This is a genomic window from Phytohabitans sp. LZ39, assembly GCF_059359075.1.
Window position 1 is genome coordinate 112,372 of record NZ_JCADBM010000010.1, and the last position, 198,268, is coordinate 310,639.

Below are 198,268 nucleotides of genomic sequence, written 5' to 3' on the forward strand. Positions count from 1 at the left end.
CGACGAGCTCGTCGACGTCGGCCACGCCTTTGTCGAAGCGCTGTGCCAGCTCGTGGAGTGCCTTCACGCGGCCACGTCCCGGTACAGGTGGTCGTAGGCGCGCCGCATCCCGTCCACTGTGAACAGGCGCAGCGCCCGCGCCCGCCCGGCCGCGCCGAGCCGTCGCCGCCGTTCCGGGTCGTGCAGCAGCTCGACGCAGGCGGCGCCGAGCGCGACCGGGTCACCGGGCGGCACGACCACGCCCGCGTCGCCCACCGCCTCGGCCACCGCGCCCACGTCGGTGCTGACCGTCGGCCGCGCGCAGAGCATCGCCTCCACGAGCGCGTCGGGGGTGTGCTCGGCGATGCTGGAGGAGGCGACGACGTGGCCGGCGGCGTACGCCTCGCGGCTGGACGGGGCCGGACCGGCGAACGTGACGCTGTCGCCGAGCCGGAGCCGTTCCACGAGGCGGCGGCACGTGTCCAGGTACCCGATGTCGGTCGTGGGTCCGGCGAGGGTGAGTCCGGCGTGCGGCACCGCCTCGCGGACCCGGTGAAACGCGCGGATCAGCGTGTGCAGGTCCTTGTGCGGCGCGATCTGCCCGACCCAGACGACGGCCGGCGCGGGTGGTTCGGTCTCCAGCGGCGCGTACCGCACCGGCTCCACGCCGCCCGGCACCACGACGACCTTGGCCGGGTCGGCGCCGTCGCGCAGCTCCCAGCGCTGGTGGAAGCGGCTGGCCGAGGCGACGAGCGCGGCCTCCGCGTACCCGAGGCGGCGCAGCGCCCGGTGGTAGCGGAGCAGCACCGCCTTCACCGCGGGCGTCCCGTCGGCCGCGTCGAGAGCGGGCGGGCGGTCCTCGGTGAGCAGCAGCGGGGTGCCCGCGCGCCAGCGGGTGGCGAGCGCGACCAGCAGCGCCGGGCCGGCGGCGACGGCGTGGCAGAGGTCGGCGGCGGGCGGGCGCACGGCGAGCGGCCGCAGCGCGCGGTCGAGGTGGTCGGCCGCCCGGCGGGCGTCGCGGACCGAGAGGCGGGGGAGGGCCGGCTCGCAGCGGGCCGCCTGCCAGGCGTCGAGCAGGACGTCGGGGAGGGGTACGCCGCGCAGTGGGGCACCGCCGGCGGCGGCCAGGTCGGCGAGCAGGCGCAGGCTCTCGGCGAACATCGCCGCGCCCTGCTCGCCGTCGGTCAACAGCCCCCGGCAGAGCAGCACGGCGGCCGTGGTGGCCGCCCTTCGCCGCCCGTGCCGCGCCAGGCGCCCGGCGGGGGCGGGCCGGCGGTCGCCGAGGGGGTGGAGGAGCGCGTTGGGCGGGAGGGTGTACGCCGCCTCCCGCCGCTCGTGGGAGCCGAGCGCGACGACGTGGAACGTGTGCCGGTCGAGCCCGTGCACAAGCCGGTGGCACCAGTCGCCGGGGCCACCCTTGACGTACGGGTAGGAGTCGTCCGTTATGAGCGTTACCCGCATGCAGGGGGCAACGATCCAGGTCGAAACCAACGGCTGAGCTGTCAGCTACGCGACAGGTCAGACCACAGAACCGAACATCTGTGTCCAGTACGGGGAGCCGTCGCTCGCGTACGCCAGGCCGACGCCGATCGCCTTCGCGGAGCAGTTGAGGATGTTGGCGCGGTGGCCGTCGCTGTTCATCCAGCCGTCCATGACGGCGGCCGGGGTGCGGTAGCCCATGGCCACGTTCTCGCCGATCGCGTTCGTGTAGCCGGCCCGCTCCGAGCGCTGCCACGGCGAGCTGCCGTCACTGCCGGTGTGCGACATCTTGTTGTGCTCGGCCTGGTCCTGGCTGTGCAGGCGGGCCGCGGCGGCGAGCTTGGTGTTGACCTTGACCGCGCCGCAGCCGGCGGCCGCCCGCTCCTGGTTGGTGATCTCGACGACCTTGTTCTCGTCGGCGGACTGGGCCGGGCTGCTGCCGCCGCTCGTCGCCGGGCGCGTGGTCGTCTTGGTCGGCGAACGCTTCGGCGTCGGGCTCGTCGTGGTGCGCGGCTTGGCCTTGGTGGTGGGCGTCGGCTTGGGGCTCGCGTCCGGGCTCTGGCTCGGGGTGGCGGTCGCCGCCACGGCGACGCCGAAACCGCCCGTACCGCCGGCTTCGTCCGCGCGCTCGGAAGCCGTCCGGTCGCCCCCCGAATCGCCGCCACCGGTCAGGTTGGGCCGGAGCACCGCCGCGCCCGCGCCGAAGGCCAGCAGCAGGGCGCCGACCAGCACCGCGAGGGCGAGAGGGCCGGGCAGGCGGCGCGTGGGCCGGTGCCGGCCGGTGTGCCTCGTGGGCGCATCGGCGTCCATTGGATCCCTTCCAGAGTCAGGACTGGGCCGAGCCGGACGGTACGGGTGCGCTCCCACCTGGGCAATCGCCCTAAGGAAGATCTAAGACGCCGCCAAGGAAGCGTTTGATCATGGATCCGGGGGTGATCTGGGCCCGGTTAACTTGACGAAGCGGGAGGATCGGCGGAGTATAGGGGCGTCGCCAGTCGCGCCCAATCATGCCCACGCGTGCCCGTGGGCTGATAGTCGCGAAGATAGCTGGGCGCGCGTTGGCCGGCCACTCCGGCAGCGCATTACAAGGAGACGATATGGCGAAGGCCCTCTACGGCCACGTTGGTGCGGCGCCCGATCGGCGCCTCCTCGACGAGGTCACCCGACTGCGTGCCAGGGTTCAGGCACTGGAGTTCGAGGTCACCAGGCTGCGAGCAGAAAACGACCGGCTCGCGGCGGCCGCCGCCGAGGCAGGAGACCTGCTGAGGCTGCCCGAACCGGCTCTGACCTGACCTCCCGGGCGCCGGGCATCCGGCGCCCACCGCCTACAACTCAATCGCATCGCACACACCGCGCGCCGACACAACAAGTGGCGGCGCGCAGCTTTTTGTCGTTGTGCATACGTGCGGCGTGCCGAGTGCGTCGTACCAGGTCGGGTTACCCTGCCATGGAAGAGTCCCTGCGAGCGGATAGAAAGACGTGCATTTAAAGAGCCTGACGGTGAAGGGCTTCAAATCCTTCGCCTCCGCCACGACGTTGCGACTGGAGCCGGGCATCACCTGCGTGGTGGGCCCCAACGGCTCCGGTAAGTCCAACGTCGTCGACGCGATCGCCTGGGTGCTCGGTGAGCAGGGGGCGAAGGCGCTCCGCGGCGGCAAGATGGAAGACGTGATCTTCGCCGGCACAGCCGGCCGCGCGCCGCTGGGCCGCGCCGAGGTCACGCTCACCATCGACAACACCGACGGCGCGTTGCCGATCGACTACACCGAGGTGTCGATCACGCGGCGGATGTTCCGGTCGGGCGAGAGTGAGTACGAGATCAACGGCAGCTCCTGCCGCCTGCTCGACATCCAGGAGCTGCTCTCCGACTCCGGCATCGGCCGGGAGATGCACGTCATCGTGGGGCAGGGCCAGCTCGACGCCGTGCTGCACGCCAAGCCCGAAGACCGGCGCGCGTTCATCGAGGAGGCGGCCGGCGTCCTCAAGCACCGCAAGCGCAAGGAAAAGGCGCTGCGCAAGCTCGACGCGATGCAGGCCAACCTCAACCGGCTCACCGACCTGACCGCGGAGCTGCGCCGCCAGCTCAAGCCGCTGGGCAAGCAGGCCGAGGTGGCCCGCCGTGCCGCCGGCATCCAGGCCGACCTGCGCGACGCCCGACTCCGCCTGCTCGCTGACGATCTGTCCACATTGCGCTCCACTCTGGACAAGGAGATCGCCGACGAGACCGCGCTGCGCGAGCGGCGCGAGCTCGTCGAGCACCAGTACGGCGAGGTGGGGCGGCGGCTGGCCCAGCTCGAGGCGGCGCTGGCCGAAGACGCCCCGCTGCTCGCCGCCGCGCAGGACACCTGGTACAAGCTGTCCGCCTTGCAGGAGCGCTTCCGCTCGACCGAGCAGTTGGCCAGCGAGCGGCTGCGCCACCTGTCCGCCACGCCCGACGACGAGCGTCCCGGCCGCGACCCGGAGCAGCTCGCCGCCGAGGCGGAGCGGGTGCGGGCCCAGGAAGACGAGCTGCGCGCCGCGCTCAAGGCCGACCAGGCACACCTCGCCGAGGCCGTCGAGCGCCGCCAGGAGCTGGAGCGGCAGCTCGCCGACGCCGAGCGGGCCCTGCGCGCCGCCGCGAAGGCGATCGCCGACCGCCGCGAAGGGCTGGCAAAGCTGAGCGGGCAGGTCAACGCCGCCCGCGCGCGTACGACGAGCGCCGCCGAGGAGATCGCCCGGCTCGCCGCGGCCCACTCGGACGCCCAGGGGCGCGCCGAGAAGGCACAGGCCGAAGTGGACGCCGTGGCCGCGCTCTCCAGCGAGGCCGACCGCGACAACGCCGACCTCGACGCCCAGCACGCCGAGGCGGTGGCCGCGCACGACGAGGCGGCCGCCCGCGTACGGGCGCTGAGCGACGCCGAGCGGACCGCGGAAAGGGAAGCCGCGACCTGGAAAGCGCGCGAAGACGCCCTGGCGATGAGCCTGCGCCGCAAGGACGGTGCGGGCGCGCTGCTGGCCCGCGCCGACCAGGTGCCCGGCCTGCTGGGCAGCCTCGCCGGCATGCTGACGGTCCGGCCCGGCCACGAGGCCGCGCTCGCCGCGGCGCTGGGCGGCCTGGCCGACGCGGTCGCGGTGGCCGGCGTCGACGAGGCGACCGAAGCCATGCGGCTGCTCAAGATCCAAGACGCCGGGCGGGCCAGCCTGCTGGTCGGCAGCCCCGGCGGCCCCGGCATGATCGGGTCGCTCGACGCGCTCCGTCCGGCCCTCCCTGACGGCGCCGTGTGGGCCCCCGACGTGGTCGGCTGCCCCGACCAGATTCGCCCGGCCGTACACCGGGCGCTGCGCGACGTCGTGCTCGTGCCCGACCTCGCCGCCGCGACCCGCCTCGTGGCCGCCAACCCGGAGCTGCGCGCGGTCACGCCCGACGGCGACGTCGTCGGCGCCTACGCGGCCGCCGGTGGCTCCGGCAAGGCACCCAGCTACCTCGAGGTGCAGGCGGCGGTCGACGAGGCCAAGGCGCGCCGGGCCGAGGCCGAAGACGTCATGGCCGACGCCCGGGAAGAGCTCACCGCCGCCCGCGCCGAGGTGGCCGCCCACAAGGAGGTCGTCGCGGTCGCGGCGGCCGCCCGCAAGGAGGCGGAGAGCCACCGCAACGCCGCCGCCCGCCGCCTCGCCGAGCTGGGCGCCGCCGCCCGTTCCGCCAAGGCCGAGACCGAGCGGCTCGCCGCCTCCCGGGCCAAGGCCGAGGAGGCCCGCGAGCGCGACCTGGCCGCGCTCGACGACCTCGAGGAGCGGCTGCGGCTGGCCGAAGACACCGCGGTCGACGAGGAGCCGGACACCGACGAGCGCGACCAGCTCGCCGGCGCCGTGCCACAGGCCCGGCAAAACGAGATGGAGGTCCGCCTCGCGGTCCGCACCGCCGAGGAGCGGGTCGCCTCCATCGCCGGCCGGGCCGACTCGCTGGCCCGCCAGGCCGCCGCCGAGCGGGCCGCCCGCGAACGGGCCGCCGCCCGCCGGGCCGCACGGGCCCGCGGCGCCAACATCGCCCGCGCCGTCGAGGTCGGCGCCCGTGAGGCGCTCGCCCGCGTCGCCGTGTCGCTGGCCGACGCCGAACGCACCCGCGACGAGATCGCCCAGTCGCGGTCCGCGCGCGAGGCCGAGCTGTCCGAGGTACGGGGTTCGGCCAAGCGCCTCGGCGCCGACCTGGAGCGGCTCACCAGCGAGGTACACCGCGACGAGGTGGCCCGCGCCGAGCAGCGGATGCGCATCGAGCAGCTGGAGATCAAGGCGGCCGAGGATTTCGGGCTCGACGTCGAGACGCTCGTCGCCGAGTACGGCCCGCAGCAGCCGGTGCCGCCGACGCAGGTCGAGGTCAACGCCGCACTCGCCGAGGACAAGACACCGCCGGAGCCGGTCGCCTACCACCGCCCCACGCAGGAAAAGCGGGCCGCGAAGGCCGAGCGCGAGCTGACGCTGCTCGGCAAGGTCAACCCGCTGGCGCTGGAGGAGTTCGCGGCGCTGGAAGAGCGCTTCAAGTTCCTCTCCGACCAGCTCGAAGACCTCAAGGCCACCCGCCGCGACCTGCTCACCGTGGTCAAGGACGTGGACGACCGCATCCTGGAGGTCTTCACCAGCGCGTACGAGGACACGGCCCGCGAGTTCGAGCAGGTCTTCACGGTGCTCTTCCCGGGTGGCGAGGGCCGCCTGGTGCTCACCGACCCGGAAGACATGCTCACCACCGGCGTCGAGGTCGAGGCCCGCCCTCCCGGCAAGAAGATCAAGCGCCTCTCGCTGCTCTCCGGCGGCGAGCGCTCGCTCACCGCGGTGGCGATGCTCGTCGCGATCTTCCGGGCGCGGCCCAGCCCGTTCTACATCATGGACGAGGTCGAGGCGGCCCTCGACGACGTCAACCTCGGCCGCCTGATCACGCTGATGGCGCAGCTCCGCGAAAAGAGCCAGCTCATCATCATCACCCACCAGAAGCGCACGATGGAGGTCGCCGACGCGCTGTACGGCGTGACCATGCGCAGCGGTGTCACCGAGGTGATCAGCCAGCGCCTCTCCAACGACGAGGAAGGCTGAGCGTGGTCCGCGCCCGGCCCACCGCCCTGCTCGTAGACCTGGACGGCGTGCTGCGCCGCTGGGACCCGGAAGTGCCCGCGCGGATCGAGGCCGCGCACGGCCTGCCGCCGGGTTCCCTGGAGAAGACCGCCATGGACTGGTCCCGCCTCCGCCCCGCGATCACCGGCGAGGTCACCCACGCGGGCTGGATGGCCGGCGTGGCCGAGGCGTTGGGCGCGCCCGAGGCCGTCGCCGAGTGGCAGCGATACCGCGGCGAGGTCGACCCGGACGTGCTGGCCTTCGTACGCGAGGCGCGGGCCGGTGGTGTGCCGGTCGCGATCGCCACCAACGCCACCGACACCCTCGACGCCGACCTGGCGACCCTCGGCCTCACCGGCGAGGTCGACGCCGTGGTCAACTCATCGGCGGTCGGCGCGCACAAGCCCACCCGCGAGTTCTTCGCCGCGGCCGCGAAAGCCCTGCGCACGCTGCCCGACCGGATGCTGCTGATCGACGACTCAGACCGCTTCGTGCGCGGCGCGCGCGTGGTCGGGCTCTCCGCGTACCGCTGGAACGGCCCGGCCGACCTGCCCTACCTGCGCGCCGCCCTCGGCCTGAGCTGAGGCATATTTGCCCCGGTCCGCGCCAGCTGCGGACCGTATGCTCCCGCGGGCACCGCTCCCGGCCGGCTCCTCGCTTGGCGCTCGTCGAAACCCCGGCCGTCCACTGCCAGGCCCGCGTGCCAAGCCCGCCGGACGCCTTCTCCCACCCGCCGAAAGCCCAATCCAGCGCCGGCCTCGCCCATCGAGACTGGTGGCGGGTTTCCCTGTCGGGTGAAAGCTTTGTCCACAATGTCCCTTGTCGGATGGATCGACGGAGGCGACAGCAGGCATTGTCGCTGTCAGTAACGTTGGTAGCGCTGCGTCATCCTGAGCCCATTTGTTCCGGCAAGCGAGAGCGGCGGGTAGTCGGGCTTGAACCGCGGCGCCGGCGGCCCGCGGGAGCATACGGTCCGCAGGTGACGCGGACGCGGGCAAATCTGGTGTGTGGAGATCTCACTGTGGGTGCGGGCGGTTGGTCGGGTTTGTCCTTACTGACGCCGCCAAGAGAAGGTGAAGAGTCCTCGGTTATTTTTGATATTGGGTGAGCCCGACCGGGTTCACCCACGTCATAGGGGGCGGCAAATGCGGATGGAGACCCACAAGGTCTTGCCCGAAGCGGTGCTCGACGAGGCGTGGCGGCTGTACGCCGAGTCGTTCGACGAGCTCCGCACGCTCGCGGTGCAGCGCCACGTCATGCCCCGGGTCGACTTCGACGAGCAGATGCGCGACCCGCGGGTGCGCAAGTACGTCATCCGGGGGAGTGGGGCGATCGCCGCGATCGGGACGCTCACCAACGATTTCGACGCCGCGCCGCTCATCTCCCCGGACTACTTCCGGCACCGGTGGCCGGCCCTCTACGCGCGGCGGCAGGTCTGGTACGTCGGGTTCTACGCCGTGCACCCACAGCACCGTGGCTCGGGCCTCTTCGCGTCGCTGATCGAAGAGATGGTGAAGGTCATCGTGCCCGGTGTGGCCGTGGTGGACTTCTGCGCCTACAACGAGGAAGTGGCCCAGTTGCCGCGCTTCGTGCGCGGGGTGCTGGAAGACCTGGGCGAGGTGCGCACCCAGCGCCTGGACACGCAGACCTACTGGTCCTACGAGTTTCCCGCGGCTTCCTGAGCGGCCGCGTCGGGCACGGTGGCGTCGTCGTCGCCGTCGGGGGTGGCCTCCAGTGCCAGCCAGCGTTCGGTGAACTCTTCGGCGCTGACCGGCGCGCCCCACATGTGCCCCTGCCCGACCGTCACGCCAAGCGTGGAGAGCACCTCCTGCTGCGCCTGGTTTTCGACGCCTTCGGCGACGACCGTGAGCTTGAGCGCGGTGCTCATCGCCACCACCGCGCGCACGATCTCCTCGTCTTCGGCGTCGGTGCCGAGACCGTCCACGAAGGACCGGTCGATCTTCACGCCGGTCACCGGGTGGCGGCGCAGGTATCCGAGCGCGGAGAAGCCGGTCCCGAAGTCGTCGACGACCATCTTCACGCCGAGCCGGCGCAGGTCGAAGAGGACCTGGTCGGTGACGCTGGACGCGTCGATCATCACGGACTCGGTGATCTCCAGTACGACGCAGGTGTGCGGCACCTTCCACCGCTCCAGCACCTCGGAGACCTTGCCGGGCAGGGTCGGGTCGCGCAGCTGGCGCGGGGAGACGTTGACCGACACCCAGAAGTCGTCGTCGACGAGGTCGTCCGCCCGCCACGCGGCGACCTGCCGCAGCGTGCCGTCGAGCACCCACCGGCCGATGGCCGCGATGAGGCCGCTGTCCTCCGCGATCGAGATGAACACGGCCGGCGATATCGGGCCGCGCACCGGATGGGTCCACCGCAACAGCGCCTCGGCGCCCACCAGGCGTCCCGTTGCCAGCTCGACGATCGGCTGGTACGCCAGCCGCAGCTGCTCGGTGGCGAGCGCGTGCCGCAGGGCCAGCTCGATCTCGACCCGTTCGCGCACCCGCTCGTGCATCGAGGCGTCGAACTCGGTCCACCGCCCGCGGCCGTCGGACTTGGCCCGGTACATGGCGGTGTCGGCGTCGCGGAGCAGCGCCTCGGCGGTCACCGCGGCCACCGCCGGCACCGGCGCCATCCCGGCCGCCGAGCCGACCACGCCGATCGACGGCGTGATCACCACTTCGGCGCTGCTGACCTGTACCGGTGCGCTGAGCCGCTCCATGATCCGCTCGACCAGCGCCACCGTCTCCTGGCGGTTGCCCATCCGCGCCACGACGAACTCGTCGCCGCCCACCCGCGCCACCATGTCGGGCTGCGGCACGGTGTCGCGGAGCCGGCTGGCCACCTCGACGAGCAGCTGGTCGCCGGCCTCGTGGCCCCACGAGTCGTTGACCAGCTTGAAGCCGTCGAGGTCGAGGAAGAGCACCCAGACGGCGGGCTCGCCGACCGCGAGTGTTGCGCCGGCGGCCGTCGTGGCGGGTGGGGTGGTGCCCAGCAGCCGGCTGATCTCCTGGGCGAGCATGAGGCGGTTGGGCAGGCCGGTCAGCGGGTCGTGCGTGGCCTGGTGTTCGGACTTGAGCTTGGCGGCGGCGTAGTCCCGCACGGCCGTGGCGGCGCGGGCGACGAGCAGCGTGACCATCGCGGTGCCGCCGGCGGCCAGCGCGATGTGCTCGGCGGTGCCGTGCTCGATCAACGGCATCAAGGCGAACGGCACGAGCATCGCCGGCACGATCACCAGCAGGCGGCGCACCGACCAGGTCTGCACCGGCATCGCCGCCGCGCGGGTCAGGTCGGCGATCGACGGGTGCAGCGCGGCCGACCCGATCAGCGTGAACGTGACGACGAACGGCAGGTCCAACAGGGACGATCCGGTGAGGTCGCCGGACGCGCCGACGATCGCGTACGCCAGGTCGCCGGCGAGCAACATGAACAGTCCACAGAGGAGCAGCACGTACGCGGGCCGGAGATCCTTCGTGGTGAACGCGAGGTTGACCAGCAACAGCAGGAAGACGACGTCGAAGAGCGGATACAGTCCAGCTAGGACGGACACGAGCTGCGGGCGACCGTCGATTGTGGCCGCCGGCGCGGCCAGCAGCAGGGCCGACGCCAGGCCGGCACCCACGCACACGATGAGGCCGTCGATCACCGCGTGCCGCTGGACGCTCCCGCGCGCCAGCAGCAGCCCGCCGAGCGACAGAAACATCAGCAGGTATCCCGGCACGGTGAACGCGTCGCCGGCCAGCGCCTCCCAGCCCTCGCGCTCGGCCGCCCAGGGCCGGATCAGCGCCCCGGCGAGGAAGGCGATGCCGGCCGCGCCCAGCAGCTGCCACGGATAGCGGGGTGCCGCCCGGTGCCACCGGGGTCCGGCGAAGAGGGCCACGATCGTGCCGAGCGCGATGCCGGCGAAAGACGCCGCCGAGATCACATCGGAGCTCGTGACGACGTAGAGTACGCTCGCTGCTACGCCAGCGGCGAGGAAGAGGGCGGACGCGACCCCGGAGGCTCTGCTATCCCTCGCCGGGGCAGGCTCCTCTATCGGTATCGCCCCCTGCCAGCGTGCTGCCTGGGCTGATCAACAACAGCGCACACAGTATCAAGCGGGGCGGCCGGCTGTCGGGAAACTTTCTCGGAAGAACTGTCAGTCTCCCGTCATACCGTCGATCCGTTCACGGATGAGGTCCGCGTGGCCATTGTGGCGGGCGTACTCCTCGATCATGTGGATGTAGACCCACCGGACGCTGATCTCGACGCCCGTCCGCTCATGCTGAAACGTCTCGTCCAGCGAGTGTCCGGCCGCCGCCGCGCGGGCCAGCTCGACCTCGGCCCGGAAGGCCGCGAAGTCGGCCTCGGGGTCGGCGGTGTCCACGTCGTCGAACTCGCCGTCCCGGTTGGTCTCGTCGTAATACAGGCCGGGCAGGTCGCCCGCTCCGCCGACCCGGCGCCGAAACCAGCTCCGCTCCACGTCGGTCATGTGCCGCACGAGCCCCAGCAGGCTCAAGGACGACGGCTCGACGCTGCGCCGCCGGAGCTGGTCGACGCTCAGACCCTGGCACTTGAAGAGCAGGGTGTCGCGGTGGAAGTCGAGCCAGCCTTCGAGCATGTCGCGTTCGCCCGCGACGAAGGGCTCTTTGCGGCGCTCGATCTCAGGCGCGGTCCAGGTCATGACCAGAAACCTATCGGAGTCGGCTGTCTCGCCGTCCACTGCCGGGTCCGCGGTGCAAGCCCACGATCGCCACAAGTGAAATCCTCGATTTAGACAGAGATTGAGCTACCGCGACGCCCGTCGTGGTCCGGACCGTTGCTCCCGCGGCCTCACCCGTCCGCCGTTGGTCGCGCTCACCCCCTACGCGCAACCCGCGGGGGATTGAGGTCGCGCCAGGCGGTGGATGGTGGAGGTAGGGCCCGCGAAGACCCCCTTCGGGGCTTGTCCCGCGGACCTGGCAGTGGACGGCCGGGGATTTCGGCTCGCCCTGGCGAGCCGCCGGGCGGGAGCGGTGCCCGCGGGAGCATACGGTCCGCAGGTGACGCGGACGTGGGCAAAAGATGCCTCGAAGCAGCGCCACGACGGCGGCGACCCTGACCCCGAAAGGTCTTTGGACGACTTATGGTCAACCGGCCGACCACAAGTCGTCCAGACCTACTCCCACCCGGTGTATAAGTATCGACGCGGGTCAGCGGCGGGTGATCGAGAAGATGTAGCGGTTGTCCTCGGGGGCCCGGTCGCGGTAGAAGGTGCCCTTCGGTCCGGCGGAAACCACGTCGACGAGCCACCGCGAGACCGTGCCGTCGGCGCTGTCCTTGGCGGCCGGCGACTTGACGCCCAGCCGGAAGGTGCGGGACTTACCGGGCGCGATGTAGCCCTTGCCGCAGATGGAGCCGGCCGGGTATCCGGCCCGCGTCGACTTCAGCCGCGTGCACCCGGCCCAGTCGCCGCCGTCCGCCGCGAAGCTTCGCGGCAGCTCGACGGTGAACCGCAGGCCCCACACCGGGTTGGGGCCGTTGTTCTTGATTGTCACGACGAGCTGCCCGTGCCGTACCCCGTCGATCGGCTTTCGCAGGACGAGACCTGGCGTGCTGATCGTGAGGTCGGTGATGTCCCGCTCCGGGTCGAAGGACGACGGCGGGGTCGGCGTGGCCGGCCGTCGCGGAGGCGGCGCCTTGGTGGGCGGCGTCGACGTCGGCGGTGCGGTCGTCGTGGGCGGCGGTGCGGTCGTGGGGTCCGGAGCTGGGGTGGTGACGACGGGGGCGGCCCCGCCGCCGCCTCCGTCCGGTGCCTTCCCCGCCCCGCTGTCCGCCTCGCATCCGGTCATCGCCACCGTGGCCAGCAGCACGGCGCCGAGCAGTGTCCCGCGCATCGTCGTTCTCCCCGTTTCAGGCCGGCTGTTCCGGCTTCGGGGTGAACACGTCCGGGCGGCGGCCGCCGTTGCGACGGGTATCCGACAGGCAGTGTCACCTGTCGATCGCACGCTCCAGGTGGCGTACGCAGCGCAGCTCGCCGATCGTCTCGCCGACGGGCCGGTCCAGGTATGCCTCGTCGAGGTCGGCGAGGCGGGTCTGCGGCCCGACGTGGCGGATCAGCTCCAGCGACTCGCCGTACGGCTCCAGCATCACCCGCCCGCCGGCCACGCTGTGTCCTGGCTGGCGGATGCGGTCGAGGTCGGAGCGGTCGAGGAAGGGTGCCTCGGCGTCCGCGGCCACGAACATCCGCCGGTACAGCGCCACGTAGTCCTGCTGGCTGGTGCCGCCGACCGCGACGACGCCGGGCAGCAGGCACCGCACGAGGTAGGCCAGGATGCGGTCCGCGTACAGCACGCCGGCGCGCAGTGCCGCGGCCACGGCGGCCGGCTCCATGGGTACCGGCAGCGGCGCGCCGTTGGTCTCCACGGTCCACTGTGCTCCCGGGCCGGTGCCGGTGAGCACCACCTGGTGCAGCCGGCTGCCCTTGCGCAGCCACAGGAAGTCGGGGGAGGCGTTGTTGACGGTCAGGTTGGACGGGTCCGCGACGAGCCGCCGCTTGGCGCGCAGGAACGCGTCCCGTACCTCCGGGTCGAAGAGCAGCGCGAAGACCGGGCTGGCTGGGTCTTCGACGTGCAGGGCGACGCACTCCGAGACGACCGCCTCGTCGATCTGCACCCGCCGCACGTCGTGGTCGACGTCGAGGCCGGCCCAGATCTCGTCGTTGGCCATCCGGTACGCGGTGGGCGCGTCCGGCGCCTTGAGACCGGTGAGCGGTCCGAGCACCGGATCGGACGCGACGTCGTGGCGGGTGCCCTCCAGCGGCTCGAACGCCATCTCCAGCGGGCCGGGTAGGCCGCAGAAGGAGGAGTTCTTGAGCTGGGTCTTGGATAACGGGTAGACGCCGAACAGGCCGCCGCGGCTGCGCAGGAACGTCGGCCCGAGCACCGGCGCGCGGCGGGCCAGACAGCTCACGATCGAGCACTGGTTGACCAGCGCGACCCGCGCGCCCGCTTCCCGGCTCGCGACGTAGAAGAGGTAGTTGTGCAGGAACGTCTCCGCGTCCAGCAGCAGGTTGGAGTGGTCGGCCTGCTGGATCACCGGTACGCGCAGGAGGTGGTCGCAGGTCGCGTCCACGTCCGGGTCACCGTGCGCGCGCAGGTACGTCTCCACCGCGCGGGCCAGGCGCAACCGGTGCGCGTTCGGCTGTGACTGTGGGGCGGGCACCAGCGCGCGCAGGTAGGCGCGCAGGGGCATGTCGAGCGCGCGCGATAGCTGCACGCCCAGCTCGGACCCGCCCGCCACCAGGCGATGGACTCGGTCGGCCGCGGGGTACGCGGCGGGCCGGTCGAGCAGGGTCCCCGTGTGGGTGGACAATCCAGGCCTCCATCAGGTGCAGGATCTTCACCTTCCTGACGGAGACAGAGTGGGTCTGGGTTGGATGAACCTCGATCAAACTCCGGTCCAGTTTCTGCGTGGTTCCTGTGAAGAGAATGTGAAGCCGTTCGGACATTGACCATGTGTCTGTCAGTGACGGATCGTTGACTCATTTACATCTATGTATTGGGGAACGGATGCGTTACTACAGAAGGCTTCTCACGTTTGTGGTCGGCATGCTCGCCGCGCTCGTGCTGGCCGCACCCGCCGTTGCCGACCCGACCCCACCGCCCACCACCCCGCCGGCTCAGCTCTGCGAGATCTCGGTCACGGTCCCGGCCCAGTGGACCACCGGGTACATCGTGAATATCACCGTTCGAAACATCTCAAATCGGCCGGTAACCGTGTATGCGAACGTCATCCTCCAGCCGCCCGGCTTCATCGTGCAGAGCTGGAACGTCACCGTCACGGTCACCGGTTCGACCGCGGTGATCAGGCCGTGGAACCCGGTGCTGCTGCCCGGGCAGACCGTCACCTTCGGCTACATCGGGACGGGTCCGCTGGCGCTGCCTACCGTGTACTGCCAGTAGCGGTGAGATCGACGGCGGCGACCTGGCGCAGGTCGCCGTCCGTCGTCGTTCCCTCGATCACGACCCGGGCCGACCGGCCCTCGTGCACCAGCGTGCTCACCGCGTTGCCGAAGTAGGGGCCGGCCAGCCTCCGCCACCGCACCGTGGGCGCGGCGATCCGGGCGGCGCGGGCCACCGCGCGGGCCACCGCGGCCGGCCCCTTCCACCAGCCGAGCCGCAGCACCGGCCGCATGTACGACTGGAGCTGGTTGTGCACCGGCGAGCAGGTGAGCTGGTGCACGGGCGCGGCGACCGGGCGCTCGCGAAACACGGCGCGGGCAACGTACGAGTGGTGCACGTCGCCGGAGAGCACGCTGATCGACGCGGCGCCGGCCGAGCCGACCTCCGCGAAGAGCGCGGCGAGCGCGTCGAAGGAGCGCTGGAACGCGGCCCAGTGCTCCAGGTCGAGCGCCCGGCGCTGCCGCTCGGCGAAGGCGGACACCCGTGGGCGGGGCGAGCCGGCCAGCCGCTCGTTCCACGCCTCAAGGTGGTGGATGCCGGGCGGGAGCAGCCACGGCAGCGACGAGCCCACGACCAGGTGGTCGAAGTCGCCGCGGGCGAGCTCGGCGAACCAGGCCCACTCGCCCGGCGGCAGCATCGCCCGGTGCTCGTGGTCGAGCACCCGGCTGCACCTGTTGTCGAGCACGACGAGGCGGGTGCGGCCCAGGTCGAGCGCGTAGCTCCACTGATAGCCGACGGCGCCGTCGGCCTCCTTGTCGACCGCCGTGCCGAAGTCGCGCAGCACCTCGGTGGCGTCGCCGTCGGCCGCCATCACCTTCTGGTACACCGGGTCGGCGGCGATCTGGTCCGGGTCGAGGTTGCCCAGGTGCTGGTAGACCCAGTACGAGGCGAGGCCGCTGGAGATCCGCTCCGGCCACCACGGCTTGTCGCGCACCTCGCGGCGCCAGGAGGCGGAGGAGTTCCAGTCGTCGATGATCTCGTGGTCGTCGAAGATCATGACGCTCGGCACGGTGGCGAAGAGCCAGCGGATCTCCGGGTCGCGCCACGACTCCAGGTAGAGCTGCGTGTACTCCTCGTACGAGACCACCTGATTTTCCGGATGGTGGTGATCGTGCCCGCGCCGGCGGTGCAGGAAGCGCTTGACGGCCGGTGACGGGATGTCCGCGTACACCTGGTCGCCGAGCAGCACCAGCAGGTCGGGGGCCGGCTCCGCGCCGGACATCAGCCGCCGCGCGTAGGCGTCCAGCGCGTCCGGCGGCAGCTTGCGCGGCGTCGCGTGCTGGGTGGTCTCCCGGCACGAGCCGAAGACCAGCCGCACCGGCTCGTCGGCGGTGTCACCCTCGCGGGTGCGGATCACACACGGCGGGTACTGGTTCCGCGGCTCGGGCCACACGCGGGCGTCGTCGACGAACACCTCGTACGGCGTCGCGGTGCCCGGCGTGAGCCCTTCGACCACCACTAGCGCGTAGTGGTGGCCGTACACGCTGAATGTCGACGCCTCCCCGGCGCCCGACCCGGCGGAAACCCGCACGATGGCCGGTGCGCTGGTCTCCACCCAGACGGTGGCGCGGGTGCCGATCACCCGGCGCAGCACCGGGCCGATGACGAGCTCAGCGGACAAGGGTGACCTCCGGTCGGGGGGACGGGGACATCCTCTCTACCCCAGGACTCTGTGCGCCAGCCGTGAGGGCTAACAGTGTGCGGCGCCCAGCCATCTGTCAGGATTTCCGCATGGAGTACGTCGTCATCGCGCTCGTCCTGCTGGGCGTGCTCGTGCTCGGTGGCCTGGGGCTCGTCATTCCCCGCCTGCGCCGCCGTCCCGAGCTGCCGCCGCCACCGGCCCCACCTTCGCCGGTGGAGACCGCGCCGGCCCCGGTGGAGGTCGAGCCCGAAGCGGTGCCGACCACCCCTGAGCTGGAGGTTCCCGAGCCGACGGCGGGCCGGCTGGTCCGGCTGCGGGCCCGGCTCTCCCGCTCGCAGAGCGCTCTCGGCAAGGGCCTGCTCGGCCTGCTCTCCCGCGACCGGCTCGACGACGACGTCTGGGACGAGGTCGAGGAGAGCCTGATCACGGCCGACGTCGGCGTCGAGGCGACCCGCGAGATCGTCGACCGGCTGCGCGAGCGCACCCGCGTGCTCGGCACCCGCAGCCCCGACGAGCTGCGCACGCTGCTGACCGAGGAGCTCGTCGCGGCGCTCGACCCCGGGCTCGACCGCGCGCTCAAGAGCGACGGCAAGCCCACCATCGTGCTGGTCGTCGGCGTCAACGGCTCCGGCAAGACCACCACCTGCGGAAAGATCGCGCGGGTGCTGGTGGCCGACGGCCGCACGGTGCTGCTGGGCGCGGCCGACACCTTCCGCGCCGCCGCCGCCGACCAGCTGGCCACCTGGGCCGGCCGGGTCGGCGCCGAGGTGGTACGCGGTCCCGAGGGTGCCGACCCGGCGAGCGTGGCGTTCGACGCGGTGCGCCGGGGCATCGAGACCGGCGTCGACACGGTGCTCGTCGACACCGCCGGCCGCCTGCAAAACAAGGTCGGCCTGATGGACGAGCTCGGCAAGGTCAAGCGGGTGGTGGAAAAGCAGCAGCCGGTCGACGAGACCCTGCTCGTGCTCGACGCCACCACCGGGCAGAACGGTCTGGAGCAGGCCCGCGTCTTCACCGAGGTGGTGGATGTCACGGGCGTGGTGCTGACCAAGCTGGACGGCACCGCCAAGGGCGGCATCGTCATCGCCGTGCAGCGCAAGCTGGGCATACCCGTGAAGCTTGTCGGTCTGGGCGAGGGGCCCGACGACCTGGCACCGTTCGAGCCGCGGCAGTTCGTAGACGCGCTCCTTGGCACGGACGCGTAACCTCGGGTGACCTACCGCGATCAGGCGCCGCGCCTCGGGAGACCGTACGTGACTTCGCATGAGATCCCGCTCCGCGGCGGGAACGTCAGCACCGTGGTGCGTGTGGGGGACACCGTCCGGCGCAACGCCGGCCCGTGGACCCCGTCCGTGCACGCGTTGTTGCGCCATCTGGAGTACGTCGGCTTCACCGGCTCACCCCGCGCCCTCGGCATGGACGAGCGAAACCGCGAGGTCCTCTCCTACCTGGAGGGGGAGTGCGGGGAGTACCCGCTGGCCCCGCACTGGGTGACCGACGAGGCCCTGGTCACGGTGGCGACGATGCTGCGGATGTTCCACGACGCGCAGTACGGGTTCACGCCGCCGCCCGGTGCGGTGTGGCGCTCGTTCGGCCCGCCGCCGCCGGACACCGAGGTCATCTGCCACCACGACGCGGCGCCACACAACGTCATCTGGCGGCCGGACGGCACGCTCGCACTGATCGACTTCGACCTCGCCTCGCCCGGCGCGCGCATCTACGACGTGGCGTACGCGGCGTGGACCTGGGTGCCGCTCTTCTCCGACCGCGACTCGTACACCTTGGGCTGGAAGCGGCCCAACCGGCCGCGGCGGCTCCGGCTATTCGCCGACGCGTACGGGTTGATCCCGCGCGACCGGCACCGCCTCGTGCGCACGATCCGTAAGCGGATCGTCGACCACGTGGAGGGCATCCGGCGGATGGCCGCGGCGGGCGACCCGGCGTTCGTCCGTATTGTGCACAAAGGTCACCTTAGGCGCCCTATGCGGGATTTGCGGCTATTGGACTACGAGCGCCATACGCTCGAGTACGCGCTGCGCTGAGGTAATGAGCGTTTCTTCACACGCCTGAAACAAAGCGTGACCTGGCGGAAATCACGCAGGCACCGTGCGCGAAACCTCGGCACTAGAAGCTTCCGCGCAACCGGCGTACGGGCAACGCTGCCCCGGATCTGCCGGAGGGAGGCAACCTAACCGAGAGGAGGCAGCGTGGAGATCAATACCGGGAATACCGCCTGGTTGCTCCTGTCGTCTGCGCTCGTGCTGCTCATGACGCCGGGTCTGGCTCTGTTCTACGGAGGCCTCAACCGGTCCAAGGGCGTGCTCAACATGATGATGATGAGCTTCAGCGCCATCGGGCTCATCTCCGTACTGTGGGTCATTTACGGCTTCACTCTGGCGTTCGGCACCAACGACAGCGCCAGTGTCAACAACATCATCGGTAGCTTCACCCAGTACCTCGGCACCGAGACCGACTTCATCGGCGAGGAGTGGCTCTTCCTCGGCGCGGGCACCGGCATTCCGACGTACGTGTTCATGGCGTTCCAGATGATGTTCGCCATCATCACGGTCGCGCTGATCAGCGGCGCCGCCTCCGACCGGCTCAAGTTCGCCGGCTGGCTGCTCTTCGCGTTCGGCTGGTTCACGCTCGTCTACGTCCCGGTCGCGCACTGGGTCTGGGGCGGCGGCTTCATCGGTGCCAAGATCAAGGCGCTCGACTTCGCCGGTGGTACGGCGGTGCACATCAACGCCGGTGCGGCGGCGCTCGGCCTGGTGCTCATCCTCGGCAAGCGCATCGGCTGGCCGAAGGAAAGCTTCAAGCCGCACAACGTGCCGTTCGTGATGCTCGGCGCGGGCCTGCTGTGGTTCGGCTGGTTCGGCTTCAACGCCGGCTCCGAGCTCACCGTCGACGGCACCACGGCGGTCGCGTTCGTCAACACACAGGTCGCGACCGCGGCCGGTGTGCTGGGCTGGATCATCGTGGAGTGGCTCCGTGACGGCAAGCCGACCCTGGTGGGCGCCTCGTCCGGTGCTGTCGCCGGTCTGGTCGCGATCACCCCGGCGTGTGGCTTCATCGCACCCATCCCGGCCGTGATCCTCGGTCTGATCGCCGGTGCGGTCTGCGCCGTGGCGGTCAGCCTGAAGTACCGCCTCGGCTTCGACGACTCGCTCGACGTTGTCGGCGTGCACTTCGTCGCCGGCTGGATCGGCTCGCTGTCGATCGGCTTCTTCGCCACCCTCCAGGTCAACTCGGCGATCGAGGGTCTGGGCGCCAGCGAGGGCCTGTTCTACGGCGGCGGCGCCACCCAGCTGGGCCGGCAGTTCCTGGCCAGCGGCATCGTGTCGGTCTACTCGTTCGCCATCGCCGCGGTGCTCGCTCTGATCATCAAGTCGACGATCGGCCTGCGCACCTCGACGGAGTCCGAGGTCGACGGCATCGACGTCGCCGAGCACGCGGAGAGCGGCTACGACCTGTCGCCGACCACGGGCGGCGCGTTCGCCCAGGCGGGCATCGCTCCGTCGGCCAACAGCGCGGCGCCCGCCAAGGCGCCGGTGAGCGAGAAGGTCTCCGGTTAACCTCGGACCGATGGAGGGATTGAGCATGAAGCTGGTGACCGCGGTCATCAAGCCGTACCAGCTGGACGCCGTGAAGGAGGCGCTGCACGCCCTCGGCGTGGCCGGCCTGACCGTCAGCGAGGTCCAGGGTTACGGGCGCCAGAAGGGCCACACCGAGGTGTACCGGGGCGCTGAGTACACGGTGGAGTTCCTTCCGAAGATCCGGATCGAGGTGCTGACCGACGAGATCGACGTCGAAAAGGTCGTCGACGCCGTCGTCACCGCCGCGCGTACCGGAAAGATCGGTGACGGAAAGGTGTGGGTCACGGCGGTGGAAGACGTCGTCCGGGTCCGCACCGGCGAGCGCGGGCTGGACGCGCTCTGATAGAGGTAAACGACAAGGTCGGTGCCGCCGCACGCGTCGAGCGTGCGGCGGCGCTTGACATGTGGCTCCGGTCGCTCGTGCCCACCTGGCCGCCCGGGGTCGCGCTGGTCGCCTTCGGCGGGCTGGGCCGGCTCCAGTGCGCCCCGCGCAGCGACCTCGACCTGATCCTGCTGCACACCGGCGTACCCGGCATCGACGAGCTGGCCGCCTCCCTCTGGTACCCGATCTGGGACTCGCGGATCGGGCTCGACCACTCGGTGCGCACCATCCCCGAGGCGCTGTCGGTCGCCCACGACGATGTCAAGGTCGCCCTCAGCCTGCTCGACGCCCGCCACGTGAGCGGCGACCGCGAGCTCACCCGCCAGCTCGTCGAGGCGGCCGCCGAGCAGTGGCGGCGTACGGCCGTGCGCCAGCTGGTGCGGCTGCGCGAGATCACGCTGGCCCGGTGGAAGGCGCACGGCGAGCTGGCGTTCCTGCTCGAAGGCGATCTGAAGGAGGCCGCCGGCGGGCTGCGCGACGTGGGCATCCTGCGGGCCATCGCGCAGGGCGGGCTGGCCGACACGATGCGCCCGGCGGTACGCGCCGCGCACCTGCGCCTGCTCGACACCCGTGACGCGTTGCACGCCAGCGTGGGTCGGCGGGTCGACCGCCTGGTGGCCCAGGAGCGTGCCTCGGTGGCCCGCATGCTCGGCCTCGACGACGGCGACGCGCTGCTGCGCCGGGTGGCCAGCGACGCCCGCACGATCACACACGCGCTCGACGACGGCTGGCGCATGGCCGACCGCCTCCGCTCGGGGCGCCGCCGCGGGGCCGACGGCAAGCCGCAGCGGCGGCCGGTCGCCCGCGACGTCGTCGAGCAGGACGGCGAGCTGGTGCTCGCCCGCGCCGCGATCGGCGCCCGGCCCGACCCGAGCCTGTCGCTGCGAGTCGCGGCCGCCGCGGCGGTCACCCAGCTGCCGATCGCGCGGGCCACCTGCGAGTGGCTGGCCGCGTACTGCCCGCCGCTGCCCGCACCCTGGCCGTCCGAAGCCCGGGACGCGCTGGTCACGCTGCTCGGTGCCGGCCTCGGGCTGGTGCCCACCTGGGAGACCTGCGACAGGTACGGCCTGGTCGACGCGTGGCTGCCCGAGTGGACCCGCATGCGCAGCCTGCCGCAGCACAATCCGGTCCACCGCTTCACGCTCGACCGCCACCTGGTGCAGGCCGCGTACGAGGCGACCGCGTTCACCCGCGAGGTGGGCCGGCCCGACCTGCTGCTGCTCGGCGCGTTCCTGCACGACGTGGGCAAGGGCCTGCCCGGCGACCACAGCGTCGTCGGCGCGCCGATCGCCGCCGCCGTCGCCCAGCGCATCGGCCTGCCGCCGCAAGACGTGGCGGTGATCGAAAAGCTCGTCCACCTGCACCTGCTGCTGCCCGACGTGGCCACCCGCCGCGACCTCGCCGACCCGGTGACCATCCGCGGTGTGGCCGACGCGGTCGGCGACACCACCACGCTGAGCCTGCTGCACGGCCTCGCCCGCGCCGACGCACAGGCCACCGGCCCAGCCGCCTGGTCCGACTGGAAGGGCCGGCTGATCGCCGACCTGGTGCGCCGCGTGCACATCGCCCTCGACACCGGCGCGCTGCCCGCACCTCCGAGGCCGGACCCGGCGCTGGTGACCGGCCCGCTCCCGGTGGTACACCTGGACGGCGGCAGCGTCGCGGTGGCCGCCGCCGACCGGCGCGGCCTGCTCGCCGCGGTGGCCGGTTGCCTTGCCCTGCACCGCTTGGAGGTTCTCACCGCGGACGCGTCCACCGTGGACGGTCGGTCGCTGGTCGAGTTCCGGGTACGCCCGCGGTACGGCACCCCGCCCGACTCGCTGGCGCTCGCCAGCGACCTGCGCCGCGCCGTCTCCGGCGACGTCTCGGTAACCCAGCGCCTGCGCGGCCGCGCCCTCGCCGCCCGACCCGGCGCCGCACACGCCGCCCCCCGCGTGGTGTGGCACCGCGAAGCCGCCACCGACGCCGCCATCCTCGAGCTGCGCGCGGCCGACGCGCCGGGCTTGCTGTACCGGGTGACGTCGGCGCTCGACGAGGCCGGCGCGCAGGTGCGGGCCGCCCGTATCTCCACATTGGGCACTGACGTGGTCGACGCGTTCTACCTCGTCGGCGCCTGGGCCGACGACACCGAACGGGAAAAGGTCGAGGCCGCCGTCCTCACCGCCGCCGGTACGTAGAGCGCTCGCGCATCGACCGTTGGGTTGATGACATCAAATCTCGTGGCATGGTCTGATCCCGGGACTTCGGCGAAGATCTACACGGGGGACGGGCATGGGCGCGTTTTTTCGAGCTTGTATCACCGGGATCGCACTCGCTTGCGCCGCCGTGCTGGGCGCCGCCGGCCCCGCCCGTGCCGCCGACGCGACGACCCTCTATGTGCAGCAGACGTCAGCCGCTTGCACCGACGGCGGACCGGGCACGAGCGCACAGCCGTTCTGCACGGTCGGTGCCGCGGCCGCGGTCGTCAGCGCCGGGCAGACGGTCATGATCGGCGCGGGCAGCTATCCGGAGCGGGTCACACTCGCCAAGTCCGGCACGCCGGACCAGCCGATCACCTTCCGGATCGCCTCGGCGCTGCCCCTTCCGACGCTCGTCGGCCCGACCGCCGGGTTCGTCATCGACGGCCAGCACGACATCAAGATTTTGAACGTGCGCGTCAACGGGACCGAGGCCGTGCCCGCCTTGGACATCCGCGCGTCGTCGGGTATCACGGTCCAGGCCACCAGCATCCAGATGACGTGGACGGCCACCGCACCCGCCATCCGGCTTGCCGCGGTCACCCAGTCCTGGATGGCCCCGTACGTCCACCGGGCGCCAGCCGGCGGCATCATCCTCGACGCGGAAACGACGGGCGTCGAGGTCAGATCCGGCTCGATCTACGCCTCGGGCGAGGCCTACGGCACGAGTGACAGCGCCGGCGTCCGCGTGACCGGGCCTGGCAACACGGTCGCGAAGAACATGATTCACGGCTTCAGAGAAGCGGAGATCGTGCTGGAGCCCGGCGCAGCCGGCACGCCCGTCGTCAACAACGCGATCGGTGGCGGCGCCGGCTTCGGCATCCTCAACCGGGGCGCTTCCGGCACCGCGATCACCAACAACCATGTCGAGAACCACTGCCGGGACGGCATCCGCGTCGAGGGTGCGTCTTCCGGTGTCTCGGTGCAGAACAACCGGCTCAGCCTCAACGGCAACCTCGGCCAGGACCACTGCGACGGGCTGCCGGTGGATGGCGTCGAGATCGGCGTCTACGACGGCGCGGTCGGCGACACCGTGGTCGACTACAACGACGCGCATCATCTCAATCCGAACTCGCCCGCTGTCTACGCGTGGGACGGGGTTCGCATGAGCCTGGCCGCGTTTCGGGCCGCGTCCGGCCAGGCCGCACACGACCGTGAGACTGCCGCCGACCACGACGCCATCGACTCGGCGAACTCGGCCGCCCCGGGATACCCGCAAACCGACCGCGAAGGCGCCGCCCGCATCGACGATCCCGGCGTGCCGAACACCGGCGCCGGACCCGTGACCTACGCCGACCGGGGCACGCGGGAGGTCGTCCGCCGCGCTTCGGCCCGGAGCAGCGTCGCCGTCGACCTGGCGGCGAGCTCGGTCACCGTAGACGCCTCGGCGTCCGAGGCCGGCACCCATCCGATCGTCTCGTACACCTTCGACTTCGGAGACGGCACGACGACCACCCAGGCCGCGCCGACCATCTCGCACCGCTACGCGCAGCCCGGTGAGTACCAGATCAGGACCACGGTGAACACGGCCGACGGGCTCGGCACGAGCGTGCCCACCCAGCGGGTCACCATCCTGCCCGCGTCGCCGACCGCCGGCCTGCTTTCCTTGTACAACCTCAACTACGTCGCCGTGGCAACCAACGGCCTGCTCGGGCCCGGCCAGCCCGGGCTGACCGCGGCGGGCGGGTTCGACATCGGCGACGCCGGTGGCGGTGAGGTGGCCCTTGTCTCCCGGGCGACCGGCATGTACCTGTCTGCTGACAGCATGGGCACCGGGCCGCTTACCATGTTCGCCACGAACGTCGGCCCGACGGAACGCTTCACGCTCGTCCGCAACACCGACGGCAGCATCAGCCTCCGGTCGGTGCACACCCTCCGGTACGTCAGCATCATGTCGCAGACGTCGCCGTACCTCGGGGCCACCCGGACCGCGATCGGCACGTGGGAGAAGTTCCACCCGGTCAAGGTGAGCGACGCCGCACGCACCCTGAAGGCCTCGGCGAACGGCAAGTTCGTCTCCGCCGAGAGCGCGGGCACCAAGCCGCTGATCGCCAGCCGGCCGGCCGCCAACACGTGGGAGCGGTTCGACATCGTCGACCTCGGCAACGGGCAGGTCGCACTCTTCGCCCGCGCGAACAACCGGTTCGTGGCCGCGGAGAACGCCGGCGCCCAGCCGCTCCAGGCCAAGCGGCTCGCGGTCAGCGCGTGGGAACGCTTCACGCTGGTCCGCAACGGCGACGGCACGGTGAGCTTCCGCTCGGCCACCAACAACCTCTACGTGTCCGCGGAAAGCGCCGGCACCTTGCCGCTGATCGCCAGCCGACCCGCGGTCGGCACGTGGGAGAAGTTCAACCTGGGCTGAGCCGTACGTCAGGGGGCGTACGCCGACTGACGCTCGGCGGCGGACGTCTCCCGGCCCGCCGGCGGCGAGGCTTTGGGCATGTTCCCAGTGGAGACCCACGAGCTCACCAAGCGGTACGGCCAGCTCGTCGCCGTCGACAAGGTGAGCCTCACCGTACGGCCCGGAGAGGTCTACGGGTTCCTCGGCCCGAACGGCGCGGGGAAGACGACCACGTTGCGGATGTTGCTCGGGCTGGTGCGGCCGTCGTCCGGCACGGTGCGCCTGCTCGGCAAGGACGTCGGGCAGAGTCTCGGTGACGTCGGCGCGCTGATCGAAGGGCCGGCGTTCTACCCCTACCTGTCCGGGCGGCAGAACCTGCGCGTCATCGCCCACTACGCCGGCTGCCCCGCCGGGCGGGTCGACATCGTGCTCGACCTCGTCGACCTGACCGACCGGGCCGGCGACCGCTACGGCACGTACTCGCTCGGCATGAAGCAGCGGCTCGGCGTGGCCGCGGCGCTGCTCAAGGATCCCCAGCTGCTGATCCTCGACGAGCCGACCAACGGCCTCGACCCGGCCGGCATGGCGGACATGCGGCGGCTGATCAAGCGGCTCGGCGCGGCGGGCAAGACCGTGCTGCTCTCCAGCCACATGCTCGGTGAGGTGCAGCAGATCTGCGACCGCGTCGGCGTGGTGTCCGGCGGCCGCCTGATCGCCGAGAGCACGGTGACCGAGCTGCGTGGCGGCGCGCGGCTGCGGGTGGTGGCGGATCCGGTCGAGGAGGCCGCCGCCCGTGCGCGGGCGCTGGTGGGGCAGGACCGGGTGCGGGTCGAGGACGGCGCCTTGGAGCTGGACATCGAGGCGGGCAAGGCGGCCTGGATCAACGCGGAGCTGGTGAGCGCCGGCATCGACGTGAGCGAGCTGGGCGTGCGCGAACGCGAGCTGGAAGACGTATTCCTGGAGTTGACAAATGTTGGGTAGTACGCGAGCCGAGATCATCAAGCTGGTACGGCGCCCGGCGAGCTGGCTGCTGCTGGCCGTCGCCGTCGTGCTGAGCCTGACCTTCACCTATCTGGTCCCCTACGCGGGGGCGAACGGCACCGCCGACGGGGCGCCCAACGCCACCCGGGGCATCGCCGAGACACTGCCGGATCAGCTGGTCGGCAACTCGATCGGCGGGCTGCCGGTCTTCGCCGGCGCGATCCTGCTGATCCTCGGCGTGCTGGCGGTCGGCGGCGAGTACGGCTGGGGCACCTGGAAGACGCTGCTCGCCCAGGGGCCGTCGCGGCTCACGGTGTACGCCGCGAAGATCACCGCGGTCGCGCTGGCCAGTCTCGTCATCGTGCTGGCGCTCTTCGCGGCCGGCGCGGTGACGAGCGCGGCGATCGCGGCGGCCGAGGGCGCACCGGCGGACTGGCCGTCCATCGTGGACGTACTCGCGGGCATCAGCGCGGGCTGGCTGATGGCGACGATGTGGGCCGGGCTGGGCGTGGTGCTGGCAGTGGCGCTGCGCGGCGTGGCGCTGCCGATCGGGCTGGGCCTGGTGTGGCTGATGGCCGTGCAGAACCTCCTCGCCTCCATCGCCGCGCCCCTGCTCGACTGGGTGGCGAAGCTCCAGGAGTGGCTGCCCGGCCCCAACGCGGGCTCGCTCGCCGCCTCGCTCGGCACCTCACCGGACACGCCCGGCGTGGCGACGCTCGTCGGCGACGTACACGCGGTGGGGGTGCTGGCGGCCTACCTGATCCTCTTCGTCGGCGTCGGCGGCCTCCTGCTGCGCCGTCGCGACATCATCTAGGGAGAATGCGGACCATGAACGGAGCGCGCCGGAGGTGGGTGGCCGATGGGCTGCTCACCCTGGTGCTGCTCTTCGTGGGCATCGGTGGCACCAGGGCGGCGGGGGAGGGGCAGGACCGACCGGTCACCGCGTTCACGTTCGTGCTGGTCGTGATCGTGGCCCTGTCGCTGGTGGTGCGGCGGCGGTGGCCACTCGTCACGCTCGGCGTGGCGGCCGCCGGCACGTCGGTCTACCTGACGCTGACGTACCCGTACGGCCCGATCCTCATCGCGTTCATGGTCGCGGTCTACTCGGCCGCCCGCCACCTGCCACTCAAGCTCGCCGGGATCGCCGCCGGCATCGCGCTCGCCGTCCTGCTGCTGCACGTGTTCGTCGACGGCGACGTGGCCGGCCTCGTGCCCGGCGCGGCGTGGGTGGTGGTGCCGTTCGCGGTGGGCGTCACCGTGCGCATCAGCCGCGAGGCGGCGGTGCGGGCCCGGGACGACCTGGCCCGCCAGTACGCCGACGAGGAGCGCCTGCGCGTCGCACAGGAGGTGCACGACGTGGTCGGGCACGGGCTCTCCGCGATCAACATGCAGGCCGAGATCGCCCTCCACCTGCTGCCCAAGCGCCCCGAGCAGGCCGAGGCGGCACTCACGGCGATCAGCCGCACCAGCCGCGAGGCACTGGACGAGCTGCGCGTGACACTCGCGCTCGTCCGGCGTACCAATGAAGGCGAGACAAGAGCGGCCACCGCGGGCCTGGCCCGTCTCGACGACCTGACGGCGCGGGTCTCCGAGAGCGGGGTGCCGGTCAAGGTCGAGGTCACCGGCGAGCGGCGGGACCTGCCCGCGGCGGTGGATCTGGCAGCATACCGGGTGGTGCAGGAGTCGCTGACCAACGTGTTGCGCCACGCCGGCGCGGCCACCGCCACGGTCCGGCTGGTCTACCTGCCCAAGGAGGTGAGCGTGGAGGTGGTCGACACCGGCCGCGGCGCGGTGATCGCGCTGGGCGGGGGCCACGGCCTGGCCGGCATGCGCGAGCGGGTCGCGGCGCTGGGCGGCGACTTCACCGCCGGGCCCGCGGAGAGCGGCGGGTTCCGGGTGTACGCGAGGCTGCCGCTGCCATGATCCGGATACTCATCGCCGACGACCAGGACCTTGTGCGGCTCGGGCTGCGCACGCTCGTCGAGAGCGAAGACGACATGGCGGTGGCCGGCGAGGCACCCGACGGCCTCGCCGCGGTGGAGATCGCCCGCCGCGAACGCCCCGACGTGGTGCTCATGGACATCCGCATGCCCGGCATCGACGGCATCGAGGCCACCCGCCGCATCGTCGCCGACCCTTCGCTTGCCGAGACCCGCGTCGTCGTGCTGACCACGTTCGAGCTCGACGAGTACGTCTTCGACGCGCTCCGCCACGGCGCCAGCGGCTTCCTCATCAAGGACACCAAGCCGGCCGAGCTGCTGCACGCGATCCGCCTCGTCGCGGGCGGCGAGGCACTGCTGTCGCCCTCGGTGACCCGGCGGGTGGTGCGCGAGTTCGCCACCCGGCCGAGCCGCGTGCCCAAGCCACACCCCCAGCTCGACACGCTCACCGAGCGGGAGCGGGAGATCGTCGGCCTGGTCGGCGAGGGCCTGAGCAACGACGAGATCGCCGAGCGCCTCGTGGTCAGCCCGGCGACCGCCCGCACCCACGTGAGCCGTTCGATGATCAAGCTGGGTGCGCGAGACCGCGCCCAGCTCGTCGTCTTCGCCTACCAATCGGGCCTGGTCGACTTCTAGCGACCTGTCCAAATAAGGGATCTCAAGGTCCCGACCCAGGCTGGTAACGCTGCGTCAGGGTGTCGGACGGATGGGGCCTGCGACCGCCCCCGCAAAGACTCTCGGGGCTTGGCCCGCGAACCCGGCAGCGGACGGCCGGGGATTTCGGGTCGCTCCGCGAGCCGCCGGTGCCCGCGGGAAAGCACCCCAAGAAAACGCTCCACGTTTCCCCGGGGACTCCGCGCATACGGTCCGCCGCTGACGCGGATGTGGGAAATCCGCCTCGAAACGGAGCCCACGTTCCGGTCCGCTCGCGGCGGCGGGCGGACCGGAAACGTCGATCACAGGGTCTTGAACCACTTCACGGTGTCGGCGGTGCCCATCACGTTGGCGCCGAGGTGCTTGGAGTCGTTGTAGACCAGGTCACCGGCGTCCACGACCGGCACGTCCACCCCGCTGGCGGCGAAGCTGGCGCGGCAGGCGGTGGCGTTGCCCACCACGATCTGCTCGTCGCCGCCCGACACCACAAGCCGCACGGGCGCCCGCGGCGTCCAGCCGGTGCAGGTGCCGTCGTGCACCGCCAGCGCCGCCGCGAACGGGCCGGTCGGGTTGTCGATCAGCGCCTTGCCGCGCGGCGTGAGCAGGTCGTCCACGGAGCCGCCCAGCGTTTCCGCCAGCTCCTCGCCCGTGTGCACGCCGTCGAAGACCTCCTCGACACCTTCCTTCTCGAACACGTCGCTCGGCTTGTCGTAGATGTGGTGCAGCCGGTTGTAGGAGACCAGCAGGTAGGCCGTGTAGCCCGTGTTGAACGGCGGCGGCATGCTGGCCAGCACGGGCAGCACCTGCCGCCGGCCGTCGTACGGGCCGGCGATCGGCGAGAGCGCACCCAGCCGGAACCAGCCGTCCGCGCCGGTGGCCAGCGCGCGGGCCAGCCCGGTGGCCGCGGTGCCACCCTGGGAGAAGCCGGTGACCAGCACCTTCCGCTCCAGCGCGCGGCCCTTGCCAGCGGTGAACTCGCGCGCGGCCCGGAGCAGGTCGAGCGCGGCCGTGGTCTCCGAGGGCACGTCGAGGTAGGGGTGCGGGCCGGGGCCGATGCCCATGCCGAGGTAGTCGGGCGCGACCGCGGCGAAGCCGGCCGAGGCGTACGTCAGCGCCGGAGCGACCGCCCAACCGTCCCGCCACATCGACGGTGCGTCGGTCCGGTTGATCTCGGTGCCGTGCGTGTACGACACGACGCGCAGCTCGCGCGCCCCACCCCGCGGGAGGGCCACCAGGCCGCTGGCGATCGTCGGCCGCCCGGCGGGGTCCACCGTGCGGTAGACCAGCTGGTAGGTGTCCACGCCGTACCGGACCTCGTCGACCTTGAACTCGGCCGCGGTCAGCTCGCGCGCGACGTCCTCCTTGGTGGTGAGGCTGCGGAGTGGCTGGACCGCCACGATCCGTCCGCTTTCCCTTGTCTCGCCAGCCGCCGGCGCGGCCACGGCGACCGCCCCCGCGGCGAGCGCTCCGGCCAGGATTCCGACGATGATGCGTGTGTGTCTCATCATGCTCGAAACGCTATGAACACACGCTCTCGGTCTGAATCCGGTCAGCCGGTCTGTTCGAGGTAGGGACAGCATGACCAGAGCCGGGTCTGGGTACGAGTACCCGGTTAGGCTAGGGGCGCGGCCGGCTCGTGAGCCGGCCCACTATGTGCTCGCCAAATGACGACAAACGGGATGTTGCGGCGTGTTTGACACCTTGAGCGACCGGCTGTCCGGGATCTTCACCAAGCTTCGCGGCAAGGGGCGCCTCTCCGACGCCGACATCGACGCGACCGCCCGCGAGATCCGCCTCGCCCTGCTCGAGGCCGACGTCGCGCTGCCGGTGGTCAAGGCGTTCATCGCGAGCATCAAGGACCGCGCCCAGGGCGCCGAGGTCTCCCAGGCGCTCAACCCGGCGCAGCAGGTCATCAAGATCGTGCACGAGGAGCTCGTCGCGATCCTCGGTGGCGAGGCGCGGCGACTCCAGTTCGCCAAGCAGCCACCGACCGTGATCATGCTCGCCGGCCTCCAGGGCTCCGGTAAGACCACGCTCGCCGGCAAGCTCGCCCGCTGGCTCAAGGCGCAGGGTCACCAGCCGCTGCTGGTGGCCGCCGACCTCCAGCGCCCCAACGCCGTCGGGCAGCTCCAGGTGCTCGGTGGGCGCGCCGGCGTCGAGGTGTACGCGCCGGCGCCCGGCAACGGCGTCGGCGACCCGGTCCAGGTCGCCCGCGACTCGATCGAGCACGCGCGGCGGGCCGCCCGCGACATCGTCATCGTCGACACCGCCGGCCGGCTGGGCATCGACGCCGAGATGATGGCGCAGGCCGCCTCCATCCGCGACGCGGTCCAGCCCGACGAGATCGTGTTCGTCATCGACGCGATGGTCGGCCAGGACGCGGTGACCACCGCCGAGGCCTTCCGCGACGGCGTGGGCATCACCGGCGTGGTGCTGTCCAAGCTGGATGGTGACGCGCGCGGTGGTGCCGCGCTCTCCGTCCGGCACGTGACAGGCGAGCCCATTCTCTTCGCGTCCACCGGCGAAAAGCTCGAAGACTTCGACGTCTTCCACCCCGACCGGATGGCCAGCCGCATCCTCGGCATGGGCGACGTGCTCACGCTCATCGAGCAGGCCGAGCAGGCGTTCGACGAAGACCAGAAGGAGAAGATGGCCGCCAAGCTCATGGGCGGCCAGAGCTTCACGCTGGAAGACTTCCTCGACCAGCTCATCGCGGTGCGCCGGATGGGCCCGATCGCCAACGTGCTGTCGATGATGCCGGGCATGGGCCAGGTGAAGGACCAGCTGGCCGAGCTCGACGACAAGCACTTCGACCGGGTCACCGCGATCATCCGCTCGATGACCCCCGGCGAGCGCACCAACCCGAAGATCATCAACGGCTCCCGCCGCGCCCGCATCGCGAACGGCTCCGGCGTGACCGTCATGGACGTCAACCAGCTGCTCAACCGCTTCACCGAAGCGCAGAAGATGATGAAGCAGATGGGCGGCATGATGGGCCTGCCGGGCGGCCGGCGCAAGGCGACCAAGTCCCCGAAGAACAAGCGCAAGGGCACCAAGGGCGGCGGCCGCCCCCGCTCGGCCGGCCTGCCCGGCGGCATGCCGGGCGGGATGCCCCCGGGCATGCCCCAGCTCCCCCCGGGCATGGACCCGAGCGCCCTGGGCGGCGGCGCCTTGCCGCCCGGCTTCAAGCTCCCCAAGCTCGACTTCGGCAAGCTCGGCAAGAAAGACAAGGACACCGACAAGTAACTCGCCGCGCGGGGTAAGAAATGGGGGGACTCGAACCAACGCTGATAGGGCATCAGGATGAGGCGTGAGGTGGTTGACGTGATGCCGCCCTCACGGAAGGAGAGCCCTATGACCACGGCCCTCAACCTGCCGCAGCGCGAGGTGTGGACCGTCGACGACCTGGCCGAGCTACCCCCCCGACCTTCCGTACGAACTCGTCAACGGAAGGTTGATCCTCTTGCCCCCTACCTTCATCCATCAGTTCCTATGCGTCCAGATTGTGCGTGCGCTCGGCGACAACTGTCCGCCGGACCATGAGCCCGTCTACGACCTCTCGCTGGATGTCAACCGCTACAGCGAGCCGCGGCCCGACGTGGTGGTGTTGGACACCGCACACGTCGACCAGCATCCGCCTCCGGTCGAAGACGCGATCCTCGCAGTCGAAGTCGTGTCGAGGGACTCGAAGGTGCGCGACCTGTATGACAAGGCGAGCATGTTCGCCGCCGCCGGTGTCAACCGCTATTGGGTGATCGACCCACTGGGCGACAAGATCTCGCTCGCCGAACATGTTCTGGAGTCCAAGCCCCACCGGCGGTACGCCATCGCCCAGCAGACCACGGAGGTCTTTACCACTGACGAGCCCTATCGGATCGTCATCGACCTGCCGGCCCTGACAGCGCGGCGGGACGGGTTTCTGGGGCGGTCCAAGCCGGCGGACTGACGATCGGGTAGGACTGTGCGCATGGCGTTGCATGTGCGTGGGGTCCTGCTGCCGGACGACGAAGAGCGTGACCTCTGGCTCGTCGGCGACCGGGTGACGTTTTCGCCCGTGGCGGGGGCGGAGACGATCGTCGATCGGGGGTACGTGCTGCCGGGGCTCGTCGACGCGCACTGCCACATCGGCATCGCTCCGGGCGGGGCGCCGATCGAGGGGATCCGGCAGGCCAAAGAGCTGGCCGCCCAGGATCGCGACAGCGGGGTGCTCGCGATCCGCGACTGTGGCTCGCCCTACCCGTACCCCCAATTGGACGACGACCCCGACGTGCCGCGACTGGCCCGCGCGGGCCGCCATGTCGCGCCGCCCAAGCGATACCTGCGCGACATCGGCGTCGAGGTGGGCGCGCCCGGCGTGCCGGCCGAGGTGGCCGCACAGGCGCGGGCCGGCAACGGGTGGGTGAAGCTCGTCGGCGACTGGATCGACCGCTCGGTCGGCGATCTCGCGCCGGCCTGGGACGCCGCCACCCTCGAAGCGGCCGTACGCGCGGCCCAGGCGGCCGGGGCGCGGATCACCGCGCACACGTTCTCCGAGGAGGCGGTGGCGGTGCTCGTGCGGGCCGGCATCGACTGCGTGGAGCACGGCACCGGGCTGTCGCTGGACCTGGTCGACGAGATGGCGCGGCGGGGCACGGCACTGGTGCCCACGATGATCAATATCGCTACGTTCGGCGACATCGCGGCGCGGGCGGAGGGCAAGTTTCCCGGGTACGCGCGGCACATGCGCGCCCTCGGTGACGGCTTTCCGGCGCTGGTGCGCGCGGCGTACGAGGCGGGCGTGCCCCTCTACACCGGCACCGACGCGGGCGGCGGGATCACCCACGGGCGGATCGCCGACGAGATGCTGCGCATGCACGAGGAGGCGGGTGTGGCACCGCTCGACGTGCTCCGCGCCGCTTCCTGGGGCGCGCGCGAGTGGCTGGGCTTCCCGGGCCTCGTCGAGGGTGGCCTGGCCGACCTTGTCGTGTACGCCGAGGATCCGCGTCGCGACCTCCACGTGGTCCGCGCCCCGCAGCGGATGGTGCTGCGCGGGCGGGTGGTCCGCTAGCTCTCACCTCGCGATCGACCAGACCTGGAAGCCACCGTCGGCGGGCGTCGCAGCGGCAGATGGCCCCGAACCCGCGTGGCAGACGAGCCGCCGCTCGTTCCAGGACGAGCAGCGCCACCGCCCCTCCGGCGACGTGGCGAGGAAGCGGCGGGTGCCGTCCGCCGCGGAGATCTCGACAAGGTCCGCTTGGCCCATCGTGAGCAGCGTGCCGGTGGTGAGCCATACAAGTGGCACCCCCCGCTCGTCGGGTCCGAGCAGCTGGCGACCGTCGCGGTCGAGGAGGGCGGAGCTCGAGCCGTCGTCGGCGGAGACCAGCAGCCGGTCGCCGACGGGCAGCAGGCTGGGTGCCTTCCGGGTGGCCTGCGCGCGCCAGGCCACCCGGCCGCTGCTCACCTCGACGGCGACGACCTGGGTCGCGGTGCTGTTTCCCTCGATGAAGCAGACCTGGCCGGTGCCGCACGGCACGACGTGCTCGCCGAACCGTCCGGCCGCCGCGCGGTACAGCTGGCGCGGTGCGGCCGCACCGTCCACGTCGGTCACCGTCAGCCGGAAGGTACCGTCGCGCGGCCACGCGTAGAGGCGGCCGTCGTAGGCCATGTAGTACGCCTCGTCGGCCGGCGCGACGCCGGGTCGCCGGCTGAGCTGCCTTCCGGTCCGGGCGTCGCGGACCAGCAGCGCGCCGCCGGCGGTGATCTGGAGCAGCCGGTCGCCGGCGAGCGGGCGGGCGTAGCCGAAGGCGTCCGCCTCGATGGAGCTGGCGCGGGGCAACGGGTCGGCGGGCGTGAACACGCCGAGGCTGCGTACGGGCGCGTCGGCCGGTGCGGGCGCCTGCCACAGCTGGGCTCCGGTGTCCCAGTCGAACCCCCGGGTGACTCCGCCGGCCACGGCCACGAGCGCGAACGGGTAGTAGAGAAGGTCGCCGGACGGCAGGCTCCACCGCACGTCGCCGCTTTCCGGATCGAGGACGTACGCCCGGCCGCCCTCACCGTCTCCGATCGCCACGAACGCCCACGGCAGCCCGACCACGTCCGGGTAGTTCAGCGTCGAACCGAGCTCGCGGGTGGGCCCGATCGGCTGTCCCGTTTCGAGGTCGGCCAGCCGCACGGCGAGCCGCCCTTGCGTACGCCAGGCGACGAGCACCCGGTCGCCGGAGGTCGCGCTGGGTGTGAAGGACTCGGCGCCGCCTTCGAGCGGGATCATGTCGGTGAGCGGCCGGGGCGGACCGGCCGGCTGCGGCGCGGCGTCGTTGCGGGCCAGCCAGCCGCCGCCGGTCAGGCCGGCGCCGACGACGCAGGCCACCGCGGCGGTCGCGGCGATCAGCCGGGTGCGGCGCCGGCGCTCGCCACGGCGCCGCGCGGTCGAGGCGCGGCCCAGCGGGATCGCGTCCGCGTCGTGCCGCAGCGCGCCGAACATCCGGTCGAGGTCACTCGACATCGCCGGCACCTCCTCTCGTGGTCCGCGCCAGCGGCTGGCCGAGCGCCGCGGCGAGCTCCGCGCGGCCCCGGGAGAGCCACGACTTGACCGTGCCCTGTGCCGCGCCGGTCTCGGCGGCGATGTCCGCCACGGAACGGTCGAGCAGGTAGTGCAGGACGAGCGCGCGCCGGTGCGCCGCCGGCAGCCCGCGCATCGCGGTGACCAGCAGCACCGTGTCTTCCGAGGGCGGTGGGACCGGGGGTGGTGGCCTGTCCGCGGCGGCGCGTACCCGCCGCACCTTGAGGTGCCGCCACCGGTCGGTCGCCAGACGCGTGATGACGATCCGCAGCCACGCCTCGGCGTTGTCGTAACCGGTCAGCCGGCGCCACCGCTGCCAGGCCCGTGCGTACGCCTCCTGCACGAGATCCTGTGCCTCGGCCACGTCGCCGGTCAGCCCGTACGCGTACCGCACGAGGCGTCTCGACGTGTCCCGGTAGAACGCGTCGAACCGCTCAGCCTCCGCCATCCCCACCACCCATCGATCAATCTGCCACTAGGGACACGGGATGGCGCCGGGTCGGGTTGCACATTCACCGGCCGATAGGATGTCGGCTCATGGCACGCGTGCTCACTCCCCGTGCGGAGGATTTTCCCCGCTGGTACCAGGACGTCATCGCGAAAGCGCAGCTCGCCGACAACGGCCCCGTGCGCGGCACGATGGTGATCCGACCGACGGGATACGCCATCTGGGAGCGCATGCAGGCCGAGATGGACGCGCGGATCAAGGTGGCGGGCGCGGAAAACGCGTACTTCCCGCTATTCATCCCGGAGAGCTACCTGCGCCGCGAGGCCGAGCACGTCGAGGGCTTCTCGCCCGAGCTGGCGGTGGTCACCCACGGTGGCGGCAAGCAGCTCGCCGAGCCGGTGGTGGTGCGGCCGACCAGCGAGACCGTGATCGGCGAGTTCATGGCCAAGTGGGTCGACTCCTACCGCGACCTGCCGCTGCTGCTCAACCAGTGGGCCAACGTGGTGCGGTGGGAGCTGCGCCCGCGGGTCTTCCTGCGCACGAGCGAGTTCCTCTGGCAGGAGGGGCACACCGCCCACGCCACCGAGGCCGACGCGCGCGCCTACGCCCGCAAGATCCTCCACGAGGTGTACGAAGACTTCATGGTCGGGGTGCTCGGCATCCCGGTGCTGGTCGGGCGCAAGACGGCCGGTGAGCGGTTCGCCGGCGCCACCAACACCTACACGCTCGAGGGCATGATGGGCGACGGCAAGGCCCTCCAGCTCGGCACCTCACACGAGCTGGGGCAAAACTTCGCCCGCGCCTTCGACATCACGTACACGTCGGCCACCGGCGGCGTCGAGCACGCCTGGACCACGAGCTGGGGCACCTCGACCCGCATGCTCGGCGGCCTGATCATGGCCCACGGCGACGACAACGGGCTGCGGGTGCCGCCGCGGCTGGCGCCGGTGCAGGCATACGTGATGATCGTCAAGGACGGCGAGGGCGTCGGCGAGGCCGCGGCCAAGCTGCGCGACGCGCTGCGCGACGCCGGGGTGCGGGTCGGGTTCGACGATCGGGTCGACACCCCGTTCGGCCGCCGGGCCGTCGACGCCGAGCTCAAGGGCTACCCGGTGCGCATCGAGGTGGGTCCCCGCGACCTCGCCGCGGGCAATGCGGTGCTGGTGCGCCGCACCGACGGCTCGAAGACGCCGGTGGCGGTGCCCGACGTGGTCAAGGCGGTGCTCGCCGCGCTCGACGCCGACCAGCAGGCGCTCTACGACGCCGCGCTCGCGATGCGCCTGGAGCGCACCGTCGAGGTGGCCACGCTGGCGGAGGCCATCGAGGCCAGCGCCAACGGCTGGGCCAAGGTGCCGTGGTCGGAGGTCGGGCCGGCCGGTGAAAAGGAGGCCAACGGGCAAGGCGTCACCGTCCGCTGCCTCATCCGTGCCGACGGCTCGGTGCCCGACTCGGAAGACGAGCCGGAGCTCCAGGCCATCCTGGCCCGCGCTTACTGATGGGCTTCAAGCCCGGTCAGCTGATCATCCACCGCAACGTCCACCGCGGCCGCATCGCCTGGGTACGCCCGGCGCGCGTGGTCGCCGACGACGACCGCGGCCTGCTCGTGTGGGTCGCGCGCGGCACGCCGGTGGCCGGCGAGGTCGCCGCCGACGGGCGGGGGCTGCGGTCGATGCCGTTCGCCGAGTGGATCGAGCAGGGCCCCTACCGCCTGGCCCCCGGCACGTGGGCCGGCCCGCCGGTGCTCAAGTTCCTTCCGGTGGGTGCGAGCCACTCGGTGTGGTGGTTTCGCGACGACGAGGGTCGCTTCGTCAACTGGTACGTCAACCTCGAAGAGCCCGGCGTGCGCTGGGACGACGGCGGCGCCGCCGGCATCGACATCGTCGACCAGGACCTCGACATCGTGGTGCGGCCGGACCTCTCCTGGGAGTGGAAGGACGAGGGCGAGTTCGCCGAGCGGCTCGCCCACCCGGATCACTACTGGGTGCCCGACGAGGCGGCGGTGTGGGCCGAGGGCTGGCGGGTGGTCAAGCAGATCGAGGCGGGCGAGTTCCCGTTCGACGGCACCTGGGTCGACTTCACCCCGGATCCGGCGTGGGATCCTCCGCCCGTACTGCCGCCGGGGTGGGATCGACCACCCGCCGTGTAACACCCCCGAACCGTCTGGCACAATGGGTCGCTGGTATCCGGCTTCGCATGTTCGCGCCCTCTAACCCGGGCATGCGGCCAGTCCACCCGAGCTCCGGCGTCACAACCCCACGTGGCATCCGGTCAGCTCACCCGTATCGCACAGGAGCGAAAACAAACGTGGCCGTAAAGATCCGGCTCCTGCGGATGGGTAAGATCCGCAACCCGCAGTACCGCATCGTCGTCGCCGACTCGCGCACCAAGCGCGATGGTCGCGCGATCGAGTACGTCGGGATCTACCAGCCGAAGGAAGACCCTTCGGTGATCGAAGTCAAGTCCGAGCGGGTGCAGTACTGGCTCTCCGTCGGCGCGCAGCCGAGCGAGGCTGTCCAGCGCCTGCTGGAGAAGACCGGCGACTGGCAGAAGTTCAAGGGCGAGCCCGCCCCGCCGCCGCTGCTCGTGGCGCCGGAGCGCGCCGACCGCAAGGCGGCGTACGAGGCGGAGGCCAAGGCGGCCGCCGGCGTCGCGGAGGCGGCTCCGGCCAAGCCCGCGAAGAAGGCGACCAAGAAGGCGGCCGCCGCTGAGGCGCCCGCCGAGAAGACCGAGGAGCAGGCCGGTGCGGACTCCGGCGAGCAGGTCTGAGGTGGCACTCCGGCCCGCGCTGGAGCACCTCGTCAAGGGCATCGTCGACCACCCGGACGACGTCCGGGTACGCATGATCGACTCGCGCCGCGGCAAGCGGCTGGAGGTGCGCGTGCACCCCGAAGACCTGGGCACCGTGATCGGCCGGGGCGGCCGCACCGCCAAGGCCCTGCGGCAGGTCATCGGTTCGATCGGCGGTCGTGGCGTGCGCGTCGACATCGTCGACTCGTACTGATAGATGCTGCTTTACGTCGGGCGTATCGTCCGGCCGCACGGCATCCGCGGTGAGGTCATCGTGGAGGTGCGGACGGACGACCCGGATGAGCGTTTCGCCCCCGGAAAGGTCCTCGCGACCGATCCGGGGGCGATGCCGTCCAAAGGCACCGACCCGGCCGCCTACCAGGTGCCGGATCAGCTCACGATCGAGGCGGTGCGCGCCCACCAGGGCCGGCTGATCATCGCGTTCGACGGGGTCTACGACCGCAACGTCGCCGACGCGCTGCGCGGGGTGCTGCTCTGCGTCGACAGCGCCGACGTGGGGCCGCTGTCCGACCCGGACGAGTTCCACGACCACCAGCTGGTGGGTCTGACGGCGGTCACGCCGGCGGGGGAGACGCTGGGCGAGGTGGCCCGCATCGACCACGCACCCGCCTCCGACCTGCTCGTGCTGCGCCGCCCCGAGGGCCACACGGCGCTGGTCCCCTTCGTGAAGGCGATCGTCCCTGAGGTCGACCTGGCCGCCGGCCGCGTCGTCGTCGACCCACCAGAAGGCCTCTTCGACCTATAAAGGGTCATTTCACGAATTCGGCACCTGGACATTCCGTTGGCGCGCGGGTGGCAGGACCGGCAAGGGGTCCGCGGCCCTGCATGGATTTCTGCCCGCACGGGGGTGGGCCGGCCTCGCCGGCCACCGTCTGTGACGCGGCGTCAGCAGGCTCAGCGGTGAACTTCGAGATCTAGGACAGTTAGGGTTGAAATAGCGCCCTAACTCTCCAAGATCTCGAAATCTGGCCCGCACGCGCGGTGGCGGCGGTTACTCAGGGCGACGAAGCCTCGGTTGATCTCCCGCCGCCCGTTCGGCAACGGGCATTGTGGACAAACCGCGGGCCGCGCATCCGGCGGAGGCAAAGGGTGACAGCGGCCAAAACGAGGGGTGAGCCGCGCGGGGGCGGCGGACCAGACCATGGTCGACTGACGGTGGGTGGCATTCGGGTCCGGACCGCTGCTCTCTGGGCCTCACCGGTCCGCCGTTGGTCACGCGGTTTGGTCTTGCACCGCGGACGTGGCAGCGGAGGTCGGGGGTTTCGGCGAGCCCTGCGAGCCGCCGGCCTGCGCGGTCTCCGGCGGGAGCGGCGGTCCACAACTGACGCGGCCCGGGAAATATCGCCCCAAAATCCCCTCCTTCCGTGGCCAGGGCCCAGTTCCCTGGCCACGGGGTCGGGGTCATTCTTTCGTTCGGGGAGCCCGGAGGCGTGGGCTGCCCCTTGGAAGAACCCTCCGGGTGGCGGGGAGGCGTGGTACGTCCGCCACCCGGAGGGCTGTCACCGGTCGGGGGGATGACCGGCTGTTTCAGGCCGCCTTAGCCGGAGGCAGGGCGGGAGCGGCCAGATGGCAGATGGTCGTTCGGGTCGACCATCCCGTTACGCGAACCGTGTACGCCGCCGCGACCGCCGCCCGAGCCCAGCGCATCCGGGCGGCGGCGATGTCGGGGTGGTCGCCGAACTCCTGCGCGACCTTGGCCACGCAGCTCTTCGCGCCGTGGGCGCGAACGGTCCGGACGACCGCGGCACGTACCTGCTCCGCGCTGGGACGCTGCGAGTGTTGGAGATCCGACACGAACAGCGCCTCACACCGCGTCGCGGTGATGTCCAGGCTGGGCATGGCTCTCACCATCGCCCGGTGTTGCGCGGGAAACATCCGCCACTACGCGGAGACTCGGATGTGGGGGCGGGGACGGGGGTGCTGACGATCGCGAGGATCTGCTCGATGCTCGTGTTCGCCCGGTCGGCGATCTGCTCGATCGACGCTTCGCTGGCGAGGGCTTGCCTGATCGCCGAGCGCCAGGTGACGTCGGCCCGGGCGCGCACCTCGGCCGCCTGGTCCAGCACGTAGAGTGCCTGCTCGGATGATCCGTACATGGGTTAAAGACTCGGCCAGAGCGCGTGCGGATACATCCGCCACCATGCGGAGGTCGAAGAGGGATGCGGATCGACGTTGTCACGATCTTCCCGGAGTACCTTGCCCCGCTCGACCTGTCGCTGATCGGCAAGGCGCGCGAGAGCGGGCTGCTCGACGTGGGCGTACACGACCTGCGGACGTGGACGCACGACGTGCACCGGACGGTCGACGACAGCCCGTACGGCGGGGGGCCGGGCATGGTGATGCGCCCGGAGCCGTGGGGTGAGGCGCTGGACGCGCTGGCTCCGGACGGGGGCGCGCGGCTCGTGGTGCCCACGCCGGCCGGGGAGGTGTTCACCCAGACGTTGGCGCACGAGCTCGCCGCCGAGCCGCGCTTGATCTTCGCGTGCGGCCGGTACGAGGGCATCGACCAGCGGGTGCTCGACCACGCGGCCACCCGGATGCCGGTGACGGAGGTTTCACTCGGCGACTACGTGCTCTTCGGCGGCGAGGTCGCGGTGCTGGTCATGTGCGAGGCGATCGTGCGGCTACTGCCCGGGGTGCTGGGCAACGCCGATTCGCTGGCGGAGGAGTCGCACGCACACGGGGTCCTGGAGGCGCCGGTCTACACGAAGCCACCGGAGTGGCGCGGCCACCCCGTTCCGGAAATCCTCCGCTCCGGCGATCATGGTCGGATCGCGCGCTGGCGGCGCGACCAGGCCCTGTTGCGCACCGCACATCGCCGCCCGGATCTGCTTGCCGCGCTTGACCCCGGTATCCTGGACAAGCGCGATCTCGCCCTCCTGGACGGGGCCGGATTTCAGGTCCGGGGTGCCGATATGGCAAAGTAGTGAGGTTGCCGCGACCAGCCACCGCCCTCCGGTGGGTCCGCGTGCTCATCTCCCGGCCGCCGCCGGGTGGTGATCGCCCCAACGAGTCATGAGGAAGCCACGCGATGAACACGCTCGACGCACTGGACGCCCAGTCGCAGCGGACCGACCTCCCCGACTTCCGCGCCGGTGACACCGTCAAGGTGCACGCGCGAGTGGTCGAGGGCAACCGTTCCCGGGTCCAGGTCTTCCAGGGCGTCGTCATCCGGCGCCAGGGTGGCGGCCTGCGGGAGACCTTCACGGTCCGCAAGGTCAGCTTCGGCGTCGGGGTGGAGCGCACCTACCCGATCAACAGCCCGGCGATCGACCGCATCGAGGTCGTGACCCGCGGTGCCGTCCGCCGGGCCAAGCTCTACTACCTCCGCGAGCTGCGCGGCAAGGCCGCCAAGATCAAGGAAAAGCGGGAGAAGCAGCCGAGCTGAGGCTCGTCCCTCTCGTTCTTGGCATTGGCCGCTTCGGGTGCCGGGCGGATACGCTGTCGGCGGTGACGTACGACGAACGCTTCGTCCGCGGTCAACGCCGGGGCGGCGCGACACCCCCGCACTACCGCTCGCCCGACCTCCGCGGAGGAGGCCTCGCGGGCGGTAGTGCTGTATCTCGGACTCGGGGGGCGCGCGAGGTGCAGCAGGACGGCGACGTCGACCCGTGGCGCAGCCTGCCCCGACGCAGCAGCGGGCGGCGGCGGCAGATGCCGCTCTGGCAAGAGCTTCCGCTGCTGCTCATCGTCGCGTTCTGCCTGGCGGTGCTGATCCGCACCTTCCTGTTGCAGGCGTTCTTCATCCCCTCCGGGTCGATGGAAGACACGCTGCTGGTGGGCGACCGGGTACTGGTCAACAAGATCGTCTACGACGTGCGCGACCCCGAGCGCGGTGAGGTCGTCGTCTTCCGTGGCCCGCCCAACTGGACGCCCGAGTTCCAGGAAGAGCCCTCGGTCGGCTTCATGGCAAAGCTCGGCCGCACGGTGGGCGACCTGGTCGGCGTCAGCCGTCCGGGCGAGAAAGACTTCATCAAGCGGGTAATCGGCGTGCCCGGCGACAAGGTCAAGTGTTGCGACGACCAGGGGCGCGTGCAGGTCAACGGCAAGTCGATGGACGAGCCGTACGTGTTGGAGAACTCCGATCCGGACCTGCCGCCCAACCCGCGCGAGTGCCGTTCACGGCAGTTCGACGAGATCACCGTCGCGCCGGGCAACCTCTTCGTGATGGGCGACCACCGCCTCGTCTCCCAAGACTCGCGATGCCAGGGCCAGGTCCCGATCGACAACGTGATCGGGCGCGCCTTCGTGATCGTCTGGCCATACGACAGGTGGGCGGGGCTTGGCATCCCGTCCAATTTCGACGACGTGCCGCAGGCCGCGGCGCTCGCACCGCCGGCGGAGTCTCCGGCTCGCCTGCCTGACCAGGGAGGTTTCGCTGTCGTCCTACCGCTCCTGCTGCCACTGGCCCTCTTCCCCCGCTGGTCTTTGGGCCTGTCCGCGCGTTCCCCGCGCTCATTTCCAGGTCTCCGTCGTAGGCTCCGTCCGTGATTGACGAGCAGACCGAAAAGCGCCGCGGGTCGTTCTGGCGCGAGCTTCCCATCCTGCTGGGCGTGGCGATCCTGGTGGCCGTGCTCGTGCGCGCGTTCGTGCTCCAGACGTTCTACATCCCGTCGCCGTCGATGGAGCACACGCTCGACATCTACGACCGGGTGCTCGTCAACAAGCTCGTCTACGACTTCCGTTCGCCGCACCGCGGCGAGATCGTGGTCTTCGAGGCGCCGGCCGACTGGCGGAGCAACCCCGACGGCGAAGACTTCATCAAGCGGGTCATCGGCGTGGGCGGCGACCACATCGTCTGCTGCGACTCCGACCAGCGCCTGATCATCAACGGGCAGTCGCTCGACGAGCCGTACATCTTCTCCGAGGGCGGCACCACCGACCTCGCGGCCGACGAGTCGTTCGACATCACGGTGCCCAAGGGGCGGCTGTGGATGATGGGCGACCACCGCTCGGCGTCGGGTGACTCGCTCGAGCACTGGGAGCGCACTCGCGACCTCAACTCGGCCACCATTTCGGAAGACGCGGTGATCGGGCGCGCGTTCGTGGTCTTCTGGCCGGTGGGCCGGGCCAAGTGGCTGTCGGTGCCCGATCCGTTCGACAAGGTGCCCAACCCCTGAGTCTAGGCTGGGGCGGTGGACGGTATCCCCCGCCGCGCGGCCCGGGTGCTGCTCGTCGACGGTGACGACCGCGTGCTGCTGTTTCGCGGCTTCGACCCGGCCCGGCCGCACCATCGGTACTGGTTCACCCCGGGCGGCGGCCTCGACGGTGACGAGCCGTACGCGGTGGGCGCCGCCCGCGAGCTCGCCGAGGAGACCGGCCTGCGGCTACCTCCGGAAGAGCTGGGCGACCCGGTGTGGGACGAGGTGACCGAGTACCCGTTTGGCGGCCAGTGGTTCCGGCAGCGCCAGGAGTTCTTCCTCGTGCGCGTGCCAAGCTGGGAGGTCGACACGCGCGGCTTCGACGACGTCGAGCGCGACTCGATCGACGATCACCGGTGGTGGGAGGTGGCCGAGCTGGAGGCGACTGCGGAGCGGGTGTATCCGGCGGATCTGGCGCCTTTGCTGCGCCGTCTGCTGGTGGGCGGTGGGGCCGCCGCTGGCGGCGCTGTGGAGGCGTCGTGCTGACGCGGTGGTGGTCGGTGGTGTGGCGTCTGCTTGTCGGTGGTGGGGTCGCCGCTGGCGGCGCTGTGGAGGCGTCGTGCTGACGCCGCCGCGGACGGTGGTCCGCCGGGAGGGTGGCATTTACGCCCTTGAGCGGGCGCTTCAGCGCCGCGGCTTCCGCATCGTGGCCGGTGCCGACGAGGCCGGGCGGGGCGCGTGTGCGGGCCCGCTGGTGGCCGCCGCGGCGGTGCTGCCCGAGGGCAAGCGCGGCGAGATCGACGAGCTGGCCGACTCCAAGCTGCTCACCCCCGCCGCACGCGAACGTGTCTACGCCGAGGTCGTCAAGCGCGCCCTCGCGTACGCGGTCGTGGTCATCCCGGCCGCCGAGGTCGACGCGCGCGGCCTTCACGTGTGCAATCTCGCCGCCATGCGCCGCGCGCTGGCCACCCTCACCACCCGTCCGGAGTACGTGCTGACCGACGGATTCGGCGTCGACGGGCTGGGCGTGCCGGGGCTGGCCGTGTGGAAGGGCGACCAGGTGGCCGCCTGCGTGGCCGCGGCCAGCGTGCTTGCCAAGGTCACCCGAGACCGGCTCATGGTCGACCTGCACGGGCGCTTCCCGGAGTACGGCTTCGACGAGCACAAGGGCTACGTCACGCCCGAGCACAATGCCGCGCTGGTAGCTCACGGACCGTGTCTGGAACATCGCTTTTCGTACGTGAACGTGGCCACCGCCTCCGGCCGCGACTCCCGCCCGCCACGCTCCCGCCGCCCCGCGGCGGTCGGTGCGCTCGAGCCGATGGGGCGGGCGATCCCCGCAGGGGGTACCGTCGGCGTGGCGTTGGCCGAGGGGGCGCGGCTGCCGCTGCCGGTGGGGGAAGATGTGGCCATGGAAGGCGGAGTGCGATGAGCGCAGAAGATCTCGAGAAGTATGAAACCGAGATGGAGCTGCAGCTCTACCGGGAGTACCGCGACATCGTCCGCCAGTTCTCCTACGTGGTCGAGACCGAGCGCCGCTTCTATCTCGCCAACCAGGTCGACCTGCATGTGCGCAATTCGGACGGCGAGGTCTACTTCGAGGTCGAGATGCACGACGCCTGGGTGTGGGACATGTACCGACCCGCCCGTTTCGTGAAGAATGTGCGAGTAATGACGTTCAAGGACGTCAATGTGGAAGAGCTCGAAAAGCCCGACATCTCCCTCCCGACGGAAAACGGCTTCGGCGGCTGAGCCTTCGGCCCCATACCAGATCGACTAGCTCTCCGGGCGTTATCCACACCGGGCCCGGCCGTCCACAGGGCGGCCGCGGCCCGGTTGCGGTCTTTCCGGGGTACCACCGACGCTGCCCTCCATGCGGGCATTGGTGTCGCTGGTTGCGATCATGCTGGGTGGTTTGTTGGGGTCGCCAGGTTGGTCGGTTTCCCCTGGTTTGAGAGCGCCCACCGGCTTGCGGGTGGGTTCCGGCACTGATTTGTCGCTGGCTCATGACGTGTGGGTGACTCCCGGTCTTTGGGTCTCTTCGCGTACAGCCCTTCCTTCGGCGGCGTTGGCTCGGGCGCCCGTGCCGGTGGGGTCGTTCCGATGGCCGCTGGACGGTGCTCCGCGAGTGGTGCGGCGGTTCGACCCGCCGCCGGAGCCGTGGCTGGCCGGCCACCGCGGCGTTGACCTGGCGGCGCAGGTTGGCGCCCCGGTGCGCGCGGCGGGCGCCGGCACCGTCCACTTCGCCGGCAGCGTGGCGGGCCGTGGCGTCGTCAGCGTCGCCCACCCCAACGGCCTACGCACCACCTACGAGCCCTTGAAACCGAGCGTCCGCACCGGGCAGGCGGTGGCGGCCGGCGACCAGATCGGCAAGCTGATCGCCGGCCACGCCGGCTGCCCGGTGGCGGCCTGCCTGCACTGGGGCCTGAGACGCGGCGAGGAGTACCTGGATCCGCTAGCTCTGCTGGGCCTGGGCCGGGTCCGCCTGCTGCCTTTGGACGCTTCCGCCCCGGCGGTGTGGGCAGCGGCAGTGCCTGTGTCGGTGCCGGTGGAGTCGGCGCCGGCGGTGGGCGGTGACTTTCGCCGGTTCGCCGGCGGTCGGGTTGCCCGCCCGGTCATTCACCCGGACAGCTGCTCCGCCGGGGTGGCCCGATGACCGGGGAGCGACCTGAAGCACCTGAGCTTCAGATCAGCGGGACGACGCCGGAGTCGGTCGCCGAGCCGGAGTGGAAAGCACGCGTCCGGATAGGCGTAGAGCGCTCCATGCGGCGGCGCGCCGCCCGCGCCGAGCAACGGCGGGTGCTGAACGCCCGCCGGAAGGCCGGCCTCCAGGCCCGCCACGCCACCCGCTGGGCCCGCCTCGACGCCGAGGACATGGACCCACCATGAGCGCGCTGGCGCCCGGACCGCGTGACCGGGACGTGCTGCTCGCGTTGGCGGCGGAGATGTCGTCGCATGGGCCGACGGCTGACCGTCGCCGACGTGTGGCCGGCGCCGGCGGCCGGGAATCGCGGCTGGGTGTTGGCGGCGGGCCGCCGGTTTGGCGTGCGAGCTCAGCGTTCTGGCGGTGGGCTGCCGGTTTGGCGTGCGAGCTTCAGCGGAGCTGGCGGTGGGCTGCCAGGCTGGCGTGCGAGCTCAGCGGAGCTGGCGCAGGAAGGCGGGCAGGCGCTCCGCCAGCCGGTCGTACTCGTCGCGGTGGTTGTAGATCTGCCCGCACAGCCTCAGCCACCCGCGGCCGTTCCAGGACATCACCCCGACGACTGCGGCCAGTTCCTCCTCGATGCGGTTGGCGAGCTCGGTCGCCGCCTCGAAGGTCGTCGCTACGCCGGCCGGCAGCGGAAGGATGCGCATCGCGACCTGCGGGGCGCCCGGGTCGGGCAGCTCCTCCGGGGACAGGCCGAGTGCGGCTCCCACGACCCGCTGGCCGTAGGCGGCCAGGTCGGCATTGTGTGTCCGCACCCGCTCCGCGCCCAGTGTCCGCAGCAGGAAGAGACCCGTGGGGGCGGCCAGCCAGGGCGTGTAGTCCAGCGTGCCCTGCCACTCCACCCGCGCCGGGTAGCCGCTGTCCTGCTCCCAGGAGATGGCCAGCGGGTCGATGCGTTCGCGCCAGCGCGGGGCGACGCTGAGCAGGGCGGTGCCGCGCGGGGCGTACGCCCACTTGTGCAGGTTGCCGATCCAGAAGTCGGCGCCGATCGTGTCGACCGACACGGGCAGCATGCCGGGTACGTGGGCGGCGTCGACGAGTAGCGGCACCTCCCGCTCGCGGGCGGCGGCAGCGATCTTCTCCACCGGGAAGAGGCGGGCCGTGGGCGACGAGATCTGGTCGACGACGAGCAGGCGGGTGCGGCCCGGCCGCAGGGCCTGGGCGACCGTCGCGGTGACCTCGTCGTCGCCGGCGTCGAGTGGCACGCCGACTGTGCGTACGGTGGCGCCGGTACGGCGGCATTCGCGCTCGGCGGTGAAGGCGATCGCGCCGTACCGGTGGTCGGTCATCAGCACCTCGTCGCCCGCGCGCAGCCCCACCGACTGGAGGACGATCGCCGCGCCGATGGTGGTGTTGCCGACCAGGCCGGCGCCCTGCGGGTCCGCGCCCAGGAAGGTGGCCAGGTGGCGGCGGGTGTGCGTGATCCGCTCGGGCAGGTCGCGGAAGTAGCGGATCGGGTTGGTCTCGCCCTCGTCGCGCAGCCGCTGCTGCGCCCGCTGCACGGCGATCGGCACGGCACCGCGCGCACCGTGGTTGAGGTATGCGAGCGCGGGGTCGAGCGAGAAGCCTTCCCGGATGCGGTCCCAGCCGACGTTAACACCCTCGACCACCGTGCCTCCCACGGCGCCAACCCTACGCGCCGGCTCGCCCGCCGCAGCGTGCCAATGGCTGATCCGTGGCCGCTGTCCGCGGCGACCCGTGCTGTGGGCGCGCAGCGCGGGGATGGGTTTGGGGCGCCAAAGGCCATTCGTGGCCGCGGGGATCCATGGCCCCACGACCAGGGCTGCGAGGCGGCAGGCGGCAGCTATGCGGTCCAATTGCCAATCCATGGCAGGCAACCTGAGCTGTGGGACGGCGGGCGGCAGCTAGGCGCGGGGATGGGCTTGGCGGTACGCGGCGCGGAGGCGCTCCACAGAGACGTGGGTGTAGATCTGGGTGCTGGACAGCGAGGCGTGGCCGAGCAGCTCCTGCACCGCCCGCAAGTCGGCGCCGCCTTCCAGCAAATGTGTCGCGGCGGAGTGGCGGAGGCCGTGCGGGCTGGTGTGTGGCAGGCCGGCGGCGCGGGCGTAGCCGCTCACGATGCGCCGCGCGATCGTGGGCTGGAGGCGGCCGCCGCGTGCGCCCAACAAGAGCGCGTCGCCGCTCGACGGGCCGGAAAGGGCGCCGCGGCCCAGGCGGAGCCAGTCATCGATCGCTTCCTCGGCTGGGAGTCCATAGGGGACGGAGCGTTCCTTGCCGCCCTTGCCCAGCACGCGCACCACCCGGCGGCCACGATCGACATCCGCTATGTCGAGGCCGCAGAGCTCGCTGACGCGGATGCCGGTGGCATACAGCAGCTCCAGCAGCGCGCGGTCGCGCAGCAGCACGGGGGAGGCCTCGTCGCCCGGGGCGCTGACCAGCGTCTCGGCCTGGTCGGCGCGGAGTACGGCCGGCAGGTCGCGGTGTGCCTTCGGGCTGGCGAGCTGGGCGCCGACGTCGGTGGTGAGCCGTCCGGCGCGGTGTGCCCAGGCGCTGAACGTGCGCGCGGAGGCGGCTCGCCGGGCCAGGGAGGTGCGGGCGGCGCCGAGCGTGCGGAGCTTTGCCAACCAGCTGCGCAGCACGGCGATGTCGATGTCGCCCGGCGTCGCGCACCCCATCAGCGCGGCGTGGTCGAGGAGCGAGACGACATCGCCGACATAGGCCCGGACCGTGTGCGCCGAGCGGTTGTCGACCTGGGCGAGGTGGTCCGCGAACTCGTCGACCGCGTCGCGCATCGGCTCGGGTAGGCCCTCGTGGATCGCCCGGATGCTGACGCTCTTTCGCTTCACACCGTCGACCGTGGAAGCCTGAGGCGTGGGGTGTCAAGGCACCGCGCCGGCCTTCTGCGCCTTTCGCGGCTGAGCGCCCCGCCGTTTGTCGCCAGCGGCGGCCAAGGCAGGCTCGCCCACATCGGCGGCGGCCGTCGCCGCACCCGCTCCAAGCTCAGAAGCACCCACCCCGACCGGAGACGCACCCGCCCCGAGCTCAGACGCACGCGCCCTGGGCCGAGACGCACGCGGTGCGGGCTCGGGCGCACGCGGCGCGGGCTCGGGCGCACGCTCCTGGGGCTTAGGCGCACTCGCCCTGGGCTCAGGCGCACCTATCCCCGGCTCAGACGGACCTGCCCCGGGCTCGGGCGCACCTGCCTCGGGGTCGGATGCGTCGGACTCGGGCGGAGCGGCCTGGACTGGCGGCTTGCTCGTCTTGGGGACGAGTCGATAGCCGCCGGCGCGGCGGGAGACGAAGCCTAGATCCTCCAGGAGGGTGAGCTTGCGCATCGCCGTGCGGATGTCGATGCCGGCCTTCGCCGCGATCTCGTCGGGGCTCGCGGTGCCGCGGCGCGGGACCCACTCCAGCACCATCGCGGCCTCGACGTCGAGGCCGTCATGGGGGCGCACGGGGCCGCGCGGGCGGGGCGCGAGGTCGCCGCCGATCTGGCCGATCTCTTCCATGACATGGGCAGCGCCGGTGACCAGCCGTACCTCGGGATGGTCGCGGAGCAGCTCGTGGCAGCCGACCGACATGGCGGAGGTGACCGGGCCGGGCACGACCATCGGGCGGCGACCGAGCGCGATCGCGCGCCGCAGTGTCTGGCTGGCGCCGCTGCGCGCGGAAGCCTCGACGACCACGGTGCCGCGGGTGGCGGCCGCGATCACGCGATTGCGGATCAGGAAGCGGTGACGGACCGGCACCGACCCGGGTGGCCACTCGCTGACCAGCAGGCCAGCCTCGGCGATGCGGTCGAAGAGGCCGGTGTTGCCCGACGGGTAGGGCTTGTCGACGCCGCAGGCGAGCACCGCCACGGTGAGCCCGCCGGCGTTGAGAGCGCCCCGGTGGGCGGCGGCGTCGATGCCGTGGGCGCCGCCGGAGACGATCGTCCACTCACGCTCGGCCAGCTCGTATGCCAGGGTGGTCGCCACGTGCTCGCCGTAGTGGGTGGAGGCCCGCGCGCCGACCACCGCGACCGACCGGTCGAGGGCCTCGTCGAGCCGGGGCGCGCCGCGCACCCACAGGCACAGCGGCGGTGCGACGTCGCGGTCGATGCGGTGCTCGGCGGGGCGGCCCAGCAGCAGCGTGAGGTCGCGGACGGGCTGCGGCCACTCGTCGTCTTCAGGGATCACGATGCGGGCGCCGAGCCGGTCGGCGCGTTCGAGGGCTGCCTCGGCGACCTCGTGCGGGTCGCCGGCACCCATCCGGGCCGCGGCCGCTCCGCGCAGTGCGTCGGGCACGTCACCCTCGACGAGCCGCTCCAGCGCGCGGAGCGGGCCGTTGGCGTTGACCATGCGGTGCACGGCCTCGTTGCCCGGCTCGATCAGCCAGTGCAGCGCGATCCGGGCCAGCCGCACTCGCTCATTCACAGAGACCTCCCTCATTTGGCTATGCCGGTGCGGAGCTGGGTCGCCTCGAGCACGTCATCGGAATCCGGCCGGTGGCGGCCGTCGATGTCGGCGATCGTCCAGGCGAGGCGGAGGATGCGGTCGAAGCCGCGTGCGGAGAGCGAGCCGTGGTCGAGGCGGGTGCGCAGTGCCTTGGTGTCGGCGGCCGGCAGGCGCCACGGCGGCCGCCGCAGCGCCGCGCCGGGCACGTCGGCGTTGGTGCGCCAGCCGTTTGCCGACCACCTCGCCGTCGCCGCCGCCCGCGCCTTGAGCACCCGGTCGGCCACCACCGCGGACGGCTCGCCGTCCGTCTCGGGCGCCATCAGCTCGGCGGCGCCCAACGGGTCGAGCGTCACCTGCACGTCGATCCGGTCGAGCAGGGGGCCGGAGAGGCGCCCGATGTAGCGGCGGCGGGCCGTCGGGCTGCACTCGCAGAACTGGTCACCAGATGGCTTTGCGCATGGGCAAGGGTTGGCCGCGAGCACCAGCTGAAAGCGTGCCGGGTATTCGGTAGCGCCGTCGGCCCGGCGCAGCAGGATGCGGCCGGTCTCCAGCGGCTGGCGCAGCGCGTCGAGGGCCCGGCTGGCGAACTCGGCGGCCTCGTCGATGAAAAGCACACCACCGTGTGAGAGCGACACGGCTCCTGGGCGGGCCAGCCCGGTGCCGCCGCCGACCAGGGCTTGGACGGTGGCGGTGTGGTGCGGGGCCTGGAAGGGGGGCCGGCGCAGCAACCGCCCGCCCGGCGGCAGCACGCCCGCGATCGAGTGCAGGGCGGTCACCGCCAGCGCGGCCTCGTCGTCGAGCTCGGGCAGGATCGATGGCAGGCGCTCGGCGAGCATGGTCTTGCCCGCCCCGGGCGGCCCCAGCAGGGCCACGTGGTGGCCACCCGCCGCAGCCACCTCGATGGCGCGCCGGCCCAGCGCCTGGCCCGCCACGTCGGCCAGGTCTGGACCGTCGGGCTCGGCCTCCGGCCCGCTATCGGGCGGGTCGAGCAGCGACGCGCCGTCACGCACGAACGCGACCAGGCGGTGCAGCGCGTCGACGGCCTTGACCTGCACGCCGGGCACCACGGCGGCCTCCGCCGCATTGCCGATCGGCACGACCACGCGGCTGACGCCGGCCTTGGCGGCCGCCGCCACCATGGGCAGCGCGCCGCGCACCGGACGGACGGTGCCGTCGAGGCCGAGCTCGCCGAAGATCGCCACCCCGTCGAACGCGGCCAGCGGCAGCTCGCCCGAACCGCCGAGCAGAACGACGGCGATGGCCAGATCGAAGGCCGAGCCGGTCTTGCGCATGCCGGCGGGCAGCAGGTTGACCGTGATGCGGCGGCTGGGCCAGCGCTGCCCCGAGTTGACGATCGCGGCGCGGACGCGGTCGCGGGCCTCGTTGAGCGCGGTGTCGGGCAGGCCGGAGAGCACCACCGCCGGCAGCCCGGGCGACAGGTCGGCCTCGACCTCGACGAGGTGGCCGGTGACACCAGTCAGCCCAACCGACAGCACCTTGGCGTAACTCATGATCGCGCCCGCTCTGCCGCGGCCGGCCACCGGTCTTTGCCCACGCCGTCGCCCTCGATCCGCGCGGCGGTGGGCGGCCACGGACCTTCGTCGGCGCTGCGCCTGTGGACGTGCCTGGCGCACTCGCTCATCAGAAGACTCCGCGCAGGTGCTCGACGCGCGCCGCGCCCCGCCGCTGCGGAAGCACCGACACCACGTCGAAGCGCACGTCGTGACCGTGCATGTCGTGCTCGTGCAGCCAGCGCACGGCGAGCCGGCGCAGGCGCCGCGCCTTGGCCGACACCACCGCGCCGGCCGGCGGCCCGAACTCGAGGCTGCGCCGTGTCTTTACCTCGCAGAAGACGATGTCGTCGCCGTCGCGCGCGACGATATCGATCTCACCGTCGGAGCACCGCCAATTGCGCTCGACGATCCGAATGCCCGCCTCGACCAGGTGGGCGACCGCGCGCCGCTCGCCGTACGCACCGACCGCCAATGTCGCCGTCGTCATGGGAACGAGCGTGTGGGGGGAGGGTGTGGGAGGGGAAGGCGCCCTTGATCGATGTGTGGACAGGTGTGTGGGCTGTGGAGAGCCGGACAATCATGCGGTGGGTGTGTTATGAGATCGGCGCGGTCAGCTCACCCGAGAAGCCGAGAAGCCGAGATCTGAGAAGCCAAAAGCCGAGAAGCCAAAAGCCGAGAAGCCGAAAGCCGACCCGGCTCAACGAACGGGCGCGTACGCGTACTCCCGCTGGACCCACTCCAACCACTCACCGTGCGGGCCGGTGCGGGCCAGGACTTCGACGGTGGCCCGGCCGCCCCGCCACGCGACGAGCGTGAGCAGCCCGACGGCCAGCACCCCGCGCGGGCCCGCCTCCGCCGGCCGCCCGGTGAACATCTCCGCGCCGCACTGCGAAGCCTCGTTCAGCACCACCGTGAGATCCCGCCGCGCCCCGCATTCGGCCAGGGTGAGCGCCAGGCGGCGGCGGTCGGCGTCGGACAGGTACATGAGCGCGTTCGACGTGAAGACGCACGGCACCGCACCGTTATCCACAGTGGACAGTACGCCGGGCAGTGCCGCCACCATCTCGCCGGCCACCAGCCGCGGGCGCGCGGCCGCCACCTCGGCCAGCGCGGCGTCGAGCCGGGCCAGCCGCTCGGTGTGCTCGGGCCAGACGCAGGCACGCAGCCACTCGGTGGCGTGCGGGTCGGCGGCGTCCACAGGGGACAGGTCGATGCCCACCCGGTCGGCGACCGCCACGTCGTTCGCGGCCGGCGACGGCCACCGCTCGCCGCGCACCTCGCAGCTCAACGCCAGCCCGCCGGCCGGCCCGTAGGACTCGACGCGGTCGCCGTGGCGGTACTCGCAGGTGTACCGATCGCTGATCAACAGCAGCCCCGCGCTGGTCCCGAGCTCGACGAGCGCGAGTGGCCGGCCAGCCACACCCGCGGCGCGGCCGAAGGCCGGCCGCAGCAGCGCCGCGCGCCGCGCCTCGTTCGTTTGGGTCGTCCTCGTCGCGCAGAGGGCGGTGAGATCGTCGCGGTGCGCCGCCACGAGGTCCACGAGCGCCGCCGGCAGCCCGCTGTCCACGTCACGCGAGCCACCGAGCGTCGGCAGGTACGCCACGAGCGGGTGATCCCGCGCCACCGTGCGCAGGAGGTACTGCACCGCGGCGAAGAACAGGATCGGCCGCCGCTGGTCCGGTGGTGCGGCGAGGAGCGGCTCGGCGAGCTCCGGCTGGTCGGCGACGGCCGCGGAGAGCCGTTCGTACCGGGGAGAGTGCCCGCGAAACTCTTTGTGGGCGAAATGCCGGAACGTCCGGATCAGCAGTCCCGCATCCGCCGCTTTCATGCCGGGATCGTGCCCGCCCGGGGCCGGTGGCGCAGCGACGCCGATCACAAGAGTTTGCCCGCTTTGCGAAGGTGGCCTAATCGCGCCAGGTCGCATACCGTGCGCCCGTGAGCGGGAGTCGCGAGGCTACGGGCCTTGACCACGACGGCGGACGAGCGCCGAGTGACGGAGCGGGGTAGGCGTGAGCGGGAGTCGCGAGGCTACGGGCCTTGACCACGACGGCGGACGAGCGCCGAGTGACGGAGCGGGGTAGGCGTGAGCGGGAGTCGCGAGGCTACGGGCCTTGACCACGACGGCGGACGAGCGCCGAGTGACGGAGCGGGGTAGGCATGGACCCACAACGGAACGCTCCCGACCAGGCCGATCGCGGCTGGTACGACCGCCGGCACGGCGAGCCGGAGTGGGAGGGCTACCGCCTGCCCGGCCCGCGCGGTGCGGGGGAGTCGCTGGAGGCCGACCCACTCTCGGGTGGTCCACGCGCCGCGGCACAGCCCGCCTACGACCAGCAGCACGCCGCGCCGCAGCCCGCTTACGACCAGCAGCACGCCCCGCCGCAGGCCGCCTACGACCAGCAGCACGCTCCGCCGCAGGCCGCCTATGACCAGCAGAGTGGCTACAACCCACTGGCGGCGCCGGCGATGGAGGTGCCCGCTTACGGGGGCCCGCCGGTGCCGGCGCCGGCAGCTGTGCCGCAGGTCCCGCCGCCGCCACCGGGCTACCAGTCGTTCGAGGAGCCGACTGGCGCTGTGCCGCCGGTCACGCCCCGTGCGGAGGCCGAGTCGATCGAGACCCAGCGCTTCCAGACCGCGCCGGCCGCGGCCCAGCACTTCCACACCGAGGCGATCGACCGGGCCGCGCTGCGCCGCCCGGCGGCGCCGGCCCCAGACGGGGTGTATCGGACGAAGCGGCCGGCGGCGGGCATCGTCTTCGCGGTCCTCGCGGTCGTGTTCGAGATCCCGGCGCTGCGCCTGCTCGGGGACGCCGCGATCGGTGGGCCCGTGGTGGCTTCCGGCGTGGTGGCGGGCACGTTCCTGGTGGCCGGGCTGCCGCTCGTCGCGCTCGGCCTTTATGCCCTGGTCACGGGCGCCAATCGGCTGCCCAGCGACGGCGGTGGTGGCGCACAGGCGTGGCTGCGGCCGCCGACCGCCTACCTGCCGGTCGGCCTGGTCCTCCTGGTCGCGGCCGCGCTCGCGGCCTGACAGCAAACCCAAAGCCCCGACGTCCGGCCCGAGAGCGGGACGGCACACCCGGGAGCCGGACGGCACACCCGAGAGCCGGACGTCCGGCCCGAGAGCCGGACCGCACACCCGGGAGCCGGACGGCACACCCGAGAGCCGGACGTCCGGCCCGAGAGCCAGACAGCACACCCGAGAGCCAAGACAGCACCCAAAGCTAGACGGCAAACCCACAGCCGCGGTCTGGTCTTGCGCCGCGGACGTGGCAGCGGGGGTCGGGGGTTTCGGCTCGCCCGGCGAGCCGCCGGCCGCCGCGGTCTCCGGCGGGAGCGGCGGTCCGCAGGTGACGCGGACCCGGGACATGGGCTAGGCGGTGGAGCCGGCGGCGGCGATCCAGACGCGGGCCAGGAGCACACGCTTGGTCCCGGCCCGCCGGACGACCGAGCGGAGTGAGGCGTACACTGGTCGACTGGCGACCGCCTCAAGGCGGCCGACCTCGCGCGCCCTCCCCACGGCTCCGTCCATGGGGCGACGGTCCCCTGGTCCCGAAGCATTTCGGGCCCACCCTGGCCGGCGACCAGGCGCCAGGACGCCTGACCGACCGGTCAAGCGTGACAACCAGGGAACATACGAGGAGCACCCCACCATGGCCGTAGTGACCATGCGCCAGCTGCTGGAGAGCGGTGTCCACTTCGGGCACCAGACTCGTCGCTGGAACCCGAAGATGAAGCGGTTCATCTTCACCGAGCGCAACGGTATCTACATCATCGACCTCCGCCAGACGCTCGACTACATCGAGAAGGCGTACGACTTCGTGCGCAACACGGTGGCCGAGGGCGGCAGCATCCTCTTCGTCGGCACGAAGAAGCAGGCCCAGGAGGCGATCGCCGAGCAGGCGACGCGGGTCGGCCAGCCGTACGTCAACCACCGCTGGCTGGGTGGCATGCTGACCAACTTCCAGACGGTGTACAAGCGGCTTCAGCGCATGAAGGAGCTGGAGTCGCTCGACCTGACCGGCACCGCCGCGGGGTACACGAAGAAGGAGACGCTCCAGCTGTCCCGCGAGAAGGACAAGCTGAGCCGCACGCTCGGTGGCCTGCGCGACATGCAGAAGGTGCCGGCCGCGATCTGGGTCGTCGACACCAAGAAGGAGCACATCGCCGTCGACGAGGCCCGCAAGCTGGGCATCCCGGTGATCGCGGTGCTCGACACCAACTGCGACCCGGACGAGGTCGACTTCCCGATCCCGGGTAACGACGACGCGATCCGCTCCGCCGAGCTGCTCACCAAGGTCGTCGCCACGGCCGTCGCCGACGGTTTGATCGCCCGCTCCGGCCGTGCCACCCGCAGTGGCGCCGAGGAGAAGCCCGAGCCCGGTGTGGTCGGCGCCGACGAGCCGCTGCCCGAGTGGGAGCGCGAGCTGCTCGAAGACACCGAGAAGAAGGCGGACGAGCCGGCACCGGCCGCCGCCGCGCCCGCACCGGCCGCCGCCGCCGAGCCGGCACCGGCCGCCGCCGCCGAGCCGGCACCGGCTGCCGCCGCCGAGCCCGCACCGGCCGCCGCCGAGTAGGACCGCAAGCCAGTCGACAACCACGACCCAAAGAGAGAGTCATGGCCAACTTCACCGCCGCGGACGTCAAGAAGCTCCGCGACCTCACTGGCGCCGGCATGATGGACGCCAAGAAGGCGCTCGACGAGGCGGAGGGCGACTTCGACAAGGCTGTCGAGGTCCTGCGCATCAAGGGCGCCAAGGACGTGGGCAAGCGGGCCGGGCGCACCGCCGCCAACGGCCTGGTGGCCCACTCCGGCAAGGCGCTGCTCGAGCTCAACTGCGAGACCGACTTCGTCGCCAAGAACGCCGACTTCGTCGCGCTGGCCCAGCGCCTGGTCGAGCACGGTGACCAGGCGGGTCTGACCACCGCCGAGGAGCTGCTCTCCTCGACGCTGGCCGACGGGCAGACCGTCGCCGACGCGGTGCAGGACCTGTCCGCCAAGATCGGCGAAAAGCTGGTGCTCAACCGCTACGGCGTGGTCGGTGGCACCGCCGCCGTCTACCTGCACCGCAAGAGCCAGGACCTGCCGCCGGCGGTCGGCGTGCTGGTGGAGTACACCGGCAAGACCGACGAGGCGGGCGACGCCGACGCGCGTGGCGTGGCGATGCAGATCGCCGCGATGCGCCCGAAGTACCTGACCCGCGAGGAGGTGCCGGCCGACGTCGTGGAGTCGGAGCGCCGCATCGCCGAGCAGACCGCGCGCGAGGAGGGCAAGCCGGAAGCGGCGCTGCCCAAGATCGTCGACGGTCGGGTCAACGCCTTCTTCAAGGACTTCGTCCTGCTGGAGCAGGCGTCGGTCGCCGACAACAAGAAGTCGGTCAAGCAGGTGCTGGGTGAGGCCGGCATCGAGGTGACCCGCTTCGTGCGCTTCGAGGTCGGCCAGGCCTGATCGGCCGGCCAGCAGCGCCAGTACAAGATCGAACAGCCGAGGAGGCCGCCCGTGTACGTGACCGTCACGGCGGCCTCCTTGTCACGTAGTGTGAGCGGCAACACCGGCGACGCCGGCGGGCGTCACAAGAGCATCACCAGCACCACAGCCAACGACGGCGGAAGGCGGACCGGATGACGCAGACGGTGGCGGGCGAGCCCGCGACGATGGACGATCCGACCGCACCGCCCCCCGGGCGGGCGCGCCGGGTGGTGCTCAAGCTCTCCGGTGAGGTCTTCGGCGGTGGCGCGGTCGGCGTCGACCCCGACGTCGTGCAGGCTGTGGCCCGGCAGATCGCGACCGTGGTGCGCCGGGGCGTGCAGGTCTCCGTGGTGGTCGGCGGCGGAAACTTCTTCCGCGGCGCCGAGCTGCAAAAGCGCGGCATGGATCGGGCGCGCGCCGACTACATGGGCATGCTCGGCACGGTGATGAACTGCCTCGCTCTCCAGGACTTCCTGGAGAAGGAGGGCATAGAGACGCGGGTGCAGACCGCGATCACCATGGCGCAGGTGGCCGAGCCGTACATCCCGCTGCGCGCCATCCGCCACCTGGAGAAGGGGCGGGTCGTGATCTTCGGTGCCGGCGCCGGCATGCCGTACTTCTCCACCGACACCGTCGCCGCCCAGCGGGCCCTGGAGATCCGCGCCGATGTCGTGCTGATGAGCAAGAACGGCGTCGACGGCGTCTACACCGCGGACCCCCGCACCGACCCCACCGCGGTCAAGCTCGACGCGATCACCTTCGACGAGACGCTGAGCCGGGGCCTGCGGGTCGCCGACGCCGCCGCGTTCAGCCTGTGCCGTGACAACGGGCTGCCGATGCTGGTGTTCGGCGCCGAGGGTGACGACACGATCGTGAAGGCCGTAGGTGGCGAGCGCATCGGCACTCTGATCACTGCTAACTAGCCGGATCACTTAGAAGGGAGGCGACGGGGCAGGTGATCGACGACACCCTCCTCGAGGCCGAGGAAAAGATGGAGCGCGCGGTAGAGCACGCCAAGGAGGAGTTCGCGGCGATCCGCACCGGGCGCGCCAACGCGGCGATGTTCTCCAAGATCATCATTGACTACTACGGCAGCCCAACCCCCCTGACCCAGATGGCCTCGGTGGGCACCCCCGAGCCGCGCATGGCCATCATCAAGCCGTACGACGCGTCGCAGCTCGGCGCGATGGAGAAGGCGATCCGCGACTCCGACCTGGGCGTCAACCCCAACAACGAGGGCACCCAGCTGCGCATCCTGCTGCCGCAGATGACCGAGGAGCGCCGCCGCGACATGATCAAGGTGGCCCGCCACAAGGGCGAGGAAGCCAAGGTCGCGATCCGCAACGTGCGGCGTAAGGCCAAGGAAGAGCTGGACCGCATCGTCAAGGACGGCGAGGCCGGCGAAGACGAGGGACGCCGCGCGGAGAAGGACCTCGACGACACCACCCACCGGTACGTGACGCACGTCGACGAGCTCGTCAAGCACAAGGAAACAGAGTTGCTCGAGGTCTGATGTCGCAACTCGACCCCTACGGCAACCAGACGCCCAACCGGGCACCCGACGAGTGGGTGCCGGACCCCTGGCTGGACCAGCCCGACCGCGAACCAGCCGGCGAATGGCCGAACCGCAACGGGCACGTCGACGAGCCGTACACGGGGTCGGGTGACCTCTCCTATTCGGAGGGCGAGGCCCAGACGGCGGCGTACCCGCAGGTGCGACCCCGGACACAGGAGGAGCCCGAGCCAGTGCGTCCACGGCGCCCGGGTCCGGGAAAGCGGCGGGCGACCGGCCGGGCGGGGCGCAACCTGCCCGCGGCGATCGGCGTCGGGCTGACGCTCGGGGCCGTGGTCATCGCGTCGCTGTTCGTGTGGCGCCCGGCGTTTCTGGGTGTGATCGTGCTCGCCCTCGGCGTCGCGATCTGGGAGATGAGCCGCGCGGTGCGCGCCGTGGGCGCGCATCCGCCGGCCGTGCCGCTCGCCGCGGGCGGCCTGGTCATGATCGGCATGGCCTGGTACGCCGGTGAGGACGCCCTGCTGCTCGGCTTCGTGGTCACGCTCCTGGCGACGCTCGTGTGGCGGCTCGCCGACGGCCTCTCCGGCTACGGGAAAGACATCTCCGCGGCCGTCCTCATCGCGGTGTACGTGCCATTTCTCGGTGGCTTCGCCGCGCTGCTGGCCGAGCCCGAAAACGGGGCGGTCCGCGTGATCGTCACCCTCGCCGCCGTGGTGCTCTCCGACACCGGTGGGTACGCGGCCGGCGTGTTCTTCGGCAAGCACGCCATGGCGCCCACGATCAGCCCCAAAAAGTCCTGGGAGGGGCTGGCCGGCTCGCTGGTGGCCACGGCCGTGGGCAGCGCCATCTTGCTGTACGTGCTGCTCGACGTCGAGCCGTGGTGGGGCGCCGTGTTCGGGCTGGCACTCTCCGTGGTGTCGGTGCTCGGCGACCTGGCCGAGTCGATGCTCAAGCGCGACCTCGGCATCAAGGACATGAGCAACCTCCTGCCCGGCCACGGCGGCCTCATGGACCGTCTTGACTCGATCCTCTTCGCACTGCCGACCGCGTATCTGCTGCTGGCCGTCTTCACGTGACACGAGTCCGCGCCAAATGCGGGCGCATGGGAGACTGGACGAGCTATGACTAGCCTGCCCGTTCTCCCGCTCAGTCCCGCCGCCGTGGGGCGCCGCCCCGCATTGCCCCCGCGACACCTCGCCGACCTCGACCTCGCGGGCCGGCAGGCGCTGGTGGCGGAGCTGGGCGAGCCGGCGTTCCGGGCCAAGCAGCTGTCCACCCACTACTTCGGCCGCCTGGTGCGCGACCCCGCGCAGATGACCGACCTGCCCGCCGCCACTCGCGACCGGCTGGCCGAGGCGCTGATGCCGCGCCTGCTCACGCCGGTGCGCGAGATGGCCTGTGACGACGGCGCCACACGCAAGGCACTGTGGCGGCTGCACGACGGCTCGCTGGTCGAGAGCGTGCTGATGGGCTACCCCGACCGCGTCACCGTCTGTATCTCCAGCCAGGCCGGCTGCGGCATGGCCTGCCCGTTCTGCGCGACCGGTCAGGCCGGCCTCACGCGCAACCTGTCGACCGCCGAGATCGTCGACCAGGCCGTCTACCTGGCGGGCGTGGCCGCCTCCGGGGCGGTCGCCGGCTCGCCGCCGCGGCTGTCACACGTGGTGTTCATGGGCATGGGCGAGCCGCTGGCAAACTACTCTCGGGTGGTCGACGCGGTCCGGCGGCTGTGCGCGCCGGCGCCGGAGGGCCTGGGGCTCTCCCAGCGCCATGTGACGGTCTCCACGGTCGGGCTCGTGCCGGCGATGCGTAGGCTGGCCGGAGAGGGACTCTCCGTAACCCTTGCGCTGTCGTTGCACGCGCCCGATGATGAGCTGCGCGACGAACTCGTGCCCGTCAACCAACGCTGGAAGGTCGCTGAGGTGCTTGACGCCGCGTGGGATTACGCCTCCCGCACGGGTCGCCGCGTGTCTGTCGAATACGCGATGATCAGGGATGTGAACGACCAGCCGTGGCGAGCCGACCTGCTGGGGCGGCTGCTCGCCGGGCGGCTGGCCCATGTAAATCTCATCCCGCTCAACCCGACACCGGGCAGCCGTTGGGATGCGAGCCCGAAGCCGGTCGAGCGGGAGTTCGTCCGGCGGTTGCGCGAGGCCGGAGTTTCGACCACAGTGCGTGACACGCGGGGTCGTGAAATTGACGGCGCGTGCGGACAGCTGGCCGCCAGCGAGACCAGCAGTGCGGACGGAAGGTGACATAGGTGGCTAGTCAGGGTCAGCGGTTCCGGCGCCGGGCGCTGCGTCGCGGTTACAAGGTCGACGAGGTGGATGCCTTCCTCGACCGTGTGGAGGCGACCCTGGCGGGCGACCAGGTAGGCGCGCCGGTCGCCTCCCAGGAGGTCCACGATGTCGTCTTCCGGGTCCGCTTCGGCGGCTACGACGAGTGGCAGGTCGACCTGCACCTCGACCGCGTCGAGCGGCAGCTCGCCGAGCTGGAGGAGCGCGGCGGTTACGGCCGTGGCCCCGACCGCCTCGGCCCGCCCGACCGCCTCGCCGGCGCAGACCGGATGGGCCCGCCCGACCGCATGGGTCCGCCCGACCGGATGGGCCCCCCGGATCGCATGGGCCCGCCCGACCGCATGGGTGGCGGCCCGATGACGGAGCGTATCGGCCCGCCGATCCGCGACGACCGCATGCCCCCCGGCGGCCCACCCATGCCCCAGCGGCCGATGCCCGCCCAGGCCAGCCCCTCCCGCGACCCGTATGGGCGCTACGAGGACCAGGGCGGCTACGACCAGGGTGGCTACGACCAGGGCGGCGGCTACGGTGGCGGTGGCTTTGACGGCCCGCCCGGCCGGGGTGGTTTCGACGCTCCGCCCGGCCGCGGTGGCTTTGACGGCCCGCCGGGTCGCGGTGGTTTCGACGCTCCGCCCGGCCGCGGTGGCTTTGACGGCCCGCCCGGCCGCGGTGGTTTCGACGGCCCGCCCGGCCGTGACGGCTTCGACGGCCCGCCCACCGGCGGCTTCAACACGCCCAGTGGCGGCTTCGGCGCTCCATCCGACGGGCGATACGGCGACGACCGCTTCGACGGCTTCGCCGAGCCCGGTCGGCACGGCAAGGCCGATATGACCGCGGAGATGCGCCTCGGCGGCCCACCCGTGGGCGGCCCCCCACCGGGGATGGCCGGCCTGCCCCCGGAGTTGCAGCGGATCGACCAGCTGCGGCGGGGCTTCCAGGTGCGGCGGTTCGGCAGCGGCTACGACCCGGCCCAGGTCGACCGCCTCTTCGAGGGCATCTTCAACGCGGCGACCGGGCGCGGCCCGATGCCGATGAACCCCAACGAGATCGACCGGGCGCAGTTCGGCCTGGTGCCCGGCGGTTACTTCGAGGCCGAGGTGGACGCCGCCCTCAAGGAGGTCAAGGACATCCTGCGCGGGCAGTGAGGGCGGGATTCTTATTGCCCCGGTCTGCGGGCTCGGTTAGGGGCGCCGCGGCCTCAAAAACTCGGTTCAAAAGCAGACTTGGGCTACCGCGATGTCCGTCGTGGTCCAGACCGCTGCGCGGGGCCCCCGGGGAAACGCGGAGCGCAGCGGAGCGTTTTCTTGGGGTGCATTTCCCGCGGCCTCACCCGTCCGCCGCTGGTCACGCTCACCCCGGAGCGCACCGAGTGCGGTCGGCATCTGTCCACAATGTCCCTCGCTGAGGCGCGGGTCGGCTCCCCGTTCGGGTGGACGACGGTATAGGCATGGCTCGTGCTTCGTGCGCTGGCTGCGGCTTCGGGGGTTGGCCGGCCGGCGGATCGCCGGTCCACCTTCTCACTGGTTGGGGATGTGGCTCGGCATGCGGGCGGTGCCATGATCGTCACCCGATAAGGCTGTGACACGCCGAGGAGCACGCCCCTATCGGGCTAACGATCATGAGATGCGCCCGCCGCAGTCGGGCATCTCCCATGTGGCGGGACGAGCGGGTCAGGATGTGGAAGGGTCGTGATCGTTAGCCCAGAACCCGTGTGACACGCCGGCAAGAACGCGGGTTCTGGGCTAACGATCACGAAGCGCGGTGGATGCCGGCGCCTACGGAGCCTGCTTGGCCGACCCCAAGCCGGCCAAACCGCGAACCAGAGCGAAAGGGGCGCTAGGAGCGGAGGCCGTTGCGGCGGAGCACCACGTCGACGACGAGGACCAGGGCGAGGCCGGCGGCGATCACGACGAGGAAGACGTCTTCCGTGCGGCCGGTGTGGTTGCCGATCAGCATGGTCAGCAGCACAATGATCGTCAACACCGCGCCGATGCGGGAAGCCTTGCGCCCGCCCGGCTTGCGCTGGTCCGGTGAGGTTACCGGCTCGCTACCCGCCACCTTCGGTCCTTCCCTCGAACTGATCCGCGGCCAAGTCTGGCATGCGCCGGAATGCCGCCCCGCGCCGGGATCGGGCCGCGCGCCCGATAACCTCGACTGCGGGCGTCAAGACCGAGTGGAGGCAGTGCGGTGCGAGTGACGGGTACGGGGCACGCGAGCATGCGGATCGACACGGCCGCGGGCAGCATCCTGTGCGACCCGTGGGTCAACCCGGCCTACTTCGCTTCGTGGTTTCCCTTCCCGGACAATTCACTGCTCGACTGGGAGAGCCTCGGGCAGACCGACTACCTGTACGTCTCTCACCTGCACCGCGACCACTTCGACGCCGAGCACCTCAGGCGCTTCATCTCGAAGAAGGCGACGGTGCTGCTGCCGGACTACCCGACCAGCGAGCTCGAAGACCAGCTGCGCGAGCTGGGCTTCACGAGCTTCATCGAGACGAAGACCAACGAGGTGATCGAGCTCGACGGTGGCCTCAAGGTGATGATCCAGGCGCTGACGTCGCCGACCGACGGGCCGATTGGTGACTCGTCGCTGTGGGTGGAGTACGACGGGGTGCGGCTGCTCAACCAGAACGACGCGCGGCCCACCGACCTGTCCACGTTCGCGGAGTTGGGGCACGTGCACGCGCACATGCTCCAGTTTTCCGGCGCGATCTGGTATCCGATGGTGTACGAGCTGCCGCAGACGGCGAAGACCGCGTTCGGCAAGCAGAAGCGTGACCGGCAGTTCGACCGCACGTTCCGCTACATCGACGACCTCAAGGCCTCGCACGTCTTCCCGATCGCCGGGCCGCCGTGCTTCCTGGATGACGAGCTGTGGCAGTTCAACGACATCTTCGGTGACGAGGGCAACATCTTCCCGGACCAGTCGGTGTTCATCCGCGAGTACGCCAAGGTGGGCGGTAGCAACGGTGTGGTGCTGTTGCCGGGCTCGGTCTCGGAGCTGACCACCGAGGAGTGCGTCACCACGCACCCGACCGATGTGGACGAGTACTTCGCCAACAAGGCGGCCCACCTGGAGGAGATGCGGGAGCGCAAGCGCCCGGTCATCGAGGCGGAGAAGAAGACCTGGCGGCACCCCGAGATCGACGTGCTCAAGGAGATGAAGCGGATCATCGAGCCGCTCCTCGACGAGTCGATCTACCTGGCCAAGGGGGTGGGCGGGCCGGTCCGCTTCGACCTGGTCGGCTACGACGGCGAGGCGGTCGAGTCGATCGTGGTCGACTTCCCCAACGGGCAGGTCCGGCCGTACGGCGACGAGAAGGTCCGCTACCGCTTCCGCACCGAGCGGGCCCTGGTCGAGCACCTGCTGCACATCGGCGAGGTCGACTGGGTCAACTCGCTGTTCCTGTCCTGCCGCTTCTCCGCCGCCCGCATCGGCCAGTACAACGAGTTCGTCTACGCCTTCTTCAAGTGCCTGTCGGAAGAGCGGCTCCAGTACGCCGAGGGCTGGTACGACGAGCACTTCCAAAACGCCGACAAGGAGGACGTCCGGCTCGGCGAGTGGGTGGTGCAGCGGCGCTGCCCGCACCTCAAGGCCGACCTCACCCGCTTCGGCATCGTGGAGGGCAACCAGCTCACCTGCCAGCTGCACGGGTGGAAGTTCGACCTGGCCAGCGGGCGGTGCCTGACGAGCGTGGGTCACCAGATCCGGGCGAGCAAAGCCGCCAGCCAATCGGAGTAATCTCCTGCCGATCTTGCCCGACCTGAGGTACAAAAGGGACATTTAGTCCCACCTCGGGAGGGCAGGTGAGGGCCGTGCTCGGTCTCGTCGCCGTGTTGATGACCATCGCGGTGCCCCTGGCCGCGCCAGCGCCCCCACAAGAGCCCACGCCACCCGCCGGCCAGGCGCAGCCACCACCCGCCGGCGACGGTGTCTACATTGTCGTGACCAACGGCACCGTCCAGGCCGAAGCGGTCGCCGACCGGTACGGGGTGACCGCCCGCCACACTTACCAGAGCGCCGTCCACGGCTTCTCCGCCGCGATGACCGCCGACCAGGCCGCCTCGATCCTGCGCGACCCCGCCGTGTCCTACGTGCAGCGCAACATAGGGCACCGCGTCACCGACACCCAGGCGCAGCCGCCGTCGTGGGGCCTCGACCGGGTGGACCAGCGGGCGCTGCCGCTCGACGAGTCGTACACCTACCCGAACGACGCGCCCACCGTGCACGCGTACGTGGTCGACACCGGCGTGCGCACCACCCACGCCGACTTCGGTGGGCGGGCCGAGAGCGGGTTCGACGCGATCGACGGCGGCCTGGCCGACGACTGCCACGGCCACGGCACCCATGTGGCGGGCACGATCGCCGGCACCGCGCACGGTGTGGCCAAGGCCGCGCGGGTCGTCGCGGTCCGCGTGCTCGACTGCGCCGGCAGCGGCACCACCGAGACCGTGCTCGCCGGCGTCGACTGGCTGGCCGCACACGCCCAAAAGCCCGCGGTCGCCAACATGAGCCTCGGCGGCGGCCCCGATCCCGCACTCGACGACGGCGTGCGGCGGGCGATCGCCAGCGGCGTCACCTTCGCGCTGTCGGCCGGCAACGGGCTGGGCGGCGCGCCCCGGCCGGCCTGCGACCAGTCACCGGCGCGGGTCGCGGAGGCGCTCACGGTATCGGCCACCGACCGCGAGGACAGCCGCGCGCCGTGGGCCAACACCGGCGGTTGCGTCGACCTGTTCGCGCCGGGCGTCTCGATCGTCTCCGCCTGGAACGCCGCCGACGACGCCACCCGTCCCCTCAGCGGCACCTCGATGGCGGCACCGCACGTGACCGGCGCCGCCGCCCTCTACCTACAGGAACACCCCGAGGCGACCCCGCCCGAGGTGGCGGCCGCGGTGGTCGCCGCCGCCACGCCCGGCACGGTGCGAGACCCGCTGGAGGGCACGCCCAACCTGCTCCTCTACATCGGCGACGCCGTCCCGGCCTGCCCGCCGCCGACCCCGGACCCGTCCCCGTCACCCACGCCGTCGCCCGAACCCACGGACACTCCTTCTCCGGCGCCATCGGCCACCTGAAACAGACATTTCCCGGGTCCGCGTCAGCGGCGGGCCGCCGCTCCCGCCGGAGAACGCGGCGGCCGGCGGCTCGCCAGGGCGAGCCGAAATCCCCGGCCCCCGCTGCCATGTCCGCGGCGCAAGACCAACGGCGCGGACGGGTGAGGGCGCCGGAGCAACGGTCTGGACCCAATGCCACTCACCCCAAGTAGATCAAGGCATTGACCTGGACATGTCGAGGCGCGGGTGACAGGACAGGCAAGGGCCCACGGCCCTGCATGGACTTCCTGCCCGTACAGGGTGGGCCGGCCACCGTCTGTGACGCGGCGGCGGCGGTTACTCAGGGCGACGAAGGCCCCGATCTCCCACCGCCCGTTCGGCAACAGGCATTGTGGACAAACACCGCTGCACCGCGTGGCGCGGGCCGCGCCTCCGCCGGAGGCAAGAAGGCGTGACCGCGAGGGTGAGCGTGACCAACAGCGGACGTGTGAGGCCGCGGGAAATGCACCCCAGGAAAACGCTCCGCTGCGCTCCACGTTTCCCCGGGGGCCCCGCGCAGCGGTCTGGACCACCGCGGACATCGCGGTAGCTCAAATCTCGGTTATGAGGCGTGGCCCAGGTCGCGGAGGATGCGGAGTGCGGCGTTGTGGCCGGCGGCGCCGATCACGCTGCCGGCGGGGAAGCAGCCGGCGCTGCCCGCGTACACGCCGTCGACGCCCGTCGCGTAGGGCATGCGGTCGGTGAAGGACACCGTGTTGTCGACGTGGTGGATGTGCCCGCCGGTGATGCCGAAATGCCGCTCGATGCCGGCCGGTGTCAGCGGAAACGCGTCGGCCACGAGCGTCGAGGTACCCGGCGCGTACGAGTCGCAGATGGACAGCAGGTGGTCCACATAGGACGGCAGCTCGTCGTCCGTCAGTGTGGCCGGCACCGACTGCACGAAGAGCGCCGACGAGTGGTGCCCGCCCTCGTCCCGCAGCGACGGGTCCACTGTGGTGTGCACGTACCACTCGATGGTCGGCTCGGCCGGCAGCCGCCCCTCCACCACGTCCGTCCACATCGCACGGAGCGAGGCCATCGGTGAGTCCTGGTAGGGAAGCAGGTGGATCGTCGCGCCGAAAGGGCTTGGCGCGCTCGGTGGCAGGCAGGGAAAGCGGGGCAGTCCGGAGAGCGCCATGTTGACCTTCAGCGTGGTGCCGGGGCGCTGGACCGCCGCCATCCGCGCGGTCAGCTCCACCGGCAGCGCGCCGGCGGGCATCAGGTCGATCAGCCGGTACGGGTCGCACGCGCCCAGCACGACCTTCGCGGCCACCGCTCGCCCGTCGTCCAGCACCACCCCCGCGGCCGCGCCGCCGTCGAGGACGATCTCCTGCACGGTGGTACCCGTGAAGAGCTGTGCCCCGGCGGCACGCGCCGCGTCGGCGAAGGTCCGCGAGACGGTGCCCATGCCGCCCTTGGCGATCATCCAGGTGCCGTCGGCGCCGGGGAGCCGGCACATGTTGTGCACCAGGAAGTTGTGGCCCGTGCCGGGGTCGTCCGGGCCGGCGTTGAGACCGGAGAGGCCGTCGGTGACCGCGTACATGGAGACGAGCAGCTCCGACCGGAAGTCGAAGCGGGCCAGGTAGTCGGCGACCGAGCCGCGCACCAGGTCGACGAAGGTCTGCCGGAGCGCGGGCCGGATGTAGCGCTCGGCGGTCTCCTCCACGGGCAGTGGCTCGGCCAGCCACGCCGGGCCGAGGTCGTCGCGGAGGGCCCCGATCTCGGCCTGCATCGCGTCGTCCGCCGCCACGTCCTCGGGCGAGAAGAAGCGCGTCATCTGCGCGCGGGTCGCCTCGCGGTCGGTGCCGAAGAGCAGGTACGCGTCACCGCGCGTGGGCAGGAAGTAGTGCGGGTCGCGGCGGAGCACCGGGATGTCCACGTCGAGCGCCTTGAGCAGCTCGGGCGGCATGAGACCCAGCAGGTACGAGCCGGTGGAGTGGCCCAGCCCCGGCACCCGGGGAAAGGGGTGCTCGGTGCGCGCCGCGCCGCCGAGCACGCCGGCCGCCTCCAGCACCACCACGTCGAGGCCGGCCCGGGCCAGCAGGACCGCCGAGACGAGTCCGTTGTGTCCGGCTCCGACAATCACCACGTCCGCGCGTTCAGGCACCATGCCCATGCACGTTAGTCGGGTAGAGCGCCGACCTGGCTGAGGAACTGGACGATCTCGGCCTCGAAGAGCGCCTCCGGGTCGGTCAGCGCCCAGCGCAGCTGCTGGAAGACCTCCATCGCGACCATGCCGTAGAGCCGCGCCCAACCGGACAGGAACGTGTACGCGACCTCGATCGGCAGGTCGCCGTGTGCCTCGCGCAGCGGGCCGAGGTGGGGGCCGAGGTGCTCCAGCATGTACTCGCGCGGGGGCGTCGGCCACGGCTGGCGCTGCCACAGCCGGAGAAACGCCTCCAGGTAGGGGCGGCCGAGGTCGGCGCCCGGGTCGTCCGGCAGGCACTCGAGACCGAGGTGGCCGACGCCTGGGACCGGCGCGCCGAAGACCAGGCCGAACTCGACCGGGTGGCCGACCGCCCAGGCGCGGTACGCGCGGGCCATCGCGGCGAGCTGCCGGCCGGGGTCGTCGCCCGCCGCCTCGCTGGCCGCGGCCACCACGCCCGCGACCTCCTCCATCAGGTCTTCGGCGAGTGCGAGGACCAGCGCTTCGAGGCTGGGGAAGTAGCGGTAGATGGCCGGCGCGGTCATGCCCATGTCGCGGGCGATCTGGCGCAGTGAGATGGCCTGCGGCCCGCCCGCCACGAGCAGCCGCCGCGCCCCCGCCTTGATCTCGGAGACGGTCGCGGACCGCAGACGCTCCCGACGCGTGGGTGACGAAGTCGTCATGCCCGCGAACCCCCTTGACGCCAGCAAACGGCGATTGCGATAGTTAACACCGTTCACCTGACTGATCGGCTATTACAGCGTAGCTGTTGCGCGGTGGGGGAAAGCGATGTTCGCGTGGTGGGGAAGGACAGTCGTCCGGCTGAGGTGGGCGGTGCTCGCGGCGGCCGCGGTGCTCGTCGTGGTGGGCCTGACCTGGGGCGCCGGGGTGTTCGGCAAGGTGACCGGCGGCGGCTTCGACGACCCCGCGAGCGAGTCGACGAAGGCACGCGACCGGATCATCGCCGAGCTCGGCAACCAGGACGTCGACGTGCTCGTCCTGTACTCCAGCGACAGCACCACCGTGGACCAGCCGGCCTTCCGCGACCCGGTCACCACCACGCTCACCGCGCTCCGCGGGCTGCCCGAGGTGGCGAGCGTGACCAGCTGGTACGACACGCAGGCGCCCAACCTCGTCTCGGCCGACCGCCACGCGACGTACGCGGTGGTGCAGCTGCGGGCCGTCGAGCCGGATGACAAGACCGCCGCGTACGAGCGGGTGGAGCCGGCCCTCGACGCGCCCGGCGTGACCACCGACGCGGGCGGCACGGTGCCGTTCCTCTACGAGGCGAACCACCAGACCGAGCGCGACCTGGTACGCGCGGAGACGATCTCCCTGCCGGTACTCCTCGTGCTGCTCGTCGTGATCTTCGGCGGGCTCGTCGCGGCCGGCATGCCGCTGCTGATCGGCGGCCTGGCGATCCTTGGCGCGTTCGTGGCGATCCGCCTGCTCACCCTCGCCACCGACGTCTCGGTCTTCGCGATCAACGTGATCACGCTGATCGGCCTCGGCATGGCGATCGACTACGCGCTCTTCGTGGTGAGCCGCTTCCGCGAGGAGCTGGCGGCCGGGCACGACACCCCGGCCGCGATCCAGCGGACGATGACCACCGCCGGCCGCACCGTGATGGTCTCCGGCCTCACGATCGCACTCGCGCTGGCCAGCCTGCTGATCTACCCGCAGGTGTTCCTCCGCTCGATGGGCTTCGGTGGCGTGGCCGCGGTGCTCGTGGCGATGCTCGGCGCGCTGACCGTGCTGCCCGCGCTGCTCGCCGTGCTCGGTCCCCGGGTCAACGCGCTGCGTATCCCCATGCCATGGCGCCGGCGGACCGCCACGCACGGCGACGGCTGGGCCCGCGTCGCCCGCAGCGTGATGCGCCGCCCCTGGCTCTACGCGGTCGGCGTGGTCGCGATCCTCGCCGTCTTCGCGGCGCCGGCGGTCCGCATGGAGTTCGGCGGCTTCGACGAGCGGGTGCTGCCCGCCGGCAGCGAGCCGCGGGTGGTCGCCGACCGGCTGGCCACCGGGTTCCCGGGCGGCACGGTCGGGCCGATCGAGGTGCTGGTCTCGGGTGCGCCGGAGGCCGCGGCGCGGCAGTTCGCCGAGCGGGTCGGCCAGGTGCCGGGCGTGACCGGCGTACAGGTGACCGCCAACCGCGGCGACTCGACGCTGCTCTCGGCGACGTACACCGGCGAGTCCACCGGCCAGGTGGCCCAGGACGCGGTCCGCACGATCCGCGACCTACCCGGGCCGGCGGCCGCCGAGGTGCTGGTCACCGGCCGCACCGCCGCCGACCTCGACCTCATCTCCAGCCTCGCCTCACGCCTGCCGTGGATGGCCCTGATCATGGCGTCGGCCACGCTGGTGCTGCTGTTCCTCGCGTTCGGCTCGGTGGTGCTGCCGATCAAGGCGGTGCTCATGAACCTCGTCTCGATCGGCGCCTCGTTCGGCGTGGTGGTCTGGGTCTTCCAGGACGGGCACCTCGCCGACCTGCTGGGCTTCACGCCGACCGGGTTCATCGAGCCGAGCAACCCGATCCTCATGCTGGCCGTCCTCGTGTTCCTGCTGTCCCGGGTACGCGAGGAGTGGGACCGCACCGGGAACAACACCGCTTCGGTGGCACACGGCCTGGCCCGCACCGGCCGCATCATCACCGCCGCCGCACTGCTGCTCATCGTGGTGGTGGCCGGCTTCGCGACCGGCGGCATCATGTTCATCAAGCTGATCGGCATCGGCATGATCGTCGCCATCGTGGTAGACGCGACGCTGGTCCGCGCGCTGCTGGTCCCGGCGACGATGCGGCTGCTCGGCCGCTGGAACTGGTGGGCACCGGGTCCGCTCGGCCGCGTCTACAGCCGCTACGGCCTCAGGGAAACCGAAGCCCCCCAACCCGTCCGCGAACCAGAACCCGCCAGTCGCTCCTGATCTGTCGGTTACGAGGCTGATTTGCCCGGGCCCGCGCCAGTTGCGGACCGCCGCGCGGGGCCACCTCCGCGCGCCGAGCCCCCGAGCCCCAAGAGGGCAGTCCTCTTGGGCGTGAGTTCCCAGCAGGGGTCCCGTATACCCGCCCAGACAGTGACAGGGCTGCCCTCTCGAGGACGAGCGGGCGGGCGGGGTCAGCGGCCGACGATCGCCGCGATCTCGGCGCAGATCTCGCCGAACGTGACGTGGTCGCCCGCCCGGCGGTACTCGTCCGCGGCGTACCAGAGCATGTCGGCCGCCTCGCTGATGTGGCTGATCTGCCGGTATGCCCGGCCGAGCAGGCGGCGCGTCTCGGCCTTCGACAGCACGTCGCGGTTTTCGTCGAAGAGCTGCTCGGCGCGGCGCAGGACGCTGATCGCCGCGGCGTAGCTGCCCTGGTCGATCAGCAGCTCGCCCTCGGCCCGTTTGATCCGCGCCTCGAGCGGGCCGATGGCGCAGGCCGCGCCGCGGATGTCCGGCAGCGCCTGGCTGGCGAGGCGGATCTGTGCGCCGGCCTCCTCCAACTGGCGGCCACGGGTCAGGGCGCGCGCCAGCATGCAGCGGGCCCTGATCTCGCCGACCTCGTTGTTGATCCGCCGGAAGGTCAGCACGGCCTCCGCGGCGAGGTCGACGGCCTCCTGCGCCAGCCGGTCGCCTTCGTCGCCTCTTAGGTGTCGCGCGGCCGCGAGCTTCACCCGGGCGGTGCGGTACGCCACGGAGGCCACGCGCCGCGCGTTTTCGCGCTCCGCCAGCGACGCGAGGCCGAGGTGGTCCAGCGCCGCCTGCCAGTCGCGCCGCCGGCTGGCCACCTCGGAGAGGTTGACCTGGATGCGGTAGCGGACCCGGTCGTCGTTTGCTGCCTGCACGTCCTGGTACGGGCGGTCCGTGCGCCAGCGGGTCGCGTCGGTGGCCGCCTGCATCTCGGCCTTCAGCACCTTGAGCATGGCGAGTTCGGTGGCGACGTACGGGTCGGCGTGCGCGTCCGTCGTGCGCCTGATCAGCTTCGCGGTGCGTTCGAGGCTCCTGCGCGCGTCGGCGTAGGCGGCCGCCTGGAGGTAGGCCTCGGAGATCCGGCGGTGCGCGCGGATGATCAGCTCTTCGCTCCCGGGCTGTTGGGTGACCTCTTCGAGCGCGGCGATGCCTTCGTCGTAGCGCTCGATGCTCACCAGGTAGCTCCCGCGCGCCACCGCCACGGCCACGCGGGCGTCTTCGTCACCCAGCTGCTCCGCGGCCTCGGCGCACGTCTTGAACGCGCGCAGGCACCGCTCCGGGTCCAGGTCGTACGGCACGCAGTCACCGAGCAGGGAGCCGATCCACCAGCAGGCCGCCCAGTCGCCGTTCGCGGCGGCGGTGTCGATGGCGTCGATCAGGCTCGCGTACTCCGCGGCCACGTACCGCAGGCCGCCACCGCTGCCGCGCACCACCTGGAGGTGCGCCTCGTGCATGCGGTCGCGCGCCGCCTGCTGCTCCCGCGCCGGCACCCGCTCGGCGAGCTGCTCCCGGGCGTAGAGGCGGACGAGCGGGTGGAAGTGGTATCGGGCCGGGCCGGACGAATCCTGGTGGGCCACGTCGACGAGCTGGGCGGCGCAGAGCTGGGCCACCAGGTTTTCGGCCTCCAGGACGTCGACGTCGATGAGCGCCGCCAGCACCCACGGCTGGAAGGTCGCCGACTCGACCATGGCGAGCAGGTGGAAGGCTTCCTTCTCCCGGTCGGTCAGCTTCCGGTACTCGCTGGCGATGCGTCCCCGCACGTCGAGACCGCGAAACTGGAGCTGCCCGAGCCGGCCCTGCTCGTTGCGGAGGATGCGCGCCATCCCGCACAGCTGCTGCCCGCCCTCCGCCGCCTGCTCACCCGCCGCCCGGAGCGCCAGCGGCAGCCGGCCCACGAAGTGCACGATCTCCGCGGTACAGACGGGCTGCTCGTACGGTGACGTACGCGCCGCGGTGCGCAGGATCTCCGCCGCTTCGACCGCCGACGGCACGTCGACCGGCATCGAGGCGCCGCGGGCGTAGAGCGACAGCCCGAGATCGCGCCGGCTGGTGACGATGACCGTGCAGCCGGGCGCCGTGGGCAGCAGCTGGCGCACCTGGTCGGCGTTTCGGGCGGCGTCGAGCACGACGAGGACCCGCCGCCCGGCGAGGAGGGAACGGAACATCTTGAGCCGATCCTCGGTGCGCCGCGGCAACCCCTCGGTGCGGCCGAGCGCGGCGAGGAAGATCTTGAGAACCTCGCCCGGCGGCCGCGGATGGCCGGCACTGCCGAGCGTCGCGTAAAGCTGGCCGTCCGGGTACTGGTCGGCGATGCGGTGCGCGAACTCGTCGGCGAGCGCCGTCTTACCGACGCCCGGCCGGCCGTGCAGCGTGATCAGCTGAGCGCCGGCCGCACCGGGATCATCGATCGGGCGGGCGTCACGCTGTGCCCGGCCGGTCGCGTGGTGGTGCAACAGCTGGGCGAGCTCCTCCGCGCGCCCCCTGAACGCCACTTGGCGCTCCGGCAGCATGCGCGGCTTTGGCAGGTCGGGCTGCCGCGCCGGGGCGGCAGCCGCGGCCGGATCGAGAGCGGGGAGATCCGGTACCGGCGGAAGCGTGTTGTGCGGCGCCTCGGTGACCAGGATCGTGCCCACCGCGGTGAACGCGGTGACGGCGAGGAGCAGCGGCCATGGCGCGCCGCCCGTGACGACGCCGGTGCCGGCCGCGACGCCGAGCATCGCAGCCGCCACCGCGACCTTGACTCGCCGCCGGTTTGGCTGTCCCGAAAGCCAAACCGGCCACCGGAATCGCCAGCCCCGCTTCGCCATGCGCAATCCTCAGAGGGTTGAGATCATGCTTGCCGGTAGGTGGTCGCCGGGCTGTCGAGTAGCTCGTGCAGCCGGTGCTGGACCATGCCCTGCTCGAGCAGGTCGCCGAGGTCGTGCAGCGAGCGATCGGCCGTCCGCAACATCTCGATCGCGTCGTCGAACCGCTCCTGGACGAGCCGGACCTCCGCGAGCTCCTTGAGTGTGAGGGCCTCAAGGTGCTCGTCTTCGCAGTCGCGCAGCGTGTGCAGCGCCTCTTCCAGTGGGGCGGACGCCTCGACGGTGCGGCGTTCACGGAGGTAGGCCTTGCCCAGCAACAGGCGGCACTGTGCCGCGCCGTACCGGTCCTGCATCGAGGCGAACAGGTCGATCGCCGTATCGGCCCACCCGCGGCACTTTCGGACCTGGCCCACCTCGAGGGCGAGGCGGGCCTCGGCGTGCGCCAGCCATGCCAACCACCACCGCTGGCCGAGGTCCTCGGCGACTCGCCGGCCCTCGGCAAGCATCCGCTCCGCGCCGGGATGGTCGTCGGTGAGATCGAGGAACGCTCCCCGCGCCCAGCAGGCCCCGGCCCGCAGTAGCCGGCCCTGCCCCGCCCGCCCGACGATCTCGTCGACGAGGTCGAGGTCGGCGAAGCCGTCGCGGGGGCGCGCGCCGAACGCGTGGGCGATGGCCCGCTCGCGCAGGATCCGCACCCGCTCCTGCGTTGCGCTCCACGACGCGTCACCGGCGGAGAGGATGGACAGCGCGTGGTCGAGGTGGCCGAGCGCGGCGGGGATCTGGCGCCGCCGGCGCTCGATGAGGGCGTGGCAGCGCAGCGCGCGGATCCGGCCGAACGGGTGCTCCATCCGCAGGGCGGCGTCGGCCAGCTCGGTGGCCTCGGCGACGTTTCCCAGCTCGGCCTTGAACTCGGCGAGCGTCGCCAGCGCCAGGCCTTCGCCGCCGCGGTCGCCGTTTTCGCGGGCGAGGGCGAGGGCGGCGAGGATCATGTCCATCGCCCTGTTGAGGTCGCCGCCGTCCCGGACGACGTAGATGTCTTCGAGCAGGTCGGCACCGACGGTCTGCTCGGTGCGGATCGACTGGGCCCGCCGGAGCGCGTGGATGCTCTTCTGCCGCTGCTCCTCGGTGGTCTCCGCGAGCAGGCGCGCCCGCGCGTACCGGTGGACGTGTTCGAGGATCCGAAACGTGGTCAGGCCGGCGGTGTCCACAGTGGACCTGATGACGAGCCCGGCCTCGGCCAGCCGGTCGGTGATCCGCCAGACGGTGTCTTCGTCGTACTCGTCGCCGAGCAGAGCGGCGAGCATCCACGGCGCGAAGCTCAGCTCCTCCCGGAGCCCGAGCTGGCGGAGCGCGCGGCGCTCGTCGGTGGTGAGCAGCCCGTAGCTCAGGTCGAGCGCGCCGGCGAAGTCGGTGTGTGTCAGCGCGGTCGACGATCGGTTCGCCAGCTTTTCGACCACCTGGTCGAGACTCCAGTGCGGCCGGCGGCTGAGCGACGCGCCGGCCAGGCGGAGTGCGAGCGGATGGTATCTGACCAGCCCGACGATCCGCCCCGCCGCCTGCGGCGCCGCGGCCACCCGCTCCGCCCCGACGATGCTGCTGAGCAGGGCGATGCCGCTGGTCTTGTCGAGCGGCGGCACCGCCATCTGGAGGTCTGACTCCAGCTCCGGGAGCGGGTGACGGCAGGTGATGACGGCGCAGCCCGGCCCGGTGGGCAGAAGCTGCCGGATGTCTTCCACCTCGCCGACGTCGTCCATGATGACGAGCACCCGGCGGCCGTGGGTGAGTGCCGCGTACTGCGCGGCCAGCGCGTCACCCACCGGCGTCGCCTGGTCACCCGGCCCGCGGAGTCCCTTTACGAAGCTCGTGAGCACGGCGGTGCGGCCGTCACCGACGTGTGGAAAAGGGCCGAAGAGCTTGCCATCGGGAAATCTGTCGGCTACGAGGTAGGCGAATTGGATGGCCAATGTCGTTTTTCCGATGCCCGCCTCACCATGCAGGACGATCACCGTGCAGCGTTGCGATGTCTGGGCCTGAAGGGCCCCCATCATCATGGAAATCTCATCGTCTCGGCCGTGAAAAATGTCCGGCGGTGGCGGCAATTCCGACGGGATGACGAACGTGGAACCGGAAGGCCGCTGCGGTGACGGGCCCGGCTCCGGCGTGGTGACGGTGCCGCCCGCCGGTCCTCGAATGCTCCGCACCAAGATCCCGATAATGACGCCTAACAGCGCCGCGGCGATCACGCGAATGAGCGGTGCGGCTGTCACGATCATTAAGGCCAAATCGGCGACACCAACGACGAAGAGGATCGCCCATCGCCAGCTCTGGTGTCGCGCCCCGCTAGTTTTGTGATCATTCACCATGCGAGCCATCAACCTCCTGTTTGGCTGGACTCATGGTGGCCGACGAACGCAAGTCCTGCGATTCTCGCGCGAATTATGGCCGGCCGGCGGTGAATGTCGTGCCTTTGTCTGATCGGTTGACACGGACCTTGTATTCCGATCAGGTGCGATTAGGAGACCGGTCGCCTGCCGGCCGTCGGGGTCGGCGACAATGGCCGGGTGACCTCCCCCCGCGAGATCGTCCTCCTCGGCTCGACCGGGTCGATCGGTACGCAGGCGATCGACATCGTCCGGCGCAACCCCGACCGCTTCCGGGTCGTGGCCGTCGGCGCCGGCGGCGGCAATGTCGAGCAGCTCGCGACCCAGGCGCTGGAGCTGGGCGTGGAGGCGGTCGGCGTGGCCAAGGCGTCCGCCGTCCAGGACCTTCAGCTCGCGTTCTACGCCGAGGCGTCCCGCCGGGGATACGCCACGGGCGACTTCCGTATCCCCAAGATCTTGGCCGGGCCGGACGCGATGACGGAGCTGGCCGAGTGGTCGTGCGATGTGGTGCTCAACGGCGTGGTCGGCTCCCTCGGGCTCGCGCCGACGCTGGCCGCGCTGCACGCCGGCCGTACCCTCGCGCTGGCCAACAAGGAGTCGCTCGTGGCCGGCGGCCCCCTCGTCAAGGCGGCGGTGACGCGGCCGGGGCAGATCGTGCCGGTCGACTCGGAGCACTCGGCGCTGGCCCAGTGCCTGCGCGGCGGCTCGGCCGGCGAGGTGCGGCGGCTGGTGCTGACGGCGAGCGGCGGGCCGTTCCGCGGCCGGCGGCGCGAGGAGTTGACCGAGGTCACACCGGCGGAGGCCCTGGCACACCCGACGTGGCAGATGGGGCCGGTCGTGACGATCAACTCGGCCACGCTGGTCAACAAGGGGCTCGAGGTGATCGAGACGCACGAGCTCTTCGGGATCGGATACGACGCGATCGAGGTCATGGTCCATCCGCAGTCGGTCATCCACTCGATGGTGGAGTTCGTCGACGGGTCGACGATCGCCCAGGCCAGCCCGCCCGACATGCGGCTGCCGATCGCGCTGGCCCTCGGGTGGCCCGACCGGGTGCCCGGCGCGGCGCCCGCGGTCGACTGGACGAAGGCGCACGCGTGGGAGTTCACGCCGCTCGACGACGCGGCCTTCCCGGCGGTGCGGCTGGCCAAGGAGGCGGGTGCGGCGGGCCGGTGCCGCCCGGCCCTCTACAACGCGGCCAACGAGGAGTGCGTTGCGGCCTTCGTGGCCGGCCGGCTGCCATTCCTGGGGATGGTTGAAACGCTCGAACGGGTACTGGACGAGGCTCCTGACTTCGCCGAACCAGGTACCGTCGAGGACGTCCTCGCGGCGGAGGACTGGGCGCGATCACACGCCCAGCGGATCATCGGTGAAGGAGCTTGATGGAGATCTTCGGGATTCTCCTGTTCGCGCTGGGTATCTTGATCTCCGTCGCCCTGCACGAGGCCGGACATATGGGCACGGCGCGGATGTTCGGGATGAAGGTCACCCGGTTCTTCGTAGGCTTCGGACCGACCCTGTTCGCGTTCAAGCGCAAGGAAGTCGAGTACGGGCTGAAGGCCATCCCGGCCGGCGCGTTCGTGAAGATCGTCGGGATGACGCCGCAGGACGACGACGTCGCGCCCGAGGACCAGCCGCGCGCGATGTGGCGCTACCCGGTGTGGAAGCGCACGATCGTGATGAGCGCCGGGTCGCTCACCCACTTCGCGCTCGGCGTCCTGATCCTGTGGGGCCTCTTCTCCTTCGTCCCGCTCAACGACGAGACCAAGCTCCAGAGCCAGCCGGTCACGATCGCGAGCATCTCGCCCTGCGTCGAGCAGCAGTGGAGTGTCGACCCGGCCACGCAGCGTGAGCGCACCTGCGAGAAGGGCGTCGACCCGGACAGCGCCGCGGTCACGCTCGGCCTCCAGCCCGGCGACACCATCACCGCCCTCAACGGGCAGGAGATCCGCGGGTGGGACGCGCTGACCACCAAGATCCGCGCTTCCGGTGGCCAGCAGGTCACCATCACCTACGAGCGCGGCGGCACCACCGAGACCAAGTCGGTCCTGCTGCCGGTCGCCGAGCGGGTCAAGCAGCAGGTGATCCGCGACGACCCGGACCGCTCGGCCAGCGACATCACCCCCGCCGACCTGGAGAAGGTCGGCATGCTGGGCATCACACCGGAGATCCCGCGCACCGCGGCCGGTCCGATCGACGGCGTCGGCAAGGCCGTCGAGCAGACCGGTGTGATGTTCGAGGGCACGTTCAGCGCGCTCAAGCGCTTCCCGGAGAAGGTGCCCGCACTGTGGAACGCGCTGACCGGGGAGGAGCGCGATCCGGAGACGCCGATCAGCGTGGTGGGCGCCAGCCGCATCGGCGGCGAGCTCTTCGACCGCGGCGAGTGGCCGACGTTCATCCTGCTGCTGGCCGCGCTCAACTTCTTCATCGGCATCTTCAACCTGCTGCCGCTGCTCCCGCTCGACGGCGGGCACATCGCGATCGCCTGGTTCGAGCGGGTGCGCTCCTGGCTGTACGCGCGGCTGGGCCGGCCCGACCCGGGGCGGGTCGACTACTTCAAGCTCATGCCGGTCACCTACGTGGTGATTCTGATCTTCGGCGGGTTCACCCTGCTGACCGTCGCCGCCGATATCGTCAACCCGATCCAGCTGCCCTTCTGAGGTGAGACTCGCATGACCGCCGTATCCCTGGGCATGCCCGCGGTGCCACCGCCACCGCTGGCGCCGCGCCGCACGTCGCGGCAGATCATGGTGGGCTCGGTGCCGGTGGGCGGCGGTGCGCCGGTGTCGGTGCAGTCGATGACCACCACGCTCACCGCCGACGTCAACGCGACGCTCCAGCAGATCGCCGAGCTCACCGCGGCGGGCTGCCAGATCGTGCGGGTGGCGGTGCCCTCGGCCGACGACGTGGCGGCGCTGCCGGCCATCGCGAAGAAGTCGCAGATCCCGGTCATCGCCGACATCCACTTCCAGCCCAGGTACGTGTTCGCGGCGATCGACGCGGGCTGCGCGGCGGTGCGGGTCAACCCGGGCAACATCAAGGCGTTCGACGACAAGGTGGCCGAGATCGCGCGCGCGGCGGCCGACGCGAAGGTGCCGATCCGCATCGGCGTCAACGCCGGCTCGCTCGACAAGCGGCTGATGGCCAAGCACGGCAAGGCCACCGCCGAGGCGCTGGTCGAGTCGGCGCTGTGGGAGTGCTCGCTCTTCGAGGAGCACGGCTTCCGCGACATCAAGATCTCGGTCAAGCACAACGACCCGGTCGTGATGATCCGCGCCTACCGCCAACTCGCCGAGCAGTGCGACTACCCGCTGCACCTGGGCGTGACCGAGGCTGGCCCGGCGTTCCAGGGCACGGTCAAGTCGGCGGTCGCGTTCGGCGCGCTGCTGGCCGAGGGCATCGGCGACACCATCCGCGTCTCCCTCTCCGCGCCACCGGTCGAGGAGATCAAGGTCGGCAACGCCATCCTCGAGTCCCTGGGCCTGCGCGAACGCGGCCTGGAGATCGTCTCCTGCCCGTCCTGCGGTCGCGCGCAGGTCGACGTGTACACGCTGGCCGAGCAGGTCACCGCCGGCCTCGAGGGGCTGCCGGTGCCGCTGCGTGTGGCCGTGATGGGCTGCGTCGTCAACGGCCCCGGCGAGGCCCGCGAGGCCGACCTCGGCGTCGCGTCCGGCAACGGCAAGGGCCAGATCTTCGTAAAGGGCGAGGTCATCAAGACCGTGCCGGAGTCGCAGATCGTGGAGACGCTCATCGAGGAGGCGCTCAAGCTGGCCGACTCGATGGGCGCCGAGCTCCCCGATGAGCTGCGCGAGCTGATGGGCCCCACCGTCACCGTCCACTGAGGACATTGAGCGAGAAAATGAATATAGCGATGTCAGAGGCGTAGGTAGCCTTTGGCACATGCCACTTCAGCTCCCTCATCCGGATCCTGGTGTCCCGGATACGAGGGGGCCGATGCAGTACATCTGGTGGCTGGTCCGCAGCCAGCCGGTGCGGGTGCTGCGCGGCAGCCTGATCGGCACGGCGTGGATGGTCGGGCTGGCGGTCCGGCCCTACCTGATCTCGCGGGCGATCGACGACGGGCTGCGCGCGAACGACCGCCAAGCCCTGATCCTGTGGGTGGCCGCGATCGTGCTCGCCGGCTTCGGCCTGGCGTACCTGGGCATCATGCGGCACCGCACGATGACGTTCGTGCGCGAGGACGCCTCCGCCCGATCCGCCGGCGTGCTGCTGCGCCAGCTCTCCCGCATCGGCGCCGTCCTGCCGCGCAAGCTCTCCGCGGGCGAGGTCGCCACGGTCGGTGGCACCGACATCGTCAACACGTCGGCGGTGCTGACGATGACCGGGCCGGGCGTCGGCGCGGTGATCGCGTACGCGGTCGTGGCAGTGCTGCTGTGGTCGGTCTCCCCGTTCCTGGCGCTGTTCGTGCTGCTCGGCGTGCCGGCGATCGTCGTCGTGGTCGGGCCGCTGCTGCGCCGCCTGGAGCGCGCCGAGCAGGTGTACCGGCACCAGCAGGGTGCGCTCACCGCCCGCGCGGGCGACATCGTGGCGGGGCTGCGCGTGCTCGCCGGCGTCGGCGGGCGAGACCTGTTCGCGCGCCGTTACTCGGTCCGGTCTCAGGAGCTGCGGGCCCAGGGATACCGGGTGGGCGCGGTCAAGAGCTGGATCGAGGCACTGACGATCGTGATCCCGGGGCTCTTCCTTGCCGCCGTGGTGTGGCTGGCGGCCCGGATGGCCGCGCACGGCGACATCACCATCGGCGAGATGGTCGCCGTGTACGGCTACGTGACGGTGCTCATCGTGCCGGTCTGGTTCCTGCTGGAAGGCACCTATCAGCTGATCCGCGGCCGGGTCGCCGCCCGGCGGATCGTCGCGCTGCTGAGCCTCCGGCCGGACGACGCCGATGGACGCGGCACGCGGCCCGCGCCGGAGCGTCCGGCCGATCTCCACGACCCCGGCACCGGCCTGCTGGTGCCCGACGGGTGGATCGTGGGCGTCGCGACCGACGAGCCGGCCGAGGGGATCGCGCTGGCGGATCGGCTCGGTCGCTTCGCGCCCGGCGACGTCACCTGGGGCGGCGTGCCGCTCGCCGAGATCGCACTCGACCAGCTGCGGGCCCGGATCCTCGTCGCGGATCACGACTCGTACCTCTTCGCGGGTTCGCTGCGGGAGATGCTGCGGGTCCGGGACGGCGTCGACGACGCCGCGATGTGGCCCGCGCTCCGCGCCGCCTCGGCCGAAGACGTCGTCGACGCGCTGCCCGACGGGCTCGACACCGCCGTCGGTGGGCGCGCCCGCACCCTTTCCGGCGGGCAGCGGCAGCGGGTACGCCTGGCACGAGACCTGCTCGCCGAGCGCGACGTGCTGATCCTGATCGATCCCACCTCGGCCGTCGACGCGCACACCGAGGCGCGGATCGCGGAGCGGCTGCGCGCCGCTCGTGCCGGCCGCACCACGGTCGTCATCTCCACGTCGCCGCTGCTGCTGGGCCGCGTCGACACCGTGGCGCACGTTCGTCGCGGTCATGTCGTCGCCACCGGGCGGCACGCCGACCTGCTAACCAGCGACCCGAGCTACCGGGCGCTGGTCGCGCGAAACGCCGACATCGAAGACGAGGTGCGGCGATGAGGCGCCTGCCGGTCGCCGGCCGGGCCGCCGTACGCCGCGCGACCCTCGACCTGATCGCCCTCGACCGCCGGGCGGCGACGATCGTGGTGGTGCTGCACAGCGCCGCGGCGGTCGCCGGCCTCGCCACGCCGTGGCTGCTGGGTCGCATCGTCGACGAGGTGGCCGGCGGTGCGGGCGCGGGCGCCGTCGACCGCCTGGCGCTGGTCATCGCCGGCTGCGTGCTGGCGCAGGGGCTGCTGACCCGGTACGCGCAATACGCCGGGCACCGCTTCGGCGAGCGGGCGGTCGCGCGGCTGCGCGAACGCTTCGTCGCGCAGACGCTCCAGCTGCCGGTGTCCGTGGTCGAGCACGCCGGCACCGGCGACCTGGCCACGCGCAGCTCGGTCGACGTCGGCACCGTGGGCACCACGGTCCGCGACGTGCTGCCGGTGATCGTGCTCGCGACGGCCGAGCTGACCCTCCTGTTCGGCGCGATCTTCCTGCTGCACCCGCTGCTCGGGCTCGTCGCGCTGGTCGGCCTCCCGTCGATCTACGCGGTCACCCGGTGGTACCTGCGCCGGGCCAGCGCGGCGTACCTCGCCGAAGGCGCCGCCACCGCCGAGCTCACCGACGCGCTCACCACGACCGCCGAGGGCGCACGCACGGTCGAGGCGCTCGGCCTGGGCGGCGAGCGCATCCGGTACGGCAGCGAGCGGATCGGCCAGGTCTGGGCGACCCGGCGAGCCACGCTCAAGCTGCGGTCGGTGTTCTTCCCGGTCGTGGAGGGCAGTTACGCGCTACCCATCGCCGCGGTGCTGCTGGTCGGCGGCCTCCTGCTGAACGACGGGTGGTTCACGCTCGGTGAGGTGGTCGCGGCGGCCCTCTACCTCCAGCGGGCGATCGACCCGCTCGACCTGCTGCTCCAGTGGATCGAGCAGGCGCAGCGCGGCATCGCGTCGTTCGCCCGCGTGCTGGGCGTGGGGCAGGTGCCGCCGGAGCCGCGTGGCACCGCCTCCGCACCGCGCGGCGAGCGGATCGTCGTGCGCGGCGCCCGGTTCGCGTACACCGAGGGCCACGATGTGCTGCACGGCATCGACCTCGACGTCAACCCGGGCGAACGGCTGGCCATCGTCGGCCCGTCGGGCGCGGGCAAGTCGACGCTCGCCCGGCTGCTCGCCGGCATCGACGCGCCGCACGAGGGCGAGGTGAGCGTCGGCGGCTGCCCGGTCGTCGACCTCGACCCGGCCGAGCGCCGCCGCCGGATCGCCCTCGTCACCCAGGAGCACCACGTCTTCATCGGCTCGCTCCGCGACAACCTCGCCTTCGCCGCACCCCAGGCCACCGACGAGCAGATGCGCTCCGCGCTGGCCGTGGTGGGCGCGGACTGGTCGGCCGGACTGCCGGAAGGCCTCGACACCCAGCTCGGCGACGGCGCGCTCGAGCTGAGCGCGGCCGACGCCCAGCAGCTCGCGCTGGCCCGGCTCGTCCTGGCCGATCCGCACACCCTGATCCTCGACGAGGCCACCGCCGCCCTCGACCCCACCACCGCACGCCGCACCGAGCGGGCCCTCGCCGCCGTGCTGGAGGGACGCACGGTCATCGCGATCGCCCACCGCCTCAACACCGCGCACGACGCCGACCGGATCGCGGTACTCGAAGACGGCCGCGTAACGGAGCTAGGCAGCCACGACGACTTGGTGGACGCCGGCGGCACCTACGCCGCCCTCTGGCGCTCCTGGCACGGCTAAAGATCAATTTCTGAGCTACCGCGACGTCCGCCGTGGTCCAGACCGCTGCTCCCGCGGCCTCACCCTCCGCGATCCACACTCTCCCCCGGCCCCGCGTGCACGTCCGCGGGCCGAGACCTTGATCGCCCGGGTACCGCCGGGCCCACCAGATCTTGGCGTTTAACGGCCTCTCGACTTCGCGGTTTGACCGGCTCGGGGCCCGGCCAAGCAAGGCTTCGCAAGCGCGGTGCCCTTCGCGCTTCGGTGATCGTTAGCCCAAAACCCGTGTTCTCGCCCGCGTGTCACACGGGTTCCGGGCTAACGATCATGACACCGCCCGCATACCGAGCCGCCTCCCCAAACGGGGGGAAGGCGGGCCGGCGAGCCGCCGATCATGGTGTTTCGCGGTCAGGCCAACCCCTAAGCCGCGCCAGCGGGCGTAGCACGGCGAACACCGCAACCACCCACCAAGAAGGATGAACAAGCCGGGGACGGCCCGGCCGGAGCCCGAGGCCCCGCCGGAGGCCCTCGCCGGAGGCGCAGCAGTAACCGCAACCAAAGGCGAGCTGCCCATCGCCCACTGGGCGGTGCGTTGGGGCTTGGTCCGCGGACCTGGCAGCGGAGGTCGGGGGTTTCGGCGAGCCCTGCGAGCCGCCGGCCGGAGCGGTGCCCGCGGGAGCGAACGGTCCGCAGCTGGCGCGGACGGGGGCAAATTTGCCTCTGTAACAGAGTGGGCCCCGCGAAACGTCGCGGGGCCCTACTCGGCTGGCTGTTACTCGGACTCGGCCAGGATGGCGTAGAGCTTGCGCTTGGTCTCGTTGAGCACCTCGAGCGCGCGCTGGCGCTGCTCGGGCGTGCCGTTGAAGCCGACCTGGCGCAGCGCGTTCATGATCCCGAAGGCGGCGTCGCGGAAGTCCTGCGCCTGCGACACGGTGTCGTCGGCGAACTCCTGCCACGGCGGCGCCTCGGCCGCGCGGGTGGCCTCTTCGCGGCCGGCCTCGGTGAGTGCGAAGCGCTTGCGGCCCTCGCCGGTCTCGGCGACGATCAGGCCCTCGTCCTCCAGCAGCTGGAGCGTCGGGTAGATCGAGCCGGGGCTCGGGCGCCAGATGCCGCCGGTGCGGGTCTCCAGCTCGCGGATCATCTCGTAGCCGTGCATCGGGCGCTCGGCCAGCAGGGCGAGCACGGCCGCCCTGACGTTTTGACGGCGACCGCCGCGGCCCCGGCCGCCGTGCCGGTGGCCGTGCTCGTGGCCCCAGCCACCGCCCCAGCCCGCGCCGCCGCCGAACCCGAACCCGCGCATGCGGGCCTCGTGCATGTCTTGGAAGCCTCTGCGGAATCCCATGGTGTCCCCCTCTGGTGGATCTTCCGTTCTGTCGTTGATACGTTGACGATATATCGGTAACCTATCGTCGACAAGGGGAAGCGGGGAGGTTGTGACGTGGACGACGAGCTCACCGGCCTGGAGCACCTGCTACTCGCGGGCTGGCGCCGGCGCATGGATCCCTCGGACGCGCGGTCGCGCGCGGCCTGCCTGCTCATCCGGCTCGGCCTGGGCGAGGTCGCCCACCAGCCGGTGCGGACGTACGGCGCCGAGGCGCGCCGCCGCCTGGACGAGGCACTGTGCCTGATGTGCGAAGAGCCCGGCCGGTCCAACGGGGGGACCGGCCGGGCCGCGACGCTACCGGCTCAGGCGGTGCCGAGCACCGACAGGCCGGGCAGCGCCCTGTCGCTGTAGTCGAAGAGTGCCTGGTTTTCCCAGCCGTTGCCGGACGACGGGTTGGTCGGGTCCCACCCGTTGCCGTTGACCGCGGTCCACGTCGGCTCCCAGTAGAAGACGCCGAGGCCGCGGCCGTTGGGCACCGCCTTGACCGCGTTGATCACGGCCCGCAGCGCGTCCGCCTGGCCCTGCGCGGTCGCGGGGTAGCCGCCGGCCTGCTGGAGCGAGGAGTTGAAGATGTTCGGCTCGCTGTCTTCCTGGGCGAGCGTGAAGCCGTACGCCGTCTCGGCCACCACGATCGGCCTGCCGTAGCGGGAGGCGAGGTCGTTGATGTTGGCCTGGAGGCTGGAGACCGAGCCGTGCCAGTAGATGTAATGCGAAACCCCGATCACGTCGAACGGCACGCCGCGGCTGGTCGCCTGGTCGAACCACCACCGGTGCTGGGTGTTGTTGCCGCCCTCGGCGAGGTGCAGCATCACCTGGGTCGAGGAGTTGACCGCCTTGACCGCGTTGCTGCCGGCGGTGAGCAGGGAGGCGAGGTTGGCCCAGTTGTTCGAGCGGCCGTCCGGCCACAGCATGCCGTCGTTGATCTCGTTGCCCACCTGCACCATGTCGGCCGTCGTGCCCTGGGCCTTGAGCGCGTTGAGCACGTCGTACGTGTGGTCGTAGACCGCCTGCCGCAGCGCGGTGAACGACAGCGACGCCCACGCGGCCGGCTTGTTCTGCTTGCCCGGGTCGGCCCACGAGTCCGAGTAGTGGAAGTCGACGAGCAGCTTCATGCCCTGGCCCTTGATGCGGCTGGCCATGGTGAGCACGCGGGCCTTGTTGTTGTACCCGTCGGCCGGGTTGACCCACACCTTGAGCCGCCCGTAGTTGGCGCCGCCGGAGCGGAGGATGGCGAGCGCGTCGCGCTGGGTGCCGCCGCTGTCCCGGTACACGCCGCCGCGGTCCTCGCTCTTCTTCAGCGTGGACACGTCGACACCGCGGATCTGGATGGTGCCGCTGGTCGAGCCGCCCGCGAAGCTTGCGTCGTCGAAGCTGGCCCAGTTGCCCGCGTTGGCGTTGGAGAAGAGGCTCACCGTGCACTGTCCATTCGAGACGGTGGTGGTCACCGAGATCTGCGTCCACGCGTCGGTGGTGGGCACCGACGCCCGCTGCTCGGCGCCGCCGCAGTTCTTGAGAGCGAGGTACGCGGCGTTCTGCCCGCCGCCGGAACGTACCCACACCCGCGCGGTGTACGAGCCGTTGCTCAGCCCGGTCAGCGTCTGGGTCGTCTCCCACTGGTACGCGCCGGACGCCCAGTGGGTGAGCCGGAGTCCGGAGCGCCCGCCGGATTCGGTGTAGCCACTGCCGGACCACCCGCTGAGTCCCGACTCGAAGCCGGTGTTGGTCAGTGTGGTCGCCGCCGAGGCGGGCGCCGCCGGGACCAAGAGCAGGGCGGCGGCCGCCAGCATGACGAGGCGTCTCATCAGAACCTCCCGAAGACCTTCAGGGCCGGCAGTGCGCGGCCCGAGTAGTCGAAGACCGCCTGGTTTTCCCAGCCGTCACCGGAGGTCGGGTCGGCCGGGTCCCAGCCCGCGCCGTCCACCGCCGTCCAGGTCGGCTCCCAGTAGACGACGCCGAGCGTGCCCGGCACCGCCGCCACCACGTTGAACATGTCGCGCAGCGCGTCGGCCTGGCCTTGCGGCGTCGCGGGGTAGCCGCCGGCCTGCTCCAGCGCGGCGTTGAAGATGTTGGCCTCGTGGTCGTTCTCTTCGAGCGTGAAGCCGTACGCCGTCTCCACCAACGCGATCGGCTTGCCGTAGCGGGTGGACAGGTCGAAGAGGTTGGCCTGGAGCGCGCCGAGCGGCCCGTGCCAGTAGACGTAGTGCGAAAGCCCGATGACGTCGAACGGGACGCCGCGCGCGATCGCGTTGTCGAACCACCACACGTGGCCGCCGTTGTTGCCGCCCTCGGCGAGGTGGAGCACGACCTTTGTGGACGGTGAGGCCGCCTTGACCGCGTTGCTGCCGGCGGTGAGGAGGGCGGCGAGGCCGTCCCAGTTGTCCCAGCGGCCGTCCGGCCACAGTAGACCGCCGTTGATCTCGTTGCCCACCTGTGCCATGTCGGCCGGGGTGCCCTGCTGGCGCAGCGCGGAGATGACGTCGTAGGTGTGGTCGTACAGCGCCTGCCGCAGCCCGTCGAACGGCAGGTCCGCCCACGCCGCGGGCTTGTTCTGCTTGCCCGGGTCGGCCCACGCGTCGGAGTAGTGGAAGTCGATCAGCAGCCGCATGCCCCGCGCCTTCGCCCGCTTGGCCATCGCGAGCACCCGCGCCTTGCTGTTGTAGCCGTCCGCCGGGTCCACCCAGACCTTGAGGCGGGCCAGGTTGACGCCGTTGTCGCGGAGGATCCGGACGGCGTCGCCGGGCCTGCCGCGGTGGTCGCGGTAGACGGCGCCGTAGTCTTCGTTCTTGGTCAGGTGGGAGATGTCGGCGCCCTTGATCCGCACCGGGTCGAGCGCGCCGCGCGCCAGCGTGACGTCGTCGACGTGCGCCCAGCCGCTCGCCGCGGTGAGGCGGATCTGGCACCGCCCCGAGGTCACCCGCGCGTCGACCGCCACCTGCACCCACAGTTCGGGGCCGGTGCGGGGGACAGCCACGTCGCGGCCGGGCCCGCCGCAGTCGAGGCTCACCGCCGCGGCGCCGCCGCCGCGGACCCAGGCCCTCAGCGTGTACGTGCCGCGGGCCAGCCCGGACACCCGCTGCGTGGCCTCCGCCGGGCCGGGCCCGTGCAGCGACGCGGGAGCCAGGCCCGCTCCGGCTGAGGGAGGCTCAGCGGCGGCGGAGAGCGTGAGGCGGGCGGTGCCGGTGTGCCCGCCCTCTTCGGCCGAGGCGGCGCCGGCGGTGGCCCAGCCGGCGAGTCCGTCCTCGAAACCCGCGTTGCGCACGCCGCCTCCGGAGGCTCGTGCCGGAACATTCCCCAGGAACCCGCCGACAAGGGCGGCGGATACCGCGACCGCGACCAGCCGGAACAATCTCATAGCCAGCCTCCTGTGAGCGCTCACAGTCATTTGAAATGGAGTTATGTCCGTAACATAGCCGTCATACTGTGAGCGCTTACAGCGACCACTGTCAAGGTCTGGGGCGCCTGCGACAGGCGGTGCTGCATTTGCCTCATATCCGGCGGGTTCCTTGGGCGCCCGTTGCATATAGGCTGGCAGATGTGCTGACGGTTCCCGTGCGGCAGCTCGGCGAGACCGAGCGCGGTGCGGTCGAGCGGATCCTCGACCTTGATCCGTTCGGTGCTGCCCAGGTCACGGAGCGGGTCGCCACCCACGGGCTGTCATGGTGGCGCGCCGACGGGCGCATTTTCGGCTACGGGTCGCGCCGCCACCTCGAGTCGCTGTGCTGGTTCGGCGGCCACCTCACGCCCGTCCTCGCCACGCCGGCGGCGGTCACCGCGTTCGCCGAGATGATCCTTTCCGAAGATCGCGGGTGCTCCTCGATCGTGGGGCGGGCCGACGCGGTGCTCGGGCTGTGGGAGCGCCTCCAGCCACACTGGGGGCCGGCCCGCGATGTCCGGCCCTACCAGCCGCTGCTCGTCGCGGACGCCCCGCCCGCCCTTCCGGCCGACCCCGGTGTGCGACTCGTCCGCCCTGACGAGATCGACCTGCTCTTCCCGGCCGCCGTCGCGATGTACAACGAGGAGGTCGGCGTCTCGCCTCTGGCCGACGACGGTGGGCGCGGATACCGGCGGAGGGTCGCGGAGCTCGTGCGCGCCCGCCGGGCGTACGCGCGGGTCCTGGGTGGCGAGGTGATCTTCAAGGCCGAGCTCGCGGTCGTCACCCGGCACACCACGCAGGTGCAGGGGGTCTGGGTGGCGCCGGAGTGGCGCGGCCGAGGCCTGGCCGGGCCCGCGATGGCCGCGGTGGTGCGCGACGCGCTGCGGCGGGTGGCGCCGACGGTGAGCCTCTACGTCAACGGCCACAACGAGCGGGCCCGTCGCGTCTACACGAGGTGCGGCTTCCGGCCGGCCGGCGAGTTCGCGACCGTCCTGTTCTAGGCCCGTATGGGCGGCTTACCGCCCAGTATCTGGGAGAATGACAGGCGTTTTCAGCAAGGGGTCAACACTCTGCGCTTTCACTTGCCTACGCTACGTAACGACCGACCGCGATGCAGGTTACGGCCAGTGGGGTGAGCACCGCGATGGGGCGGATCGTGAAGCAGGTCTCCGAGGGGACCACGAAGTATTACTGGTACCCGGGTGACAAGAAGGAGTGGATCCGCGCCGCTGTGGCACTCGGCATCGGGCTGGCCGCGTTCGGCCTGCTGATGCTCCTCACCCGAAACATCCTGCTGGCGGCCGTGGTGGGCACCTCGGTCACCGCGCTGGTCGCCGGCCTCAACTTCGGCCGCCGCGACGCCCGCGCCCTGGCCGGCTTTCCGGACCTCGGCGACCGCGCCGCCCGGCGGGCGGTGGCGGGGCACGCGGGCAAGGCGGTGTGGCGGGCGTTCGCACACGGCCTGGGCGGTGCCGCCGCGGCCGTGCTGATCCTGAACCTCCCGCACGCGGGCGTGGTCGCCGACTGGGTGCTCCCGGTGGTGCCGGCGGTGGTGGGGGCGCTCGCCCACCAGGCCGGGATGCTCTACGAGCGGCTGACCGCGTCGGCTTCGACGGCGGGCCCGGCGGCGGCGCCGGCCAAGCCCGAACCCGCGCTTCAGGCGGCCGGCAAATAGCGGGGTTTCGAATACCTCGGTGACCGAGGTATTTTGGGAGGCGTGGACACCAAGGTCGCCAGTGAGCTGATGCAGGTGCTCGCCGGGATGCGGCGGGTCGTCCGCCGGCGTCTGGCCGCCTCGCGACCGCCCCGGCTGCCGTCCGCGCAGGTCGACCTGCTGATCGCGGTCGAGGAGGAGCCTGGCATCGGCATCGCGGCCGCCGCCCGCGTGCTCCACCTGGCGGACAACTCGGTGAGCGGTCTCGTCAACGTGCTCGTGGACGCCGGCTTGCTTACGCGCGAGACCGATCCCGCCGATCGCCGGGCGGCGCGGCTCTTCCTCACCGGTGCCGCGCGCGAGCGCCTCGCCGGGTGGCGCGACGCCAGGGCCGAGCTGGTGGGGCGGGCGCTGGAGCGGCTGGACGAGACCGACCGCGAGACGGTCGCGGCCGCGCTGCCCGCACTGCGGCGGCTGCTCGACGAGATGCGGCAGGAGGAGGGGGCGGCATGAGCGCGAGTGCTTCGGGTTCGATGAGTGCGAAGACCACGCCGTTGGCGGCGGAAGGCGGCATGACGGCGGCGGTGAGCGTGCGCGGCCTGCGATACGCGTTCGGCGACACGGTGGCGGTCGACGGCATCGACCTCGACGTCGAGCCCGGAGAGATCTTCGGCCTCCTCGGCCCCAACGGAGCTGGCAAGACCACCACCATCCGCGCGATCACCACGCTGCTGCCGGTGCCGCGTGACACGGTCTCGGTCTTCGGCATCGACGTGCGGCGCCGGCGCATCGCGGTGCGGCGCCTCCTCGGGTACGTGCCGCAGCTCCTCTCCGCCGACGGCGCGCTGACCGGCCGGGAAAACGTGAGCCTCTTCGCCCGGCTCTACGACGTGCCGCGCCGCGAGCGGGCCACCCGCGTCGACGCGGCGATCGCCGCCATGGGCCTGACCGAGGCGGCCGATCGGCCCGCCGGCACATACTCGGGTGGCATGATCCGCCGCCTGGAGCTGGCGCAGGCCCTCGTGAGCGCGCCGCGGCTGCTGGTGCTCGACGAGCCCACGATCGGCCTCGACCCGGTCGCGCGCTCCGGCGTGTGGGAGCGGATAGCGCAGGTGCGCCAGGAGACGGGCATGACCGTGCTGGTCACCACCCACTACATGGACGAGGCGCAGCATTCGTGCGACCGCGTCGCGCTCATGCACCGCGGCCACATCCGGGCCGTGGGCAGCCCGGCTGAGCTGATCGCCAGCCTGGGCGCCGCCGGCCCAGCCAGCCTCGACGACGTTTTCCGGGTGTACGCGGGGGACGACTGGGACGAAGAGACGAAGGGACTCCGCAATGTCCGCCAGACTCGACGCACCGCCGCTCGCCTCGGTTGACACCTGGGGCGGCGGCCTCCGCATGCTCTTCGCCCGGGTTGGCGCGATGTGCCTCGTCGAGCTCCAGAAGATGCGGCGAGACAAGGCGGAGCTGCTCTTCCGTGCCGTGCAGCCGGCGCTGTGGCTGCTGGTCTTCGGCGTCACGTTCACGAAGATCAAGGCCATCCCCACCGGCGACGTGCCCTACCTCGACTACCTCACGCCCGGCGTCATCGCGCAGTCCGCGCTGTTCATCTCGATCTTCTACGGCATCCAGATCATCTGGGACCGCGACGCCGGCATCCTCGCCAAGCTGATGGTGACACCGACCCCGCGGGCGGCGCTGGTGACCGGCAAGGCCTTCGCCGCCGGCATGCGGGCGCTCAGCCAGGTGCTGGTCGTGCTGGTGCTTTCCGCCATCCTCGGCGTGACGCTGACCCACAACCCGCTGAAGCTGCTCGGCGTGGTGGCGGCGGTGCTGCTCGGCTCGGCGTTCTTCTGCTGCCTGTCCATCATCATCGCCGGCCTCGTGCTCTCCCGCGACCGCATGATGGGCATAGGCCAGGCCATCATGATGCCGCTCTTCTTCGCCTCTAACGCCCTCTACCCGGTCGCCCTCATGCCCGGCTGGCTCCAGGCGATCAACCACGCCAACCCGCTCAGCTATCAGGTCGAGGCGCTGCGCGGCCTGCTGATCGGCTCACCCGCGCGGCTCTGGCTCGACTACACCGTGCTGGTCGGGGCGGCGGCGCTGGCGATCGGTGTGGCGAGCGCGCTGCTGAGCCGCCTGGCGAAGTAGCGCGGGTGGGGCTTGCCGAGCGGAGGTGGCAGCGCGGGTCGGGGTTTCGGCGAGCGCCCCGCGCGAGCCGCCGACCCGCGCGGTCTCCGGCGGGAGCGACGGTCAGCAGCTGACGCGGCTCGGGAAATCCGCTCTTACGGCCCGAAGGGCGTGGGTCAGGCTGTCGTCGCGGCTGGCTTTGCCGTGGTGCGGGCGCCGGCGGCGATCGGGCGGAGCACGCGGGTCAGCTTTGCCGACAGGTCGTCGAGCGAGTCGTAGAAGATGACCTTGTCGCGGTCGTGGGCCTGGTGGATCGGGGTGCCGCGCTCGGCGACGAGCACCACCCGCCTATTGAGCGCCTGGGCCAGACCCACCTCGTAGTAGCAGCTCGGCCGCTCCAGCGTCAGGTCGGCCAGCACCACCCGGGCACGCCGCAGGTCGCGGCGGGCGTGGTCGAGGTCGAACGGCACCTGCGCGTGCAGCCGGTCGGCGGGCAGCAGCGTCGCCAGGCCCACGGCGGCGGTCGCCCGCTCGATGGCGGCGCGGCGGCGCTCGTAGGCGGGGTCGGACCCGACCGGCATGATCACGTAGACCATGGGTGTCACGGCGTGCCCCCTTCGTCGGCGTCGACGCCGCTGAACGGCGAGATCTGGTCGAACACAGCCTCGTGGCTGATCGCCCCGAACGTCACCGCCACCACCAGGATCGTCGCGAAGAGCACCCGGAACGCCCTCGGAATGAAGTATTCAGCACCCGAGGAGCTGAGCGCCAAGGTGTGGCGCAGCCGCCCCGTCGGCACCTTGCTGACCGCCTGCTGGTCCTGGAGGTCTTCCCACTCGCGCTCGAACGGCCGGTAGGACCGCGCGGCGGACGGACCGTTGGGCCCGTCGAAGACGATCAGCGGAGCCATCTCGTTGAGGATGCGGAACTTCGCCGCGTTGAGCGACTTGAAGTCACTGATCTGCTGGATCCAGTACGTGCACAGCAGGATCGCCGCCACCGACAGCACGACCACGCCGCAGAGGCCGACCAGCACATACGACGGGCGGGACGTGGACCAGGTGAGCACCGCCCCGATCGCGAGGAGGGTGGCGACCAGGATCGAGTAGTTCCACCGATTGAGCGCGAGCCGCCGGTCGGTCACCCGCTCGGTGGTCGCGTGATAAAGGCGAAACTCCTCGAACGAAACCGGCTCCGGCGGCACCGGCTGCTGCGTCATCGGCGGCCCTCCCTGCGCACCCGACCCTACCCGCCGGGTGTGACAGCCAGCTCCGCCTTGATCACCAAGTCACCGTCTGGACGGGGAAGCCTTCGTAGCGGTCAGGGTGAAGCGTCACGATGGGATGCCCCGTGGCGAGAGCCTGCGACACGGCATGGATGCCGGCCCAGTCAAGCGGCTGGTCGATGCTCAGGGCGGCATCCAGCCCGGCGTCGCGGACAAGCGTAGGGACCGCGACCGTGCCTGGCGGGGCAGTCGCGACGAGATCGGCCACGTGCTCGGCGATCGAGCGGCGCGCGGTGGTCGCCTCCGTGAGGCAGAGGGCTGGCACGTCGAGCACCGGCCCGCCGGTCGCCGCGCGATGGATCATGCGGGACAGCTCGCGCCGTTGGTGCTCAGCGCCCGTGCCGCCGAGACCCGCCACCAGCGCGAGATCATCGAGAATGTAACCGGTCACGATGGCTCGGCCATGTGCGCGGCAAGCGCCTCCGCCGCGATGGCGAACAGCACCTGCCGCGGGTCGCGCTCGTCGTCCACGCCACGGAGACCGTTTGCGGCCTCCTGAATGGCGGCTGCCACGGGCTTGGGCGAGGGGTAGCACCCGGTCGTGTCGCGCACCCAGGCCAGCGCGTCGACCTGCGCCTCGATCACGTCGACAACCCGGCAGGCCGCCGCATCGGGTGTGCCGAAGACCTCGTCTATCCATGCGTGTAGGTCTGCGGGGGCCAATCTGGTTGTTGGCATGTCGTGAGGCTAGAACTACCGTCCGACACTCGCAGCCCCGTAAACGCCGATCAAGGAATGGGGAGCTTGAATTACCGATGGGGGTGCGCTTGCCACGCACCCCTTGTCGACCAACCAGCGCAGCCCCTTGGCAGTACGCGGGCTGGGACTTCTCTCATCGGCTTCCGCTTTTCCAGCGGCTTGGTGTTCATCCTTTCCCGAGCGGGCTTCGCGTACGTCCGCCAGGTGGCGTATTCACGTCGGGTGCAAGTTGCGCGTTGGCGGACGGTTGAGCCGGGGCGACCGGCCGCCGCCGGGCGACGATCGACAGCACCACCGCGGCCGCCGTGAAGACCGCGGCCACCCAGAACGCCCGTGCCATACCGGCCACCCCGTCCGTCGATGCGACCGCGACGAGTACTGCCAGGCCGAGTGCTCCGCCGACCTGCTGCATCGCGTTGAGGAGGCTGGCCGCGGCGCCCGAGTCCGACGGCGCGACACCGCCGAGGATCGCGGTCGTGAGCGGCGCGAAGAGCAGGCCGGCGCCGAGTCCGAAGAGGAGCACCGGGCCGAGGACACCGGCGGCGTAGCCGGTCTCCGGGCCGATCTGCGCCACCCACACCAGGCCGGCGGTGGTGATCGAGGCGCCGGTGGCGGCGAGCCCGGTCGTGCCGAACCGCGGGATCAGCCGCGCGGCCAGCGTCGAGGAGGCGAGCACCAGCAGGGTCAGCGGCAGGAACGCGAAGCCGGTGCGCAGCGCGCTGTACCCGTGTCCCTGCTGGAGGAACTGGGTAAGGAAGAAGAACATGCCGAACATGGCTGCGGGGAAGACGAGCATCGTCGCGAACCCGGCCGCGCGCGTGCGGTCGGCGAGCAGGCGCAGCGGCAGGATCGGCTGGCTCGCGCGGGCCTCGCGCACCACGAACCCGGCCAGCAGCAGCGCGGCGACACCCAGCGCGGCCAGGGCCAGCGGGTCGCGCCAGCCCTCGGCGGAGGCGCGGATCAGCCCGTACACGAGGCCGGTCATGCCCGCCGTGGAGGTGAGCGCGCCGGCGAGGTCGAAGTGGCCGGGGCGGCGTGGCGTCTCGCGGATGGCGGCCGGGGCGGCGAGCACCACGGCGGCGGCGACCGGCACGTTGATGAAGAGCACCCACCGCCAGGAGGCCCAGTCGCTGAGCAGGCCGCCCACGATGAGGCCGACCGCGCCGCCGGCCGCCGCGACGGCGGTGTAGACGCCGATCGCGCGGGTGCGTGGCGCGCCCTCGGCGAAGTTGGCCGGGATGAGCGCGAGGGCGCTCGGCGCGGCGAGCGCGGCACCCACGCCCTGGGCGGTGCGCGCGGCGAGCAGAAACCACTCGGCCTCGGCGAGCCCGCCGGCGAGCGAGGCGAGGCCGAAGAGGGCGATGCCGGCGACGAACACCCGTCGCTGGCCGAGGATGTCGCCGGCTCGGCCGCCGAGCAGGAGGAGGCCGCCGAAGGCCAGCGTGTACGCGTTGACCACCCACGACAGCCCGGCCGTCGAGAAGCCGAGGTCGGCCTGGATCTTGGGTAGGGCTACGTAGACGACCGTGCCGTCCAGCACGACCATCAGCTGGCAGGCGGCGATGATGGCGAGCGCGGCGAAGGACCGTGGCACACGCATGAGGTGGTACCCCCGTAGTGAGTTAAGCTGAGGCTGCCTCAAGAAACATAATGAGGGACCCTCGACTTAGGCAAGGGGAGTGTGGCAATGCGGCGTATGCGCGCCGACGCCCGGCGCAACTACGAGCGGCTGCTGGCGGAGGCCGACGCGGCCTTCCGCGAGCACGGCACAGACGCGTCGCTGGAGGAGGTCGCGCGCCGCGCCGGCGTGGCGATCGGCACGCTGTACGGGCACTTCCCGACCCGGCAGGCCCTGCTGGAGTCGCTGATGCGCGAGCGCAACGACCAGGTCATCGCCCAGGGGGAGGAGCTGATCAAGGAGCGCTCACCGGGCGAGGCGCTGGAGGCGTGGGCGCGGATCTCGGTCGCGCACACCGCCGCCTACCAGGGGCTCGCCGGCTCCCTGATCAGCTGCTTCGACGACCCGACGTCGCCCCTGTACGGCGCCTGTCACGCGATGACCGAGATGGGCGAGCGGCTCGTCGAGCGGGCGCGTGCGGCCGGGGGCATCCGGCCGGACGCCGGCGCGTCCGACCTCTTCGCGCTGATCACGGCCGCCGCGTGGGTACGCGAGCAGGTGTCCGAGGAGCAGGCCGAGCGGCTCCTCCGGATCATGCTGGACGGGCTAGCCGACCCGGTGACGCGTGCGGCGCGGGTTGGCGATCCGTAGGTCGGCGTCGATCTTCGCGACCGTGGCGAGCAGGTGGGGGAGCAGGTCGCGGCGGATCGACTCGACGGAGTTGCGGCTGGCGTGCACCGACACGTTGGCCGCGCCGATCACCGCGCCGGCCCGGTCGCGGATCGGCGCCGCCACCGAGCGCAGCCCCTCCTCCAGCTCCTGGTCGACGATCGCGTACCCCTGGGCGCGCACCTTGCGCAGCTCGGTGCGGAGCGCCGCCGGGGTCGCGACGGTGCGCGCGGTGAGGCGGGCCAGCTTCACCCGGTCGAGGTACGCCGCCAGCTCGTCGTCGGGCAGGCCGGCGAGCAGCACCCGCCCCATCGACGTGGCGTACGCGGGGAAGCGGGTGCCCACGTTGATGGCGACCGTCATGATCCGGGAGGTGGGGACGCGGGCCACGTACACCACGTCGTCGCCGTCGAGCACGCACACCGACGACGACTCGTGCACCTGCGCCACCAGCCGCTCCAGGTGTGGCTCGGCGACATCCGGCAGCGAAAGGCTGGACAGAAACGCGTAGCCGAGCTCCAGCACCCGCGGAGTGAGGCTGAACATCCGGCCGTCGGTGCGCACGTAGCCCAGGTCGGCCAGCGTCAGCAGGAAGCGGCGGGCGGCGGCGCGGGTGAGGTCGCAGATGCGGGCCACCTCGCTGAGCGTCAGCTCAGGGTGCCCGGCGTCGAACGCGCGGATGACGGCCAGCCCGCGCTCCAGCGACTGTACGAAGTGGGCCTCCCGCCCCACGTCATCCGTCATGCGCGTCCTCCTCCAGCACTCTCCGCGCGATCGCCAGTGCGCTGTTGGCGGCCGGCACACCAGCGTAGACGGCCGTGTGCAGCAGCACCTCGCCGATCTCGGCAGGGCTGAGGCCGTTTCGGCGGGCGGCGCGCACGTGCATGGCCAGCTCCTCCTCGCACCGCAGGGCGGCCAGCACCGCGAGCGTGACGCAGCTGCGGGTGCGGCGGTCGAGGCCGTCGCGGCTCCAGACCGCGCCCCACGCGTACCGGGTGATGAACTCCTGGAACGGCGCCGTGAGCGGCGTCGTGTCGGCGACGGCCCGGTCGACGTGCGCGTCGCCGAGCACCTCGCGGCGGACCGCCATGCCCCGGTCGAAGTCACTCATCCGTCCCCCCGAGGTGTTCGACGATCAGCGTGGTGACCGCGTCGGCCTGCTCCACATTGGCCAGATGCGCGGCGTCGCGTACGAGCGTGAGCCGCGCGCCCGGCACCGCCGCCGCGATGTCCGCGCCGTGCGACGGGGCGAACGCCGGGTCGTCGGCACCGTGCAACACCAGCGTGGGCGCGGCGATGCGGGGCAGCGCGTCGGTGAGGTCGAGCCGCTCGAGCACCCCGCAGCAGGACGCGTACCCCTCGGCGGGTGTGGCGGTGAGCATCGCGCGCAGCCGGGCGACCAGATCGGGCCGGCGGTACGCGTACTCCGGCGTGAGCCAACGGCTCACCACCAGGTCGGCGATCGCGGCGGTGCCCTCCGACCGCACGACAGCCGCGCGCCGCGCCCACGAATCGGGCGCTCCCGGCCGGGCCGACGTGCAGCACAGCACGAGCCGGTCGATCCGCTCCGGCGCGTGCGCGGCCAGCCACATGCCGACCATGCCGCCCATGGACAGACCGCAGAAATGGGCCCGTGCCACATCGAGCTCGTCGAGCAGCGCGAGCACGTCGCCACCCAGATCCCCGATGGTGTACGGGCCGGCAGGCACCGCCGAGCGACCGTGCCCCCGGGTGTCGAAGCGGACGACGCGGAAGCGCTCGACCAGCGCGGGCAGCTGCGGCTCCCACATGTCCACTGTGGCACCGAGCGAGTTGGCCAGCACGAGCACCGGCGCGTCCGTTGGACCATCCACTATGGAGTACGGAGTCACGGTCGCTCCCCGTGCAGCTTGAGCGCGCGGTCGGTCAGCGCGGGCGCGGCGCCGAGGTAGGACGCCGGGTCGAGGAGGGCGGCGAGCTCCGCCGGTGCGAAGTGCTCCGCGAGCGCCTCGGCGAGCGGCCGGCCACCGGCCACCGCGTCGCGTACCAGATCGTGCGCCTCGGTCGGGCCGACCTTCGGCGCGAGCGCGGCGCCGACCCGCTCGGCCAGCAGCGCCCCGCCGGTGATGTCGAGGTTGGCCCGCATCCGGGCCGGGTCGACCCGCAGGTGCGCCAGGCACCGCGCCAGCCAGTGCGCCGCCGAGCCGGTCGCCCGCAGAAGTCCGGTGAACGGCGCCCACTCGGCGTGCCAGGCGCCCGCCGCCCGCTGGTGCTCGTGCCCCATGGACGCCAGCAGCGTGGCGGCGTAGCCGGGCGCCTGGGCCGCGCAGGCGCGTGCGGAGACGGCGGCGACCGGGTTCTGCTTGTGCGGCAGGCTGGACGAGCCGCCCGGCTGACCCTCGGCCAGCTCACCGACCTCGGTCTGCGCGTACAGGACGACGTCGCCGGCCACCTTCGCGATCACGCCACACGCCGTGCCGAGCGGCCAGACGAGGTCGGCGATCCGGGTGCGGTCGGTGTGCCACGGCAGCGCGGGTGCGGGCAGCCCGAGCTCTTCGGCCAGCCGGTCCACGATGGACGGTGAGTCGAAGGCCGCGAGGGTGCCGGCCGCACCGCCGAGCTGGACCGCCAGGCCGCTGTCGCGCATCGCCGCGAGACGGTCGGCGGCCCCGTCGAGCGCGGTGAGCCATCCGGCCGCGACGAGCCCGAACGTCGTCGGCAGCGCCTGTTGCATCAACGTGCGCGCGGCGACCGGCGTGTCCCGGTGGGCCGCGGCCAGGTGGGCGGCCGCCTCCGCCGCCGCGGAGACGTCGTTGACGATCAGCCCGAGCGCGTTCCGGGCGACGAGCATCGCGGCCGTGTCGAGGATGTCCTGGCTGGTGGCGCCCCGGTGGACGTGGCGGGCGGCCTCCGGGGAGACCGCCGCACGGAGGGCCCGGACCAGCGGCACGACCGGGTTGCCGGACTCCGCGGCGGCCGCACCCAGGGCGGCGACGTCGAACAGCTCGGCACGGCACGAGGCCGCCACCTCCGGTGGCGCGCCGCCGGCCCGGGCGAGCGCCGCCTCCACGTCGAGCATCGCCTGGAGCCACGCCCGGTCGCTGGTCGCCGCGCGCACCGGGCCGGCGGCGAGCACGCCATCAAAAAGCCCGCCCTCGGCGCCCGCTCCAGTACCGCCAGCCGTAGCGCCGCCCGGCCCTGCGGTGCTCGCCCCTGCGGCGCCCGGCCCTGCGGTGCCCGGCCCTGCGGTGCCCGGCCCTGCGGTGCCCGGCCCTGCGGTGCCCGCCCCTGCCGTGTCCGGCCCTGCGGTGCCCGGCCCTGCGGCGCCCGCGCCAGCGGCGCCGCGGCGGCTGCCGGCCGGCCCACCGTCAGATGGCGAAGAAGACGGTCTCATCGTCGCCCTGCAAGCGGATGTCGAACCTGTAGCCCTCCTCGTCGGGCACCGCGAGCAGCGTCGCGCGCCGGGGCAGCGGCACGCTCGCCAGGATCGCGTCGGTCGCGTTCGCCGTCTCCTCGTCGGCGAAGTAGACGCGGGTGACGACCCGGTGCAGCAGGCCGCGCGCGAAGACCGACACGTCGATGTGCGGCGCCTGCGGCATCCCGTCGGGCCCCGGCACCGGGCCTGGCTTGAGCGTGCGAATCGCCCACCGTCCACTGTCGTCGGTCGGGCAGCGGCCGAAGCCGCGGAAGCCGGAGACCGCGCCGCGCGGGTCGTCCGGGTGGTCGAAGTGGCCGGCCGGATCCGCCTGCCAGGTCTCGACGAGCGCGTCGGGCACCGGGTCGCCGGCGCCGTCGGTCACCACGCCGTGCAGGCGGAACGCGCCCGGCACGCCCTCGGCGACCACGTCCGGCCCGTCGGGCCAGGGCAGGCCGATCGACAGGTACGGCCCGACCGTCTGCGAAGGCGTGGTCACGTCTCCTCCATCGGCGTCGCCTCGCGTCCACGAAGGACGATGTCGAACTCGAAGCCCAGCGCCCACTCCTCGACCGTCGCGGACAGGTCGAAGCGGGACACCATGCGGTGCCGGGCCGCCTCGGGCACCGAGTTGTAGATCGGGTCGTGCGGGAAGAGCGGGTCGTCCGGGAAGTACATCTGCGTGACGAGCCGCTGGGTGAACGCCCGGCCGAACAGCGAGAAGTGGATGTGCGCCGGCCGCCAGGCGTTGTGGTGGTTGCGCCAGGGGTACGCGCCCGGCTTGATCGTGACGAACCTGTAGCGCCCCAGCGAGTCGGTGAGCGCCCGCCCCACACCGGTGAAGTGCGGGTCGAGCGGGCTGTCGTGCTGGTCCCACCGGTGCAGGTAGCGCCCGCCGGCGTTGGCCTGCCACACCTCGACGAGCGTGTGCGGCACCGGGCGCCCGTCACTGTCGCGGACCTGCCCGTGCACGACGATCCGCTGCCCCTGCGCCTCCCCGCCCGCGTGGTGGGTGAGGTCGGCGTCGTCCGCGGTGACCCGGCCCTCTCCGAGCAGCGGCCCGGTCACCTCGGTCAGCGTATGCGGGAGCAGCAGCGGGGCCTGGCCCGGCGCACGCAGCACGGTCGACTTGTAGGCGGGCGAGAGCAGCGGCGGATGCGTGCCCGCCTCGTCCCGCCGGTATCCGGGAACGGTCAGCCGATTGGCCGCTGTCATCAGTCAATCCTGCCTTTCCAGCTGGCGTAGCGCGGACAGCTCAGCGGAACTGGGGTCGGGCGTGACGCGCGGCGACGGCGCGACGGCGAGCGGCCACCCGGTCGCCTCGACCGCGCGCGCCGGCTCGACGCCCGGGTGCACCTGGGTCAGCGTGAGCTCGGCGGTCTCCGGGTCGGGCTCCAGCACGCCCAGGTCGGTGATGACGAGCACCGGGCCGCGGCCGGTGAGGCCGAGCTTTGCCCGGTCGCGCGGGCCGCCGCCATAGCCGACCGAGGTGACGAAGTCGACCCGCTCCACGAACGTGCGCGGGCTGTGCTTGACGATCACGATGACCTCGCGGCAGGACGCGGCGATCTCCGGGGCGCCGCCCGCGCCGGGCAGCCGCACGCGCGGGTCACGGTAGTCGTCGCCGATCACCGTCGTGTTGATGTTGCCGTACCGGTCGATCTGCGCGGCACCCAGGAAGCCCACGTCGACGCGACCGGGCTGGAGCCAGTAGTTGAAGATCTCCGGCACCGAGACGACGGCGTCGGCGGTCTCGGCCAGCACGCCGTCGCCGATGGAGAGCGGGAGCGTGGCCGGCTTGGCGCCGATCGTGCCGGACTCGTAGATCAGCACGAGGTTGGGCGCGTGCGTGCGGCGGGCGAGGTTGGCGGCGGTGCTGGGGCGGCCGATGCCCACGAAGCACCGGTCGCCGTCGCGCAGCGCCCGCGCCGCCGCGATCGTCATCATCTCGTCGGCCGACCAGGTCATTTCGCCGGCACCCGATCGAGCACGTGCTCCTTGAGCCACGCGGTGAACGCGTCCCGGTCTCGGCTGATCGCGTCCCAGGCCTGGTAGTAGCCGTTGTCGCGCTCGCTGTATCCCATGGCGTACGACGGGTGGGCGCCGCCGGGCACCTCGGCCACGTAGGTGACCGCCCAGCCCGGCAGGATCACGGCGCCGGGGCGGGGGTCGAGCTCGTCGACGACCTCCTCCACGGTCACCAGCGACTGGCGCGAGGCGAGCACGACCTCCTTGTGTACCCCGGTGATGCCCCACATCTGCACGTTGCCCGCGCGGTCGGCGCGCTGCGCGTGGACGATGCCGACGTCGGGGTTGAGGGCCGGCACGGCGGTCAGCACCTCACCGGTGAACGGGCAGGTGATCGGCTTGATGGTCGCGGTGTGCGCGGGCAGGTCGGTGCCGACGTAGCCGCGCATCACCGCGAACGGCAGCCCGGACGCGCCGGCCACGTACCGATTGGCCATGCCAGCGTGGCTGTGCTCCTCGATCTCGAGGGGAGCCGGCCAGCCGCGCTGCACGGCGTCGCGGAAGCGGTGCAGCGAGCCGACGCCGGGGTTGCCGGCCCAGGAGAAGACGAGCTTGCGCGCGCAGCCGGCGCCGATCATCTGGTCGTAGACGATGTCGGGCGTCATCCGGACCAGCGTGAGGTCGCGGCGCCCCTGCCGGATGATCTCGTGGCCGGCGGCTACGGGGATCAGGTGGGTGAACCCCTCGAGGGCCACGGTCTGCCCGTCGCGCACCAGCTCGGCGATCGCTTCGGGCAGCGAGGCGATGACCCCCATTGAAACCCCAACCTCGTGCGCTTGTAGAACCAAGGTTCGCTATCCGAACGTAACGGCGATGCTCTGGCACTGTCAATCGGGCGCCTAGAGCGACGTTGACGTGAGCGCGGTCACGCCGTACGTTCACGATGAGAACCAACGTTCGTATGTCGCACGCACTTACGGAGGTCCCTTTGCGCCGGTCCTTCGCAGTCTTTTCCGTGGCCACGACGCTTCTCGCCGCCACGGCATGCGGGTCGTCCGACTCCCCGTCGACGCCCAGCGACGAAGGCACCCCCGCCAAGGTCACGGTTGGTGTCATCCCGATCGTCGACGTGGCGCCGATCTATCTCGGCAAGGAAAAAGGCTTCTTCTCCGCCCGCGGCATCGACCTCACGATGGAGAGCGGCCAGGGCGGCGCCGCCATCGTGCCCGGCGTGCTCAGCGGCCAGTTCCAGTTCGGCTTCAGCAACGTGACGTCGCTGATGATCGCCCAGGGCAACCGGGTGCCGGTCAAGGTGGTGGCCAACGGGGTCGCCTCGACCGGCAAGGAGGGCGCCGACTTCGGCGGCGTGACGGTCAAGGGCGACAGCCCGATCAAGTCCGCCAAGGATCTCGCCGGCAAGAAGGTCGCGGTCAACACGCTGAAGAACATCGGCGACACCACCGTCCGCGAGTCCGTGCGCAAGGCGGGCGGCGACCCCAGCACGATCAACTTCGTCGAGATCGGCTTCCCGCAGATGCCGGCCGCGCTGGCGAGTGACCAGGTCGACGCGGCCTGGGTGGTCGAGCCGTCCCTCTCGGTCGTCAAATCGCAGGGCGGTCGCGTCGTCGCGTGGAACTACGTGGACGCCGCGCCCAACCTCACCGTCGCGACTTACTTCACCTCCACCAAGCTGACGCAGGAAAATCCGGACCTGGTCAAGCGGTTCACCGAGGCGATCAACGAGTCGCTGACGTACGCGTCCACGCATGCCGACGAGGTGCGGCAGGTGCTCGGCACGTATACCCAGATCGACCAGAAGACCCGCGACGCGATGACGCTGCCGGTCTGGCCGACCGAGATCAACAAGGCCTCCATCGAGACGCTGGCGACGCTGGGCAAAAACGACGGCGTCTTCGGCGACAAGACGCCCGACCTCACCCAGCTGTTGCCGTGATCCGAAAAGTCGCGCTCGGACTGTCCGGGCTCGCCGGCCTCCTTCTGGTGGTGGAGGTGCTGCCGTACACCGGGGTGGTGTCGTCGGACTTCCTTCCACCCACCCACCGGATCGCGGTGGCGCTGGCCACGGAGCTCGCCGACGGCGCGTTCTGGGGCGCGCTGTGGGACACGCTCGTGGCCTGGGCGATCGGGCTCGCCATCGCGGTGCTCGCCGGCATCGTGGTGGGCTTCGTGATCGGCGCCGTGCCGGTGCTGCGCGCGCTCACCGCGTCGACGATCGAGTTCCTGCGGCCGATCCCGTCGGTCGCGCTGATCCCGCTCGCCGTCCTGCTCTACGGCACGGAGATCCGGTCCACGCTCATGCTCGTCGTGTACGCGTCGTTCTGGCAGGTGCTGATCCAGGTGCTCTACGGCGTGCAGGACGTCGACCCGGTCGCGGACGAGACCGCGCGCAGCTACGGGCTCGGCACGCTGGCCCGCGTGCGGTACGTGCTGTGGCCCACCGCCCTGCCGTACGTGATGACCGGCGTCCGCCTGGCCGCCGCGGTGGCCCTTGTGCTGGCCATCACCGCCGAGCTCGTCATCGGCGCCCCGGGCCTGGGCAGCCGCATCGCGGTCGCACAGTCCTCCAACGCGGTGCCCAACATGTACGCGCTCATCGCCGTCACCGGCCTGCTCGGCGTCGCCATCAACCTCGCCGCCCGCGGCGTCGAGCGGCTGCTGCTGCACTGGCACCAGTCGGTACGCGGGGAAGTGCTCGTATGAAGCGCATCCTCACGAAAGTCGCACTGTGGCTGGCGCTGCCGGTGGTGCTCTTCGCCGTCTGGTGGTTCGCCACCGCGAACAGCCAGAACTTCTACGTGCCGCCGCTCAGCGAGATCCTGCGTACCTTCCCCGAGGTGTGGACCTGGGACCGGATCCGCGCCGACGTGCTGCCCAGCCTGATCCGCCTCGCCGTCGGCTACACGATCGCGGTGCTCGCCGGTGTGTCCCTCGGCGTGCTCGTCGGCAGCAGCCGGCCGGTGCGGGCGGTGCTGGAGCCCGTGCTGGAGTTCTTCCGGGCCATCCCGCCGCCGGTCCTGGTCCCGGTCATCATGCTTTTCGCCGGCATCGGTGACACGATGAAGGTCGTGGTCATCGCGGCCGGCTGCGTGTGGCCGATCCTGCTCAACACCGTCGAGGGCGTGCGGGCCGTCGACAGCGTGCTGGCGGACACGTGCAGGTCGTACGGGATCACCGGCCCGTCCCGCATCGGCCACCTCGTGCTCCGCTCGGCCAGCCCGCAGATCGCGGCCGGCATGCGGCAGGCGCTGTCGATCGGCATCATCCTGATGGTCATCAGCGAGATGTTCGCCGCCAGCAACGGGCTCGGCTTCACCATCGTGCAGTTCCAGCGCAGCTTCGCGATCCCCGACATGTGGAGCGGCATCCTCCTGCTGGGCCTGCTCGGCCTGGCCCTGTCCGTCCTGTTTCGACTCGTGGAGAGCTGGAGCCTGCGCTGGTACCACGGCCAGCGCCGGGCCCAGCGCGGTCCGTCCTGAAGGGACACACGATGCTGCTCGATGTCCGCGGCCTGAAGAAGGTCTACGAGGGCCGCCAGCGCCCGGTCGAGGCGGTACGCGACCTGACCTTCGGCCTCGACGCCGGCGACCTCGTGTGTCTCGTCGGCCCGTCCGGCTGCGGAAAGACCACCCTCCTCAAGTGCATGGCGGGGCTGCTCGCCCCGACCGCCGGCGAGGTGCGGCTGCGGGACAAGCGGGTCACCTCGCCACCGCCGGGTCTGGCCGTGGTCTTCCAGGAGTACGGCCGCAGCCTCTTCCCGTGGATGAGCGTGCGCGACAACGTGGAGCTTCCGTTGCGCAACAAGGGCATGACGCGCCGGCTGCGCCAAGACGTGGTGGGCCGGGCGCTCGCCTCAGTGGGCCTGGCCGACGCCCACCACGCCTACCCGTGGCAGCTCTCCGGCGGCATGCAGCAGCGCGTGGCCATCGCGCGCGCCGTCGCGTACCAGCCGGATGTGCTCCTCATGGACGAGCCGTTCGCGGCCGTCGACGCACAGACCCGCGCGGACCTGGAGGATCTGATCCGGGACCTGTGGCGAAAGCTCGGCATCACCATGCTCTTCGTCACGCACGACATCGACGAGGCGGTCTACCTCGGGCAACGGGTGATCATCCTGTCCTCCTCGCCCACGGTAGTGCGCGAGGTGCTCGACGTCGACCTGCCGGATCGACGCGACCAGCTGACCACGCGGTCAGACAGCCGCTTCACGGAGCTGCGCTCCCACGTGTACGCGCAGATCCAGGCCGCCAAACGAGAGTCCACTGTGGGGAGTCACGATGCTGCTCGACCAACCGACATGGCAAAGCAAGTTCTTCAGTAGCGGCTGGGTTTCCGGCGAGGGTGGCGACCGGGCGGTCGTCGAGCCGGCCACCGGGTCGGAGCTCGGCCGCGTGGGCGTCGCGGGCCCGGCCGACGTGGCCACCGCCGCCCGCGCCGCGGCCGCCGCGCAGGCCGAGTGGGCCGCGCTGCCGCATCCCGCGCGCGCGGCGGTCCTGCGCAAGGCCGGCGACCTGTGGCAGCAGAACGCCGACGAGGTGCGCGACTGGATCGTGCGCGAGACCGGCGCGGTCCCGCCCAAGGGCGACTTCGAGATCGGTGTCGCCACGCAGGAGTGCTACGAGGCGGCCGCGCTGCCTTCCCGCCCGTACGGCGAGCTGCTGCCCAGCCTCGACGGCCGCCTCAGCATGTCGCGGCGGGTGCCGGCCGGCGTGGTCGGCGTGATCTCGCCGTTCAACTTCCCGCTGATCCTGTCGATCCGCTCGGTGGCGCCCGCGCTCGCGCTCGGCAACGCGGTGCTGCTCAAGCCCGACCCCCGCACCGCCGTCAGCGGCGGCCTGCTGCTGGCCGGCATCTTCGCGCAGGCCGGGCTCCCCGACGGCTTGCTGCACGTGCTCCCCGGCGGCCCCGAGCTGGGCGAGGCGATCATCGCCGACCCCCGGGTACGCGTCGTGTCGTTCACCGGCTCCACCCGCGCCGGCCGCCGGGTCGGCCAGGTCGCGGCCGCCAACCTGACCCGGGTACACCTCGAGCTGGGCGGCAACTCCGCGCTCGTGGTGCTCGACGACGCCGACCTCGACCGCGCGATCTCCGCCGGCGCGTTCGGCTCGTTCAACCACCAGGGCCAGATCTGCATGACCACCGGCCGCCACCTGGTGCACGAGTCCGTCTACGAGGAGTACGTGGAGCGCCTCGCCAAGAAGGCCGACGCCCTCGAACTGGGCCCGGTCATCGACGCCGGCCAGCGCGACAAGATCCACGCACTGGTGAGCGGCAGCGTCGAGAAGGGCGCGCGGCTCGCGGCCGGCGGCACGTTCACCGGCCTCTTCTACCGCCCCACGGTGCTGGCCGACGTCACGCCCGAGATGCCCGCGTACGCCGAGGAGGTCTTCGGCCCGGTCGCGCCGGTGGCCCGGTTCGGCAGCCTGGACGAGGCGGCCACGCTCGCGGCCGGCACCGAGTACGGCCTGTCGCTCGGCATCATCACCCGCGACGTGACGAAGGGTCTCGCGCTCGCCGACCGCATCCCGACCGGCATCGTGCACATCAACGACCAGACGGTGAACGACGAGGCGAACGTGCCCTTCGGCGGCGTAGGCGCGTCGGGGACCGGTGCCCGCTTCGGCGGCGCCGCGGCCAACGTCGAGGCGTTCACCGAGACCCGCTGGGTAACCGTCCGTGGTGACGTGCCCCAGTACCCTTTCTGAGATGAGCGGGAGCCGCGAGGCTACGGGTCTCGACCACGACGGCGGACGAGCGCCGAGCGGCGGAGCGGGGTAGGCATGGAGGCGTTCATCGTCGACGGTGTTCGTACACCGTTCGGAAAATATGGCGGGGCGCTGTCGGGTGTGCGGCCGGATGACCTGGCGGCGCATGTCGTTCGGGCGCTGACCGGCAAGCTGCCGTCCGTCGACTGGGCGGCCGTCGACGACGTGGTGCTCGGCTGCGCCAACCAGGCCGGCGAGGACAACCGCAACGTGGCGCGGATGGCCGTGCTGCTCGGCGGGCTGCCCGAGCACGTCTCCGGCTCCACGGTCAACCGCCTCTGTGGGTCCGGCCTCGACGCGGTGGCCACGGCCGCGCGCGCGATCCGGGCCGGCGAGGCGCACCTCGTGGTGGCCGGGGGCGTGGAGAGCATGAGCCGGGCGCCGTTCGTGATGCCGAAGGCGGCGAGCGCGTTCTCCCGTACCGCGGAGATCTTCGACACGACGATCGGCTGGCGGTTCGTCAACAAGCTGATGCGCGACGGCTGGGGCATCGACTCGATGCCCGAGACGGCGGAAAACGTGGCCGCGGAGTTCGACGTCGGCCGGGAGGCGCAGGACGAGTTCGCGCTGCGGTCGCAGGAGCGGGCGGCCAAGGCGCGGGCCCGCCTGGCGCTGGAGATCGCGCCGATCGACGTGCCGGCCGGTCGGGGCGCCACCAAGACCGTCGACGTCGACGAGCCGCCGCGGGAGACGTCGCTGGAAAAGCTGGCCGCGCTGCCCACGCCGTTCCGGGCCGGTGGCACGGTCACGGCGGGCAACGCCTCGCCGGTCAACGACGGCGCGGCGGCACTGCTGCTGGCGAGCGAGGAAGCGGTCGACAAGTACCGGCTGACCCCGCTCGCCCGGGTGACCGGCGCCGCGGCGGCCGGCGTGCCGCCGCGGATCATGGGGATTGGCCCGGTGCCGGCCACCCGCAAGCTGCTCGACCGGCTCGGCCTGGGGCTGGCGGACGTCGATGTGGTCGAGCTCAACGAGGCGTTCGCCGCGCAGGCGGTGGCCGTGCTCCGCGAGCTCGGGCTGCCCGCGGACGCCGAGCACGTCAACCCCAACGGCGGCGCGATCGCTCTCGGTCACCCACTGGGCGCGAGCGGTGCGCGGCTCGCTCTGACGGCGGCGGTCGAGCTGGGACAACGTGGGGCGCGCCGGGCGTTGTGCACCATGTGCATCGGCGTTGGCCAGGGGATCTCTCTGCTGCTGGAGGCGCCCTAGCGGTAGTGTGATCGCGAACTTGTCTCACCCCAAAGGCGGATCATGGAGCAACCGCGCGATCTTTCGTCGGACATCGACATGAGCCGCCCCAGCGCGGCCCGAGTGTACGACTACTTCCTCGGTGGGGCGCACAACTTCGAGGTCGATCGCCAGCTCGCCGAGCAGATCGCCAGCCTCACGCCCAACCTCGCCGACACGATGCGGGCCGGCCGGGCGTTTCTGCGGCGGGCGGTGCGATACATCGCGGCCGAAGGCGTCGACCAGTACCTCGACATCGGCTCGGGCATCCCCACCGTGGGCAACGTGCACGAGGTGGCCCGGGCGGCCAACCCGGCGTCGCGCGTCGTGTACGTCGACGTCGACCCCGTGGCGGTCATGCACAGTCGCTCCATTTTGGAGGGTGACGAGCAGACCGTGGTGCTCGAAGGGGACCTGCGCGACCCGGAGCGGATCCTCGCCGATACCCGAAAGCAAGCCCTGCTCGACTTCGACCGCCCGATCGCGGTGCTGCTCGCGGGTGTCGTGCACTTCCTGCCCGACGCCGACCGTCCGGCCGAGGTGATCGCGAGCCTGCGCGCCGCCGTCGGGCCGGGCAGCTTCCTGGTCATCTCCCACTCGACCTACGAGGACCAGCCGCAGGAGATGCTCGACGCGCAAAAGCTCTCCAAACGCACCGCCACCGAGATCACGCTGCGCTCGCACGCGGAGATCTCGTCCTACTTCGGTGACTTCGCGCTCGTCGACCCCGGGCTCGTGCACCTGCCGCTGTGGCGGCCGGAGTCGCCGGGAGATGTAGACGAGCATCCGGAGCGGTTCGGCGCCTTCGGGGGCGTCGGCCGGGCCGGCTAGGTCGAGGGGCGCCGCCAAGGCTGCGGGAGGGCGACGATCGACCGGGTCAGCAGGGAGGGAGTCGAGCGGTACGCGCACCTGTGGGCGCGTGCCGGGGCGGCGCTCGGCTATGTGCCGATGAGCCCGGACGAGACCGAGCGCATGCTGCACAACCACACGACGCTGCTGGCCGAGGCGCTCGTGACCGAGCCGTTCAGCACCGCGCCCGCGCACACCGTCGGCCGCGCGCTCGTCGACGTGCACTTCACCGCGCCGGAGTTCCTCGATCAGACGCTGCTCACGTTCGGGCGGTGGTTCCTGCGGCTCGTCGTGCCCGAGCACACCGAGAGGTTCGCCGACCGGGCGGTGGCCCTCCAGGCCGCTTTGGCGGCCGGATACGCGCGCGGGCTGCGCGACCGGACGTTCACCCAGCAGGAACGCATCGGCCGCGCGGTCTGGTCGGCGCGCAACCAGATCGAGCAGGACCTGCGGGCCAGCGAGGCGCGCTTCCGGGCGGTCTTCGCGGGCGCGGCCATCGGCATCGGCATCGCCGACATGGACGGGCGGATCATCGACGTCAACCAGGCGTTCGCCGACATGCTCGGCTACACCGTCGAAGAGATGCGCGAGATCAACGTCGCGGAGCTGTTCTACCCGGACGACGGGCCGGGCATGTGGGACATGTACAAGGAGATGATCGAGGGCAAGCGCGACGGCGTCCGGGTGGAAAAGCGCTACTACCGCAAGGACCGCACGATCCTCTGGACCGACCTCGCCGTGTCGCTCATCCGCGACGAGGACGGGCAGCCGCGCTTCACCGTGGCGATGGTCGAGGACATCACCGACCGGTACGAGCTCCAGGAGCGCCTCCGCTTCCAGGCGCTGCACGACCCGCTCACCGGGCTGCCCAACCGCACGCTCTTCTTCGAACGCCTGGCCGCGGTCTTCGACGGAGCGGCGCGCCGGGTCGGCGTCTGCTTCCTCGACCTCGACGGCTTCAAGGCGGTCAACGACAGCCTCGGCCACTACGTGGGCGACGAGCTGCTGGTGGTCGTGGCGCGACGGCTGGCCGCCTCGGTGTCCGCGCGCGGGCACCTCGTGGCGCGGATGGGCGGCGACGAGTTCGTGATCCTGGTCGAGGACTCGGGCGGCACCGACGCGGCCATCGAGGTGGCCGAGGCGGCGCTGGCGGCGGTGGCCGAGCCCGTGAAGATCGACTCGCACCAGCCGCTCTCAGTGACGGCCAGCATCGGCATCGTCGAGCGCGAGGTACACGGCACCAGCCCCACCGAGGTGATGAAGGCGGCCGACACCACGCTCTACTGGGCGAAGGCCGACGGGCGCGGCCGCTGGTCGCTGTTCGACCCGGTGCGCGGCGCACACCAGCTGGCCCGCGCCGCACTCGCCGCCGCACTGCCCGGCGCGCTCGACCGGGGTGAGTTCACTTTGGAATACCAGCCGATCGTGGGCCTGGAGAGCGGGCGGCTGCGCGCGGTCGAGGCGCTCGTGCGGTGGCGCCACCCGGAGCTGGGGATGGTGCCGCCGGACCGGTTCATCGGTCTGGCCGAGGAGACCGGCATGATCGTCCGACTTGGACGGTGGGTGCTGGAGCAGGCGTGCGCGCAGGGCGCGCGGTGGCACCGCGAGTTTCCCGAGGCGCGGCTGGTGGTGAGCGTCAACCTCGCCGTGCGCCAGGCCAACGCGCCCGGCATCGTCGAGGAGGTGGCCGAGGTGCTGGACCGCACCGGGTTCCCGGCCGCCCAGCTCCAGCTGGAGCTCACCGAGAGCGCGGTGATGCCCACCGCCGGTGAGCCGGTGCGGTCGCTGCGCGGGCTGGCCGCGACCGGCGTGCGGATCGCGATCGACGACTTCGGCACGGGCTACTCCAACCTGGCCTACCTGCGCCGGCTGCCGATCCACTCGCTCAAGCTGGCCGGGCCGTTCATCGAAGGGCTGCGCTCGGGCGACCTCGTCGACTCGGCGAGCATGGCCGACGAGCGGATCGTCGACGCGCTGGTGCGGCTGGCGCACGCGCTGGGCCTGACCGTGACGGCGGAGGCGGTGGAGACCGCCCAGCAGGCCGACCTGCTGCGGGCGCTGGACTGCGACACCGGCCAGGGCCTGCTCTTCGGCGGCGCCACATCGGCCGGAGACATCACGGCCAGGTTGCGGTCAACCCGCTGAACAGGCAGATCTGCGTCGGGGGACTGTCGTGATCGCCGGTCGGGTGGAATCATGTCGCGTGGTTTGTCGGTCTCGTGGAGGCGGGGCCGTGACTGGGGGGATCGGGGAAATGAGCGGGGATCAGGGGTCGCGTGCTGCGCCGTTGCGCCAGAGCGACCCGCGAAAGCTGGGGCGGTACGAGCTGGTGGGGCGGCTCGGCGAGGGCGGCATGGGCGTGGTCTACCTCGCCCGCGCGTCCGACGGGCGCCAGGTGGCGATCAAGATGATCCGCGCCGACCTGGAGGTCGACGAGGAGTTCCGCCGCCGCTTCCGCAGTGAGGTCAACAGGGCGCGGCAGGTGCCGCCCTTCTGCACGGCGGAGGTGCTCGACGCCGACCCGGACCACGAGCGCCCGTACCTCGTGGTCGAGTACGTCGACGGGCCCAGCCTCTCCGCCGTGGTCGCGGAGCGGGGACCGCTCAGCCCGGCCAATCTGCACGCGCTGGCGATCGGCATGGCGACCGCGCTCACGGCCATCCATGGCGCCGGCGTCATCCACCGGGATCTCAAGCCCAGCAACGTCTTGCTGGCACCGGGCAGCCCGAAGGTCATCGACTTCGGCATCGCGCGGGCGGTCGAGGCGACGAGCCACCACACCGCGACGAACCAGTGGCTGGGCACCGTGGCGTACATGGCGCCGGAGCGCTTCGGGTCTGACGCCGGCTCGGTCATCACGCCCGCGGCGGACGTCTTCGCCTGGGGCGCCGTCCTGGCCTACGCGGGCACCGGCCACACACCTTTCGCGGCCGACTCGCCGCCGGTGGTCGCCGCCCGCATCCTGACCCAGCCGCCCGACCTGACCGGCCTCGTGCCGCCGCTGCGCGACCTCGTCGAGCGGACGCTCGCCAAAGAGCCGTCCCTCCGCCCCACCTCGCGTGAACTGCTCGACATGCTGCTCGTCGCCGGCCCGGACCGGCCGCCCGCGATGGCCGCCGCGCTGGCACAGCAGCCCGGCCTGCTCGTCGCGGCCGAGGAGGCCCAGGCGGCCACCCACCAGCGGCCGGAGGGGGCACTGACCGCGGCCGCCGTGCCACCGGACCTGGGCACGCTCGCCGCCGGCCCGACCGAGGTGACCCCCTCCAACCAGCCAACCGCCCTTGTCGCGCCCGTTTCGCCCGCTTTGCCGGCGGCTGTGACGCCGGCCGTCGCGGTCCCGGCCGCTCCGGTCCCACCGACCGCCCCGGTCCCGGCCCCACCGCACGCGCCGGCGGGTCGGGGCGGCAGCAAATGGGGCCGTTTCGCGAACGTGGCCATGGCCATCGCGGTGCTCGTCACCTCGCTGACCGTGGCCGGCATCGCCACCGGCAAGCTGCCTTTCGACGGCGGCGGCTCGTCCGGTGCGGCCCCGTCGCCCTCGACCACCGCGCCGCCGACGGCGGCACCGACCACCGGCTCCCCACGGCCCAGCGAGCTGGTCGCACAGGACCCGCTGACCTCGCCCCGGCTGTGGCAGCTGCGCGACGACAAGACCCAGCTCACCACCTGCACCTTCGAGGACGCGCTGGTGATCACCCGCGGCAAGCAGGGCCCCTACCGCTGCCCCGGCCCGATGGACCAGCTCACCGACTTCTCGATGACGGTCGACGTGCGGCTCCGCAGCGAAGGCGCCTGCGCCGCGATGTGGTTCCGCTTCGTGAAGGCGGCCGGCTACATCGTGCGCGTCTGCCCGGAGGGCTTCTACGTCGGCACGCACGGCGTCGACGACGGCACGACCGTGCGGGTGCTGCGCTCGATGGGGTTCACGACGCCGATCGCGCTGGACACCCCGACCCGCGTGGGCGTCTCGATGCAGGGCACGACCATCACCCTGGAACGCGACGGCCAGCAGGTCGGCACCGTGACGGACGAGACGTTCGCCGAGGGACGGGTGGTGCTCGGCATCTACCCCGAAACCCCAAACCACCAGCCACCGTTCACGGTCGCCTTCAACGACGTCGAGGTCCGCGCGTTCCAGGGCTGAGGCGACGCCCACCCGGCGCCGTGGCAGGCCATGCCGACCGGGGAGATGGCTGTGCGCGCGGTTCCCTTTGCTCTGCTTCCCTATAGTGGCCACCTACCCACGGGGCCGTTGAACCGTCGACCGCCGCCTATATAGACCTTTCGGAGTTGGGGTTACGCGCGTGGCGGCGCTCCGGCAGATTTCCCCCGTCCGCGTCAGCTGGAGACCGTATGCTCCCGCGGGCACCGTTCCCGGCCGGCGGCTCGCGGGGCGAGCCGAGATCCCCGGCCGTCCACTGCCAGGTCCGCGGGACAAGCCCCGAAGGGGGCTTCGCGGGGCCTATCTCCGCCGTCCTGACGCGGCGTTACCAGCTCATGGGTCGGGACTTCGAGATCTAGGAGAGTTGGGGTTGAAATAGCGCCTTAACTCTCCGAGATCTGGGATCTCGCGCCGCTCACACCCCCGCGGCGGTTACCGGCGGCGACGAAAATCCGCAGCCTTCCCGGAGCGCCGACCCGGGAGCAGACATTGTGGACGAACAGCGACCGTCGCGGCGGCCCGACGGGGTGAGCGCGACCTGCGGCGGACGGGTGAGGCCGCGGGAGCAGCGGTCTGGACCACGACGGGCATCGCGGTAGCTCACATTCTCGAAATTGGGCTCAAGAAAGGCAGGCACCACGCTGACACCGGAAGGTCTCTAGTCGTCGTCGATCTGTTGGAAGGTGACGGTGGTGGGGGCGTACCCGTCCACCGAGAGCGTGAACACCACTCGGTCGTCGACCGTGTCGGCGTCCTGCGCGCTCATCACGGTGATGAGGCGGTAGTTCCAGTCCGCCGGTGAGAAGTAGACGATGGACGGCGGCGTGGCCCAGACGCCCGTGCCCGAGGACGACATGTGCAGCATCGCCCAGCCCGAGGGCGGATGGCTCAGCCGCACGCTGAACCCTTGGCCGGTGCCCTCCAGGACATCGACGTAGTTGCGGTCGGCGACGACGGCGGGCGCGTCCGGCGTGCTGCATGGCACGCCGTTGACCCGCCAGTCGATTGGCGGATTGTTGGTGCCGTAGTACGACGCGGTGAAGCCGAGGTACGCGGCCTGTCCGGGCTGCACGGGAGATTCCCAGGTCGCGCTGCGAGCGGTGACCGACTGGCCGGCCTGGCTCCAGGTCTGGTGCCACAGGCCCGTGACGGTTTGGTTGCCGGTGAACCGGAAGTCGACGGTGTACCCGTTCCACGGCTGGTCGCCGGTGTTCCGGAGTTGGACGGAGGCGAGGAAGCCGGGGGTAGGCCAGGGTTGCATGGTGTAGGTGACCTCACAACCGGCCGCCGCGTGTGCCGCGGTGGCGGGCGCGACCACGGCAAGTGCCCCGGCGAGCGCCGCGATCAAAGCACGGCACCCAAGCTCTAGATACATGTAAATGAATGTATGTCCGTGTGGTTGCCTCTCACCAGGTGTGTAGGGAGGAAGCGGAAAGGCGCCTTACGGGAAGTTCGGCCAAGAGATGTCAATGTGGGCTTTGTCGCGGCTCAGTTGGTCAGCTGCCGCGGACGCGGGTGTTGGCGGGGTCGAAGAGGGGCTCGTCGCGGACCTCGGCGCTTTGCCAGGAGCCGAATACGCCGACCTCGACCTTCGCGCCGATCTCCACTGTGGACGGCAGGTACGCGTACGCGATGGAGGCGCCGACGCGGTAGCCGTAGCCGCCGGAGGTGACGCGGCCACAGGGGCGGCCGTCGACGCGGACCGGCTCGGTGCCGAGGCAGACCGTGCGCGGGTCGTCGAGCACAAGGCAGCGCAGCCGGCGCTCCGGTCCGCCGGCCGCGCGGGCCGCCAGCAGGGCGTCGCGGCCGAGGAAGTCGGTCTCGATCCGGACGGCGAACGAGAGGCCGGCCTCGTCCGGTGTGGTCTCCGGCGTGATGTCGGAGCCCCAGACGCGGTATCCCTTCTCCAGCCGCATCGCGTCGATCGCCCGGTAGCCGGCCGGTGCCAGGCCGGACGGGGCGCCGGTGGACAGCAGCAGGTCCCACAGCGTCAGCGTGTAGTCGGTCGGCGCGTAGAGTTCCCACCCGTACTCGCCGACGAACGTGACCCGCTGGGCCAGCACCGGCACCGGGCCCACGGTCAGGTGGCGGGCGCGCATGAAGCGGAAGTCGAGCGCCTCGTCGACCAGCGGCTGGAGGACGTCGCGGGCGGCCGGGCCCCACAGGCACAGGCAGCCGTACGCGGCGGTGACGTCGTCGACGGTGACGCCCTCGGGCGCGTGGCGGCGCAGCCAGGCCAGGTCGCGCACGCCCGAGGCGGTGCTGGTCACGACCCGGAAGTGTGCCTCGCCGAGCCGGGTGACGGTGAGGTCGGCCTCGATGCCGGCGCGGGCGTTGAGGAGCTGGGTGTAGACCACCGTCCCCACCGGACGGTCCACATCGGCCGCGCACATCCGCTGGAGGAAGGAGACCGGACCGCGCACGTCGAGCTTCGCGAAGGACGACTGGTCGAAGAGGCCGGCCGCCTCCGTCGTGGCGCGGCACTCCGCCTCGATGGCCGGTGACCAGACCTGCCCGGCCCAGCCGGCGGGGCGCGGCGCCGAGGGCACGAAGCCGGGGGGTGAGCCGAACCAGTTGACCCGCTCCCAGCCGGCCTTCTCGCCCAGCGCCGCGCCGAGCGGCTCGAGGCGGGGCCAGGTGGCGGAGCGGCGCAGGGGACGGCCGGCGGACCACTCCGTGTACGGGTAGACGACGTCGTAGTAGCGGGAGTACGCGTCGAGCGCCTTGGCGGTGGCCCACGAGCGGCTCGCGGCGTGCGCGCCGAAGCGGCGGATATCCATATGGGACACGTCGAATTCCGGCTGGCCGTCCACAATCCACTCCGCCAGCACCTTGCCGACGCCGCCGGCCGCCGCGAGGCCGTGCACGCAGAAGCCCGCCGCCACCCAGAAGCCGCGCACCGAGGTCTCGCCGAGCAGGAACTCGCCGTCCGGCGTGAACGCCTCCGGCCCGTGCACCACCCGGGCGATCTCGGCCGTGCGGAGCGCCGGCACGCGGCGGCGGGCGTTGCCCCACGACTCCCCGAACTTCGCCAGGTCCGGCGGGAAGAGGGTGCGGGCGGTCGAGAGCGGCGCCTCGCCGGCCGCCGGCCAGCACACGTCGGGCGTGCGGATGTAGCCGCCGACCAGCAGCCCGTCGCCCTCGCCGCGAAAGTAGACGATGTGGTCGGGATCGCGCACGGTGGGGATGCCGGGCACGTCCGGGGCGTCCAATGGGGACGACACCACGTACTGGTGCTTGATCGGCACGATCGGGATCGCGACCCCGGCGAGGCGCCCCACGTGGCCGGCCGCCGCGCCGGCCGCGTCGACCACCACCTCGGTGGCGACGCGACCCTGGTCGGTCAGCACCGCCCGCACCCGGCCGCGCTCGACCTCGACGCCGGTGACCCTCACCCCGGTGTGGAACTCGACGCCGAGCTGGTGCGCGCCGGCGGCGAGCGCGGCGGCGAGCGGCTCGGGCCGCAGGTAGCCGTCGCCGGGCAGCCAGCCGGCCGACCGCACGTCGGAGACGTCGAGCATGGGCAGGAGCGAGCGGGTCTCGGCGGGGGAGAGCAGCTCCATCTCCAGCCCGTACGTGGTGGCGGCGCTGACCTGGCGCAGCAGCTCCTCCTCGCGCTCCACCGTGGTGGCCAGCCGCAGCCCGCCGACGCCCCGCCAGCCGGGGTCGAGCCCGGTGCGCTCGCGCAGCTCGGCGTAGAGCGACGAGGAGTACATGATCATGCGGGTCTGGCTGATGGTGGAGCGGAGCTGGCCGACGAAACCGGCCGAGTGCCACGTGGTGCCCTCGGTCAGCTCGTGCTGCTCCAGCACCACCACGTCGGTCCAGCCGAGCCGGGCCAGGTGGTACGCGACGCTGCATCCGGCCACCCCGCCACCGACCACGACGACCCGCGCATCAGTCCGCACACGTGAGTCGTATCACCTAATTGGTCAGACCAAAAGAGCTGAGCGGCCACTCAAAACGTAACCTGGCGTGTATTGACGCTTCTCATCCCACGGGCTGAAACTCAGCCATGGGTGCACGGACGGTCCATGTCGAAGACGTGCTGGGGCGCGTCGCGATGTGGTCTGGCCAGCCGGTCACCCACAGGCCGCTGACGGGCGGCCTTTCGCACCACATTTGGCGGGTCGACGTGAGGGGCCGCAGCTACGTGCTGCGCGTGCTCGAGCCCGCGGTCTCCGCGGCGGGGTTGGGGGTGCCCCCGCCGTTGGAGATCGAAAATACCCGGTTGGCGGCGGAGTCGGGCGCCGGCGCACGGGTCTACGAGGTGCTCCCCGACCTGCCCGCACTGGTGCTCGAGTTTCTGCCGGGGCGCACGCTCGACCCGGCGTCGGTGCGGGAGCCGGCCTCGATCCCCCGCATCGCGTCCGCCTGCAAGCGGCTGCACGCCGGGCCTCGCTTCGGCAACGAGTTCGACATCATCGGCAAGCTCTACGAACTGCTGGACGTGTGCCGCCACCACGACCTGCCGCTGCCCGACGGCTACCTCGAGCGGCTGTCCACGGTGGAGCACGTGCGCGCGGCGCTCGGTGTCATCCCGATGCCGACCGTGCCCTGCCACAACGACCTGCTGGCGGAAAACTTCATCGACGTGGCCGGCGCCATCCGGATCGTCGACTACCAGCTGTCCGGAAACAACGACCCGACCTTCGAGTTGGGCGACATCGCGGCCGAGGCCGACTTCGACCCGGACCAGGTGGCGGACCTCACCGCCGCCTACTTCGGCGCCGAGACCACGCCCGCGCTGGTCGCCCGGGTACGGCTGAACCTCCTGCTCTCCAACGTCACCTGGACGTTGTGGTTCACCGTGCATCACGGCCTGCTGCGCGATCCGGAGTCCACATTCGACTACTGGGCCGAGGCGGCCGACAAGTGGGGCCAGGCCTGCCGGGACATGGATGCACCGGACCTGGGCCGGCTCCTGCGGGCGGCCGCCGGCCGCACGTCCTCCCTCCATCCGTAGACAAGGGAGACCCTTATGGCAACCACCGTGCCGGCGACGGCCGAGCACCCCATGGACGACGACGCCCATCGCCTCGCCGAACTCGGTTACAAGCAGGAGCTGCGTCGCAAGTGGAGTGGCTTCTCCAACTTCGCCATCTCGTTCTCCATCATCTCGATCCTGGCCGGCTGCTTCACGACGTTCGGCCAGGCGTGGAACAACGGCGGCCCGATCGCGATCAGCTGGGGCTGGCCGCTCATCTCGATCTTCATCCTGATCATCGGCTTCTGCATGTCCGAGCTCGTGTCGGCGTACCCGACGGCGGGCGGCATCTACTGGTGGGCCTCGAAGATGGGCAAGCCGGTGCACGGCTGGTTTACCGGGTGGCTCAACCTCATCGGCCTCGTCGCCGTGACCGCGTCGGTCGACTACGGCTGCGCGACGTTCCTCAACCTGACCCTCTCGGCGCTCTTCGAGGGCTGGGCCGGCACGCTCAACCAGGCGTTCCTGCTCTTCGTGATCATCCTGACGCTGCACGGGATCATCAACATCTTCGGCCACCAGATCATCGACATCCTCCAGAACGTCTCGGTGTGGTGGCACGTGGTCGGCGCGGCCGCGGTCGTGCTGATCCTCGTCTTCGTGCCGGACAACCACCAGAGCATGCAGTTCGTCTTCACCGAGAAGTTCAACAACTCGGGCTTCGCCGGTGGCGACAACAACGGGCTGACGTTCTGGTTCTACATCCTGCCGCTGGGCTTCCTGCTCACCCAGTACACGATCACCGGCTTCGACGCCTGCGCGCACGTCTCCGAGGAGACCAGGGGCGCGTCGACGGCGGCCGCGAAGGGGCTGTGGCGGTCCATCTTCTACTCCGCGATCGGCGGCTGGATCCTGCTGCTGTCGTTCCTCTTCGCGGCGACCAACGTGGACGCGGTCAACGAGGCGGGCGGCTTCTCCGGCGCCATCTTCGAGAGCGCGCTCACGCCGTTCTTCTTCAAGGCCGTCATCATCATCTCCACCATCGGGCAGTTCTTCTGCGGCATGAGCTGCGTGACGAGCATGTCCCGGATGACGTACGCGTTCAGCCGCGACCGCGCGATCCCCGGCTGGCGGATGTGGTCCAAGGTGGACCGCAACGGCACGCCGGTCAACGCCATCATCGGCGCCACCGTCGCGGGCCTGATCCTCACCCTCCCGGCGCTGTACCAGAGTCCGGCCGGCATCCCGGTCGCGTTCTACGCTGTCGTCTCGGTGGCGGTCATCGGCCTGTACCTGGCGTTCCTCATCCCGATCGCGCTGCGGCTGCGGATGGGCGACCGCTTCGTGCCCGGCCCGTGGACGCTGGGCCGCAAGTACAAGGTGCTCGGCTGGATCGCGGTCATCGAGATCGCGGTGATCTCGCTGTACTTCATCATGCCGATCGTCCCCGCGGGCGTGCCCGGCAACGACGACTTCAGCTGGTCGTCGGTCAACTACGCGCCCATCGCGGTCGGCGGCCTGCTGCTCCTCGTGGCGGTGTGGTGGTACGCCTCGGCCCGCAAGTGGTTCACCGGTCCGCGCCGTACTATCGACGAGCCGGAGGTCTCCGCGGATCAGCCGGCCTAGCGCTAGGGGTGATCGATGCCGAGCGACGGGGTCGCCGCGCTGACCGGACAGGAGTCCAGCAGCCGGAGCATGCCCCTGTGGCGACCCGTGCGCGGCGGCAACGCGTTCGAGATCACGGTGTCCCGGCTGGCCCAGGCGATCAAGCTCGGGATGGTGGCCGAGGGAGAGCGGCTGCCGGCCGAGCGCGAGCTCGCCGAAAAGCTCCAGGTCAGCCGGGTCACGCTGCGCGAGGCCATCCGGGCCTTGCGGGAGGCGGGCTATCTCGAGTCGCGCCGGGGCCGCACCGGCGGCACGTTCGTGGTCTCGCGAGCGGGGCGGCCACCCGTCCCGCCGCGGGGCTCTGCGGGTCGGCTCGCTCCGCTCGCGTCGGCCCCGGATGCCGGCTCGATCCGGACGGGGCGCTCGGCGTCCAACTCCGGGTCCAGCCCGCCCCGTGGTCGGCCCGGCCGAAAGTCGGTGGCGGCGGCCGCCGTCACCCCGCTGGCCCGGCGTGGCACGGCGGCCGACCTGGCCCGGGAGATGGGCGACACCCTGCACGACGCGCTCGACTTCCGGCGGGTGGTGGAGCCGGGCGCGGCTGGGCTGGCCGCCAGCCGGGCGCTCGCGGCGGCCGACCGCCAGCACCTGGTGGCCTGCCTCACCGCGTCCCGCGACCGCGACCCGGCCACGCGGCGGGTGGCCGACTCGCGGCTGCACCTGGCTATCGCGGCGGCGAGCGGCAGCCCGTCGCTGACGGCGGCGGTCGCCGACGTGCAGCTCACGCTCGACCGGCTGCTGGCCGCGATCCCGGTCATCAAGCGAAACCTGGACCACTCGGACGATCAGCACACCCGGGTCGTCGACGCGATCCTCGCCGGCGACCCGGCCGCGGCCCGCTCGCTGATGGAGGAGCACTGCGACGGCACCGCGGAGCTGTTGCTCGGACTCTTGACCTGATATTGGTATAGCAATAGACCTTTTCCGGAGGCGCTCTCATGACGGCAGGCAGGCCGGCACTCTCGCTGGAAGAGCTGCGCGTGGCGGTCGACGCCGGTCAGATCGACACGGTGGTGCTCGCGCTCACCGACATGCAGGGGCGCCTGCAAGGCAAGCGGTTCCACGCCCGCTACTTCCTCGACGAGGTGGTCACGCACGGCAGCGAGGGGTGTAACTACCTGCTCGCCGTCGACGTCGACATGAACACAGTGGACGGATACGCGATGTCGTCCTGGGAGCGTGGCTACGGCGACTTCGCGATGGCGCCGGACCTTTCCACGCTCCGCCGGGTGCCCTGGCAGCCCGGCACCGCGATGCTGCTGGCCGACCTTCACTGGCTCGACGGCTCCGGCGACGTCGTGGCCTCGCCGCGGCAGATCCTGCGCCGCCAGCTCGATCGCCTCGCCGCGCACGGGCTGACCGCGTACGCCGGCACCGAGCTCGAGTTCGTGCTCTACCGCGACTCCTACGAGGAGGCGCAGCGCCGCGGCTACCGCGACCTCAACCCGGCCAACCTCTACAACATCGACTACTCGCTGCTCGGCACCGCCCGGGTCGAGCCGCTGCTGCGCCGCATCCGCAACGAGATGCACGGGGCCGGGCTGGTGCCGGAGAGTGCCAAGGGCGAGTGCAACCTCGGTCAGCACGAGATCGCGTTCCGGTACGCGGACGCGCTCACCTGTGCCGACCACCACGTGATCTACAAGAACGGGTCGAAGGAGATCGCGGCGCAGGAGGGTATGTCGATCACCTTCATGGCCAAGCCCAACCAGCGCGAGGGCAACTCCTGCCACATCCACTTCTCGCTGCGTACGCCCGCGGGCGGCGCGGCGATGGTCGGCGACGGGCCCGGGCATCTCTCCGAGACCGGGCAGCGGACGCTCGCCGGCCTGCTCGCCACGATGCGCGAGCTGAGCCTCTTCTACGCCCCCAACATCAACTCGTACAAGCGCTACCAGCCCGGCTCGTTCGCCCCGACGGCCGTGCGCTGGGGCACCGACAACCGCACCTGCGCGCTGCGGCTGGTCGGCCACGGCGGCCACTCGCTGCGGGTGGAAAACCGGGTGCCGGGCGCGGACGTCAACCCGTACCTGGCGATCGCCGCGCTCGTGGCCGGGGCGCTGTATGGCCTCGAAAACGAGCTCGACCTCGAAGAGGCGTACGGCGGTAACGCATACGAGGACGCCGCCGCACCCCGGGTGCCGTCCTCACTGCGCGACGCGGTCGGTCTGTGGGAGACTTCCGCGGTCGCGCGCGCGGCGTTCGGGGACGACGTGGTCGCCCACTACGCCAACAACGCGCGCGTCGAGTTGGCCGCTTTCGACGCCGCTGTGACCGACTGGGAGCTGCACCGGGGGTTCGAACGGCTGTGACGACGACAGATGTGCTCAACCCGGCGACCGGGCGGGTCGTGGCGACGGTCCCGTCGTCATCGACCCAGGAGACCGACGCCGCCATCGAGCGCTCGAGGGGGGCGTTCGATTCCTGGCGCCAGGTCTCGCCCGGCGACCGGGCCCGGCTGCTGCGGCGCTTCGCCGCGGTGGTCGACGCGCATCTGGAGGAGCTGGCCCGGCTGGAGGTCACCAGCGCCGGCCACACGATCGGCAACGCCCGCTGGGAGGCGGGCAACGTCCGCGACGTGCTCGACTACTACGCGGGCGCGCCGGAGCGGCTGACCGGGCGCCAGATCCCGGTGCCCGGCGGGCTCGACGTGACGTTTCACGAGCCGCTCGGCGTCGTCGCGGTGATCGTCCCGTGGAACTTTCCGATGCCGATCGCCGGCTGGGGCTTCGCGCCCGCGCTGGCCGCCGGCAACACGGTGGTGCTCAAGCCGGCCGAGCTGACCCCGTTGACCGCGATGAGACTCGGCGAGCTGGCCCTGGAGGCTGGCCTGCCGGAGGGCGTCTTCACGGTCGTACCGGGGAAAGGGTCGGTCGTGGGGGAGCGGTTCGTGACCCATCCCGCGGTGCGCAAGGTGTGTTTCACCGGGTCCACCGAGGTGGGCAAGCGGATCATGGCGGGCTGCGCGGAGCAGGTCAAGCGGGTGACGCTGGAGCTCGGCGGCAAGAGCGCCAACGTCGTCTTCGCGGACGCCGACCTCGCCGCGGCGGCCGCCGCCGCCCCGGCCGCGGTCTTCGACAACGCCGGCCAGGACTGCTGCGCGCGCTCCCGGATCCTCGTCCAGCGTTCGGCGTACGACGAGTTCCTGGCGCTGCTGGAGCCGGCGGTGCGGGCCTTCCGGGTGGCAGACCCGGCGCTGGAGACCGCGCAGATGGGCCCGCTCATCTCGGCTGGGCAGCGAGCCACCGTATCCTCCTATGTAGACGGTGCGAAGGTCGCGTTCACCGGCTCCGCACCCGGCGGGGACGGTTTCTGGTACGCGCCGACCGTGCTGCTCGCCGACTCGCCGGCCGAGCGCCACTGGCGGGAAGAGATCTTCGGGCCGGTCGTGTCGGTGCTGCCCTTCGACGACGAGGCCGACGCGATCCGGCTCGCCAACGACACCGAGTACGGCCTGTCCGGCTCGATCTGGACCCGCGACGTGGGGCGGGCCATCCGGGTGGCGCGCGGCGTGGAGTCGGGCAACCTGAGCGTCAACTCCAACTCCTCGGTGCGCTACTGGACCCCGTTCGGCGGCATGAAGCAGTCCGGGCTCGGCCGCGAGCTCGGCCCCGACGCGCTGCACGCCTTCACCGATGTCAAGAACGTGTTCATCGCAGCGTAAGGAGTGTGGGATGGAGCGTCTTGCCGGCCGTGTCGCGGTCGTGACCGGGGCGGGAAGCGGGATCGGGCTGGCCACCGCCCGGCGGTTGCACGCCGAGGGCGCGCTGGTGGTCTGCGTGGACGTCGACGAGGCGAGCGGCAAGGCGGTCGCCACCGAGGTGGCCGGCGAGTTCGTCGCCTGCGACGTGACCGACGAGGCGACCGTGCGCGAGCTCTTCGACGGCGTGGTGGAGCGGCACGGGCGGGTGGACGTCGCGTTCAACAACGCCGGCATCTCGCCGCCCGACGACGACTCGATCCTGGTCACCGGGCTGGAGGCGTGGGAGCGGGTGATCAAGGTCAACACCACGAGCGTCTACCTCTGCTGCAAGTACGCGATCCCGCACATGCGGCGGCAGGGCAAGGGCTCGATCATCAACACCGCGTCGTTCGTCGCGATCATGGGTGCGGCGACCAGCCAGATCGCGTACACAGCGAGCAAGGGCGGGGTGCTCGCGATGAGCCGCGAGCTCGGCGTGCAGTTCGCCCGCGAGGGGATCCGGGTCAACGCGCTCTGCCCCGGGCCGGTGGCGACGCCGATGCTCATGGAGCTGTTCGCGAAGGACCCGGAGCGGGCCGCCCGGCGCCTGGTGCACGTGCCGATGGGGCGGTTCGCCCAGCCGGAGGAGATCGCCGCCGCGGTCGCGTTCCTGGCCAGCGACGACGCGTCGTTCGTCACCGCGTCCCAGTTCGTGGTCGACGGAGGGATCACCGGGGCGTACGTGACGCCGATCTAGGGAGCTTTCCGGCCGCGCCGGCCCTGCGCGGGCCCGGCCAGGGCGGTTGTGCGCGCCGCTTTGCTCTGCTTCCCTGGGGTGGTCACCCCAGGGAAGGTCAGCCGATCTCCTTGCCCAGATTGGGTTGCGCTCGTCGATGGTGGCGAACGATCACCGCGCTCCATCGGAGGGCTTGCACCGCGGACGTGGCAGCGGAGGTCGGGGATCTCGGCTCGCCCCGCGAGCCGCCGGCCTGCGCGGTCTCCGGCGGGAGCGGCGGTCCGCAGGTGACACGGACCCGGGACAAAATCTGCCTTGGGCAACGTCGAACAGACGTAACCCCGACGGAAAGTCTCTGGGGTAGAGGAGCCGATCTAGGGTAGAAATAATCTGATGCGGCCGATCATCGGTATCACCTCGTACGTGGAGCCCGCCGCCTGGGGCGTGTGGCACGACGTACCGGCCGCCCTCCTCCCGTACTCGTACGTGCGCGCGGTCGAGGCGGCCGGCGGGCGGGCGATCGTGATCCCGCCCGACCCTTCCGGCGCCGAGGTCGTGCGCGTTCTCGACGGCCTGGTCCTCGCGGGCGGCCCCGACCTCGACCCCGCACGCTACGGCGCGCCGGCCGACCCGCGCACCGACAGCCCTCGTATCGAGCGGGACGCGGGCGAGTTCGCGCTGGCCGGCGCCGACCTGCCGATCCTGGGCGTGTGCCGGGGCATGCAGCTGATGGCGGTCGCGTACGGCGGGCGGCTGCACCAGCACCTGCCCGACGTGGTGGGGCACGACAAGCACCGCCCCGCGCCCGGCGTGTACGGCTCGCACGGCGCCCGCTTCGTGCGCGGCAGCCTGGTCGACCGGATCATGGAGGGCGACGGCGAGGTCAACTCGTACCACCACCAGGGAGTCGCCGACCCCGGGCGGCTCACGGTCACCGGCTGGGCCGACGACGGCACGATCGAGGCGGTCGAGGACCCGTCGCGCCCGTTCCTGCTGGGTATCCAGTGGCACCCGGAGTCGGACGGCGACATCCGGCCGTTCCAGGCTCTGGTGGACGCCGCACGATAGGTTGTGGCGTTATGGGGCGGCCTCTGATTGGTTTGACGACATATGCCGAGGATGCGCGCTTTGGGGTCAATGACACCTTTTCCGCCGTGCTGCCGCTGTCGTACGTCCACGCGGTACACGAAAGCGGGGGCCGGGCGGTCCTGATCACCCCGGACGCGCCCGACGCGGACGTCCTCGACGGCATCGACGGCATCATGTTCACCGGCGGCTCCGACGTCGACCCCGCGCTCTTCGGCGAGCCGGCCCACCCCGCCACCAAGGTCAAGCCCCAGCGAGACGCCGCCGAGCTGCTCCTGCTCCGCGCGGCGGTCGCCGCCGACCTGCCCGTGCTCGGCATCTGCCGGGGCATGCAGCTGATGGCCGTGGCGTACGGCGGGCGGCTGCACCAGCACCTGCCCGACGTGCTCGGCCACGACGGCCACCGGCCGGTGAGCGGCCCCAAGTTCGGCCACCACCCGGTGCGGTTGCTGCCGCACTCCCGCGCACACGCGATCCTCGGCGACGAGGTGACCGTCAACTCGTACCACCATCAGGGGGTCCGCGACCCGGGCGGGCTCACACCGGTCGGCTGGTGCCCGGGTGACGATCTGATCGAGGTGGTGGAGGATCCGAGCCGCACCTTCGTCCTCGGTGTGCAGTGGCACCCCGAGGACACCGACGACTTCCGCGTCTTCGAGGCCTTCGTGGAGGCGGCCAACGCCCGTAAGTTGGCGTTGCGGTAAGGCGGCCGCGGCCGGCGCTAGGGTGGAGGCCATGAGTGTCCGTGCCCCACTCGTGCCAGGCCAGATCTCGCCGTGGCGCCAGGTGCCAGCCAACATCCCCCGCCCGGAGTACGTGGGGAAAAAGCGGCCCAAGGAGTGGCGTGGCTCGCACGTGCAGACACCCGAGACGATCGACAAGATGCGGGTGGCCAGCCGGCTCGCCGCCCAGGCGACCCAGCTCGCCGGCGAGCACTGCAAGCCGGGCGTGACCACCGACGAGATCGACAAGGTCGTCCACGAGTTCCTCTGCGACCACGGCGCCTACCCGTCGACACTCGGCTACAAGGGCTTTCCGAAGTCGTGCTGCACCAGCCTCAACGAGGTGATCTGCCACGGCATCCCGGACTCCACCGTGCTGGAAGACGGCGACATCATCAACGTCGACGTGACCGCGTTCATCGGCGGGGTGCACGGCGACACCGACGCCACCTTCCTCGTGGGCGACGTCTCCGAGGAGGCGCGGCTGCTCGTCGAGCGCACGCACGAGGCGATGATGCGGGGCATCCGCGCGGTCGCGCCCGGCCGCCCGCTCAACGCCGTGGGCCGGGTCATCGAGGCGTACGCGCGCCGGTTCGACTACGGGGTCGTGCGCGACTTCACCGGGCACGGCATCGGCGAGGCGTTCCACAGTGGCCTGTACGTGCCGCACTACGACAACCCGCGGCTCGACGTGGTCATGGAGCCGGGCATGACCTTCACCATCGAGCCCATGATCACGCTGGGCACCCACGAGTACACGATGTGGCGCGACGGCTGGACGGTCGTGACCAAAGACCTCAAGTGGACCGCGCAGTTCGAGCACACGATCGTGGTGACAGACGACGGGCACGAGATCCTGACCCTGCCGTGACGGCCGACCGCCCGGCCGCGCTCGACCCACACCACCACGCCGACGTATCCGGCGGCTGGCTGCGCCCGGCGGTGTTCGGCGCGATGGACGGCCTCGTCACCAACATCGCGCTGATCGCGGGCGTGGGCGGCGGCGGGGTCTCGTCGCGGAACATCGTGCTCACCGGCGTGGCCGGGCTCGTCGCCGGCGCGATCTCGATGGGCCTCGGCGAGTACACCAGCGTGCGCACGCAAAACGAGCAGGTGGCCGCCGAGGTCGCCAAGGAGCGGCGGGAGCTCCAGCGCTTTCCGGACGCCGAGGCGCGCGAGCTGGTGGAGACCTGGACCTCCCGCGGCCTGCCCCGCGAGCTGGCCGAGGAGGTCGCCGCCGTGCTCAAGCGCAACCCGGAGGAGGCGCTGCGTTTTCACGCCCGCGAAGAGCTCGGCGTCGACCCGGACGAGCGGCCCAGCCCGTGGACGGCGGCCGTCTCCTCGTTCGTGTGCTTCTCGGTCGGCGCGCTGGTGCCGCTGGTCACCTACCTGCTCGGCTTCGACCAGCTGTGGCTGGCGCTCGGGGTCGGCGGTGTGGGGCTCTTCGTGGCCGGCGCGCTCGTCGCCCGCTTCACCAACCGCTCGTGGTGGGGCAGCGGCCTGCGCCAGCTCCTGCTCGGCGCCGCGGCGGCCGCCGCCACCTACCTGATCGGCAGCCTGATCGGCGTCAACGCCGCCTAGCGCGGTGCGTCCGGGTGGGACGGAGCGTCCAGCCTCCGCGACCCAAAGGCCCAACCCAGGCGGCCGTGCTAGGCGTCGAATATCTGGCTCACCGTCGCGTCGACCGGGCGGCCCCTGTTGGCCAGCTCCTTGGCCTGGTCGCGCAGGATGAGGCCGAGCTCGGTCATGTCGACGCCGGCCAGTCCGGTGCGCTTGACCGCGTCGGCGCTGTTGCGGAAGTACGTGCGGGTCAGCAGCCCGACCACCATCGCCGCCGAGAGCCGCGCCTCGCCGATCGTCAGCATCGCGGCGTCCGTCTCGTACCACTGGGTGAGCCGGACCGCCCGCGCGTGCGCCGAGGAGGCCCGGCACCACGCCTCACGAGCCAGCGTCGTGAACTCCAGCGACTTCGCCTCCGCCAGCCGCCCCAGGTGGGTGTCGCGGAGCCGCTCCAGCCAACCGTTCGGGTCGTAGATCGCGCGCGTCGTCACGTACCGGTCGGCGGCTACCGGCCACGAGGTCGAGAGCGTGCGGGCGTGCTGGAGGTACTCCTCCGCGGCCACCACGCCGAGGTCGACGAGGATCCCGTCCACCCGCCGGGTGACCGGCCGCGGCCCGGCGCCCGCCTTGTAGGTGACGACGACCATGTCGACGTCGCTCGTGTCGGTGTCGTCGCCGTGTGCCAGCGAACCGTGCACCCCGATCGCCAACACGCCGGCCGGGTATCGCCGTCGGGCCGCATCGGCCACCTGGTCCGCCACGACCCAACGGGGATTGGCGAGGTACGGGTTTGGCTCCGCCACGGCGATCATTCTCCGGCATCACTGTGGCGGTGCGGTAGCGCTGCGTTGCTGTTTCCCTCCGACCCACCCTATGTCGGACCGGCCCATCGCATCATGCTTACGATCCTGGCGCCCGGCGGACCCGGGTGGGTCCGCCGGACGTTTCTGTGGCACGACTCCGGGAGCTACGTCGCCCGGCGGGCCTCGATCGGCAGGCGGGAACGGGTGAGCAGGCCCGCGCCGAGCATCGCCACGATCGGCACGACGGCCACGACCGCGAGGCTCTCCCACGGGACACCGACCGGATACGGCGGCTCGCCCGGCCAGCGGCCCGCGCCAGCCTGGTTGTACGCGTAGAGCACCGCCGCGGAGACCCCGAGCCCGGCGGCCACGCCGAGCACCGTGCCGAGCCCGGCGATCACGCCCGACTGGCTCAGCGACAGCCGCCGCCGTACCCCCGGACTGGCGCCCACCGCGGCGAGCGTGGACAGGTCGGATCGGCCGTCGGCGGCGGCCAGGCCGGTGGCGATGCCGGCCGCGCCGAGCGTGATCAGCCCGGCCGCGGCGGCGAGGATCAACAGGGTCGGGTCGGAGCGGCGGTCCGGGCCCCGTTCGACCGCGACGTACAGGTTCTGGTCCACCTCGCGCAGCCCAGCGGTCAGCCGGTCCTCCTCGGCGGTGGTGGGTACCCGGCTGTTCGTCACGACCACGCCGGACGGGCGCTCGGCCAGCTTGGCCGCCGCGACCGCGCCGCTGGAGAGCAGGGCGCCGCCGTGCGGCGGCAGGCCGGTGGCGACCGCGTGTCCGGGCACGACGACCGTCGGTATCCGCTCGCGGTCTTCCGGCGTGGTGGTGCCCTCCGCTTGGCGGGAGTCGTAGATCTCCAGCGTGACCTTGCCATCGACGACGTACCGCGGATCGCTGAGCACGACGCCGCCCGCGGCCAGGGCCGCCCGCGCCTTGGCCAGGTCGTCGCCGGTCGCCCCGGTGATCCCGGGCAGCGACTCAGGCGTGGCGATGATGCCGCCGAAGCCCATGTACGACCAGCCCGAGATGCGCGCGCAGCGCGGATCCGCGAGGGCCTTGCGCTGGTCGTCGGCGCTCAGCGGCGTGGCGTCGTCCGCCCACGGGCACTCCCGCTCCCGCGGCATCCGTGGGCTGAGTCCACAGTAGACGTCGCTGGGCGTGCCGGCCGGGCAGGTGACTTCGTTGACCGGGACGGTGGTGCTCGCCGGGAAAGTGTTCCGGGCCAGTGCCGCCACCCGCCCCATGTCGGGCGCCTTCGCCGGTGCCCGCGGATCCGTGCCCGGACCGCCGTACTGGTACTGGACGAACGCGTTGCCGTCGGGCAGCCCGGCCTGGTAGCTCGCGTCGTTGCGCTCGTTGTCCGCGGTGAGCACGACGCCGAGCGCGACGCTGCCGGCGACGGCCGCCATCACCGCCGCGATGGCCGGCGCCGAGGCGGCCCGGTTGCGGGCGGTGTCGCGGAGCGCGATCCGGGGCGCGAGCGGCAGGACCCGGCCCATCCGGGCGATCAGCCCGACCAGCGCCGGCGTGCAGAGCACGAGGCCGAGCTCACCCACGATCAGGCCACCCAGTACCAGGTTGATTTCGGTCTGCCGGGCGCCGAAGACGGTCGCGGCGGCGCCGACCCCGGCCAGCCCGACGCCGGCGACGAGCCAGCGCTTGCGCGAGCGCACGCTGCCCCGCCGCCCGGTCAGTGCCGCGACGACGTCGCCCCGCGCCGCGGTGAACGCCGGCACGAGCGCGGCGAGCACACCGGTGCACACGGCGAGGGCCGCGATGCCGGCGAGCGCCAGCGGAAACACCCGGTAGCCGCCGGCCCGCTGGTTGACCAGCAGCTCCTCGAGCAGCGGCCGGGTGGCGAACGCGGCCACGACCCCGATCACCAGACCGGCGACGGCGCCCAGCAGGCCCAGCACGACGCCGTCGGCGAGGACGATGCGACGCAGGTGCGCGGGGGTACCCCCGTTGGCGGCGATGAGCCCGAGGTCGCGTCGCCGGCGGCGGGCGCCCACGGCGAACGCCGGGCCGGCGAGGAGCACGATCTCCAGGATCGCCAGGCCCGCGACCAGGCCACCGATCCCGATCGCCTCGGCGTCGACGGTCGAGTTCTGGAACATGTCCGGCGTCTCGGACGCCGGCGGCGGGTGGATGAGGACCTCGCGGGAGAAGACGACCATGCCCCGCTGGTTGAGCTGCTTGACCTGCTCCCAACTGACCGGGCCGGGGGCGTCCCAGAGCCAACCGGTGCCGCCGCCGGAGGAGTTGGGGCCGGTGGAGGGCATGGCGCTGGGGAGGAAGATGACGCTCTCGAAGAGCGCGGCCGGCAGCTCGGCGAGGCCGGTGACCGTCCAGGACTTCGTGCGGTCCGCGCTCTGGATCGTGTCGCCGACGCCCGCGCCGAGCCGATCGGCGGCGTCCGGGCTGATCGCGACCTCGTCGGCGCTCGCGGGCGCGCGGCCGTCGAGGAGTGTGACGAGGCCCGCGGTGAGCGGGTCCCGCAGGTCCAGCCCGCGGGTGCCGATGCTGCCCACCCCGCTGGCCGTACGGAAGTCCGCGTAGCTCTCCAGCGACGGGATGACCCGGCTGCCGGCGGGCAGGGCGGCGAGGATCTCCCGCTCGGTACGGGGCTGGGCGGGCGGATCTCCCTCGGCGCTCCAGCCGTCGCCGCGCGGGTTCTGCACGACCGGCCCGGTGTACTCCCACAGCAGCCGGGCGTCGGCGGTGCCCATGTCGCGGTCCGCCTTCTCGGCCGGGCGGAGCCGGAACATGTCGTACGAGGCCGCGGCGAAGGAGAGCGCCAGCACCGGCAGCGCGATCATCGCGATCACCAGCGCGGAACGGCCCTTTGCCCGGCGCGCCTCGCGGCGGGCGATGCGCAGGGCGGTCAGCCAGGACGTCACGGGACCGGCTCCAGGAGCTCTTCCGCCTGGGTGAGCGGGCCGGACGTGTCCACGACGACGCCGTCGCGCAGGAAGACCACGCGGTCGGCCCAGCCGGCGTGGCGTGCCTCGTGCGTGACCAGTACGCCGGCCGCCCCCGCGTCGACCCGCGCCCGGAGCAGCCGCAGCACCGCCTCGCCGGTCTGCGAGTCGAGCGCGCCGGTCGGCTCGTCGGCCAGCACGAGGCGGCGGTCGCCGACCAATGCCCGGGCGATCGCCACCCGCTGCTGCTGGCCGCCGGACATGTCGTCGGGGAAGCGCGGGCCGAGGTCGGCGAGGCCCACCTCCTCCAGCGCGGCCACGGCGAGCCGGCGCGCCTTGCGCACGCTCATGCCGTCCAGCTCCAGCGGCAGCGCGACGTTTTCCGCGGCGGTGAGGCTGGGCAGCAGGTTGAGGTCCTGGAAGACGTAGCCGACCGACCGCCGGCGCAGTGCGGCGAGCTGGCGCCTGGAGAGCTCGCCGAGGAGCTTGCCCTCGACGTACACCCCGCCCTGGGTCGGGCGGTCCAGCCCACCGGCGAGGTTGAGCAGCGTGGACTTGCCGGAGCCGGATGGGCCCATGACGGCGACGAGCTCGCCGGGGCGTACGCCGAGGGCGACGCCGCGCAGCGCGTGTACGGCGGCCGCGCCGTTGCCGTGTGTGCGGTGCACGTCGCGCAGTTCGAGGATCATGAGTGGGTCACCTCGCTGTGTTCAGGGTCCGGCGCCGTCGCCGGAATCGTCTTGGGTGGCGGGGGTGGGTAGCGCATCAGGCTCGCCTCGCAATGGTCCAGCCAGCGGATCTCCGCCTCGGCCTGGAAGATCATCGCGTCGAGCACGAGCCGCCACGGCAGGTCGGCGGGGTCGTTCTCCCGGCTCTTGAGGCGGGTGTACTCCTGGAGCGCCCGCATCGTGGCGGTCCGCTGGGTCTGCACCACCGCGCGTACGTCGACGCCGGGCGTGGTGAGCGCCAGCGCGAGCTTGATCGCCAGCTCGTCACGGGGGCGGTCGGTGCGGCTGATCGGCGTGGCGAACCACTGCGCCAGCTCGCTCCGGCCCGGATCGGTGATCTCGTACGGCCGCTGCCCCCCGTCGTTTTCCGGCAGCGGACGCACGAGGCCGTCCCGTTCGAGGCGCGACAGGGTCGTGTAGACCTGCCCGATGTTGAGCGGCCACGTCGTGCCGGTCGACTCTTCGAATGCGGCGCGGAGCTGGTAGCCGTACATGGGGCCGCGTTCGAGCAGCGCCAGGAGACCGTGACGGATGGACATGGCTACCGAGTATGCATACTCGGTATGCCACGGGCAAGACCTGGGGGTATCAGGTAGCCCGGCCGGGGAAGGGGACGGTGGCCGGGCTGACCCCGGCACGGCGCCGCCAGCGGGTGGCCCGGACCGCGCAGTCGGTGAGCGCGGCGAGCGCGGTGCCCCGGTCGGCGTCCTTGGTCGCCGGCAGCGCGGCCCGCCACACCGCCGCGGTGCGTTCCTCGATCTCGGTGGCCAGCCGGAGCGCGGCGGCCCGGTCGGTCAGCGGGTACGGCAGCGCGTAGCTCGGCGCCGCCGGCGGCGGGGTCGTGCCGAGCGCGGTCAGCCGGAGCACGAGCGCGTCCCGCCGGGAGCGGTGCGCGGCCTCGGCCTGGCGCGCGTCGCCGGCCGAGGCGGTGTCGAGGCGCACCCCGATCGGCCCGTACGCGTAGATCGCCGCGTGCTCGGCGTCGAGGGCGGTGACCAGAGCCTCCGGGCTCATCGGACCACCTCCAGGTGCGTCGCGCAGGCGGCGGCGATCGAGCCGAGCAGCGCGGCGCGCTCGGCGGGTGCCGCCTGGCAGGCTTGCGCGGCGGCCTTCTGGCACTTCTGCTCCGCCGCCCGCAGCGCGGCGAGTGTGCCCTTCGCGTCGCCGGCCGGCGGTGAAGGGCTGGCGGACGCGGACGCGCTCGGCTCGGGCGTCTTGATGACCTTGGCCAGGGCGGCCGCGTGCTCGCGGTGTGCCTCGGCGACCGGTGTCAGGCGCTCGGCGAGCACAGGAAAGGCGGCGATCGCCGCCTCGTGCTGGCCGGCGAGCGACCGCGCCTCGGCGAGCAGCGGAGCGAGCGGGTCGGGCGCCGGGGGCTGCGCCTTCTCCTCGTCGTCGCCGAAGAGGCCGCACCCCGAGATCGGGTATACCGCGACGGCCCCCACCGCCGCGGCCAGCACTCCACGGCGGGACGGCTGTTGATCTACAAGCCTGCTCCGCACGGCCAAAGTCTGCCGTACGCACGCCACCGGCCGGCCACCCCACTCCCGGGAAACCCCCACAGTGGTCCCACGCGGGGGAAGGTCGGTGCGCCGGCCGTCCCGGAAGCGCTTCGGCGCGTTACGCTCTGCGCAGCCACCGGACGCTGTTTGGTCCGGTGGCGAGGAGGCATGGCCGCCTAACCAGGCCGGGGAGACGGTGGCTGGGTGGCCCGAGTGACGGAGAGAGGTGCGCCTGATGACTCAGCGTGGTCGCACCACTCCACCGCGAGGCTCCGGTGACCGCCGCCGCCCGCCCGCCGACCGGACCCCGCAGCCCCGGGTCTCCCGGGATCGGGTCGCCGCCGTCGTGCAGCCGGTGGTGACCGATGCCGGATACGACCTGGAAGACCTCGCCGTGTCCCGGGCCGGCCGGCGACACGTGGTGCGGGTGACGATCGACGGTGACCGGGGCGTCAGCCTCGACGACATCGCCGACGTCTCGCGGGCCGTCTCGGCGGCGCTCGACGCGGCCGAAGCGGCCGAGGGCGATCTGCTGCCCGGCGAGTACGAGCTGGAGGTCAGCTCGCGCGGCGTCGACCGGCCACTCACGCTGCCCCGCCACTGGCGGCGCAACGTCGGCCGGTTGGTGAAGGTGAGCGCGGCGGGCCGCCAGGTCACCGCGCGGATCAAGGCCGCTGGCGACGAGGGCGTGACGCTCGACGTCGACGGCACCATCCAGGAGGTGGCCCACACCGACCTCGGGGCCGGCCGGGTGCAGCTCGAGTTCACCCGTTGGGGCGAGGTCGAGGGTGCGGACGAGGACGACGAGATCGACGAGGAGGACGAGGAGAGGTGAACATCGACCTCGCGGCGCTGCGCGCCCTCGAGCGAGAGCGGGAGATCCCGTTCGACACGATCCTCGCGGCGATCGAGACCGCGTTGCTGACCGCGTACCGGCACACGGAGGGCGCCGAGGCGCACGCGCGGGTGGAGATCGACCGGAAGACCGGCGCCGCGCTCGTGTACGCGCAGGAGCTGGACTCGGACGGCAGTGTCGTCCGGGAGTGGGACGACACCCCGCACGACTTCGGCCGGATCGCCGCGATGACCGCCAAGCAGGTGATCCTCCAGCGGCTGCGCGAGGCGACCGACGAGGTGCACTTCGGTGAGTACGTGGGGCGCGACGGCGACCTGGTGACCGGCGTGGTGCAGGCGCACGAGGCGCGCTCGGAGAAGGGCATCGTCACCGTCGACCTGGGCAAGCTGGAGGCGGTGCTGCCGCACTCCGAGCAGGTGCCCGGCGAGATCTACGCGCACGGCCAGCGGATCCGCTGCGTGGTCGTACACGTGGCGAAGGGCTTCCGCGGGCCGCAGATCACGCTCTCCCGGTCGCACCCCAACCTGGTGAAGAAGCTCTTCGCGCTGGAGGTGCCGGAGATCGCCGACGGCACCGTGGAGATCGCCGCGATCGCCCGTGAGGCCGGTCACCGCACCAAGATCGCAGTGCGCTCGACCGCGCCCGGTGTCAACGCCAAGGGCGCCTGCATCGGGCCGATGGGCCAGCGGGTCCGCGCGGTGATGAGCGAGCTGCACGGCGAGAAGATCGACATCATCGACTGGTCGGACGACCCGGCACACTTCGTCGGCAACGCGCTCTCGCCGGCCAAGGCGCTGCGCGTGGAGGTCGTCGACGCGGCCACACGCACCGCACGGGTGACCGTGCCCGACTTCCAGCTGTCGCTCGCCATCGGCCGGGAAGGGCAGAACGCCCGCCTCGCCGCGCGGCTCACCGGCTGGCGGATCGACATCAAGCCGGACAACGAGCCGGCGCGCCCCGCCGGTGGCGATCATGCGACCGAGCCAGGCGGCGCGGTCGCCGAGGCGTAGGAGTAGACTCTCCGTTGGTACGACGTGCGCGGCCGGTGCGCACCTGTGTGGGTTGCCGGCATCGGGCGGCGGCCACCGATTTGCTACGGGTTGTCGCGGTTCCCAGTGAGGCTGGCCACAGCCTTACGCCGGATCCGGCCCGTAGACTGCCGGGTCGGGGAGCTCATCTGCATCCTGATCCGGCTTGCTTCGCGCTGGCGGAGCGGCGTCGCGCCTTCGGGCGAGCGCTGCGCGTCACCGGTGTCCTGGACAGCGGTGCGCTGGCCGAGCACATCCGTGCGGTAGCCACTACGACCGGTCACCAGACCGGTCGGGGGTCGCAAAGAGCAAGGTAGGACGACCGACATGAGCACACGATGAAGTCGCTGAAATGACCAGGCTTCAAGTGCAGGAGTGAGGTCGCTGCGGGTGCCGCCCGCACGACCTCGGAGTGAGGAGTGCAGTGGCAGGCAAGGCCCGCGTACACGAGCTTGCGAAGGAGCTCGGGGTCGAAAGTAAGACCGTGCTCGCCAAGCTGAAAGAAATGGGCGAGTTCGTCAAGTCAGCGTCGAGCACTGTGGAGGCGCCGGTCGCCCGGCGGCTGCGTGGTGCGTTCGCCGCAGGATCGCAAGCCCCCGCGGCGGCTCCGGCCGCTCCGTCGGCCCCGGCGGCCTCAGCGGCGGCACCCGCCGCACCGGCTCCGGCGCCCCAGAAGGTCGCGGCGCGTCCGGCGCCGCCCCGGCGGGCCACGACGCCCGCGCCCGGGCCCTCGGCCCGACCCAAGTCCCCCGTCCCCAATCCGCCCCAGCCCACCCCGGTGGCCAAGCCCGCGAGCGCCCACGACATCGAGGTCGCCGCGGCGGAGGAGCGCGCGGCGCGGCTCAAGCGCGACCAGGCGGAGGCGGTCAAGGCCGCCCAGCAGGCGGCCAAGCAGCGTGACACCGCTCGGCGGGAGCCCCCGGCCGACGGTGCGACCCGGCCCAAGCCCAGTCCGGGCGCGGTGCCACCGCGGCCCGGTTCCCCGGCCGCCGGTCGGCCCACCCCACCCGCGGCACCCGCCACGGGTGGCGGCCGTCCCGGCCCGCGTCCGCCGCGCAGCGGTGGCAACAACCCGTTCGGCATCACGCCCAGCGGCCAGCGCCCCGCGGCCAGCGGCGGCGGTGGCGGCCAGCGGCCCAACCCGGCCTCGATGCCCCCGCGGCCGAGCCCGGCGTCCATGCCCCCCCGACCGAGCCCGGCGTCCATGCCGACGCAGCGGCCCGGCCGACCCGGCGGTGGCCCTGGCGGTCCCGGCGGTGGCCGTGGCCCCGGCGGCGGCGGTCGCGGTCCCGGTGGTGGCGGTGGCGGCGGCGGTGGCTTCCGCAGTGGCGGCGGTCCCGGCGGCGGCGGCGGCGGTGGCGGTGGCTTCCGCGGTGGCGGCGGCGGTCCCGGTGGCGGCGGCGGTGGTTACCGCGGCGGTCCCGGTGGCGGCGGTGGTCCCGGTGGCGGCGGCGGTGGTTACCGTGGCGGTCCCGGTGGCGGAGCGCCCGCGGGTGCCGGCGGTGCCGGCCGTCCCGGTGGTGGCGGTCGCGGTCGCGGCGGCGGTGCGGCGGGTGCCTTCGGGCGTCCCGGTGGCAAGCCGACCCGCGGTCGCAAGTCGAAGAAGCAGCGGCGTCAAGAGTTCGACAACCTGTCCGCGCCGCAGATGAGCTCCGGTGCTCCGCGCGGTCAGGGCCAGGTCGTCCGGCTTTCGCGCGGCGCGTCGCTCTCCGACTTCGCCGACAAGATCAACGCCAACCCCGGTTCACTGGTCCAGGAGATGTTCAACCTGGGCGAGATGGTGACGGCGACGCAGTCGGTCTCCGACGACACGTTGCTGCTGCTCGGTGAGCACCTCGGCTTCGACGTGCAGATCGTCAGCCCGGAAGACGAGGACCGTGAGCTGCTTGCGCAGTTCAACATCGACCTCGACGCGGCGGTCGACGAAGACCGGCTGGTCAGCCGGCCGCCGGTCGTGACCGTCATGGGTCACGTCGACCACGGTAAGACGAAGCTGCTCGACGCGATCCGCAAGACCAACGTGATCGAGGGCGAGGCCGGCGGCATCACCCAGCACATCGGTGCCTACCAGGTCATGGTCGAGCACGAGGGCACCGAGCGGGCGATCACCTTCATCGACACCCCGGGTCACGAGGCGTTCACCGCCATGCGTGCCCGTGGTGCCCAGGTGACCGACATCGTCATCCTCGTGGTCGCGGCCGACGACGGCGTGATGCCTCAGACGATCGAGGCGCTCAACCACGCCAAGGCGGCCGAGGTGCCGATCGTGGTCGCGGTCAACAAGGTCGACAAGCCGGAGGCCAACCCGGACAAGGTGCGCCAGCAGCTCACCGAGTACGGGCTGGTGGCCGAGGAGTACGGCGGCGACACGATGTTCGTCAACGTCGCGGCCAAGCCCGGCATCGGCATCGACGAGCTGCTCGAGGCCGTGCTGCTGACCGCTGACGCGTCGCTGGAGCTGACCGCTCCCGTCGACGGGCCGGCTCAGGGTGTCGCCATCGAGGCCCACCTCGACAAGGGCCGGGGTGCGGTGGCCACGGTGCTGGTGCAGAAGGGCACGCTCCGCGCCGGTGACTCGATCGTCGCCGGTGGGGCGCACGGCCGGGTCCGCGCCATGCTCGACGAAAACTTCAAGGCGGTCACCGAGGCGGGTCCGGCCCGTCCGGTGCTCGTGCTCGGCCTCACGGCCGTGCCGGGTGCGGGTGACACGTTCCTGGCCGCGACCGACGACCGCACCGTGCGACAGATCGCCGAGCAGCGGCAGGCGCGGCGGCGGGCGGCGAGCTTCGCCAACTCCCGCGGCCGGGTCACGCTCGAAAACCTCATGGAGCAGATCAAGGAGGGCGAGAAGACCACGCTCAACCTCATCCTCAAGGGCGACGTCTCCGGTTCGGTGGAGGCCCTGGAGGATGCGCTGTTCAAGCTCGACATCCCCGAAGAGGTGCAGCTCAAGATCCTCGACCGGGGCGTCGGCGCGATCACCGAGAGCAACGTCATGCTCGCCAGTGCCTCGTCCGAGGCCGCGACGATCATCGGCTTCAACGTGCGGGCCGCCAACAAGGTCCGCGAGATCGCCGACCGCGAGGGCGTGGAGATCCGGTACTACACGGTCATCTACCAGGCCATCGAGGAGATCGAGGCGGCGCTCAAGGGCCTGCTCAAGCCCGAGTACGAAGAGGTCGAGCTCGGCTCGGCGGAGGTCCGCGAGGTCTTCCGTTCGTCCAAGGTCGGCAACATCGCGGGTTGTATCGTCCGGTCCGGCGTCCTGCGGCGCAACGCCAAGGCGAGGCTCATCCGCGATGGGGCCGTCGTGGCCGACAACCTCACGCTCAGTTCGCTCAAGCGGTTCAAGGACGACGCGACCGAGGTCCGCGAGGGCTTCGAGTGTGGTCTGACGCTCCAGGGTTACAACAACATCCAGGTCGACGACGTCATCGAGACGTTCGAGATGCGCGAGAAGACGCGCTCGTAGCGAACGCGTAGCAAGCGCCCCGCCGGCATCGCACCGGCGGGGCGCTTGTGTTTTCCGGGCGTACCGTGGACGCGGGACGTCGCCAAGGGGGTAGCCGTGGAGCTGCATTGGTGGTCGATCGAGGTCCGGCACGGAGCGTTCTCCGCCCACCGGTGGCGCGACCAGCTCGGCGAGTCGCTCTTCGAGATGGCGGTGACCCACGGGGCGCGCGACTGGGGTTGGGTGGAGCAGCCCTGGGGGCTTGTCTTCGAGGTGGGCTTCCGCGACCCCGAGGGATGGCTGCGCTTCCGGGCGCTGCCCGGTGTGCGTGCGGTGCTCGACGCGGTGCCCGACCCGGTCAACGGGCTATACGTGTATCCGGGCCGCGGCGGCAGCTCGGGCGCGCCGCTGCCCCTGCACCCGCGGCTGCCGATGGGCGCCGGCGCCGCGCCGCTGCCCGAGACCCCGGAGCCGATCATTGTCGCGGGGCGGTCCCCGGCCCAGTAAGTTCTCTCGGCGTGTATACCGGAACCGCTGTGTTTGACGTGCTCCTGCCGGGGGACTCACGTTCGTTGAAGGCGAAGCGCTCGTACGTGCGGCCGATCGTCGCGGCGCTGCGAAAGTTCGAGATATCCGTGGCCGAGGTCGGCGCGCTCGACCGGCACGGACGGGCGGAGATCGGGGTGGCGGTGGTGGCCGCCGAGCCCCGGCACGTGGGCGAGGTGCTCGACTCCTGCGAGCGCCTCATGGCCGGCCGTCCAGAGATCGAGCTGCTGTCCGTGAGGCGCCGGCTACACGGCGACGAGGACTGATTTTGAGCTGCTCACACGGGTAGTGTGCAGAGGTTGGCGGGTGTTTCCGGCCGCCTGGCCGGGTGCGCGCAAGTGAAGCTTCCGGAGGTGGCGAGATGACGGACCCGGCCAAGGTACGCCGGCACGCGGAGCGGGTGCGGGAGCTGGTGGCTTCGGTGGTGCGCACCCAGATCAAAGACCCTCGCCTCGGCATGATCACCATCACGGACGCCCGGATCACCGGCGACCTGCGTGACGCCACGGTGTTCTACACGGTGCTCGGCGACGCCGCCGCCCAGGCGGGCACCGCGGCCGCCCTCGACAGCGCCAAGGGGCTCGTGCGCAGCACCGTCGGCAAAGCGCTCGGGCTCCGCCACTCGCCGACGCTGACCTTCGTCCACGACGTCGTGCAGGATCACGCCAAGCACATCGACGACCTGCTCGCCCAGGCGCGCACGGCCGACACCGAGGTGCAGCGGCTGGCGGCCGGCGCGGAGTACGCGGGGGAGGCCAACCCGTACAAGGAAGAAGAGGCGGACGAGGACGAGGGCGACGAAGACGACGCCCGGGACCGGCCGTGACCGCCGTGGTCGAGGCGCCGGCCGCGGAGCCTGCCGCCGCCGACTGGGCCGCCGCCGTCGCCGCGGTGCGCGGCCTGCCGCCGGGCGGCACGGTGCTGCTGGTCTGCCACGTCAACCCGGACGGCGACGCTCTCGGCAGCATGCTCGGCGTGGCGCTGGGCTTGCGCCGGTTGGGCGTCACCCAGCTTCAGGCGACGTTCCCGGGTGCGACGGCGGGAGCCGCCGGCGACGGGTACACCGGGCCGCCGGAGGTGCCCGAGCCGTTCCGCTGGCTGCCCGGCCTCGACCTGCTGGTCCCGGCAGATACCGCCTACCCGGCGCCCGACCTGTTCCTCTGCTTCGACGCGGCGAGCGCCTCCCGGCTCGGCGCGCTCGTCGACCGGCTCGACACGGCGGGCGCCGCCGTGGTGCTCGACCACCACGCGTCCAATACACGTTTCGGTGGCATCCACCTCGTCGACCCGGGTGCCGCCGCCACCTCGGTGGTGTCCGAGGGCCTGCTCGACCGGCTGGGAGTGTCGCTCGACGCGGAGATCGCGGCGTGCCTCTACGTGGCGCTGGCGACCGACACGGGCTCGTTCCGGTTCGACATGACGACCCCGGCGGTGCACGAGATGGCCGCCCGGCTCATCGCCACCGGCATCAGCCCGGGTGAGATCTCCCGCCGGATCTTCGACACCCGCCCGTTCGGCGCCGTTCGGCTCTACGGCGACGTGCTGCGGCGCGCCCAGCTCGAGCCCGAGGCGGCCGGCGGGGTGGGGCTCGTGTGGACGTACGCGACGCTCGACGACCTCGCCCGCCACGGTCAGAAGCCGTACGTGCTGGAGGCGCTCATCGACTCCGTGCGGTGCTCGGCGGAGGCCGACGTGAGCTGCGTCGTCAAGCAGGTCGCTCCGGCCGAGTGGGCGGTTTCGATGCGGAGCAAGGGCGCCGTCGACGTGAGCCGGGTCGCGGTGGCGCTCGGCGGCGGTGGCCACCGGCTGGCGGCGGGGTTCACCGGGCGGGGCACGGTCGACGACGTGATCGGGTCCATCCGCGCGGAGCTGTGAGCGGGCGCGACGACGCTGCGTCTCCTTCTGCTACCCGTCCGTATGCCGGGAACCTAGCGCGCGTTCATCTGACTTAACGCTAACTTGGTTGGCGTTGCGTACCGGTTCGTGCGTGCAGTTCGTATCCAGAGCACTGCGTGCGGCCGGTGTTGCCTCCAGGGTCAGACCGACCCGGGCTCGCGCCACCGCCGTTCCGGCGATCCCGGAGGGCCGTTTCGGCGCACCGCACGACCGCCCGCCGTGGTGGCTCACGCTCAAGAGCCGCACGCCCTGGAAGGACGTTGTTCCGATGGCTAGCAAGCCCAAGCCGCAGACGACCGAAGACGAGCGCGAGCAGGCCCGCCGCGCACTCCAGACCTCCATGGACACGCGCCAGTAAGACAGTCACCCGCTTGATTGCCCTTGGCACCATGCGAGGGCATGCGGATCGAAGGACCTGACGGCCGGCGCTGGTGGGTCGGCCGGCGCTGGTTGCCCTGGCGGCCCCGCGGCCGTGACATGGGCAAGGGCGGCCTGACCGACTTTCCCATCAGCGGCGACGAGCCCATCGGGCTTCTGATCGCCATCGTCGTCGCCGCCGTCCTGGTGCTGTTTCCGGTCGTCCTCGTCGCGGCCATCTTCGTGGCCGAGTGGCTGCTCCTGCTCCTCCTGCTGCCGATCATCACCCTGCTTCGCGTGGGCTTCGGCATGCCGTGGACCGTGGTCGCCCGCAGCGGAGGCGTCCGCTACGCCGAGCAGGTGGCCGGCTGGCGCCGGTCGCGCGAGCTCATCCAGTCGACGAGCACCGAGATCAAGGAGTACGGCGAGCCGCGCTCGCTCTTCGTGGCGTAAGCACCACAGGCCATTGCGGTCATTACGTGATCGGTGTCAGGATGGCGGGCGATGTCCCCGTACTCCCTGCGCCGCATCACGGCTCTCGCGCTGCCCGCACTGATCGTGCTCGCCGCCGAGCCGCTCTACGTGCTCGTCGACACCGCGGTCGTCGGACACCTGGGGAGTGTCCCGCTCGCCGCGCTCGCGATCGGCGGCACGGTGATGTCGGCGGCCGCGTGGCTGGGCACCGTAATGGCGTACGGCACGACCGGCCGCTCCGCCCGCCGCTTCGGGGCCGGTGACCGGGCCGCGGCGGTGGCCGAGGGCGTGCAGGCGTCGTGGCTGGCGTTCGGCGTCGGACTCGCCCTGGCGGTCGTCGCCCAGGTGGCGGCCGGCCCCCTGGCCCGTACCCTCGGCGGTGGTGACTCGGACGTGGCCGGCGCCGCCGCCGAATGGCTGCGGATCGCGGCGCTCGGCGCCCCCGGCCTTCTCCTCGCCGCCGCCGGCAACGGCTGGATGCGCGGGGTGCAGGACACCCGGCGGCCGCTCTACTACGTGCTCGGGGCCAACGTGCTCTCCGCGGTGCTCTGCCCCATCCTCGTGTACCCGGCGGGGCTCGGCCTGACCGGCTCGGCCGTGGCCAACGTGGTGGCGCAGACGGTCGCGGGTGTGTTTTTCGCCCGTGCGCTCGTCGCCGAGCGGGTGTCCCTGCGCCCACACCCGGCGGTGATCGGCCAGCAGCTCGTGCTCGGCCGCGACCTGCTGATCCGCGGCTCGGCGTTTCAGGCCTGCTTCCTCTCCGCGACGGCGGTGGCCGCCCGCTTCGGCACGGCGGTGGTCGCGGCGCACCAGATCACCGTGCAGCTGTGGTTCTTCTGCGCGCTCGCCCTCGACGCGGTGGCCATCGCCGCCCAGTCGCTGATCGGCGCCGCGCTGGGTGCCGGACACGACCGCGAGGCGCGCGACCTGGGCCGGCGCATCGCATTGATCGGTGGCGTCAGCGGCGCCGGCTTCGCGGTGGTGATCGGCGCGGGCGCGGGCGTGGTGCCGGGCTGGTTTACCGGCGACCCGGCGGTGCACGACCAGGCGCTGGTGGCCTGGCCGTGGTTTGTCGCACTGCTGCCGCTGGCCGGCATCGTCTACGCCCTGGACGGCGTGCTCATCGGCGCCGGCGACGCCCGCTACCTGCGCAACGCCACGATCCTGGCGGCGCTGGGCGGCTTTCTGCCGGTGGTCTGGCTGGCGTACGCGCTGGACGCCGGGCTGGGTGGCATCTGGGCGGGGCTGTCGCTCTTCATCGTGTTGCGCCTGGTCACCCTGCTGCTGCGGATGCGCACCGGCGCGTGGGCCGTGGTCGGCGCGGTGCGATAGGCCCCCGGCGTCAGCCCAGCACGTACTGCTCGTCGCCGAAGTCGGCCACGATCGTCAGCTTGCCGCCGAGGGCCCGCACGTACGCCGCGAGCGTCTCCACCTCGGTGCGCTCCAGCTGGCCTTTTTCGATGCGGGACACCCGCGCCTGCGTCACGCCCATCGCCTTGGCGACCTCCACCTGGGTGGTGCGCTGGCGGCGGCGCACCTCGGCCAGCCGGTGGGCCCGCGACTCGGCGACCATCCGCCGGGCGCCGTCGTCGATCTCGGCCCGCTCCGCCTCGGTGAAGCCGAGCTCGCCCTTCATGTCGTCCCAAGAACGCGTCTCGGGATCACTCAGGTGGTCACTCATGCGTCTGCTCCTCCACATGCTTCAAATGCTCGGCATACGCCGCCTCGGCCATCGGGATCGCCGTGCTGTACCAGCTACGCCAACGGCCGGCCTTGTCGCCGCCCACCAGGATCACCGCCCGCCGCAGCGGGTCGAAGACGAACAGGACCCGGACCTTTCTGGCGCCGCGCGATCCGGGACGTAACTCTTTGAGATTGGCCAGGCGCGAGCCCTTGACCGTGTCGACAAGCGGCCGACCGAGCGCCGGGCCCTCGACGCCGAGCGCCTCGATGGCCTGGCTGACGAGGAGCAGGGTGGCGCGGTCGGTGCGCCGCAGGGTGTGCAGCCAGGATCGGGCCGGCTCCAGAACGATGATCGACCAACTCACGACGCGACTCCACGGGAAGACTATAACGCTGACATCATATAACGCGCAAGGTCTATTGATCTTCCAGCGAAGCTCTCGTGGAATGCGAGCCGAGGCTGCCACCGTGCCCGATTGATCACAATCCGCTATCTGGCAGGCTTGCGCCGTGAGCGTGGACGGGCTGGTGGTCGTGGACAAGGCGACCGGGATGACATCGCACGATGTCGTGGCACGAGTACGCCGGCTGGCCCGGACCCGGCGGGTAGGGCACGGCGGCACCCTCGACCCGATGGCCACCGGCGTGCTGGTCATCGGCGTGGGCAAGGCGACCCGGCTGCTGACCTACGTGATCGGGTCGGGCAAGGGCTACACGGCGACCATCCGCCTCGGACAGGCAACGATCACCGACGACGCCGAGGGCGAGGTGGTCGCCACTACGCCGGCCGGCCACGTGACCGACGGCGCGATCCGCGCCGGGCTGGACGCGCTCACCGGTGACATCGAGCAGGTGCCGAGCGCGGTGAGCGCTATCAAGATCGACGGCAAGCGGGCGTACAAGCGGGTGCGCGAGGGCGAGCAGGTGACGCTTGCCGCGCGGCCCGTGACGATCTCCCGGCTGGAGGTGCTGGCGATCCGCCGACCGTCCGCGGACGTGGTCGACGTCGACGTCGAGGTGGTTTGCTCGTCCGGCACCTACATCCGCGCGATCGCCCGCGACCTCGGCGCCGGGCTGGAGGTGGGCGGTCACCTGACGGCGTTGCGGCGGACGGCCGTCGGTGGCTTCACGCTGGCGGAAGCGTCCACATTGGAAGAGCTGGAGAAGGTGGCGCCCGAGGTGGTCAACCTGCCGCTCGCGGACGCCGCCCGGCGGTTCTTCGCGGCACGGGAGGCCACTGTGGACGAGGCGAAGACGCTGTCGCACGGCGGGCCGCTCGACCGCGCCGGCATCGAGGGGCCCTACGCGGTCTTCGCCCCGGACGGCGGGCTGCTCGCGATCGTGCGCGAGCGGGAGGGGCGGGCCCGCCCCGAGGTGGTCTTCACCGGCTCGTGAGGCCGTCTTCCCAGGCGCTGCGGACCAGGCTCCCGGGACCCAGCTCACGCTCGCCGACCACCTGGGCGCTGCGGCGGTACAGGTGCACCCGCACGTTGGCGCGGCCGGCCAGCAGCGAGAGGTCGAGCGGGCCGTGACCGTGGTGGTGGATGGAGATCACCGGGCCGGTCACCTCGCGCAGCGCGCGCAGATCCGGCGGCGTCGCGAAGTGGAGTGCTAGCCGCCGCAGGCCCGGTGGCACCGGAAGCCTGTCGGCGGACCACGCGCCGCCGAGGTGCAGGTCGAGCCGGGTCATCGCGGGCAGGCCGATGCCGGCGAGCGGCTCGACGGTGGTGACGTGGTAGAGCGTCAGCGACTCGAGCGCGGGCAGCTCGGCGCCGTCCAGCTCGTAGACGCGCGGGGCGCTGATGGCCAGCTCGCGCAGCGGCAGGCCGGTCAGTACACGCACGCCCGTCACGTCGCCGGCCACGACAAGCGAGGTGAGATCCGGCAGGCCGGCCAGGGGCGCCAGGTCCAGCGGCCCCGGTGAGGCGGCGACCTCCAGCGCCCGGAGCGCCGGCAGGTCACGGACGAAGGCGACACCGTCCAGGCCGCCGGCCGCCACGGTGAGGTGCGTCAGCCGCCGCAGCCAGCGCAGCGCGGGCAGCAGGCGGGCGTCGTCGACGGTCAGCTCGCCGGCGTGCAGCGGCGAGTCGGCCAGCACCCGCGCGGCGTACTCCTCGGGGTCGAAGTGCGACCAGGCCCGCACGAGCGCGTCCACGACACTGTGTCGCGAGTCGCCGCCGAACCGGGCCAGCAGCGGCAGCGCGGCCGGGTCGCCCGACTCGCGGACCGCTTCGATGGTGAGCACCGCGGCGTACTCGTTGTTGGGCTGGCTCGCCATCATCAGGTCGATCGCGAACGGTCCGGCCCGTCCGAGCGCCCGCGCGGCCGCCTCGCCCTGCGGCGGCACAAGCTTGGCGGTGGCCTCGCGGATGGTCCGCTCCAGCTCGGGGGAGCGCTCGGGCGAGGTCTCCAGGCAGGCGAGCGCGACAAGGCCGAGCAGGTCGCGGTGGGCGCGTGGGGTCTCGCGGTCGCGCCCGCGCGCCAGCAGCCCGCCCAGCAGCGTCTCCCGGCCGGCCGCGCTGGCGTGGCCGGCGGCCATCACCACGACCTCGTGCCACTGCGGCTCGTGCGCGTGCGCCCGCAGCACCCCGAAGTCGCCTTCGTCGACCGCCTGCTTGGCGGCCAGGTACTCCTCGAACGACCGGTGGACGAAGTCCACTCGCCCCTCGACCTGCTCGCGCAGCAGGCCGGTGCGTTCCAGCAGTACCCGGTAGACCTGGGCCGCCTCCGCCTTGACCTGCGGCATCGCCCGCAGCTTCGCCGCCAGCCGGTCGATCGCGTCGTCGCGGGCCGCGTCCGACCAGCCGTTGCGGATCAGCCAGTACGCCAGGTCGCTGAGCAGCAGGGTCTGCTCGGTACGGCCGATCACCGGCTGGGTGTCGACCCGGCGCTCCCGGTCGCGCCGCTCCAGAAGCATGTGCAGCGCGATCTCGTACAGCTCCATGCGGTTGCCGGGCAGCTGGCCGCGCCGGTCGCGGTGCAGCGCGCAGAGCAGGGCGCACAGCAGCGGGTAGCCGGCCAGCTGGCGCAGGTGGCGGTGGCGGTCGAGGGCGTCGAGCAGCCCCTGCTCCTGCTCGGTGACCTCCGCCCGTTCCGGCTCGGTGGCGCATCCGCTGCGTATCGCCTCGTGCCACCGGTGCGTGAACGCGCGTACCTGTGTCGGGGTCATCGGCTCTAGCTCGGCGGCGAGGAAGCCGGCCGCGGCCAGCCAGTCTTCCGGCGCGGCCGCCGGCCGCGACGTGACCACGTAGCGGGCCCGCGGAAACGCCGTGATGAGGTCGGTGAGCCACCGCTTCACCTCGTCGCGGCGGTCTTCGGCCAGCTCGTCGACGCCGTCGAGCAGCACGATCGCCCGGCCCGAGCGGAGCTGCCGCTGCACCCAGCCCGGTGCCATCTCCTGCGCGATGTGGCGGCCCACCTCCTGGAGGAAGGCCTCCGGCGCGGGCAGCTCGGAGGCCGCGTACCGGCGCAGGGGCAGGAAGAACGGCACGGTCCCCTGCCAGGCCGCGAGGCGGTCCGGGAAGGTGTCGCGCGCGCTGTGCACCGCGACCCAGTGCAGCAGCGTGGTCTTGCCGGTGCCGGCCTGCCCGCGCACGAAGAGCCGGTCGGAGCGGGCCAGGACCCGCTCCACCTGGTCGCCCGCGAGCAGGTCGTCCGGGGTCCGCGCGGCCCGCGCGGTCAGGCTCAGGTAAGCGACCGAGAGCGGGTAGCGGCGGCTGGACTCGGAGAGCGTCACGCCGAAGAACTCGACCTGGTCGAGCCGGTTGGCCACGAGCTGCCGGTAGTCGCGCTCGAAGTCGTGCGGCCCGCGCCGCTCCGGCAGGCGCTCCAGCATGGCGCGGATCTCGTCGAGGATCTGGCGGTCGCGGCGCAGCAGCTCGGTGATCCCGGCGATGCCCGCGCCGGGCAGCGCGCGGGCGGCCTCGATCGCGTAGGCGGCGCATTCGCGCAGCACCAGGTCGTACAGCCGGACCCCGCCCTCGGCGAGGCCGGCGCGCACCGGCCGCCCCGGGTCCTGGGCGCGCAGGTAGCGGTCCAGGTAGCCGGCGTCCAGGTCCTGCTTGAACAGGTCTTCCTCGGTGAGCGCGGCCGCCTCGAACGTCTCCCGCACCGCGTGGAGCGCCGCCTCCTGCTCGTTGGGCGGCAGGTCGCCCAGCTCGCGGAGGGCCAGGAGCCGCTCGGCGACGACCTCGGCGGCCTCCTCCCAGATCCGGTGGAACCGTCGTCGCTCGCGGGCACTGGTCAGCCGCTCGGCCGCGTGGTCGATCACGCTGGCACCGCCCTCGGCCGCCATCCGGTGGTCGCCGAGCCAGACGCCGCAGGCCACCCTCGCCACCGCCGCGCCGAGTGAGATCGCGGCTACCTCCAGACCGGGCACGCGCCGAGGGTGCCACAGACCGAGTGATAACGCACACGCGCTGCTCGCGGCTCCGGACGGCCTAGAGTGGGCTGCATGCAGAGGTGGCGGGGGTACGACACGGTGCCGAGCGGGTTTGGCCGTTCGGTGGTCACCATCGGGGTGTTCGACGGTGTCCACAGGGGACACCAGGCGACCATCGGCCATGCGGTGAAGCGGGCCCGCGACGCCGGGCTCCAGTCGGTGGTCCTGACGTTCGACCCGCACCCCTCCGAGGTGGTCCGGCCGGGCACCCACCCCGCCGTGCTCACCGAGCCGCGGCGCAAGGCCGAGCTGATCGCCGAGCTGGGCGTCGACGCGCTGTGCGTGGTGCCGTTCACGCTGGACTTCTCCCGGCTCCCACCGGAGGCGTTCGTCCACGACGTGCTGGTCGAGCACCTGCACGCGGCCGTGGTGGTGGTGGGTGACAACTTCCGCTTCGGCCACAAGGCGGCCGGCGACGGGGCGCTGCTGCGCGACCTGGGCCGCCGGTGGGGGTTCGCGGTCGAAGACTCGCCGCTGGTGTCGAGCGGCGACACGGTGTTCTCCTCGACGTACATCCGCGCCTGTGTCGCCGCCGGCGACGTGGCGGCGGCCGCCGAGGCGCTCGGCCGGCCGCACCGGGTGGAGGGTGTGATCGTCCGCGGTGACCAGCGGGGCCGCCAGCTCGGCTTCCCCACGGCCAACTTCCTCACCGGCACCCACACGGCGGTGCCGGCCGACGGCGTGTACGCCGGATGGGTGATCCGCGGCGACGAGCGGCTGCCGGCCGCCGCCTCCGTGGGGACAAACCCTACCTTTTCGGGCGAAGACCGGCGGGTCGAGGCGCACATCCTCGACTTCGACGGCGACCTCTACGGCGAGCGCCTCGGCCTGGAGCTGGTGGCCAACCTGCGTGGCCAGGTCAAGTACGACGGGATCGAGCCCCTGATCGCCCAGATCAAGGAGGACGTGGCGCAGACCCGGGCACTGCTGAACGGGTAGCGTCTCACGGGCTGGTAGTGTTACCGGGACGTCGTGTTACGACGTTCTGTTCCGTGTGCCTGCACGACGCCGCGGGCCCGGACTGTTAACGCCCATAGAAACAGGGAGAAAATGGCGCTCGACCAACAAGCCAAGGCCAAGATCAGGGAAGAGTACGCGACCGTCGAGGGAGACACTGGTTCTCCCGAGGTGCAGGTCGCGGTGCTTACCAAGCGGATCGCCGACCTCACCGAGCACCTCAAGGTGCACAAGCACGACCACCACAGCCGCCGTGGTCTGCTGCTCCTGGTGGGTCGCCGCCGCCGCCTCCTGAACTACATGGCGAAGAAGGACATCAACCGCTACCGGTCGATCATCGAGCGGCTCGGTCTGCGGCGATAAACACCGGGGGAGCGGCGTGAGTCGCTCCCCTACCCACCCGAGGGGGTCCGGGAGCGGATCGACGCACCGGTCCTCGGTAGTGGCCCCCGGGCTGCCGCACATCGGCCCCCCGGGCGCTTCGATCGAAGACCGGCCCGTCTGAGCAGCTCCCGAGGTTGTGACCCCCACAACCGAAGAGGAGTGCATCCAGAACATGACCGAGCACAACAGCCTCGGCAACCAGCAAAGCACCGCGGTGATCGACAACGGGTCGTTCGGCACCCGGGAGATCACGTTCTCCACCGGCCGGCTGGCCAAGCAGGCCGCCGGCTCCGTGATCGCCCAGCTCGGCGACACCGTCGTCCTCTCCGCGACCACGGCGGGCAAGCAGCCCCGCGAGGGATTCGACTTCTTCCCGCTGACCGTCGACGTCGAAGAGCGCATGTACGCCGCGGGTCGCATCCCCGGCTCGTTCTTCCGCCGCGAGGGCCGGCCGAGTGAGGACGCGATCCTCACCTGCCGCCTGATCGACCGGCCGCTGCGCCCCAGCTTCGTCAAGGGCCTGCGCAACGAGGTCCAGGTCGTCGAGACCATCCTGGCGCTCGACCCGGCCCACCCGTACGACGTGGTGGCGATCAACGCCGCGTCCCTCTCCACCAAGCTCTCCGGCCTGCCGTTCTCCGGCCCGATCGGTGCCACCCGGATGGCACACATCGACGGCCAGTGGGTGGCGTTCCCGACCCACGAGGAGCTGGCTCGCGCCACGTTCGACATGGTGGTCGCCGGCCGCGTCCTGCCCGACGGCGACGTCGCGATCATGATGGTCGAGGCCGAGGCCACCGAGCACACCGTCGCCCTCGTCGCGGGCGGCGCCACCGCGCCGACCGAGGAGATCGTCGCCGGTGGCCTGGAGGCCTCCAAGCCGGCCATCCGCGAGCTGTGCCGCGCGCAGAGCGTGATCGCCGACGTGGCCGCCAAGCCGATCGCCGAGTTCCCGACCTTCCTCGACTACCAGGACGACGCCTTCGAGGCGGTCGCGTCCGCGGTGCGCGGTGAGGTCAGCGAGGCGCTGAAGATCGCCGGCAAGGCCGAGCGTGAGGAAGCGCTCGACCGCATCAAGGACAAGGCCGTCGAGCTCGTCGCCCCGCAGTTCGAGGGGCGCGAGAAGGAGATCTCTCCGGCGTTCCGCTCGCTGGTCAAGTCGGAGGTGCGCACGCGCGTGCTGCGCGACCAGGTGCGCATCGACGGCCGCGGCCCGCGCGACATCCGGCCGCTGACCGCCGAGACCCAGGTGCTGCCGCGGGTGCACGGTTCGGCGCTGTTCGAGCGGGGCGAGACGCAGATCCTCGGCGTCACCACGCTCAACATGCTCCGCATGGAGCAGCAGCTCGACACGCTGTCGCCGGAAAAGCACAAGCGCTACATGCACAACTACAACTTCCCGCCGTACTCGACGGGTGAGACCGGCCGGGTCGGCGCGCCCAAGCGGCGCGAGATCGGCCACGGCGCGCTGGCCGAGCGGGCGCTGATCCCGGTGCTGCCCAGCCGCGAGGAGTTCCCGTACGCGATCCGCCAGGTCTCCGAGGCCCTCGGCTCCAACGGGTCGACCTCGATGGGCTCGGTCTGCGCCTCGACCATGTCGTTGCTGTCGGCCGGTGTGCCGCTGAAGGCGCCGGTCGCGGGCATCGCGATGGGCCTGATCTCCGACGAGGTCGAGGGCAAGACGCAGTACGTCAGCCTCACCGACATCCTCGGCGCGGAAGACGCCTACGGCGACATGGACTTCAAGGTCGCCGGCACCCGTGAGTACGTGACCGCGCTCCAGCTCGACACCAAGCTCGACGGCATCCCGTCCGACGTGCTCGCGGCCGCGCTCCAGCAGGCCCACGACGCGCGCCAGACGATCCTCGACGTGATGCAGGAGGCCATCGAGGCACCGGCCACGATGTCCGAGTACGCGCCGCGGGTCACCACCGTCAAGATCCCGGTCGACAAGATCGGCATGGTGATCGGGCCGAAGGGCCAGACCATCAACGCGATCCAGGACGAGACCGGCGCCGAGATCTCGATCGAAGACGACGGCACGATCTACGTCGGCGCGACCAACGGCCCCTCGGCCGAGGCGGCGGTCGAGCGGATCAACGCGATCGCCAACCCCACGCTGCCGAAGGTGGGCGACAAGTTCCTCGGCACGGTGGTGAAGACGGCCGCGTTCGGCGCGTTCATCTCGCTGCTGCCCGGCCGCGACGGCCTGCTGCACATCTCCAAGGTGGGCAACGGCAAGCGGGTCGAGAAGGTCGAGGACTACCTCAACGTCGGCGACAAGGTCGAGGTGCAGATCGCCGACATCGACCAGCGCGGCAAGATCTACCTCGACAAGGTGCGCGCCGAGGGCGAGGAGGCGCCGGCCGACGCCGCCGGTGGCGACCGCCCGCCGGCCCGCGACCGGGGCGACCGTGGTCCGCGCGACCGCGGTGACCGCGACGGTGGCGACCGTGGCCCGAGCCGCGGCGAGCCCGCGGGTGAGGGCGACGGCGAAGGCGGCCCGCGCCGCCGCCGGCACCGTCGTTGATGACGCTGGACAGTAGGGACGGGGGCAGCACGGTACGGCGTACCGTGCTGCCCTCGGGCCTTAGGGTGCTGACCGAGGCGATCCCCTCGATGCGGAGCGTCTCGTTCGGCGTGTGGGTGGGCATCGGCTCCCGCGACGAGGCACCCGAGCTCGCCGGCGTCTCGCACTTCCTGGAGCACCTGCTCTTCAAGGGCACCGAGCGGCGCACCGCGCTGGACATCTCGGCCCAGATCGAGGCGGTGGGCGGCGAGACCAACGCGTTCACCACCAAGGAGTACACCTGCTACTACGCGCGGGTCCTCGACGAAGACCTGCCGCTCGCCATCGACGTGATGTGCGACCTCGTGTCCCACTCGGTGCTCGACGCGGCCGATGTGGAGACCGAGCGCGGCGTGATCCTCGAAGAGATCGCGATGCACGACGACGAGCCCGGCGACGAGGTGCACGACGTCTTCGCCGAGGCCGTCTACGGCACCCACCCGCTGGGCCGGCTCATCTCCGGCACGCAGGACACGATCGCGCCGATGACGCGGCCGCAGATCGAGGGCTTCTACCACGACCGGTACCTGGCACCGTCCATTGTGGTCGCCGCGGCCGGCAACCTCGACCATGACGTCGTGGTCGAGCTGGTGCGGCGAAACCTCGACCTGGCCGGTGGGGGCACGCCCGCGCCGCTGCGACCCACCGACACCGTGCCGACGCAGGCGCCCGACACGGTGGTACGCGGAAAGGACACCGAGCAGGCGCACATCGTGCTCGGCTGCCCCGGCATCGGGCGGCTCGACGAGCGGCGCTTCGCGCTCGGCGTGCTCAACAACGTGCTCGGCGGCGGCATGTCCAGCCGGCTCTTCCAGGAGATCCGGGAAAAGCGCGGCCTCGCGTACTCGGTCTACTCGTACTCCAGCCAGTACGCCGACACCGGCCTCTTCGCGGTCTACGCCGGCTGCGCGCCGGGCAAGGTCGACGAGGTGCTGGAGCTGACCCGGGCCGAGCTGGCCGCGGTGGCGGCAAAGGGCTTCACCGAGGCCGAGCTGGCCCGCGGCAAGGGCATGTCCAAAGGCTCGTACGTGCTGGGCCTGGAAGACACCGGCTCGCGGATGAGCCGGCTGGCCAAGGGTGAGCTGCTGTACGGCAGCGTGCTCTCCGTGGACGAGCTGCTGGCCCGCGTCGACGCGGTGACGCTCGACCAGGTGAACGCACTGGCCACCGATCTGCTGACAAGGCCCACCTCGTTGGCGGTGATTGGCCCGGTATAGGGCTATTTTGGTGCCCTGATCGTGGTCTATCTATCAGGGCCTTGAGCGTCGATGTGTGCGGGCGGCACGATGATGGGCCATGAGCGCCGGGTCCCTCCCCGAGCCTCCCGCACCGCCGCCGGAGCCCGCCGATTTCGAGGCGTTCTGGCGTGCCACGCGTGAGGACCTGTCCAAACCACCACTGTCCTGGCGAGTTCGCCGGCGATACGACGACGACCGGCTCGGCCGGCGGGTCGAGGAGCTGACTTTCGACTCAGCCACGGGCGAGCGGGCGTTCGCCTGGCTCACCTACCCGCGCGGTGCCGAGGTGAGCCGCGGCATGGTGGTGAGCCACGGCTACCAGGGCCGCCCGGACGGGCCGGACGAGTACGCGCCCGCGCCCGAGGCCGCGAAGATCTTCCCGTGCGCGCCCGGGCTGCCGCGCAGCCTGTCGCCCACGATCCCGGCGGTGACGGGTGAGCACGTGCTGCACGGCATCGAGTCGCGGGAGACGTACGTGCACCGCTTCTGCGCCGCCGACATCTGGCGCTCCGCCTCGGTCCTGCTGGAGCGCTTTCCGGGCATCGAGCGGCTCGACTACAACGGCGGCAGCTTCGGCGGCGGCATCGGCGCGCTCGCGCTTCCATGGGACGACCGCTTCCACCGCGCGCACTTCTACCTGCCGAGCTTCGGCCACCACCCGCTGCGGCTGCGCGTGCCGTGCACCGGCAGCGGCGAGGCGGTGCGCAGGCGGGTGGCGCGCCAGCCCGAGGTGCGCGACGTGCTCGCCTACTTCGACGCCGCGACCGCCGCGACCCGCATCCGGATACCGGTCTTCGTGTCCGTGGCGCGGCGCGATCCGGCCGTGCCGCCGGTCGGTCAGTTCGCCATCTACCACGCGCTCGCCGGCCCCAAGCGGCTGTGGATGCTCAGCGCCGGCCACATGCCGTACCCGACCGAGGCGGCCGAACTAGCGGCGCGCGACCGTGAGCTCGCCGCCTTCTTCGTGTGACCTTCTCCTCCGTGGGATAGTTTCTCCCCGTGACTGAAGAGCGCGAACCCATCCGTGTCGGCGTGCTCGGTGCCCGTGGGCGCATGGGCGTGGAGGTGTGCAAGGCCGTCGACGCCGCCGACGACCTAGAGCTGGTCGCGATGATCGACCAGGGTGACTGGCTGTTCAACGCCTCGGACGCGGGTGCGGAGGTCGTCGTCGACTTCACCAACCCCGACGTGGTGATGGACCACCTGCACTGGTGCATCGACCAGGGGATCAACTGCGTGGTCGGCACCAGCGGCTTCACCGCCCAGCGCCTCGAACGCGTGCGCAACTGGCTCCAGCACAAGCCCGAGGTCGGCGTGATCATCGCGCCGAACTTCGGCGTCGGCGCCGTGCTGATGATGGAGTTCGCCGCGCGGGCCGCCCGCTACTTCGAGTCGGTCGAGATCATCGAGCAGCACCACCCGGCCAAGGTTGACGCGCCGAGCGGCACCGCCACCCACACCGCCCGCGTCGTGGCGGAGGCCCGCGCCGCCGCCGGCCTCGCCGCCATGCCCGACGCCACCAAGGACGAGGTGGCCGGCGCCCGCGGTGCCGACCTCGACGGCGTCCGCGTCCACTCGGTGCGCGCCGCCGGCCTGGTCGCCCACCAGGAGGTCCTCTTCGGCACGACCGGCGAGACCCTCACCATCCGCCACGACTCGTACGACCGGGCCTCGTTCATGCCCGGCGTGCTGCTCGCCATCCGCCAGGTCCTCCAGCGCCCCGGCCTGACCGTTGGGTTGGCCCCGCTGCTCGACAGCTGAGCCTTTGATCCTTTGGGCTACCGCGATGTCCGCGGTGGTCCGTGCCGTTGCTCCCGCGGCCTCACCCTCCGTGGTTCACAACCCAAACTCCGACCGCCGGGCGTCCGGCGGCGGCCGGCAAGGTGTGCCGTCCAACCGCATTTGCTCTGCTTCCCATTAGGAAGCGGCCGCGATGCGCCGCCTCGGGCGGCGAGTGCTTCCCGTAGGGCAGGGCGAGTGCTTCCCATAGGGAAGCAGAGCAAATGCGGTTGGATGACACCATCACCTGGGCCTGGCCTGTCGACCAGCGGGCCGGGCCCGGAGGATCGGCGCGACACCACCGATGACGTCAGAGGGTTTCGTGGATCGTCAGGCCGGCCGGTAGGCCGGTCATAGCCGGGCGGCCGTCGCCGTCCACGGAGGCGTTCACCGGTGTGCCGGCGATGCGGAGGCCCGTGGCTCGCACGGCGCCGAGCGGGAGCGACGGGCGGAGGGTGACGCGGCCGGCCGGCACGTCCGGGTAGACGCCCAGCGCGGCGTGCAGCACCACCACGGCGGCCGCGGCGGACCAGGCCTGGGGGCGGCAGGCGGCGGGGTAGGGCATCGGCCGGGCGAACTCCGTCCGGTCGTCGCCGCCGTACAGCTCGGGCAGGCGGTAGTCGAAGGCCTCGCCGGCGCTCAGCAGGCCGTCGGCCAGCTTGGCGGCCGCCGGGCCGAAGCCCTCGCGGGCCAGGCCGGCCAGCACGATCGCGGTGTCGTGTGCCCAGATCGAGCCGCAGTGGTACGAGAGCGGGCTGAAGCCGGCGTCCTGTGTGGACATCGTGCGCAGGCCGAAGCCGCCGGAGAGGGTGGGGGAGGCGAGTGCCTCGGCGACGGCGGTCGACTCCTTGGGGGTCAGCAGGCCGGTGCCGAGCAGGTGGCCGATGTTGCTGGTCAGTGCGTCGACCGGGCGGCCGTCGCGGTCGAGGGCCAGCGCCGGGTACGTCCCCTGTGGACCGTCCACCCAGTAGCGTGCGCGGAAGCGCTCGGCCAGCGCGCCGGCGTAGTCGCGCCAGCGGTCGGCGCCCGGGCGGCCGAACGCGTCGAGCAGCGCGGCGCCGTGCAGGGCCGCCTGGTAGGCGTAGCCCTGCACCTCGGCCAGCGCGATCGGCGGGTCGGCCTGGCGGCCGTCGCGGAAGCGGACCGCGTCGCCGGAGTCCTTCCAGCCCTGGTTGGCGAGGCCGCGGCCGCTCTTGTCGACGTAGCGGACGAAGTCGGTGTGCGTGCCGAGCCACGCGAGCGCGGCCTCGACGTGCGGGAGCAGCGCGGCCACCTGCTCCGGTGGCATTCCCCACCGCCAGGCGTCGTGCAGCAGGCTGACCCAGAGCGGGGTGGCGTCGACGGTCCCGTAATACGCCGCGGGCAGATCGATCCGCTCGGCGCGGTGGGTGGTGTCGTGCCGCCGCAGCTCGTGCATGATCTTGCCGGGCGCCTCGCCGGAGCGGATGTCGTCGCGGGTGCCCTGGCGCCGGGCGAGCACCCGCAGCGTGCCGGCGGCCAGGTCGGTGCCGAGCGGGAGCAGCATGCGCGCGGCCCAGATGCTGTCCCGGCCGAAGAGCGTCAGAAACCAGGGCACGCCGGCGCCCAGGTAGGTGTCGTCGCCGTCGGCCAGCCGCAGCGACGCCAGGTCGTCCAGGGAACGGTCGAGCAGGCGCACCAGCCGGTGGTCGTCGGCGCTGACCTCCGGGCGGGACCACTCGACCGGCCCGGCGGGCGCGGCGACGATCGCGCGCGGGTCGTCGATCCGCACCTCCCAGCGCAGCGTCACGCTGCCACGCGTCGGCAGGTCGACCGGCCAGGTGAGGCTCTCCAGGGCTGTGCTGCCGCCCCGATCCGGGCTGGTCGTGGAGCGGCCACCGCCGGGTTGGGGCAGCCCCGAGGCGACCACCGTCACGGTGATGCCGCCGCCGCTCCACACGAGTGGCGCTGTGGGGGACAGCCGCTCGGTCGAGCCGCCCGACTTGACCATGTCCATCGGCGCGAGGTCGCAGGCGAGGTCGAGGGTGACGGTGGCGCGGACGGGCACGTCGGCGGTCGAGGTCACGGTGATCTCCTCGGCCATCCCGCCCGCGGTCACGCGGCGGACCCGGTCGATCCGCACGGTGGGGTCGGGGATCCGGGTGCCCAGCCACCGTACGACCGAGACGAACCGGGCGGTGCCGGGCCCCGCCGCCGTGTACCCGATGGGCTGCGGCTCGCGCCCGTCGACCAGCAGCCTGGCCTCGGCGAGCACGCGGGCGTCGGCGTGGAAGACGCCCTGGACGCCGGCCCCGCTGATCTGCCCGCCGGCCCCGCTGAGCGCCGTCGTCGGCGCCGTCGTCGTGGTCACGAGGTCGTGTAGCAGCGGCTGGAGCTTGCGGTCCGGCACGGGTGACTACCTCCTGGGGACAGTCTTGACAGATCGGCTCGCGCGGAGCAAAGTGCGAAACAACCCCGAAACTTGAACGATCCAATCATGCCCCACCTCGCTTTGAACGTTCAAGAGGATAGAAGGTACGAATGGGTGGTAAGGTGACGATCGCCACGGTTGCCGCGCGCGCCAACGTGTCCCGGCAGACGGTGTCCAACGTGCTCAACACCCCGCACCTGGTCCGCGAGGAGACCCGGGAGCGGGTGCGTGAGGCGATCGCCACCCTCGGCTACCGGGCCAACCAGGCCGCCCGGCTCATGCGCACCGGCCGGTCACGCCTGCTGGCCGTGCGGATCGAGCCCACCCGCGACGGGATCAACGGCTCGGTCCTCGACCGCTTCCTGCACGGGCTGACCGAGGCGGCCGCCCCGGCCGGATATCGCATCCTGCTCTACGCCGCCGCCGACGACCAGGCCGAGATCGCCACCTACGACGACCTGCTCGCCACCCACGAGCTGGACGGCTTCGTGCTGACCAGCACCCATCACGGCGACGTGCGCACGTCGTGGCTGGCCGAGCGGGGCGTGCCGTTCGTGACGTTCGGGCGGCCGTGGGGCCGGCTGGACCCGGAGCATGGCGCGGAGCGACGTGCCCGGATTCAGCCGGCATCCAGGGCCGAAGCGAGCGAAGCGAGCCAGCTAGCTGAGCCCTGGGGTGCGCCCGACAGCCATCCGTGGGTCGACGTCGACAACGCGGCAGGCACCGCCGCCGCCACCCGCCACCTGCTCGACGCCGGGCACCGGCGGATCGGCTTCGTCGGGTGGCCGGCGGGCTCCGGCGTCGGCGACGAGCGCCGCTCCGGGTGGGCGAGCACCGTCGGGCCGGACCACGCCGACCTCGCCCGCGCCACTGTGGACGGTGTCGCCGAGGGCGAGGCGGCGGCCCGCGACCTGCTGTCCATATCGGACCCACCGACCGCACTCGTGTGTGCGAGCGACTCGCTGGCCGTCGGGGCCTACACCGCGGCGTCTCCGGGCGTCGCGGTCGCCGGCTTCGACGACACGCCCGTCGCGCGCGTGCTCGGGCTCACCAGCGTCGCGCAGCCGCTCGCCGAGGCGGCCGCCCGCTGTGTCGACCTTCTCGCCGGCGTGCTCGACGGGGGCACCGCGCCGCGTCCCGTGCTCCTCCAACCCTCCCTCGTGATCCGCCAGTCAGCCTGAAGGAGATGGAAATGCTACATAGGACATTGCTCGCCGCGGTCGCGGCCAGCGCGCTGCTGGCCACCGCCGCGTGCGGCAGCGGGTTCGACGACGACTCCTCGGACTCCGCGCAGCAGCAGTCCGGCCCGGTGTCGCTCCAGATCCTCATCGGCTCGTCCGGGCAGGCCGAGACCACCGCGGTACAGGAGGCGGCCGCGAAGTGGGCCAGCTCGTCCGGCAACACCGCGACCGTCACGCCGGCGCAGGATCTGACGCAGCAGCTCGGGCAGGCCTTCGCCGGCGACAGCCCACCGGATGTGTTCTATGTGGACGCCGGCCGCTTCGCCGACTACGCGAGCGTGGGCGCGCTGGAGCCCTACGGCGACAAGATCAGCAACTCGAGTGACTTCTACGAGAGCCTGCGCACGACGTTCACGTACGACGGCAAGCTCTACTGCGCGCCCAAGGACTTCTCCACGCTGGCCCTGGTGGTCAACACCGACCTGTGGAGCAAGGCCGGCCTGACCGACGCGGACATCCCCACCACCTGGGACCAGCTCACCTCGGTCTCCCAGAAGATCAAGGCGAAGGGCACCGTGCCGCTGGCGCTCGGCGACACCCGCGACCGGATCGGCGCGTTCATGGTGCAGGCCGGCGGCTGGATCACGAGCGTGGACGGCAAGACGGCCACCGCCGACACGCCGGAAAACCTCCAGGCCCTCCAGTACGTGCAGGGGCTGCTCAAGAACAAGTACGCCGAGTATCCCAAGGCGCTCGACGCCGGTTGGGCAGGTGAGGCGTTCGGCAAGGGCAAGGCGGCGATGACCATCGAGGGCAACTGGATCAAGGGTGCGCTGTCGGCGGACTTCCCGAACGTGAAGTACACCGTGCACCCGCTGCCGGCCGGTCCCAAGGGCCAGGGCACGCTCTCGTTCACCAACTGCTGGGGCATCGCGGCCAAGAGCAAGCACAAGGACGCGGCGGTCAAGTTCGTCGAGGCGATGACCATCGCCGACCAGCAGATGACGTTCGCCAAGGCGTTCGGCGTGATGCCGTCCCGACAGTCGGCAGGTGGGCAGTTCACCCAGCAGTTCCCGGCCGACAAGGCGTTCATCGACGGCGCCGCGTACGCGCAGGGCCCGGTCAACGCGCCCAAGATGGACAGTGTCCTCGCCGACTTCGACACCGGCCTGCAAGGCCTGACGAACGGCGACCCCAAGGCGCTGCTGGCTCGGGTGCAGAAGAACACCCAGTCCGCGCTGGGGCAATGAGGACGCGTAGCGAGACCCTGGCGGGCTGGCTCTTCGTCGCTCCCGTCGTGTTGATCCTGGGTCTCTTCCTGCTGCTGCCGATCCTCATGGCGCTGTGGGTGAGCCTCACCGGCTGGAACGGGCAGGGCAGCCCGTTCCGGTCCGGTGTGCCCTTCGTGGGCGGCGACAACTACACGTCGCTCATCACCGCAGACGGGCTGCCCCGCCAGGACTTCATGACGAGCATCCGCAACAACCTGTACTACGTGGCGCTCGTCGTGCCGATCCAGACCGCGCTGGCGCTGGGGCTCGCGCTCGTCGTCAACCAGCGGATGCTCAAGAGCAAAGGCTTCTTCCGCACCGCGTTCTACTTCCCGTCGGTCACCAGCTCGGTGGCGATCAGCGTGGTGTTCCTGTTCATCTTCGCCAACTCCGGCGCGGTCAACGCGCTGCTCGGCACGGTGGGGATCGACGGGCCGGTGTGGTTCGACGACTCGCGCGGCCTCGTCCACCTGCTGCTCGACACCGTGGGCGTCAACAGCCCGCCCGGCGCGCTCGCCGACCACGGCGTGCTCGGCCTGACCTGGTGGGACTGGCTCTCCGGCCCGAGCGTGGCGATGTGCGCCATCATCGCGCTGGTCGTGTGGACCACGTCCGGCACGTTCATGCTGATGTTTCTCGCCGCCCTCCAGAACGTGCCCCAGCAGGTCGAGGAGGCGAGCCTCATCGACGGCGCCAACCGGTGGCAGCGGCTGCGCTTCGTCACGCTCCCGATGCTGCGGCCGACCCTCTTCCTGGTGCTCACGCTCGGACTGATCGGCACCTGGCAGGTTTTCGACCAGATCTACGTGATGAGCCAGGGCAACCCGGCCAAGACCACGCTGACGCCGGCCTTCCTGTCGTACCGGACGGCCTTCAGAGACTTCGAGTACGGCCGGGGAGCCGCGATCTCGTTCGTGCTCTTCCTGATCATCGTGGCGATGACGCTGCTCCAGCGGTGGCTCCTCCGGGAGAGGAAGTCCTCGTGAAGCCGCGCGGTCTCGTCAACACCCTGGTCGGGTACTCGATCCTGATCTTCTTCGCGCTCGTCTTCCTGTACCCGTTCGTGATCCAGCTGGCAAACTCGTTCAAGACCGAGCCGGACGCGGCCGACAACCCGCTGTCGCCGGTGCCCAACCCGGTGTCGTTCGCCGGCTTCGAGCGCATCTTCGAAGGCACGAACTTCCCGCTCTGGCTGGGCAACTCGGTGCTCGTCACGATCGTCATCACGGCCGGCCGGGTGTTCTTCGACTCGCTGGCCGGCTACGCGCTGGCCCGCCTCCGCTTCGGCGGCCGGCGAGCCATCTTCGCGGGCGTCATCGCGGTGATGGCGGTGCCCGGCGTGGTGCTGCTGATCCCGAAGTTTCTCGTGCTCAACCAGCTCGGCATCTACGACAGCTACACCGCGCTGATCCTGCCCATCATCGTGGACGCGGCCGGCGTGTTCATCATGAAGCAGTTCTTCGAGTCGGTGCCGGCCAGCATGGAGGAGGCGGCCCGCATAGACGGCGCGAGCATCTTCCGCACCTACTGGTCGGTGGTGCTCCCGATGGCCCGGCCGGCGCTGATCACGCTGACGATCCTGTCGTTCCAGGGCTCGTGGAACGAGTTTCCGCACACCCTCGTCGCCGTACAGGACCCGGACCTCTTCACGCTGCCGCGCGGCCTGGCCGACCTGGTGAGCGGCTCACTGGGCGTCGGCACGCAGTACCCGCTCAAGCTCGGCGCCGCCCTGCTCGCCACGATCCCGGTGGCGATCATATTCGTGATCTTCCAGCGCTACTTCGTCCGCGGCGCATCAGAAGGCGCCGAGAAGGGCTGAAACCACTCCGCGCCGCGCTCGAAGGGCCAGTCGTGCGGAGATCGCGGCGCTCCGCTAAAGGCTGGTGTGGAGGCGGTGTTGGGGAATGAGCTGGTCGTCGACGTCGAGGGCGCGGGTGGCGCCGTCGGGCTCCCAGCCGGCCGAGCCGAGAAACTTGCGGGTGGCCGGGTCGCCGTCGTAGACCCAGGCCACCGCCGTCGCCAGGGCGTCTTCGCGCCACAGGTCGACGCTCGCGGCGAGCAGGCGGCTGCCGTGGCCGCGGCGCCCCCAGCGGGGCTCGACCAGCAGGTCGGTGAAGGCGGCAACGTCCGCGCCGAGTGGTGGCTCGTCGGGGGCCAGGGCCTGCTCGTCGGCGGGGCCTGAGGCGGCGAAACCGACCAGGTGGGTGGTCTCCGCCTGCTCGAACGCGACGAGCACCCGGTGCCGCGCGCTCGGCGGGGCCTCGATCGCGGCGCGCCACTGCTCGGCGATCCACGCCTCGTCGAGCTGGTCGAGCGCGCGGGCCGGCAGCACCTTGCGGTACGCGGTCCGCCACGTCGAGAGCTGGATGCGTGCGATCTCGCCGGCGTCCTCGGGACGGGCCGGCCGGACGTACCCCGTGGCCATGGGTGACCAGCCTACGGAGGTGGGACCGGCGCGCGTCGCCGGCCCCACGACCGGCCATGGGGGTCAGGCGACCCGCCGGCCGCGGCTCGCGGTCAGGCCCGAGCGGATCGTGCGCGCGGTCTCCGCGGCGCCCAGCCCGGCGGCGAGCGCGGCGGGGGTCAGCGCGCTCACCACGTCGTACGGGTCGAGGAGCCCGGCCGCCGCCAGCCGGCCCAGGCTGCGGGCGGCGCGGTAGAGCGTGTTGTTGCGCTCGCCGACCGGCGCGAAGCGCACGCGCGTGACCTCGTTGTCGAGCGCGGCCGCCGCGTACCGACCGGGGTGGCGCACCACCGGCGGCGGCGGTGGCGGAGGCGGGATGACCAGGCGCAGCAGCTCGGGCGGGCAGGGCGGCGCCGGGCCGTGGCTGATCCATCGGTAGCGCGTGCCATTGCCGTGCACGGACGGCGGCGCCACCACGTAACCGCCCTCGCCGCGCCAGTCGACGCCGGGCAGCAGGCGGACCCTGTTGGGCGCGCCGCTCGCGGCGAAGTAGAGATGCAGGCCGCCCGACCCGGTCTGCACCAGCGGGGTCTCGTCGAGGTCGCCGATGAGGTCGCGGAGCAGGTGCAGGCCGGCCGGAGTGTCCACATCGCACACGTCGACGGCGACGCCGGTGCGCAGCCCCACGTTTGCCTCCGGCCAGGCGGACCACCAGCGGCGCACCTGGTCGGGGTCGGTGCTCGCCTCGTGCAGGCCGGCGGTGATCAGGCGGGGGTGCCACCGCGGGTGCTTGCCCGGCCGGTCGCAGTGTGGCCGCCGGCACGAGCAGCGGCCGCCGCCCAGGCCGGTGTGCAGGGGGAGGACGGGCACGCCGGTGGACGCATACCACAACGCGCTCTCCAGCGGGTCCACGCGCGCCATTCTATCGAACGTGTGTACTAAGCGTCGACGGTCCGGATACGGAGCGGAGATGTTCGTGTAGACGGCGAGTGTCCAATCTTGGACTCGTGGCCCCAGCACCCTGGTGCGTCGTCGTCCGGGCCTCGACCCGTCCGCGCGGCTCACCGCGCTGGTGCTGGAGGGGAGTGTCGTACCCGTCGGTTAGCGTTCGACCCGATGGCCGTTCCAGAGTCTTTGTCGATCGCGCAGGCCCGCCGCATCGCGCTGGCCGCCCAGGGCTTCGCCGACCCCAGGCCGGCGGGGCCGGTCACCATGCGCCACGTGCGCCGCGTGCTGTCGCGCACCGCCCTGCTCCAGATCGACTCCGTCAACGTGCTTCAGCGCGCCCACTACCTGCCGATGTATAGCCGGCTCGGCCCTTATCCCACGGCCCTGCTCGACCGCGCCGCCTACGGGCGGCCACCCGAGCTTTTCGAGTACTGGGGGCACGAGGCGTCGCTGATCCCGGTGTCGCTGCACCCCGCGCTGCGGTGGCGCATGGCCGGCGCCCACGCGTGGGGCGGCGTGCGGCGCATTGTCGAGGAGGAGCCAAAGCTCGTCGACTGGGTGCGCGACGAGGTGCGGGTCAACGGCCCACTGACCGCCGCCGAGATCGAGCACGAGAGCCCGCGCGAAAAGGGCAACTGGGGGTGGAACTGGTCGTCGGTCAAGCGCGCGCTGGAGTTCCTCTTCTGGGCCGGCGAGGTGGTCGCCGCCCGGCGCAATGGCAGCTTCGCGCGGGTCTACGACCTGCCCGAGCGCGTTCTGCCCGCCGAGGTCCTGGCCGCACCCACGCCGACGCCGGCCGATGCCTACCGCGAGCTTGTGGCGGTGTCCGCCCGCTCGCTCGGGGTGGCCGCCGAGTTCGAGCTGCGCGACTACTTCCGCCTCCCCGTCGCCGGCGCGCGGGCCGCGATCCCCGAGCTCGTCGAGGCCGGCGTGCTGCTCCCGGTCGAGGTGCGCGGCTGGCGCCAGCCGGCCTACCTGCACGCCGACGCCAAGCTGCCCCGGTGGGTGCGGGGTGCCACGCTGGTCAGCCCGTTCGACCCGCTGATCTGGGAGCGGGCCCGCACCGAGCGGCTGTTCGACTTCAGCTACCGGATCGAGATCTACACGCCGGCACACAAGCGCGTCCACGGCTACTACGTGCTGCCGTTCCTTCAGGACGACAGGTTCACCGCCCGTGTCGACCTCAAAGCCGACCGCAAAGCCGGCGTGCTCCGCGTGCCGGCGGCCTGGCTCGAGCCGGGCGCCGACCCCGAGGAGACCGCCGAGGCACTGGCGGCCGAGCTCCAGCGGCTGGCCGGCTGGCTCGGCCTGTCGGAGGTGGCCCGGCCCGAGGGCGGAGACCTCAAGCTGAGGAGCGCCCTCGGTGTACGGTGAGCGGGTGACCAGCGTGGCCGACCCCACCGCCGCCCCGCCGCCTCCGCCCTATTTCGTGCCCCCGCCGCCCGGCCGCTTCACGCGCCTGATGGCCAGGTCACCACGGTGGCTGGCCCCGGTCGCGGTGCTTGGCTGCCTCGCCGCCGCCACCGGCTACGTCACGATCGCCAACCCGACCGAGTCGACCGCCGACGCGCCCCCCACCTGCCTGCTCAAGCTCACGACCGGCCTCGACTGCCCAGGCTGCGGCGGCACCCGCGCGTTCTGGTACATGATCCACGGCGACCTCCCCGCCGCCGCCCGCCACCACGCGCTGTTCATCTTCGCGGTGCCGTTCCTGGTGTATGTGTACGTGGCGTGGGCCGGCAAGCGCGTGTTCGGCAAGACGCTGCCGTCGCTGCGCGTCACGCCGACGATGATCGGCGTCTTCCTCGCGGCGTGGCTCGGCTTCAGCATCCTGCGAAACCTGCCGTGGGCGCCGTTCACCTGGTTCTACGTCTAGACCTTTGGGAGTCGGGGTGTCTCGCTCTTCGTGAGATGGGCTGGAGACATATTTGCCCACGTCCGCGTCACCTGTAGACCGTTTGCTCCCGCGGGCACCGCTCCCGGCCGGCGGCTCGTAACCGAGCCGAAATCCCCGGCCGTCCGCTGCCGGGTCCGCGGTGCAAGCCCGCGGAAGCAGCGGTCTGAACGCCCAATGCCACTCACCCTAAGTCGACCATGGTCTGGTCCGCTGCTCCCGCGGCTCACCCCCGCGTTCGGTCGCCGTCACCCCTTTGCCTCGGCGGATGCGCCGCCTGCGCTTTCGTCGTCCCGAGTAGTCGCCGCCGCCGTGCACGCGGCCCGAGATTCCAGATCTTGGAGAGTCAGGGCGCCTCGACTTTCGCGGTTTGGCCGGCTTGCGGCCCGGCCAAGCAAGGCTCCGCAAGCCCCCGGCGTCTACCGCGCTGCGATGATCGTTAGCCCGATAGGGGCGTGGTCCTCGGCGTGTCACAGCCTTTTCGGGTTAACGATCATGACGTCGCCCACATGCTGAGCCACATACCCAACCAGTGGGAAAGCAGCCGGCGAGCCGCCGATCATGGTGTTTCGCGGCCCGGTCAACCCCCCGATGCCGCAGCCAGCGTGCGAAGCACGGCTCCCACCGCAGCCACCCACCGACCGGTCTCGGCGGGAGCGGCGGCGAGTTACCCCGACGGACGCACGAAATGTGGCTCTACCGTGAAGGCGGAGGTCAGGCCGCGGTGGCGTCGGCGGGGACGCGTTGGATGGCGATGTCGCCGCTGGCGGTGCGGACCTCGACGCTGAGGTCGTGGCCGGACTCGCCGCCGCCGGCGGTCATGTCCAGGTCGTTGGTGGTGTGGCCGGACACCGTGTTGAGGTCGAGCCAGACGCCGGTGCCGCTGCGGACGCCTACCGCTACGTCGCCGCTGGCCGTGCGAACGTTTACCGTGCCGCGCCGCGCGGCGCCGATCGCGACCCGGCCGGAGGCGGTGCGGGCCTTCACGCTGGCGGCGGCCGCGCCGATGTTGACGTTGCCGCTGGCCAGGCGGGCGTCGACCGGGCCGCCCACGTGTCGTGCGGTGACGTCGCCGGAGGCGCCGCCGACCTCGAACTTGCCGTCGATCTGTCCGGCGACCACGTCGCCGCCGGCGATCTTCACCGTGGCGTCGCCGGTGACGTGGTCGATGGTCAGGCCGCCAGACGCGCCGTCGGCGTCAAGTGTGGCGAAGCGGCCGTGGCAGTCGACGCGGGTCGAGGCGAACTTGACGGCCAGCCGGCTGTCCAACGGCACGCGGATGGTGACCGCCAGCGCGCCGGCGCGGCCGGACAGCCAGCCGCTTTCGGGGGCGGCCACGGTCAGCGTGTCGCCGCGCATCTCGACCTTCGTGCGCTCGGCGGCCTCGTGGGAGGCGGGGCGGTCGTCGGCCGGCTGGACGTCGACCAGCGCGGTGTCGCGCTCCTCGGCGGTGATCTCCAGCTCGCCGGCGGCCAGGCGGACGACGGTGTTGACGGGCGTGGGGCTGGGGAACTCGGGCATGGTGACTCCTCTCAGGCCCGGCCGAAACCGGTGATCCGGCGGCCGGTGATGCCACGGGTCGGTGGGGTGGACGGGCCGCCCTGCGCCGCGGCCTGCACGGCGCGGACCAGCCAGGTGTTGACCGAGACGCCCTCCGCGGCCGCGGCGCGCTCGGCCGTGTCCTTGAGGGACTCGGGCAGGCGCAGCGTGATCCGGGCGACGTCGCCGGACGGCTCGGGTGGTGTCACCGACGGTGCTGGCATGACGTCAGTCGGCGTCACCACGAAATCGGCCTGGCCACCGCGTAGGCGCACCTCGACGGTCGCCGCCGGAAGCCGGGCGGTGATCTCGTCTGCCGCGTCGGAGAGCACCTCCAGGAGGCACAGCCGCACCGACGCGTCGAGCGCGCCGGTGAGCAGGTCGGCTGCCCGAGCCACGTCGGGCCCGCCGGGTGCGGCGGTGGCGGCGAGGTCTCGCCGCAGGTTCTCCAGATACGGTGCCAGGTCCATGACGTCACTATGACACCATGATGACGTCATAGCAAGCCGCGGTGCGGATGTTGTCGGTGGGGTGGTCTAGGCTCCCGGGCATGCCGGAAGTAGTCCCGCCCCAGGTCAAACTCATCGCTTGGACCCACTTCGAGGCACCGGACGACGTGCCGTGGTCCACCGACGCCGACGGGGGTCAGGCGCTCGCCGAGTTCGCCGGCCGCGCCTGTTACCAGTCGTGGAAGAAGCCCAACCCGGCCACCGCCACCAACGAGGGATACCTGGCTCACATCCTCGAGGTGGGGCACCTGTCGGTGCTGGAGCACGGGTCGGTCACGTTCTACTTCACCGGGGTGTCCCGCTCGTTCACGCACGAGCTGATCCGGCACCGCCACTTCTCGTACTCGCAGCTGTCCCAGCGCTACGTGCCGGAGCGCGAGGCCGCGATGGTCGAGCCCGAGGTGATCGCCGACGACCCCGAGCTGCACAAGCTCTTCCTAGAGGCGACCGAGGCGAGCCTCCGCGCCTACAACGAGCTGCTGGAGGGCCTGGAGCGCCGGTTCGCCGACGTGGAAAACGGCACGCTCCGCCGCAAGCAGGCGCGGCAGGCGGCCCGCGCGGTCCTGCCCAACGCCACCGAGACCCGCATCGTCGTCACCGGTAACTACCGGGCGTGGCGCCACTTCATCGCGATGCGCGCGACCGAGACGGCCGACGTCGAGATCCGCGAGCTGGCCGTGGAGTGCCTGCGGCAGCTTCAGGGCGCCGCGCCCAACGTTTTCAGCGACTTCACGATCTCCAAGCTGCCCGACGGCACGGAGGTCGCGGCCAGCCCTTATGCGCAGGTGTCGTAACCACTTCGGCCGGTCAGCGCGGGTCCGCTAGGTTGTCAAGCATGACGCACGACCACCGACCCTTCGGGCGGTTGCTCACCGCGATGGTGAGCCCGTTCCGCGCCGACGGCTCACTCGACGTTGAGGGAGCGGCCCGGCTCGCCACCTACCTGGTGGACGACCAGGCCAACGACGCGCTGGTGATCAATGGCACCACCGGCGAGTCGCCCACCACCTCCAACGGGGAGAAAGAGCAGCTCATCCGGGCGGTGTTAGAGGCCGTCGGCGACCGGGCCAAGGTGGTCGCCGGCGTGGGCACCAACGACACGTCGCACACGATCGAGCTCGCGACCGCCGCGGAAAAGGCGGGCGCGCACGGCCTGCTGGTCGTCACGCCGTACTACAACAAGCCGCCACAGGCCGGCCTGATCCGCCACTTCACCGCGGTGGCCGACGCGACCGGCCTGCCGATGCTGGTCTACGACATCCCGCACCGCGCCGGCATCGCGGTCGCCACCGAGACACTGGTCCGCCTCGCCGAGCACCCGCGGATCGTCGGCGTGAAGGACGCCAAGGCCGACCTGATCGCGACGTCGTGGGTGACCAAGCGCACCGAGCTGGCGTTCTACTGCGGCGAAGACGCGCTCACGCTTCCGGCGCTCGCGGTCGGCGCCGTGGGCATGGTCGGCACGTCGACCCACCTCAGCGGCCCCGGCGCCCTGGAGATGATCCAGGCGTACGAGCGGGGTGACATGGCCGCCGCGCTGGCGCTCCACCACCGGCTGCTGCCGATCTTCACGGGCATCTTCCGCAGCCCGGGCACGATCCTCGTCAAGGCGGCCATGGCGGCGAAGGGGCTGCCCGCCGGGCCGGTGCGTTCGCCGCTGGTCGACGCGAGCGAGGCGGAGATAGCCCAGCTTCGCGAAGACTGCGAGGCCGCGGGACTTCCTCTATGACCGGGGCGCACATCGAGCTGGAGCTGCCCCCACCGCTGCCCGAGGGCGGCTTGCGTGTGATCCCGCTGGGTGGCCTCGGCGCAATCGGCCGAAACATGACCGTCTTCGAGTACGACGGAAAGCTGCTCATCGTCGACTGCGGCGTGCTCTTCCCCGACGTGGAGCAGCCCGGCGTCGACCTGATCCTGCCCGACTTCACGCCGATCCTCGACCGGCTCGGCGACGTGCAGGCGATCGTGCTCACCCACGGCCACGAAGACCACATCGGCGCGGTGCCCTACCTGCTCGCCCACAAGCCGGACATCCCGCTGGTCGGATCGCAGTTCACGCTCGCGCTCGTCGAGGCAAAGCTGGCCGAGCGGCGCATCGAGCCGTATACCTTGACGGTCCGCGAGGGGCGGCGGGAGACGCTCGGGCCGTTCGAGTGCGAGTTCTTCGCGGTCAACCACTCGATCCCCGACGCGCTGGCGGTGGCCATCCGCACCCCGGCCGGGCTGGTGCTGCACACCGGCGACTTCAAGATGGACCAGCTGCCGCTCGACGGGCGGATCACCGACCTGGCCGGCTTCGCGCGGCTCGGCGCCGAGGGCGTCGACCTGCTGCTCTCCGACTCGACCAACGCGGAGATCCCCGGCTTCGTCACCCCGGAGCGCGACATCGGGCCGGTGCTCGACTCGATCTTCGCCAAGGCGACCGGCCGGATCATCGTGGCCAGCTTCGCTTCCCACGTCCACCGCGTGCAGCAGGTGCTCGACTCGGCGTACGAGTACGACCGGAAGGTCGCGTTCATCGGCCGCTCGATGGTTCGCAACATGGGCATCGCCCGCGACCTCGGCCTGCTGCGCATCCCCGGTGGCCTGGTGGTCGGCCTGGATGAGGCCACCACGCTGCCGCCGGACCAGATCGTGCTGATGTCGACCGGCTCGCAGGGTGAGCCGATGAGCGCGCTGGGCCGCATGGCCATCGGCGACCACCGGCACATCACGGTCGCGCCCGGCGACACGGTGGTGCTGGCGAGCTCGCTGGTCCCGGGCAACGAGACCTCGGTCTACCGGGTGATCAACCAGCTTTCCCGCGCCGGTGCCAACGTGATCCACAAAGACGTGGCCAAGGTGCACGTCTCCGGCCACTCACCCGCCGGCGAGCTGCTCTACCTGCTCAACGTCGTGCGGCCGAGCAACCTCATGCCGATACACGGGGAGTGGCGGCACCTGCGCGCACACGCCCGCCTCGGCATCGAGTCCGGCGTCGCCGGCGACCGCGTCGTCCTCTGCGAAGACGGCGACGTGGTCGACCTCGTCGACGGGCGGGCGCGGCTGGTCGGCCACGTGAAGAGCCGCTACGTGTACGTCGACGGGCTCGCCGTCGGCGACGTGGGCGAGTCGCTCCTCACCGAGCGGCGGATCCTCGGCGACGGTGGCTTCATCGCCGCGACCGTCGTGGTCGACTCCGTCACCGGCAAGGTGGTGGGCGGCCCGACGGTGTCCGCCAAGGGCTTCTCGGAAGACCCGGGCGCGTTCAACGCGGTGATCCCGTTGATCACCGAGGCGCTCGACCGGGCCGCGCTCGACGGCGTCACGGATCCGCACCAGCTCCAGCAGATCGTGCGCCGCGTGGTCGGCCGCTGGGTCAACGAGGCCTACCGCCGCCGCCCCATGATCGTCCCCACGGTGGTCGAGGTCTAGGACCCCTCGATTTCCCACACGCCCTGTCGCACATAGCGGCATGGCGATCTCGGCGTGCCCCGCTCATACTGGCGGCACTGATCGCTAGCCGTCCCGCAAGTCGTCGCTCGCAAGTCTGTGTCGCCCTGGCGTGTCCCCAGTGACACGTGTAACGTCCTGCATCGTGTCGTGTGGCGGAACAGCTATCTGCCACATGGCAGGTTTGCTCCGCCTCATTGGTTGGATCATGACTTCGCCCGAGCCGCCCGCGGTCGCACGCCGCCGCGTACGCCTCGCGTTGCGCGCGGCACGCGAGGCGAGAGGTTTCACCCAGCAACACGTCGCCGACGAGCTCGACTGGTCACTCAGCAAGGTCAACCGCATCGAAAAGGGCGACGTCACCGTCTCGAAGACGGATCTGCTCGCGTTACTGGAGTTGTTCGGCGTCGATGACGACGATCTGATCGACGAGCTGGTGCGGTCGTCCCGTTCGTCGCGACAGCGCGGATGGTGGGACGAGCCGCGCTACCGGGAGCACCTGACCCCACCGATGCTTCAGCTCCTCCAGTTCGAGACCGAGGCGACGGCGATTCGCATTTTCCAGCCCACGGTCGTCAACGGGCCGTTCCAGACCCGGGCGTACGCACAGGCGGTCCTCGATTTCTGGAAGCCGGAGCTGTCTCCGCTCGTCCGCGAGGCGCGCCTGGAGACCCGGCTGCGGCGCGGAGAGCAGCTGCTCGGGCGCACCGATCCGCCCGACATCTTCTTCATCTTCGACGAGTCGGTGCTGCACCGACCGGTGGGCGGCGTCGAGGTGATGGCCGAGCAGCTGCGCCACCTGCTGGTCATCATGCGCCGGCCCAACGTGCACGTGCGGGTCGTGCCCTTTGCCAAGGGTGCCCTGGTCGCGATGCTCGGTCCGTTTCTCATCTGCGACTTCGGTGACGAGGAAAACGCGGTGCTCTACCGCGAAAGCCTCCTCCTGGACGAGGTCGTCCACGCCGGAGAGGCGCTTATGCGCCACCGCGGATATTTCGAGCATCTCTGGCAAGAGTCGCTCGGCGAGACCGCTTCGGCGAGTTTGATAGCGGCTCGCGCGGATCAGATGATGCCCGAGCCCGACCGATATACCAGCGGCTGATTAAAGCTTCGCTTCCCGGTAATCCTCGCAACGTATAGCGTCGCGAGGATTAACGGGGGCGGGGGGTAAAACACACTGTTTACCTATCCGAGGAGAACCGAATGGAGCAGACCGCCGCGCTTGTCTGGCGCAAGAGCGGGCGATGCGACAGCAACACGTGTGTCGAGGTGGCCGCGGTCGGCCACGACATCGCAATCCGTGACTCGAAGCGTCCGGACGGGCCGACGTTGCTCTTCACCAGGGCTGAGTGGGATGCCTTCGTCGGCGGCGTGCACGACGGCGACTTCCTGTTCGACTGAGCTCTGACCGAGGCGGCATCCGGGGCGCGTGCGCCGACGGTGCCGCCTCTTCCTTTCGGCGGGGCGATTACGTATCGTAAGGATGGCCCTGCATAGAGTGGAGTCGGTGATGGCAGACACCGAACGACTTCAATGGCACAAGAGTGCCCGCTGTGACACAAATGCTTGTGTGGAAGTTGCACATGGCAACGAAGGAGTGGTGGTCCGAGACGGGAAGGATCCGGAAGGGCCACGGCTGATCTTCTCGGCCGGGCAATGGATCTCGTTCCTGGCTTGGCTGCACCGCCGCAGAGAGTGATCAGTTCACTACTCTCTCGGCTTTCTCTGTGAGATCCACCACCGCCGCCCCATTCATCCGCGTCTAGCTCTCCGCCGTACCCCGATTTGCCGGATCAGTGCGGCTATGTGGGAGGTGTTGCGGATGGACCGCAGACGGGCGTTGACCATAGGACTAGTGGTGGCCACAGCGGGAGCCGCGGCCGCGGTGACGATCCCAGCGGTGGCGACCACGAGAGGTCCTGCGCCCGGCGGCCCGGAGCCCGAGCTCCTCTCGGCGCTCCAGCGCGACCTCGGCATCACGCAGGATCAGGCGCGCACGCGGTTGACGAGCGAGCGCGCGGCGACGCGTACCATCGCCGACCTCAAGCGCGGCGCCGCCGACGCCTGGGCCGGTGCCTGGCTGAGCGCGGACGCCACCAGCCTGACCGTCGCGGTGACCGATCCCGCGCTGGCCGAGCGCGTGCGGGCCGCCGGCGCCGAGCCGAAGGTGGTCACGCGAAGCGCCGCCGACCTCGACACGGTCAAGAAGGCGCTCGACCAGAACGCCGACGCCGCGACGCCCAACCTGCCGGGCTGGTACGTCGACGTCGCCACCAACACGGTCGTCGTGCTCGCCAACAAGGGCGGCGAGGCGGCGGCGCGCGAGTTCGTGGTAGACGCGGGCGCGCCGGCGCAGAGCGTGCGCGTGCTGTCCACAGAGGAGGCTCCGACGCCGTTCTTCGACGTGCGCGGCGCCGACCCGTTCTTCATCAACGGCGCGGCCCGCTGCTCCATCGGCTTCTCGGTGGTGGGCGGCTTCGTGACCGCCGGCCACTGTGGACAGACCGGAGACCCGACCACGGGCTTCAACCAGGAGGCGCAGGGCACGTTCTCGGCGTCGTCGTTCCCCGGCGACGACTGGGGCGTGGTCGAGGTCAACGGTGACTGGACGCCGCGTCCGGTCGTCAACGACTTCAACGGCGGCGAGGTCACCGTGGCGGGCGCGGAGGAGGCGCCGGTCGGCGCGTCGATCTGCCGCTCCGGCTCCACGACCGGCACGTTCTGCGGCGTGGTGCAGGCCAAGAACGCCACGGTCAACTACCCCGAGGGCACGGTGACCGGCCTGACCCGCACCAACGTGTGCGCCGAGCCGGGCGACTCGGGCGGCTCCTGGATGTCCGGCGACCAGGCGCAGGGCGTCACATCCGGTGGTTCGGGCGACTGCACGTCGGGTGGCGTCACGTTCTTCCAGCCGCTGACCGAGATCCTCCAGGTCAACCAGCTGACGCTGGTCACCTCGAACGGTGAGGTGGCCCCGCCGCCCTCCACCGGCAACCCGCCGGCCACGGAGGAGCCCGCGCCGGAGCCGCCCGCGACCAACGCGTGCGCGGACGAGGAGGTCACGGTGGCCGGCGCGCTGAGCCGCGGCGGCGCCCGCCAGACCCAGCCGAACGGCCGCTTCTTCCGTACCGCCGGCGGCGCGCAGACCGCCTGCCTCGACGGGCCGGAGGGCGCCGACTTCGACCTCTCCCTACAGCGCTTCAACGGCCAGGCGTGGCAGACCGTGGCCCGGGCCACCGGCTCCGGGTCGGACGAGACGCTGACCTTCAACGGAAACGCCGGCGTGTACCGCTACCGGGTGCAGTCCAGGACCGGATCGGGTGACTACACGTTGGGGTTCTCCACACCGTGAGCCAGCGCGCCGCCCTCGATCCAGGGGGCGGCGCGGCCAGAATCTCAGCAAGGCGCCGCGGGCACATCCGGCCCCTGCCAGCCGGGTCCGTGGCGCGCCGCGAGCGGACGCGCCTCCTCGCCCGCCGCGGCGGGAGGAAGAGCCCGCACATCGCCACTCGGGCCGGCGGTGAGCGGGCGGGCCGGATGCCGGCGCCCCTATCTGGGCGCCGGCATCCCGCTTCAGGGGCGGCCCCTTGGTATTGATCAGGGAGTTGGTGACGCGACACATCGGCCGACACGCCCACCAACTCCCTGATCAACACCCCGAGCCTAGGTATGCGACACCAGGCCATCTACCAGGCGCCGGCATACGCTGGCCGGGTGGGGTACCGCGCGCTCACCAGCATCATCCTCGGGCTGCACTTCGCCTTCGTGGCCTACGCGGTCGCGGGCGGGTTTCTGGCCTGGCGCTGGCCGCGCGCGATCTGGCCGCACCTGGCCGCCGGCCTGTGGGGGTTCGTGGTGATCGGGGCGCAGCTGACCTGCCCGCTCACCTACGCGGAGGACTGGTCGCGGCGGCAGGCCGGCGAGGCCGGGCTGACCAAGGGCTTCATCGACCGGTACATCGAGGGCGTCGTCTACCCCGAGCGGCTCGCCACCCTGATGCAGGTGCTCGCCGCGATCGCCGTCGTCGTCTCGTGGGTGGGGTTCGTAGCAAAGCAACGGCGCCGCCCTCAGCGGGACGGCGAGCGCCGCACCCAATGGGACGGCGAGCGGCGCCGCCCCCAGCGGGACGGCGCCGCGACAGTGCCCGTTACGGCAGGGCGGCCACCTCGTCGGCGAACTGGGCGCTCGTGACGATCGCGGCGTGCAGCAGCACGCCCAGCTGGGGCGCGGCCACGCCGTGCTCCAGGTCGGTCGTGACGTCGCCGGCCAGGATGAGGTCGCCCTGGCCGGTGTCGTGCACGTAGGCCTTCGGCAGCAGTTTGTCGTGGTTCCAGGCGTTGCAGAACGCGTACGCGTCCATCAGCCGGTCGGCGGGGAGGCGGCGCTGGGCGACCACGCGCACGTGCAGGATCTCGCCCTGCTCGCCCATACAGTCGAAGGTCAGCATTCCCTTGCCCCACTGGCCGCCGACCGTGCCGTCTTCGTCGACGTAGTAGCGGTCGCCGCGGTCGTCGAGCGCCGCGGTGATGGCCTGCACGGTCAACGGGGCCACGACCTCGTCGCGGCCCTCCGGGGGTAGGCCTGGCTCGTTCATGTAGGACGGGGTGGGTTGGTCCGGTGGCAGTTCAAGGCTCTCCAGCAGTGGCTCGGCTGACATCCACTGTGCCATGCGGCGGGACTGGTGGTCGGTGCCGTTTCGCGCGTCGAACTGCCCGGCGATCTCCCGGGCCTGTGCGGCCAGGGTGGCGCCGAGCTCTTCCAGCGTGAGGTCGGCCTCGGGGCGGCTCTCGAACGACGGCCGGTGCACGATCCGGCCGGTCGGCGCGGCCAGCCGGCACACGAGCGCGCCCACGGCGGCGAACTCCATGGCGGAGGCGTCGTCGTACGGGCGGTCGAGCCAGCTCAGGTGCTCGGCGAGGATGTCGACGGCGCGGTCGGTGTTACCGGTCAGCACGCAGAAACGCATGTGCTCGGGCAGGAACGAGAACGCGTCCCGCTCGTGGCGGTGGCGGCGGTAGGCCCGCACGTGCGCCTTCGCGGCCTCCTCGTAGCGGCCCAGCTTCAGGTACGGCATGAGCACCGCGACGAGTGCCTTCTCCGGCTGCTCGGCGCAGCCCAGCACGCCGCTGAGCACCGGCTCGACCGTCTTGAGCGCGTCGTCCCACTCGCCCCAGCCGGCGAGCAGCTCGGCCTGGCGGGAGGGGTCGCAGCCGGCGCAGTCGCTGTTTTCGTCGCGTTCGGCGGTGCGCCACAGGTCGAACCACTTGCGCGCGCCCGGCTCGTCGCCGACGTGGTCGGCGATCTTGCAGCGGAGGTTGTAGATGGTCTGCATGCTGTGCCCGCCGGCCCGGAAGCGCCGCTCCATGTCGTCGAGCGCGGCCTGCGTCTGCGCCAGCCCCACGCGCGGAGTACTGCGCAGCGTGGCCACCGCCCACTTGTGGTACCAGCGCAGCTGCTCGCCGTCCCACTCCTCGAACATCGAGGGGTCGCGGTCGTACGCCGCGAGGCACCACCCGAACGCGGGAAGCATGCGCCACCGCTCGGTGTGGTTGTTGTACGCGTCGATCAGGTCGATCCGGGCGTCGTAGCCGAGCCGCACGTCACCGGCGGCGTCGGCGTGGGCGGCGATCCGCTCCAGCTCGGCGATCTTGCCGTCGCCGTCGGGCATGTCGCGGGCCTCTTCGAGGGCCTCTTGCAGCTCGTGCGTGGTGCTCATGATTTCTCCGAGGAGTCAGAGGACGGGAGGTCCGTGAAGGCGCGGTCCAGCAAAGCGAGGAACGAACGGTTGAGGGCCGCCTGGTCCACCGCCCGCAGGGGGTGGTGGCCGGCGAGCAGCGCCTGGCCGTAGAGGGCCTCGACGGCGTGGCGCAGCGCGGGCCCCGGAGGGTACGACGTGATCTTGCGGATGAGCGGGTGGCGCCAGTTGAAGACGAGCTCCGGCCGGTGTTCCACGGCCACGTCGTCGAACGCCGAAAGTACGTCCGACCACAGGTCGTCGACCGCCTCGATGCTGCGCCGGACGGTGTCCTGGGTGCGCGCCTTTTGGCTCATCACGTACAGGGCGGGCATCGTGACCGGGTCGAACTGGCGGATCAGCGGCACGCAGTCGAGCTCGCGCAGCACCGCCCGCGCGGTCTCCAGGAATGGCGCCACCTGCGCCTCCTGGGCCGGCGGCAGCGGATCGAGCCGCGCGGCGAGCTCGCCCGGGTCGAGGCGGCGCACCCGTGCCTCGGAGTCCACCCTGGACAGTCGCTCCAGGATCTCGGTGTCGTACGCGTAGCCCGCGTTGACCACCGGCGTGCCGGCGGCGCTGGCGATCGCGGCGAGCGAACGGAACTCGTCGACGGTCTCCACGTAGCGGATCATCGACAGCCCGCGGCGGAACACCCGCAGCGGCATCGTGCCCCGGCTCGTCTCGAACGGCAACCACGCGTCGACGAGCTTGAGCATCTCGTCGTCGCGCACGGCGAGCGCCTTGACACCCAGGTGGTGCACGCGCAGGAAGGCGGCCAGCCGGTCGGGGTCGTTGACCGACAGGTCGAGCAGCCAGGTGCGGATCTGCTCGCCGAGGCCGGCGCGGACGGCGGAGAGCAGGTCGTCCTCGTACAGCGCTTCGCGGCTGGCGGTCGGCCGCAGCATGCTCGTGTCGACCACGCAGCGCACGAAGAACGCCCACTCCGGCACGAGCTTGGAGGCGTCTTCGCTGAGCAGCATGCGCTTGAGGTACACGCGGTGGCCGCCCTGCCCGACCTGGGCCGGCGACGCGAGCACGAAGCCGACGCCGCGCAGCCCCGCCTCGGGCACGCCCAGGTCGATGACCTCCATCGGGCGGCTGCCGAGCAGCTTGGCGCCGTAGTCGAGGAGCGCCGCGCGGCGTACCTCCGGATCGTCGTAGGCGACCTCCCACGGAGCCTGCGGCTCGGTGATCCGCTCGCCCCCGACGGTGACCTCGACGTCCAGGAGGTGGGCGTACGACGAGGCGAGCTCGCGCACGGTGGCCGGGGTGAGCCAGTGCTCGGCGCCGGCCCGCGGGCGGAGGGTGACCGTCGTGCCGACCTCCGCGGCCTCGGCCGCGCCGGTGGTGTAGCGGCCGTCCGCGTAACCGGTCCAGCTCACCGCCCCGCCGCCCTTGGCCGAACGGGAGACCACCTCGATCGCGTCCGCGACCATGAAGCAGGACAGCAGCCCGATGCCGAACTGGCCGAGGTAGTCCTGCCGGGCGAAGCCCAGGTCGTCGCGCTTGGAGGTGCGCCCGACGCTGGCCAGGAACGTGTGTACCTCCGCCTCGGTGAGGCCGATGCCGTTGTCGGTCACGCGCAGCGCCCCGCCGGGGAGCGGCTCGATGACCACGCGGCCGGCGGGGGCGTCCGGGTCCGCGGCGCGACGCGCGGTGATCGCGTCGGTGCCGTTTTGCAACAGCTCGCGGACGAAGACCCGAGGACTCGCGTACAGGTGGTGGCTGAGCAGGTCGACCACGCCGCGCAGGTCGACCTGGAAACGGTGCTCCGTACTCGTCACGACTTGAGCTCCGCCGCCGCCTCGGCCAGCTGGCAGCCGGTCGAGATGCCGCAGCCGATGAGCTGGTCGAGCTGGGCGTGCGAGACACCGCGCTCGAGATCGGTGGTGACCTCGCCGAAGACGCGGGCCGTGCCGTCGTCGTTGACGTGCACGAACGCCTTCGGCCACAGGCGGTCGTGGTTCCACTCGTTGCAGAACGCGTACAGCCGCGGCACGTCGTCGACGGTGAACTCGGCCGCCGCCAGGGTGCGCACCTGGAGCATTTCGCCCGAGGAGCCGCGGCGGAAGAACCAGATGAGGTTGTCGTCCCACATCCCGCCGATGTCGCCGTCGTCGTCAGTGCCGAAGTTGTAGCCGTGGGCGGTCAGCACCTGCGCGATCAGGTCGTTGGTGAGCGGCGCGAGGGTCTGGACTTCGCCTTCGGATGGCATGCGAGAAATGTCCCTTCGGATGTGGCTGCGGTCTTTCCTAGCACCGCTCGATGAACGGCGGCCAGGGGTCCCCGGGGCACGATACGACGGCGGTGCCAGCGCCGGATCAAAGGGTCTTCGCCTCAAAATGACACGCCGCCGGTGGGCGCGCTTCCGTCGTACCTTGCGGCTACCGTGTGATCCTAGGGCCTATGGCTGGCCGCACCACCCAGGCGAGTCGGCGGCGCGGTGCGTCCACCGCGCGCGCCGCGAGCGGTCGCGCCCGCCAATCCACCCGCGCCCGTCGTCGCACCTCCAGCACCAATGTGCCCGTCCTGTTGGGACGCGGCGTCCGCGCGGTCTGGATGGGCGTCGCGCACAGCGTGGGGTGGGCGGTCCGGGGCGTCGGTCGCCAGGCCGCCACCGCCCGTGACCTCGACCCCGAGCACCGCCGCGACGGCGGCGGCCTCCTGCTCTTGGGCCTGGCCATCCTCACCGGCGTCGCGGTCTGGTTCTCCGGCGCCGGCCCGGTCGGCGAGCGGGTGGCCGACACCGTGCGGCTCTTCCTCGGCGCGATCGCCGCCGCGCTGCCGCTGCTGCTGCTCGTCGCGGCGATCCGCCTGATGCGCGAGCCGAGCGACCCCGAGCACCGCGGGCGGGGCGTGGTCGGCTGGTCCGCGCTGATCCTCTCCGCGGCCGGCCTGCTCCACCTCGCCCAGGACCCGATCGACAACGCCCAGCGCGACTACGCGGGTGGGCTGATCGGCACCGGCGTCGGCGGGCTGCTCGAGCGGGCGGTGACCGAGTGGGTGGCGTTCCCGCTGCTCGTGCTGCTGATGCTCTTCGGCCTGCTGGTCATCACGGCGACACCGATCAACAAGGTCCCGGAGCGGCTGGGCCTGCTGGTCGGCTCGTTGCTGGGCCGGCCGCTCCCTGACGACGAGGAGCCCACGGAGGAAGAGGAGGAAGAAGAGCCTCCGGTCCGGCGCCGCTCGCCGTCACGCCGGCGCCAGGCGAGCCTCAACGAGGAGCCGGACGAGGAGGAGATCGTCCACGACACGGTCCTCCTGCCCCGCAAGCCGCCCGCCTCCGTGCCCGCCGCCCGCAAGGTCGCCGAGCCGCCGGAGCACTCGCCGCCGCCCACCCGCGCCGAGCAGCTCGCCATCACCGGCATGGCCGGCGACTACAAGCTGCCCCCGCCCAACCTGCTCAAGCAGGGCGCCGCCGCGAAGAGCCGCAGCAAGGCCAACGACGAGGTCATCGCCGCGCTCCAGGGTGTGTTCGAGCAGTTCGACGTCGACGCGGCGGTCACCGGCTTCACCCGCGGGCCTACCGTCACGCGCTACGAGGTGGAGCTGGGCCACGGTGTCAAGGTCGAGCGGATCACCCAGCTCTCCCGCAACATCGCGTACGCCGTGAAGTCGCCCGACGTGCGCATCCTCAGCCCGATCCCGGGCAAGAGCGCGGTCGGCGTGGAGATCCCCAACTCCGACCGCGAAGACGTGGCGCTCGGCGACGTGCTCCGCTCGCGGGCCGCCACCGGCGACCACCACCCGATGCTCGTCGCGCTCGGCAAGGACATCGAGGGCGGCTACGTCGTGGCCAACCTCGCGAAGATGCCACACATCCTCATCGCCGGCGCCACCGGCGCGGGCAAGTCGTCCTGCCTCAACTCGCTGCTCGTCTCGATCCTGAGCCGGGCCACCCCCGACGAGGTGCGGCTCGTCCTGATCGACCCGAAGCGGGTGGAGATGACCTCGTACGAGGGCATCCCGCACCTCGTCACCCCGATCATCACCAACCCGAAGAAGGCCGCCGACTCGCTCGACTGGGTCGTCCGCGAGATGGACATGCGGTACGACGACCTGGCCGCCGCCGGCGTACGCCACATCGACGACTACAACCGCAAGGTACGCAGCGGGCAGGTCAAGCCGCCGCCCGGCAGCGAGCGCGAGATCCGCCCGTACCCCTACCTGCTGGTGATCGTCGACGAGCTGGCCGACCTCATGATGGTCGCCCCGCGCGACGTCGAAGACTCGGTCGTCCGCATCACCCAGCTCGCCCGCGCCGCCGGCATCCACCTGGTGCTGGCCACCCAGCGCCCCTCGGTCGACGTCGTCACCGGCCTCATCAAGGCCAACGTGCCGTCGCGGCTCGCGTTCGCCACGTCGTCACTCGCCGACTCGCGCGTCATTCTCGACCAGCCCGGCGCCGAAAAGCTGATCGGTCGCGGCGACGGCCTCTTCCTGCCGATGGGCGCGTCCAAGCCGATCCGCATCCAGGGCGCCTGGGTCAGCGAGACCGAGATCAACGACGTGGTCAAGCACTGCAAGGACCAGCGCGAGCCGGAGTTCCGGCCAGACGTGCTTACCCCGGTGCAAGACCCGAAGAAGAAGATCGACGAGGACATCGGCGACGACCTCGACCTGTTGGTGCAGGCGATCGAGCTGGTCGTCACGTCCCAGTTCGGCTCCACGTCGATGCTCCAGCGCAAGCTGCGGGTCGGCTTCGCCAAGGCCGGCCGCCTCATGGACCTGATGGAGACCCGCGGCATCGTCGGCCCGTCCGAGGGCTCCAAGGCCCGCGACGTGCTGGTCAAGCCCGACGAGCTCGAGGAAGCGCTGGTCCAGCTCCGCCCGGAGTGACCGGAGCCAAAGACATTTCGAGCTACCGCGACCTCCGTCGTGGTCCAGACCGTTGCTCCCGCGGCCTCACCCGTCCGCCGCTGGTCCCGCTCACCCCTCCCGCCCCTGCCTCAAGAGGGCAGCCCTGTCACTGTCTGGGCGGGTGTACGGGACCCCTGCTGGGAATTCACGCCCAAGAGGGCTGCCCTCTTGGGGCAAGGGTGAAGGGCTTGGGGCGCGGAGCTGGCAGTGGAGGTCGGGGATCTCGGCGAGCCCTGGCGAGCCGCCGACCGGAGCGGTGCCCGCGGGAGCATACGGTCCGTAACTGGCGCGGACAGGGGTAAATAGGCATCACGACGGGCGGACCTGGGCTGGCGAGGGCTCTATTGTCAACGTGTGGAGGATTTAGAGGCGCTCGCGCTGTTGACGGATCCGGTGCGGCGGTCGGCGTACCAGGTCGTCGTCGATGCCGGCGGCGTGGCCGTGGGGCGGGACGAGGTGGCGGGGGCGCTCGGGGTGGGGCGGACGCTCGCGGCGTTCCATCTGGACAAGCTCGTGGAGGCGGGGCTGCTGGAGGTGTCGTTCGCGCGGCGGACGGGGCGCTCCGGGCCGGGTGCCGGGCGGCCGGCGAAGCTCTACCAGCGGGCGGCCGGCGAGCACGTGGTCAGTGTGCCGCCGCGTTCCTACCTGTCGGCGGCCGAGCTGCTCGCCGAGGCGGTCGAGCGGTCCGGCGCTGACGCCGCCGCCTACGAGGTCGCTCGCGTGGAAGGCCAGAAGGTGGGTGCGGGCGCCGACCCCGTCGAGGTGCTCGCCGCCCGGGGCTACGAGCCGGAGGTCGACGGGTACACGGTGCGCCTGCGCAACTGCCCCTTCCACCAGGTCGCGCAGCGGTTTCCGCCGCTTGTCTGCGGCATGAACCTGGCCCTTGTCGAGGGGTTGCTGGAGGGGGCCGGCGACGGCGAATGGCGGGCGCGGCTGGATCCGCGTCCCGGCTACTGCTGCGTGGTCCTTTCTAAAACCAACGCTGATGATTTATAGTACGGCCATGACCGACTACCACCTCGCCCAGCTCAACGTCGCCTACCCGCGCGCGCCGCTCGACGACCCCTCGATGGCCGGCTTCGTCGGCGAGCTCGAACTCATCAACGCGCGCGCCGACGCCGCGCCCGGCTTCGTCTGGCGGCTCATCGGTGAGGGCTCCGACGACGCGACGATGCTGCGCCCGTTCGGGCCGGACCTGATGGTGAACATGTCGGTCTGGGAGTCGGTCGAGGCGCTGCGCGAGTTCACCTACCGCGACGGCACCCACCTGGAGCAGCTGCGCCGGCGGCGGGAGTGGTTTTCCCGCGAAGGACTCGGCTCCCACCTCGTGCTCTGGTGGATCCCCGCCGGCACGATCCCCACCGTGGAAGAGGCGTGGGAGCGGCTGGCGCTGCTCGACAAGGCGGGCCCCGGGCCCGAGGCGTTCACCCTGCGTGAGCCGCATCCCGCGCCGGCGGCGGCGCCACTCCCAGCAGGTCAGCGGCCGCCTCGGGGGTGAGCGGGGCGGAGAGCAGGTTGCCCTGGCCCAGCGCGCAGCCGAGGTCGACCAGGGCCGCGCGCTGCTCCTCGGTCTCCACGCCCTCGGCGATCACGCCGAGCCGCAGCGAGTCGGCGATCGCGAGCACCGCCCGCACGATGCCCCGGTCGGTGTCGCTCGCCGCCACGCCGCCGACGAACGAGCGGTCGACCTTGAGCAGGTCGATCGGAAACCACTTGAGGTAGTTGAGGCTGGAGTACGAGGTGCCGAAGTCGTCGAGCGCGAAGTGCAGCCCGGCGGAGCGGAGCACCGAGGCGCTCTCGGTGACGTCTTCGCGCAGGTAGCTGTGCTCGGTGACCTCCAGGCACACGTCGCCCGGGTCCACTCCGGACCGTCGCACGATGTCGAGCAGCTCGTGGGCGAGGTGGGGCTGCTGGAGCTGTACCGGCGAGAGGTTGACGTTGACCCGCATCCGCTCCCCGGCGCGCCCGTTCCACCGGGCCAGCTCGCGGCACGACTCCTCGAGCACCCAGTGTCCGATGGGGACGATCGCGCCGGTCTCCTCGGCGAGCGGGATGAACACGTCGGGCGGCACCGCGCCCCGCTGCGGGTGGGTCCACCGCAGCAGCGCCTCGAACGCGACCACCCGCCGGCTGCCCAGCTCGCAGATCGGCTGGTAGTGCACCGCGAACTGGTCGCCTTCGAGCGCGCCGAGCAGGTCGGAGCGGAGCCCGAGCCGGTCGAGCGAGCGGCTCGACGCGGCGTCGTCGAAGACCTCGATCAGGCCGAGGCCGCGGTCCTTCGCCGCGTACATGGCGGCGTCGGCGTCGCGCAGCATCGCGCTCGCGGTGGTGCGGCGGCGTACGCCGAGCACCCCGCCCACGCTCGCCGAGATGCGCACCGGCTCGTCGTGCAGCCGGAACGTGTCGTCGAGCGCGCGGGCCACCCGCCGGCCGACCTGTGCGACGTCGGCGAGGTCGCCCACGCCGTCGAGCACCACCACGAACTCGTCGCCGCCGAAGCGCCCGAGCAGGTCGCCGGGGCGCAGGCTGTGGCGCAGGCGGGCGGCCACCTGCTTGAGCAGGTCGTCGCCGGCCTCGTGGCCGAGCCGGTCGTTGACCGCCTTGAACCTGTCGAGGTCGCAGAAGAGCAGCCCGACATGGCCGGCCCCCTCGCCGTCGGCGAGTGCCTCGGCGAGCCGCTGCGCGACGAGCGTGCGGTTGGCCAGGCCGGTGAGCGGGTCGTGGGTGGCGCGCAGCCGCAGCTCGGCTTCGAGCCGCTTGCGGTCGTCGATCACGCGCGAGGAGAGCACCACGGTGCCGCCGGCCGAGGGGGCGGGGCGCAGCGCGCTCTCCACCCAGGTCCAGTGGCCGGAGCCGGTGCGCAGCCGGTACTCCACCTTGTCGCCCGAGGCGGCCCCGCGCAGCGCGCCCTCCAGCCGCGCGCGGTCGTCGGGGTGGACGAAGTCGGTGACCCGCCGCCCCACCAGCCGGTCCGGCTCGCGGGCCAGCTCGCGCCCGTGCGAGGGGGAGGCGTACGCGAAGCGCCCGTCCGCGCCGACCATCGCCACGAGGTCGCTGATCGAGTCGGTGATCAGGCGCAGCGACGACTCGCTCTGGCCGAGCGCGCGGTACAGCTCGGCGTTGGTGATCGCCGCCGCCACGTAGTTGGCGAACACGGCGAGGATCTCGACCGCGTCGCCGGTCAGCGGGCGGGGGAGCGAGCGGGCCGCGTACAGCAGGGCGCACGGCTCGCCGTCACGCATCACCGGCACGCCGACCAGCCGGCGATGCCCCTGCACCAGCACGTACGGCTCGCCCTGCCAGGCCGCCTCCCAGCCGGGCAGCTGGTCGGCCGGATCGAGGGTGTCGTCGTGTCCACTGTGGGCACGGCGGACCGCGCGGCCGTCGCGGACGGTGACCGCCCACGCGTCGTCGGCGCCGGTCAGCTCGCGCAGCAGCGCGGCCACCTCGTCGAGCAGCGGGACCAGGTCGAGGTGGCGGGCCAGCCGGTGGCCGGACTGGGCGAGGCGGGCCATCACCGCGCTCTGCTCGCGCTCGTGCAGCGCCATCCGCAGGCGGTGTGTCACCGACGCGAGCACCTGGAGGTCGAGCTGGGTGAACTCCTCACCGGCGCCGCGACACAGCACCAGCACGTCGCCCGGGTCGGCGCCGGAGCCCGCTTCTCCCGCGCTCCCCGGCCCGGATCTCGCCCGCTCCGGGTCGAGCGGGATCCACACCGCGAACCGGGCGCCGAGCGCGGCGAGCGGGGCGGGCATCGCCGACACGCCCCGCCCGCCCAACGTGGCGAGGCCGGCGCTGGCGAGCGGGCCGGCCGACTCCGCGGGCAGGGACCAGCCGGTGGTGTGCCCCGGGTCGTCCTCGGGCAGGCCGCAGGAGTGGCGCACGACCATGCGCGGCGGCGCCACGTGGGCCAGCATCGTCACGTCCGCGGAGAACACGTCGGAGAGGACCAGCAGCATCCGGTCGGTCAGCTCGCCCGGCGAGGAAGGCTGGCCGACGGCCGCCAGCAGCCGGATCAGCCGCGTGGTGTCGCGGTAGGCCTGGCGTACCGCGCTCGCGGCCTCGTCGAGCTGCCGCCGGAGCGTGGCGACGTGCTCCGCGGTCATAGGGCTATCGCCGCGACTGTCGCGTTGTGGTAGCCGGCCACGCTCGTCGTGCGGGCGAACTCGCCGTAGGTGAAGAAGCCGAACGTGGGCACGCCGGCCGCCGCGGCGTGCAGCCGGCCGGGCTCCTCGGCGCCGCGGTCGCGCAGGATGTCGAGGCGGGCCACGCAGCTGAAGACCAGCAGCACGCCCGGCTCCCGCCCGGCGACCGCGTCTTTCGCGATGCCGTCGGCCACGCTGAGCAGGTCGTCGGGCTCGCCGGCCACGATCTGCACCGCCGAGTACGGCGGGAGGGGCGCGAACGTGTTGAGCCGGCCCTCGTCGTCGAGGTACGCACCGCGGATCAGCTGCGTGCCGTCCGGCTCGATCAGGCCCAACGCGTGCGAGCGGGGCCAGCCGTCCACCGGCGCGTAGCGCAGGGACTGCTCCACGGCCCGGCCGGGGAAGTGCTCCCGGAAGACATCGAGCGCCGGCCGGCCGCCGATCTCGTGCACGACCGTGCCGTCGACGCGGGTGACGAGCATCGGCAGGCTCACCGGCCGCCAGCCGTGCGCCACCACGACATCGAGCCGGTGGGGCGAGTCGATCCAGACCGCCGCCGCGGCGTCGGCCAACACCTCGCCGTCGTGGAAGACGAACGTCTCCGCCAGCCTGCGGTCGTCGCCGGCCGCGCCGCCGGCCACCGGCACCGAGGCACCGGCCACCCGGTGAACGCCGCTGAGCAGCGTCTGGTGGTGGCCGGCGAGGCCGTCGGCGAGGAGCAGGATCGCCGCGTGCGCCAGCCGCTCGGGCCCGGCGGCGTCGCGTGCGGCCCGCGCGATCTCCCGACCCGCGGTGAACGCGTCGGCGCGCAGGCCCTTGGCCGAGGCCACGCCGAACCGGTAGGGCCCCGGGCCGAGCACCAGCACGACCACGCCTTCGCCGGGCGGGGTCAGCGTGCCGTCGTGGAACTGCCCGCTCGAGGTGGCGCCCACCAGCGGCGTGGTGCCGGTGACATCCCGCACGCCGGCGAGCAGGTCGGTGAGGCTGTGGCGCACCGACGAGTACACGACGACGAGGGTGGGTGGCGGGCCGCCCAACCGGCCCACGGCGGCCGAAGCGGCGGCGCGGCCGGCCCCCCGGGAGTCAGTCAGGTCGCTGGCGCCGACACCGGTGAGCTGGCGCGAAGCCGCGCTCCCTTGGTCACGCTGGGTAAACACGACGTATCTTCGCACACTTCGGGTCCCTGGTGGGTACCCGTGCGTGATCACTTATGCACGTTCGATGATCACCAGCGGGATGTCGCGTTCGGTGCGCGTCTGGTACACGTCGTAGTCCGGCCAGATATCAGTCATGATCTCCCAAAGGCGCGCTTTCTCCTCGGCTGTCGCGGCACGCGCCCGCGCCGGAAAGCGCTCCTCGAAGACCTGCACGAGCACCTCGGGGTCCGCCGACAGGTTGTGAAACCAGATCGGATGGTCGGCCCGCCCGCCGGCCGAGGCGACCACCAGGTATCGGTCGCCGTCGCGCCCGTAGATCAGCCCGGTGCGCCGCGCCCGCCCGAGTCGGTGGTCACGCGTGGTGAGCAGCAGCGTCGGCGCGCCGTTCCAGATGTGGCCGTCTTGCCCGCCGGTCCGCAGATAGCGACTGAGGTGCTCCTCCTGCCACGTGCCAGCCGGTGGGTCGAGCGGATGATCTAGATCGATAGTCGTCACTCGGTAGATGCTAGATGTTCCCGGGCCGCGTCAGCGGCGGGCCGCCGCTCCCGCCGGAGACCGCGGCGGCCGGCGGCTCGCGGGGCGAGCCGAGATCCCCGGCCTCCGCTGCCACGTCCGCGGGGCAAGACCCAACCGCGTGACCAACAGCGGACGGGTGAGGCCGCGGGAGCAGCGGTCCGGACCACCGCGGACGTCGCGGTAGCTCAAAATCTTTCGAAGTTAGGACGTCAGGTAGCGGTCGACCATCTCATTCCGGAAGACGCCGCGCGGGTCGTGGCTCCGGGCCAGGGCGGCGGCGTCGCGCAACCTCGGGTACCGGTCGGCGACGACCTCGGGCGCCATCGCGAAGACCTTGCCCCAGTGCGGGCGCGCGCCGAGCGGGGCCAGCCGCTCCTCGATCGCGGCGACCACCGGCGCGACCGCCTCCGCGTCCTTGACCCAGGTGAAGTGGAAGGCGACGCTGTCCCGCCCGTACGAAGGGCTGAGCCAGAGCCGGTCCGCCGCGATGGTGCGGATCTCGGAGATCTGGAGCACCGGGGCGATCCGGTCGCGCACGGCGTCCAGCGCGGCCAGCCCGGCCTCCGCGTCCTCGCGCGCCACGAAGTACTCGGTTTGCAGCTCCTCCCCGCTGCTCGGTGTGAACTCCAGCCGGAAGTGCGGCAGCCGCGCGTGCCACGGACCGGGCACGCCGAGCTGCTCGGTGCAGTTTTCGGCCGGCATGCCGGGGACCGGGTGGCGTGGGCCGTCCGCCCGCACCGCGCCCAGCCACTCGGCCGGCGGCGGGAGCGGCTCGTCGACGCGGCGCTTGACCCATATGTTGCGCACGGTGGGGCTGGCCCAGTCGGTGAACGCGCTGACGCTGTACGCCGCCGACATCACCTCGGTGAAATTCTCGCGCAGCGCGGCGAAGGGCATGCCGTCGTAGACGTACTGCTCGACGTCGAACGTGGGCTGGAGGTCGAGCGTGACGCGGGTGGCGACGCCGAACGCGCCGAGCCCGACAACCGCCGCGTCGAAGAGGTCGTCGCCTCTTTTCCGGAGAGCGATCTCACCGCCCGCCGTAACCAGCTCGATCTCCGACACGGCCGTGGCGAGCCCGCCGTTGCGTACGCCCGAGCCGTGCGTGCCGGTCGCGCACGCCCCGGCCACCGACAGGTGCGGCAGCGAGCCCAGGTTGTGCAGCGCGTACCCCTTCTCGTGCAGGTACGGCGCCAGCTCGCCGTAGCGCAGCCCGGCCGAGACGGTGACCGTGCCGGCGGCCGTGTCGACGTCCATCACAGGCGGCAGCCCGGCGACGGTGACGAGGTCGCCGGGGGAGTCGGCGACACGGCTGAACGAGTGGCCGGTGCCGAGCGCGTGGATCCGATCCGCGCCGGCGACGAGCGACTGAAGCTCCGCGACGGTCGAGGGGCGGTGCAGGCGCGCCGCGGTGAAGGTGACATTGCCGGCCCAGTTGCTGATTCGCTCTTTCACGTCCTGATGGTCTCGTACTTCCAGTACGGACGCCTCAGGTGCTTCCGCTGCGCGGACCGGTACCCTCGGGTGGTGTCTCCCTCCTCCGCCGAAACCCGTCGCGTAGCCCTGCTGACGTTGGGCTGTGCCCGTAACGAGGTCGACTCGGAGGAGCTGGCCGGCCGCCTGCACGCCGACGGGTGGGAGGTCACCACCGACGGCGAGCGCGCCGACGTGGTGCTGGTCAATACGTGCGGCTTCGTCGACAAGGCCAAGCAAGACTCGATCCAGACGCTGATGGCCGCCGCCGACACCGGTGCCAAGGTGGTCGCCGCCGGGTGCATGGCCGAGCGCTACGGGCGTGAGCTCGCCGACAGCCTGCCCGAGGCACACGCGGTGCTGGGCTTCGACGACTACCCCGAGATCGCCGCGCGGCTCGACTCGGTGCTGGCCGGCGAGCGGCTCGACGCGCACACCCCGCGCGACCGCCGCCAGCTGCTGCCGCTCACGCCGGTCGCCCGCCGGGAGAGCGACCTCGCGATCCCCGGCCACCTTCCCGCCGGGTCGTTCGGACCCGGACACGGTGTTGGGGGCCGCGCTGACGCGGACGCTGAGGTAAGTCCCGCCGGGTCGTTCGGACCCGGACACGGTGTTGGGGGCCGCGCTGACGCGGACGCTGAGGTGCGTCCCAAGCATCTGCGCCGGCGGCGCCTGGCCGACGGGCCGGTCGCCTCGCTCAAGCTGGCCAGCGGGTGCGACCGGCGGTGTGCGTTCTGCGCGATCCCCGCCTTCCGCGGCGCCTTCGTGTCGCGTACGCCCGACGAGCTGCTCGCCGAGGCCGAGTGGCTGGCCAAGACCGGCGTGCGCGAGCTGGTGCTGGTGAGTGAAAATTCCACCTCCTACGGCAAGGATCTCGGCGACCCGCGCCTGCTGGAGCGGCTGCTGCCCCAGCTCGCGGCCGTCGAGGGCATCGTGCGCGTGCGGGCCAGCTACCTCCAGCCGGCGGAGACCCGCCCCGGGCTCGTCGAGGTGATCGCCACCACACCGGGCGTCGCGCCGTACTTCGACCTGTCCTTCCAGCACTCCAGCGAGCCGGTGCTGCGGCGGATGCGGCGGTTCGGCTCGACCGAGCGCTTCCTGGAGCTGCTGGAGTCGGTGCGGGCGCTGGCCCCGGAGGCGGGCGCCCGGAGCAACTTCATCGTCGGCTTCCCGGGCGAGACCCGGTCCGATGTGGACGAGCTGGTGCGCTTCCTCACCGACGCGCGGCTCGACGCGATCGGCGTGTTCGACTACAGCGACGAAGACGGCACCGAGGCCGCCACGATGACCGGCAAGGTCGGCCGGGCGACCATCAAGCGGCGATACGAAAAGCTGCTCGGCCTGTCCGAGGAGCTGTGCGCCCAGCGGGCGTCCGAGCGGCTCGGCTCGGTCGTCGAGGTGCTCGTCGACACCGTCGAAGACGGCGTGGTCGAGGGCCGTGCCGCCCACCAGGCGCCCGAGGTCGACGGCTCGGTGACGCTGGTCGCCGGCGACGCGGGCGTCGACCTGGCCGCGCTCGTGCCCGGCGACCTGGTGCGGGCCACGGTCACCGGCACCGAGGGCGTCGACCTCGTGGCCGTGCCGACCGAGATGGTCTCGGCGGCCGCGCCATGACCGACCCCGCGCTTCGGGCCGCGCCGGTGCCGCCGGTGCCACTCGTCAACGCGGCAAACGCGATTACCGCGCTCCGGCTCGTCATGGTGCCGCTGTTCGTGGCGATGGTCGTGGCGTCCGACATGGTCGGGCGAGACTGGCGCGTCGCGGCCTGCCTGACGTTCGGGTTCGCCTCGCTCACCGACTTCGTCGACGGCTGGATCGCCCGGCGATACGGGCTGGTCACCGCGTTCGGCAAGGTCGCCGACCCGATCGCCGACAAGGCGCTCACCGGCGCCGCGCTGGTGCTGCTCTCCTGGTACGACCGGCTGCCCTGGTGGGTGACGGTGGTGATCCTGGTACGCGAGGTGGGCGTGACACTGCTGCGCTTCTGGGTGATCCGATACGGCGTGATCGCGGCCAGCAAGGGCGGCAAGATCAAGACAACCCTCCAGATCATGGCGATCGCCTGGTATCTGTGGCCGTTCCCGGATCCGATCTCCGACATCGGTCCCTGGATCATGGCCGCCGCGGTCGTGGTGACCACGGTCACCGGTCTCGACTACACCCTCCGGGCCCTCCGCATGCGGGCGGCGGCGCGTGTCTGATCCGTCGGCCGCCGCCGGGGTGGTGCACGCCCTCGTGGAGCGCAAGGAGACGCTCGCCACCATCGAGTCGCTCACCGGCGGGCTCGTCGCGGCCATGCTGGTCGAGGTGGCCGGTGCGAGCGCGGTCTACCGGGGCGGGCTGGTGGTCTACGCGACGGAGCTCAAGGCCTCGCTGGCCGGCGTGCCGGAGGATCTGCTCGACGAGCGCGGCCCGGTCGACCCCGACGTGGCGCTCGCGCTGGCCGAGGGCGGGCGTGCCCGCTGCGGCGCCGACTGGGGGCTCTCCACTACGGGTGTGGCCGGGCCCGAGCCGCAGGGCGGCAAGCCCGTGGGCCTGGTCTACGTGGCGGTGGCCGGCCCGACCGGTTCAGCCGTGCGCGAACTTTCGCTGGGCGGCGGGCGCCAAGCCATCCGCTCAGCCAGCGTGACCGAGGCCCTCCGGCTGCTGACCGAGCACCTCTAGGCCCGCTCACCTCTGTGAGTTGCGGGCGGGTAGCGGGTAACGTTGCGGGCAGCCTTTCCAGGGGAGGTGCCATGATCCTGCTACGCCGTGTGATCGGTGACGCACTGCGTGCGCGCCGGCAGGGGCAGCACCGCACCCTGCGCGAGGTCTCTACCGCCGCCAACGTGAGTCTCGGATACCTCTCCGAGATCGAGCGCGGTCAAAAGGAAGCGTCCAGCGAGCTGCTCGCCTCGATCTGCGAGGCGCTCGGCGCCCACCTCTCCGAGCTGTTGCGCGAGGTCAGCGACGAGATGGCGCTGGCCGAGCAGATGGAGCACGTGCTGGTTCCGGCCCAGGGTGGCGACCGCGACGGCCGCGACACGCCGCCGGCGGCCGCGCCGGCCCGCACGCCCGCGCCCGCCCCGGTGCCGGCCACGGCGGGTGCCGGCGAGGAGACCCCGAGCCAGCCCGAGGCCGCCGTGCACCGCATGGCCCGGCCCGGCAAGGTCGCCGGTGGCAAGATCACCGACGGTGCCGTCTCGGTCTCGATCCGCCAGGACACGCCGCTCAGCGCGGTCCTGCGCACCACGCGCACCGTGCGTCCCACCCCGCGTGACCGGGATGTAGTCTGCGTCGCCTGACGCGCGTAGGGTTTAACCGCGCGGGGCGGCATCCACCCAGGCACGGTCGGCACATACCCGGATATCCCCCTGAGGTCGCATGACGGGTTGGCGCCGGGCTGGGAGTATGGAACTCTGCCGGACCGCGGGGGCGCGCCGCCCATCGCGGTGGCGGCTCGACCGGAGTGCTGACACTGAGGGGATACCGCGAGATGGCGAACCCGTTCGTCAAGGGCTGGCGCTACTTCATGGCGTTGTTCGGCGCCAAGATCGACGAGTACGCCGATCCCAAGGTGCAGATCCAGCAGGCGATCGAAGACGCGCAGCGCCAGCACCAGGCGCTCGTCCAGCAGGCGGCCGCCGTTATCGGCAACCAGCGGCAGCTCGAGATGAAGCTTTCCCGGCAGATGTCCGAGGTGGAAAAGCTTCAGTCGATGGCCCGCCAGGCGCTGGTGCTCGCCGACAAGGCGCGGGCGGGCGGTGACGAGGCCGAGGCGGGTAAGTACGAGCAGACCGCGCAGACGCTCGCCACCCAGCTGGTCGCCGCCGAGCAGTCGATGGAGGATCTCAAGACCCTCCACGACCAGGCGCTCGGCGCAGCCGGCCAGGCCCGCCAGGCGGTGGAAAACAACGCGATGGTCCTCCAGCAAAAGCTGGCCGAGCGCACCAAGCTGCTCAGCCAGCTCGAGCAGGCCAAGATGCAGGAGACCGTGGCCCGCTCGCTGGAGTCGATGTCCGCGCTGGCCGCGCCGGGCAACACCCCTTCGCTCGACGAGGTGCGGGAGAAGATCGAGCGGCGCTACGCCAACGCGATGGGCCGCGCCGAGCTCGCCGGCAACTCGGTCGAGGGCCGCATGCTCGAGATTCAAAAGTCCACGTTGGACCTGGCCGGCTCTTCTCGGCTGGAGCAGATCCGGGCCAGCATGGCCGGTGACCAGCTCGCGTCCAAGCCGGCCGCGCCCGCGGTCGGGCAGGCCAACCCCGCCGACTCGGCCGGCGTGGCTCGCCTCGACCAGATCCGGGCCAGCATGGCCAACAAGGAAAAGACCACCGGCGACGCCAGCGCGGCCGGATAGCAGGAGGCTGCCGTGGCAGATCCCCGGGCCCGCTACTTCCGGCGGCTCCGCCGGTTGCGCCGTTCCGCGCGCCGGTGGAGCGTGCTCGCCGCGGGCCTGGGGGGCGCCGCGGCGGTCCTCACCCCGTACGCCGGCCTCGGCCTCCCCGACGCGGCCTGGGCCGCCGCGGCGGGCGGCTCGATCGCGCTGGCCGCCTGGCGGTGGGTCGACTTCCGCGCCCTGGCCGCGCAGCCCGCCCCGCCACCGCCCGACCCGGCCCTGGCCGGCGAGCAGGCCCGCGCCAAGCTGATCGCCGCCGTCCAGCGCCTGCCCGTCGGCCGTTCGGCCCTCGACGAGGTGCGCCGCCAACAGGCCCGCTTCGCCCTCCGCGGCTCGTCCGCGGCGAGCCCGTGGGCCCGCCTCGACCGCGCGTCACTCACCCTGTCCGGCCTGGCCGGCCGCCTCACCGGCCCGGGAGAGCCCGCGGTGCTGGAGGCCGCGGTGGCCGAGCAGTCACTGCGCGACCTCGCCCACCGGGTGGCCACGATCGAAAAGGCACTGCGCTTCGCCCCGGCCGACACGAGGCCCGCGCTGGAGGAGGCCAGGCAAAACCTGGTCGACCAGCTGGAGAGCGGCGTGGTGGCGTACGAACGCCTGGTCGCCGCCGCGGCCAGCTACGTGGCGGAGGACGGCCGCGCGGCCACCGAGCACCCGGCCGTGTCCCGCCTGACCGAGGCCAGCGACATGCTCCGCGGCGTGGCGGCGGGCCTGGCCGAGCTCCGCGACCTCACCGAGCCGATGCGCATCCCACCCCAGACGGCATAGACCCTTATTGCCCTGGTCCGTGTCAGCCGCTGGCCTCAGATCCTGTCGGATTGACTACCGTCGGGATGGGTTCCGCTACGCTCCGCTAGCCATTAGCGTCCTTCTATGGCCAGGAAATCCAAGGTCGCAGAGCGCGTGACCGTCGGGATCGTACTGGTCGCCTTGGTTTTGTTGTTCTGGGTCTCCGACCAGCGTCGTCTGGCGATCTTCGTTGCGCTGGCGCTGTTCGTTCCTTACCTGGCTTTGGTCGCACCATTCAAGTGCGGCGGCTACACGCGCCAGCGAAAAGCTTGCCGCCTTATCGGCTGCGGCTTGCTGATCGGCTGCCGCCACCACCGCTTCGACCGCATCGGGAGAATCTTCGGCCACGACCGCGACCAGGCGGCGACCACGTACGAGTACCCCGATCAGCCGGTCCATGCCGCCCAATCAGGTGGGATCCCCACAACGCCGGCGGGGCAGCCGACGCGCCTGCGTGCCTTCGACATGCTGTCGCTGGCCGTCGGTGCCAGCAGCATGATCGCAGGTTGGCTTGCCCTATGGATCGGGCCCAGCTGACGGAGCTGCTGTGGTATCCGAACTTCCGACGCGTCGACACCCGTTAATCGTTTTGGTAAGCGCGCGTCCGCGTCCTCGAATGCGATTCTGATCGCACAGATCATGCGATGGTGAGACGTCCATCTCCCGTGGCAGGATCCGCCGCGCCGGTCGTCAGGCGGTGGTTTGGAACGAGCGCTTCGAAAAGCCCATCATGTAGCCGTCGATGGTCGTGTCTACCGGGTGGTCAGGGCGGTCGGCGGCGCCCAGTGTGACGAAGAGCGGGATGTAGTGGTCGGGCGTCGGGTGTGCGTACGGCATGCCGGGCGCGTGGTCGCGATAGCTGGCGAGCGTGTCCACGTCGCCGCGGGCCAGGGCGTCGGCCACCCAGGCGTCGAAGTCGGCGGACCAGGCGGGCACCGTGCCGTGCAGAAACATCTCGCGGGTGACGAACGGCAGGCCGTGTGTCATGAAGCCGGAGCCGATCACCAGCACGCCCTCCTGCCGCAGCGGGCGGAGTCTCGCGCCGATGTCGAGCAGGCGGGCCGGGTCGTGGGTGGGCAGGCTGAGCTGGAGCACCGGGATGTCCGCCAGCGGATACATGGCCATCAGCGGCACCCAGGCGCCGTGGTCGAGCCCGCGGCTCGGGTGCTGGTGCACCGGCTCGGTGTCGGGCATGGCGGCGGCGACGCGGCGGGCGAGCGTGGTGGCGTCGGGCGTGCCGTACTCCATCTCGTAGTAGCGCGGATGGAAGCCGCCGAAGTCGTAGACCAGCGGGGTGTTCGCGGCCGGTGCGGAGAGGCTCAGCGGGGCGGTCTCCCAGTGCGCGGAGACGATGACGATGCCGCGCGGCTTGGGGAGGGCCTGCGCCCAGTCGAAGAGCTGCCGCAGCCAGGGGCCGTCGTCGAAGAGGGGCGGCGCGCCGTGGCTGAGGTAGAGGGCGGGCAGGGCACCGTCGGCCGGTATCCAGGCCCGGTGGGTGCGGGCTTTGGTCAGGGCCTCGGGGAGAAACGCGTCGTACGCGCCCGCGGGGATCATCGGGGGGCCTTTCAGCGGGTGGGGCAGGTGCCGTCGGGTCGATCGCGCCCATGACGCGCCGGCCGATCGTGCCCAGCTGGCGCTGCTGGGCCTTGGTGAGGGGGTCGAAGACGAGGCGGCGGACCTCCTCGACGTGTCCCGGCGCGGTCGCCACCACCGTGGCCCGACCGTCCTCGGTGAGGGTGGCGAGCGTGTAGCGGCCGTCGGCCGGATCCGGGGTGCGCCGCACCTAGCCGCGCCGCTCGAGCCGGCCGACCACCTGGGAGAGGCGGGGCAGCGAGGCGTCGGCGAACGAGGCGAGGTCGCTCATCCGCAGCCAGACCATATCTTCACTTGCGCCTTTAAGTGATTGCCGGGACCGATCGTCCTGGTGAGCGGCTGGTCGCGCGCGCGATCGGATCCACAACGGTGAAGAGTGCTTTGTCCATAAGGAGTCCAGGAAAGATGACCGAAGATCCGGCCCGGAAAGGTTGGCGTGAACGCGTGGCTGAAGTGTGCCGGCAGACGGCTCAACTCAGTGACGGCGTCTGCCTGAGCACCAGCATTCTGGGCCAAGGAGAGGTCGCCCTGGTGAGCGGCGTCGTCTCTACAGGGCTGAGGCTCGCTGTGGCGTGTCTGGACTGAGGAGCGCGGCGCCGCGCTCAGCCTGATACGAGCGCGACCGGGCCGAGCAGCCAGGCGTCCGTCGTCGCCGACGCGGTGAGGGTGGGGGAGCGCGGGCGGGCGGGCAGCACGCGGGCGTCCGTGCCCAGCGTGTGCCAGCCCGCCGGCGTGCCGTCCGACCGGCTCGCGGCCACGTTGTCGCCGCCGGCCGCCGCGCCGCCGATGACGAGGCGATCGCCGGCCAGCGTGCGGTCGCCCTCCCAGGCGACCAGGCCTATGCTCGCCGGGCCGGGCGCGCCCCACAGTGGGGACGAGTACGAGCCGCCGCGGGCCACCGGCGTGAAGGCGTCGAAGACGGCCACCGTCCGCTGTGTACCGCCGCCGTCCGCGACCACGACGAGGGCCCAGCCGGCGTACGTGTTGTAGCCGCCCTTGAAGGCCTCGCGCTCCACGGCGACCCACCACGTGCCGCCGCCCCGGGCGCCCCGCGCGAGTGCGGTGACGTCGGCCGACGCCTGGTACACGTCTCCGAAGTCGGCCGCCGAGGCGGTGTCCACGCGGGTGGCCGCCACCGGGGCGTACCCGTCCGCGCCGGGCACCCGCAGCCGCGCGACCGGCTCGTTGGGGCGGGGTCCGGTGCCGGACCAGTAGAGGCCGGCCCAGAGCACCTTCCCGCGCACGGGGATCGCCGCTCCGCTCACCGCCGCGCCGTACGGGTAGCCGGCCGGCGCCCGCGTGTCGGTGTAGCGGGTCATGTGGTAGTCGCCGTTGTCGGCCGCGCGCTGGCCCGACCGCGCGTCCGGGCAGGTGCGCGAGGTGTCGCCGCAGGAGAGCAGCGAGTTGCCGCCGACCGCGAGCGCGACCGGTGCCGTGCCGGCGAAGGTCGCGGGGAGCCCACTGGCCCGTACCCCGGCCGTAGCGGTCGCCGCCACCGCGCGGGCCCGCGGCGCGGTGAGCTGGACCCGCGGCGGGTCGTCGGCCGCCGTGTCGGAGACGGTGACCGGCAGGTACGCGCGCGTGGTGCCACCGGCGGCCAACGCGGATCGTCCACAGCGGACGGCGGCGCAGGTCCAGCCGTCGCCCGCCGGTCCTGAGCGGAGGCTCACTCCACGAGGGAGGGTCAGCCGCGCGGTGAGTGGACCGGTGTCCGGCAGTGCCAGGCTGCCACCCACGCCGCCCCGCTGTCCGGAGTGGACGACCGTCAGCGCGAGCACGCCCGGCCGCCCGCGCACCAGGGTGCCAACCGGCTCCAGCCGCGCCTCCAGAGCCGCCGGAGGCGACGATGGCGATGGAGATTGCGACGGCGTGGGTGGCGGCGGAGCGGCGGACGAGGGTTCCGAAACAGAGGGCGAGGGCACGACCGGAGGCGGCACCGTCGCGGCCGGGGGAGGCGGTGGCGCCGCGGGAGCCGCGGAAGGAGGCGGCCCGGCCACCGGCGTCGGCTGGCTGGTGAGCAGCATGGCCAGCGCCGCCACCGCGGCCGCGACCGCCGCGGCACCGGCCGCCGCCTGCACCGAGCGGCGCCGCAGCAGCCGCCGCACGAGCGCGGAACCCGCCGAGCCCGCGGAGCCGGCGCCGGCGCCGCTCAG

The 198,268-nt window shown here is 71.8% G+C and carries 176 protein-coding genes and 5 pseudogenes (1 of these 181 cut by a window edge); 116 read left to right on the top strand and 65 right to left on the bottom strand.

The window, feature by feature from the left end; translation table 11 throughout:
• The 3 genes in view from AC5L36_RS20475 to AC5L36_RS20485 are tightly spaced (at most 57 nt apart) and all read right to left on the bottom strand, a layout consistent with a single transcriptional unit that may run on beyond the window.
• On the bottom strand, nucleotides 1-67 hold the 5' end (the start) of the coding sequence (locus AC5L36_RS20475; protein WP_441215239.1) for a hypothetical protein. 1,073 nt of this gene lie to the left of the window's left edge; only the first 67 of its 1,140 coding nucleotides appear in the window; the start codon lies at nucleotides 65-67; its stop codon lies off the left edge, out of view.
• Nucleotides 64-1,440 (bottom strand): GT4 family glycosyltransferase PelF, encoded by a 1,377-nt coding sequence (gene pelF, locus AC5L36_RS20480; protein WP_441215240.1) that lies wholly within the window; start codon nucleotides 1,438-1,440, stop codon nucleotides 64-66. Before pelF ends, AC5L36_RS20475 begins: the two co-directional genes overlap by 4 nt.
• A 57-nt stretch (nucleotides 1,441-1,497) precedes the next feature.
• On the bottom strand, nucleotides 1,498-2,268 hold the full coding sequence (locus tag AC5L36_RS20485) for a CAP domain-containing protein (protein WP_441215241.1): 771 nt from the start codon (nucleotides 2,266-2,268) through the stop codon (nucleotides 1,498-1,500).
• Between the two features lie 287 nt (nucleotides 2,269-2,555).
• Here AC5L36_RS20485 and AC5L36_RS20490 point away from each other — a divergent pair, with 287 nt between their 5' ends.
• The 4 genes from AC5L36_RS20490 (at nucleotide 2,556) to AC5L36_RS20505 (ending at nucleotide 8,219) form a co-directional block, all read left to right on the top strand.
• Nucleotides 2,556-2,750 (top strand): hypothetical protein, encoded by a 195-nt coding sequence (locus AC5L36_RS20490; protein ID WP_173041801.1) that lies wholly within the window; start codon nucleotides 2,556-2,558, stop codon nucleotides 2,748-2,750.
• Between the two features lie 187 nt (nucleotides 2,751-2,937).
• Complete coding sequence (gene smc, locus AC5L36_RS20495) at nucleotides 2,938-6,519, top strand: chromosome segregation protein SMC (RefSeq protein ID WP_441215242.1); 3,582 nt, start codon at nucleotides 2,938-2,940, stop codon at nucleotides 6,517-6,519.
• A 2-nt stretch (nucleotides 6,520-6,521) separates the two neighbouring features.
• Entirely contained in the window at nucleotides 6,522-7,121 is a 600-nt protein-coding gene (locus tag AC5L36_RS20500) for an HAD family hydrolase (protein ID WP_441215243.1), read from the top strand.
• Between the two features lie 561 nt (nucleotides 7,122-7,682).
• On the top strand, nucleotides 7,683-8,219 hold the full coding sequence (locus tag AC5L36_RS20505; RefSeq protein ID WP_441215244.1) for a GNAT family N-acetyltransferase: 537 nt from the start codon (nucleotides 7,683-7,685) through the stop codon (nucleotides 8,217-8,219).
• Here AC5L36_RS20505 and AC5L36_RS20510 read toward each other — a convergent pair.
• The 4 genes from AC5L36_RS20510 to AC5L36_RS20525 all read right to left on the bottom strand — a co-directional run bounded on the left by AC5L36_RS20510 (nucleotide 8,195) and on the right by AC5L36_RS20525 (nucleotide 13,875).
• Nucleotides 8,195-10,468, bottom strand: coding sequence for a putative bifunctional diguanylate cyclase/phosphodiesterase (locus AC5L36_RS20510; RefSeq protein WP_441215245.1), 2,274 nt, complete (start codon nucleotides 10,466-10,468; stop codon nucleotides 8,195-8,197). The two genes, AC5L36_RS20505 and AC5L36_RS20510, sit on opposite strands and share 25 nt — an antisense overlap.
• Nucleotides 10,469-10,681: 213 nt before the next feature.
• A complete protein-coding gene (locus tag AC5L36_RS20515; RefSeq protein ID WP_441215246.1) occupies nucleotides 10,682-11,206 on the bottom strand; it encodes a DinB family protein in 525 nt (174 codons plus the stop codon).
• A 508-nt stretch (nucleotides 11,207-11,714) separates the two neighbouring features.
• Nucleotides 11,715-12,398 carry a C2 domain-containing protein gene (locus AC5L36_RS20520; RefSeq protein WP_441215247.1) on the bottom strand — a complete coding sequence of 228 codons (684 nt, stop codon included), beginning with the start codon at nucleotides 12,396-12,398 and terminating at the stop codon, nucleotides 11,715-11,717.
• Between the two features lie 94 nt (nucleotides 12,399-12,492).
• Nucleotides 12,493-13,875 carry a hypothetical protein gene (locus AC5L36_RS20525; RefSeq protein WP_441215248.1) on the bottom strand — a complete coding sequence of 461 codons (1,383 nt, stop codon included), beginning with the start codon at nucleotides 13,873-13,875 and terminating at the stop codon, nucleotides 12,493-12,495.
• A gap of 197 nt (nucleotides 13,876-14,072) precedes the next feature.
• On the opposite strand from AC5L36_RS20525, the gene AC5L36_RS20530 reads away from it, so the two are divergent.
• Nucleotides 14,073-14,465 carry a cellulose binding domain-containing protein gene (locus AC5L36_RS20530; RefSeq protein WP_441215249.1) on the top strand — a complete coding sequence of 131 codons (393 nt, stop codon included), beginning with the start codon at nucleotides 14,073-14,075 and terminating at the stop codon, nucleotides 14,463-14,465.
• Here the strand turns inward: AC5L36_RS20530 and AC5L36_RS20535 are convergent.
• Nucleotides 14,446-16,086 (bottom strand): alkaline phosphatase D family protein, encoded by a 1,641-nt coding sequence (locus AC5L36_RS20535; RefSeq protein ID WP_441215250.1) that lies wholly within the window; start codon nucleotides 16,084-16,086, stop codon nucleotides 14,446-14,448. The genes AC5L36_RS20530 and AC5L36_RS20535 overlap by 20 nt on opposite strands.
• 110 nt (nucleotides 16,087-16,196) lie before the next feature.
• Here AC5L36_RS20535 and ftsY point away from each other — a divergent pair, with 110 nt between their 5' ends.
• The 10 genes from ftsY (at nucleotide 16,197) to AC5L36_RS20585 (ending at nucleotide 28,220) form a co-directional block, all read left to right on the top strand.
• Nucleotides 16,197-17,312, top strand: coding sequence for a signal recognition particle-docking protein FtsY (gene ftsY / locus AC5L36_RS20540; protein WP_441215251.1), 1,116 nt, complete (start codon nucleotides 16,197-16,199; stop codon nucleotides 17,310-17,312).
• A gap of 6 nt (nucleotides 17,313-17,318) precedes the next feature.
• On the top strand, nucleotides 17,319-18,149 hold the full coding sequence (locus AC5L36_RS20545; protein WP_441215252.1) for an aminoglycoside phosphotransferase family protein: 831 nt from the start codon (nucleotides 17,319-17,321) through the stop codon (nucleotides 18,147-18,149).
• A gap of 165 nt (nucleotides 18,150-18,314) precedes the next feature.
• The gene (locus tag AC5L36_RS20550; RefSeq protein WP_441215253.1) at nucleotides 18,315-19,682 is read left to right on the top strand and encodes an ammonium transporter; all 1,368 of its coding nucleotides are present in this window, start codon (nucleotides 18,315-18,317) and stop codon (nucleotides 19,680-19,682) included.
• 25 nt (nucleotides 19,683-19,707) lie between these two features.
• A complete protein-coding gene (locus AC5L36_RS20555) occupies nucleotides 19,708-20,046 on the top strand; it encodes a P-II family nitrogen regulator (protein ID WP_441215254.1) in 339 nt (112 codons plus the stop codon).
• Nucleotides 20,043-22,262 carry a [protein-PII] uridylyltransferase gene (locus AC5L36_RS20560; protein ID WP_441215419.1) on the top strand — a complete coding sequence of 740 codons (2,220 nt, stop codon included), beginning with the start codon at nucleotides 20,043-20,045 and terminating at the stop codon, nucleotides 22,260-22,262. Before AC5L36_RS20555 ends, AC5L36_RS20560 begins: the two co-directional genes overlap by 4 nt.
• A 148-nt stretch (nucleotides 22,263-22,410) precedes the next feature.
• The gene (locus AC5L36_RS20565) at nucleotides 22,411-24,684 is read left to right on the top strand and encodes a PKD domain-containing protein (RefSeq protein WP_441215255.1); all 2,274 of its coding nucleotides are present in this window, start codon (nucleotides 22,411-22,413) and stop codon (nucleotides 24,682-24,684) included.
• A gap of 78 nt (nucleotides 24,685-24,762) precedes the next feature.
• Entirely contained in the window at nucleotides 24,763-25,644 is an 882-nt protein-coding gene (locus AC5L36_RS20570; RefSeq protein ID WP_441215256.1) for an ABC transporter ATP-binding protein, read from the top strand.
• A complete protein-coding gene (locus AC5L36_RS20575) occupies nucleotides 25,634-26,458 on the top strand; it encodes a DUF2705 family protein (RefSeq protein ID WP_441215257.1) in 825 nt (274 codons plus the stop codon). The genes AC5L36_RS20570 and AC5L36_RS20575 overlap by 11 nt, the downstream gene beginning before the upstream one ends.
• Nucleotides 26,459-26,472: 14 nt before the next feature.
• On the top strand, nucleotides 26,473-27,567 hold the full coding sequence (locus AC5L36_RS20580) for a sensor histidine kinase (RefSeq protein WP_441215258.1): 1,095 nt from the start codon (nucleotides 26,473-26,475) through the stop codon (nucleotides 27,565-27,567).
• Nucleotides 27,564-28,220, top strand: coding sequence for a response regulator transcription factor (locus AC5L36_RS20585; RefSeq protein WP_441215259.1), 657 nt, complete (start codon nucleotides 27,564-27,566; stop codon nucleotides 28,218-28,220). Before AC5L36_RS20580 ends, AC5L36_RS20585 begins: the two co-directional genes overlap by 4 nt.
• A gap of 320 nt (nucleotides 28,221-28,540) precedes the next feature.
• Here the strand turns inward: AC5L36_RS20585 and AC5L36_RS20590 are convergent, their stop codons facing one another.
• Nucleotides 28,541-29,746, bottom strand: a complete 1,206-nt coding sequence (locus tag AC5L36_RS20590; RefSeq protein WP_441215260.1) for an alpha/beta hydrolase family protein — start codon at nucleotides 29,744-29,746, stop codon at nucleotides 28,541-28,543.
• Between the two features lie 181 nt (nucleotides 29,747-29,927).
• Here AC5L36_RS20590 and ffh point away from each other — a divergent pair, with 181 nt between their 5' ends.
• The 3 genes from ffh (at nucleotide 29,928) to AC5L36_RS20605 (ending at nucleotide 33,285) form a co-directional block, all read left to right on the top strand.
• A complete protein-coding gene (gene ffh, locus AC5L36_RS20595; RefSeq protein ID WP_441215261.1) occupies nucleotides 29,928-31,484 on the top strand; it encodes a signal recognition particle protein in 1,557 nt (518 codons plus the stop codon).
• Between the two features lie 217 nt (nucleotides 31,485-31,701).
• Nucleotides 31,702-32,184 carry a Uma2 family endonuclease gene (locus AC5L36_RS20600; protein WP_441215262.1) on the top strand — a complete coding sequence of 161 codons (483 nt, stop codon included), beginning with the start codon at nucleotides 31,702-31,704 and terminating at the stop codon, nucleotides 32,182-32,184.
• A 21-nt stretch (nucleotides 32,185-32,205) separates the two neighbouring features.
• Entirely contained in the window at nucleotides 32,206-33,285 is a 1,080-nt protein-coding gene (locus AC5L36_RS20605) for an amidohydrolase family protein (RefSeq protein ID WP_441215263.1), read from the top strand.
• Between the two features lie 3 nt (nucleotides 33,286-33,288).
• Here AC5L36_RS20605 and AC5L36_RS20610 read toward each other — a convergent pair whose 3' ends face one another.
• The gene (locus AC5L36_RS20610; RefSeq protein ID WP_441215264.1) at nucleotides 33,289-34,719 is read right to left on the bottom strand and encodes an outer membrane protein assembly factor BamB family protein; all 1,431 of its coding nucleotides are present in this window, start codon (nucleotides 34,717-34,719) and stop codon (nucleotides 33,289-33,291) included.
• The gene (locus AC5L36_RS20615) at nucleotides 34,709-35,224 is read right to left on the bottom strand and encodes a SigE family RNA polymerase sigma factor (protein ID WP_441215265.1); all 516 of its coding nucleotides are present in this window, start codon (nucleotides 35,222-35,224) and stop codon (nucleotides 34,709-34,711) included. Before AC5L36_RS20615 ends, AC5L36_RS20610 begins: the two co-directional genes overlap by 11 nt.
• Before the next feature lie 89 nt (nucleotides 35,225-35,313).
• Here AC5L36_RS20615 and proS point away from each other — a divergent pair, with 89 nt between their 5' ends.
• From proS to rimM, 5 genes are all read left to right on the top strand, one after another.
• Entirely contained in the window at nucleotides 35,314-36,720 is a 1,407-nt protein-coding gene (proS, locus tag AC5L36_RS20620; RefSeq protein ID WP_441215266.1) for a proline--tRNA ligase, read from the top strand.
• On the top strand, nucleotides 36,720-37,370 hold the full coding sequence (locus AC5L36_RS20625) for a ribonuclease FAU-1 family protein (RefSeq protein ID WP_441215267.1): 651 nt from the start codon (nucleotides 36,720-36,722) through the stop codon (nucleotides 37,368-37,370). Before proS ends, AC5L36_RS20625 begins: the two co-directional genes overlap by 1 nt.
• Before the next feature lie 158 nt (nucleotides 37,371-37,528).
• Nucleotides 37,529-37,990, top strand: coding sequence for a 30S ribosomal protein S16 (gene rpsP, locus AC5L36_RS20630; protein WP_441215268.1), 462 nt, complete (start codon nucleotides 37,529-37,531; stop codon nucleotides 37,988-37,990).
• The gene (locus AC5L36_RS20635) at nucleotides 37,965-38,225 is read left to right on the top strand and encodes an RNA-binding protein (RefSeq protein WP_173041827.1); all 261 of its coding nucleotides are present in this window, start codon (nucleotides 37,965-37,967) and stop codon (nucleotides 38,223-38,225) included. The genes rpsP and AC5L36_RS20635 overlap by 26 nt, the downstream gene beginning before the upstream one ends.
• Nucleotides 38,226-38,231: 6 nt before the next feature.
• Nucleotides 38,232-38,777, top strand: a complete 546-nt coding sequence (gene rimM / locus AC5L36_RS20640) for a ribosome maturation factor RimM (RefSeq protein WP_441215420.1) — start codon at nucleotides 38,232-38,234, stop codon at nucleotides 38,775-38,777.
• 782 nt (nucleotides 38,778-39,559) lie between these two features.
• Here rimM and AC5L36_RS20645 read toward each other — a convergent pair.
• Both AC5L36_RS20645 and AC5L36_RS20650 read right to left on the bottom strand, forming a co-directional pair.
• Nucleotides 39,560-39,871 (bottom strand): hypothetical protein, encoded by a 312-nt coding sequence (locus AC5L36_RS20645; protein ID WP_441215269.1) that lies wholly within the window; start codon nucleotides 39,869-39,871, stop codon nucleotides 39,560-39,562.
• A gap of 5 nt (nucleotides 39,872-39,876) precedes the next feature.
• Nucleotides 39,877-40,128, bottom strand: a complete 252-nt coding sequence (locus AC5L36_RS20650) for a hypothetical protein (protein WP_441215270.1) — start codon at nucleotides 40,126-40,128, stop codon at nucleotides 39,877-39,879.
• A gap of 63 nt (nucleotides 40,129-40,191) precedes the next feature.
• On the opposite strand from AC5L36_RS20650, the gene trmD reads away from it, so the two are divergent.
• The 9 genes from trmD to AC5L36_RS20695 all read left to right on the top strand — a co-directional run bounded on the left by trmD (nucleotide 40,192) and on the right by AC5L36_RS20695 (nucleotide 46,002).
• Nucleotides 40,192-40,959, top strand: coding sequence for a tRNA (guanosine(37)-N1)-methyltransferase TrmD (trmD, locus tag AC5L36_RS20655; RefSeq protein WP_441215271.1), 768 nt, complete (start codon nucleotides 40,192-40,194; stop codon nucleotides 40,957-40,959).
• 104 nt (nucleotides 40,960-41,063) lie between these two features.
• Complete coding sequence (gene rplS / locus AC5L36_RS20660) at nucleotides 41,064-41,420, top strand: 50S ribosomal protein L19 (protein WP_441215272.1); 357 nt, start codon at nucleotides 41,064-41,066, stop codon at nucleotides 41,418-41,420.
• A 197-nt stretch (nucleotides 41,421-41,617) separates the two neighbouring features.
• Nucleotides 41,618-42,523: a signal peptidase I gene (lepB, locus tag AC5L36_RS20665; RefSeq protein ID WP_441215421.1), complete on the top strand. Its 906-nt coding sequence runs from the start codon at nucleotides 41,618-41,620 to the stop codon at nucleotides 42,521-42,523.
• Nucleotides 42,520-43,152, top strand: coding sequence for a signal peptidase I (gene lepB, locus AC5L36_RS20670; protein WP_441215273.1), 633 nt, complete (start codon nucleotides 42,520-42,522; stop codon nucleotides 43,150-43,152). Before lepB (AC5L36_RS20665) ends, lepB (AC5L36_RS20670) begins: the two co-directional genes overlap by 4 nt.
• Before the next feature lie 15 nt (nucleotides 43,153-43,167).
• Nucleotides 43,168-43,659: an NUDIX hydrolase gene (locus tag AC5L36_RS20675; protein ID WP_441215274.1), complete on the top strand. Its 492-nt coding sequence runs from the start codon at nucleotides 43,168-43,170 to the stop codon at nucleotides 43,657-43,659.
• Between the two features lie 73 nt (nucleotides 43,660-43,732).
• Entirely contained in the window at nucleotides 43,733-44,545 is an 813-nt protein-coding gene (locus AC5L36_RS20680; protein WP_441215275.1) for a ribonuclease HII, read from the top strand.
• Nucleotides 44,542-44,865 carry a DUF2469 domain-containing protein gene (locus tag AC5L36_RS20685; RefSeq protein WP_173055909.1) on the top strand — a complete coding sequence of 108 codons (324 nt, stop codon included), beginning with the start codon at nucleotides 44,542-44,544 and terminating at the stop codon, nucleotides 44,863-44,865. The genes AC5L36_RS20680 and AC5L36_RS20685 overlap by 4 nt, the downstream gene beginning before the upstream one ends.
• Nucleotides 44,866-45,244: 379 nt before the next feature.
• Nucleotides 45,245-45,769, top strand: coding sequence for a M23 family metallopeptidase (locus AC5L36_RS20690; protein ID WP_441215276.1), 525 nt, complete (start codon nucleotides 45,245-45,247; stop codon nucleotides 45,767-45,769).
• Nucleotides 45,766-46,002, top strand: a complete 237-nt coding sequence (locus tag AC5L36_RS20695) for a hypothetical protein (RefSeq protein ID WP_441215277.1) — start codon at nucleotides 45,766-45,768, stop codon at nucleotides 46,000-46,002. The genes AC5L36_RS20690 and AC5L36_RS20695 overlap by 4 nt, the downstream gene beginning before the upstream one ends.
• A gap of 246 nt (nucleotides 46,003-46,248) precedes the next feature.
• On the opposite strand, the gene AC5L36_RS20700 is transcribed toward AC5L36_RS20695, so the two are convergent.
• The 6 genes and pseudogenes from AC5L36_RS20700 to AC5L36_RS20725 form a co-directional block, all read right to left on the bottom strand.
• The gene (locus tag AC5L36_RS20700; protein ID WP_441215278.1) at nucleotides 46,249-47,439 is read right to left on the bottom strand and encodes an aminotransferase class V-fold PLP-dependent enzyme; all 1,191 of its coding nucleotides are present in this window, start codon (nucleotides 47,437-47,439) and stop codon (nucleotides 46,249-46,251) included.
• Between the two features lie 243 nt (nucleotides 47,440-47,682).
• Nucleotides 47,683-48,570: a tyrosine recombinase XerC gene (locus AC5L36_RS20705; RefSeq protein ID WP_441215422.1), complete on the bottom strand. Its 888-nt coding sequence runs from the start codon at nucleotides 48,568-48,570 to the stop codon at nucleotides 47,683-47,685.
• Between the two features lie 387 nt (nucleotides 48,571-48,957).
• Nucleotides 48,958-50,208 (bottom strand): annotated as a pseudogene (dprA, locus tag AC5L36_RS20710) (DNA-processing protein DprA); the annotation flags it as partial.
• Nucleotides 50,205-51,725 (bottom strand): YifB family Mg chelatase-like AAA ATPase, encoded by a 1,521-nt coding sequence (locus AC5L36_RS20715; protein ID WP_441215279.1) that lies wholly within the window; start codon nucleotides 51,723-51,725, stop codon nucleotides 50,205-50,207. The gene AC5L36_RS20715 and the pseudogene dprA, both read right to left, overlap by 4 nt.
• Nucleotides 51,726-51,855: 130 nt before the next feature.
• Nucleotides 51,856-52,215, bottom strand: coding sequence for a YraN family protein (locus AC5L36_RS20720; RefSeq protein ID WP_441215280.1), 360 nt, complete (start codon nucleotides 52,213-52,215; stop codon nucleotides 51,856-51,858).
• Nucleotides 52,216-52,425: 210 nt separating this feature from the next.
• Complete coding sequence (locus AC5L36_RS20725) at nucleotides 52,426-53,556, bottom strand: DUF2332 domain-containing protein (protein WP_441215281.1); 1,131 nt, start codon at nucleotides 53,554-53,556, stop codon at nucleotides 52,426-52,428.
• Nucleotides 53,557-53,885: 329 nt separating this feature from the next.
• Here AC5L36_RS20725 and AC5L36_RS20730 point away from each other — a divergent pair, with 329 nt between their 5' ends.
• From AC5L36_RS20730 to AC5L36_RS20765, 8 genes are all read left to right on the top strand, one after another.
• On the top strand, nucleotides 53,886-54,755 hold the full coding sequence (locus tag AC5L36_RS20730) for a hypothetical protein (protein ID WP_441215282.1): 870 nt from the start codon (nucleotides 53,886-53,888) through the stop codon (nucleotides 54,753-54,755).
• A 622-nt stretch (nucleotides 54,756-55,377) separates the two neighbouring features.
• A complete protein-coding gene (gene rpsB, locus AC5L36_RS20735; protein WP_441215283.1) occupies nucleotides 55,378-56,301 on the top strand; it encodes a 30S ribosomal protein S2 in 924 nt (307 codons plus the stop codon).
• Nucleotides 56,302-56,342: 41 nt separating this feature from the next.
• A complete protein-coding gene (gene tsf / locus AC5L36_RS20740) occupies nucleotides 56,343-57,173 on the top strand; it encodes a translation elongation factor Ts (protein WP_441215284.1) in 831 nt (276 codons plus the stop codon).
• A gap of 206 nt (nucleotides 57,174-57,379) precedes the next feature.
• Nucleotides 57,380-58,117 (top strand): UMP kinase, encoded by a 738-nt coding sequence (pyrH, locus tag AC5L36_RS20745; protein ID WP_441215423.1) that lies wholly within the window; start codon nucleotides 57,380-57,382, stop codon nucleotides 58,115-58,117.
• Nucleotides 58,118-58,149: 32 nt separating this feature from the next.
• Nucleotides 58,150-58,707: a ribosome recycling factor gene (frr, locus tag AC5L36_RS20750; protein WP_441215285.1), complete on the top strand. Its 558-nt coding sequence runs from the start codon at nucleotides 58,150-58,152 to the stop codon at nucleotides 58,705-58,707.
• Complete coding sequence (locus AC5L36_RS20755; protein ID WP_441215286.1) at nucleotides 58,707-59,783, top strand: phosphatidate cytidylyltransferase; 1,077 nt, start codon at nucleotides 58,707-58,709, stop codon at nucleotides 59,781-59,783. Before frr ends, AC5L36_RS20755 begins: the two co-directional genes overlap by 1 nt.
• 45 nt (nucleotides 59,784-59,828) lie before the next feature.
• Nucleotides 59,829-60,962, top strand: coding sequence for a dual-specificity RNA methyltransferase RlmN (rlmN, locus tag AC5L36_RS20760; RefSeq protein WP_441215287.1), 1,134 nt, complete (start codon nucleotides 59,829-59,831; stop codon nucleotides 60,960-60,962).
• A gap of 5 nt (nucleotides 60,963-60,967) precedes the next feature.
• Nucleotides 60,968-62,149: a DivIVA domain-containing protein gene (locus tag AC5L36_RS20765; protein WP_441215288.1), complete on the top strand. Its 1,182-nt coding sequence runs from the start codon at nucleotides 60,968-60,970 to the stop codon at nucleotides 62,147-62,149.
• Nucleotides 62,150-62,840: 691 nt separating this feature from the next.
• Here AC5L36_RS20765 and AC5L36_RS20770 read toward each other — a convergent pair.
• Nucleotides 62,841-63,062: a DUF2631 domain-containing protein gene (locus AC5L36_RS20770; RefSeq protein WP_441215289.1), complete on the bottom strand. Its 222-nt coding sequence runs from the start codon at nucleotides 63,060-63,062 to the stop codon at nucleotides 62,841-62,843.
• A gap of 129 nt (nucleotides 63,063-63,191) precedes the next feature.
• Between AC5L36_RS20770 and AC5L36_RS20775 the strand changes: the two genes are divergently transcribed.
• Entirely contained in the window at nucleotides 63,192-64,748 is a 1,557-nt protein-coding gene (locus AC5L36_RS20775) for a Rieske 2Fe-2S domain-containing protein (RefSeq protein WP_441215290.1), read from the top strand.
• Nucleotides 64,749-64,813: 65 nt separating this feature from the next.
• A complete protein-coding gene (locus AC5L36_RS20780) occupies nucleotides 64,814-66,079 on the top strand; it encodes a S8 family peptidase (RefSeq protein ID WP_441215291.1) in 1,266 nt (421 codons plus the stop codon).
• A gap of 580 nt (nucleotides 66,080-66,659) precedes the next feature.
• On the opposite strand, the gene AC5L36_RS20785 is transcribed toward AC5L36_RS20780, so the two are convergent.
• The gene (locus AC5L36_RS20785; RefSeq protein ID WP_441215292.1) at nucleotides 66,660-68,213 is read right to left on the bottom strand and encodes a phytoene desaturase family protein; all 1,554 of its coding nucleotides are present in this window, start codon (nucleotides 68,211-68,213) and stop codon (nucleotides 66,660-66,662) included.
• 5 nt (nucleotides 68,214-68,218) lie between these two features.
• Nucleotides 68,219-68,926 carry a TetR/AcrR family transcriptional regulator gene (locus AC5L36_RS20790; RefSeq protein ID WP_441215293.1) on the bottom strand — a complete coding sequence of 236 codons (708 nt, stop codon included), beginning with the start codon at nucleotides 68,924-68,926 and terminating at the stop codon, nucleotides 68,219-68,221.
• Between the two features lie 151 nt (nucleotides 68,927-69,077).
• On the opposite strand from AC5L36_RS20790, the gene AC5L36_RS20795 reads away from it, so the two are divergent.
• A complete protein-coding gene (locus tag AC5L36_RS20795; RefSeq protein WP_494908659.1) occupies nucleotides 69,078-71,165 on the top strand; it encodes an MMPL family transporter in 2,088 nt (695 codons plus the stop codon).
• 191 nt (nucleotides 71,166-71,356) lie between these two features.
• On the opposite strand, the gene AC5L36_RS20800 is transcribed toward AC5L36_RS20795, so the two are convergent.
• Both AC5L36_RS20800 and AC5L36_RS20805 read right to left on the bottom strand, forming a co-directional pair.
• Entirely contained in the window at nucleotides 71,357-73,921 is a 2,565-nt protein-coding gene (locus tag AC5L36_RS20800) for an NB-ARC domain-containing protein (protein ID WP_441215295.1), read from the bottom strand.
• Between the two features lie 101 nt (nucleotides 73,922-74,022).
• On the bottom strand, nucleotides 74,023-76,002 hold the full coding sequence (locus AC5L36_RS20805; RefSeq protein WP_494908661.1) for a hypothetical protein: 1,980 nt from the start codon (nucleotides 76,000-76,002) through the stop codon (nucleotides 74,023-74,025).
• A gap of 555 nt (nucleotides 76,003-76,557) precedes the next feature.
• Here AC5L36_RS20805 and dxr point away from each other — a divergent pair.
• The 5 genes from dxr (at nucleotide 76,558) to AC5L36_RS20830 (ending at nucleotide 83,732) form a co-directional block, all read left to right on the top strand.
• Entirely contained in the window at nucleotides 76,558-77,760 is a 1,203-nt protein-coding gene (dxr, locus tag AC5L36_RS20810) for a 1-deoxy-D-xylulose-5-phosphate reductoisomerase (protein WP_441215297.1), read from the top strand.
• Complete coding sequence (locus tag AC5L36_RS20815; protein WP_441215298.1) at nucleotides 77,757-79,037, top strand: M50 family metallopeptidase; 1,281 nt, start codon at nucleotides 77,757-77,759, stop codon at nucleotides 79,035-79,037. Before dxr ends, AC5L36_RS20815 begins: the two co-directional genes overlap by 4 nt.
• Before the next feature lie 12 nt (nucleotides 79,038-79,049).
• Complete coding sequence (ispG, locus tag AC5L36_RS20820; RefSeq protein ID WP_441215299.1) at nucleotides 79,050-80,219, top strand: flavodoxin-dependent (E)-4-hydroxy-3-methylbut-2-enyl-diphosphate synthase; 1,170 nt, start codon at nucleotides 79,050-79,052, stop codon at nucleotides 80,217-80,219.
• 112 nt (nucleotides 80,220-80,331) lie between these two features.
• A complete protein-coding gene (locus AC5L36_RS20825) occupies nucleotides 80,332-82,005 on the top strand; it encodes an ABC transporter ATP-binding protein (RefSeq protein WP_441215300.1) in 1,674 nt (557 codons plus the stop codon).
• Nucleotides 82,002-83,732: an ABC transporter ATP-binding protein gene (locus tag AC5L36_RS20830; protein WP_441215301.1), complete on the top strand. Its 1,731-nt coding sequence runs from the start codon at nucleotides 82,002-82,004 to the stop codon at nucleotides 83,730-83,732. The genes AC5L36_RS20825 and AC5L36_RS20830 overlap by 4 nt, the downstream gene beginning before the upstream one ends.
• Before the next feature lie 751 nt (nucleotides 83,733-84,483).
• Here the strand turns inward: AC5L36_RS20830 and AC5L36_RS20835 are convergent.
• A complete protein-coding gene (locus AC5L36_RS20835) occupies nucleotides 84,484-85,053 on the bottom strand; it encodes a PadR family transcriptional regulator (RefSeq protein WP_441215302.1) in 570 nt (189 codons plus the stop codon).
• Between the two features lie 96 nt (nucleotides 85,054-85,149).
• Here AC5L36_RS20835 and AC5L36_RS20840 point away from each other — a divergent pair, with 96 nt between their 5' ends.
• Nucleotides 85,150-85,446 carry a P-loop NTPase family protein gene (locus AC5L36_RS20840; protein WP_441215303.1) on the top strand — a complete coding sequence of 99 codons (297 nt, stop codon included), beginning with the start codon at nucleotides 85,150-85,152 and terminating at the stop codon, nucleotides 85,444-85,446.
• Here the strand turns inward: AC5L36_RS20840 and AC5L36_RS20845 are convergent.
• Both AC5L36_RS20845 and AC5L36_RS20850 read right to left on the bottom strand, forming a co-directional pair.
• Nucleotides 85,398-86,897 (bottom strand): glycoside hydrolase family 53 protein, encoded by a 1,500-nt coding sequence (locus tag AC5L36_RS20845; protein WP_441215304.1) that lies wholly within the window; start codon nucleotides 86,895-86,897, stop codon nucleotides 85,398-85,400. The genes AC5L36_RS20840 and AC5L36_RS20845 overlap by 49 nt on opposite strands.
• Nucleotides 86,897-88,447: a glycoside hydrolase family 53 protein gene (locus tag AC5L36_RS20850; protein ID WP_441215305.1), complete on the bottom strand. Its 1,551-nt coding sequence runs from the start codon at nucleotides 88,445-88,447 to the stop codon at nucleotides 86,897-86,899. Before AC5L36_RS20850 ends, AC5L36_RS20845 begins: the two co-directional genes overlap by 1 nt.
• Nucleotides 88,448-88,629: 182 nt before the next feature.
• Here AC5L36_RS20850 and AC5L36_RS20855 point away from each other — a divergent pair, with 182 nt between their 5' ends.
• The 5 genes from AC5L36_RS20855 (at nucleotide 88,630) to AC5L36_RS20875 (ending at nucleotide 92,279) form a co-directional block, all read left to right on the top strand.
• A complete protein-coding gene (locus tag AC5L36_RS20855) occupies nucleotides 88,630-89,469 on the top strand; it encodes a GNAT family N-acetyltransferase (protein WP_441215306.1) in 840 nt (279 codons plus the stop codon).
• Nucleotides 89,470-89,600: 131 nt separating this feature from the next.
• Nucleotides 89,601-90,143, top strand: coding sequence for a hypothetical protein (locus AC5L36_RS20860; protein WP_441215307.1), 543 nt, complete (start codon nucleotides 89,601-89,603; stop codon nucleotides 90,141-90,143).
• Between the two features lie 42 nt (nucleotides 90,144-90,185).
• The gene (locus AC5L36_RS20865; RefSeq protein ID WP_441215308.1) at nucleotides 90,186-90,635 is read left to right on the top strand and encodes a MarR family winged helix-turn-helix transcriptional regulator; all 450 of its coding nucleotides are present in this window, start codon (nucleotides 90,186-90,188) and stop codon (nucleotides 90,633-90,635) included.
• Nucleotides 90,632-91,501: an ABC transporter ATP-binding protein gene (locus tag AC5L36_RS20870; RefSeq protein ID WP_441215309.1), complete on the top strand. Its 870-nt coding sequence runs from the start codon at nucleotides 90,632-90,634 to the stop codon at nucleotides 91,499-91,501. Before AC5L36_RS20865 ends, AC5L36_RS20870 begins: the two co-directional genes overlap by 4 nt.
• Nucleotides 91,461-92,279, top strand: coding sequence for an ABC transporter permease (locus AC5L36_RS20875; protein WP_441215310.1), 819 nt, complete (start codon nucleotides 91,461-91,463; stop codon nucleotides 92,277-92,279). Before AC5L36_RS20870 ends, AC5L36_RS20875 begins: the two co-directional genes overlap by 41 nt.
• A 155-nt stretch (nucleotides 92,280-92,434) precedes the next feature.
• Here the strand turns inward: AC5L36_RS20875 and AC5L36_RS20880 are convergent, their stop codons facing one another.
• The 5 genes from AC5L36_RS20880 to AC5L36_RS20900 form a co-directional block, all read right to left on the bottom strand.
• Complete coding sequence (locus AC5L36_RS20880; RefSeq protein WP_441215311.1) at nucleotides 92,435-92,863, bottom strand: hypothetical protein; 429 nt, start codon at nucleotides 92,861-92,863, stop codon at nucleotides 92,435-92,437.
• Nucleotides 92,860-93,477, bottom strand: a complete 618-nt coding sequence (locus AC5L36_RS20885; protein ID WP_441215312.1) for a RipA family octameric membrane protein — start codon at nucleotides 93,475-93,477, stop codon at nucleotides 92,860-92,862. Before AC5L36_RS20885 ends, AC5L36_RS20880 begins: the two co-directional genes overlap by 4 nt.
• 61 nt (nucleotides 93,478-93,538) lie before the next feature.
• Nucleotides 93,539-93,934, bottom strand: coding sequence for a hypothetical protein (locus AC5L36_RS20890; RefSeq protein ID WP_441215313.1), 396 nt, complete (start codon nucleotides 93,932-93,934; stop codon nucleotides 93,539-93,541).
• Complete coding sequence (locus AC5L36_RS20895) at nucleotides 93,931-94,221, bottom strand: hypothetical protein (RefSeq protein ID WP_441215314.1); 291 nt, start codon at nucleotides 94,219-94,221, stop codon at nucleotides 93,931-93,933. Before AC5L36_RS20895 ends, AC5L36_RS20890 begins: the two co-directional genes overlap by 4 nt.
• 187 nt (nucleotides 94,222-94,408) lie before the next feature.
• Entirely contained in the window at nucleotides 94,409-95,842 is a 1,434-nt protein-coding gene (locus AC5L36_RS20900; protein ID WP_441215315.1) for an MFS transporter, read from the bottom strand.
• A gap of 87 nt (nucleotides 95,843-95,929) precedes the next feature.
• On the opposite strand from AC5L36_RS20900, the gene AC5L36_RS20905 reads away from it, so the two are divergent.
• The gene (locus AC5L36_RS20905; RefSeq protein WP_441215316.1) at nucleotides 95,930-96,511 is read left to right on the top strand and encodes a TetR/AcrR family transcriptional regulator; all 582 of its coding nucleotides are present in this window, start codon (nucleotides 95,930-95,932) and stop codon (nucleotides 96,509-96,511) included.
• Here AC5L36_RS20905 and AC5L36_RS20910 read toward each other — a convergent pair.
• The 8 genes from AC5L36_RS20910 to AC5L36_RS20945 form a co-directional block, all read right to left on the bottom strand.
• Complete coding sequence (locus AC5L36_RS20910; RefSeq protein ID WP_441215317.1) at nucleotides 96,467-97,273, bottom strand: IclR family transcriptional regulator domain-containing protein; 807 nt, start codon at nucleotides 97,271-97,273, stop codon at nucleotides 96,467-96,469. The genes AC5L36_RS20905 and AC5L36_RS20910 overlap by 45 nt on opposite strands.
• The gene (pcaC, locus tag AC5L36_RS20915; protein WP_441215318.1) at nucleotides 97,263-97,640 is read right to left on the bottom strand and encodes a 4-carboxymuconolactone decarboxylase; all 378 of its coding nucleotides are present in this window, start codon (nucleotides 97,638-97,640) and stop codon (nucleotides 97,263-97,265) included. The genes AC5L36_RS20910 and pcaC overlap by 11 nt, the downstream gene beginning before the upstream one ends.
• On the bottom strand, nucleotides 97,633-98,400 hold the full coding sequence (pcaD, locus tag AC5L36_RS20920; protein ID WP_441215319.1) for a 3-oxoadipate enol-lactonase: 768 nt from the start codon (nucleotides 98,398-98,400) through the stop codon (nucleotides 97,633-97,635). The genes pcaC and pcaD overlap by 8 nt, the downstream gene beginning before the upstream one ends.
• Nucleotides 98,397-99,644 carry a 3-carboxy-cis,cis-muconate cycloisomerase gene (pcaB, locus tag AC5L36_RS20925; protein WP_441215320.1) on the bottom strand — a complete coding sequence of 416 codons (1,248 nt, stop codon included), beginning with the start codon at nucleotides 99,642-99,644 and terminating at the stop codon, nucleotides 98,397-98,399. The genes pcaD and pcaB overlap by 4 nt, the downstream gene beginning before the upstream one ends.
• Nucleotides 99,645-99,876: 232 nt before the next feature.
• Nucleotides 99,877-100,422: a protocatechuate 3,4-dioxygenase subunit alpha gene (pcaG, locus tag AC5L36_RS20930; RefSeq protein WP_441215321.1), complete on the bottom strand. Its 546-nt coding sequence runs from the start codon at nucleotides 100,420-100,422 to the stop codon at nucleotides 99,877-99,879.
• Nucleotides 100,419-101,138 (bottom strand): protocatechuate 3,4-dioxygenase subunit beta, encoded by a 720-nt coding sequence (pcaH, locus tag AC5L36_RS20935; protein ID WP_441215322.1) that lies wholly within the window; start codon nucleotides 101,136-101,138, stop codon nucleotides 100,419-100,421. Before pcaH ends, pcaG begins: the two co-directional genes overlap by 4 nt.
• Nucleotides 101,139-101,141: 3 nt before the next feature.
• Nucleotides 101,142-101,891 (bottom strand): CoA-transferase subunit beta, encoded by a 750-nt coding sequence (locus tag AC5L36_RS20940; RefSeq protein WP_441215323.1) that lies wholly within the window; start codon nucleotides 101,889-101,891, stop codon nucleotides 101,142-101,144.
• Nucleotides 101,888-102,706 (bottom strand): CoA transferase subunit A, encoded by an 819-nt coding sequence (locus tag AC5L36_RS20945; RefSeq protein ID WP_441215324.1) that lies wholly within the window; start codon nucleotides 102,704-102,706, stop codon nucleotides 101,888-101,890. The genes AC5L36_RS20940 and AC5L36_RS20945 overlap by 4 nt, the downstream gene beginning before the upstream one ends.
• 200 nt (nucleotides 102,707-102,906) lie before the next feature.
• Here AC5L36_RS20945 and AC5L36_RS20950 point away from each other — a divergent pair, with 200 nt between their 5' ends.
• The 9 genes from AC5L36_RS20950 (at nucleotide 102,907) to AC5L36_RS20990 (ending at nucleotide 113,894) form a co-directional block, all read left to right on the top strand.
• Entirely contained in the window at nucleotides 102,907-103,845 is a 939-nt protein-coding gene (locus AC5L36_RS20950; RefSeq protein ID WP_441215325.1) for an ABC transporter substrate-binding protein, read from the top strand.
• Nucleotides 103,842-104,612 (top strand): ABC transporter permease, encoded by a 771-nt coding sequence (locus tag AC5L36_RS20955; RefSeq protein ID WP_441215326.1) that lies wholly within the window; start codon nucleotides 103,842-103,844, stop codon nucleotides 104,610-104,612. Before AC5L36_RS20950 ends, AC5L36_RS20955 begins: the two co-directional genes overlap by 4 nt.
• Nucleotides 104,609-105,388 (top strand): ABC transporter permease, encoded by a 780-nt coding sequence (locus AC5L36_RS20960; RefSeq protein WP_441215327.1) that lies wholly within the window; start codon nucleotides 104,609-104,611, stop codon nucleotides 105,386-105,388. Before AC5L36_RS20955 ends, AC5L36_RS20960 begins: the two co-directional genes overlap by 4 nt.
• 11 nt (nucleotides 105,389-105,399) lie before the next feature.
• Nucleotides 105,400-106,230 carry an ABC transporter ATP-binding protein gene (locus tag AC5L36_RS20965; RefSeq protein WP_441215328.1) on the top strand — a complete coding sequence of 277 codons (831 nt, stop codon included), beginning with the start codon at nucleotides 105,400-105,402 and terminating at the stop codon, nucleotides 106,228-106,230.
• A complete protein-coding gene (locus tag AC5L36_RS20970) occupies nucleotides 106,187-107,614 on the top strand; it encodes a benzaldehyde dehydrogenase (RefSeq protein WP_441215329.1) in 1,428 nt (475 codons plus the stop codon). The genes AC5L36_RS20965 and AC5L36_RS20970 overlap by 44 nt, the downstream gene beginning before the upstream one ends.
• 75 nt (nucleotides 107,615-107,689) lie before the next feature.
• The gene (gene pcaF, locus AC5L36_RS20975; protein ID WP_441215330.1) at nucleotides 107,690-108,883 is read left to right on the top strand and encodes a 3-oxoadipyl-CoA thiolase; all 1,194 of its coding nucleotides are present in this window, start codon (nucleotides 107,690-107,692) and stop codon (nucleotides 108,881-108,883) included.
• A 42-nt stretch (nucleotides 108,884-108,925) separates the two neighbouring features.
• Entirely contained in the window at nucleotides 108,926-109,732 is an 807-nt protein-coding gene (locus AC5L36_RS20980; RefSeq protein ID WP_441215331.1) for an SAM-dependent methyltransferase, read from the top strand.
• Nucleotides 109,733-109,768: 36 nt separating this feature from the next.
• Nucleotides 109,769-111,895: a putative bifunctional diguanylate cyclase/phosphodiesterase gene (locus tag AC5L36_RS20985; RefSeq protein WP_441215424.1), complete on the top strand. Its 2,127-nt coding sequence runs from the start codon at nucleotides 109,769-109,771 to the stop codon at nucleotides 111,893-111,895.
• Nucleotides 111,896-112,004: 109 nt separating this feature from the next.
• Complete coding sequence (locus AC5L36_RS20990; RefSeq protein WP_441215332.1) at nucleotides 112,005-113,894, top strand: serine/threonine protein kinase; 1,890 nt, start codon at nucleotides 112,005-112,007, stop codon at nucleotides 113,892-113,894.
• 676 nt (nucleotides 113,895-114,570) lie between these two features.
• On the opposite strand, the gene AC5L36_RS20995 is transcribed toward AC5L36_RS20990, so the two are convergent.
• A complete protein-coding gene (locus AC5L36_RS20995) occupies nucleotides 114,571-115,287 on the bottom strand; it encodes a cellulose binding domain-containing protein (protein WP_441215333.1) in 717 nt (238 codons plus the stop codon).
• 121 nt (nucleotides 115,288-115,408) lie between these two features.
• On the bottom strand, nucleotides 115,409-117,820 hold the full coding sequence (locus AC5L36_RS21000) for a GcvT family protein (protein WP_441215334.1): 2,412 nt from the start codon (nucleotides 117,818-117,820) through the stop codon (nucleotides 115,409-115,411).
• A gap of 155 nt (nucleotides 117,821-117,975) precedes the next feature.
• Here AC5L36_RS21000 and AC5L36_RS21005 point away from each other — a divergent pair, with 155 nt between their 5' ends.
• From AC5L36_RS21005 to AC5L36_RS21050, 10 genes are all read left to right on the top strand, one after another.
• Complete coding sequence (locus AC5L36_RS21005; protein WP_494908713.1) at nucleotides 117,976-118,878, top strand: choline/ethanolamine kinase family protein; 903 nt, start codon at nucleotides 117,976-117,978, stop codon at nucleotides 118,876-118,878.
• Nucleotides 118,879-118,893: 15 nt separating this feature from the next.
• Complete coding sequence (locus tag AC5L36_RS21010) at nucleotides 118,894-120,465, top strand: amino acid permease (RefSeq protein WP_441215336.1); 1,572 nt, start codon at nucleotides 118,894-118,896, stop codon at nucleotides 120,463-120,465.
• 15 nt (nucleotides 120,466-120,480) lie between these two features.
• Nucleotides 120,481-121,401, top strand: a complete 921-nt coding sequence (locus AC5L36_RS21015) for a FadR/GntR family transcriptional regulator (protein WP_441215337.1) — start codon at nucleotides 120,481-120,483, stop codon at nucleotides 121,399-121,401.
• Nucleotides 121,402-121,439: 38 nt separating this feature from the next.
• The gene (locus tag AC5L36_RS21020) at nucleotides 121,440-122,813 is read left to right on the top strand and encodes a glutamine synthetase family protein (RefSeq protein WP_441215338.1); all 1,374 of its coding nucleotides are present in this window, start codon (nucleotides 121,440-121,442) and stop codon (nucleotides 122,811-122,813) included.
• Nucleotides 122,810-124,165: an aldehyde dehydrogenase family protein gene (locus tag AC5L36_RS21025; protein WP_441215339.1), complete on the top strand. Its 1,356-nt coding sequence runs from the start codon at nucleotides 122,810-122,812 to the stop codon at nucleotides 124,163-124,165. Before AC5L36_RS21020 ends, AC5L36_RS21025 begins: the two co-directional genes overlap by 4 nt.
• A gap of 10 nt (nucleotides 124,166-124,175) precedes the next feature.
• A complete protein-coding gene (locus tag AC5L36_RS21030; RefSeq protein WP_441215340.1) occupies nucleotides 124,176-124,940 on the top strand; it encodes a 3-oxoacyl-ACP reductase in 765 nt (254 codons plus the stop codon).
• Between the two features lie 372 nt (nucleotides 124,941-125,312).
• Nucleotides 125,313-125,987, top strand: a complete 675-nt coding sequence (locus tag AC5L36_RS21035) for a gamma-glutamyl-gamma-aminobutyrate hydrolase family protein (protein WP_441215341.1) — start codon at nucleotides 125,313-125,315, stop codon at nucleotides 125,985-125,987.
• 11 nt (nucleotides 125,988-125,998) lie between these two features.
• A complete protein-coding gene (locus AC5L36_RS21040) occupies nucleotides 125,999-126,709 on the top strand; it encodes a gamma-glutamyl-gamma-aminobutyrate hydrolase family protein (RefSeq protein ID WP_441215342.1) in 711 nt (236 codons plus the stop codon).
• A 31-nt stretch (nucleotides 126,710-126,740) separates the two neighbouring features.
• Entirely contained in the window at nucleotides 126,741-127,598 is an 858-nt protein-coding gene (gene map / locus AC5L36_RS21045) for a type I methionyl aminopeptidase (protein ID WP_441215343.1), read from the top strand.
• Nucleotides 127,595-128,308, top strand: coding sequence for a VIT1/CCC1 transporter family protein (locus AC5L36_RS21050; RefSeq protein WP_441215344.1), 714 nt, complete (start codon nucleotides 127,595-127,597; stop codon nucleotides 128,306-128,308). The genes map and AC5L36_RS21050 overlap by 4 nt, the downstream gene beginning before the upstream one ends.
• 68 nt (nucleotides 128,309-128,376) lie before the next feature.
• Here AC5L36_RS21050 and AC5L36_RS21055 read toward each other — a convergent pair whose 3' ends face one another.
• The 6 genes from AC5L36_RS21055 to AC5L36_RS21080 all read right to left on the bottom strand — a co-directional run bounded on the left by AC5L36_RS21055 (nucleotide 128,377) and on the right by AC5L36_RS21080 (nucleotide 134,190).
• Nucleotides 128,377-129,090, bottom strand: a complete 714-nt coding sequence (locus AC5L36_RS21055; RefSeq protein WP_441215345.1) for a nucleotidyltransferase domain-containing protein — start codon at nucleotides 129,088-129,090, stop codon at nucleotides 128,377-128,379.
• Nucleotides 129,091-129,254: 164 nt separating this feature from the next.
• The gene (locus AC5L36_RS21060) at nucleotides 129,255-131,996 is read right to left on the bottom strand and encodes an ABC transporter permease (RefSeq protein ID WP_441215346.1); all 2,742 of its coding nucleotides are present in this window, start codon (nucleotides 131,994-131,996) and stop codon (nucleotides 129,255-129,257) included.
• Nucleotides 131,993-132,706, bottom strand: a complete 714-nt coding sequence (locus AC5L36_RS21065; RefSeq protein ID WP_441215347.1) for an ABC transporter ATP-binding protein — start codon at nucleotides 132,704-132,706, stop codon at nucleotides 131,993-131,995. Before AC5L36_RS21065 ends, AC5L36_RS21060 begins: the two co-directional genes overlap by 4 nt.
• On the bottom strand, nucleotides 132,703-133,284 hold the full coding sequence (locus AC5L36_RS21070; RefSeq protein WP_441215348.1) for a PadR family transcriptional regulator: 582 nt from the start codon (nucleotides 133,282-133,284) through the stop codon (nucleotides 132,703-132,705). The genes AC5L36_RS21065 and AC5L36_RS21070 overlap by 4 nt, the downstream gene beginning before the upstream one ends.
• A gap of 49 nt (nucleotides 133,285-133,333) precedes the next feature.
• A complete protein-coding gene (locus AC5L36_RS21075) occupies nucleotides 133,334-133,759 on the bottom strand; it encodes a ferritin-like domain-containing protein (protein WP_441215349.1) in 426 nt (141 codons plus the stop codon).
• Nucleotides 133,756-134,190, bottom strand: coding sequence for a hypothetical protein (locus tag AC5L36_RS21080; protein WP_441215425.1), 435 nt, complete (start codon nucleotides 134,188-134,190; stop codon nucleotides 133,756-133,758). Before AC5L36_RS21080 ends, AC5L36_RS21075 begins: the two co-directional genes overlap by 4 nt.
• 292 nt (nucleotides 134,191-134,482) lie before the next feature.
• Between AC5L36_RS21080 and rimP the strand changes: the two genes are divergently transcribed.
• The 10 genes and pseudogenes from rimP to AC5L36_RS21130 all read left to right on the top strand — a co-directional run bounded on the left by rimP (nucleotide 134,483) and on the right by AC5L36_RS21130 (nucleotide 144,187).
• Nucleotides 134,483-135,082, top strand: coding sequence for a ribosome maturation factor RimP (rimP, locus tag AC5L36_RS21085; protein ID WP_441215350.1), 600 nt, complete (start codon nucleotides 134,483-134,485; stop codon nucleotides 135,080-135,082).
• A complete protein-coding gene (gene nusA / locus AC5L36_RS21090; RefSeq protein WP_441215351.1) occupies nucleotides 135,079-136,113 on the top strand; it encodes a transcription termination factor NusA in 1,035 nt (344 codons plus the stop codon). Before rimP ends, nusA begins: the two co-directional genes overlap by 4 nt.
• 14 nt (nucleotides 136,114-136,127) lie before the next feature.
• Nucleotides 136,128-136,462, top strand: a pseudogene (locus AC5L36_RS21095) (YlxR family protein).
• 93 nt (nucleotides 136,463-136,555) lie between these two features.
• A complete protein-coding gene (gene infB, locus AC5L36_RS21100; protein ID WP_441215352.1) occupies nucleotides 136,556-139,603 on the top strand; it encodes a translation initiation factor IF-2 in 3,048 nt (1,015 codons plus the stop codon).
• Between the two features lie 96 nt (nucleotides 139,604-139,699).
• A complete protein-coding gene (locus AC5L36_RS21105) occupies nucleotides 139,700-140,089 on the top strand; it encodes a hypothetical protein (RefSeq protein ID WP_441215353.1) in 390 nt (129 codons plus the stop codon).
• Nucleotides 140,090-140,100: 11 nt separating this feature from the next.
• Entirely contained in the window at nucleotides 140,101-140,394 is a 294-nt protein-coding gene (locus AC5L36_RS21110) for a DUF503 domain-containing protein (RefSeq protein ID WP_441215354.1), read from the top strand.
• Between the two features lie 95 nt (nucleotides 140,395-140,489).
• Nucleotides 140,490-140,954 (top strand): 30S ribosome-binding factor RbfA, encoded by a 465-nt coding sequence (gene rbfA / locus AC5L36_RS21115; protein ID WP_441215355.1) that lies wholly within the window; start codon nucleotides 140,490-140,492, stop codon nucleotides 140,952-140,954.
• Nucleotides 140,951-142,003 carry a DHH family phosphoesterase gene (locus AC5L36_RS21120; RefSeq protein WP_441215356.1) on the top strand — a complete coding sequence of 351 codons (1,053 nt, stop codon included), beginning with the start codon at nucleotides 140,951-140,953 and terminating at the stop codon, nucleotides 142,001-142,003. The genes rbfA and AC5L36_RS21120 overlap by 4 nt, the downstream gene beginning before the upstream one ends.
• Nucleotides 142,004-142,423: 420 nt before the next feature.
• A complete protein-coding gene (locus AC5L36_RS21125) occupies nucleotides 142,424-142,834 on the top strand; it encodes a hypothetical protein (RefSeq protein WP_441215357.1) in 411 nt (136 codons plus the stop codon).
• 51 nt (nucleotides 142,835-142,885) lie between these two features.
• Nucleotides 142,886-144,187: an MATE family efflux transporter gene (locus AC5L36_RS21130; RefSeq protein ID WP_441215358.1), complete on the top strand. Its 1,302-nt coding sequence runs from the start codon at nucleotides 142,886-142,888 to the stop codon at nucleotides 144,185-144,187.
• Nucleotides 144,188-144,197: 10 nt separating this feature from the next.
• Here the strand turns inward: AC5L36_RS21130 and AC5L36_RS21135 are convergent, their stop codons facing one another.
• Entirely contained in the window at nucleotides 144,198-144,536 is a 339-nt protein-coding gene (locus AC5L36_RS21135) for an XRE family transcriptional regulator (RefSeq protein ID WP_441215359.1), read from the bottom strand.
• Complete coding sequence (locus tag AC5L36_RS21140) at nucleotides 144,529-144,903, bottom strand: type II toxin-antitoxin system RelE/ParE family toxin (RefSeq protein ID WP_441215360.1); 375 nt, start codon at nucleotides 144,901-144,903, stop codon at nucleotides 144,529-144,531. The genes AC5L36_RS21135 and AC5L36_RS21140 overlap by 8 nt, the downstream gene beginning before the upstream one ends.
• Nucleotides 144,904-145,048: 145 nt before the next feature.
• Here AC5L36_RS21140 and truB point away from each other — a divergent pair, with 145 nt between their 5' ends.
• Nucleotides 145,049-145,933 (top strand): tRNA pseudouridine(55) synthase TruB, encoded by an 885-nt coding sequence (gene truB, locus AC5L36_RS21145; protein WP_441215361.1) that lies wholly within the window; start codon nucleotides 145,049-145,051, stop codon nucleotides 145,931-145,933.
• Here the strand turns inward: truB and AC5L36_RS21150 are convergent.
• A complete protein-coding gene (locus AC5L36_RS21150; protein WP_441215362.1) occupies nucleotides 145,920-148,916 on the bottom strand; it encodes an NACHT domain-containing protein in 2,997 nt (998 codons plus the stop codon). The genes truB and AC5L36_RS21150 overlap by 14 nt on opposite strands.
• Nucleotides 148,917-148,991: 75 nt before the next feature.
• On the opposite strand from AC5L36_RS21150, the gene AC5L36_RS21155 reads away from it, so the two are divergent.
• From AC5L36_RS21155 to dapB, 6 genes are all read left to right on the top strand, one after another.
• A complete protein-coding gene (locus AC5L36_RS21155; protein ID WP_441215363.1) occupies nucleotides 148,992-149,918 on the top strand; it encodes a bifunctional riboflavin kinase/FAD synthetase in 927 nt (308 codons plus the stop codon).
• Nucleotides 149,919-150,029: 111 nt separating this feature from the next.
• Entirely contained in the window at nucleotides 150,030-150,299 is a 270-nt protein-coding gene (gene rpsO, locus AC5L36_RS21160; RefSeq protein ID WP_308714609.1) for a 30S ribosomal protein S15, read from the top strand.
• A gap of 193 nt (nucleotides 150,300-150,492) precedes the next feature.
• Nucleotides 150,493-152,850, top strand: a complete 2,358-nt coding sequence (locus AC5L36_RS21165; RefSeq protein ID WP_441215426.1) for a polyribonucleotide nucleotidyltransferase — start codon at nucleotides 150,493-150,495, stop codon at nucleotides 152,848-152,850.
• Complete coding sequence (locus tag AC5L36_RS21170) at nucleotides 152,850-154,106, top strand: M16 family metallopeptidase (protein WP_441215364.1); 1,257 nt, start codon at nucleotides 152,850-152,852, stop codon at nucleotides 154,104-154,106. The genes AC5L36_RS21165 and AC5L36_RS21170 overlap by 1 nt, the downstream gene beginning before the upstream one ends.
• Nucleotides 154,107-154,185: 79 nt before the next feature.
• Nucleotides 154,186-155,097 carry an acetylxylan esterase gene (locus AC5L36_RS21175; protein WP_441215365.1) on the top strand — a complete coding sequence of 304 codons (912 nt, stop codon included), beginning with the start codon at nucleotides 154,186-154,188 and terminating at the stop codon, nucleotides 155,095-155,097.
• A 29-nt stretch (nucleotides 155,098-155,126) separates the two neighbouring features.
• A complete protein-coding gene (gene dapB / locus AC5L36_RS21180) occupies nucleotides 155,127-155,888 on the top strand; it encodes a 4-hydroxy-tetrahydrodipicolinate reductase (protein ID WP_441215366.1) in 762 nt (253 codons plus the stop codon).
• 328 nt (nucleotides 155,889-156,216) lie between these two features.
• Here the strand turns inward: dapB and AC5L36_RS21185 are convergent, their stop codons facing one another.
• The gene (locus AC5L36_RS21185) at nucleotides 156,217-158,274 is read right to left on the bottom strand and encodes an amylo-alpha-1,6-glucosidase (protein ID WP_441215367.1); all 2,058 of its coding nucleotides are present in this window, start codon (nucleotides 158,272-158,274) and stop codon (nucleotides 156,217-156,219) included.
• Nucleotides 158,275-158,405: 131 nt separating this feature from the next.
• Between AC5L36_RS21185 and AC5L36_RS21190 the strand changes: the two genes are divergently transcribed.
• From AC5L36_RS21190 to AC5L36_RS21205, 4 genes are read left to right on the top strand one after another with little or no spacing between them, the layout of a single operon-like run.
• Complete coding sequence (locus AC5L36_RS21190; protein ID WP_441215368.1) at nucleotides 158,406-159,476, top strand: LacI family DNA-binding transcriptional regulator; 1,071 nt, start codon at nucleotides 158,406-158,408, stop codon at nucleotides 159,474-159,476.
• A gap of 5 nt (nucleotides 159,477-159,481) precedes the next feature.
• Complete coding sequence (locus AC5L36_RS21195) at nucleotides 159,482-160,726, top strand: sugar ABC transporter substrate-binding protein (RefSeq protein ID WP_441215369.1); 1,245 nt, start codon at nucleotides 159,482-159,484, stop codon at nucleotides 160,724-160,726.
• Nucleotides 160,723-161,733, top strand: coding sequence for a carbohydrate ABC transporter permease (locus AC5L36_RS21200; protein WP_441215370.1), 1,011 nt, complete (start codon nucleotides 160,723-160,725; stop codon nucleotides 161,731-161,733). The genes AC5L36_RS21195 and AC5L36_RS21200 overlap by 4 nt, the downstream gene beginning before the upstream one ends.
• Nucleotides 161,730-162,566, top strand: a complete 837-nt coding sequence (locus AC5L36_RS21205; protein ID WP_441215371.1) for a carbohydrate ABC transporter permease — start codon at nucleotides 161,730-161,732, stop codon at nucleotides 162,564-162,566. Before AC5L36_RS21200 ends, AC5L36_RS21205 begins: the two co-directional genes overlap by 4 nt.
• A 54-nt stretch (nucleotides 162,567-162,620) precedes the next feature.
• On the opposite strand, the gene AC5L36_RS21210 is transcribed toward AC5L36_RS21205, so the two are convergent.
• Both AC5L36_RS21210 and AC5L36_RS21215 read right to left on the bottom strand, forming a co-directional pair.
• Nucleotides 162,621-163,172 carry a GNAT family N-acetyltransferase gene (locus AC5L36_RS21210; protein ID WP_441215372.1) on the bottom strand — a complete coding sequence of 184 codons (552 nt, stop codon included), beginning with the start codon at nucleotides 163,170-163,172 and terminating at the stop codon, nucleotides 162,621-162,623.
• A gap of 63 nt (nucleotides 163,173-163,235) precedes the next feature.
• Nucleotides 163,236-164,063, bottom strand: a complete 828-nt coding sequence (locus AC5L36_RS21215; protein WP_441215373.1) for a bifunctional DNA primase/polymerase — start codon at nucleotides 164,061-164,063, stop codon at nucleotides 163,236-163,238.
• Nucleotides 164,064-164,267: 204 nt separating this feature from the next.
• On the opposite strand from AC5L36_RS21215, the gene AC5L36_RS21220 reads away from it, so the two are divergent.
• On the top strand, nucleotides 164,268-165,473 hold the full coding sequence (locus AC5L36_RS21220; protein WP_441215374.1) for a winged helix-turn-helix domain-containing protein: 1,206 nt from the start codon (nucleotides 164,268-164,270) through the stop codon (nucleotides 165,471-165,473).
• A gap of 88 nt (nucleotides 165,474-165,561) precedes the next feature.
• Nucleotides 165,562-165,975 carry a DUF2752 domain-containing protein gene (locus tag AC5L36_RS21225; RefSeq protein ID WP_441215427.1) on the top strand — a complete coding sequence of 138 codons (414 nt, stop codon included), beginning with the start codon at nucleotides 165,562-165,564 and terminating at the stop codon, nucleotides 165,973-165,975.
• A 732-nt stretch (nucleotides 165,976-166,707) separates the two neighbouring features.
• Here AC5L36_RS21225 and AC5L36_RS21230 read toward each other — a convergent pair.
• On the bottom strand, nucleotides 166,708-167,514 hold the full coding sequence (locus AC5L36_RS21230; protein WP_441215375.1) for a DUF4097 family beta strand repeat-containing protein: 807 nt from the start codon (nucleotides 167,512-167,514) through the stop codon (nucleotides 166,708-166,710).
• A gap of 11 nt (nucleotides 167,515-167,525) precedes the next feature.
• On the bottom strand, nucleotides 167,526-168,002 hold the full coding sequence (locus AC5L36_RS21235; protein ID WP_441215376.1) for a toxin-antitoxin system HicB family antitoxin: 477 nt from the start codon (nucleotides 168,000-168,002) through the stop codon (nucleotides 167,526-167,528).
• An 80-nt stretch (nucleotides 168,003-168,082) separates the two neighbouring features.
• Between AC5L36_RS21235 and thyX the strand changes: the two genes are divergently transcribed.
• The 8 genes from thyX (at nucleotide 168,083) to AC5L36_RS21275 (ending at nucleotide 175,664) form a co-directional block, all read left to right on the top strand.
• The gene (thyX, locus tag AC5L36_RS21240) at nucleotides 168,083-168,835 is read left to right on the top strand and encodes an FAD-dependent thymidylate synthase (protein ID WP_441215377.1); all 753 of its coding nucleotides are present in this window, start codon (nucleotides 168,083-168,085) and stop codon (nucleotides 168,833-168,835) included.
• A gap of 41 nt (nucleotides 168,836-168,876) precedes the next feature.
• The gene (gene dapA, locus AC5L36_RS21245) at nucleotides 168,877-169,770 is read left to right on the top strand and encodes a 4-hydroxy-tetrahydrodipicolinate synthase (RefSeq protein ID WP_441215378.1); all 894 of its coding nucleotides are present in this window, start codon (nucleotides 168,877-168,879) and stop codon (nucleotides 169,768-169,770) included.
• On the top strand, nucleotides 169,767-171,455 hold the full coding sequence (locus AC5L36_RS21250; RefSeq protein ID WP_441215379.1) for a ribonuclease J: 1,689 nt from the start codon (nucleotides 169,767-169,769) through the stop codon (nucleotides 171,453-171,455). Before dapA ends, AC5L36_RS21250 begins: the two co-directional genes overlap by 4 nt.
• A gap of 226 nt (nucleotides 171,456-171,681) precedes the next feature.
• Nucleotides 171,682-172,575: a helix-turn-helix domain-containing protein gene (locus tag AC5L36_RS21255; RefSeq protein WP_441215380.1), complete on the top strand. Its 894-nt coding sequence runs from the start codon at nucleotides 171,682-171,684 to the stop codon at nucleotides 172,573-172,575.
• Nucleotides 172,576-172,676: 101 nt separating this feature from the next.
• Nucleotides 172,677-172,874 (top strand): DUF397 domain-containing protein, encoded by a 198-nt coding sequence (locus tag AC5L36_RS21260; protein WP_441215381.1) that lies wholly within the window; start codon nucleotides 172,677-172,679, stop codon nucleotides 172,872-172,874.
• 109 nt (nucleotides 172,875-172,983) lie between these two features.
• Nucleotides 172,984-173,172 (top strand): DUF397 domain-containing protein, encoded by a 189-nt coding sequence (locus tag AC5L36_RS21265; RefSeq protein WP_441215428.1) that lies wholly within the window; start codon nucleotides 172,984-172,986, stop codon nucleotides 173,170-173,172.
• Between the two features lie 201 nt (nucleotides 173,173-173,373).
• A complete protein-coding gene (locus AC5L36_RS21270; protein ID WP_441215382.1) occupies nucleotides 173,374-174,825 on the top strand; it encodes a S1 family peptidase in 1,452 nt (483 codons plus the stop codon).
• 362 nt (nucleotides 174,826-175,187) lie between these two features.
• A complete protein-coding gene (locus AC5L36_RS21275) occupies nucleotides 175,188-175,664 on the top strand; it encodes a DUF2784 domain-containing protein (RefSeq protein ID WP_441215383.1) in 477 nt (158 codons plus the stop codon).
• On the opposite strand, the gene AC5L36_RS21280 is transcribed toward AC5L36_RS21275, so the two are convergent.
• From AC5L36_RS21280 to AC5L36_RS21290, 3 genes are read right to left on the bottom strand one after another with little or no spacing between them, the layout of a single operon-like run.
• Nucleotides 175,621-177,189 (bottom strand): type III secretion system chaperone family protein, encoded by a 1,569-nt coding sequence (locus tag AC5L36_RS21280; RefSeq protein WP_441215384.1) that lies wholly within the window; start codon nucleotides 177,187-177,189, stop codon nucleotides 175,621-175,623. The genes AC5L36_RS21275 and AC5L36_RS21280 overlap by 44 nt on opposite strands.
• Nucleotides 177,186-178,991: an HSP90 family protein gene (locus AC5L36_RS21285; RefSeq protein WP_441215385.1), complete on the bottom strand. Its 1,806-nt coding sequence runs from the start codon at nucleotides 178,989-178,991 to the stop codon at nucleotides 177,186-177,188. The genes AC5L36_RS21280 and AC5L36_RS21285 overlap by 4 nt, the downstream gene beginning before the upstream one ends.
• Nucleotides 178,988-179,422 carry a type III secretion system chaperone family protein gene (locus tag AC5L36_RS21290; RefSeq protein WP_441215386.1) on the bottom strand — a complete coding sequence of 145 codons (435 nt, stop codon included), beginning with the start codon at nucleotides 179,420-179,422 and terminating at the stop codon, nucleotides 178,988-178,990. The genes AC5L36_RS21285 and AC5L36_RS21290 overlap by 4 nt, the downstream gene beginning before the upstream one ends.
• Before the next feature lie 344 nt (nucleotides 179,423-179,766).
• Here AC5L36_RS21290 and AC5L36_RS21295 point away from each other — a divergent pair.
• The 4 genes and pseudogenes from AC5L36_RS21295 to AC5L36_RS21310 all read left to right on the top strand — a co-directional run.
• Nucleotides 179,767-180,240, top strand: a pseudogene (locus AC5L36_RS21295) (DNA translocase FtsK 4TM domain-containing protein); the annotation flags it as partial.
• 219 nt (nucleotides 180,241-180,459) lie between these two features.
• Nucleotides 180,460-182,046: pseudogene (locus tag AC5L36_RS21300) on the top strand (DNA translocase FtsK); the annotation flags it as partial.
• A gap of 375 nt (nucleotides 182,047-182,421) precedes the next feature.
• Complete coding sequence (locus tag AC5L36_RS21305; protein ID WP_441215387.1) at nucleotides 182,422-183,063, top strand: helix-turn-helix transcriptional regulator; 642 nt, start codon at nucleotides 182,422-182,424, stop codon at nucleotides 183,061-183,063.
• Between the two features lie 7 nt (nucleotides 183,064-183,070).
• Entirely contained in the window at nucleotides 183,071-183,565 is a 495-nt protein-coding gene (locus tag AC5L36_RS21310) for a DUF3291 domain-containing protein (RefSeq protein WP_441215388.1), read from the top strand.
• On the opposite strand, the gene AC5L36_RS21315 is transcribed toward AC5L36_RS21310, so the two are convergent.
• From AC5L36_RS21315 to AC5L36_RS21330, 4 genes are all read right to left on the bottom strand, one after another.
• Nucleotides 183,492-186,173: a putative bifunctional diguanylate cyclase/phosphodiesterase gene (locus AC5L36_RS21315; protein WP_441215389.1), complete on the bottom strand. Its 2,682-nt coding sequence runs from the start codon at nucleotides 186,171-186,173 to the stop codon at nucleotides 183,492-183,494. The two genes, AC5L36_RS21310 and AC5L36_RS21315, sit on opposite strands and share 74 nt — an antisense overlap.
• Nucleotides 186,170-187,384 carry an FIST signal transduction protein gene (locus AC5L36_RS21320; RefSeq protein WP_441215390.1) on the bottom strand — a complete coding sequence of 405 codons (1,215 nt, stop codon included), beginning with the start codon at nucleotides 187,382-187,384 and terminating at the stop codon, nucleotides 186,170-186,172. The genes AC5L36_RS21315 and AC5L36_RS21320 overlap by 4 nt, the downstream gene beginning before the upstream one ends.
• 36 nt (nucleotides 187,385-187,420) lie before the next feature.
• Complete coding sequence (locus AC5L36_RS21325; RefSeq protein WP_441215391.1) at nucleotides 187,421-187,864, bottom strand: nitroreductase family deazaflavin-dependent oxidoreductase; 444 nt, start codon at nucleotides 187,862-187,864, stop codon at nucleotides 187,421-187,423.
• Nucleotides 187,865-188,086: 222 nt separating this feature from the next.
• Nucleotides 188,087-189,340, bottom strand: coding sequence for an FAD-binding protein (locus tag AC5L36_RS21330; RefSeq protein WP_441215392.1), 1,254 nt, complete (start codon nucleotides 189,338-189,340; stop codon nucleotides 188,087-188,089).
• A gap of 69 nt (nucleotides 189,341-189,409) precedes the next feature.
• Between AC5L36_RS21330 and rimO the strand changes: the two genes are divergently transcribed.
• From rimO to AC5L36_RS21365, 7 genes are all read left to right on the top strand, one after another.
• On the top strand, nucleotides 189,410-190,972 hold the full coding sequence (rimO, locus tag AC5L36_RS21335) for a 30S ribosomal protein S12 methylthiotransferase RimO (protein WP_441215393.1): 1,563 nt from the start codon (nucleotides 189,410-189,412) through the stop codon (nucleotides 190,970-190,972).
• The gene (pgsA, locus tag AC5L36_RS21340) at nucleotides 190,969-191,559 is read left to right on the top strand and encodes a CDP-diacylglycerol--glycerol-3-phosphate 3-phosphatidyltransferase (RefSeq protein ID WP_441215394.1); all 591 of its coding nucleotides are present in this window, start codon (nucleotides 190,969-190,971) and stop codon (nucleotides 191,557-191,559) included. Before rimO ends, pgsA begins: the two co-directional genes overlap by 4 nt.
• Entirely contained in the window at nucleotides 191,552-192,022 is a 471-nt protein-coding gene (locus AC5L36_RS21345) for a CinA family protein (RefSeq protein ID WP_441215395.1), read from the top strand. Before pgsA ends, AC5L36_RS21345 begins: the two co-directional genes overlap by 8 nt.
• A gap of 71 nt (nucleotides 192,023-192,093) precedes the next feature.
• Nucleotides 192,094-192,642, top strand: a complete 549-nt coding sequence (locus AC5L36_RS21350; RefSeq protein ID WP_441215396.1) for a helix-turn-helix domain-containing protein — start codon at nucleotides 192,094-192,096, stop codon at nucleotides 192,640-192,642.
• 191 nt (nucleotides 192,643-192,833) lie between these two features.
• Complete coding sequence (locus AC5L36_RS21355) at nucleotides 192,834-193,697, top strand: PspA/IM30 family protein (protein WP_441215397.1); 864 nt, start codon at nucleotides 192,834-192,836, stop codon at nucleotides 193,695-193,697.
• A 12-nt stretch (nucleotides 193,698-193,709) separates the two neighbouring features.
• Nucleotides 193,710-194,501: a phage shock envelope stress response protein PspM gene (gene pspM / locus AC5L36_RS21360; RefSeq protein WP_441215398.1), complete on the top strand. Its 792-nt coding sequence runs from the start codon at nucleotides 193,710-193,712 to the stop codon at nucleotides 194,499-194,501.
• 105 nt (nucleotides 194,502-194,606) lie between these two features.
• The gene (locus AC5L36_RS21365) at nucleotides 194,607-195,059 is read left to right on the top strand and encodes a hypothetical protein (protein WP_441215399.1); all 453 of its coding nucleotides are present in this window, start codon (nucleotides 194,607-194,609) and stop codon (nucleotides 195,057-195,059) included.
• Nucleotides 195,060-195,212: 153 nt separating this feature from the next.
• Here AC5L36_RS21365 and AC5L36_RS21370 read toward each other — a convergent pair whose 3' ends face one another.
• Nucleotides 195,213-196,076 carry a dioxygenase family protein gene (locus AC5L36_RS21370; protein ID WP_441215400.1) on the bottom strand — a complete coding sequence of 288 codons (864 nt, stop codon included), beginning with the start codon at nucleotides 196,074-196,076 and terminating at the stop codon, nucleotides 195,213-195,215.
• Between the two features lie 641 nt (nucleotides 196,077-196,717).
• A pseudogene (locus AC5L36_RS21375) lies at nucleotides 196,718-198,268 on the bottom strand (hypothetical protein); the annotation flags it as partial.

Excerpts from the sequence above, each read along its gene's own strand:
- rimP (WP_441215350.1), top strand. The coding sequence starts at position 134,483 with ATGACTCAGCGTGGTCGCACCACTCCACCGCGAGGCTCCGGTGACCGC.
- AC5L36_RS21355 (WP_441215397.1), top strand. The coding sequence starts at position 192,834 with ATGGCGAACCCGTTCGTCAAGGGCTGGCGCTACTTCATGGCGTTGTTC.
- AC5L36_RS20580 (WP_441215258.1), top strand. The coding sequence starts at position 26,473 with ATGAACGGAGCGCGCCGGAGGTGGGTGGCCGATGGGCTGCTCACCCTG.
- AC5L36_RS20555 (WP_441215254.1), top strand. The coding sequence starts at position 19,708 with ATGAAGCTGGTGACCGCGGTCATCAAGCCGTACCAGCTGGACGCCGTG.
- AC5L36_RS20990 (WP_441215332.1), top strand. The coding sequence starts at position 112,005 with ATGAGCGGGGATCAGGGGTCGCGTGCTGCGCCGTTGCGCCAGAGCGAC.
- AC5L36_RS20875 (WP_441215310.1), top strand. The coding sequence starts at position 91,461 with ATGTCCGCCAGACTCGACGCACCGCCGCTCGCCTCGGTTGACACCTGG.
- AC5L36_RS20720 (WP_441215280.1), bottom strand. The coding sequence starts at position 52,215 with ATGACGACGGCGACATTGGCGGTCGGTGCGTACGGCGAGCGGCGCGCG.
- AC5L36_RS20785 (WP_441215292.1), bottom strand. The coding sequence starts at position 68,213 with ATGGGCATGGTGCCTGAACGCGCGGACGTGGTGATTGTCGGAGCCGGA.
- AC5L36_RS21265 (WP_441215428.1), top strand. The coding sequence starts at position 172,984 with ATGGCAGACACCGAACGACTTCAATGGCACAAGAGTGCCCGCTGTGAC.
- AC5L36_RS20605 (WP_441215263.1), top strand. The coding sequence starts at position 32,206 with ATGGCGTTGCATGTGCGTGGGGTCCTGCTGCCGGACGACGAAGAGCGT.
- AC5L36_RS20965 (WP_441215328.1), top strand. The coding sequence starts at position 105,400 with ATGCTGCTCGATGTCCGCGGCCTGAAGAAGGTCTACGAGGGCCGCCAG.
- AC5L36_RS20625 (WP_441215267.1), top strand. The coding sequence starts at position 36,720 with ATGGGCTTCAAGCCCGGTCAGCTGATCATCCACCGCAACGTCCACCGC.
- AC5L36_RS21235 (WP_441215376.1), bottom strand. The coding sequence starts at position 168,002 with ATGGACCTGGCACCGTATCTGGAGAACCTGCGGCGAGACCTCGCCGCC.
- tsf (WP_441215284.1), top strand. The coding sequence starts at position 56,343 with ATGGCCAACTTCACCGCCGCGGACGTCAAGAAGCTCCGCGACCTCACT.
- AC5L36_RS20870 (WP_441215309.1), top strand. The coding sequence starts at position 90,632 with ATGAGCGCGAGTGCTTCGGGTTCGATGAGTGCGAAGACCACGCCGTTG.
- AC5L36_RS20485 (WP_441215241.1), bottom strand. The coding sequence starts at position 2,268 with ATGGACGCCGATGCGCCCACGAGGCACACCGGCCGGCACCGGCCCACG.
- AC5L36_RS20590 (WP_441215260.1), bottom strand. The coding sequence starts at position 29,746 with ATGATGAGACACACACGCATCATCGTCGGAATCCTGGCCGGAGCGCTC.
- AC5L36_RS21155 (WP_441215363.1), top strand. The coding sequence starts at position 148,992 with ATGCAGAGGTGGCGGGGGTACGACACGGTGCCGAGCGGGTTTGGCCGT.
- AC5L36_RS20905 (WP_441215316.1), top strand. The coding sequence starts at position 95,930 with ATGCGGCGTATGCGCGCCGACGCCCGGCGCAACTACGAGCGGCTGCTG.
- AC5L36_RS20960 (WP_441215327.1), top strand. The coding sequence starts at position 104,609 with ATGAAGCGCATCCTCACGAAAGTCGCACTGTGGCTGGCGCTGCCGGTG.
- AC5L36_RS20505 (WP_441215244.1), top strand. The coding sequence starts at position 7,683 with ATGCGGATGGAGACCCACAAGGTCTTGCCCGAAGCGGTGCTCGACGAG.
- AC5L36_RS20845 (WP_441215304.1), bottom strand. The coding sequence starts at position 86,897 with ATGAGACGCCTCGTCATGCTGGCGGCCGCCGCCCTGCTCTTGGTCCCG.
- AC5L36_RS20825 (WP_441215300.1), top strand. The coding sequence starts at position 80,332 with ATGCAGTACATCTGGTGGCTGGTCCGCAGCCAGCCGGTGCGGGTGCTG.
- rlmN (WP_441215287.1), top strand. The coding sequence starts at position 59,829 with ATGACTAGCCTGCCCGTTCTCCCGCTCAGTCCCGCCGCCGTGGGGCGC.
- AC5L36_RS21365 (WP_441215399.1), top strand. The coding sequence starts at position 194,607 with ATGGCCAGGAAATCCAAGGTCGCAGAGCGCGTGACCGTCGGGATCGTA.
- rplS (WP_441215272.1), top strand. The coding sequence starts at position 41,064 with ATGAACACGCTCGACGCACTGGACGCCCAGTCGCAGCGGACCGACCTC.
- AC5L36_RS20610 (WP_441215264.1), bottom strand. The coding sequence starts at position 34,719 with ATGTCGAGTGACCTCGACCGGATGTTCGGCGCGCTGCGGCACGACGCG.
- AC5L36_RS20725 (WP_441215281.1), bottom strand. The coding sequence starts at position 53,556 with ATGAAAGCGGCGGATGCGGGACTGCTGATCCGGACGTTCCGGCATTTC.
- AC5L36_RS20850 (WP_441215305.1), bottom strand. The coding sequence starts at position 88,447 with ATGAGATTGTTCCGGCTGGTCGCGGTCGCGGTATCCGCCGCCCTTGTC.
- AC5L36_RS21015 (WP_441215337.1), top strand. The coding sequence starts at position 120,481 with ATGCCGAGCGACGGGGTCGCCGCGCTGACCGGACAGGAGTCCAGCAGC.
- AC5L36_RS20520 (WP_441215247.1), bottom strand. The coding sequence starts at position 12,398 with ATGCGCGGGACACTGCTCGGCGCCGTGCTGCTGGCCACGGTGGCGATG.
- AC5L36_RS21195 (WP_441215369.1), top strand. The coding sequence starts at position 159,482 with ATGGAAATGCTACATAGGACATTGCTCGCCGCGGTCGCGGCCAGCGCG.
- AC5L36_RS20730 (WP_441215282.1), top strand. The coding sequence starts at position 53,886 with ATGGACCCACAACGGAACGCTCCCGACCAGGCCGATCGCGGCTGGTAC.
- AC5L36_RS20490 (WP_173041801.1), top strand. The coding sequence starts at position 2,556 with ATGGCGAAGGCCCTCTACGGCCACGTTGGTGCGGCGCCCGATCGGCGC.
- AC5L36_RS21175 (WP_441215365.1), top strand. The coding sequence starts at position 154,186 with ATGAGCGCCGGGTCCCTCCCCGAGCCTCCCGCACCGCCGCCGGAGCCC.
- dapA (WP_441215378.1), top strand. The coding sequence starts at position 168,877 with ATGACGCACGACCACCGACCCTTCGGGCGGTTGCTCACCGCGATGGTG.
- AC5L36_RS21200 (WP_441215370.1), top strand. The coding sequence starts at position 160,723 with ATGAGGACGCGTAGCGAGACCCTGGCGGGCTGGCTCTTCGTCGCTCCC.
- AC5L36_RS21165 (WP_441215426.1), top strand. The coding sequence starts at position 150,493 with ATGACCGAGCACAACAGCCTCGGCAACCAGCAAAGCACCGCGGTGATC.
- AC5L36_RS21220 (WP_441215374.1), top strand. The coding sequence starts at position 164,268 with ATGGCCGTTCCAGAGTCTTTGTCGATCGCGCAGGCCCGCCGCATCGCG.
- AC5L36_RS21075 (WP_441215349.1), bottom strand. The coding sequence starts at position 133,759 with ATGAGCCCGGAGGCTCTGGTCACCGCCCTCGACGCCGAGCACGCGGCG.
- AC5L36_RS21250 (WP_441215379.1), top strand. The coding sequence starts at position 169,767 with ATGACCGGGGCGCACATCGAGCTGGAGCTGCCCCCACCGCTGCCCGAG.
- pgsA (WP_441215394.1), top strand. The coding sequence starts at position 190,969 with ATGACCGACCCCGCGCTTCGGGCCGCGCCGGTGCCGCCGGTGCCACTC.
- AC5L36_RS21255 (WP_441215380.1), top strand. The coding sequence starts at position 171,682 with ATGACTTCGCCCGAGCCGCCCGCGGTCGCACGCCGCCGCGTACGCCTC.
- AC5L36_RS20790 (WP_441215293.1), bottom strand. The coding sequence starts at position 68,926 with ATGACGACTTCGTCACCCACGCGTCGGGAGCGTCTGCGGTCCGCGACC.
- AC5L36_RS21210 (WP_441215372.1), bottom strand. The coding sequence starts at position 163,172 with ATGGCCACGGGGTACGTCCGGCCGGCCCGTCCCGAGGACGCCGGCGAG.
- AC5L36_RS20705 (WP_441215422.1), bottom strand. The coding sequence starts at position 48,570 with ATGCGCGACGCGGTCGACGAGTTCGCGGACCACCTCGCCCAGGTCGAC.
- AC5L36_RS21310 (WP_441215388.1), top strand. The coding sequence starts at position 183,071 with ATGACCGACTACCACCTCGCCCAGCTCAACGTCGCCTACCCGCGCGCG.
- AC5L36_RS20715 (WP_441215279.1), bottom strand. The coding sequence starts at position 51,725 with ATGAGTTACGCCAAGGTGCTGTCGGTTGGGCTGACTGGTGTCACCGGC.
- AC5L36_RS20980 (WP_441215331.1), top strand. The coding sequence starts at position 108,926 with ATGGAGCAACCGCGCGATCTTTCGTCGGACATCGACATGAGCCGCCCC.
- AC5L36_RS20970 (WP_441215329.1), top strand. The coding sequence starts at position 106,187 with ATGCTGCTCGACCAACCGACATGGCAAAGCAAGTTCTTCAGTAGCGGC.
- thyX (WP_441215377.1), top strand. The coding sequence starts at position 168,083 with ATGCCGGAAGTAGTCCCGCCCCAGGTCAAACTCATCGCTTGGACCCAC.
- AC5L36_RS21135 (WP_441215359.1), bottom strand. The coding sequence starts at position 144,536 with ATGAGTGACCACCTGAGTGATCCCGAGACGCGTTCTTGGGACGACATG.
- AC5L36_RS20515 (WP_441215246.1), bottom strand. The coding sequence starts at position 11,206 with ATGACCTGGACCGCGCCTGAGATCGAGCGCCGCAAAGAGCCCTTCGTC.
- rpsB (WP_441215283.1), top strand. The coding sequence starts at position 55,378 with ATGGCCGTAGTGACCATGCGCCAGCTGCTGGAGAGCGGTGTCCACTTC.
- AC5L36_RS21125 (WP_441215357.1), top strand. The coding sequence starts at position 142,424 with ATGCGGATCGAAGGACCTGACGGCCGGCGCTGGTGGGTCGGCCGGCGC.
- AC5L36_RS21170 (WP_441215364.1), top strand. The coding sequence starts at position 152,850 with ATGACGCTGGACAGTAGGGACGGGGGCAGCACGGTACGGCGTACCGTG.
- AC5L36_RS21130 (WP_441215358.1), top strand. The coding sequence starts at position 142,886 with ATGTCCCCGTACTCCCTGCGCCGCATCACGGCTCTCGCGCTGCCCGCA.
- AC5L36_RS21030 (WP_441215340.1), top strand. The coding sequence starts at position 124,176 with ATGGAGCGTCTTGCCGGCCGTGTCGCGGTCGTGACCGGGGCGGGAAGC.
- AC5L36_RS21035 (WP_441215341.1), top strand. The coding sequence starts at position 125,313 with ATGCGGCCGATCATCGGTATCACCTCGTACGTGGAGCCCGCCGCCTGG.
- AC5L36_RS20575 (WP_441215257.1), top strand. The coding sequence starts at position 25,634 with ATGTTGGGTAGTACGCGAGCCGAGATCATCAAGCTGGTACGGCGCCCG.
- AC5L36_RS20585 (WP_441215259.1), top strand. The coding sequence starts at position 27,564 with ATGATCCGGATACTCATCGCCGACGACCAGGACCTTGTGCGGCTCGGG.
- AC5L36_RS20910 (WP_441215317.1), bottom strand. The coding sequence starts at position 97,273 with ATGACGGATGACGTGGGGCGGGAGGCCCACTTCGTACAGTCGCTGGAG.
- AC5L36_RS21010 (WP_441215336.1), top strand. The coding sequence starts at position 118,894 with ATGGCAACCACCGTGCCGGCGACGGCCGAGCACCCCATGGACGACGAC.
- AC5L36_RS20830 (WP_441215301.1), top strand. The coding sequence starts at position 82,002 with ATGAGGCGCCTGCCGGTCGCCGGCCGGGCCGCCGTACGCCGCGCGACC.
- AC5L36_RS21020 (WP_441215338.1), top strand. The coding sequence starts at position 121,440 with ATGACGGCAGGCAGGCCGGCACTCTCGCTGGAAGAGCTGCGCGTGGCG.
- AC5L36_RS21315 (WP_441215389.1), bottom strand. The coding sequence starts at position 186,173 with ATGACCGCGGAGCACGTCGCCACGCTCCGGCGGCAGCTCGACGAGGCC.
- pcaH (WP_441215322.1), bottom strand. The coding sequence starts at position 101,138 with ATGACAGCGGCCAATCGGCTGACCGTTCCCGGATACCGGCGGGACGAG.
- AC5L36_RS21190 (WP_441215368.1), top strand. The coding sequence starts at position 158,406 with ATGGGTGGTAAGGTGACGATCGCCACGGTTGCCGCGCGCGCCAACGTG.
- AC5L36_RS21065 (WP_441215347.1), bottom strand. The coding sequence starts at position 132,706 with ATGATCCTCGAACTGCGCGACGTGCACCGCACACACGGCAACGGCGCG.
- proS (WP_441215266.1), top strand. The coding sequence starts at position 35,314 with ATGGCACGCGTGCTCACTCCCCGTGCGGAGGATTTTCCCCGCTGGTAC.
- trmD (WP_441215271.1), top strand. The coding sequence starts at position 40,192 with ATGCGGATCGACGTTGTCACGATCTTCCCGGAGTACCTTGCCCCGCTC.
- AC5L36_RS20685 (WP_173055909.1), top strand. The coding sequence starts at position 44,542 with ATGAGCGCAGAAGATCTCGAGAAGTATGAAACCGAGATGGAGCTGCAG.
- AC5L36_RS21280 (WP_441215384.1), bottom strand. The coding sequence starts at position 177,189 with ATGAGCACCACGCACGAGCTGCAAGAGGCCCTCGAAGAGGCCCGCGAC.
- AC5L36_RS21350 (WP_441215396.1), top strand. The coding sequence starts at position 192,094 with ATGATCCTGCTACGCCGTGTGATCGGTGACGCACTGCGTGCGCGCCGG.
- AC5L36_RS21005 (WP_494908713.1), top strand. The coding sequence starts at position 117,976 with ATGTGGTCTGGCCAGCCGGTCACCCACAGGCCGCTGACGGGCGGCCTT.
- AC5L36_RS20995 (WP_441215333.1), bottom strand. The coding sequence starts at position 115,287 with ATGTATCTAGAGCTTGGGTGCCGTGCTTTGATCGCGGCGCTCGCCGGG.
- AC5L36_RS20945 (WP_441215324.1), bottom strand. The coding sequence starts at position 102,706 with ATGGGGGTCATCGCCTCGCTGCCCGAAGCGATCGCCGAGCTGGTGCGC.
- AC5L36_RS21370 (WP_441215400.1), bottom strand. The coding sequence starts at position 196,076 with ATGATCCCCGCGGGCGCGTACGACGCGTTTCTCCCCGAGGCCCTGACC.
- ispG (WP_441215299.1), top strand. The coding sequence starts at position 79,050 with ATGACCGCCGTATCCCTGGGCATGCCCGCGGTGCCACCGCCACCGCTG.
- AC5L36_RS20900 (WP_441215315.1), bottom strand. The coding sequence starts at position 95,842 with ATGCGTGTGCCACGGTCCTTCGCCGCGCTCGCCATCATCGCCGCCTGC.
- AC5L36_RS20940 (WP_441215323.1), bottom strand. The coding sequence starts at position 101,891 with ATGACCTGGTCGGCCGACGAGATGATGACGATCGCGGCGGCGCGGGCG.
- AC5L36_RS21225 (WP_441215427.1), top strand. The coding sequence starts at position 165,562 with ATGGCCAGGTCACCACGGTGGCTGGCCCCGGTCGCGGTGCTTGGCTGC.
- pelF (WP_441215240.1), bottom strand. The coding sequence starts at position 1,440 with ATGCGGGTAACGCTCATAACGGACGACTCCTACCCGTACGTCAAGGGT.
- AC5L36_RS21260 (WP_441215381.1), top strand. The coding sequence starts at position 172,677 with ATGGAGCAGACCGCCGCGCTTGTCTGGCGCAAGAGCGGGCGATGCGAC.
- AC5L36_RS21070 (WP_441215348.1), bottom strand. The coding sequence starts at position 133,284 with ATGTCCATCCGTCACGGTCTCCTGGCGCTGCTCGAACGCGGCCCCATG.
- AC5L36_RS21290 (WP_441215386.1), bottom strand. The coding sequence starts at position 179,422 with ATGCCATCCGAAGGCGAAGTCCAGACCCTCGCGCCGCTCACCAACGAC.
- pyrH (WP_441215423.1), top strand. The coding sequence starts at position 57,380 with ATGGACGATCCGACCGCACCGCCCCCCGGGCGGGCGCGCCGGGTGGTG.
- ftsY (WP_441215251.1), top strand. The coding sequence starts at position 16,197 with ATGGAGTACGTCGTCATCGCGCTCGTCCTGCTGGGCGTGCTCGTGCTC.
- AC5L36_RS20650 (WP_441215270.1), bottom strand. The coding sequence starts at position 40,128 with ATGTACGGATCATCCGAGCAGGCACTCTACGTGCTGGACCAGGCGGCC.
- AC5L36_RS20695 (WP_441215277.1), top strand. The coding sequence starts at position 45,766 with ATGACCGGGGAGCGACCTGAAGCACCTGAGCTTCAGATCAGCGGGACG.
- rpsO (WP_308714609.1), top strand. The coding sequence starts at position 150,030 with ATGGCGCTCGACCAACAAGCCAAGGCCAAGATCAGGGAAGAGTACGCG.
- AC5L36_RS20570 (WP_441215256.1), top strand. The coding sequence starts at position 24,763 with ATGTTCCCAGTGGAGACCCACGAGCTCACCAAGCGGTACGGCCAGCTC.
- AC5L36_RS20835 (WP_441215302.1), bottom strand. The coding sequence starts at position 85,053 with ATGGGATTCCGCAGAGGCTTCCAAGACATGCACGAGGCCCGCATGCGC.
- map (WP_441215343.1), top strand. The coding sequence starts at position 126,741 with ATGAGTGTCCGTGCCCCACTCGTGCCAGGCCAGATCTCGCCGTGGCGC.
- AC5L36_RS20885 (WP_441215312.1), bottom strand. The coding sequence starts at position 93,477 with ATGACGCAGCAGCCGGTGCCGCCGGAGCCGGTTTCGTTCGAGGAGTTT.
- AC5L36_RS20615 (WP_441215265.1), bottom strand. The coding sequence starts at position 35,224 with ATGGCGGAGGCTGAGCGGTTCGACGCGTTCTACCGGGACACGTCGAGA.
- AC5L36_RS20895 (WP_441215314.1), bottom strand. The coding sequence starts at position 94,221 with ATGCCAACAACCAGATTGGCCCCCGCAGACCTACACGCATGGATAGAC.
- AC5L36_RS21040 (WP_441215342.1), top strand. The coding sequence starts at position 125,999 with ATGGGGCGGCCTCTGATTGGTTTGACGACATATGCCGAGGATGCGCGC.
- pcaC (WP_441215318.1), bottom strand. The coding sequence starts at position 97,640 with ATGAGTGACTTCGACCGGGGCATGGCGGTCCGCCGCGAGGTGCTCGGC.
- AC5L36_RS20755 (WP_441215286.1), top strand. The coding sequence starts at position 58,707 with ATGTCGCAACTCGACCCCTACGGCAACCAGACGCCCAACCGGGCACCC.
- AC5L36_RS21230 (WP_441215375.1), bottom strand. The coding sequence starts at position 167,514 with ATGCCCGAGTTCCCCAGCCCCACGCCCGTCAACACCGTCGTCCGCCTG.
- AC5L36_RS20645 (WP_441215269.1), bottom strand. The coding sequence starts at position 39,871 with ATGCCCAGCCTGGACATCACCGCGACGCGGTGTGAGGCGCTGTTCGTG.
- AC5L36_RS20530 (WP_441215249.1), top strand. The coding sequence starts at position 14,073 with ATGCGTTACTACAGAAGGCTTCTCACGTTTGTGGTCGGCATGCTCGCC.
- rbfA (WP_441215355.1), top strand. The coding sequence starts at position 140,490 with ATGACGGACCCGGCCAAGGTACGCCGGCACGCGGAGCGGGTGCGGGAG.
- pcaF (WP_441215330.1), top strand. The coding sequence starts at position 107,690 with ATGGAGGCGTTCATCGTCGACGGTGTTCGTACACCGTTCGGAAAATAT.